Below are 230,686 nucleotides of genomic sequence, written 5' to 3' on the forward strand. Positions count from 1 at the left end.
ATTTGTCTATCTCTTCATCAATTTCACCTACACGCTCAGAAAGCATTTCATAATAAGAATCAGGAGTGCTTAAGAACTCCACGCCATTTTTGCGGAGGGTGCTGACAGTGCTGACAATATCTTCTGTGAGAATGGCCAGATGCTGTACACCAGGCCCGTTGTAGTATTCAAGGTATTCTTCAATCTGGGATTTGCGCTTCCCTTCTGCAGGCTCATTAATCGGGAACTTAATTCTGCCGCCATTATGCATTACCTTGGACATCAGTGCGGAATATTCTGTTGTAATGTCTTTATCTGTAAAGTGCTTCATTTCCTTGAAGCCCATTACATTTGCATAATAATTCACCCATTCCTCCATTCTCTCTACGTTTCCAACGACATGGTCGACGCCGATAAAACCTGCATCCTCAAATGGTACTTCGGTTTGATATGGCTCAAAGCCAGGCATGAATACCCCTTTATAGTTATTCCGTTCAACAAGTGTATGAATGGTATCTCCATATGTACCAATTACTGCCTTTTTAACTATGCCGTGTTCATCCTTAATCTCAGCTGGAGGCTGTATTTCGATTGCACCTCTTTCAACCGCCGCTTTGTATGCCTTTTCAACATCGTCAACAGCTAAAGCTATATCTTTTACACCGTCTCCATGCTTTTTAATGAAATTTGATACTCTGGAACTGTCATTTAACGTTCCTGTGATCACCAGGCGAATCTTTCTCTGCTGAAGAACATAAGACACTGTTTCTCTATTGCCGGTTTCCAGGCCGGAATAAGCAACTGGCTTAAAGCCGAAAGCTGTGCAGAAATAATGGCAGGACTGTTTTGCATTGCCTGAGTAGATTTCTAAATAATCTACCTCCTTCACAGGAAAGAAATCGGCTATCTTTTGTTCATTTAACAATTTTTCATCTTGCATGCTAACCCCTCCGTTTTTAATATTAATAATATTTTGAATTTATCATATAGGAAACTTGTAAAGCTTCTCAAGAGTTCAAGTTAAAGCTATAATGCACTTCTGCATTAAAGGAATTTACACTCTTACTTTTTGCGTTTTTTTGCTTTGTGGCGGTATGTGAACAGCCCTATTTCTTAAAGCTTCCACAGCTTCAAGCAAGCCTTCATTTACACTTGGATGCGGGTAGTTAGGGAAAATTAAATCCTCTTCCCTTGCTCCCATTTCCAATGCAGTAATTCCGGCTGAAATTAGTTCTATTGCTCCGGAGCCTACCATGTGGATCCCCAGAAGAACTTGTTTTTCCCTGCAGCTGATCACTTTAATAAATCCGTCTTTTTTTCCGCACAATGTGCTGAATCCGTTGGCAGATAATGGCGATACACCAATTTCAATATCATAGCCCATGTTAATGGCTTCCTGTTCCGTTAAGCCGGCACTCGCAATAGGAGGCTGTGTATGTGCAGCAATCGGAATGAAGTGGAAATCTGATTCCGATTTAATTCCCGCAATTGCTTCAGCGGCTGTTTTTCCTTGTTTAATTGCTTTTACAGCAAGTGCAGGACCTTCTGTTACATCACCGACTGCGAAAATATGTTTCTGTGTTGTCCGGCTTTCTGCGTCAACCCTTATAAATCCTGCTTCACATTGCTCCACCCCTATACGGGAAAGCCCCAGCTGGTCAGTGTTTGGTCTAATGGAAGATGAAACAAATAAATGTGTGCCAGAAATGGTTTCTCGTTTTCCTTTACACTCAAAAGTGACAGTTAACATTCCTTCATTATGCTGCAGTTCCAATACATCCGAATTTCTAAAAATATCTATTTTTTTCTTTTTTAATATCCTCTTCAGTTCCCGGCAAATGGATTGATCAAAATCAAAATCCTCTTTTCCATCTTCGAGGATGAGAGTCACATTAGATCCCAAAGTCTGATAGGCCATACCTATTTCGAGGGCAATGTAATCACTGCCATAGATTAATAGTTTATCGGGTACTTCACTCAAATTTGAAATGGAATGCTGATCGAATACTAATTCACTTATCTCTCTGAACCAAAGTGGTTTTTCCGGTCTGCCGCCGGTCGCAATGATGGCATTTTGAAATCGGAAAACGTCAAATTGGTCTCCTTTTTCGATCCCAATCTTATCCTCTGACAGAAAAAAGGCTGAACCTTTAAGAACTTCTATTTTATTAGCTTGACAGAGGGCTTCAATTCCTGCCCGGAGCTGCTTAATTTTCTTCTGCTTGTATTCCTGGAGCTTGTTTAAGTTTAATGAAATATTTCCTCCTTCAAGCCCCCAATTTTCCCCTTCCTGGAAGGAAGTGAATTTTTCAGAAGACTGTGTGAGAATCTTGGAAGGTATGCAGCCTTTATTTAAACAGATCCCGCCAAGCTGATCCTGTTCAACTAATGTAACATTTCGCCCCAGCTGTGCAGCGCGGATTGCGGCATGATAGCCCCCGGGGCCGCCGCCGATTACGATGACATCACGCTCATGTGCCAGTTCTCCAACTACCATTTATACCATCTCCAGAACAAGCATTTTCGGATTTTTAATCAATTCAGCAAAGCGGTTTGTAAAGCGTACAGCTGTCGCCCCGTCTGCAACTCTATGATCAAAAGACATTGATATATTCATCATTGACCGAATGACAATCTGGTCATCATCGGTCACAACAGGCATCTTTTTTGTTTTATGGAAAGATACCAAAGCTGTTTGCGGATGCTGGATAATCGGAGTTGCTCCAAAGCTTCCGCCAAGAGGCCCCACATTACTGATTGTGAATGTCCCGCCAGATATTTCTTTAACAGAAAGCTTATTTTCCAATGCTTTTTCCGTAAGCTTTTTCATTTCTGCATGAATGTCTCTGATTGTTTTATTTTCAACATGCTTGATGACCGGAACGATTAGGCCTTCGTCCGTATCAACCGCAATACCGATATGATGTTCACCTGCCAAATGTATTTCTTCCTTTTCTTCATGCAGTACAGCGTTGAACACAGGAAATTCTTTCAGGCAAATTGACAAAGCCTTCAGGAAAAAGGCTGTAGCAGACAAGTTTTGGTTTAGAAGCTTAAGTTCTTTTCTGAAAGTAATCAGCTCGGTTACATCAATCTCTTCAAAATGGGTACAATGGGGAATGGTAAAAAGTGATTGTGCCATTTTCCTGGCAATCTGCTTCCGTCTGCCCCTAAAAGGAATGATTTCTTTCTCAGCAGAGAGGCTTTTTATATTTTCCTTCAAAGCTGCTTGTTCCTGTTCATCATGGGCCGGCTTCGTCTGAAGGGAAGCTATGTATTGATAGATATCTTCATCTAAAATACGGCCAGCAGGACCTGTTCCCGTGATTTTCTCAATATCAATGTCATTATCGCGCGCTATTTTTCTTGTGAAAGGAGAAGCAAGAACCCGTTTTCCTTTGAATGCCACAAAAGATTGCTTTTGCTTCTGCGGCGGCTGTGAGTAATCAGGAATTGAAACGGCTTTCTCTTTATCAGCGCCTTCCTCACCAGCCGTCTCTAAAATTAAAATGGTCGAACCCACTTTAACCGTATCGCCAGGCTGCACTGTAAATTCCTTAATAATGCCTGCCTTCGGGGCAGGTATTTCAGCAGTCATCTTATCAGTCTGTACTTCAACAAGCGGATCGTCTGCTTTCACTGCATCCCCCGGCTTGACTAAAAAGCAATTAATATCAGCTTCCGTCATTCCCTCTCCAATATCGTGCAGTTTCACCTCCACGGCTTCCCCTCCTAAAACTTCATAACTTTTTCTATTGCCTGCTTAATCCTTGCCGGAGTTGGCAGGTAATGATCCTCAAAACCGAAATATGGAACTGGTGCATCAAATCCAGTAACCCGTTCTGCTGGTGCTTTCTGATATAAAAAGGATGTATCATTAATGATGGCAAGCACATCATTTCCGACTCCGCCGGTGGCATGGGCTTCATGGACAATAACCGTTCTCCCTGTTTTTTGGACAGATTCTGCAATCATGTCTTTATCCAGCGGGAATAGGGTTCTTAAATCAATTACATCACAATGTACATTATTTTCTTTCATCTGCTTTGCCGCTTTCATAGCTTCTGGCACCATGGCTCCCCACGTAATGACCGTTACATCGTCCCCATTCATGAGTTTTTTGCCTTTTCCTATTTCAACTGTATACTTCCCTTCAGGGACTTCCTCTCTGGCCGAACGATAGCAGCGCATCGGCTCAAGAAACAGAACCGGATCCGGGTCCTCAATAGCCGAAATCAGCAGTCCTTTGGCGTCATAAGGACTGGATGGACAGACGACCTTGATGCCGGGCATATGAGTAAAAATCGCTTCTGTTGAATCACAGTGAATTTCCGGAGCCCTTACTCCCGCACCATATGGAGCCCTTATTACCATCGGAACAGTAAAATGTCCCATTGTCCGCATCCGGAGCCTTGTAGCATGGGTCATGATTTGTTCATATGCGGGATAGATAAAGCCGAGGAACTGAATTTCGATCACCGGCAAAAATCCATTAACAGCCATTCCAATCCCCGCTCCGACAAAGCCGGCTTCACTTAAAGGCGTATCGATAACACGGCCTTCGCCATACTTAGCCTGAAGACCCTCAGTTGCACGGAAAACTCCGCCGTTCCTGCCGATATCCTCGCCCAGCAGCAAAATCTCTTCCTTTTCATTCAGCATGGTATCTAAAGCATCCGTAATGGCTTGCACTAATGTCATAGTTTTTGCTCCAACTGCTGTTTTCATTAACTGCCGCCTCCAATCAGCTTCAGATACTCTTCTTTTTGCTGCTTGATTTGCCATGTAGGCTCAGCAAAGACATAGTCAAAAATTACTGCAGGATCTGCAGGAGGAAAATTTTCCATTTCAGCTACAGCTTTATCTATTTCAGCTGCTGCTTCCTCTTCTATTGCCCTTTGCCATTTCTCATCAAATATTCCTTCATTTTTCAGCCAGCGCTCCAGCCTTAAAATAGGGTCAGTCTCCTGTCTTCTGCTATTGCTTTCCGATTGATCACGGTATTTGGATGGGTCATCTGCTGTAGTGTGTGCACCATATCTCCATGTCACAGCTTCAATTAATGTCGGCCCTTCACCTTTACGGGCCCGCTCTAAGGCTTTCAGTGTTTCAAAATAAACCATGAAAACATCATTCCCATCGATCCTGACTCCCGGAATATCATATGCCAGGGCTTTCTGGGCAATCGTTTTTGTATTCATCTGCTTCTCAAACGGAACAGAAATGGCGTATTGATTGTTCTGATTAAAAAAGACAACCGGAGCTTTAAATACGCTGGCGAAATTTAATCCTTCATGGAAATCTCCCTCTGAGGTGGCACCATCACCAAAATAAGCAATAGCAGCATTGGCAGTGCCTTTTTTCCTTTCTGCGAACGCAGCTCCTGCTGCATGAGGGATTTGTGTCGCAATCGGGATGCCTGGAGGGAAAATTTTCTTTCCGTCAGGCGGCACACACCCTTCATTTCTTCCGTTCCAAAACAACAGGATGTTTCGCAGTGAGTGGCCAAAGGTCATAGCCGCTCCGTGGTCGCGATAGGTAGGAAACATCCAATCGTTCTCCCCCAGCGCAACAGCAGTTCCGACCTGGGAAGCCTCCTGTCCTTCATAAGGAGCATAAGTGCCTATCCTGCCCTGCCGCTGAAGTGAAATAGCTTTGCGGTCAAAAGTACGGATTCTAACCATATGTCTATAAAACTCTTTTACAAGCTTATCAGTTACTTTTTCTTTATCTTCGAAATTGATGATCGTTCCATTTTCGTCCATTATTCGCCTGATCGGAAAGTGATTTTCCATCTTCTCACCCTTTGGCTGGTAAATTATTTTAAGAACTTTTATACTGTACAAATATTGTTATCCAAGCAAAAAAATTAGGTTCTTACTGCCCACTTCGGGCGTTTCATATGGGAGAAAAAGCTGTTTCTGCGTGTGCGTGCTTCAATGCGGCTCTCGCAGAATTGGTTGGATGCTTCAACTGTTGTAATTCCATTTGCTTCAGCATGTTCGTAGATGTTCAGAAGAGAGTTATAAATAGCTTTCGTTTTGCGGAGTACCCTTTCTTTATTAGGTGTATATAATTCATCTGCAACCTGGATTAATCCCCCTGCATTTACAATATAATCGGGAGCGTATAAAATACCCTTATCTTTTAGGATTTGGCCATGGCGCATATCCATTAGCTGGTTATTGGCAGAGCCGACAATTGCTTTTACTTTAAGCAGGTCGATTGTGTCATCATTAATGATGCCGCCCATTGCACAAGGAACAAAAAAGTCTGCCTCGGCCTCATATATCTCATTGCTGGATAAAACCTTCACACCGGCTCCAATTTCTTTCGCCTTGCTGAGGAGCTGGTCGATTGCCTGCTGGCTGATATCTGTCACAAATAAATCTGCCCCTTCCTCCAGCAGCCTTTCTGCGACTTTAAATCCCACTTTGCCAAGTCCCTGAATGGCATAACTCTTGCCTGAAAGGTCGTCTGTTCCGCTCAGTGCTTTATTTGTTGCCTGGAGGCCGTAAATAACACCCTGCGCTGTTGGTACAGAAGAATCGCCGCTTCCCCCATAAACCTCATCAACCCCCACAATGCAATTCGTTTCCTTTAGTGCATGAACGAAATCCTCTGTAGAAGTACCCATGTCTGTTCCTGTATAGAAGCGTCCATTCAATGATTCAACAAATTGGCCAAAAGCACGGAACAGCTCAGGTGTTTTATCTTTTAATGGATCCCCGATAATGACTGCCTTCCCGCCTCCGAAGTCACAATCACTAGCCGCACATTTATAGGTCATGCCTTTTGATAATCGGAGGACATCCTCAAGGGCATCATCAACGCTTTTATACGGAAACATGCGGCAGCCTCCCAATGCCGGCCCCAGCCTTGTGCTGTGGATAGCAATGATTGCCTTTAGTCCGGTGGATTCATCATTGCAGAAAACGACTTGTTCATGGTCTTTAATTTTTTGAAACATATCTGTCATTTCTTTCTCCCCTTTTTATATGATAGCGCTTACAATAGTATTAATATAAAATGCCTGTTTTGTTAAGGCACAGATACTTCTATTCTTTTAATCTTTCTTTAACATTTGTGCAATCCTGCTTTTCTTCAGAATCACCTGTTTGACTTCACCTTCGCCAGCCAGGATTTCTCCATTATGGACGGTTACATTTGAGTAAACTGAATTTCCTTCCAGCTTGGATAGGGTAGCTGTTATAACAATGGAGGATCCTTCAGGTGACGGAGATAAATGCCTGGCAGAAACAGCTCCACCCATCCCTTCTTCTTCCTCATCCAAATAGGGGGTGATCAGGAGTCGGGAGGCCCACTCCATGTGATAGATCATGGTTACAGTGGAATAGACAGGATGAATAACCTCTCCTTCAAATTGTGCGAACATTTCAGGTGAGACCACTGCACGGATAACTGCCTGGTTCCCAATTTGCAGCCCAGGTTTCATAACACCCCTCCCTTTTTGACTATAAATATGTATGACGTTTATTTAACGATATGATACCATTACGTTAAATGAATAGTCAATAAATTGTAAAAACTTTAAAAATTCTTTTGATTTGATCCATGTAAAAAGGATTAACCGGCAAATTGGCTAATCCTTTTTATTATTTTAAGAAAGCAGTGCACGATCACTTGCCATTTTTGTTCCGCGGATTCGCTGAAATTCATTCAACAGCTGTTCAATTGTCAGATGCTGTTTCTGTCCATCATCTACCTCAAGTATAATCTGGCCTTTATCCATCATAATCAGTCTGTTTCCTAAATCCAGCGCCTGCTGCATATTATGAGTGACCATTAAGGTTGTTAAATTGTACTTTTGAACAATTTCTTTTGTGAGTTTTGTAATAAGCTCTGCACGTGCCGGGTCGAGGGCAGCTGTATGTTCATCCAGCAAAAGAATGGAAGGCTCTGTGAAGGTTGCCATTAATAATGAAAGTGCCTGCCGTTCTCCTCCCGATAATAAACCGACCTTAGCATTTAAACGGTTTTCAAGGCCAAGATGAAGGCTTTCAAGAACTTCACGGAAATAGTCTCTGCGCTTTTTCGTCACACCTTTTCGTAATGTTCTTGTTTTATTCCTTGAAAACGCCATGGCAAGATTTTCTTCAATTGTCATGGACGGGGCAGTGCCAGCCATCGGATCCTGAAAAACCCTGCCTATAAGCTTTGCCCGGTTATATTCCGACATGCCTGTGACATTTTGACTGTCGATAAACACAGACCCAACATCAGGTATCATGACGCCCGAAATAATATTCATCAAAGTGGATTTCCCTGCCCCATTACTTCCGATGACTGTGACAAAGTCTCCCTCATTCAATGTTAGATTGATCGTATCAAGTGCAATCTTTTCATCTGGTGTCCCTTCATTGAAGACTTTATGAATCTGATTTAATTGCAGCACCAGTCTCACCCTTTCTGCCTGATGGCAATTCACTTATGTTCATGCTTCCTGCCAATCTTTTAGCTTTCCGTTTCTTCTCCTTCGTGCGGTCAATAATCTTCGGCATTATTAATGCAAGGATGACGATAGTTGCTGTAATCAGCTTCATATCACCTGGCTCAAGGAACTCTACCCTTAGCGCCATAGTAACCACGATACGATAGATAATTGCTCCGCCAATGACCGCTAAAGTCGTTCTGGCAATTGTTTTTGTTCCAAACAAGGCTTCACCGATAATAACTGAAGCCAGTCCGATAATAATCATTCCGATACCCATACCAACATCGGCGAATCCGCCCTGCTGGGCAATCAGTGCTCCTGAGAAAGCCACCATTGCATTGGAAAGGCCCAGCCCCAAAATCACCATCATGTTGGTATTGGCAGAAAGACTGCGGATCATCCTCTTGTTGTCACCAGTAGCCCTTAAAGCTAAACCAATCTCAGTCTGAAGAAAGCGATCTGTCAAAAATTTTATAGCCAATGTGACAACCAGCATAAAGAGAATAATGCCCCATGTTCTCGGGAGGCTGTCGCCCAGCCCTACCATGGACAAAATAGAATTGAAAAAAGAATCGATTCCTGTTTTATCCCAAAAATCTCTTACATGTGTAATGGCTGTTTCTGTGTTCAGGAGAGGAACATTTGATTTACCCATGATACGAAGATTTATCGAATACAGAGCAATCATCATCAAGATTCCTGATAACAGAGCATTAATTTTTCCAAAAGTATGAATAATACCCGTTAGGCAGCCGGCAATAAAACCAGCAAATAATGCAGTGACCGTAGCTAGAAAAGGATTAGCCCCGCTGACAATCATGGTTGCAGCTACAGCTGCTCCAGTCACAAAGCTTCCATCGACCGTTAAATCCGGAAAGTCCAGGACCCTGAACGAAAGATATACTCCAAGTGCCATAATTGCGTATATAATCCCTGACTCGAATGCACCGAATATCGCTGTAAACACTAAGAATCACACCCTTTATTTTGTTTTAGCTTAAAAAGCAGCCGGCCGGATATTTGCATTTCCAGCCGGCGGATTTTCCTACTCTTCATGGAACTCTGCGAAATCAGCCCATTCATCTTTTACTTCCAGTCCCTGTGCTTCAGCTGCTTTTTTATTGATGACCAGTTTCAGGCTTCCAGGAAGCTCAACCGGAATTTCAGAAGGCTTTTTGTTTCCTTTTAAGATCTCAGCTGCCATTTTGCCTGTCTGGTAACCAAGATCAAAGTAGTTGAATCCGCTGGCTGCTATAGCACCGCGTTTCATGGAATCAAGCTCACCAACGAATAAAGGAATCTTTTTGCTGTCAGCGACAGAGATAACCGATTCCAGAGCCGACACAACTGTATTATCCGTAGGGATATAGATGGCATCCACCCTTCCAACAAGGGAGTCGGCAGCCTGCTTTACTTCAGCAGAGGTTGAAACAGAGGCTTCTACAATCTTGGCTCCTTTTGGTTCTGCAAGATCTTTTACCTGTTTAACCTGAACCTCTGAATTTTGCTCTCCGGAATTGTAGATGATGCCAATATTTTTAACACCCGCTTCATCTATCATAAAATCAATCGTTTTAGAAGTTCCTTCCGGGTGGTTATCAGTAGTGCCTGTAATATTGTCTCCAGGCTGATCAAATGATTCAACAAGACCCGCTCCAACAGGGTCTGTAACAGATGTAAAAAGAATTGGAATATCTTTAGTCGCATTGAGAGCGCTAACGGCACTTGGAGTAGCATTTGCAAAAATCATATCCACTTTATCGCCGACAAAATTATTAGCGATTGTCTGTGTGTTGTTCATATCAGCCTGAGCATTTTGGAAATCAAATTTCACATTATCGCCTTCTTTAAATCCTTCATCCTCCAAAGCTTTTTTAAATCCCTCTGTTGCTGCATCCAAGGAAGGATGTTCGACAAATTGTGTGATGCCAATTGTGTACTGCTTCTTTTCATTACCTTGTGAAGAAGAACCACTGGATTTCTCCTGTCCGCAGCCGCTCAAAACAAGCATGCCTGCAGCCATTAGTAAAGAAAAAGCTTTCAACGATTTTTTCATTATATGACCCCCTATACAGCTTTATTAACTATCAGTTTGCTGATAGCTTACACCCTTATGTATACGCTTACATGTTGAAGTAAATAAATGGTTATTACCATTTATATGATATTTACTTTAGATATCGTAAATACAACGTTATATTATCACCCTGTGCCTAAGAGTGTCAATAATATTCTAAAAATTTGATATATTTTAATAAATCGTCTTAATAAAAAAGCAAGCAGGTGTTTGAAACCCTGCTTGCTAGTTTAATAGCTTCTTCGCCTTTTGAAGCTGAAGATCAGCATCCGCTATCATCTTATCCAAGAGCTCCTTTACGCTTGGAAGATCAGAAATCAGGCCAGCTATCTGACCGCCGTTCATAAAACCTTCGTCACCGTTTCCATTTATCGCTCCAATTTTATGATAGTCTTCAGAAGTGAGTTTATTAAACTCATCAATAGAAATCCCTTGTTTTTCGTAATCCAGTAATTTATTGGCATAACCGGTGGAAAGCACTCTTCGTATTCTTCCAACTGAACGCCCCACTATAAGTGTTTCATGATCGGATGCTTCAATAATTTTCTTTTTATACTGCGGATGAAATGGCGCCTCATTGGTTGCAATGAATCTGGTGCCCATTTGAACACCGCTCGCACCCAGGGCAAGCATGGCAGCAAGCCCCTTGCCATCGCCAATTCCTCCAGCTGCCACTACCGGGACTGAGACATTGCCTATTATTTGAGGGATTAATACGAGTGTAGTGGTTTCAAGAGCACTATTGATTCCAGCTGCCTCATACCCTTCTGCCGCAATGATATCAGCTCCTGCTGCCTCTGCTTTCAGCGCCTGTCTTACAGAAGCTGCCACTGTGATGACTTTCACCCCATTTTCATGAAGCTTAGGTATAAAAGGGGCAGGATTTCCTGCTGAAAGTGAAACTGCAGGAATCTTATGCTTAATGACAAGAGAAAGAATTTCTTTTACATATGGGGAGACACTTAGTGCAACGTTAACAGCAAATGGCTTATCTGTTAAAATTTTAGTTTCCTCAATTATTCTTTCAACATCCTCAGGAGGCATTGTTCCTGCTCCGATCGTGCCAAGCCCGCCGGCTTCCGAAACGGCCGCTGTTAAAATGGCATTGCTTATATTCCCCATGCCGCCCTGAATAATTGGATATTTAATATTTAATATGTCTGTTAATCTATTCAATAAAATTCCTCCTTCGTTAAAATAATGTTATACCAATTTCAATAGTTTGACAATTGGAGAAATACAAAAAAAGAGCCATCCTGCTTCCTATGCAGAAGGATGGCTCTTTTTTTACTCAACCATGTAAGGGTGATTTAATGCGTCATAATCAGCATCTCTATTTTTCAGTTCATTTCCTTCTTTAAAAACACTTTCAAAGAATCTGGATGCGGGTTCTGCCAGCTCTTTATAATATTCACTGAATAACGCAGCAGCATGACTGCCCAGCCATTTATCGGGAAGAAGCTCTTCAGGAAGTCCAGGATCCACAAACAGGAATTTCCGATATTCATGCACAAGCTTCGTTCTTTCTACGAAACATTCTGCATCAGTCATATTCCCTTTCAGAATCTTATTTTTATCAATGATATATTTCTGGCTGTATTGGGAAATAAATTCCTGGTATTTTTCATTGATTTCTGTCAGGTTCCAGCTTTTTTCAACAATTTCGATATTTTTATGCGGACCTGCATAACGGGCAATAAAGAAATCAACATAGTTGGCGATATCATATTTCTCAATCAAATCAAAAACTTGTTTCTCAAGATTATTAGCAGAGATCCAGCAGCTGCTGGACATGGATCCAAAACCGCTCCATACAAGTTCCTTCCGCAATTCATCCCTCACATTGCGTATTTCTTCCGGGATGGTATACATCAGGATGCGCCACTCGCCATCCCACTCCTCAGGCTTTAATTTAAAGATACGCTTAGCCGCTTCCTCAATCCTTTTCTGCCCTCTAGGAGTTAAGGAATAATAGCTTTTATTGCCGATCTTTTCTGCACTTACCCAGCCCTGCTTATTCATTCTTGAAATAGCGGCTCTGACAGACTGGTCATTGTGCCCAAATTCACTTAACAGCTTTATAAGACTGCCAATCCAAATTTTGCTGCCATAATGTGAAATATAATCACCGTAAAGTGTGAAAATCATAGATCTTGTATTCAACTTGCATTCATCCTCATTTCATCTTGTGGATTGAACGGAAAAATTTCGTTATATATTATTGTACTAAAATTAGGCAGTTTTGAAAATACTTTTTCGGCATACTAAATAATTACCTTCCTACTTAAACGCTAAAATCGTTAAGAGTTTTAAAAACCATAGAATATAGTGCCTCTATGGTCAGCGCTTAACAATTGTCGTTATTCCCTGCCCAACACCCACACACATCGTTGCCAGGCCGTATTTAGAATTCCTGCGCTTCATCTCATGTAATAGTGTTGTCAGGATTCGTGCGCCGCTCGCCCCAAGCGGATGGCCAAATGCAATCGCACCACCATTTACATTTACCCGTTCCGGATCCGCTCCCAGTTCTTTGATGCAGGCGAGGGATTGTGAAGCAAACGCTTCATTTAATTCAGTTAAGTCTATATCCCTCATGGCAAGTCCAGCCCTCTTCAAAGCTTTCTGTGTGGAATAAACAGGACCTGCTCCCATAATCGATGGCTCAAGTCCTGCTGCGGCGGAAACGATATATGTTCCCAGAGGCTCTACTCCCAGTTCACGGGCTTTTTCCTCAGACATCAGCAGCAATGCAGAGGCACCATCATTAACCCCTGAAGCATTGCCTGCCGTTACAGTTCCGCCCTGAAAAATGGGTTTTAAGCTTGAGAGCTTTTCATAAGTTGTTTCCGGACGTGGATGCTCATCATGTATAACCGTTATTTCTTTCCCTTTTTTATCCATATATGTAACAGGAATGATTTCATCTTCAAATAAGCCGGTTTCAATAGCTGATTTTGCTCTCTTCTGGCTTTCAAGAGCAAAACGGTCCTGCTCTTCCCGGGATATACCATATTTCTCTGCAACATTTTCTGCCGTCTTAGGCATGCTTTCGGCACCATACATATTCTCAAGCCTGCTGTTTGTAAATCGCCAGCCTATGGTTGTATCATACATTTCCATATTACCTCTTGGAAACTCGCTGCTTGGCTTTGCCATGACAAATGGTGCACGGGTCATACTTTCCGTGCCGCCGGCAATAAATATATCTCCTTCTCCTGCCAAAATAGCGCGTGCAGCATAATTAACCGCGTCTAAACCAGATCCGCAAAGCCGGTTAACCGTTGAAGCAGCCACTTCGACAGGCAAACCTGCGAGCAAAGCTGCCATCCTGGCGACATTGCGATTATCTTCTCCTGCCTGATTTGCATTTCCCATTATGACCTCTTCAATTTCTGCAGGATTCACCACGGGGTTTCTTTCCAGCAGGGCCTTAATAACGATGGCTCCCAAATCATCGGGACGAATATCCTTTAACCCGCCTTTATATCTTCCAATCGGTGTCCTGACAGCATCAACGATTACTGCTTTTCTCATTGCCTGACTTCCTCTCTGGCAGTGTAATCATAAACACCTCTGCCCGTTTTGCGTCCAAGCCTGCCAGCTTTAACATATTGTTCAAGAAGAGGGGCCGGCCGGTATTTTTCACCCAGCTTGCTGTGAAGGTATTTTAAATTATTCAGGCGCGTATCGAGGCCGACAAGGTCGCCCAGTTCGAACGGGCCCATTGGATAATTCAGCCCAAGCTTAATAGCTTTATCAATTTCTTCAGGGGTGCCGAGACCTTCCTGCAGCATATAAAATGCCTCATTTCCCACGAGCGCGCTGATCCTGCTCGTCACGAAGCCCGGAAACTCATTAATGACAACTGTTTCTTTTCCCATTTGCTCAGCAGCACGTTTTATTAACTGTGCTGTTTCTTCGCTCGTTTCAAGCCCTTTAATAATTTCTACAAGCGGCATTTTATGGACGGGATTAAAGAAATGCATGGCAATCACTTTGTCCGGTCGATTGGTAAAGGACCCAATCTCAGTTGGACTCATGGTAGAAGTGTTTGTTGCAAAACAGCAATGCTCTGAAGCGTGCTGATCGATCACTTCAAAGATATTTTTCTTTATATCCATCACTTCAGGGACAGCCTCAATAACAAGATCCGCTTTACTTACATGCTGAGCAAGACTTACAGAATAGTTAAGCCGGTTCTTGCTTTCTTCCATATCAGCGGCTGTAAGCTTATTCCTCGCTAGCCCTTTTTTAAAGATGCTATCAATCTCTTCTTCCGCCCGGATTAATTGCTCCTGGCTGATATCTACAAGGGTTGTATGAAAGCCCCCGACTGCACTGACATACGCAATCCCTCGCCCCATAACACCTGAACCGATCACGACTATATTCTTCAAGTTATAATCCTCCTTTCAGTTTAAAAAAAGACGAGCACCCGATACGAGATGCTCGCAAATATGAACATATAACGGGCAAATATTCTGGAGGTCACTCTAACTCGTAGTCTTACAAAGTCTATTTCCCTTGAAACACAGGCTTCCGCTTTTGCATAAATGACGCTACGCCCTCTTTATGGTCAAGAGTTAAGCCTGCAATCCGCTGTCCTTGTGCATCCCGCTCCAGACTTTCTTCCAGAGTGGATTCCCAGCTCGCTTTCAGATTTTTCTTGATTACGGCGATCGCCGCTGTCGGCATACTGGCAAGCCTTTCTGCAAAAGCAGTTATTTCAGCCTGCCAATGCTCCATCGGAATTACCTTAGTAGCAAGGCCCAGCTCTTTGGCTTCCTCTGCATTAATTTTTTCACCGAGCACAGCAAGCTCCATGGCTTTGGCATGACCGATCAGCTTTGGCAGAAAGTATAGATTTCCAGCATCAGGCACCAGCCCGACATGAATAAAGGCTTCTAAAAAACTGGCTTTATCAGATAGGAGCCTAAAATCGCAGGCTAACGCAAGACTCATGCCTGCACCGGCTGCCACCCCATTAACAGCTGCGATAATAGGTTTCTCGCATCTATGAATCTCCATTACCATTGGATTATAGAACCGCCGGAGAACCTCGCCATGATCCATGTCCTCATTTACACCCTGAAGATCCTGGCCGGAGCAGAATGCCCGGCCTTCCCCTGTAATGACAAGACATCTGACTTCTTTATCCCTTCTTGCCTGTTTTACGGACTGCTGAACCTCTTTATTCAGCTGTTCAGTGAACGCATTCAGCTTATCCGGCCGGTTTAAGGTAATCCATGCTACACCGTTTGCGACCTCGTATTTTACGGTTTCAAACATTCGCTATGTACACCTCCTCTACTTTCCTTTAAACTGAGGCTTGCGTTTTTCAATAAAGGCATTCATTCCTTCTTTTTGATCTTCCGTCGAGAATAACAGGTAAAAATTCTTTCTCTCGAATTCCATTCCTTCATTTAAAGGAGTATCAACTGCCTTTAGGACCGCTTCTTTTATGAGGCGTATGGCTATTGGCGCCTGGCTGGAAATTTGTTCAGCCGCTTTCATTGTTTCTTCGAACAGAAGCTCCTCTGCTATAAGCTGGTTGACGATTCCATGGTGAAGGGCTTCCCTCGCCGTGATTCTTTTGCCGGTAAAAAGCCATTCCATTGCTTTCGTTTTTCCAACAAGCTTAGTAAGCCTTTGTGTGCCGCCTGCACCAGGCATTACGCCCAGGTTCACCTCCGGAAACCCAAATTCCGCGTTATCTGCTGCATAAAGCAAATCACAGCATAACGCTAGTTCAAAGCCTCCGCCAAGGGCAAAGCCCTGGACCGCTCCGATAATCGGTTTCTTGATCATGGCAAGCCGATCCCAATCTTTAAATTGATTGCGAAGCTCAAAATCGATTGCGCGATCATTTGCCATTTCATCAATATCTGCCCCGGCTGCAAAGGCTCTTCCATTGCCGCTTAATACGATGGCCTTGACGCTTGAGTCTGCCTCAAAGCTCTCCATTGCAGCAAGGATCTCTGAAACCATCGTGCGGTTAATAGCATTTAGAACCCTGGGCCGATTCAAAGCGATTAAACCAAGTTTTCCTTGCTGTGAAACTTGAATGGTTTCATAGCTTTTACTCATCTGCTTCCTCACCGATCATAAGTGTGATAATATCACCTGCAAATTTCATGGCGTCTTTGCCTGATGCCTTGCCTTCGTCTGTTCTCATGGCTTCCTGTAATGCTTCATGGCTGTCATAGTACATTTCGCACATCAAATAGTACTTCCCTTCGCCTCCCATAGGGCTGCCCACAATTCTTGTAACTTCCATTTTGCGGAGACCCGGAATTTTGGCTGTAAGCGGCGCGTGCGTATTAAAATAATGATCATCAAATGCCTCCTTATTTTCAGGATGCTTATAAAGAGCGATTAATTTTACCATTTGTCAACTTCCTCTCAATTTTTAATAGTTTTCCGTTCTGTATTTTAATTTTTATAAATGCCTGCTACATCAGAGTCGATACAGGTTTCATAGCTTCAAAAGGGTTCCTGCAGGATTTGCAGTATAAGATGCTGCGGCAGGCTGTGGGGCCAAAAAGGTTATCAATCGTCGTGTATGCGGACCCGCAAAAAGGACAATCCACCTGCCATTCGCCCGTTTCACTAATGAACTTTGGAGGGGGCGCGATCCCAAATTCCTTTAGCTTTATCCTGCCAGACTCTGTTACCCGGTCAGACGTCCATGGCGGATGATAGATAAACCGGACTTCTATTTTTTCAAAAATCCCCGCTTTTCCTATCTCGACTTCAACGTTTTTTTGAATAATATCAAGGGCCGGGCATCCCATAAAAGTAGGCAGGAGTTTCACTAAAACTGAATTGCCCTCCACCTCAATCTGTTCCACCATTCCTAAATCAACGATTGAAATGGTATCTATTTCAGGGTCTTTAACATTATGAAGCGCTTCTAACGCAGTTTTTATCAATATTTGATCCTGCTCCATTTACATCACCCTTTAGGAAACTTACCAGCTTGCAGCTGGATTTATGTTATACACCTCGCTCAAAGTGGATAATGCGTCATCAAGGTCGGCAGTATGCTCTCCTATCCGTCCATTTCCAGTTTTCATAGCCAGGTCGTCTTCTGAGACTGCCAGATTGAGAGATTCAAAAACAGGCTTCATGGTATGCAGCCAGCGCTGCTTTAATACTTCTTCCTTTTCCATGAGGCCATATTCCGCCATCTCTTTTGCCAGCGGCCCCATTATCAGTACTCCTTCAAAATCCGCTAATACCTTCCCTATGGCCGCTTCCATCCTCGTTCTGGCTTCCCCGCCAGCCTGCATCAGCTGAATAAACCATGTTTTCCAGTGAAGAAGGTGATAATAAAGTTCCATATTGACCTTTAATGCCACCTCGGCTATTGGCCGATAAGAAGAGTTTTTCAGAGATTCCAATCTGATTTTTTTGGCTTGGGTATAAAAATAATTTCTTACAACCGCAAATGCCCAGTCATATTGTGCTGAAGATAAGTAATGACCTGGTCCATTTACCAATTCCAAAAGGACAGCATTTCTCCTTTCGGATGTTTTTCTTGCATGAGCAAGACTGTCTACATTGCCTTCTCCGAGATCGGCCAGCAGCTGATAAAACATGGCCGCATGGCCCATGGTATCCTGGCTGATGGATGAAAAGGCGACATCCTCCTCTATATGGGGCGCCAGGCCAAGCCATTCTGAACCCCGGTAGGCAAGTATGAAGTCATCGTCAGCCAGCTGATACAATAATGATGTCAGTGCCGGCTTAATATTAGCGTCGATTGGCATATTTCCTGCTGGCTCAGTCACCTTTCTTCATCCCTCCCCATGAAAGAATTTCCTTTTCATCAAGCATTTCCTGCTCATAGTGGCGCCACTTTTTCTTCAGATAACCATATCCTTTTGTCGTGCGGTATTCTTTGTTGTCCAGACGCTGAAGTGATTGCTTTTCTTCCGGCGTCAGCTTCCGGATATCAGAGCGTTTGACGACCCAGATATCAGAAACCGGTTCTCTCCTCATAAAATTTTCCTGCGCCATGACTAGAGCAAGCTCCCGATTTGGCGCCAGCAGGGAAAATTGGTATTGCAGAGGCGAGGTATCGGTTCTTTGACTAAAAACTTCAAATTCCTGATAAAATCCTTCGTTACCCAAAGGTACCCCTCCCATCTGAACGGCTTTAGTTTGCAGTATTGAGAGCTTCCCGCACCCATTTGTTAGTATCATAAGCTGTGCGTCGGAGGCCGAGCCGCTCCTGAGATTTTGGCCCATTATTTTTAATAATGTCTTTGAACATATTCCAATCAGGCTGCTTATAAACCCACAGCTCCCGCTCCTGATCGAAATGCATCGTCTCGTCCGGCAGAGTGAGTCCAAGCGAGAGAACCCGTGGAATATATTTTGTAAAAAAGTCCTGTCTTAAGTCTTCGTTCGTCTTTGTCCGGATTCTGTATTTTATGGTTGTGTCCTGTTTAGAAGTGCCTGTTGTAGAGGCATCACCCGGGCCAAAGAACATTAACAGTGCTTCCCACCATCGGTTAACCGCATCCTGAACCATCGCTCTTTGCTCGTCAGTTCCTTCCGCCAGCGCCATGATGATGGCTTCACCATGCTGAGCATGAAAAACCTCTTCTGCACAAATTCTCTTAAGTGCTCTTGCATAAGGTCCATAGGACGCGTTAAGCATATTGGTCTGGGTAATGATCGCAGCACCATCAACCAGCCAGCCAATCAGGCCGGCATCTCCCCATGTTGGTGCTTCCATATGAAAGACATTGTGGAATTTCAGTCTGCCGCTGAATAAATCCTGCATAATATCTTCACGGGATTTGCCGAGGGGCTTCATTAAATCCTCTGCTACACGAAGCAGCAGCTGGCCATGTCCCATCTCATCCTGCACCTTTGCCATGATGCCCAGCTTGCGTTTTAATGAAGGGGCTTTTGGCACCCATTCCTTTTCAGGCAGTGCTCCCATAATTTCACTGATTCCATGCATTGAAATTAATTTGATTAATGTCATTCGATAATCTTCCGGCATCCAATCATCCGCTTCAATTTTTTCTCCTTCATTAATGCGTTTCATAAACTGCCCATATTTTTGTTCTTCCGTCATATCTTGAAAGAAAAGAGCTTCTGACATGTGTTTCACCCCAGTGAGTTTAAAATAATTCATTCAGGTTACTGCATTTACCACTGCCGGACTAATAATCCTGACAGCTTTCCCTTCCGATCTTGGCAGCGTTTTAGGCGGATGGAGAACAAGTCTGATGGTAATATAGCAGTTTTGTTTCAATGCTTCCTGAATCTTCTTTTTTAAGAATTCCGCTTCCCCCATATCACTATAAAACTCTTCGCTCCATTCAGCATGAAGCTCTAAAACTTTTAAGCTGCCCTTTTTATGCACGTGGATCTGATAATGAGGAGCAAGTTCAGGCACCTGAAGAATACACCGTTCAATTTCGGACGGAAAGACGTTTACACCATTAACATTGAGCATATCGTCAATGCGTCCTTTCACACGGCTCATGCGGATCGTGGTTCTCCCGCACGCACATTTCTCTTTAGAAAGGGAGGCAATGTCACCAGTACGATAGCGGATCACAGGAAAAGCTTCCTTCGTTAAACTGGTAAAAACAAGCTCACCTTCTTCTCCGTTTGAAAGCGGTGTCATTTTTATCGGATCAATCACCTCCGCATAGAAATGATCTTCTGCAATATGCAGCCCATCCTGAGCTTCATGGCATTCCATGGCTATACCCGGTCCCATAACTTCACTCAGCCCATAAATATCGCATGCTTTAATTCCAAGCTTAGCTTCGAGCGCTCTCCGCATTTCTTCAGACCAGGGCTCAGCACCAAATATCCCAAAGTTTAATGATGTACTTGCCGGGTCGATTCCCTGCTCCTCCATCTTCTCCGCTAAATTGAGGACATATGAAGGAGTTCCGCAAATAACTTCCGGCTTAAAGTCCTGTATAAGCATTATTTGTCTCTCGGTATTTCCTCCAGAAACAGGTACGGTTGCCAGGCCAAGCTGTTCGCTGCCATAATGGAGTCCCAATCCGCCGGTGAACAGACCGTATCCGTATGCATTATGCAATGTCTGACCGGGTTCGCCTCCTCCTATGGAGATTGCCCTTGCTATCAGATTACTCCACATTTCAATGTCATTCCGGGTGTAGCCCACTACAGTAGGCTTTCCGCTCGTTCCCGAAGAAGCGTGCAGACGCACAATTTCTTTTTTATCCACAGCAAAAAGCCCGAATGGGTAATGTTCCCGCAAATCTGCTTTAACAGTAAAGGGCAGCTTTTGAATATCTTCCAGGCTGGTAACGTCTTGAGGTGCAATATTACATTCCAAAAACTTTTTCCGATAAAAAGGCACATGGTTATATACTCTCTCCATTGTCTGCCTGAGCCGGTACAGCTGCAATTCCTCCATAATATCGCGGCTTTCCGTTTCAATATCATGCAGAATCAAGACATGACCTCCTAGAATATTAGGATAATAATTTAATATAACGTTTAAATATCGTTAGATAAAATAAGTGTTATATATTTAACACAAAGATACCGTGTAAACAGGAAAAAGTCAACTTATTTTCTGAAAATTTACTTATTTATTCTAAAGTTAATAAAAAGACCTAGCCCATATAATGAAGGGCTAGGTAAAATTTCTTAGGACCACTCTTTTAACTTATTCACTATGTTATTTTTCCATTTAGAAATTAATGGATCTTCACCTCTTGCTGTTTTTTGTTTCTGCCATTCATTATAGCTTGCTGCAGAAATGAGAATAGATCCTGCGATTAAAAGGTACGCCCACCAAGGGAGGTTCCCCCAATAAGGTCTGGTCTGAAGCAGTACATTCAGGAGCAGAACCCCGGAACCTACAAAGAAATAACATTTTATCCTCCACCAAGTGCCTGCCAGCATTGAAATCAGAGAGAGCGTACCGACTATAAGTGCATCATAAATCGTATTACTTGCAATGCCATCCTGTACAAGCAGCAGGGATACTGCTATAAGAACGGCCCACTGTATTTTACCGGTCAGCTTTGCGTACTGCCCCTTCAGAACTTTTCTGACAAAAATAATCAGGATAATCCAAGGGAGAACATATGCCTCTCTTATAAAAAGATCCGGTATTTCAATATTCCTTAATACACTATAATATGGCTCCAGTAATGCTGCTCCTGCCAGCAATCCAGGCAGCCTAAAGTATTGAGATGCCACTCTGCCCCGCTGTAAAAATAAAAATGCACTCATCAGGAGTCCTGGCAGAACTTCCGCCCATAGGGAAACCGCCGGAAAAAGATAAGCGGTAAGCAAAAATAGCAGGGAAATAATTGTGTAGCCATCCGCTTTTTTGTCCATGAAAATTTTTGCATATACCATTTTGCCGACGAAAACCGCAGCCAGGCCGAAGCCTGCCGAAATCACAATTTTCATGTCTGGATCTATACCGTTAATGAATAGGAATTTAAGTACTGCTGCATACAGTAAAAATAATGGAATAGCACCTAACAAATCAAGCCTGGTTCTATGCATATATAAGATTAAACCTGCTGTATAGATAATAGAAAAAATAAACGGGAGAACTCCAAAGGGATATGACGCCAGAAAAGCCAATATCCCAATCACAGACCAGGGTATAAAAAAGTAAACACTCCTCTGTTTATCCTGAGTTTTACCAGTCATCCAGAATAAGAATACGGCACAGCTGACTGCTAATATGGCATACTCACTAAAGCTGTCCTCCCAAATATGCTCCATACCCGTCAAGATCACCATAAACAAAGTTATAAATGAGCTGTAGAGGAATATCTTTACTTTCCACTCTTTTTCAGAAACCCTGAAACTGATCCAATAGACTGCCAAGGTGATCATGAAGGGCCAGATACTGTTTTCTCTATAAATGAAAAAGGTCAGGATCATGGCAAAAGGCATGTAAATATGGCCAATCCAGCTGAACCCTCTTGCCAGGACAGTGTCTTTTTTAGAAATATAGAAAGCCGCACCAAGCAGAATCCATGCCCCTAATGGAAATTGGACCCAATTGAAAAATGTAAAATTAAATGGCAGACCAATCAAGATCATAAAATAAGCAAAAAGTGAAACCGACGCTGACACAAACGGAATCCAGCTTTGCTTATGGTGGCGATACAGGGCAAGATACATTATAACGCCGACTAAAAATACTGCGGGTCTCATCCAGACTTCATTGATCGTCAAAGCAGCGGCTGTAAACAGTGAGATTGTATAAAATCCCAGCGAAATTACAAACACATTTTTGGCTTGAGTTTCGCGCCCTTTCTTAGAAAGAACGCCATAAAGGATAAATAGGGCCATACTTGCCATTACGGTATTCATGGCCATACCCAGCTCATTCTGATAAAAGCTAGAATAACTTCGCAAATGTTCACCATAAAACATAAAGGCAAACCCGATTGACAATGGAATAGCCCAGGGAATCGCTTCCCTATAACAAAACCGATTTTCAGCCTTATTCATGAGGTACAGGACAAAGCTGAAGATTAATAGCATGGTGCCTGCAGCAAGCCAATCAAGAAGTCCAGCAGCAATCACAACCGAAAACAGCATAATACTGACAGCCACATCCTGTGAGCTTGATTCCACGACTTTTAAGATCGGATATTTAAGCAGATAACCAAAACTGATAAAAAGCACAAAGCCAATGAAGAAAACAGGTAAAGCCAGATTGTTGAAGGGGACGGCTTTATCCAGCATAAGAACTGCTTCGAATAGGGCAGCAGCTAAAAATACAGGTGCCAGGTAAGCAAATAGCCCGTTTGCCATAACATTTGCCAAATATATAAATTGCACCGCGAGTATTGTATAAGCCAGCAGAAGTGATGCAGAGGGTTCGCCGTCCATTAAAAGAATTCCTTCAACTGAGATATAGAGAAAAGCTAGCAGGGAAACGGCTGCACTGGTCAGTCTGAAAATCTTCTCCCAGTAGTATTGCTTATCCATAACCAAAGGAACAAACAAAAAACCAATTCCGACAAGCGCAAAGAAAACTGGGCCAGCTGAATTTAACATCGTATTCTCAATCAGCTGATAGGCACCATAGACAATCAGTAAGCTGAAGACGAAATGGAACTCCTTCCTGCCTGTTACATACACCATTGATAAATAAACGGCTGCTGTCAGCAGGATATTCACACTGTAAAAAACATGGCTATTGAAAAAGATAAGCATCAATAAAGCAGAGATCACTAAATTGATTTGAGTGAAGTAAACCATTTCTCTAGTAAATAATTTAAGGAACTCATGCTTTTTCATACGATGAAAGGCTGCAGATAGAAGAGCATTAAAAAGCATCAATCCAAAATAAAAACTGTCATTTTCAAGATTGAATACTGCCAGAGTATAACCAGCACATGCAGACAGGGCAATATAAGCAAACCAGACAAAAAGTCGTGAACCCAGTTTCTGTGCAAATATACTGTATACTGGAAAGATCAATAAACTGCCAGCCGCTCCGAGTAAATAGCGTCCTTCCCCATAATAGGAAAGATACGGACCAAGCAATTCAAACCAGCCGATAGACAAAATAAATATTGGCAAAAATAAACTCCCGAGAACAATGAAAGCAAACGATGTCCTTTCAATTTTCAACACCTTTCCGGAAATAAGCGCAAATCCATAGAAAAGAAGTGAAACTACTGCAATGGATGCACTTTTCATAAAATTTGACATTGTTGCCCAGTTGCTTGTTGCCACAAAAAGTCCGCCGATAAGGAGGAGGATGACTCCAATATTCAGCAGCCAGGAAATATTCCTTTCACGGATTTCTTCCTGAGATAACTTCTTTTTCACTGTATTATTTGCAGGCTGAATGGGCTTTTTGCTGATTTCTTCTGCAGCTTTTGCAGCCTTTATTTGCTCTCTTTTCATTTCTTCAAGGTCCTGATAGTACTGATGGTGGGCTTTCAGAGTCATTTCATAATGTTCTGATGAAATATAGTCCTTCTCTTTCAATTTAGTGAGTTCAACATGAAATATGTCGTGATGATATTTTTCTGTTTGTGGGTTCAAGGGATCCACCTCTTTTAGATAGGATAATATTCGTATGGTTCTATTAGTGTAATATTACACATTTTGAACAAGTTTATCAATCCCTGTTTTGTCATTTATTACTTCTCAGGGATGTGTTTATAAACTTTATTTAATTGCAGGAAGAAATGGTGTAATAAGGAATTATATGCCCAGTTTTGACATGGATTCTAAGCCTCCAATGATTAAACCCCTTGATAAATAAGTATTTCCTCCGTCCCTTTCTGCTGCAAAAAAACCAAATATTATAGCTAATAAAATTCCAAATAACAATTCTATCCGAAAAATATTTTTTCCATTATATTATTCTAGAATTAATTATCTTATTTGGAGGAACCACCATTGAAAAGACTAATTATTGTTATTGCATCGCTCCTTATGTTGAACCTGTTTCCGGCTGTCAGCCTGGCAGCTCCAAGCGATGATGAAGTGAATGAATTCCTGAAGGAAACAAATTGGTCTGAAATAGAATTAAACGACCATCTGGAATATTTTTGGGATATGAATATCGAAGATTTCGAGACCATCGAAGAAATGATTGAATATCTTGGTGAGCCTATTACTGAAGAAAACCTTCAGCAGCTGCTGGCTGACTATGGTTTTGAAAATGAGGAAGAATTAACGGCACTGCTGGTGGAGAATGGAGAAATGGAACCGACTGATGATGTTCGGGATGTTTTTAGATATTTTGATGCATTGGATTCAACTGTTTCATTTTTAACCTATACAGGCACTGAAATTAACGACGAAACCCTTCAGCAGCTATTAAATGATTACGGACTGACAAAAGAGGAGCTCCTTTCTCTGCTTGAGGAGAACGATGATTCACTTGAAAACTACGATTACATTGAAGATCTTGATATTATGGTTTCCATTTATTTGGGCGGAGATGAATTGCCCGGTGAAGACGAAATGACTCAAATACTTGGAGATATAGATCTTACGGATGAAGAACTCGAAGCATTATTTGGACATTTTATGACCTTGGATTTCGAGAATCCGGAATTGCTCGATAAAATGATGAACCTTGAAAGCCGGTTAATGGCATTTGGCGAATTTGACAGTGCCGACGACTTAACAGAAACAGAAATTGCTGAACTTATCAGCATTATGCAGGAAATGATGAATCTGTTCCAGCTTGATGCCGAGTTTTACCTTGTCAAAAATGGTGATAAAATCCATTTAACAACAGCTGAAATGGTTGCTTTAGAAGATACAAATGGCTATGACCTGCTTATAGAGCTTTATAATACACAAGGCCAGTTCCTGGCAGACATGATTATTACATCTGACATGTTCAGTTCGGAGCTAATAGAGGACACAGTGACCGATTTGAATCAGGCCGAAACGGTAATTAAAAAACAAGATCCTGATAAAGTGAAACAGGTTTCAAAGCATGTAAAAACTGTGAAAGGCGGAAAACTGCCAAACACAGCAGGAAACTATTTTGAAGGAGTATTAGCAGGCATTGGACTTCTCCTAATTGGGATTGCCATTTTACTCAGACGGAAAGTGAAAGAGGCGTGAAAAGAAAACTCACGTTAAAAGGAGTTATTGGTCTGGCTTTTATTTTGGGTGGGGTTTGGCTTGCCGCTTCAAATCTTATGCCATATTTGAATGATCAAAAGACTTCAGCCCATATAGCTCCCCCGAGCAGCAATGTAAAAACAGAAGTGAAGGCCGCACAAAAAACGGAGACTCATAACCTTTACAATGTCCGTCCTAAAATGGGCGAAGAAATGGGCGTCCTGTCAATACCGAAGATATCAGCGGATTTGCCAATCTTTCATGGCACAGATGAAGATGAACTGGAAAAAGGCGTTGGCCATTATGCAGGCAGCGTCCTTCCTGGAGAAGAAGACAATTCTGTCCTGTCCGGCCACCGGGATACCGTCTTTCGTAAACTTGGCGAAGTGAAGACAGGCGACCTGCTTGTCGTAAGGACTTCTGCCGGGGAATTTACCTATAAGGTGCGTAAAATCAGGATTGTCGATGCAGACGACAGAACAGTTATTGTACCTAAACCTAGAGCAACTCTGACTGTAACCACCTGTTACCCATTTAATTTTATTGGAGATGCACCACAGAGATATATTCTGATTGGAGATCTCGTAAGAAAGTAAAGAAGCCCGCTAATCATACGGGCTTAGAGGGAGGCCGATTCAGGCCTTCCTTTTATTCTGTGATAGTGACTAACTTTACATCGGCGAAATCAAATCGGTGATAGTGACCTTCAGTACATGTCAGTTCTACATACCCTTCCAGATCTTTAATGCTCCCGATTACCTCGGATTTATTTTCTGCCTCAATCTCTTCTGTTACGGTGACACCTTTTTCAAAAGTATAAATGACCTTAAACGTATTCATATGTGCAAAACTCTCCTTTCCCTCTTTTTCTTCCCGTCACTGCAGTGATTAAAACACAGAAATTTTTATTTCAGTTATTTTCCAATAACTTAAATTAAAAACTTCCGACGGGAAGTTAATGTCATACTTTGTATCAGGCAAGAAGATAGCATATGCTATCTTTGCGCTATTCGACATATATCAATTGATATCACTATAAAACTGCACTGACCAACACTATTTTTAATAGAAATCGACTTTTCCCGACAATGCTAACTTCAGTTATTTGATGTAATAATGGAATTTTACATTTTTGTTTACATAATATTATTATAATAAATTCGCTTTCAATAAAAACGGAGTCCAGCAATTATGCGGACTCCTCTTTCCATTATTCACCTAAATCTACATTATGATATACACGCTGGACATCTTCCAGGTCTTCAAGGGCGTCAATCAGCTTTTCAAATTGTGCCTGTGCATCAGCTTCAAGGTTAACTTCATTTTGCGGGAGCATTGTTAATTCAGCAACAGCAAACTCATTGATGCCTGCTGACTTGAATGCTTCCTGAACTGCATGAAACTGATCGGGTTCTGCATAAACAATTACTGTATCTTCTTCTTCCAGGATATCACGTGCATCTACGTCTGCTTCCATCAGAATTTCCAGTACTTCTTCCTCTGATTTGCCTTCAATGCCGATTACAGCGGTTGAGTCGAACATATAGGAAACAGATCCGCTCACACCCATATTCCCGCCATTTTTTCCGAATGCAGCACGTACATTAGAAGCTGTGCGATTTACGTTATTCGTTAATGCATCAACAATAATCATAGATCCGCTAGGCCCGAATCCTTCGTAGCGAAGCTCATCATAGTTTTCTTCCGCTCCGCCTTTTGCTTTCTCAATTGCACGATCAATAATATTTCTTGGCACGTTATATGTTTTTGCACGTTCAAGCACAAATTTTAAAGCCTGGTTTGCTTCCGGATCAGGCTCACCTTGCTTTGCAACCACATATATTTCAAGTGCAAACTTGGAATATACACGGCTCGTATTTGCGTCTTTTGATGCTTTCTTTTCTTTAATATTGTTCCATTTACGGCCCATATGTCCCACTCTCTTTCAACTTTGGATCTATGAAATTTTTATTGACTAATAGGTTCCTCTGTAATCCGAAGAACTCCTACCAGATTATTATACATTAAAACACGGGACTTTTTCGAGCATTGTTTCATAAGAAGCTGTATGAGATAACTGAGGAGTATAGATGAAAAAAGAGACACAAACGTGCCTCGTATCAGCTCAATAGGATTCTTTCTAATACCTTTTGCACCTGATGCCCTTCTTTAAAGGATACCAATAACGCTTTATCTCCGCTTATTGCTTTGAGGAGTTCTGCAGGAAGACTGGTTTCCGGCTCAGCAGGCCTTATAATTTCTCCGCTGTTTTCAGTCATAGTTTGAACTAAGATACTCCAGTTCTGCATATCTAAAGTTCCTTTATCACCAAACACTTTAAAAGACAGATGTTCTTGCTGCCCGATTCCTGCAATTCCGTTAAACAGAACCGGAATGCCGCCTGGCAGCGTTAATAATGCTGAAAAGCTTGTTTCACATTCACGTTCATCCTCAGGGTATTCTACAAAAGAATGGACATCTTCCAATTCTCCGAAGATATCGTGAATCATGTGAATAAAGTGGGGTGCTACCTCCCTGATAAATCCTCCCTGTTCCCTGCTGGAAATCCAATCGTTCTGCTGCCACTCACGCGGCCATTGCTTAAACTGCATGTGCAGTTCGACTTTCTTAATCTTACCCAGCTTACCATTATGTATCTTATCCCTGAATAATTTAAAAGCTGGACTATATGCCATGGGAAAATTCATTGCGTGGATGATCCCGGCATTCTCAGCCGATTCATACATTTCCTTTGCCTCTTCAATAGAATTAGCCAGAGGTTTCTCACAAAGAAGATGCTTGCCGCTCTTTATAATATCCATTGCTATTGTATGATGAAATTTTGGCGGAACACCTAAATAGATCAGCTTGATGGTTTCATCCTGAAGCAAATCCAGATAATTGGTATGCATTGCAGCATCCGGCAGCTCAGCCTTAAATTTATCTAGTCGCTTAGCATTTCGATCACAAAGTGCTGCAATCTCCAACTTCTCATGCTGCCGAAATTGACGGAGTATTTTTTCCCCAACGGCACCCATCCCTATCAATCCAACTTTAATCTTTTCTCTCACATACTTCACCTTCTTATGAAAAATCATGTACTAAGTTGAATTATAACGTTAATTGCAAATATTCAAAAGTTTAATTTATCTTATAAGTTCTTAGAATATTGACGAAAAATATACCGGCCAATAACTGGATAGAAAAACTTTGTATGGGGATATTAATTTTAATAAAACAATCAGGAGGTGCCACCATTGAACCTGGATAAAGATATGCAATTTGAAATCACAAGTACCTTCATGCCAAATCTTAACCGCTCCCAAACACTTAAAATTCTGGAGGTGACCCAGAACAGCGTTGTCATTCAGATGGACAGATCAAATGGACGCGGAGTTTTTCCTGCAGAAAACTTTCATTATTGGATTAAAAGAGGTTCTCTTATTAAATTGAATGGCCACCATAAAAGAACCTCATAGAGCACTGGGCAGGCGCCAGTGTTTTTAATTTTTAATTTTTGAACATTGCAGCCGATTGAAAAGGGCTGGCTCTATATCTGGAGCCAGCCCTTTTCTTATCGTTCGCAAGCATAATTATCCTTATCTCGATCATGCTTTGAATCATATGCAGGATGTGTGGATGGCACACCATTTGGATATACCTTTCTTAACTCCGTACAGTTTTTGTAGGACTCTGAACCTCTTTCTGGAGAAGTTGAATTGCCGGCTGTACCGCTGCTGTCATTCGACCCGCTTTTACCGGAATTACTTGACGAACCGCTCACAGCTGCAGAATCCAGGTCCCCCTTAGTCGTTCCTTCATCTCCCAGGGCCCATAACCCTTTGTTGGCTTCTCTTGCTTCCCTGCCGAATTTTCTGAGGTATTCACTATATTTTACATCCGGATTGTAGGTGGAGGGTTCAGCATAACCCTTCAGTACCAAATGGGCATTGAACATTTTTTCACGTATTTCATCTTCGTCCATATCATCCGCCGGAATGTCAAGCCAAACAATTCTCAGCAGGCGGCCATACCGATCTGTGTCTGAAACATCCTTTTGCATCCAAATTTTCTTGCCAGTCAGCTCAGATGTGGTAAATTGGCTTGCCTCTTTTCCATATTCCTCTACTTTTGTTGTTGATTCGGGAGTGTTTACTCCAATCAGGCGGACTTTTCTCCCGTCAGACGTTTCGATCGTGTCACCGTCTACTACTCTGCCAACGGTAACTAATTCAAGGCCCAAGCTCTCTGCAGCCTGACTTTGTTCCTGTTCCTGTTTTTGCTTTTCAGCCTCTTCCTGCTTCTGTTTTTCTTCCTGTTCTGCTTCTATCCGTGCTTGATCCTCAGCTTGCTTTTTTGCTTCCTCTTCTTCAGCCTTCTCTTGGGCAAGCTTTTCTTCTTCAGCTTTTTTATATGCTTCATTCTCTTCTGGTTGGATTTGTTCCTTCTCAGGCTCATTCACAGTTTCGGTTGCATCAGAATTTGCAGTTGCTAAAAATATGGATAAAATGAAGCCAGCTGCCATAATCCAGCCCGATTTCTTAAAATTAATTTTATATTTACGGTGCTGGTTATTTAAATATAAACCAATTAAAAAGACAGCTAACCCGATAAATGCCACAGGTGCGGCTATACTCATTAACAGCATAAACACAATAACAATAGTAATAATAGTCCCTCTTATAACTTTCAAACTCTTAATTCTCTCCCCTTTATAAAGTTTACCTAAATAAGCATACCTTTTTTTCTTCCAAATTTAAACACCAATTCACTAATGAATTGGTGTTTATAAGCCACTAAATAAAATTACTGCTTTTTACCAAAAATCTCTTCCTGCAGTCTTCTGCCGGTTGGGGTTGCCGCGAGTCCTCCCTCAGCTGTTTCCCTTAGTGCTGAAGGCATTGATTGCCCGATAAGGAACATAGCGTTAATGACTTCATCACATGGAATTCTGCTCGTAATGCCGGCAAGTGCCATATCCGCAGCTGTCATTGCATTAGATGCACCCATGGCATTCCGCTTTACACATGGAACTTCTACTAGTCCGGCAACTGGGTCACATACAAGGCCCAGCATATTCTTAAGTGTTATTGCCATCGCTTCGGCGGCCTGCTTTGGTGTCCCGCCTGCCATTTCTACAATGGAAGCTGCCGCCATGCCGCTTGCAGACCCCACCTCAGCCTGACATCCTCCAGCAGCACCTGAGATAGAAGCATTGTTTGCCACGACAAAGCCGAATGCTGCAGAAGTAAACAGGAATTCAATCATTTCCATTCGCGTAGGATTGAGGACTTCTTTTACAGCGAACAATGTACCCGGCACCACGCCAGCTGAACCTGCAGTTGGTGTGGCACAGATTATGCCCATAGCTGCATTCACTTCATTGGTTGCGACTGCTTTGCTGACAGCATCCAATAAAATATTTCCTGATAAAGCCTTTCCGCTCTGAATGTACTTTTGCAGAAGAACTGCATCGCCGCCTGTGAGTCCTGTAACAGATGTTACCCCTTTCAGTCCCCTCTCAACTGCCTGTTCCATGACAGTCAGGTTGCGGTCCATTTTAGCAATAATTTCCTCACGTGTTAATCCCGTTACTTCTATCTCCTGCTGAATCATGATTTCAGCTATTTTTACACCTTTATTTTCAGCGAGCTCTACAAGCTCAGCAACATTTCTAAATAACATTAAACTTTCCCTCCTGATGACCAGCTAACTATTAGTCAACCATTCTGATAATTTGCGTTATATTCGGAAGCCCTTCAAGCTCCGTCATCACATCCTGGCAGATCTTCTGATCCACTTCAATGACCATGATGGCCATTTTTCCTTTTTCCTTGCGTGAAACTTCCATATGGCCGATGTTGATCTGGTGCTTGGATAAAATATTCGTTACAGCAGATATAACTCCAAACTGGTCGTTATGAACAACTAAAATGGCAGGATGTTCACCGGATAATTTAAGTTCAAAGGAATTCAGTTCAGTTATTTCAATTGTTCCGCCGCCGATGGATATTCCTACAAGTTCAATGTCGCGATCACCTTCAGTAAGCTTGACTCTTACCGTATTAGGATGGTCTGTAACGGTATCTTCAACTGTAAAAATAACTTCAATCCCCGCTTCTTCAGCTAATTGAAGTGCTGAAGGGATTCGCTCGTCAAAGGTATCAAAGTCAAGGATCCCTCCAACAATCGCAACATCCGTGCCATGCCCTTTATAGGTTTTTGCAAAAGAACCATATAAGGAAATCTCTGCTTTGGACGGCTGTTTTCCAAAAAGAGTCCGGGCAACACGTCCAATGCGTGCAGCTCCTGCTGTATGAGAGCTAGAAGGTCCGATCATAACCGGGCCGATAATATCAAATGCTGATCTGTATTTCATTTTGTATGCCCCTTTACTTTTAAGGTCTTAAATTGATATAGCTGTAATGATAACAGCAGCTATTTTAAAGTCTCATCTATTTATGCTCCAGGGCTGCTTCCGGCTGGAGCTCATTAATCGTTCTGATTTTTTGAAGGTAATTATAGATGGTAAATTTCGAAACCCCCAGAACCGATGCAACATAATCAGTTGCCCCTTTAATGAGGAATGTCCCTTTATCTTCAAGCTGGCGTACACATTCAACTTTTTCTTCGAGCGTCATCAATGAAGGTGCCTTCTTAAATCCCTGAAGAACCTGATCTACCATCTCATGAATAACATCCTGCACGGAATTAAAAAAGGTTTCCGATTTAGAGGAATGTTCATCAAAGCTGATAAATTCTTCAATTTCTCCTGCGAATTGCATAAGCAGACTAATATCATAATTTAGGCATAATGCGCCAATTACTTTATTTTCATCATCCCTGAGAAAAATCGTAGATGATTTCATGACATTTCCTTTTTTGGACTGTGTTTTATAATTCGCTATATCATTTACTTCGTTTTTATTTTTTGCTAGTTCATTCAATACAAGGTCGGTAATGGGTGAGCCGATTTTTCTTTCTGTTATATCTCCTGCTATATGGATAAGCGATTTTTTTAAGTCGCTGAAATCGTGCACGGCCACTTCACAGCGGGAACCAAACATTCGCACAAGCATATCTGCAGTCCGGATCGCCAAATCAAAAACAGGTCTATGGCATTCCCTCAACTTTGTCACTTCCTTTAATGAAATCGCTTTCAATATTATACTACTCTATATTTCTCTACAATTTCATCATAACATAAAAACAATACAGTTAAAATAAAATTTTAATAGCTACAAAAATATTGTAAGTTAGCAAAGCCGAAGCACCTTGCTCACAAAGGAACGCAGACTAAGAACGCCACGTCCTCCTAAAAGCTACCGCTTTCGGTCGTGCGATGTATCGCTGCCGTAGCTTTCCTTGTCCTGTGGCAACGTCTGCATGACCCGCATCAAGCGGGCCTCAAGCACAAGACGAGCCTCTCGAAAAGGCGTTCTTTGCCTTTTTGGGAGGATTGTCAGAAATCTGGAGGCGACTGCCCAGGGACGACAGGCATAAGGTGGTTCCTGTAAGAAGGTGTTTTTCCTTCTGAAAGGAAACGGCTAATGACCCCGAGTCCCTAGGAGCCGCAACAAGACAAACCGAAATGTGGCGGCGACTGCTCAGAAACGAAAGGCATAAGACGAGCCCTGCAAGAAGGAGTTCTTTCCTTCTGGAAGGGATAGGCTTATGTCTCGAGTCCCTAGGAGCCGCAACAAGCCAAGCTTGTGACCTCAAGGGAGTAGGCGCTGGAGCTAGACAGTTATCGATTTTCTAATTACAAAACTCCTAATTTTATAACATAAAAAAATTGCCGCAAATATCAGAAGCGGCAATTCAATATTATACATTCTTTAGTACAAGGTAAAGCCTGCTGACACGCTCTGTTCGTTCTTCATCAGAAGCAAGATCAAATTTTTTCAGCAGATGGAAGACCTCATTTAAAAGATCCTGTGTATGGTCCTGCCTGAAAAATGACTCAAACAGCGGGTTCATATCTTCCGGGAGGAACTCTCTCTGCTGTTCATATTTTTTTTGAACATCTTCCGGAGTATGATCCAATTTACATTCGCTCATTTAAAAAACCTCCTGTATGACTGTAAATATTTTTCGTTAGTATTAATCATTATTTTATTTTACCTTCTACAGTCCTATTAAAACATATACCTCTTCTGCATCGTTTCTTCAAACATTTCGACTATAATAGAAGTAATTGATTTGAAATGAGTGAGTTCCTTGAAAAAACTTTCTATGAAGCTCGGCCTGCTTTTCCTTCTGATCCTTTTCGGGCTTGAAACAACTATGTTCTTCTTTTTACATAGCACCCTTGTCGAGTCCCGTGTGGAAGAAGAGCTCATAGCCCTGCAGACACGCGGCAATTCACACCGTGCTATACTCGAAAAGCATTTTGATGAAAATACGATTTCCCATGTAGCTCTGATGGAATCTGAAGCCACTACAGATGTAGTTATTACAAATTCAACCAAGGAGATCCTTGGTGCTTCTGTTGATAGCAGTTTGATTCAAAGGTACATAGAAAAGCCGATTACATCTTCTGAAAGGGAGGGCAAAACCATCGGGGATAATTGGAAAGAAGAAGATTATATTTCAACTGTCAGCCCGATCGAACAGGATGGAGTGCTGATTGGCTATGTATATATGTTTCAGGATACAGTCTGGATTGAATCGTTAATCTCTCGCTTAAATGAACAATTTTTAATCGCCGGTATCATTGCCATCATTTTTACCATTACGATCATCATCTTTTTATCAAATGCCCTGGCGAAACCGCTGATTAAAATGAAGGAAGCCACCTCACAAATAAGCAGCGGTGATTTTTCAGTTTCCCTTCCTAAAACCGGTGACGATGAACTTGGGGATTTAGCACGGTCCATCCAGTTATTGGCGGGCGACCTGAATTATCTCAGAGAAGAACGCAGTGAATTTTTATCCAGCATATCGCACGAGCTTCGCACCCCTCTTACTTATATAAAAGGATATGCGGATATAGTTCAGAAGCGGAACCTGAGCCCGGAAGAAAGAAATCAGTATTTATCGATTATCCTGGAGGAAACCAACCGGCTTTCAGATATGGTTAAAAATCTTTTCGATTTGGCTAAGATCGATAAAAATACTTTTGATATTATAAAAAAACCAATAGACCTGAAGGAATTCACGAAAAAAATTGAAACAAAATTTTCTCCGGCTTTCGCTGAAAAAGGCATGCAGCTATCTGTCAGCTGCCGTGAATCAATCATCCTTTCTGCGGATGGATCAAGGCTGGAGCAAATCATATTTAATCTTCTGGATAACGCGATTAAATATTCCTCAGCTGGAGATAAAACAACAGTAGAGGTAAGCAGGACCAAAAAACATGTCATCATCAGAATAAAGGATTCCGGAAGAGGAATCTCTGAAGAGGAACTGCCCTTTATCTTTAATCGTTTTTACCGAGTGGATAAATCACGTGCAAGAGCTCTTGGAGGTACAGGTCTTGGACTAGCCATTGTTAAAGAGCTTGTCCATGCCCATGGAGGGACTATATCTGTCTCAAGCAGAGAAGGTGACGGAACAGAATTTGAAATTGTTTTAAAGGGAGAAACGGAATGATGAAAACAATACTTTTGGTCGACGATGAAACTAGAATGCTTGATCTAATTTCTTTATACTTATCACCCCGCGGCTACAATTGCATTAAATTTGCTTCAGGTTCAGATGCCTTGCTTTACTTGGAAACCCATTCTGCAGATTTGGTCCTTTTAGATGTCATGATGCCTGAAATGGATGGATGGAGTGTATGCAAGGAAATTAAAAAATATTGGGATATTCCTATCATCATGCTTACTGCCAAAAGCGAAAAGCCGGACATTGTAAAAGGATTGAACATTGGAGCAGACGATTATATTCTGAAGCCGTTCGATGAAGAGGAATTATCTGCAAGGATTGAAGCGGTTTTGAGAAGAAGCAAAAAAGATGGAAAAACCAAAACCTTTAAAGGGCTGGAACTTAAAGAAGATTCTTTTGAGCTTTCCTATAAAAATAAGGAAATTCTTTTAACTCCAAAAGAGTTTTCAATGTTAAGCCTTTTCCTTTCAAACTTGAACAGAGTTTTCTCACGTGAGCATTTAATAGGCTCTGTTTGGGGTTATGGGGTGTCAATTGAAGATCGCACCATTGATTCGCATGTAAGAAATTTACGTGAAAAATTAAGGAAAGCCGGGTTTCCTGCAGATGAATATCTGACGACTGTCTGGGGTTTAGGCTATAAATGGGCCGGAAAGGATTAATAGATGTTTTCTGATATCATTGAATCACTTTCAGATGAACCGATATTGGCGGCTTTATTTAGCATATTCATGAACATTGCTGCAGCGGTAACGGGATTCCTCCCAAGTGCCTTTATTACTGCTGGAACAGTTGCCGTTTTTGATTTAAAAATGGGGCTGGTTCTTTTGATCATCGGAGAAGCAGCCGGAGCAATTATAAGTTTTATACTTTATCGCAAAGGGATCAGCAAGCATACCTCCTCTTTTCCTCAGCTAAAGAATAACAAATTTTTCTCAAAGCTCCAGAGTGCGGAAGGTCCAGCTGCGTTTTTCATGGTTGTTTTGCTGAGGGTCTTGCCTTTTGTCCCATCAGGTGCAGTCACACTGGCAGCAGCATACAGCAAAATGAAGCTTCTGCCCTTCGGCATTGCCAGCACGATGGGGAAAATACCTGCATTGTTCATGGAAGCCTTTGCGGTTTCACATGTACTAAAATTTGAAAGAGAGCTGCAAATAGCCATTTTTCTATTAGCTTCATTCTTCTTTTTAGTTTACTATTTATATAAAAATTATAAATTAAGTTAAGAGCTTATCTTCGGCAGATAAGCTCTTTAACTTTCTATATTATTCAGCAGGAGATAGCTCGTTTTCTGTTACCCACATGTGATTTTTTACTTCCTGCCCGTCAGCTGTAGTAAAGTCAACCATATAGACAGTTGTCTCCTGCACAGAATCGATTACGGCAGTTGCTCCTTCCATCCCCTTCATGTGGCTTGCGTTTAGTGTTACCTCGTCGCCTTCTTTAAATGGTTCCTCACCTGCATCAGCAATCTCCTCATGAACTACCCATTTATGATTTTCAACTTTTTTTCCGCCAGTGGTTGGTGTATAAGAGACGGTATATACGGATGTATTATACGCACCTGTAATGGTTGCTTCCGCTCCCTCCATTCCCTCCATATGTCCTTCTGTAATAAAGGCCTTGCTTCCAACTTCATATTTAGGGTTTTCAGCTTCCTTTATTCCTTCAGGAACTTCTCCGGAGCCGGAATGGTCCATGCCTGAATGGTCTCCTGAATGGCCGCTGCTTTCATTATTAGTTGTGCTTTCTTCCTTGCTGGCACCTTCCTGTCCAGTTTCCCCGGCATTTCCGCCGCATGCAGTTAAAGTTAACGCTGCAGCCAGAGAAACAAACCAAATGGCGAATTTTTTCCTCGATAACATATTCAATTCCTCCTTTTCTTCATGAAGTTAGTATGGCAATAAATTGTGCAGAAATTATGAAACAGGTATGCAAAAGTCTAAATTAATACTGCCCTTGCAGAGGGAAAATATGTAAAGTCTTAAAAACCAAATATTGCAAATAAACTGGATTGAAAACAGACACCCTGCTGGATGTCTGTTTTGTCTGCTAATTTAAGCAGCCATTTTACGGCATTCTTCTGCACACTTAAAGCATGCTTCTGCACAGTGCTGGCAATGATCGTGATCGTGTTTTTTGCACTCATTTCCGCACGCATCACATATATCTGCACATAGATTGCAAATTTGCTTGGCAAAGGGGCTGTCAGACTGCATTGCCTTAGCTGCAAAGGCACAAATATCAGCACACTCCCTGTCCAGGCGAATACATTCTGCCATCATTTTAACATCCTCTTCTCCCAAGCATGCCTCATAGCATACATTACAGGCCTTCATGCACTCTAAACAAGCCTGGATGCATTCTTCATAAGATTGGTTGTACATCCTTATCACCCTTTCTTTAAATCTTTTCAAAGCTATTTTACCCTTGCATTATCTCAGTAAACTCCATACTTTCTGCATATATTTAATGGTTAAAGAAAGAGCGGAGAGTTAACTCTCCGCTCTTGAATCTTACTTTTGTATACCCGGCCCATTTCTTTCCTCCTTAAATGGCAGCTCTTTCTTTACATATGAGTAATCATTTCGGTTGACTGGAACAAATCCTTCCGGCTTATAAAAGCGCAGCAGGTCCTTGTAAACAATGTTGTCCGACATTTCCAGCTCTTTTTTCGCCTGATCGGAAAGTGACTTACATGCATTAGCCTCAGCTATTTCGCCGGATTCCGTATAATAGCAGGTTTCTTCAATTTGGGTATATTCCGGTGAAATAAAGTTGCCGTTTCGGAAAGGGACAACTTCACGGTGTTTTGTCGATAACAGATCTGATCCCATTTCAAGGTGGTTTTTCGTATCAATGCCCAGCAGGTGAAGTAAAGTCGGACGCACATCTACCTGTCCGCCGACATTATGGACAATGCCGCCATCTACTCCAGGTACATGTATGAATACTGGCACTCTTTGGAGCTTGGCATATTCGAACGGAGTAATTTCTTTTCCGATCACCTCTGCCATTGCCTCATTATGGTTTTCAGAAATTCCGTAATGATCTCCATACAGGACAACTACTGTATGATCATACAGTCCAGAATCCTTTAAATCGTTAAAAAACTGCTTAAGTGCCTGGTCCATATAATTCGCCGACTGGAAGTAGTGATTTACCACATCATTATCTGTTTCGCCAGCAGAAAAATCAGTATCCCACTCGTCCATCTTAAAAGGGAAGTGGTTAGAAAGAGTAATGAATTTTGTATAAAATGGCTGCGGAAGACTGGTCAGCATTGGCATGGATTCCTTAAAAAACGGCTTATCTTTTAATCCATAGTTTTTCGTGTTTTCATCGTTCATATCGTAATACTCGGCATCAAAAAATTTATCATAGCCCATGGTTTTATACATTTCGTTACGGTTCCAGAATGTTTTGTAGTTTCCATGGAAAGTTGCTGAAGTATAACCATGCGGTTTTAAAATAGCAGGTGTGCCATGGAATGTATTTTGAGCTTTTGTTACATAAACGGCTCCCTGTGACATGGGATATAATGAAGTATCCATGATGAACTCAGCATCGGAAGTCTTTCCCTGTCCGGTTTGGTTGACTATATTATCAAAATAAAATGTCTTGCCGCTATGTGCCAGTGAGTTCAGGAAAGGGGTAACTTCTTTTCCATTCAGCTTGTAGTCTATAATAAAAGTCTGAAGTGATTCCATGGACACATAAATAACATTCATGCCCTTGGCTTTTCCGAAGTAATCAGGGTTTGGATGTGCATATTTTGCTTTAACATAGTTCTCCACTTCAATCACATCGTTAGTATCCGCAAGAGCTCTCTGGCTTGCAGACTTCGCATTTTGCACAATATCATAAATCGTGAAATTGTATGCTCCAAGGTATTTCACCAAATAATTTCGGTCGAAGGAACGTGTAAGCAGTTCAGGGCGGTCATTCTCGGCCATTTCAAGATTGATGAAGAATACAATGATCCCTGCAGCCATAACAGCCAAGGCTGGTTTACGACTAATTTTCTTTCCAGGATTGTACCACTTCCTTACTGCTAGGAAAAGAAGCAGCAGTGTGTCTGTAAAATAAAAAATATCCCAAGGAGACATTAACGACAGTGCGCTGTCTCCCAGCTGCCCCCCATTTACTTTTGCCTGCATGAGAACAGGAACTGTAATAAAATCGTTAAAGAATCGATAATAAACAACATTTGCATAAAGCAGGAAGGATAAGAATAAATTCAAGCCAATTAGCATGCCGGATTGCCATTTCCCTTTAAATAACAAAGCAAATCCCAGGAATACCAGTGTAGAACTTAACGGATTCAAAAACAGAAGAAATCGCTGTATGTCATTATTAATCCCTAAATTAAATTCAATGCGATAGGCTACATACGTTTTTAGCCAAAAAAGGATAACAGTCAGAAAAAATACAGCAAGGCTGCTTTTAGCCAATTTGTCAGGCGATTTGAATAACTTTCTCATTAGTGTGATTTCACCTCTTAAATTGTAAACATGCGAAAAACTTAGCAGCGGCTAAGTTTTTATTATGTAAAAATTGTAGATACAGCATTAATAAATGTTGAACGAATGTAAAATAATATAGCACAATTTCAAATCAATGAAAATGGATATCTCCTTTATATCTTTCGCCTTTTTCCTGCAAAAACCAACAATTTTTAATAAAATAACCTGTTACCCAATATATTTTAATGGTAAAATGAATTTCCCTTTCATAATTTCAATGCTGAAGGAGTATTGATGTTCAAAAGGGTCAAGCTAAAATTAAACAAGTTGGATTGGAGAGTCTTCATGAAAGAACGTCTATTATTTTTTGTTATTGGGATGCTGATCCTGACAATGGGTGTAGCCCTGATTATCAGGTCAAACCTCGGAGCTTCTGCATGGGATGCCCTGGCTGTTGGTGAATCGCAAATGTTTAACTTAACAGTTGGCACCTTTGTTTTTATAAATGGAATCGTGCTCATTTTTATAAATGCCTTTCTAATGAAAAGAAAGCCCGAAGTCCTTGCAGCCATTTCCATATTGATTATTGGCGCACTGATTGACTTTTGGCTTCTCATTATTTTTGGTGACCTTTCGCCGCAGACACTGGCAGGGCAATCAATCATATTGCTCCTTGGAATCCTTTCGATGGGAATGGGAGTTGCCATCTATCTTCAGGCTAAATTTCCGGCAAGTCCTATGGATACATTAATGGTAGCTATTCACACAAGATTCGGATTAAATTTAAGAAATTCAAGGATCATCAGCGAAAGCTTTGCTTTGCTGCTTGCCTTTTTATTCAGAGGGGCAATCGGAGTAGGCACAATCGTGGTAACATTGACACTTGGACTTGTTGTACAATTCTTTTACCCGGTTTTCGAAAGAGCGCTCGGAAAAATGCAGGCCCCGAAAGGTCCTGTCATCACTAAATAATAATCTTACATCCTGCTCTTTGAGCAGGATGTTTTTACCTTCTTAATACTTTAAAATCCTTCCATTCCTCTGGCAGCAGGGCCTGATACTTTGCCTGCACATACCTGTCATCCATTAAAACAATCGTTCCTGTATCGTCTTCAGAACGGATCAATCTGCCCCCTGCCTGCAGAACCTTGTTCATTCCAGGATAAGTATAGGCATAATCATAGCCGTTTTTTCCTTGCTGATGAAAATAAGCTTTCATAATGTTGCGTTCAAATCCTAGCTTGGGAAGCCCTACACCCACCACGAATACACCGTTCAGCCTATCTCCCTGCAAATCAATTCCCTCTGAAAAAATTCCGCCCATGACAGCGAACCCCAACAGGGTTCCAGAAGGATTTGACTTAAACTCATCGAGAAACGCCTCCCTTTCCCCTTCATCCATTCCAGTCTTTTGAATGATTGTATGTACCGGCAGCTCCTCATCGAGTAACCGTTGATAGACATTCTCCATATATTGATAGGATGGAAAGAAAATCAAGTAATTCCCCTTTTGTTCCTTTAACATGTCCTTAATAGTGCTGACGATCGGTCCGATCGATCCTTCCCGGTCGCGATATCTTGTGGAAAGCGGCTGTATGTACACCTTAGCCTGATCTTTTGAGAAAGGGGAAGGAACAGATAAAATAAAATCTTCTTCTTGAAAGCCAAGCATGTCCAAATAATAATTAAGAGGCATTAAGGTAGCTGAAAAAAAGATAGCTGACTTATATCCTTTTCTGGCCTTGTACAGAAGATTAGATGGATCCAGGCAAAACAGCTTGATGATCAGGTCATTTCTCTGTTTTTGAATATACGTTACAAACCTTTCGTCATATAGTTTTCCTATTCTGATGAAGTTCTGGGCAGCAAAGAATACTTCCAATAATTCTTCATCTGTATTGTTTCTGTTTTGCCCCAGATATTCTTCGGCATTTTGAACAAATTCCTCAAGAACTTCAAAAAGTTCTTCAGGGGGATCTTTTTCTGCGATTTCCTGATTTTCACCACATTTCTTTTTTAAGGCAATAAAAATTCCATTAACCTGTTTTGCACTTTTTTGAATCCCTTCATCCTTACCCTTAAAGCTTCTGCTCAATTGGAGAAAGGCTGATTTCTCAAGCGTGCTTGAATACATTTCCCTTCCGCGGTCCGCAAGGTTATGTGCTTCATCGATCAGAAGCGACGTTTTCTTTTTCTCCTCTTCCAGCAATCGTTTAAGCGAGACCTTTGGATCGAAAATATAATTATAATCACCAATAATGGTGTCAGCTGCATATGCAGCATCCAATGAAAACTCAAAGGGGCAGACTTTATGCTTCATCGCATATTTTTCAATTGTCGTTCTGGTTATCAAGTTCTCATTTGTCAGGAGGTCAAGTAATGCATTATTAATCCTGTCGTAATACCCATTGGCAAACTCACAGCTGTCTTTTTGACAATGGGTTTCTTCCTTAAAGCAAATTTTGTCCTTGGCCGTGATTGTGACTGATTTAAGATTCAATCCATTATCCCTCATCAGGCTAATGGCCCCTTCTGCAGCCTGACGGGTAATGGTTTTGGCCGTGGTATAGATGATCCTCTGAATATGTCCTTCCCCAATGGCTTTTAATGCCGGAAAAAGGGTAGAGATTGTTTTCCCTATTCCAGTAGGTGCGTTTGCAAATAGGCTTTTCCCTTCGGCAATAGTTTTGTATACCGCTCCTGCAAACTTCTTCTGGCCATTTCGGTAAGCTGGAAAAGGAAAAGTCAGCTCTTGAAGACTTCTTATTAACTCCTTTTGATGCCGAACCCTTAATTTTGCGTAAGGAGAATAAGATTCGAGAAGATGCAAAATAAATTCTTCCAGTTCACAAAAAGAATAGGTTTGCTGAAACTTTTTCACTTCATCTGTTTTAGCTTGTACATATGTTAATTGAACTGTCATTTCTGGAGTATTATGGTCTTTCGCATACATGAAAGCATAGCACTTAGCCTGAGCCCAATGAATTGGATATGCAAATTTATCAATTTCAGATAGAGGAAGAGATATAGACTTAATTTCATCAATAATCAGTTCGCCATTTTTGATGATAAGACCGTCACATCTTCCTTCGATCTGAAAATCGAGATTATTGACGGTTAATGCTGTTTGCAGATACACTTCTTTTTGATCTTCTTCGCCATACAGCTTTTGAATTCTCTGATGAATTCTTGTTCCTTCTGAAAGCGATACTGCAGAACGGAAGCCAGTTTCAATGCTGCCGCTTTTATAAACATATTCAACAAGTGATCTTACAGAAATTTTTATCTTATTATCCATTGAAACGGCCCCTTAGTTTACTATCCCTCCATTATAGCACATACGTTCTGCAGATAAGAAAGATTTGCAAAAGAAGGAAATAACCATTTACAATTTAAGAAGAAGAAAATGGGAGGAGTGTGAACGGAACTGTTCATTTCTTGAGCAGCCCAAAAAGTTGAAAAAAATTATTTTTTGGACAATCACTGGAGGGTCTCTTATTCTATTGGGTTTTCTCATTTATTTTGCTTCAATGAATATGATATCAAATAAAGTAATGACAGAAGTTGCCGGCAGCATCACTGAGGATGATCTGGAGAAGCTTGCAAGTGATCCAAATATAGAGGCTCTGCTTGGAAGCAGTATAGATGATTTAAAAGCAGCAGATCTCCAAAAGACATCATTGCCGATCAAGACAAAAGAAGAGGCTGTAAAGAAGATTTCAGAAAGCTTTTCGATTGATGAAATCCAGCAGAGTGTCTCAAAAGTAAAAGGCGGACTGACTGCTGAAGAGCAAAATGAACTATACAGTCTTTTAACTGAAAGGTTATCTGAGGAAGAATTAACTGCTCTGAAAATCATAGCTGTACAGGAAGCAAAGCAGAGTCAATAAATAATTCAAAAGAACTTTTTTGTTTTATTCGGAAGATTCGGGATATTAGACCAAGCAAGATTCCTTCCTTTTCATACGTTAGTATGGAAGGGAGGGATCTATAATGTATCAATTGGCATTATTATATCTTGCATGTATGCTTGCTGGCTACGGCATGACAATGGTACCTATTTCTGCAGTTATTACTTCAGGTATTGCCAGCTTCTTCACCATTGTCGGCAGCCTCGCTATGATCATCTTTGGTCTTGCCATTCTTTATCTTGGAGTGAAAGCTTTGTTAGGAAAATAGATTTTACTTTGGAAACCACCAGCCCATAGCAGCTGGTGGTTTCGCTCTTTCTCTATTTAACCTGTACCGTCATTCACCGGGCAGCTGCTGTGCTGAGGCAAGTTCAATTCCGTTCTGATAAAAATTCTCTGCAATGACATGCCTTAGCCGGCTTTCAAATTTCTGCTTGGCTTCAAAGTTTGCAACAGGGACCTCTATCAGAAAGTCCATGGCTTTGCTGCGAAAATCCACAAAACGGATATCAGGTGCAGGTGCGGTTAAAACCCCTTCTGTTTTGGGGATAACCATGTCCACTGCGTCTCTCAGAAGCTTTTCAACTTTTTCAGTATCAGTTCCGTACACTACGCTGATTTGAACTTGGGCAAGCATTTCTGAGCCTGTCCGGTTTTTAATGATCTGTTCGATAAAGTATTGGTTTGGCACAATCAGGGTTCCCTCTTTAGCTGTGCGGACGATTGTGGATCTGAGACGGATGCTTTCTATTTTACCGATTTTGCTGTTTATCTCAATCACTTCCCCAATTTCAATCGGCCGTTCAAAAAGGATGATAATGCCTGAAATAAAGTTACCGGCAATATTACGCATGCCGAACCCTATCCCAATACCGAGGACACCCAGTACGGCAGCAGCTGCTGTTAAATCAAGCCCAACCGTTGTCAGACTGATGGCGAGCGCTGCAATCATGACGGTATAATAGATCATTCTGTTGAATGAATAGCCGAGCCCGCGGTCAACTCCATAGAATTCATAAACAGATGTTAATACATATTTGGTGAATATTTTTACGATCCTATTTGCGAGCGAGACTGTCAAAAACGCTACAATTATTAAATATAGGGTTACATCTACCTCCCCTGCTGTGAACAAGGTATAAAAAAGCCATTTCTCCCTTGAAAAATAGAAAAGGAAAAGAATGATAATTCCATAAAAAGCAGCCCAGTTCACAAGTGAAGAAACTCCCTGCATGATTCGGTCATTCTGAACCGACTTGCCCCTTCTCTTTTTCACCAGTAAGTTAACTGCCCATTTGGCAGCCAGTATCACTCCTGCAAACAATAAAAACAGCAGTATTTCCTGCATGGTTACATTTTTAAAAAATTGCATCCTCAGTTCCCTCACCTGTTAAATAGTTCATTCTTAACTATTCCTCTTACATGGATTCTTAAACCGGTGTTTAATACTGTTTAAAAAAAGGAACAGTGAGTAGTAAATACATATATAAGGGTTGGGGTATATGCATGTGGATCAATAAACCATTTTTTAAATATGCAGCAGGGACCATATTCGTGTTAATCATCATTTTTCTCCTTGGGAAAATTGATTATTTCTTATGGCCGATCCGTGCCCTGATTGCAACTATTTTCTTCCCCGTCTTAATTGCCGGCATTCTTTACTATATTTTAAGACCTCTAGTCAGGCTGGTTTCAAAGGCTATGCCCAAAACAGCCAGCATTCTGCTTATTTTTGCAGTGGTACTGGGTTTAGGGTATTTAGGATTTAAGCTCCTCGGCTCTACAATTGGCAGCCAGATAGCTGAAATCAGCGAAAGCCTGCCTGCTAAAATGGAGGACTTATCGGATGAAACGGAGAAAGTTGTTGAAGAAAATAATATGGGCATGTTCTCCTATGATCGTGTCAAAAATAAAGTACTGAACTTCCTGGAAACACTTTTATCAGGGGCAGGAGAAAACGTAATGAAAGTTTTTTCTACCATTACAAGCATTGTCACTGTCATTGTTGTTGTACCTTTTATCCTTTTCTACTTCCTCAAGGATGACCATAAGCTCAGGCCTTTTCTCTTAAAATACCTTCCCGACAAACACGAGGAAGAAGGCCATCGGATTTTGGGGGATATAGACAAGACCTTATTTTCCTATGTAACCGGCCAGTTTATTGTGGCAGTCGTCGATGGCGTGTTAATGTATGCCGGGTATAAGATTATTGGATTGGATTATGCACTGATATTAGCTGTGTTTGCGATGTTCCTTACTGTGGTTCCTTTTCTAGGTCCTGTGCTCGGGATCATTCCTGCTGTATTCATCGGGTTATTGCAGGGACCGGGAATGGTATTAAAAATCATATTGGTACTGATTTCAGTTCAGCTTCTTGAAAGCAATCTCGTCTCTCCACATGTGATGGGTAAACGACTTAACCTCCACCCGCTTACAGTCATTATTATCTTAATGGCTGCAGGATCGATTTATGGTTTTATCGGAATCCTGATTGCTATACCTATTTATTCTGTCATAAAGGTTCTTGTAAAAGACTTCAGAAGGTTTTACCGATTAAGAACAAGGAAAAGCCTGCTATCCGAAGAGATTTAAATATATGGACTGCCGTTCTGGCAGTTTTTTTATTTATAGAGCATGCTTATCCCAAGAAATAACAGTATAATAAGAATTGCGCGAGAATAATTTGAGAGGAGCTTTTGAATGGCATACCCGAATACAAAAGAAACTATCAGCTTATTAAAAGAGATTGTTTCAATTCCAAGTCCTTCCGGAAATACAAATGAAGTAATTACATATGTAGAAAAGTTTTTGAGTGAGCTTAATGTGGAAACGAAGCGCAACCGGAAAGGAGGGGTTATTGCAACCCTTCCTGGAAAAGACGAAAACAATCACAGAATGCTGACTGCGCACGTTGATACCCTTGGCGCGATTGTTAAGGAAATCAAGCCAAGCGGACGGCTGAAAATTGATTTGATCGGCGGATTTAAATACAACTCGATTGAAGGCGAGTATTGTGAAATTGAAACATCATCAGGCAATAAATTCACCGGCACTATTTTGATGCATCAGACTTCTGTTCATGTCTATAAAGATGCCGGGAAAGCTGAAAGAAACCAGGAAAACATGGAAATCCGCCTTGATGAAAAAGTAAAAAGTGCTGACGATGTCCGTGAGCTGGGAATCGGGGTCGGAGACTTCGTATCCTTTGATCCGCGTGTGCAGACGACACCTGCAGGCTTCATTAAATCACGCCACCTTGACGATAAGGCAAGTGTCGCGATCCTTCTTCAGCTGATTAAACAGCTGAAAGCCGATAACACTGAGCTGCCGTACACAACCCATTTCCTCATCTCAAATAATGAAGAAATCGGCTATGGCGGCAATTCCAATATCACACCGGAAACGGCCGAATATCTGGCTGTGGATATGGGGGCGATGGGTGATGGCCAATCCACTGATGAATATACGGTATCCATTTGTGTGAAGGATGCGAGCGGCCCTTATCACTACGAATTAAGAAAGCGTCTCGTGCAGCTTGCCGAGGAAAATGGAATCGAGTACAAACTGGATATTTACCCATTTTACGGTTCTGATGCATCAGCAGCCATCCGTTCCGGCCATGATATCGTACACGGCTTAATTGGCCCTGGAATTGATTCATCACATGCCTTTGAGCGTACACATGAGGATTCAATTGAGAATACGGCCAAACTGCTGTATCACTATGTACAGTCCGAGATGATCATTTAGCAAAAAAAGAAACTGCACCCTTTCCTATGAGTGCAGTTTCTTTTATTATCATTCGGCTTCAGGCGGCCTCTTCCCTCTCTGCAGCTCCCAGATAGAAAGACCGAAATCCATTTGAAGATGAGGATAGTCCTTGAATTCTGTCCAATCCCCTCCCCATTCAAAACCTAGGTCCTTTGCAATCTCAACGACCTCCATCCAATCTGCCCTGCTGTTGCCATTGCCATCATATTTCATATCCCAGATCACCTGGCCATCTACGGACATAAGTGCGAAATCAATTGCCAGGCCAAAATTATGGTAGGACTCCCCCCCTTTTGCATGTGTAACAATGTTTCCCTCAGCAGTACGGCCTTTTTCATATAAAGCATCCTGTTCTTCAATGCTTCTGAAATCCTGGGTGATGACTACATTAATACCCTTTTCAGCAGCCTCGGCAATCAGCTCCTCTTTCTTATCTGCAACCACAGGGTGAAGGGCTGTTGGCGGAGGCACATCTGGTAAGTCAGTTTCTTCTACAAAATGAATATATTGATAGATTAAAAGTCCGGAAGCTGCAAGGACTAATAAAAAAACAAGAAATTTTCTTAGTTGTCTAAAAAGCAAGGTTTTTTATCCTTTCTTTGTGGGTTCCACAGATTGCTGTGTCTTATTGTAACAAGACTTCGTAAAAACTTCACCTTTCATAAATTGTCATCGATTATTAGTATAGTCCTTACTGCAAATAATAAATATGTGCAGCTGCTGCCAGGAACAATTACTTGGGAAGTTTTGAATAATAGAATTTGGGTAAACAATAATCAAACAGTAATAGAGGAGGAGATACTCATGAATAGAGATCAGACAAATGGCAATGCAGATCAATTAAAAGGCGAACTAAAAAAACAATACGGCAAATTGACCAATAATGAATCCAAAGAAGCTGAAGGAAATATGGATAAAGTAAAAGGACAGGCCCAGGAAAAGTGGGGAGATGCAAAAGAAGCACTGTCAAAGACTTTCAATGATCGAAGAGATTAACAAAAATACTCAACGCCGAATTAAAGGCGTTGAGTATTTTTAAGAGCAGGTTATTAGAAAGTTGTTTTAGCCCCTAAATAACGAGGCTTCCAATATGAATTATTCATGTCGCTAATTTCAACTCCGCGTGACGATCCAGCATGAATAAACTTGTAATTGCCAAGATAGATTCCCGCATGGGATGGTCCGGACTTGTAAGTTTCAAAGAAAACCAAATCTCCAACTTTTGGTGATGCAACATGTTTTGTGGCATCCCAAATGGATGCTACTGTACGAGGAATAGAGATTCCCACATTACTATATACATAGTTCAGGTAGCCGCTGCAGTCAAATCCAGCAGGTGTGCTGCCTGCCCATTCATAAGGTGAACCGATGTATTTCTTTGCCTCAGAAATGAGTTCATTCACCTTTGACGTCGATTGGGCTGCAACCTGTGATTCTGCCGGCTTGCTTGTTGCCGAACCGGATATCTTCAGAGTTTGGCCAGCATAAATTAAGTCAGAAGATAGACTGTTCATTGCCTTTAGTTGTGAAACCGATAAGTTATGGCGAGATGCAATCCCGGAAAGAGTATCCCCTCTTTGGATGGTATAAGTTCCAGTGCTTATAGGAGCAGAGGGTGCAGCACTTTGAACAGAACCTTTCACTTTTAGCTTTTGGCCTGGATAAATCATATCACCGCTGATTCCGTTAAGACTCTTTAAAGAACTGACGGAAACGCCGTTTGTTCTTGCAATTCCCCATAAAGTATCGCCAGATTTCACTGTGTAGCTGACTGCACTGCTATTAGCCCCCCCTGATGCAGTGTCATGTCTATGCGGTGCCAGCAAAGTCATAGCTTGTCCTTTATATATTGTCGATCCGGATATACTATTCCATTTCTTTAACTCTTCTACTGAAAGATTATTAGAGCGAGAGATTTCCCATAATGTGTCACCAGTCTGAACAATATATTTATTTTCATGAGCACTTGCTTCTCCATTGAACGGTGTAATCAAAAAACCAGCTGTCGCAGCCATTGTAAGTAGTTTCTTCAAGTTGTACACTCCTTAAATTTCTTTGACATCCTAATATTAGTAATTAATCTAGTAAAATCCTATCTAAAAATAATGGTTAAAATGGTAAAATTATCTGTGGTTTTATATAATTTCCTTTAGTGGTTTATTTCTAGTAAATTCAGTACATTTTAATTGGATAATTAAGGAATTATACTAGCTTCATCGGGTAGTTTTTCGCTATTTATCTGAATATTTTAATTATATTTTCTTTTTCCCCCAAAAAATAGATCAGCCATTCTGGCTGATCTATTGGAAAGCACACTTCTTCAAATCCATATTCTTTTATTTTCTGCTCTGCGTGTTTTTCCCAAAGAATCAAGCTTTTCCAGAAAAGGAATCATATACTTTCTGGATAGACCCAATACTTCTTTCGCATCGCCTACTTCAAAATCTGAAGCAGTACCCTTCTTCAGTTTTTCTGCTGCTTCTCTAAAATAATCTCCATGCCAATAGTATTGAGCATCAAGCGGCACGACCATTTCCTGATCTTCTAAATAACGTTTTAAATCACCTTTGAGATTCTCAGGGATTCCTGCAGAAGCATAATATTCATCAAATGGCTTTACTTTATAGCCATCTTTTTTTAATTCAGCAATAAGATTGTCAGTGCGTTTTTGCCAGCTTTTCGGTACATGAGGATGAAAGCCTTTATTCTGCAAAAACTGTCCTTTTCGTTGGAATGCATTTTTTTCAATTCCTGAATTTAATACAAATTCAATCAGGATTTTAGGATATTTTTTCTGCATTGCCTGCAGCAATTCTGCTTTATTGGCCCCTTGCCTCATTGGGTTTTCCAGATGGAACTCATTCAGGCGGTCAGCTATTTCTTCTTCTATTGCCTCTTGTATGACTACTATAGTGAACTCCTTGCTGCTGATGTCCAGGAAATCTTCTTCTTTAAGTATTTCTTGAACAGTCAATTCATCCAGTGAAGTCTTTGCTGTTATCTCTGAAAGCGAAAGGACCTTATCTTCGGACAACGCCGCTTTTATGCGATCTTTCGGTGTCCCTTCTTTTTTCCTGCTTAAATCCTCAATGGTTTTTTGGCCAAACCGGTACTTTTCTCCATTGGGGTCGATAACCCAGCCCCCGCCGATGGTCTCCTGGGGACTTGGCCGTCTTAAAATGAACCGGTCTCCCCTTTTTGCGACCACTTCCTCTTCTAATCGCAGCTGGCAGAGAATTTCTCCTTCTGCATTGGATAACTCATTACGGTCAAAAAAGACGATTTTGCCCATGACTTCTGCCGTACCAATATGGCATTTAATCGGCATTCTCTGTTTGACGATATGCTCTAAATCCCCTACCATTCTTACAGCTACATCAATGGTTTTCGTGACGCTGAAATGCTCAGACGATACGAGGACTTCCCCCCGCTCTATATCCTCCTTCGAAACACCCGAAAGGTTAATCGCTGCCCTTTGTCCTGCAAATGCCGCTTTTGCAGGCTGATGATGCACCTGCAGCTGGCGTGCCCTGGTCTCGATGCCATTTGGCATGATTTTCAGAAGCTGTCCTTCTTCTACCTTACCTTCATAAACAGTGCCTCTGACTACAGTACCCTGCCCTTTCACCGTAAATACCTGATCAATGGGCAGACGGAATGCACCTTTTGCATCACGTGTATCCTGTTCTTTCAGGATATGGATAATCAGCTGCTTTAACTCTTCAATCCCTTTTCCTGAAAGGCTATCTGTTAAAATAAATGGAACATCTTCAAAGACAGTTCCTTTAAGCTCCTCAAGAATTTCTTCTTTTACAAGATCAGTAAACTCTTCATCGACACGATCAATTTTTGTTATGGCGACAATGCCATTTCGGATTCCGAGGAAATCGAGAATTTCCAGGTGCTCTCTTGTTTGCGGCATTACTCCTTCATCAGCTGCGACAGCCAGGATGACTAAGTCTATCCCGGCAACTCCGGCAATCATCTGCCTGATAAAGCGTTCATGGCCAGGCACGTCCACAACTGATATTTGAATTTCCTCATCTTCATGTAAAGGGGCAAATCCGAGTTCTATGGATATCTGCCTTTCTTTTTCTTCTTTAAGCCTATCTGTATCTACATTTGTTAATGCCTTTGTCAATGTCGTTTTTCCATGATCGATATGGCCTGCCATACCGATTGTAAAATATCTTTTCATCAAATCTGCCACCTGCTTCTTTTGCATTCTTTTTCAACTGTATCCCGAAAAAAATCTTTCAATCATCTGGTTTTATCAGGACAGCAGCGCACCTAATGCTCCACAATAAGCCCCGTCTTGAATAAAGACAGGGTTTTGGCCAACCATGACGGTATACTTCTTTATAAGCTGCTTTAAAGGGGCATTATTCCGAAGCGTGCTTCCTATATAAATTATATCGTCAATTTGATGATGAACTGCTGCCTGAGAGCTTAAGAGTACAATCGTTTCAGCGATCATGTTAGTTAAGCTCGCAGCTTTGTCCTCCTGGCTTACTTGATCATCCTTAATCTTCCCAAAATTACTGGCAGTCAGGCTTCCATCTATCTGGGGATCGAACGGTGAATAAATATCCTTGACCATTATATCTGCATTCTCTGCTTTCCCGCTGCCAGCCAGCGAAACGAGCCTGGTGAAATCCTTTTCATCAGTCAGCAATCTTCCCAGTCCCATCAACGTGCCCCCGCCGATGCCACTTCCGGAAACCCTTGAGAATTTCCCGCCGCTGTTTAGGCAAATCGATGTCCCAGTGCCTATAATACTAAAGATGAAATTCTCATAGGATAATCCACCTTGCTTCAGCAAATAGGATGCACCTATACCGGAGGACTCAAATTCAGGAATAATCAGGGCATTTTGAAAAAACTCTTTTTTAAGGTATTCAGCCTTCCCGCCTGTCAATACAATTGGCGCTTCAGCAGCAGTCATCTTAAGCCAATTCATAGAACTATCCAGCTCATCAATCAGATAGCTTTTATAATGGATTTGTCCTTGTTCTTCAAATGCCATCTTCAGCAAAGAACCTCCGGCATCAATCCCTATTTTTGCAGGTTTCATGCAGATTCCGCCTTTCCAGCTTTTTTTTGCCAATCATTTTAAATGGAAGCAGCAGTAATGAAAACAGGAATAATGCCGCTATTTCCAGTGTTATTATGTAATAAGGATAAGGCCCGAAGTAATCTAACAATGAATTATTCTCCGGCTTACGGGACAGGAACATATAGTTCCCTCCTGTTAGCTTATTTGCAAGAACTGCCGCAGCTGCGCAGAGATTTAAGAAGATAAAAGATTCGATTAGACCCTTTCCTGTTGGCCTGAATTGATGAACAAACACGAAATAAAGACAAGTCCAGACGATTAGATTATGAGTGATAAAAAATTGAAAATATCGGAAATGAGGAAAGCCTAAAAACAGCTCAGGAGTCAGAATGGCCATTAATGCACCCGTGACGCCTATGTAATAGACAATTTGGAAGACGGCCTTAGATTTCGTTGCTAATAATACCAAGCAAAGAAGTAAGCTGATGGAACAAAGCTGAAGCGGCAAAGTGAAGGAAATTTCCCAATAGCCTCCAAGATAAAGCCAGAAATGATAGAGGAGCTCCAATACAAGAAGCAAGAGAAACATAATCATCCTGAGTTTCCGGTCATGCCCCTTTATAGTTTTTCTGAATATGTATAAAAACACCGCAACTCCAGCAGATAATGCAATCATGGCAATATGGGACAGGGTAAAGGTACTGAAAGGGAAAGCTTGATAATCGTGAGAAAAAAAATGAGCCAAACTATACCCTCCCTTCTGGCCTGGAGACTATAACTCCCCGGCCAGGAAAGAGCTGGACTCCAGTAAAATTATTTATTAAACCAAAGGGGATCATCATTATCAGCTTCCCCATTATAATTAATCAAAACCTCTTCACCTGCTTTAATATCTTTGTAGGCGAAAAAATCAAACGTATGGTTGTCAAAGTTAATATCATATACTGCATTTGGCTGATAGGAATGGTTGAAAAGCATCCCATAGCCTAATAAAAGGGCACTGTGATTTTTCCCGTATTCAAATGCATAGTCTGCCAGAGCCGTTTTTTCAATATGCTGATGCTCATTGTTTGGATAAGGCAGAACCGGAGCCTCATGAATCAGTTCACCCTTCTTGATATCACGAGTAGCAAAGACTCCTCTGTTATGTTCGCCATCACTTACTTCTGATGTCTTAATTTCAATCATTTCATTACCTGCACATTCCCGTCATTGACGTTTATTATTATTTTACAGCGAGCCTAAACTCGCCAAATTCCAATTTTTTTGTGGTCTCAAGCTGAATCACTTCAGGAGAGTCCAGCTGTATCCTATTAGAAAATAGCGGACCGTCATAAACAAATGTATGATATTCACCTGATTCACCCATCGGACATACGTGCTCATCTTGAATTTTGCTTACAAAGTCATAATCAAGTTCTTTGCCCAGCCAGGAATTGTCCAATACTTCTTCCCGAACCCGTATGACTTTGGCTTTATAGCCTGATTCCACAAAGGCTATTAAAGCCTTAAGACTATCTTTCTCCTCCATCCATAGAGGATATACCGCATCCAATCCTGCTTCAGCTGCTGTTTTCTCTCCCCATTCACGGTGTCCATCCAAGTATAGATCCCCATATGCAATTCCTGTAATCCCATACGTATCTTTTATTTTTCTTAAATCACTCACAAAATGCTCCGAGTAATCTTCAAAGGTACAATAAATAAACTCCGCAGGTATGGATAAGCTTTTAGCCTGAAGCTGGATTAATTCCTTTTTTTCACCATGCCCGAAGGTTCTGCCAATTTCCTGCGGAACCGTTGTCAGAAGGCATGCAACCTCGTACCCCTGTTTTACCAGCACATCCAGAGCCAGACAGCTGTCTTTGCCTCCGCTCCATGATAAAACGACTTTCTTCCTCAACAGTCATCACCAACTTTAATAGTATGGGAAGAAGGATAGAAGGTCTATCCTTTTTCCTCTGAATCCTAATTTAAAAATTGAAACTGTGTGCGGCTTCCTGCCTGGCTTGCAGTTACTTCCAGACGCGCATCAATTCTTTCCTTCAGCTCAGGAACATGAGAGATGATGCCTACAAGCCTTCCGCTGCTTTGAATTTCGATCAATGCTTCTATGGCCTGATCCAATGATTCGGGATCAAGTGTCCCAAATCCTTCATCAATGAACATCGTCTCAAGAGAGACGCCTCCTGCATATTGCTGCACCACGTCTGCCAGACCAAGAGCAAGTGCAAGCGCGGCTTTAAAGCTTTCCCCGCCGGATAAAGTTTTAACATGCCTTTCCTGTCCAGTGTATTGATCAAACACAAGCAATTCCAGGCCGCTTTGTACGTTGCCCTTTGAACGGTCTGTTTTTCGAAGCAGCATATATCTCCCGCTGGTCATTTTCGATAAACGTCCGTTGGCTTCCCTCAGTATATCATCTAAAAATGCCGCCAGGACAAAACGTTCAAAAGTAATTCGATAAGTGTTCTGCCCTTTGGAAATTTCATATAAGTGTCCGATTACTTTATACCTTTCCTCAAGGGTCTTCATATTTTTATTTATTTCTTTGATTTTTTGCATAGTCTCTTCATTTTGCTTTTTCTTCATAAACAGATTTGTATATTGATCCTGCAGCTGTTTCAATTGATCATCTGTTTCTTGCAATAGTAGCTGCAAGGTTTCCAGGTCAGGTTTTTCAATCCCTTCCAAGAGCTGCTGCAGTTCAGCGTATCGATCATGGACAGAACGGACTTCTTCCCGATATTCCCTTACTTCAACTTCAAGCTGCCTGATTTGATCTTCTGATTTTTTGGCATCCCGATATTCTCCGTATACTTCAAAGCCCTGGTCCTTCATCCGCTCCACAAAATTCTGCCTTTCGGCTGCAAGCTTTTGCTCAATTTTAACAGCCTGCTTTTGAAGTGTCTCAAGTTTTGCCTGTTCTGCCATATGAACCGACTTTGCATCTTGATAATCCTGCTGGGAAGTTTCCAGCTGTCTTTGCATAGTTTCAAGTTTTTCAGCCGCAGTTTCCAAGCTTGACTGGAAAGCCTCAATAGACCGCAGGTTTTCAGGAATTGTGTCCGTCATCCTCGCTAAGTTGCTTTTCTTTTCCGCATGCATAATGGCAGCGTCATTTATTTGGCCTTGCAGCAGGTCAATTTCTGCAGCCAGAGATTCTTTCAGCTCCTGTGAATTTTCTAACTCTACAGTACAGTTTACCAGTCTTGAAGATTTCTTTTTCAGTGCTGCATCAAGTGTCAGCAAATCCTTTTTTTGATCGGCAAGTGTATTCTTCAGCACAAGCAAACTTTCAGGTTTAAAATCAAAACGGTGCTTCTGTATTTGGGCTGTTAGTTCCGCTAATCCACTTTCGCTGGAATTCATATGAGATCGGGCTTCATAAAATGCAGACTCTGCTTTCGCTTTCTCTGTTTCCATTTCAGCTGCCTGTTTTTTTGCTTCCTTCAGATCTTTTTCATCAGGAATATCTTGAGGAGAGACAGCCGGATTTGGATGGTGATCTGAGCCGCAGACTGGACATGCTTCTCCGTTTTGGAGCCTGTCAGCCAAAATTGACGCCTGTCCATGAAGCCATTTGCCTTCCAGTTCCTCTACAAGCAGTTTGGCATCAGTCAGCCTTGATGAAGTCTGCTCAAAATAACTTTTTTTCTTGCTGAAAGCATTCAGTGATAATTGATGCTCATTATGAAGCTCTTCATATCTATGAAGCCGTTCTATTTCATCTGTCAGTTTCTCCAGGTTTCGTTCATTCTCAATTTGTGCAAGCCTGCTCTTTTCAATATCCTGCTTTTCTTCAGCAAGTGTTTTTATTTGCAGATCAGCTTTTTGAATGGCTTCATCTTTCTGTCTTTTTTGAAGCCTGAGGTTTTCAAGATTTTTTTCAAGAGAACGGACAAGCTTTTCCACTTTTGCATAAGAGAGAATATCCTCTTTCATACTTTGCAGGTGATTAACCTGTTCGGCAGCTTGTTTTCTTTCTTCCTCGCGGTTCTTTTCAGACTCCCATTTATCTTGCTTTTCTTTTAGGAGAGATTCAAGAGTGCCTATATTTTTCTGAACTCCCTCAAAATCGGCGTGTGCTGCATCCAGATCTTTCTTGAGTTCATGACAGAGCTGCTCCTGCTGACTAAGCAGGGCAGCTTTCTGGGCAAGGGCAATGGCAATCTCCTTGCCAGTATATTTGCCCTTCAGCTCTTCCAGTTCTTCTTTCCTTTTCTTAAGTTCTTCTTTCGTCTTCAGCTGTTTAAGCACCATTTCAGCTTCATACAGTTTTTGCTGAAAATGATCTCTCTGTTCCTTCTTTTTTCTGCCTGCTTCTGTCAGCTCAGCAAGACCTTCTGCCATCTCCTTAATTTCCTCTGCAAGAAGCGGCAGGAGCAGGGTGTCATTAACATTTCCTGCTTCGAGGTAAGATTTCAGCTCCCCGCTGTATACAGGCTGCACATGATTAAAATACTGATCTCGCAATTTAATCTGTTCTTCTACCGTTCTTTTTAATTCAGTTGCATCTTCTTTAAGTTTTTCTTCGATGCGCTTGTATATTTGAGTATGAAATAGCCGCTGAAGAATGACTTCCTTATCCCTGCTTTCAGAAGTCAGGAGCTTTCGGAACTCTCCCTGGGGAATCATCAGAATTTGCCTGAACTGATTGCTGTCAATGATCATAATTTCTTTTATCTTTTCATCAACATCCCTGACATTTGAAGCCAGGAGCTTCTGTGCTCCATTTTCATCATATATATACAGTTCTGCTTTTGCACTCACAGTTGTTGTGCCATCGCCCCGCTCTTTCTTCTTTTCCTGCTGAGGAGATCTTGAAATGTGATACCTTTTATTTCTTAAAATGAATTCGAGGGAAACCTCGGTTAGTGTATTATTTTTGGCAAACTGGCTCCGAAGTTCGGGGCCATTCCGATCCTCTCCGCTTGCCTTTCCATAAATGGCATAGCTGATGCCGTCAAAAATTGTGGTTTTGCCTGAACCAGTCTTTCCGGAGATGACAAACATGGTCCGATTTCCAAGTTCGGTAAAATCAATGCTTTCACTGTCTGCATAGGGGCCGAACGCCTGCATCGTTAATTTTAATGGCTTCATTTAAGGGCCTCCTCCCTAAGCACTTTTTCGATCACATCGGTCATTACCTGCTGTTTATCATCTGTAAATTCAGAAGTGGTCATTTGTTCATAGAATTGTTTAAACAGGTCAAGCTCCGACTTTTTCTCTTCCTTCATCGATAGGAAGGAGCTTTTTTTCTTCATATCTGTAACGGCTATTCTTCTTTCCAGGTGAAGAACATTGGGGTAGACCTGTCTCAGCTTATTAATTGGATCAAGCAATGCGCCTTCATCAAAAAGGGTGATTTTCAGATAGTCATCAAGATTCTGTTTTTCATAGAATGCTGGATCCATCAATTCATCTAAATGCCCTTCGATTTCTCTCAAGTCTTTTTGGGGCTTCAGTGAACGGGTACGCAAATCAAATTCGCCATTTTCCTTCATTTCTATAATAGAAATCGATTTTTCCTGTTTGGCTTCTGAAAAAGAATATTTTAATAGGGAGCCAGAATACCGGATCTTGTCATGCTTTATGGCATCAGGACTATGCAAATGCCCAAGTGCTGTATAAGAGAAAGGATCAAAGCAGCTTGAATGGACACAGCCTGATCCGCCGACTGAAAGGGTCCTCTCAGAATCACTGGTAGCACCGCCCAGGACAAAAGCATGTCCGACAAGAACGTTCGGTTCATTTGGGTTCAGGTACTTTTCAACTCTGCCTACAATTGCCTTCATTGCATCATCATGGGAGTGTACACGGTCATCATCAAGCAAATGCCTGACCATTCCAGGTTCAGCATATGGAACCAGATAAAAGTTCACACCATTAATATGTATGGGTTTAAAATCATTTGCCAGTTTTCCAGACAAGTAGAACTTGCTTTGTTTATACCAGGAGCTCCCAAATGACAGCCTCTCTGCACTGTCATGGTTTCCTCCAATGGCAACCACAGGTGTATTAAGCTCTACATTTATTTTAAAAAGAATTTCATTCAGCAATTCTACAGCATCAGTCGGAGGTACGGACCGGTCATATAAGTCTCCTGCAATGACGACTGCATCCGGCTTTTCTTCCTCTACCACATCAATAAATTGATTCAAAAAATGACGCTGATCTTCGGTCATATATACACCATGGACCAGCTTGCCCAAATGCCAATCAGCTGTATGGATAAATTTCATATCTTACACCCTCTTTTCCTTGCCTGAGATTCTTTCTGCAATATTACCATTATACCAAATCAAAAAACGGCAGAGGCTCAGCAATATTTTACAGAACATTCGTTCTAATTATACCAGGAATTTTTTCTAAAACACAGCTTTGTTCAAAGAAAAAAGAGCCCAGCATAGGCTCTTTCACTTATTGCTTTTTTAGCTTAGGAAAGTTGATCAAAATGGCAATAATACCGCAAATGCCAATTAATATTGGATAAATGGAATATGCCATGATGCTCACCGGCGAAATGGCAGCGAGCCCTGAAGCAGCAAGCATCTGTGCCCCATATGGAATAGTCCCTTGTACAAAGCAGGCAAATATATCAAGTATACTTGCTGATTTACGCGGGTCTATCTCATATTGATCTGCAATTTTTTTTGCAAGGGGCCCTGCAATAATGATGGCAATTGTATTATTGGCTGTAGAGAGATTTGTCAGAGAGACAAGTGTCGCTATACCAAATTCAGCTCCCCTCCGGGTTTTTATTTTGCTTGTAGCCATGTGAAGCAAGTAATCTATTCCTCCATTAACCCGGATGATCTCCACAAATCCGCCAATGAGGATGGCAATAATCGCAAGGGTCTGCATGCCGGCCATTCCCTCAGCAATCATTTGCAGGAATGAAACAAACGTATAGCTGCCGTCAGCAATTCCAATCAGGCCTGCAAGAAGGGTTCCCCCGCTAAGCACAAGAATAACATTAATGCCAAACAAAGCTGCAGCCAATACGCCAAGATAAGGGACTACTTTTAATAAGCTGTAATCTCCGCTGGTCACCATGCTTTCCTGACCTGCTGTTATAATCCCAAGAATCACAGCAGTTAGAACTGCAGCAGGCAGTACGATTAAAAAATTTACACGGAATTTATCGGTCATTCTCGTTCCCTGAGTCCTGACCGCTGCAATCGTCGTATCAGAAATGACGGAAAGATTATCGCCAAACATTGCACCGCCTATTATTGCTGCCATGGCTAATGCTACTGAAATATCTGTCTCCGATGAAAGGGCTACACCAATTGGAGCGAGAGCGACAACTGTCCCCATTGATGTTCCCATCGATAATGAAATAAAGCATGCAATGATAAAAATTCCGACCATAAGCAGATTCTGCGGAATAATAGAGAGTGCAAGGTTCACCGTCGAATCAACTGCACCCATTCCTTTAGCCGTACCAGAAAAAGCACCTGCCAGGATAAAAATGATGGACATTAATAGAATATCAGGATGTCCGGCCCCTTTCGTGAATATCTCTACTTTTTCCATGAATGGCTTTTTTCTATTCATTGCCAGCGCAATTCCGGCTACAGCGGATACAATGACAATGATTGGAATGCTATTGAAATCTCCTGTTGCTATGCCACTGCCTATAAAAATTAGAAGGAAAGCAAAAAGCGGCAATAAAGCCCATGGATTACCCCTGTTTTTCATAAAAGTTCTCCTCTCCTAATGATTTTTCCAGTAAAATAAAAAGACCTCTTCAAGCAAGAAGAGATCTTGATCTATCAATTGTTCTCTTCTTATCTGCCAAGCAATTATGCTTGCTGGATTTGGCACAGCGCTCTATAGAGCCCGCTGCCGAGACATCTTCGGGCCAGTCCCTCCGTCTCTCTTGATAAGTAATGGTATTAAATTATTCTAAAATAACTCACGTTTGAAAATTATACAGGAAACTCGCTAAACTTCAAGTACTTTTTCTTAATGGATTTGGAATTTGAATAATACTTAAAGGGGGAAAGACGGAGATTGAAATATAAAAAGCCGCAATGCGGCTAAAAACTAGTGAAGATCTTTAAAATTAGGCGGGGAATGCCCCTTTTTCAGCTCCTGAAAAATATCATCTGTTGCTTGATGAGCAGGCTGAACGGGTGACTGTAAAATTATTTCTCCCATCAGCCTTTTAAATTCTCCAACTGTCAAAGGCTTTGCATTATCCATTAATTCATACCCAAGCTGTCCATTTGGCTCAAGTGTAGCCATCTTAACATCTGAAATTTTAGTAATACCGTTGGTTCTGAGCCTCATTTCCAGCTGATCTGCTGTAAAGCGCAATTTCCTCATATTTGCTGTTTTTAGTTTCCCATTCTCAATCACAATTTTGGATTTGCCTGTAATAAATTTTTCAATGAAATTGTATCTCACCTGCAAGTATTCCATTAAAATTAGTGATCCAACAAAAATTCCAGCAGCCACGATTGTCTTCCATACACTTGTCTCAATGATAGGCTGAATGATGATGGAACCTATAGAAATCATGACTACCGTTTGCGCCAGCGTCATTTGCGAAATAGACTTCCTGCCTGCTACACGTAAAAGCAAAACTCCTGCTAAAACCAGAATCACTGATTGCCAGGCGAAATTCATCTGGATACACCTTCCTTTTTCTAATAGGGTATGGAACTGATGGAGGAATATTCAAGTTAGCGTAAAATAAAACAGCCTGACCAAATGGCCAGGCTGTTTTTGTATGGGTATGTCGATTATAGTTTAGTTACGTTAGCCGCTTGAGGTCCGCGTGCACCTTCAACAACTTCAAAAGAAACTTCTTGGCCTTCTTCTAAAGATTTGAAACCTTCAGATTGGATAGCAGAGTAATGTACAAATACGTCGTTTCCGTCTTCACCTTCGATGAATCCGAAACCTTTTTCAGCATTGAACCATTTTACTTTACCGTTTTTCATGAAAAAAATCCTCCTATTGGCTAGAAAAAGCCATGTGTAAATTCACCATATACACGCTTATTACTTTACGTTCATTACTCATCCAGACCATTGCCTAACGGTTGAAAAAGCAGCTAGCAAAATATAACACGATGCATAACGGCTGATTCAAATTTAGCACTTATAGGATTGAATGTCAACTATTCTGCGCGTCATAAATAGTGTTTTATCAAACTATTCCGTCTTTTTTTGAGCTTAATAATTCCCGAGCCTATTAATGAAATATCTTCTATTTAATAGACAAGCAGACAAACAACTTATAAGGGGATTTCATAAACTATATAAAAACATTAATCAGGAGGTGAGTGTTTTTGAACCTACTGGATTTTTTAAATCAAAATTATTACATGCTTGTCCCGGCTTTATGGGTAATTGGGTATGCATTGAAACAGACACCAAAAGTTCCTGATTGGTCCATCGTATGGATTCTTGTAATCATTTCGGTTTCCGCAGGCAGCCTTGCATTTGGCTTTTCTTTTGAAGGGCTCCTTAACGGAATCGTTGCAGCAGGCGTGTCGGTGCTTGGACATCAAATGATGAAACAGACTATAGAAGGTGCATATCTCAATAAAAAGAAATAGATTAAATAAAAAGTTCATCCTATTGGGATGAACTTTTTATTTAATCTATTATTTTAAGCCGGCCAGGACTTTTTCGATATCTTCGGAGGTCATTTCCTGTGCTTTCCCAAAACTGTATACATGATTCGATGCCCAGTAATCATAAAGCCTGGCAGGATCATTTCGGTCATATACTTTATTGGCAAACGTGCTGAAGAAATAAACGATCAGGACATTCACGACATTTGGCGGCAGCTGTTTTCTGTTTGCAAGCGCGCCTAGAGCGATTTTTTCCAATCCTCTAATATTGCCGCCTGTTAAGTACTTAACCATTTCCAACGGGGAAGCAGTTTCACACTTTTGCACAAATTCAGGGTCATTTAATAAATTCAACATATAGTTCTCTCCCCCTATAACTTCTTATTATACACATCTGAAGGAGATCAATAAACCCTTTTGGGTATTTGTATCGAAAATGATATAAATAGCTATGATTTGTTAAGTAAATGTCACCTGCTTTTGTGTTAACCGCGAAGGAACCCGCCCTCGGAATGAATCACCTGTCCTGTTATCCACCTTGAATCTTCACCTGCCAGGAATGCTGCCAGATTGGCTGCATCTTCAGGCTGGCCGATTCTGCCCGCTGGAAACTTAGGCAAAAGGTGATTTCTTATCTCTTCATTCATCCATGTAGAGTCAGTGGGTCCAGGGTTAATCGCATTTACTGTTATTCCTAAATGAGCAATTTCTGTTGAAAGCGACCTGGTAAATGCCGTTATGGCTGCTTTGGTAGAAGCATAAGCCAATTCACCGGGCATTTGGCCAAGCTCTTGGCCGGAAGTCAAATTAATAATTCGCCCGTAAGGCAAATTCCATTCTGAAAATCTTTTGGCGAATTCTGTGCAAAGAAGAAATACGGCCCTCATATTAACAGCATAGTGTGCATCCAATGTTTTTGCATCAAACTCCAGATATCCATCTCTGGTTGAATGAGCTGCATTATTAACAAGTATCATCGGCTTTCCGACTGTCAAAGCAGCAGATTTAAGCACCTTTTCTGCTGATTGAACTTCCGATAAGTCTGCTTCAAAACCTATACATTCAACCCCAATTTCCGATATCTCCTTGCTGAATACTTTTTCCCAATGGGGCTCTGCATCCCAATAAGTAAAAAATATATTAAAATTCTGGCTGGCTAATTTTCGGCAAATAGCTGCACCGATACCCTTATGGCTGCTGACACCTGTAACTATTGCGGTTTTATTTTGCTTTATGATCATTCAGCGTTCCCTCCATTTAGGGCCTGCCGGGACTGGCATGGAGATTAGATTCCAATAAAAATGCAGATACACAACAAGGTATCTGCGAATCTATGGTTTGAAATTCCACAGCAAGCATTCCTTGTTACAATCATTTTCTAAAATAGACAAACCTCTCCTCAAAATATCAGGTAGATGTTTTTTTATTTAAAATGATCACAAGTTAAGCCACATATTGAATTTCAATTCCCCTTCCGTAAATCTCCTGGTTTGAGCATATCTGCAAGATCAGGAAAAAGCAACAAAATTTTTCAGATTGCTCTGTTAGTTTATGTCGGAGCTCATTCAGATATTAGAGGGAATGATTATTATTTTGTTTCCCTATGCAGAGTGTGCTTTTTTAGCTTTGGAGAGTATTTCATTCATTCAATTCTTTCAGGATTATTTCTTTTATTTTTGGTTGTTATATAGTTGCGATCCCCTGATTCAGTGCATGCAAAAGTGATTTTCACTCTCATTTTATTTCTCCATCATATTAGTATGAAAAGCTGGCAGCCGGTCAGCAAGCCTGCCCCAATCTGAATTCATTTCTTTATCGGTTAGTAAACAGCCATCCAGACTTGATTCGATCTCATCTTGCTTCATACCCAGGCCAATAAATACGAGCTCTGTCATCCTGTCTCCATAATCTTTATCCCATCTATCAAGCAGTTCTGGTTCATCTTTTAAAATTTGGTTTCTCTCCATTTCTGGAAGTGCTGCGATCCATTTCCCTGCCCCTTGCAGTGTTATAGATGGACCGGCCTGAGACAGGAGACCTGCTATGTCATTTCGTGAAGCCAGCCAAAAAAACCCTTTGGCTCTCACAATATCTGCAGGAAAATCTTTAAGCCATCGCATAAATCTTTCTGGATGGAAAGGCTTTTTTCTTCTATAGACAAATGATGAAATTCCATATTCTTCAGTTTCCGGAGTATGCTCCTCATTCAGTTCCTTAATCCATCCTGCTCCCTGGCTTGCCTTTTCAAAATCAAAAAGACCTGTATTAAGTATTTCTTTTAATTGAACCTCTGAATTTACAGCTTTAATTATTTTTGCATCTGGATTTAACTTTTCTAATACAGCCTCAAGTTCATCAGCACTTTCTGAATCAATCAGATCCAGTTTGTTCAGCACCACGACATTTGCGAATTCAACCTGGTCAATTAATAAGTCAGCAACTTCGCGCGCATCGTTTTCATCGGTCCCCTGTTTGCGGTCCAGCAGAGTTTCTCCGGATGCAAAGTCATGCCAAAAACGATTCGCGTCTACAACTGTAACCATGGTGTCAAGCGTGCACCTTTTTGAAAGGTTAATTCCCAAACCTTCATCCATATAGCTAAAAGTCTGGGCAACTGGAATAGGTTCTGAGATACCCGAGGATTCGATCAAGATGTATTCTATATTCCCTTCGTTAACCATTCTTTCCACTTCTATCATTAAGTCTTCTCTCAGAGTACAGCAGATGCAGCCATTTTGAAGCTCTACCAGTTTTTCATCGGACCTGGAAAAACTTCTTTTTTTTACCATGGATGCATCAATATTGACTTCACTCATATCATTTACAATCACTGCCATTTTCTTATTGCCTCGATTATTTAAAATGTGGTTCAGCAATGTGGTCTTTCCTGAACCTAAATAGCCGCTCAGTACAGTGACGGGTATCTTCTTTGTCATGGACTTTCTCCTTTTTGAATATAAATAGTATTCATTACGATTTATAGTCGATTATTGTCCTCTCCCTCTGATAAAATCAAGTGTTACCTAGAGAATTTCAGGTAAATCGTAATTGTTTCGATTTAAATCATATTAAAATTTTCATGTGATTGCAAGGATAAACTTTTTATCCTTTTATCCTCCAATTCTCCTATCCTTTCAAAATGCTCATAATCCCATTTACAATATCATAAACTTAATATAGAGTATAAAACGAAATCATTACGATTTTAAATACAGGAGGATACTATGAACCGAGTTTTTCGCAGCCATATCATTGATATAACGGGCATTATGTTGATAGCCATTCTGGTATATTTAATATCTTTCAGCTCTGGATTAGGTTTATCTTTTGATATTCCGCCTTCCCTGTTAAATCTGAATGTAATCTTTATCAGCATTCTAATAGAAGCATTGCCTTTTGTGCTGATAGGTGTGCTGATTGCAGGGTTTATCCAAATTTTCATTACAGAAGACCATATAAAAAGATGGATTCCGAAAAATAGAACGGCTGCTGTAGTGATGAGCTGTGTGGCTGGCGCACTTTTTCCAGCGTGCGAATGCGGAATTGTTCCTATCATCCGCCGGCTTATATCTAAGGGGGTACCAGTTTATGCGGCGATTGGTTTTATGCTGACTGGGCCCTTGATTAATCCCATCGTCATTGCTTCTACATACATGGCTTTTGGAAATGATTTTGAAATGGCTGGCTTACGAATGGGACTGGGATTTCTAATTGCCATTATCGTTGCCTTTAGCGTGAGCATCTTCTTTAAGTCGGGGGAATTGAAGAAAAATCTTCATTTACCCCACAGCAGCGAAAACCACCGTTCTTTCCTGGATCGGATTTGGTCGATGCTGACCCACTCGATTGATGAGTTTTTTGACATGGCCAAATATTTGATTATCGGCGCTTTATTAGCTTCCATTGTACAAGTCTATATGCCGGCAAAAACACTTCTGCAAAATGCTGATAATCCGATAGTATCTTTGATGATCATGATGGGATTTGCTTATGTTTTGTCACTATGCTCAGAGGCCGACGCTTTTATTGGTGCCTCATTCAGCAGCATATTTCCTAAGTCTTCCATACTGGGATTCCTGATCTTCGGGCCAATGATCGATTTTAAAAATACAATTATGATGCTTAGTGTGTTTCGGATGAAGTTTGTTCTTGGGGTATTAGTGCTGACTGCTTCCGTTGTCTTTTTCACGCTGCTTCTTGTACAGAATTTCATTTAGGAGGATTGCTATGAAAATCCATTTTCAGCAGGCGTTAAGGGCGCTGATTCTTCTGGCTTTTTGCGGACTGATTTTTCAGCTTCATAATACAGGAGACATAACCAAGTATATTAATCCGAAATATGTCCGCTTAAGTCAATCCGCTTCCATACTGTTTTTATTTTTATTTTTTATTCAGATTACCAGAATATGGACTTCCAAAAAAGAAGAAGTTGTTCACGAACACCATCACGGTCAGAACTGCTGCCACCATGATGATCATTCTTGTTCTCATCACCATGATCATGGAGATACACCGTTTACAGTGAAAAAGCTGCTGTCTTATTCCATAATACTATTTCCGTTATTAACAGGGTTCTTCTTGCCTGCAAAGACGCTGGATGCTTCGATTGCTGAAAAAAAAGGCGGGCTGGCCATACTTGGAAATCAAAAACAAGAAATGAGTTCATCGGAAATCTCTGATGAATCAGACATTAACCTTGAAGATTATTCTTTTGAAGAAGATCCTGCAGAAGCAGAGGAGCTGGAGCATGATCTATCTGTAAATGAAGAAGCAGAGGAAATATCCAATGAGGAGTTTGAGCAATTAAAAAAGGAACTTTATTCAGCTCCTGCTATTAAGATGGATGATAAAGTTTTTAGCTTGTATTATGAGGAAATCAGTATGGATATTGAAAAATTCATTGGCAGGGAAATTGAATTTCAGGGATTTATATATAAAGAAGAGGGGCTGGATTCCAATCAGCTTGTCATTTCGAGATTTTTGATTACCCATTGTGTGGCAGATGCCAGTATGATTGGCTTTCTATCAGAGATGGAGGAAGCTCCGGAACTCTATGATAATATGTGGGTCAAAGTTAGCGGAGTCATAGATAAGGCATCCTATAATGGGACTGAACTGCCGGTGATTAAAATTAAGGAATGGAAAGAAATTGAGGAGCCGTTTATTCCATATCTGTATCCGTTAACCATTAAAATCTTATAGTACAAATCTATAAAGGGACTCAGCCGAGCCCCTTTATAATTTAAATCTCGAAACAACTTCCTGCAATTCTTCAGAAAGTTTTGCAAGAGACCTGGCTGATGAAGATACCTCTTCCATGGTAGCGAGCTGCTCTTCTGTTGCGGCTGAAGTTTCCTGTGAAGCTGCTGCATTTTTTTCGGAAATTCCCTGCACATTTGACATGACCTCAATAATCTGGGTGGTTAAGGCCGTCAGTTCTTCCACTGAGGATGAGACTTCTTCAACTTTGTATGTTACATCACCCATTGAATGGGCGATCTCAGCAAAAGCTGCACTTGCTTCCATTGTATCTTCTAGCCCCTCCCTTACCTGTACATTTCCTTTTTCCATTGCCAGAACGGCCTGCTTTGTTTCTTCCTGAACAAGCCCTATCATTTGCTGAATCTGAATGGCAGATTGCTTGGAACCCTCTGCCAGTTTACGGACCTCGTCAGCGACAACCGAAAAGCCTCTGCCATGCTCACCTGCCCTTGCAGCTTCTATGGCTGCATTGAGTGCAAGCAAATTTGTCTGTTCTGCTATATTCGTGATCAATTCCACGATATTGCTGATTTCTTTTGATCTTGCTTCGAGTGTATAAATATGCTGAGCAGCACTGCCTACTGAAGTATTTATTTCATTCATTTGCCTTACAACATTATCGACTGAATTAGTGCCTTGTTTAGTTAAAATATCAGCCTTTTCCGCTGCTTCAAGCATCAGCTCGCTGCTTAAAGAAATCTGCTGCATTCCTGAAGAAATCTCCTCCATTGAAGAAGATACCTCTCTGAAACGGTGAAGCTGCTGTTCAGTGCCAAGAGCATTTTTCTGCGAAATAGCTGATACCTGTTCGGAAGCCAAGGAACTTTCTTCTGCACTTGCCGCCATCTGCTCACTGCTTGATGCAACTTGTTCTGATGTGCTTCTTACCTGGCTGACTACAGACCTCAAGTCCTGGACCATCTTATTTAATGATAAAATAAACGCTCCTATTTCATCCCGGTTTTTTACTTTAATAGAGGTCTGACTTAAATCTCCTCCTGCCACCTTGTCTATCGCTGCTGCAGCCAGATTAATCGGCCCGGATATCATTCTGCTTATAAAATATGCGATCAGCATGGCAGCAATAACGGCTGTAATCGTAATAATTAAAGTAATCGTCTGAGAGAATTTAACACCTGAGACAGTTTCATTTATCCCGGCATCTAATTGGGATTCATAAAATTTTACAAGTTCATCCGCTTTTTTGTTAAAATCCTGGCTGACCTGTTTATCCGAGGTTTCAACTAATGACATATAAGCATTATTTTCCTCAAGCTTAAACTTAATTTCTTTGTCAATAATGCTCTGGTAGCGATTATGAAGCACTTCCAGCTCTTTCGCCAATTCCTTCTCCTTCTTATTGCCGGCTAATTCATTCAGTTTATTGATATGATGCTCCATCCTCTTGCGGGAACTTTCATAGTCACTTAGATATGTAGAGTCGCCTGTCAGGAGATAGCCGCGGATCCCCCCTGCTTCATTCATAAGCTCTGCCTTCAGAGTTTTTACAAGCATCACTTCAGAGACATTATCATCTATTAAACTTTGATAATTTCTGTTAACATTACCGAGTTCATAATTTGATAAACCGGCGACAAGACCAAATAATAAAAGGACAGACAAAAACCCGAGGAACAGTTTTTTTGCCACAGATAATTTCATGACATTCCCTCATTTCCAGATAGGATAGGATAGGATATAATACTTATAATTTAACATGATCCCAGCTGGTAAGTCAGGTACTTTTTACCTATAATTTCATTTATTTACAGATTATTCTCCCCTTTTCGCAATTATTTGTATAAAAAACAAAGAAAATGCCGCTAATCCGGCTGGCAGATTAGCGGCCACTATGCAGACCAAAGATCCTTAGGGAGGAGATCTTCTATATCATTGTATTAAAAGTGACTGAAAAGGTGTGGACAAACCCCTCCGCTATTTGCTTATTTTTCGGTAAATTATTCTGCGCTGTATAAAGTGTGTTAAAACCAGTTCAAGCACCTAAACCGAAAACATGGCATAGGAGCCTGATGCAGTTAAACTGCTTTCTTCAGCATTCCCTCATATTTTTTTGCGGTTCTGATTTCAATTGTTAAGACACCATTTCCGAAGTTTGCTTTTACAAGAAGCGGGACGCCGGTTGTGTTTTCAAATCTGAAGTCTTTGCCTCCATAGGAAACGGTTGCGTCTCTGCCCTTTGGGACATATCCCACCGTTACAGAATGGTGGTGTTTTTCTACATAACTGACTCCGACCTTATCAACAGCATTGTAAAGAGTGGAGGATGTTTGGCAAATACCGCCCCCAATGCCCATTACGAGCTTGCCATTAATGGCTTCTTCTGCAGGCTGATATCCATGCGCTTCATCACTGGGCCCCACTGTTGTATTAAAAGAAAAATGATCTCCCGCACCAAGAATGATATTATTGATGGCTTCTGCTGAGAGTTCAATGTTTTTTGTCCTGCCTGCCACGCCGCTGTTGAAATTGGTTGTATAAGACGCAACGATCACTTCGCCTAAATGGGGTACATCTGCAGGATCATAACCGCTTTCTGAAACATAAAGGGGCATCTCAACATCTCCGCCGCTTACAGAAGCAGCAAAAATCTTATCCACTAATTCTCTTTCTTCAAGAATAATTTCAGGCTGCCCTTTAATGATATTGCCATCGGGACCAATTTTGTCAAGGGTCATCCTTTGGTCATAGCCTTTTATTGTATCCGTTCCGCGCGCTATTTCCTTGGCCCATTGGGCGAGATCTGCTTTATATTTTTCATCATCCTTTCCAAATCCCATTTCAGCAGGGAGGAAGGTCTTTAGCACTGCTTTTGTATCAGGATCGATGACATTAACCGCAACCGGCTTTATTTCTTCCTTCTTTTTTTCCTCTTGAGCCTGCTCCTCTGCCTTTGCCTCCTCTTTTGCCTTTTCTTCTTCTTTAGCCTTCTCTTCCGCAGCCTTTTTCTCCTGCTCATTATCGCCGGCAGCTTTTCCTGAACACCCGGCTAATCCTATGAAACAGACAATCAACAATAGTGCTTTTCCCCATTTTCGCTTAGTCATTTTTCCCCCAGCTTTTATAAATATTAGCTTCCTTTCTCTATTTAGGAAGCTGTTTCCATTTTCTAATTGTATTCCCCGGCGAAGTAAGGTATTCCTGCCATTCTGCAAGTTAAGTTGTACCTTTTTACCTATTTAAAAAACGCCTGCGAATTGCAGACGTTTTCTTAAGCTATGAAAAATTAGCTGCAGCAGGATCGGTTTTAGCAGCCTGACTGGGCTTATCTTCAAATATCGGGCTGGATGCCGGTTTTGTGATGAGGGAGATTCCAACTAATGATAAGGTTGAGATAATCATAGCAATAGCACCTGTATCAAGTGCAGGAACATAAATCCCTTTTACTTTCAGAATGTAAAGACCAAGGCTGGAGATGAAACCTAATGCAGATGAACAAATAGCAGCAGTCTTTGTGGCGCGCTTCCACAAAAGTCCAATGCTTAATACAGGCAGCAATGAAGCCGAAAAAATTCCCCATGATGCATTGCCAAGCCAGCCAACGAGGTCAGGCGGATTTAGTGAGAGCAGGAATGTAACAGCAATGATAATAAGAGTAAACCATCTGGATAGGGCCAATTCCTTTTTCTCCGGTAATTTTTCACCTTTCTTAATAATCTGCTGGTAAATATCTCTTACAATCGATGAGCTTGCGACAAGAAGAAATGCTTCGCTGGTTGACATGATCGCTGCCATTACAGCGGCAAATATGATCCCAGCGACAACAGGCGGGAAAAAGTTTTCGATAAACATTGGTGCCACCATATCAGGAGTTGCCGGTGCTGCCATTTCCCCGCGGTTTACCATTACGCGCGTATATAATCCTACAAACCATAATAAAGCCGTTAACGCGTAAGTGGACGCAGCTATAATACAAGCCCACTTAAGCATGGAAATTTTTCTGATCATATAAAATTTGGTTACAACATGCGGCTGCCCCTGATGTCCAATTACATAAATGAAGAAATAAGAAATAAAAGCAAAAATTCCGATTGGGCCTGTAGTATGGAAGGCCTGAACCATGTCAGGATTAATAGCTGTCAGTTCAGCATTCATTTGGGACATGCCTCCAACCATTCTCATACCGCCTATGAAAACAATTAAAGCGCCAACAATCATGACAATCATTTGAATAAAGTCTGTCCAGACGGCACTGATCATCCCGCCGCCAACAACATAGACCGTTAATATGGCCACTCCTATAAATAAAGCAAGCTTATAATCAACCCCCAAGACAGTTTCAAGCATATTGCCCAATGCTTTATATTGAGCCATCTGATAGCCTATTGCCCCTCCCAGAATAGCAAGTGCAGTTATGGCCCGCACTGTTTTGCTGTTATAGCGGATTTCCAATAAATCCGGAATGGTCAGAGCGCCAAATTTTTGTGTAATTCTCCTCATCGGCTTAGCCAATACCAAAAAGCTTACAAAAATCCCGGCAGTGGCAAAAATACCGATCATAAAAATGGCATAGCCATGCTCATACACAAGCCCGGTCAATCCAATAAAACCGTATCCGGACATGGTTGTGGAAGAGACAGCCAGGGCGACAAGCCACGGGCCAAATCTCCGGCCCCCGGTATAGAAGGTGTCCATGTCTTTCTGATGCTTCATCGATAATAACCCTATAACAAGGATCACAAGCAGATAGATAATTCCGATTGCCAAAATCATAAAGCATCATCCTCTTCCTCTTTATTTTTAAATGCCAATAATCCCCATAATCCAGCGGCGGCCAATGACAGAGGCCAAAAAACAAATAACATAAAAGTCATTAATGGCGATAATCCAAACATTTTTATTCCTCCTAATCTTTAAATTATTGATCAGTAAATTTAGGGTCTCTTTTTTGTATAAAAGCCCCGACCCCTTCCTTAATATCCTCGGTCTGAAAAACTTGGCCAAAATATTCAGCCTCGGTGATGAGTCCGTTTTCAAGCCTTTGCTCATAACCTTTATCTATCGACCTCTTGGCAAAAGCCAGGGCGGGAAGTGAATGATTGCTGATAGATTCTGCCAGATCCAAGGCTGTTTCAAGCGACTTTCCTTTAGGGGCAATCCGGTTAATTAAGCCTATCCGCCAGGCCTCCTCTGCAGACAGTGGCTCACCGGTGAAAATCATTTCTTTTGCTTTTGATTTACCAATAAGACGTGATAGCCGCTGAGTTCCTCCCGCACCTGGAAATAAGCCAAGCTTGATTTCAGGCATCCCGATTTTTATGTGCTCCTCTGCTATCCTGATATCACAGCTTAAAGCCAATTCACAGCCGCCTCCCAGAGCAAACCCATTAATGGCAGCTATCGTGGGTTGCGGCAGCCTTTCCAGTTTATTTAAAGGTTTCTGAAGCCAGAGAGACTTTTCCTTTGCCAGTTCAATCCCTTTTCCCATCCAATCAGGAAAACCCTTTATATCGCCACCTGCGACAAAAGCCCTTTCTCCGGCCCCCGTTACGATAACAGCTTTGATATTGGAATCGCTTTCAATTTCATCCGCAGCAATTGATAAAAGCTCAATGACTTCCTCACTTAGAACATTCAGTGGTGGATTATCGATTATAATAATGGCAATTTTGCGTTGAATGGACCAGGAAACAGCTTTTGTTTTTTCCAATTTCATTCCTCCTCATATCAGCTATATTGTTCTCTTAGCATGAACTTCTGGACCTTACCGGAAGGTGTGCGGGGCAGCTCTTCTGTAAAGATAATTTTTCTTGGTTTTTTATAGCTTGCAAGATACTTTTGGCAATGTTCGATGACTTCTTCTTCTGTAAACGTGCTGCCTTCCTTTTTGACTATGACTGCACATACAGCTTCAATATATTTCGGATCAGGAACACCGATAATGGATACTTCCTTCACACCTTCAAGGCGATATAAGACATCTTCAATTTCAGCAGCATACACATTTTCTCCGCCGCTCCGAATCATATCTTTTTTTCGTCCGGCAATGGATAAATATCCTTCTTCATCCAGCACCCCTAAATCTCCTGTCCTGCACCATCCGCCTGTGAAGGTTTCTTTGGTGGCTCTCGGTTTTCGCCAATACCCGGCTGACACGGCGGGACTTTTAATCGCAATTTCCCCGATTTCCCCTGGTGGAAGGGGCACTCTGTTCTGGTCAATAATTTGAATTTCAGTCAATGGCAATGGCTTTCCAACCGTTTTCCCCTTTTTCAAAGCATCCTCGGAATCGAGACAGGCAGCAATGGGAGTTCCTTCTGTAAGTCCATAAACCTGAACAATGCCTATATGAGGGAAATTCTCTTTTAATTTTTCAAGTGCCCAAGGCATTAACGGGTCTCCGCCTGTATAAATTGTTTTTAGATTTATAAATTTGTAATCCCCAAGATTAGCAAGATTGAGCATTTCATAAATCATAAAAGGGAAAAGGAAACAATCCGTTACGTCTTCCTTTTCTATCACTGATAAGATTCTGGTTATTTCAAAACCTTTGCTCTCAGTTATAATCACCGTTCCCCCCATCATTAAAATGGGAAGCGCAATATCTTCCATTGCTCCTACATGATAGAGCGGGCCGGTAGTCATTCCGATTTCCTTTCCTTTAAAGTTCCACTTAAGAGCCTGCATAACTGAGAACCAAAAAGTGGTTTCGTGAGTCCAGATGGCCCCTTTCGGTCTGCCGGTCGTACCGGACGTATACATTAACATTACGGGATCGCTGAGGCGAATGGAGTCTGTACTGATTTCACCTTCGCCGCCATTCTCCAGCAGACTCCAGCTTTGAGCCCATACCGGTATTGGCTCAGTCCTGCCCGCAAGGCAAATATACCTTTCCACTCCTGTATTTTTGCGAATAGCTTCAATCCTGGGAGTAAGCTCCGAGTGAAAGCATAAAATTTTTGTACCGGAATCATTTAGGGCATACTCAAATTCGCTGCTGGTCAGACGGAAGTTCAGACGGACAGCGATAGCTCCAATTTTTGCAGCTGCAAAATACAACGCGAAATACTCAAGACAGTTATAGAGCAGAATCCCTATCCTATCGCCTTTTTGGACACCAAGATCTTTAAGCTTGTTTGCATAAGAGTTTGAAGTTCGGTGAAGGCATTCATAACTCCATTCTTTGCCGGATTCTTCTTTAATAGCCACTTTGGCAGGATTTTCACGATTAAAATCAAGTGCCATTTTCCTTGTAAAATATCCGAGATCCAAGAAATCCTCCTCCTTTAGTTATGTAAGCGTATACATATCTTTCAAAATAGTTTTCTGTTAAGTACATAATGCAAGTTTTGTGCCACATTGGAATTTCAATGGATAAGCCATTCCCGCCAGATTCATGACAATATTTTTCCGACTTTTCAGAAATATTACTGCATATACATGTCCTCAAATATTAAAACTTAAATGAAAAACGCAAAAATCCGGGATTTCGGATTGGATTCCGAGTTCCCGGATTTTTGGCATTAAAAAGAAAGATTATATTTTTTTATTTTATCGTAAATAGTAGAATTGCCAATTCCCAATGATTCAGCAGCTTTATTTTTGTCATACCTGTACCTTTTTAGAGCGGCTTCGATTGCATTCTTTTCGGTTTCTTCCAATAATACTTTTAGATTTTTTACTTCTGCTTTCTTTTTCCCTCCTTTTAGATAATCAGGAAGTTCCTCAACACCAATCAATTCACTGTCAGTTAAGTGGACACTGGCTTCCAGAACGTTCTCTAATTCCCGGATATTTCCCGGCCAGTCATATTGTCTAATCAGAGCGGCTGCCTCAGGACTTGTTCCAGTCACCCTTTTGCCTATACGCTTAGTCGCTTTCCTCAAAAAGTGTCCGGTCAGGAGAGGCAAATCAGATCTTCTGGACCTTAAAGGCGGTATAAATAATTGAACCGCATTAATTCTGTAGAACAAATCTTCGCGGAATAAATGGTCATTGATCATTTTTTCAAGCGGACGATTTGTAGCAGCAATCACTCTTACATTCACTTTTTTAGGCTGGAGAGCCCCTATAGGCTCGAATTCTCTTTCCTGAAGAACCCTCAATAGTTTCACCTGCATATGCATTGGCATGTCCCCTACTTCATCAAGAAAAATAGTTCCTCCATCAGCCAAATGAAATTTCCCTATTTTTCCGCCTTTTCTTGCACCCGTAAATGCGCCATCTTCATATCCGAACAGTTCAGATTCCAATAAATGTTCAGGTATGGAGCCGCAGTTTACTTTAACAAACGGTTTGTCACTTCTTTCACTCAGCTGATGAATGCTTTGGGCTATGATTTCTTTACCTGTACCGCTCTCACCTCTCAAAAGGACGGAAATATCCCCCCTTGCAATACGCATGACTCTATCTTTCAGATCTTTAATCTCAGGTGTTTCCCCGATTAGATCATGAAGGGAATATCTTAACCCATTCGATTCATTCCACTCGCTTCGATAATAGTTGAGCTCAGATAATACCCCTTTAATGTGACTGTTCAATTTCTTCCATTCATCCAAATCACGAAAAATAATCGTACCGACTGCTCCGACAATTTTATTATTTTCTATAATCGGAATGCGATTGGCGATGACAAAATCGCCTTGCAGAAATTGCAAATCAGCAAAATCCTGTTTGCCAGTTTGTGCAACAAGGTGCATTTTGGTATTTTCAATAACATCAGTTGCATGTTTTCCAATAACATCGCCTCTATTAACTTCCAGAAAATCACAATAGTTATTGCTCATATATTGTATGATCCCATCTGCGTCAACAATCACTATGCCATAATATGTACTTTCAAAAATCAAATCCAGCAATTGATTATTGATGAAAAGCGCCGTATTGTTCATAGTACCCCCCTTATTCAACTGGACTATTTAGGGATATTTTAGCATATTGGCAAAAAATCTTGCTGAAAATTCCAAAAAATTAGATAAATATTTCTGAACTCCCTGGTTAATACTAACCCGATTTTCGTTATCAACCCTCTGTTAATTAAAAATCTCTTCCTTGATAGGCCATTCCTACAATCAAAAAAGAAACAAGCAAATATTATAGTAGAAAAAGGAGGCTTGAGTTTTATGTGTTCCAGCTGTAATAGCATGTGCTGCTGTTGTCCGGATGAAAATGGGGGAAATGGAGGAAACGGGGCGGTCCGCCCAATTTTAACAGATCAATTTTGCTGTAATTTTGAGCTTGACTGTGATGCAACACCAGGTGATGAAAGATTTGTGTGGAGGTCACGCCAGGGAGACCAGAATATCCCCGTAGCAGGTACTGTCTCTGTCTCATATATAGGTGGATGTGCAGATCCTCTGCAGGTGAATATCCGTTTGGGGGGAGAGAATGGAACCATCGTTGGACAACTTTTTATTCCTGAACAGTCAGGTGGCCCTGGAAACTTGGCCAACTGCCAATCTATTACTCTTCAACAATTTGATACACTTGAAATTATATGCAGTCCTGAAACAGGGCAAGGCAATGATTGCGAAGGAGAGTTTTGCTTAACTATCCATTACCCATCCCCTTTCCCATTAGTGTAATCTCTTGCTTAAAGAAGTTTTCTTTAAATCCCCATCCACATTCTAATAAAAAGAAGTCCAGAAGATATCCCATCTTCTGGACTTCTTTTCTTTTAATTCCACCAGTTATGGCATTACCCGTTTATACAAGGTGATACAAAATTTCCCTGAAGTATTAGCAGGTGCGGTAATGGTAAAATCACTTGGTTCTAGTACCGAGTTTGCCACTGAATTCCCTTGCGGTACTGGCCCGACTACTGTATTTCCCATTTCAGCGGTAATATCACCTGTAACGGAAGCCGAACTCGAGGCAGAATTAAATATCTCGAAGGTACCTTCAAGATAATCTCCCGGCACTGCCTGCCAAACCATTAGCTCGATACCAGCAGTTCCTCCATTAAAATTCCCGCATATTTTCTCCTGGAATATTTCCGGCGTTGGGCAGCAAGCATTATTGCAGCCTTTTGAACACCCCATTACTTTTCCCTCCTTTTAGCTTAATATTTAATTAACAGTCCTTTTCATAATGAAGCGAAAGACAGTAGGTTCCTCTGCATGGAAGTCCTTCATCCCCTGCACAAGCAAATGCAATTCCTGCTATATTCCCAAGAGTTGCCGACTTCGTTTGACCTCTTGAAACGGTAAAAATATCTTCAAACTCTCCGTCAGCGGTGATTGCTGCAGAAACGGTAATATCACAGAACCCCTTGTTAACAACTGAGATGGTTCCTGAAGGAAGATCACTGATAGACAAAGCCTCCCAATAGGTTTCGGCTTCATCGCCACAAGTTTGTTCTATATTGCCGCATACCTCATCATGAACTATTTCCTTTTTTCTGATTGGAGGCGGTGGAGGAAATGTTGGATGAGGGTGGTGGTGGTCTTTTCCATGTTCAGGCTTATCATTATCTGGCGGAAAATCTGGGAAATCCGGCTTGTTATTTCCATTACCGCATCTGCATAAATCAGTGCGGTAGCCGCAATACTCACAAAATTCCATTAATGCTCACATCCTTATTAGATATTTATACTATTTTATTAACCCTGAGGACAGGATGCCTGTGCTATTTACTTTGTTTTAGGGATTCTTTTTATCAATTTGGTTTTGGGATTGAGAGCAGTCAAAGTGCTAATTGCTTTTAATTGACAGATAATTTTTAATTCCTACTTGACTAATCGGATAAATATGAATTAAAATAAAACTAACAAAAAGGGAGGGTTCATTACATGCCATTAAACAGAGAAACGTTAATCAGCAAATTATTATCACTTTCTAAATTCCAGCATAATCACAGCTTGTTTAATTTAAGTGACCGAAAGCTGGAAGCTCTGTATCTGGATCATATTTTGTTTTCTCCTCACCCTCACAGCGGACATCAATCAATTAAATTAGTAGGAAAAAATAGATAATGAGAAAGCCTGCAAATGCTCAAATAGCATTGCAGGCTTTTTTTAACCTAAAAAATCCATATGTCCTTTTTCAGTTCTGTAGTATTCCAATCTATCCCTTAATGTTCCTGTATGAAATTCAAATTTATGTCCGTCCGGATCAGTAAAATATATCGATTTCTTATCTCTCATGTCTCTCGCACGACCAGGCAGGATATGAACTTTCAGCTTTCCAAGTTTATTGCACATATTTTCAAAATCTGAGTCATCGACTGTAAAAGCAACATGCGTATACGAATGGGCAATTTCATTCCTTGGTATGTTCCGTTCTTCATTCAGGGCAATCCAAATACCCGCCAAATCAAAATATGCAGTCGTTTTGCCTTTTACCAGCAGCTTGCATTAAATACATTTTTATAAAATTGTATCGACTTCTCCAAATCTGAAACGGAAAATAAGAAATGATTTATACCCCTAATGGACAAATCAGCATTTTAGTAAAACAATCCCTGCATACCAATTTAGACGCACGACAGGCTAATTATGTTTCATATTCATTTCCTGCTCATAAAAAAAAGGGAAATCCATGATTTCCCTTTGCGATTAATTCTTAGCCAATTTAGGCATCATATTCTCCTGCCTAGGCTCTTCAACCGAGTCTTCCATTGGAGTAGCACGTTTAATGAAGAAGGCCAGAACAAGTGCAGCTGCAGCGATAAAGGTTGCTACGAAGAAAGCATCGTTGATTCCCCCCAGCATGGCTTTCATTAGAACCTGCTGCTGCATTTCCTCCACAGCAGCTTCAGTCATTTGGCCGCCGTTAGCCATAGCCCCGCCTTTCATCGCTTCTTTAGCAATTTCTGCAGCATGGGTTTCTGTCCTAGTTGACATTACTGTTACCAATAAGGCGGTACCAATGGCACCTGCCACCTGGTTCAGCGTGTTGTTCATTGCAGTTCCATGCGGATAAAGCCTTCTAGGCAGCTGGTTAAGGCCATTTGTGGAAACTGGCATCATGACCATGGACATCCCGAACATCCTGATAGAGTTGAGTATAATCAGCTGAGTATAGGTTGTTTCCAGAGTCAATCTGCTGAATACATACGTAGTTCCTACTGTAATGGCTAACCCAATGATCGCCAAAATCCGGCCGCCAATTTTATCGAACAGCTTTCCAGTTAATGGCGACATCACAGCCATAACAAGGGCACCTGGAAGCATCATCAAACCTGCATCCAAAGGTGAAATCCCCCTTAATGTCTGAACATAAATCGGAATCAGAATCATTCCTGAGAATAGTGCCATATTTACCGTCATGCTGATAGCTGACGATAATGCAAACATCGGGTACTTATATACGCCAAAATTAAGCATCGGGCGTTCTGATTTGGTTTGTTTTAAAATAAACCAAATCAAACTTATGACTCCGACTGCAATTGTTAAATACACATGAGGGCTATCCCAGCCCTTGTTCCCAGCAGAACTGAACCCGTAAAGTATTCCTCCGAACCCTACACTTGATAGAACAAGAGAAAACACATCCAGACGGATATTCACTTTTTCCTTTTTGTCTTTCAGCATGACGGCACCAAGAACTAAAATGACACCCGCAATCGGTGAAAGGAAGTGGAATAGCATTCTCCAATCATAATGTTCAATAATCCAACCTGAAAGAGTTGGCCCAATTGCAGGAGCAAACATTAAGATCAATCCAAATACACCCATGGCTGCTCCGCGTTTTTCAACCGGGAAGCTGATCAGCATTACATTCATCAATAGCGGCATCATAATTGCCGACCCTGAAGCCTGCAGCATTCTGCCTGTCAGCAATACAGGGAATACATGAGCAATACCCGCTACAAGCGTACCGAAAGTAAACAGTCCCATTGCCACAATAAATAGCCTTCGGACTGTATATTTTTCAATTAAAAAGGCAGTAGCCGGGATTAAGATACCATTAACCAGCATAAAGCCGGTAGTCAGCCACTGCACTGTTGCCGCTTCTATTTCTAAATCTGCCATGATAGATGGCAGGGCAATATTTAATAATGTATTATTCAAAAATGCAATAAATGCCCCGATCATTAAAACAGCAAGAATCCCATAAGGCGGCTGGTCTGTTTTATTGTTTATTGCTTGTTCCATTACATTTCCTCCTGTACAATCAGTTCATTCTTTTATACTGTCGTTACACACAAATCATATAATATACTATGAGTTCAACTTTTGCAACAAAAAAAATCCTTGTAAAATAGAGGGTTTGTGTAAATGAATACAATGAGGTACTATTAAGTTATACACATAGTTCAAATAAAATGACAGGTGATTATAGATGAATAACAGGAAAATGCATGTTATAAAAAAAGCACATCAATTATTCCTGGATAAAGGTTTTCAGGCTACATCCATTCAGGATATTTTAGATTACAGCGGTATTTCTAAGGGTACCTTCTATAATTATTTTTCTTCAAAAAACGAGCTTCTTATCTCCATTTTTAAAACATTGCATGAAAAAATGGAATCAGAACGCAATAAACTTCTTATTGGCCAGGACCCAAGCAGCTTAGAAGTATTCACACAGCAGATCGAATTACAAATGAATATGAATCGGACCAATAAGCTGGTTGCCCTTTTTGAAGAAGTACTTGTTTCTAATGACCCTGAGCTCAAGCAGTTTATTAAGGAAGGCCAGCTTAGAATGGTGGATTGGATTTTCAGCAGGTTTATTGAAATCTTTGGTGAAGACAAGAAACCCTATTTACTGGACTGTGCTGTGATGTTCCTTGGCATCCTCCATCATAACGTAAAATACTATACAAAATTCTTTGAATTCTCTTCAAGCATTAATCCTGTGGTCCGTTATAGTGTAGAAAGGATAAGGAAGGTTGTTGAAGAGGTCAGTTCAGCCGGTGATTACTTGCTGAAGCCTGAACTGATTGAAAACAGATTTAGGCAGACAGATCATAGAAATATGCATATTCTCTGCAAATCCATATTGACTTTGAAGAAGTCCATCAAGCAGGAAGATCAGAACGATTGCATGGATCTTCTGGACTTTATCCAGGAAGAAATGATTCATTCAAAAAAACCAAGAAAATTTCTCATTGAAAGTGCACTCCAATCTTTGAGCAGGTGCATAGCATTCTTGGATGCTAAAGAATTCGATAATCTTCAAAAGCTGGTTTCATCCTGCTTTAAACATCCGGAAGAAGAACCTGTATAATTCCCAGGCCTGCCCCATTCTGAGGGAGGCTTTTTTTAGCTCTTCCCGCCTATTCATTCATAATACTTCCAAAAACGGAAACACTACACTTAATGCCGAAACAAACTGGTGATTGCTGAATGAAAAAAGAGCTAAAAAAGAAGAGACCTGTGTCAGAGATTGAACTTGACGAGCTGGAAAAATCACTTTCACGGTCTCATGATTTTCAAAAACAAAAGTATATCAATAGAAAAACAGGCATCTGTTTTTCTTTTATTCAATTTAAAACTATGACTGATCAAAAAAAGATCACCAAGAATCTGCTGCCTCAGCTTCTTCATGGTGAGTTTAACAAAATGGATGATTTAAAAAAGATTTTGCCGTCTGCAAGCATACACATTTGTGAGGACCTTTCAACAGCGGAACATATGCTTTTAAATGGTTATGTGATGGTGACAGTTGAATCTGAAAAGCAGAAAGCGGCTTTTATGGCTGCAAAATGCTTATATGTAAGGGAGATAACACATCCGGAAGTTGAGCAAACGGTTATTGGACCGAAGGAAGCATTTGTCGAGTCTTTAGAATATAATTTAAATTTAATCCGAAAGCGGCTGCCCATTTCTGAATTGATTGTTGAGGAATATACGGTTGGAAGCCTCTCCAAAACACTGGTTGCCGTTCTCTATATCGAGGGAATCACGAATATAGATTATGTAAACATAGTTAAAGAGAGAATCGAAAATATCGATTTTGATGAAATTACAGACAGTTCTTTTATTGGACAGTTCATTTCAGATAATAAAAACTCACCTTTCCCCCAGCTGCTGGATACTGAAAGACCTGACAGAGCAGCTGCGGTTCTTGCTGAAGGAAAAGTTGTGATCGCCATAGATGGTTCACCGCATGTGCTTATTACCCCTACAACGTTTTCTGAATTCTTCAGTTCATTTGAAGATTATTTTTTAAATTGGATTATCGCTTCTTTTGCCAGAATATTGCGGGCCTTTTCTGTTATTTTCTCCATACAGATCACGTCCATTTATGTTGCAACTCTTACTTACCATATGGAGCTTGTTCCCACAGATTTATTAGGAACACTGGTGACTTCAAGACAGCATATTCCTTTGCCTCCTTTCTATGAAGCGCTAATGCTTGAACTGGTAATAGAGCTTTTAAGAGAGGCTGGAGCCAGATTGCCTACGAAAGTTGGCCAGACAATCGGTATCGTAGGGGGGATTGTCATTGGGACAGCGTCTGTGCAGGCAGGGCTGACAAGTAATGTCCTGTTAATTTTTATCGCACTTGCAGCTCTTGCCGCTTTTACTACACCTGTATATAAGATGAATAATACCATTCGATTTCTAAGATTTCCGTTTTTATTATTCGCGAATTTATGGGGTTTTGTAGGTGTGCTGTTCTGTTCCTGTATTTTATTAACTCATATGATCAGGCTTACATCTCTCGGCAGACCTTTTATGGAGCCGTTTTATCCGCCCAGATACCGGGACTTGAAAGATTCATTTCTTAGATTCCCGTTTCAGCCTTTAAGGCCTGTGTATTTAAGAACTCAAAATCCGCATCGTTTTCAGCCGCCGAAGAAATCAAAAGTTAAGAAAGATATTGATGAATAAATAAAGAGAGCCTGGCACACAAGTGCCAGGCTGATATTATGCCTTCTTTGAATTGTCATCCCATGGTTCAAAGGAAAAAGGAATACCGATCATTTTCGCCGTAAGTTCATCATAGGACACAAGATCTTTCTTGGATAATTCTTTTAATGACTTTTTCCCCATGGCCCGCAGTGCCATTTTGATTTCCTCGGTGCTCGCGGTCAAGAACTTTTCCGCTGCCGCAGCCCCATCTTCCGTTTTAAATACATCTTTGAATTTTCCCTGGTTCCAGACAGCCTGTGTTGGCGGTTCAAAAGGAAGAGCATTCAATGTTTGTTTATGGGAAACAGTAAACAGCATAACAGATCCCAAATAAACCGCATCCGCTCCAAGCGCAAGGACTTTTAAAAAGTGTCCTGGTGTAAAAAGGCCGCCAGATACAATTAAGCTGATGTCCCCCTTCTTTTTTCTTTTCTCAAGATGGTTGCATGCACGGGTGATAGCATGCAGGGTTGGTATTCCAAAATCGTCTGCCAATAAGGGAGGTGCACCGACAGATGCCCCCTGTCCCCCATCAACCGCAATAAAATCCACACCGATTTCGATTAAATGATCAATATCATCTTCTATCTTTCCGCCCGCCCCTATTTTTGCGCCGACCGGGACACCTCCTGACATTTTTCGAAGCTCATCCACCAGTTCCTTTAAATCCTTCAATGTCTGCTTTTCAAAAAAGTGTTCCATTATATGAGCAGTTTCATTTTCCTTTAACCCCATGACTTCCCTGGCACGACCTGTTAAATTTTCAGGAGAAATGTTGCCGCCCATACCCAGTGTTGCTCCCTGACCCAGCTTAAGTTCAATCATGTCCGCCCTTTTAATAATCTTTTCTTCCTTGCCCCACTCCGTCTTGGAGAACTGAAGAATATACTTCCCCGCACTTTCAAGCTCTTCAGGCAGAATTCCGCCTTCACCGGAATTAATGGCTGTTCCTGTATTTTTGGCAGCTGTGGCTAATGCAATTTTAACTTGCTCACTTAGAGCAATCCCATAGGCCATTCCACTAATCATCAGGGGAATTTTGATTTTCATCGGTTTTTTCGCTTTGGGACCAATTGTCACTTTCACATCAACGTCTTCGTCCCCGTCTATGGGAAAAGGTGATGTTTGTGCTGGAATAAACGTAATCTCTTCAAAATGCGGCCATTTTTTCGATGAGCCAAATGGACGGTGAAGCACATCCCCCGTTTCAGCACGAAGGTTATTTTCAAGCGCATTTTGAATGCCCATATGTTTAAATCCGGGGATCAGCTCAATGATATTTTCCTGATAGCTGTCTGTCATAATAATTTTTCCGGCCTGCTTTACGGCCCGCTTCATGATCCAGCGCCAGCCGATAACAAGCATAAATAATAAAATAATGTACAATAAGAAAATCATAGCCAGTGTTGCAATTAATAATATATTGGTCATAGGTTTTCTCCAAAAGATCTTTTAGACTCCATTATTTCCATTGAGAGGGAATTTAACCTATGACTATTCGGTTTTTGGAATAATATCAAATCGGGAAGCAAATTCTATGTGAAAATATTAAATGAGGTGAAATGATGGACAACCGCGAGAATGTTCAGCCAAATACTATTAATGAAGAAAACCGGGATAAAGGAAGTCTTCTTGAATCTATGATGGAGCCTATGGACCAGCTATCCAAGATTCCTCCCGAGAAAACAGACCGGAGAACAAGTGATGGAGAGATGAATTAACCAGTGCAGAAAGCCGGCATGATCGAATGCCGGCTTTCATTTTTGATAAGGTCTATCTTGATAGAAGTAATTAGGGGTTTTCACTTCATTATCATACTGTTTATGAAAAATATGTGTAGCTGCAGGAGATATGGGCGGGATCAGCCAGGTCCAGTCACCGGTCAGATCCCTTCCCTGGACCTTTTCATTTTCTTCAAACTTTTTGAATTGCTGTGCAGCAGTATGATGGTCTACTATGCTGACTCCTTCTTTTTTAAATGAATGCAATACAGCTGCATTCAATTCCACCAGTGCCCGATCCTTCCAAAGAGAAGAACGCGTCCTGGTATCCAGCCCCATTAATGAAGCAATCTGCGGGAGCGCATTATAGCGAAAATCGTCAGCCAGGTTCCGCGCACCGATTTCAGTACCCATATACCAGCCATTGAAAGGGGCTGCGTTGTAGAAAATGCCCCCAACTTCCAGACTCATATCCGATATCATCGGGACTGCGTACCATTTCAAACCGAGATCACTGAACCATTTATATTCCGGATGCTCAATCCCTACTTCAAGAATCAGCTCTTCAGGTATTTCCCTTAATTGGGGAAGCTGATTATTTAGTTGTATAACTAATGGCAGAACATCAAATTTGCCGTACTTCGGCTCCCATCCCAATTTTATGCATTGCTTTGTAAATGGGATAGAGTGGGGATCGCCAATAATGCCTTCCGCTGTCTCATACCCAGCATACCGGATTAGCTGATGATTCCAAATTCTTATTCTCTGTCCGGAAGTGTCCGGAGAGAAGATGGTGATGGCCGGACGCAGTCTGCCATTGTTAGTGGCATATTGTATATGTTCAAACAGAGCAGAAAATACTTCATCTGCTTGTTTCACATTCCGCTTGTCCAAAACCTTCAGCTGATCCCAGAACAGCCTGCCTATGCAGCGATTGCTATTTCTCCAGGCAGCTTTTGCACCAAATTCCAATTCTTCATAAGAATGTTCATAAAACCCTTGCTCTGCAATTGAATTTTCGATTTCCCTTAGTCGGTTGTTTAGCTCGGCAGGACTTTTATTCTGTTCACCATAAAACATTTTCATAAATTCTGCTGCTTTTTCAAGTAAGTCTTTTTTCAAAGATGAATCCTCCCAGAATAGACTATTTGTCTATGATAGCATAGGGAGTGCTGGCGAGAAAGATATGATGTTCTGTGGTATGCCTGATGTTACTGGTATTGAGGTGGATCTTTCTGAATTACTTCCATAGAAGTTTTCGCAAAGAAAAAAGAGAACCTCACGGGTCCTCTGCTTTAACCATTAATTTATCTTATAAATTCTCGCTTCATGGGGATGCAGTACTTCTTCATTTTTATCAAAGTCACTCTTATCATTAGAAAGAATCAGCTTCCGGCTTGTGAATCCTTCAAAGGAAAATCTCTGCTGCTCGTCGCCATGGTTTAAAACAATCAGCCAGGTTACATCATTATAGGAGCGTGTAAATACATATAAGTGTTCATCATCTGGCAATAGGTCCTTATAATCTCCGTAAACCATTACCTCGTTTTGTTTTCTTAGTTCTATCAGCTTTTGGTAAAAATAATATACGGAGTCTGTATCCTTCAGAGCTGATTCCACATTAATTTCCTTATAATTCGGATTCACTTTGATCCATGGTTTACCAGCTGTAAAGCCTGCCTGACTGCTGGCGTTCCACTGCATCGGTGTCCTGGAGTTATCGCGGCTCAGAAGCAAAAGGCTTTCAAAGACTTTCTTTGGATCACGCCCCTTTGAAACTTCTTCATGATATTTGTTTTTCATAGCAATGTCATTGTAGTCTTCAATGGAATCAAATCTCACACCCGTCATACCGATTTCTTCGCCCTGATAGATATAAGGAGTTCCAGGCAAGGTATGAATCATTGCTGCCAAAAGCTTTGCAGACTGAATACGGTACTTGCCATCATTTCCATAGCGGGTAACCTGTCTTGTGTGATCATGGTTGTTAAGGAATTGCGAATTCCATCCTTGTTGCTTAAGGCCTTCATACCAGCTTGTTTGGATTTCCTTGAATCTGAGCATATCCCATTCCGGCATTTCATCTGCCACCTGAAAATGAAAAAGGGTATTCAATTCATTCCGGCTTTCATCCACATAGAGCAATCCCTCTTGCGGTGAAACAAACGGGATCTCTCCGACAGTCATCACATCATAATGCTGAAGGACTTCCTGGTGCATTTCCTGAAGATAGTCATGGATACCGGGGTTATTGGCCAGGTAGCTTATATCATAAGGGTTCTCTGCATCTGATAAATCTTCTTTTTTGGCCAGTAAATTAATCACATCCATTCTAAACCCGTCAATGCCTTTATCCAGCCAGAAGCGCATCATTTTGTAGATTTCCTGGCGCACTTCAGGATTTTCCCAATTAAGATCCGGCTGCTCGACTGCAAAGGAATGATAATAATATTGTTCTGTTGTTTTGTCCCATTCCCAGCAGGAAGGAGCAAAATAGGAGCGCCAATTATTTGGCTCCCTTCCATCCTTTGGATCCTTCCAAATATACCAATCTCTTTTAGGATTATTTTTGGAGGTTCGTGATTCCAAAAACCAGGGATGCTGGTCAGAAGTATGGTTCACAACCAGATCCATAATGACCTTCATACCGTGCTGATGTATTTCATGGATGAGCTCATCGAAAGCTGCCATGTCACCGGCTTTTTCCATAATCCCATAATAATCTGAAATGTCATAACCGTTATCCCGGTCTGGCGATTGATAAAAGGGATTCAGCCAAATCACATCAATGCCAAGATTCTTAATATAATCAAGCTTTTTTATAACCCCTCTTAAATCACCATAGCCATCACCATCAGAATCAAAAAAGCTTCTCCAGTAAATTTGATATACAACAGCTTCTTTCCACCATTTTTTACTCACAGGGCCACCTCATTATCATCAATTCTTCGTAAAAAAGGGCCCTAAACAGGCCCTATCTTTATTTTTTCAAACGATATACTCTAGCTTCATATGGCTTGAGTGTCAGATTATCAATTTCTTCATTTTCATCTGCAGTCAAGTTGGATATCAGAAGTTCCTTAGACGAATAAAGGACATGCCCCGGCAGCTTAAAGTCAGGTGTTCCATCACTGAAGTTGCAGATCACAAGCAGCTGGTCATCACCCAGAGTTCGTATAAAAGCAAAGATCTGCTCATCCTCTTCCATTATTAGATCGAATGTTCCATATACAATCACTTCATTTTGCTTTCTAAGCTGAATCAGCTTCTTATAGAAATAGTAGATAGAGTCTTCGTCTTTTAAAACTGCTTCTGCATTAATCTTCTCGTAATTCGGGTTCACATTGATCCAAGGGTTTCCGTCTGTAAAGCCTGCATTCGGGCTGGCATCCCACTGAACAGGCGTTCTCGCATTATCCCGGCCTCTCTCATGAATGCCTTTAAAGATTTCATCATGTGTTAAAGAATCCGGTGTAAGATCACGGTATGCATTCAATGTTTCGATATCACGGTAATCATTGATATCATTGAACTTAACATTTGTCATGCCGATTTCCTCGCCCTGGTAAATATAAGGCGTCCCCTGCATCATATGAAGGCAAGCCGCAATCATCTTACCAGAAGTTATGCGGTATTCTTCTGAATCATTTCCCCATCTGGAGATGGCGCGGGGCTGGTCATGGTTGCTCCAGTACAAACTGTTCCATCCATCTTCTTCAAGGCCCTTTTGCCACTTGTTGAAGATCTCTTTCAAATCAGTCAATTTCCAGGGGCGGGGATCCCATTTGCCGTATTGTCCATCCCCAAGACCCACATGTTCAAAATGAAATACCATATTTAATTCATTTCTGTCCCGGCCGGTGTAGAGTTTGCCTTCATCAACTGTTACACCAGGCATCTCGCCTACCGTAATGGTATCATACGGGCTAAGAGCTTCTTTGTTCATTTCCTGCAGGAACTCATGAATTCTTGGACCGTTCATATAATACTTGCTTCCGTCCCCATATTTGTGTCCTTCCCGGATCTCCCCCTGAGGATAGCTGGTATCTTTTGAAATGAAATTGACGACATCCATACGGAATCCATCAATGCCTTTATCCAGCCAGAAGCGCATCATTTCATACACTTCATTTCGCAGAACAGGATTTTCCCAGTTCAAGTCAGGCTGCTTTTTGCTGAACAGATGCAGGTAATATTCGCCGGTTTGTTCATCATATTCCCATACACTTCCGCCAAACGCTGCTCCCCAGTTAGTAGGAGGCTCGCCATTGTCCGTCTTTTTCCAGATATAATAATCCCGAAGTGGATTATTTTTAGATTTTCGCGATTCCTGGAACCATTGATGTTCATCACTTGAATGGTTAACAACGAGGTCCATCATGATTTTGATGCCGTGTTCATGAGCTTTTGCCAGCATGCCGTCAAAGTCTTCCATAGTTCCGAACTCATCCATGATATTACGGTAATCTGAGATGTCATAGCCATTATCATCATTAGGCGACTTGTAAACGGGGGATAGCCAGATGACATCGATCCCCAATTCGGCTAAGTATGGAATTTTTTCAGTGATTCCACTGATATCGCCAATCCCGTCCCCATTTGAATCATTGAAGCTTCTTGGGTAGATTTGATAAATAACGCTTTCTTTCCACCATGTTTTGTTCAATTTATACAACTCCGATCAAAGAAAAATTTCATCTTTATTTTATTGAACCCTTCATTACACCGCTTATGATCCATTTTTGAGCAAAGATGTACACAATAATCATTGGCGCAAGTGCCATTAAATAGGAGGCAAATGCAAGATTATAATCTGTGCTGAATTGGCCCTGGAAAATGTACTGCACCAGCGGAAGTGTGGCCATTTCCCGGTCGCTGAGCAGGACAAGCGGAAGCATAAAGTCATTCCATGCACCAAGGCTCGTAATGATTGCGACGGTTGCATTCATTGGTGCCAGGAGCGGGAAGATGACTTTCCAGAAAACACCCCATGTGGTTGCTCCGTCCATGATAGCCGCTTCTTCCAGTTCAACCGGAATGGCGCGGATGTAGCCAATATAGATAAACACATTGAAAGAAAGGTTGAAAACGATATACAAAATGATTAATCCAACCAGGTTATCCATTCCCCATGCACTGGTCTGTTTGACAAGCGGCAGCATGATGATTGGAAAAGGAATAAACATCGCACTTAAAAAATAGAAGTATAGGAACTTATAAAACTTCTTATGAAGATTTCTGGCGATGGCATAAGATACAAGCGAGTTTGTTAACACAGTAAAAATAACAACAAATATTGTAACAAATGCACTATTTTTAAACGCATTAAAGAAATTAGTCATTTCGATGGCCTGTGCAAAGTTGTCAAACGACCATGATTTAGGAAGAGCCAGTAAGTTCCCTGCCATTTCAGGCGGTGTTTTAAACGCAATGGTAATGGTTAGATACAGTGGAAAAAGAATGAGCAATGAGCCTAAGATTAATAGAGTGGTCACAAGCCAGCTCGTTTTTTTGCGATTCATTAGTTTTCCACCTCTCTTTTATTTAAGAATTTCAGCTGTATAACAGAAAAGACGATGATGACAATGAAGTATATGACCGCATTGGCTGATTGATAGGCAAACTCGCCGCCTTCAAATCCTCCCCGGTAAATAAGCAGGGATATCGATTCGGTTGACTTTCCCGGGCCTCCGCCAGTCAGGGCAACGATCTGATCGAACACCATCAGAAAGTTCTTCAAAGATAGCACCATATTAATGGTGAAAAATGGCGCGATGAGCGGAAACGTAATTTTCAAGAACTTTGTCCAGACACCGGCACCATCAATGCTGGCTGCTTCATATAAATCCTCTGAAATTGTTACAAGCCCTGCAAGATACAAAATCGTATTAAAGGACACAGCCTGCCAAACGGCCACGATGACAATGCCGATCCAGGCAACGTCCGGGTTTCCAAGAATATTGCGGGTCAAAAATTCCCATCCGAATGCATCGCCGATCTGCGGCAGGAAATGAGCAAAAATAAAATTAAAGATAAAACCAACAATCAAAATACTCAAAATGTAAGGCAGGAAGTAGATTGCCCTAAGCGTTTTGTGAAACTTTATCTTCGAATTAAGGCCGATGGCCACAAGAAGACTTATGATATTGACCAAAATGGTCGCAACAATGGCAAATTTAAAAGTAAATAAGTAGGCATCCCCTGCCCGTTCATCTTTGAAAACGTTTAAGTAATTTTTTAACCCAACGAAATTCCAATCTCCATACCCTTTCCAATCTGTAAAGCTGTAAAAAATCCCCTGCAAAGCGGGAAAGCTGTGGAAAATAAAGAAAAGAAGGAAAGCGGGTAAGGTAATGATGAGAAACACACTGTTTTTCTTTTTCATTGTGACAACTCCTTTTTAGAAAGCCAGGAAATCATGAGATTTCCTGGCCCGATGCCTTTATCGGTTTTGAACTTTTTCCCACTCGCTGTCCATTTTCTTCAGGAATTTTTCTTTATCTTTCTTGATCAGGAATTCCTGAACAAGGTTTTCGGCTCCCATGCCTGCAGGGTAATAGTGATCAGGGAAGCTTGTGATGGTGCCATTTTCAAAGTTAGCTTTGATTCCTTCAAACACCGGATCTTCCTGATACACTCCTTCAATGGCTGAGAAAGCTTTCTGCTCTTCAATATACTTTTCAGCTGTATCTTTATTCATCATGAATTCAGCAAATTTCATCGCTTCTTCTTTATGCTCAGTATCATTGCTGACTGCTAAAAGAACATCTACACCAGAAACAAGTTTATTTTGTGCAGGATCGTTTGTTACAGGCATTGGAAATACTCCAAGTTCCATGTCAGGATTTGCTTTAAGAATTTCAGGGATTGCCCAGTTGCCCTGCAGGTAGAAAACAGATTTGCCAGCAGCAAATGCATTGTTTCCATCCCCGTAAGCGACACCCATATTGTCTTTGTGGCCATACTGAACTAATGTAGCCATCTTGTCTGCAACTTCATCGTATTTATCGGTGAATGAAGTTTCCCCTGCGTTTTTCTTTTCAGCAAAGTCTTCACCCGCTACATTAGCGCCAAGTGAGTTCCATGCAATCATGCCTGTCCAGGCATCTTTTAATGTGAAGTAGATTGGAATGTCACCGGCAGCTTTAACCTTTTCAAGGCTGGCAATGAATTCATCCCAGGTAGTTGGGACCTCAAGGCCATGTTCTTCAAACTTCGCTTTGTTGTAGATCACGGCATTTGCATTTGTAGCATACGGAAGACCGAAAGTGCCTTCTTCTTCAGGTCCAACCAGACGATTGATCATATCGATATAGGATGGCTGAACAGTTTTAGCTAAATCTGTCCCTGAAAAATCCTCTAGAACTCCTGCACGGCCAAGCTCGCCGTATGTAGCATTACCAGCGATAGACATGATGTCGGGAAGATCGTTTTTAGTCAGACGTGTTTTCAAAACTGTTTCTGCTTCCGGCGGTGCATCCAATTTGATCTTTATATCCGGATTTTTCGCTTCAAATTCCTTAATCAATTCTTTGTATGTTTCAATGCTTTCTGACTTATTTGAGAAGAGCTCAAGCGTTACTTTTCCGTCATCTGCTCCATCAGATGAACATCCAGCCAATAAAGAAGCTCCTAAAGTTAATGCCATTACACCTGCGGTCATTTTTTTGATCATGATATATCCCCCTATTTGATTTTATAGTTTAATTACGTAAACGTTTACGTAATTAACCTTAGAAAAAGAGAGTTATTATTTTCTCTCTTTCACACTCATTCTTTCAATGATTTTATGCGGCATTATCCGGCTTTCCGGAGTTTTGCCTGTTTCTAAAATGGAAAAAAGCATTTCTGCAGCAGCTTCGCCCATTTTTGAGAGAGGCTGCCCTACTGTTGTTAAGGGCGGGATGGACATTTCAGCAAGATTCAAGTTATCATACCCAATAACAGAAATTTCGTCTGGGACCCTTATTCCCATCTGATAAGCTGCTGATAAAGCACCTATAGCCATTTCATCACTTGCTGCGAATATTGCCGTTACATCCGGAAACTGCTTGATAAGACTTTTCAAGCCCTCAACCCCATCAGGAAATGTAAACCCCCTGCTGAACACAATATTTTCAGTTCCCAGCGGTATGTTATTGTCGGTCAAAGCTTTCTTAAATCCTTCAATCCTGGGAATCCCCGCGATGATATCATCCTTGTTACCGCTTATCATCCCAATTCTGGAATGACCCTTGTCGATTAAATGCTTAGCTGCTGCATATGCTGCATGAAAATCGTTAACTTTTACATAAGACACCGGGTACGCATAGGACTCTGTCGAAAGCAGAATCATCGGCATACTGGTTTTAGTTACAAATTGATAATATTCATCCTTTAAAATTTCACTTGCGAAAATGATTCCGTCTACTCTTTTTTCGATAAGCAGCTGGAGATATTTCATCGTTTTTTCGCCATTTGATTCTGTATGACAGACAATCACACTGGAACCGTTATCATTTGCGGCCTTTTCAATGCCATCCAGCAGATCGGTAACAAGTGAGCTCGATAGCTTTGGGAAAAGCACTCCAATAGTATGGGTTCTCTTATTAATTAATCCCCTTGCCACCGCATTAGGCTGATAGCCCAGTTCTTCAATCACCTTAAGAACCTTGAATTTTGTTTTTTCCGAATAACCTCCCTGGCCATTTAAAATCCTGGAGACTGTTGCAATAGAGACATTTGCCTTTTTGGCAACATCTTTGATGGTATAGGACATATCCCACCTGCTTTAAGTTACTGTATTATTTTTGTTACGAAAACGTTTACGCTGTAATATTAACATGACATGTAAGCCTTTTCAATATTTTTTAATTAATTTTTTAAAATTTCTATATACATCAAATCATTGAAAAAGAGCCTAAAAAGGCTCTGCACTGCTGCATATGATGAATATAAACATCAGTCCTAAATATCTTCTTCCGCATAGAAACGGGTTAATGCAATTACCGCACTGCCAATCCTTTCGACTTCCGGAAAAATGACTCTTGCAATTCCTTCTTCATGTAAAGCTTGAGCAGTTACTTTTCCAACCGATAACGCCACAGTCTGATCTGAAAAACAGGTTTTCAATTGTTCTTCTGCATTCTTTTTCCGGGCGAAGCTGAATAAATTTCGTACTTGGGGAGTGCTTGTGAAAAATACGGAATCGAGCTTCCCGTCGAGGATCTCAGACAGCAGCAGATTCATCACTTTTTCCTCCGGAGGAATATGGGTATATGGAAGAATTTCTTCATACTCCGCCTGGTTATCTTCCAGCCATTGTTTCAAGTGCGGTGCCGGGTCCCCGTGAAGCTGCAGAGCTACTTTCGTCCCTTTTAGAGAATGTGTTGAGAGCCCTCGAATTAAGCCTGCCATACTGCCGTCATCGTCCCGCACTGCAGGCATGATATCATGGTTTTTCAGCATGTTGGCGGTTTTGTACCCCCTTGCTGCAATATTTGCTTTTTGCAGGCTGCTGATCAGGGCATCACTCCTATTCATTTCAAGAGCAGTTTGGTAAATGGTCTCGACACCGATTCCAGTCGTAAAAATAATCCAATCGAATCTGCACTCAGTCAGCATTTCTACATGATGCTGGAGTTTTTCATCTTTCAGCAGTACTGTTCCCTGCGAGGGCCTGCTTACTGCCGCCCCACCCTGATTCTGCAGCAGCTTGCTTATTTCTTCTATTTTCCGTGAACCTAATAGTGCAATTTTTTTGCCGGCAAGCTTCTTCATTTTACTCCCCCTTGGTATATATTTCTTTATGTATCATTATAAAATATGCATTACATTAAAACAGTTTTTAAGCACTTTAATTAAGGTATATTTTAAATCTGTCCAGAGGTTTTTGTTCTAGAATTAAAAAAATGCGTAAAAAACTGCCTGCAGGATCTCCCGCAGGCAGTTTTAATTTATTTATCAGCTGGTTCAGTTTCAGATGTTTCTTTAGTTTCTTCGTTCTTCTTGATTACCCCATTGTTTTCTGCTTTGTAATCGTATTTTGAACGATCAACCGGTTCGAAGTTTTCCGGTTGGTAGAAGCGGAGAAGATCTCCGTTTACCACTTTATCAGATAGCGCCAATTTCTGCTCAGCACTTTCCTGGAGTTTTTTCGCTTCTTCAAAACGGCTTTCATCCAGCAGTTCACCCGTTGTGGAATCATAGTACTTTCCGTCAACAGATGAAATTGTTGGGCTCATGAAGTCTCCGTTACGGAACGGCACAAGGTCATCATGATTTTCTGATAATAAATCGGTGCCGAATTGCAGATACTGTTTAGTATCAATGCCAAGCAAGTGCATCAATGTTGGCATCAGATCAATCTGGCCGCCAAATTCATGATTTACTCCGCCTTCCATGCCAGGTACACGGATGAATAGAGGAACACGCTGCAGACCGGCACTTTCGAACGGTGTAATTTCTTTTCCAAGCACTGTTTCCATTGCTTTATTATGATTTTTGGAAATTCCATAATGGTCACCATACATGACAATTACTGAGTTCTCATACAGACCGGAAGCCTTCAGCTGTTCAAAGAACTGTTTAAGCGCTTCGTCAGCATAACGGGCTGTCTGGAAGTAATTATCAACTGATTTGTCCCCTGTAGTATGGGGTTCAATTGTAGCCATCTCCTGATCCATATGATATGGATAGTGATGGGACACAGTAATGAATTTTGAATAGAACGGCTGCTTCAGAGACTCCAGATACGGCATGGATTGTTCAAAGAACGGCTTATCCATTAGACCGTAGTCAGCCATGTTTTCAGGTTTTAGATCATAATAATCTGCATCGAAAAAGTTATCATATCCAAATGATTTATAAATTTCGTTACGGTTCCAGAAGCTTCCGGAGTTGCCGTGGAAGACTGCAGAAGTATATCCTTTATCCTTCAGAATTGCCGGAGCTGCATTGTACGTATTCATGCCTTTTGTTGTAAAGGCAGAACCCTGCGGCAGCCCATATAGGGAGTTCTCAAGGATAAACTCAGCATCTGCTGTTTTCCCTTGTGCAGTCTGATGGAAGAAGTTATCAAAATACGTTGTATTTTCTTCTTCTATCAGCGAGTTCAGAAATGGTGTTACTTCTTCACCATGCAATTCATAATTCATTAAGAATGTCTGAATCGATTCAAGATGAAGGTAGATCACATTCATCCCTTCAGCTTTTCCAAAATACTTCGGATTCGGCTCAGCATAATTCGATTTCGTAAAGTTGATGACTTCGGTTGTATCACTGCTATCCGCCATAACTCTTTGTGCGGATGCCTTGGTGCTTTGCACTGCATCATAGATCGTATAATTGTACATGCCTAAATATTTCACAATATAGTTACGGTCAAATCCTCTTGTCAGAAGCTCCGGGCGGTCTGTTTCAGCCAGGCCCAGATTTGCAAAGGAAATGGCAAGCGACGCATAAATTAAAGCTGCTGATCTGCGGCGAGTCAAATCCTTTGTTTCGATCTTAACGGCTTTAAAAATAAGCAAGCCGGCAAGCACGATAAAATCAAGGAAGAAAAAGATATCAGTTGGCTTTAATAGTGAGCTGATGCTTCCGCTGACGTCACCGAAATTCTGTGTCTGCGTCAATGTCGGCAGTGTAATAAAATCATTAAAGAAACGGTAGTACACTGCATTTGCAAACAGCAGGAACGATAGGAAGAAATACATAACCATCAAAGCGATATATTTTCTTCTGCCTTTAAAAAAGATTGCAATTCCTAAAAACAGCAATGAAGACCCAAGCGGGTTAATGAATAAAAGGAACTGCTGCAAGGCACTTTCAATGCCTAAGTTAAATTGTGTCATTTGAGTAATATACGTTTTCATCCAGAGCAGAAATACTGCTAAAAAGAAAAAGCCTATATATTTATTCAATATATCCTGACTTTTATGAAGTAAAGTATTCAAAATCATACACCTGCCTTCTAGCACATTATTGTAACATATTTCGCTAGTAATTTAAAAATTTAAAGTTGGCAATCAGCCTAATTATTAGTTTACCTGAAAAATATTAATAATCTATGAACAGGCAAAAAAGCACTGCACAAGAATATAACTATACTCGCATTTTAAAAAATGTCAAGCATGTCCAGATAAACTGCTCTTTAATCACTATAAAACAGAGTGAGTGCCCTGTTCACAGCCTGAGCTGACTTTTGAACATTTAAAAATGCTGCACGTCTATATAGACGAATGAAACGCAATTTGGTTTCACTTTTTATATAAAAAACTTATGAATCTATGATTTTCCAGGGAAGGAGAAAAAATCAGACAACAGCCAATATATATGAAGAATGGTAAACAATTATACATAAAGGCAGAATTTTTTCATGGGCAGGAAACAGCAAATTAATGAGTATATGGACATACTTGCCGAGGGCAATATTTTAATGGATCTGTACTTGCCGCAAATTAAGGGGAAGTCATTCTGAATAAAGGATATGTACTATCAAGTTATCAATATGCCATTGAAGACACGTCTATTACCAAATTCCGATTCGGCTCTTTAACAAAGTCATTTACCACCGCTGCTGTCCTTTTTCTTCACCAGCAAAGGAGCAGCATCTTTCAGATGAAATCAATGCCTAAATTAACATTTTCCCTTCTGAAAATGGTGTGACTATCCACCATTTATTAAGCCATTCTTCGGGTGTGGCTGATTTTACTGAATACTGGGAGAAATATATGCGCCTTCTTTCCAGCCTGAAACAATCCGTCAATTGGATTTAAGCAGGCCGCTGCAATTCTAACCCGGTAAAGACATGCAATACAGCAATACAGGATATCTGCTCCTGACTGCTTTAATTGAAAACGTTTTAGGGTTACCCTATGAACAATTCCTCCTGGAAAATATTTTTAAACCACTTCAACTAAAAAATACAGGAATAGATCATGGCCGCAAGATTGTGAAGGACTTGGCCACCGGTCATTCGTTTTGGGAAGAAGTAATTTACACAGAATTTGTCGATATGAGCATCCCGCAGTGAGCATATGGGATGTACAGCACTCCTGAGGAATTATACAAGTGGACAGAAGTTTTGCTGAATGGTGTACTGCTAAACAAGTATTCTTACAAAACAAATCGCACTATAAGGTTGTGCGATTTGTTTTGTTTACCATAATATTATTATGTTTCGTTTTACCAAACTGATTTATATTCCCCATTTTTTCCTGTGCCGCTTGCTGTGAGAATCTCGATATTCTTTGTTACCTTCGTGGTATATGTGAAATCACCATAACAGTATGGATAGCGGAAATTATTCTTATCGCCTCCGCAATCATAAACTTCAGGATTCTTTTCAGCCTGCTTGAGCGAGAATTGCTTTGCGATTTCTTCACTGTGTTTTCCGCCCTGTTCAGCGACAAAGTCAATATATCCGATTCCCATATTATAAGCCTGGATAACGGCAGGGAAGTCTACATTTTTTTGACTTCCATAATTTAAAGCTTTCTGAAAGTGTTTTACACCCTGCTTAATGCTCTGTTCCGGATCCTGGATGGCATTTGGGGGTAATCCTGCTGATTCAGAAGCCTGCATCGGATCCCCTCCCTTCCCTTTGCTTTCCTGCTGCATGATCGCGGCCAGAACGAGTGTGTATTCTTCGAGATTGACCTCTTTCAATTCCTTTTCAAGTAAAGGCGTGTAATTCCGGACATCTTTAGATACCATATTTGGCAGCAAAGAAACTGCAGTTTCCTTTATATTAAGCTGCTTGAATTGGTCAAATAAGACGAAAGTCAAAACCATAAAAAATAACAGTAAGGCTATATTTGAACTGCGTTTTGTACGCTTTTTGCTTTTTTTGCGCTTCATTGCCGCTCTCCCGGTTTCTCTATTATTATTTCAGATTATTATTATAGCAGAAAATACTGATATTTTAATAAAGAAACACCTCAGGTGAATTTGCCGAAGAATGAAGACCCTAAAGCTAAAAGATTAAACAAAAAACGGACGCATTTCTGCACCCGCACATTAACCTTTCATCTTCACAACAGTGCCCGTCTCTTCCTCTAGAATCTTTATCACTGCCGACATATCCTGCTCGCTTAGTTCTTTCTCTGCTGCTGTTTGGAATGCTTTTTCCGCCATCTGCCCGGTAAATTGAGTAAGGCCGGCTTCCTGCAATAGCTGGTTTGCAAGCCGGACGTCTTTATATACATATTTGACTGCCCCTCCTGGTGTGAAATGGCGTGGTAATACGTATTGTTCCATATGCCTGCGAAGGATTTTGCTGTCGCCATAGCTTGCTTTCAGGACTTTTAATAGCTGTTCATTTTCCAGTCCATATGCAGCTCCGGTTACCATAGCCTCCGAGGCAGCCAGCGAGTGGACAGCAACAAGGTACTGATTGATCAGCTTGGCAATGCTGCCTGACCCCGAAGGTCCCATATATTCTATAGTTTCACCGAGCACATCAAGTACCGGCTTAACTTTCTGAAAGGCCATTTCCCCGCCGCCAGCCATGATCGTTAAAGTGCCGTTTTCGGCCCCTTCTGGTCCGCCGCTGACAGGACAGTCAAGATAACTGATTTCTTTTGCACCTGCCATCCCATAGATGATTTTACTCGTATCGGCCCCTACTGAAGTAAAGTCAATGCATATCGTTCCGGGCTTCGCAGTGTTTATGATTCCTTCTTTACTCATATAAACGGTCATTACATCCTGAGGCATCGAAAGACAAGTGCATATAATTTCACATTGATTGGAAAGCTCACTTACTGTTTCTTCATAAATCGCTCCATTTTCAATGAGCGGCTGCACTTTTTTGAATGTCCGGTTATGTACTGCCACTTGAAAACCATGGCCCAATAGCCGCTGGGCCATTCTGGAGCCCATCACGCCTGTTCCTATAAACCCGATCTTCATGAGGTCACTTCTTTCAGCCTAGCAAAGCTATCAGCGCTTCTGCCTTGCGGATTATATTCTAGACCAATACTGCCTTTATAGTGTTTCTGCAAATATAGGAGGATCTCTTTATAGTTCATTTCCCCCGTCCCCGGCTCATGTCTGCCCGGAGAGTCTGCAATCTGTACATGTGAAACCAGCTCAGCATACTTTTGAAAAAAAGAAAGAGCCTGGCCATGTATTCTTTCAATATGGTAAAAGTCGAATTGAAGCTTTACATTCGGCAAACCGACACTATTGATTATCTCTTCAGCCTGCTGGATATCATTTAAGAAATAGCCAGGCATGTCGATTGGATTGATTGGTTCAATTAATAAGTTAATTCCGTGTTCAGACATAGCAGTGCCCGCAAAAGAGAGATTTTCAATAAAAATATTCTGATTATTACTTGGGTGTACCCCCGCCATGCAATGAATCTGCTTTACCTCAAGGCCTTTCGCATAACGGATCCCGATTTCAACTGATTCTCTGAATTCTTCTCTGCGATTGGGGTCTGCAGCAAGGCCCCTGTCCCCTTCTTCCCAATGACCGGGAGGCAGGTTTATTAAAACCAATGATAAATCATTGTGCTCAAGCTCATTTCTGATTTCTTCTATTGTATAAGAATATGGAAATTGGCATTCTACAAGATCAAAACCAGCTTCGCGGGCTTTTTTGAATCGGTCCAAAAAAGGGACTTCTGTAAAAACGGTTGATAGATTAACAGAAAAATTGTTCATGGCAGCCTCCTTGAAGGTCCTTTCAGTTCATAGCCATTTGCAAAGTACTGTATCGTTTCTAACTCATTCTCATTCAGTTCACGATTGACATAGGATTGATAGGCATTCTTCATTTCTTCCATCTGTCCTTCGTATTTTTCGCTTAGGTGTGCTGCTTTCCTGAGCGTGGCCGCTTCCTCCTGGTATTCTGCCTTTGAAATTGCAGTCCCGTGGGATAAAATATATGTATCTGCATCAAATTGATCTATTGCATCCAACAACTGAAGCATGAGGTCTTCCGTGTATTTCCATTTACTTGCGTAAAGATTCGCGTAAATCGCATCACCCAAAAATAATATTTTTTCTTCTTTTATATATACCACTACGGAATCTGGAGAATGGTCTCCGCCGACTTGCTGCAGTTGGCAAGTCACACCGCCAAGATCGATTTCAAGCTTATTCTCGAAAGTGATATCTGGAAGTTTAATTTTAATACTCCGGTCATTACCATATTCTTTCTTTATGGCGCTCGCGCAAAATTCTATTTCGACTCCGTTTTCCACACGTTCATCTAATGCTTCATCTGTCCATAAATATGGGATTAGTTTTTCCATTTCAGCTTTGGTCCGTCTGGAAGCAATAGATGGAATGTCCAGTCGAGACAAACCAAAAATATGATCCCAGTGCCAATGAGTCAACACCACCATCCTTGGTGAAGTTATTTGATGTTTCTCCAGCTCGCTTAAAAATAGTTGAGCATGAGCTTCAGAATTACCTGCATCAATCATCAAAGTCATTCGATCCCCGACCACAGCCCCTAAAATGGGACGGTCTGTCTCTGAAACAGGAGTAAGATACCAACATCTGCGCTTAAGTTTTTCTAATGTTTGCATAAAATCCTCCCTTTGGTTCTGTTATACTTTAATTCGGTAAAAGTGAAGAGAATCCTTTTTTTAGTCCTATATTCAGACAAAGCCTGCTCCATAATACTTTTTGAGCAGACTCTTTATCAATTTACTTATTAACATTTTCTAAAAATCGATCTGTTATCTCATCCCAATTATCAAGGAAAGAGTCGCGATTTAGGTAATCGAGCTCTAAGAATAAATCACGCGCTTCCTGATCCACTGTCAAAAAATAATCCCTGTAATGATCATCATATCTTAAGAAAATATCTGTATCAATTTTTTCTTGATCATTCAAATAATTTACCGCTAATTGAAGATTTTTGTGTTCTCTGTTCATCTTTTCCTGCTCTGTCTTGTGCCATTCATTCAGCTGTGATTGTACAGTATTAAACAGGTTGTTAATGGCTGCATTGGCGTCTTCATGCCATTCAGACCATACTTTAGCCATTTCAGCTGTCCTGTTAAATTCAGATTTTAAATCCTGCTGATTTTGAACGTTTACAAACTGGCCATTGGCGGCGTTTGCCATTTCCTTTAATTAACTAAGTCCATCATTGTCTACCTGGTAGCCAATGATATTGACAACGGGCTTGAGATTGGAGGCACCAAGGCTTTTCATTGCTTTAACTGGATCTCCTCCACATGTTTCAATCCCGTCGCTGACTAAATAGATAATGTTGGTGTTCTTCTCTCCATCCATTTCCTTTAAATCCTTCATCACCTGCTCGGCCGCTTTAGCCATAGGTGTCCAGCCTGCAGGCTTAAACTGATTTAATGAACTTGTGAATGCAGCAGGGGCATAAGCTGAAAGCGGATAAACTTCTTCAACCTTTCTGCAGGACTTTTCTTTATCCTTTTTCTGACCTGTGCCCACATGTCCATAAACACTGAGAGAGACATTAGCTTTTTAAGGCAAACTCTCAACAAATTGCTGAATTGCCTCTTTGGCTAAATCCATTCTTGTCCGCCCGTTCTCGAGCGCCCCCATGCTGCCGCTGGAATCCAGCAATATAGCCACATTATAATTTTCCTTAACCTGCGGACCTTCCGCCCCGGCACTTGGGTCAGCAAATTTCATTGCTTCCCATTGGTCAATTGGCACTTGAGGCAAATTTAGATTTTCTTTAAACAGCGCAAATATTTCCTGTTCCATTGCCTCTATTTCTTCCTCTGACGAATCCTTATTAATTTCAGGAAGCTCATTAATCTTCTTTTTTGCTTCTTCTGAAAACTCTTCTCCTGCAAATTCTCCTGTCATGTCATATTCAGCAGATTCTTTGAAAGACTTGGGAACAGAAGGAAAGTTTTTTACAGTTTGCTCAGAATCTTCTCCGTCAGCCCCTTCCACATTTTCAGCTGATTTCTTTTGATCAGACTCCTTTTTATCGTCCTTATTCTCTTCAGCTGAACTGCATGCAATAAGAAAAACTGCAGAAAGAATAATGGTTACGATTAGCAGTAATGCTCTTTTCATAGTACCCTCCTTCTTATCTTCAATATCCTCAATCATTTTACCATGACAGTGAATCTATGAAATTAGTTTTTTAAGTCACAAAAAAACTGCTCTAAATTGAGCAGCCCTTGTTCGGAATTTATTCTATTTCAACAATCATTTCAATTTCTACAGGAGCCCCACCTGGCAGTGAAGCCAATCCCACTGCTTTACGTGCGTGTCCATTTTCCTTGCCGAAAATATCATGCAGCAGTTCTGATGCTGCATTTATGACGATCGGATGATATTTAAAGTCACTTGTTGAGGCAACATATCCATCCATTTTGATGATTCTTTTCACTTTATTTAAATCTCCAATTATTCCTTTAAGGGCTGCCAGCAAATTCAGCGTACAAATTCGTGCCGCATCCTTTGCTTCTTCGATCGAAATGCCTGCCCCGACAATTCCGGTATACTTTTGAAGACCATTTACTCTGGGTGTTTGCCCGGACAAATAGACAATCTTTCCTGAGATAACGCCCGGTTCAAAAGGCATTCGGATATCAGTCAATACAGGGAGCTGGATATTCAGCTCTTCCAGTCTTTCTTCAATTCCCTTTTTTACCCCTTCCATCACTATGCCTCCTGGGAAACACTTTGTTTTAATGAAGAATAAAGTTGTTTAGTGAATTTAAATGAGCGGTGAGTATAATAGACTTTGGCGAAAGCATGATTTTCACAAAGTGAGCATTTGATTTCATATGGTGCTTTTCGAATATGAGGTGTTTTTAATATTTGCATGGCTTCTTTTAAATGAGTGCTGCAAACCCACATAATTTCACCTTCTTCTATATTATTGGGTGTTTATTTTGCATTCTGTAACGGGCTGAAATTGAGTTCCTCCATTACAGAATGCAGTCTAGGGAATTTCATTTTCCTGTAGAAACGGCTTGCTTCAATTTATCCGGCTTTCTCTTTTTTACCTGATCTGTCACTTTATCATCCCAGGAAATGGTAACATCCCCGTTTGTTACAAAAGTCTGGCATCCTAAACGGTAGCCTTTTTCCAGCCACTCTTCTCCCAGCTTTCTTTTTTCCTGGATTTTCACGTTGTCCAGATATTCGGAACCTTCTTCCGTTTTAAAAACACAAGTGCCGCAAATTCCGCCGCCGCAGCGATTTGGCAGATCACCATCATAACGGAGCGACATTCTTAATATATTAGAATCCTCAGGCACTTCCAGAGTTTTGCTGCTGTTGACAAAATGGATGTTTGGCATGAAACAATTCCTCCTCGTTATTTTGTTTATTGGTTGTTTGGCATGTTACCTAGCTCTTGGTATACAATATACCATATAAGTAATATTCAGACAATACTAAACTTTTAAATATTTAAATGGAGGACAAACACTCATTGGGACTCAATCTCCTAGGTTTCTTCTTTAACTTTCCAAAGAAGTTGCTAGTTCGGACTCTATTTTTCCAACTTTCCTTTCTTGTCCTAAGATACCCAAACTTCGGACTCACTCCCCTATTATTCTTCTCTCTCTGTCTGAATGGTTCTATCTTGAATAATGCGCTAGATCGGCTGCTTAATTTTTACTAGAGCCTCTTTTTTTAATTCGGTTCACATAGGCCATATAGGCCTTCTTTGAATTTTCAATATGAATCCTCATCAGGTATTCCGCTATTTCGGCATCTTTATCGCGAAGTGCTTTCATAATATCGATATGTTCTTTTAATGAGTCCTTTCTTCTTCCGGGTGTTTCATATCCCATATTGGCAGCCATATGAATGAAATCGATCAAGCCTGATAGGATTTCATATAGCTTTGGGCTTTTGGATGCCTTATTAATCAGCCTGTTCATCTGGATATGTTCGGAATTGAAGTGTTCCTCATCCCGTTCATTCAGTATCACCAGTTCTCGGATTTTGAAATCCAGCTCTTTTTGTGTGTCTGAATCCATTCTTTGAGCCGCCAATTTTACAGCCAGCACCTCAAGAGAAGAAAGGATGGTAAAGACCTCCAGTACTTCATCCTCTGAAATATTGGAGATAACCACACCTTTTCTGGGAACTGTTTTCACGAAGCCCTGGGATTCCAGCCTGAACAACGCCTCACGGATCGGCGTGCGGCTGATGTTTAGTTTGGCTGCAAGTTCTCTTTCTACCAGTCTGTCCCCAGCCTGATATTCTCCTTCTAAAATAAGTTTTTTCAGATACAAATACGCATGTTCGCGTATAGATATTAAGTTATTTTCCTCCCATGTTTTTTCCATTGTTTCACCGCCTGTTTAAGATAAAAAGATCCCTCCATAAAATAAAGCTCCGAATATAACAAGAGAAGGATGAACCTTGAATTTGATTAATGTTAAATAGCTGACGGCTGCAAGAAGCAAAAGGTGCAGCATTCCGCTTTTTTCGAAGGCTGACATAAAGAACTGATAGGCCATGACCGCCAGAAGGACAGCAATGATCGGCTGTACTGATTTAGTCATTAATTTTACTTTAGGGGAATCTTTGAATAAATTCACAAACTTAAACAGCACAATCACTGCCAAAGCAGATGGCAGAATGGTTGCGGCTAAAGCAACCGCCGCACCCAATACTCCGCCAAGTTCATAACCGATAAATCCGGCCATTTTCGTTGCTATAGGACCCGGCAGCGCATTGGCTATGGCTAGAACATCCCCAAATTCAGAGAGTGACATCCAGCCATTGTTATTGACTACTTCAATTTGTATGAGGGGAATTGTTGCCGGTCCCCCTCCATAACCCAATAAATTCGCTATAAAAAATGCCCAAAAGATATCCCAATAGATCATGAACTTTTCTCCCTTACTGGCATGTACTCTTCAGCTGCCTTTTTATTCGCCTGTTCTTTCCGGTGGGCAATATAAAATGCAGTACTTAAGACGATTGCAATTAAAATACCGGGATGCCATTCCAAAAATTGCACAAAAATTAATGACACTGCGGCCAATATGAGGTTTTTAGGCAATCCTAACCCCTGGCTGCCTTTCTGATAAAAACGATAGGCCATCTCTGCCAGCATAAAACCAATTACAGGTGTCACTCCCTGCACCATTCCACTGACAATCGGGGACTGGCGGAAGGAGTATAAAACGCCAAGCAAAGTAAGCATTGCGATAATAGAAGGAAGGATATGCGTTAGGATGGCTACAGTGGCACCTATGCTGCCTTTGACTTTATAGCCGATGTAGGCAGCCATCTTCGTTGCAATCGGTCCGGGCAATGTATTGGCTAACGCCAGAGTCTCTCCGAATTCCTCCTCTGTCATCCACTTATATTTCTTGACTGCTTCAAATTCGATCAGTGGAATCGTCGAAGGACCTCCTCCATACCCTGTCACACCGGTACGTGCAAATCCAACCGCCAATTCAAGATAAGGCTTCATGCGATCCTCCCCTTTTTTAGGTGCTTTTGACTGAAGAAGGACCTCATTTCGCTATCTATTTATAACGAATGAGGTCCCTTTCTATTATTTTTTAATATCTGCTTCGGTTACGACTTCATAGCCGCCTTTTTCCAGGTAAGCTTGAAGGGCTTTTAGTGCAGCAGTTCCTACAGCGGTATCCTGCTCGCCGTTTCCTCCGCTGATGCCGATTCCGCCAACAACTTCACCATTTACCACAATTGGGAACCCTCCGACAAACACAGCAAATTTGCCATCAAGCATATGCTGAATGCCAAATGCCTCATTGCCTGGGAGGGCAGGCCCGTTCGGTTCTTTATTGAATAGGTGGGTGGAGCGTTTGTGGCCGGCGGCAGTGTAAGCCTTAGCAATCGCAATTTCAGGGCCGGTGATTCTTGCTCCATTCATGCGCTCCAGGGCAATTACACTTCCGCCGTCATCGACAATCGCAATTGTCTCAAACACATTGATTTCAGCAGACTTTTCCTTTGCTGCTTCAATCATTAATTTGGCTTCTTCTAGTTCAAGCTTTAAAGCTGTTTTCATTTTTCATTCTCCTTTAGTTTTAATAGCCGATATAAACGGTTTTTACTTGAGTGAAAAATTCCAGGCCAACCCTTCCCGACTCCCGGAACGTTGCCGTGCTTGATTGCTTTAATCCGCCAAAGGGCGCATTGATTAAGTTGCCTGTTGTAGTCCGGTTCACTTTTACCGTGCCTGCCTGAATGTCTTTAGTAAACTGGCTGGCTATTTTTAAGTTATTTGTCACGATAGAAGCAGATAATCCGTAGTCAACGTCATTCGCAGCCGCAATGGCTTCTTCATATGTATCTGCCTCGATCACGGCAATAACCGGTCCGAAAATCTCTTCCTTGGCAATACGGTGATTCGGTTTAACATTCGTAAAAATGGCCGGCTGAACAAAATATCCTTTTTCATATTGGCCCTCAGTCAGCTGTTCACCGCCATATACAAGGTCTGCACCGTCTTCTTTTCCAAACTCAATATACTTCAGAACATTTTTCAGCTGCTTTTCATTTGCCAGCGGACCAATTTTAACTCCTTCTTCAAAGCCGCTGCCAATTTTAAGGGCACTCGTTTTTTCAATCAATTTGTTTACAAATGCTTCCTTTACTTCCTTCATCACAATTACCCTGCTTGTTCCAGTGCAGGCTTGCCCTGTTAAAGAAAACCCGCCATTTACTGTTAATGTGGCCGCCAGATCAAGGTCAGCATCCTCCATAACTAAAAGCGGGTTTTTGCCGCCAAGCTCCATTTGAGTACGGGTGGTGAAAGAGCTCTTGCTGTGGATGTCCTCACCTGCAGCTGTTGAACCAGTGAATGTAACAGCCTTGACAGCAGGGTGGGTGACTAATAAATCACCTACATCCGAAGCCTTCCCTGTAACAAAGTTTAAGACCCCTTTTGGAATACCTGCCTCGTGCAGTGCTTCTACAAGCCGGACAGCAATCAGAGGGGTATCTGATGAAGGTTTGAACACAACTGTGTTTCCTGTAATTAATGCTGGGGCAATTTTTCTCGCCGCAATGGAGATTGGAAAGTTCCATGGAGTTATTACACTTATAACGCCGAGCGGTTCTCTTTCCGTTGAAACTCTCATATTGGGATCATCATTAGGGAAGGTTTCGCCTGTGAAGCTTTGTCCCTCGACCGCATAATAACGAAGCGTCTGTGCGGAGCGGAGCACTTCATTTTTTGCATCACTGACATGCTTCCCTTCTTCTCTTGTCAGTTCTTCTGCAAATTGGCCGGCATTTTCTTCAAGGTATGCTGCTGCTTTGTTTAAAATGGCTGCACGCTTGGACGGCGCTGCCTTTGCCCAGCCAGGGAATGCTTCTCTCGCGGCTTCAATTGCCAGCTTGACATCTGTTTCATTGGATGCCTGAAAAACACCGACGACATCTTCAGTATTTGCAGGGTTAACACTATAAAACTTCTTTTGGCTCCCGGATTCCTGCCATTCACCATTAATATAGTTATTGAAGGATTCTACTTTTGTTGTAATCAAATGAAATCACCTTACTCTCTGTATATTTCTCCCTTTACTGCGCCAAATTCTCTGGTTATAGAAAGGGCCGCCACATAGACCTCGTATGACAAGATTTAGTGTGACGGCCTGGATAATAGATATTATTTTGCTTCTACTAAAGAGCCAAGATCCTGTTCAAGATATTCTCTCCATAGGCCATCCATGTACATGCGGCGCATCTTCGCACCTGTGCGAACTACCTCAAGGCAGCGCTGCTGTAATTCAGGAGTGTCAGCATGATCTAAAACAATCTTATAGCCGCGTTCTCCATGGATTTCATCGGATACGATATGAAGGTCGAAGAATTCGATTTCTTCATCTGTAAATCCGTATTGGGCACGAAGAGCAGGAGTCTGCTTTCGATAAATGTCCGGTACCTGAGACTCTAAGCCGACAACAAGGGCTGCTGTAGCTACAACGAAGTTTTCACGGGCAGCAACTGCATAGCACCAGCTTTGAAGACCTAGTGTAGTCGGTGCCATGTTTTCTGGATTAATTACTCGTTCGCGGGTTGTTCCGCATGCTTCTGCAAAACGAATCAGCAAGTCTGTATGGCGGTCGGCCGCAATTTCTTCTTCATACATATTTTGAAGTGTGAAATCTTTTGCTGCTTCAAATTTCGGATCGGTTGGAGTGTTGTGATAGATGTACGCTAAGTAGTCAGCAAAAGGCCCTACATAGTGGTAATGATTTTCAGCCCATCTCGCAAAATGCTTTCTTTCCAGTTTTCCTTCAGCCCAAGCTACAGTAAATGGAGCTTTCTGACTGTGGTTTCCTTTAATGGCTTCCTCTAGTTCTTTGCGAAATTCATCTTTAGATAATAATTCTGGCATGTGTAAACTCCTCCTCGAAATTTATGTAGCCTATCGGCATTTGATATTTTGTATACCAAAACTTCTTTTAAAAAATAATAGGGTGCTAATTTCCAGCCCTATTTAACTTGTTTTTTTGGTCTTTGGTATACCTTAATGAAATCATAACCTATTCTTTTTCAATTGTAAACACAATTTTTAGAATTTTTTAAAGATTAATTTTTCTCACTTCTAGATTGTAAGAATTAATAAAGAAGCTCTTCTTTCAAATCAAGCAGTTCGGAAAGCTCCTCAGTAAGATGATCCAGAGCTTCCTCTACAATTTGCTCACCGATTTCCCTGCTCCCTTGCCGACCATCACCTATACAGCCGTTTCCTGTCATTTCTTCGTAAAAATAAAAACCCTGAACAGCCTTGCCAGGCCGGAGTTTTTCCCATCTTCCGCCCTGCTTGATTTCTCCTTTTTCTAAAAGGTCCTCTCTTACCAGTTCCGGAGCCAGGTACAGAGCTTCAGATACTTCCCGTTCGCAGCTGTGGCCAAATAGAGGGGATTTAACATATTTCCCGATAGACTCTTTCGCAGAGGCAGTAGTCTTTGCATAATAGACTTCAACTTCCAATTCCTTTGTGATAGTCATTGCTGCGAGATTCAATGCAGATTGGTTTCCGCCATGGGAATTCAAAAACAGAAACTTCTTGATGCCATGCTGTTTCAGTGATGAGACCATATCTTTCAGAACAGCAATCAAAGTAGACGGCTGAAGGGTGATGGTTCCGGGAAAATGAATGTGATGCTCGGAAACACCCATGTTAACTGTTGGGGTTACAATAGCATAAGGAAACATCCTTTGCCCCAGTTTAATTGCCATTCTTTCCGCAAGCACTGCATCACAGCTTTCCGCCATATGAGGCCCATGCTGCTCATGTGCTCCGACAGGAATAATAGCAAACTCTGCATTTTCTAAGGATTTCTCGACTTCCTTCCACGTCATCTTGGTAAGCTCATAACAATTCATTTTCTTATTACCCCGCTTATTTTTCGGTATTTTGTATACCACTAAATAACAAAAATAAAAAACTATTTTATAATAGCTGCAGTTGTTTTCTTGGGAGGTTTTACAGAGATATTTTCCTGAGAGATTTCAATATCACTTTGGATAGTCATCTGACAAGTTAACCGGTATCCTTCTTTTACTTTATCGCCAAGCATTTTTTCTTCCTTCCAATTTGGCGGAGCGAGATCATCTCCCCCGTTTAATACGATACACGTACATTTTGTACACCTTCCCATGCCACAGCCATATTTTATTTCCGGAAATTGGCGGATCCCTGCCAGTACCACCAAATTGGCATTATCCTTTACTTGCTTCTCCACAATCTCTCCATCCACATGCAGTGTAACCTTCGGCATATCAATACCCCTTTCAGTTTATTCTAAACATTTAGATACTTTTTCAAAGTATACAACCTTTCTGAAAGATTAGCAAACTGGTTTTTTATTTTTTTGTTGCAAATAATTCTGGATAAGGAAAAAATGCTGTTATTTTATACAATCAAATAGAACTTTTAACCGAATTATTAAAAAATTTAGAATTTATAATTGAAAAAATCAAAACTATAGTATAAAATACAATTAATCCTATGGTATACAATATTCCAACTAGAAGGAGGTATGCTGCATAATTACATATTAATTAATTCTTCGAAAATATCTAAGAATAAAAGGAGTGTTTTAATTGGGTAAATATATTGTATTAACAAATAAAGATACTTTCCAGACCATTCTTGAAAACGAGGGTTTAAAGCCGGTTGAGACGTATCATTTCTATTTTTTTGATAAGCTGAAGGCTAAGTACACTATTGCAGAAGTTTTGGATGAGAAAATGAAAATCCAATTGTTTGAAGAATATGAAGGAAAAGAGTATGTAAATCATATCGGTGTTAAATTTTTTGAACGTTTTGAAACGCTGGAAGCTGCCAGAGAAGAATTAGATGAAATTGTAAAGGCATCCGGCAATAGTGAAGACTCTATTCATTCGAAGCTGGTTAAATCTGATGAAGTAGCAGTATAAAGTGAAACTTCAATCAGTGGGGAGTGCTTTTCTCCCTGCTGATTGTTAGTTGAGGCCCACAGGAAGTGGGTCACAAAGACGTTGCCACAGGACAAGGAAAGCTACGGCAGCGATACATCGCACGACCGAAAGCGGCAGCTTTTGGGAGGATGTGGCGTTTTTAGTCTTTGTTCTTCTTTTCGGGCCTTTACGGGCAGTTTGACCCCCACTTATCCTCCCTTGATTCATCTGAGTCTTGATGTGGGGGTCTTACTGCCCGTTAGACTGCGATAAAACTTCTTAAAACCCGGGGGAAGCCGCACTTCTTCCGGGTTTGCTGTTCACAAATAATAATTTTTATAAAAGAAAAAACCGCCAAAGCCTGGCGGCATAATTAGAATTTTAATGTTCTTCTTAAACGGGCTAATTTTCTTTCAGTTTTCTCAATTGCATATTTGGATCCAAAAAGAAAATGGAACATCGGGGCAGGCTCCTTTTTTTCTCTTACCTGTTATCATTATTATATGATGAATTTTTTAGATTTACAATAAGATCGTATACCAAATACCAAAATAAATGAATATTTGTGACTGATTTTTGAACAAAAATATATGAATTTAGATTTTGGTATACAATTTTTGTTGAATTCAATTAAATGAGGGTGTCTGATATGCTAAGAGTTTTATTTTTGACAGTGATTGCTTTATATTTGCTGTCCACCTTGCTTCCGCGGTGGAATATTGATTCCCTCCTTTCTATCTTGTGTTTTATCATCGTCGTTTTGACATTCCGGCTAACGAAAAAATTTGTTCAGATTCTCGGGGGCGTTTTCCTGACTTTTGGTGCAGTCCTGCTCTGGACAAGCAACTCAGAGTGGCAGCTGTATATTTTTGCTTTTGGACCAATGCTTGATTTGCTTACCATGTTTACTTTAATTCCCATTTTGGGGATTCCTGTTAAACTGGGACGATACGGGGAAGGCATCCAGGCCATCATTCAAAAACGAATAAAAACATCTGGTCATTTGTATATGATGACTTCTGGAATCTCTTACTTCTTCAGCATTTTCATGAACCTTGCCACCCTGCCCATGACTTATTATTCTATCAGGCCGGCACTGGGGAGCTTTCCGGTAAGAAATAAGGAGCGGTTCATGAGCAGGGCTATTTCCAGAGGGTTTGCAATGCCTTTAATTTGGGCGCCTGTAACTCCTATTGTGGGGATCGTGATAACGATGACGGGGGTCAGCTGGGGATCCATCCTCCCATATGTCATTCCGCTGAGCATATTAGGATTAGCAATGGATTGGTTTATTGGATCCCGTCAGTCCCAGCCAATGAAACTCCCGCACTCTGCAGAAGAATCTGTGCATGAAACAGCTGCAGCCCTGGAAGTGACAAATGAAGGGCGCCCGGGCAGGGTTTTTCAGATCCTGGTGGCAATCGCTATATTTAATGTCCTCGTATCCTTTGCAGAGACACAAGTTTCATTGCCATTCTTAATTCTTGTTTCACTGATCGTCATTCCATTTGCTTTCAGCTGGTCCCTTTTTTTACGTAAAGGAAAAGAATTTGGCCGTCAGCTGTCTGACCATTTCAATTCCTTCGCGATGAGCATGAAAGATCAATTTTTCATCTTTTTATCAACAGGCTTTTTTATCTCAGCGATTAATATTTCGAAGACAAATGAAATCCTTTTTGACTGGATTGCAGCTTTTATAAGTGTGGCAGGAGTCGAGATTTTCCTGATCATACTGCCTCTGATTCCTTTAGGGCTGGCCTTTCTGGGCCTCCATCCAGCCGTTTCCCTGGCATTGATGATTGAAGGAGTAAACCCGGAAGCTATCGGTATTTCTCCTCATATCCTGACAGTGGCAATGCTGTCCGGCGCCGTTTCCGCCTTCTTAGTAGGGCCATATAATGCCACTCTTGGTCTCATGTCTAACATTATCAAAGTCGATTCCTATAAAGTATCGAGCTGGAATCTTCCTTTTGCGGCAGTTTATGTTGCATGTGTAATGTTCTATTTGTTTTTGCTGGAAAGATTGCTCTAATAGGAAAAGCTGCTGAAAATTAATCAGCAGCTTTTCCTATTATACTCCTGTATTTCCTTCACAATTTCTTTTGCAAAATGCCCCAAAGTGCCTTCGCTGTAAGAGCGTATGACTTCCGGTGCAAGGGAAGTAAGTCCTCTTTTAATATAAGCTGGGTGATACCCTTTGCCTGTCAATTCATTCTCAATTTCAACAGCGGTTTTCACAGCATAATAGGTTGCCAGTTTATTTATTTCTGCTACTCTCTCTTCACTGTCTTTTATGATTTCCCCCACTGATCTGAATAGGTCCTGTATGGGAGCAGGGAGATGGTCCTCAGTAATAAATAATCCCTTTCCATTCTCCATTAAGTCTCTTGAATGCCCCATGTATTTCAACCCAAACACCTTACAGGAAGGGAACCTTTCTTTTATCCTTTTCGTTGGAAGAGCGGTCGCCATATTAATGAAAGCAATCGAAGAATTCTCCGGAATTATGCAATCCATAAAAGGAATTACTTTTCCAGCCGGCAAAGCGAGCAGAATAATATCCAATTGTCTCATCTCGTTATCAGTTAAAGGATGTGCGTTAGGAAACTTTTCAGCAAATTGTTCTGCCTTTGACCTGTCGGGATGAAAAATACCTATTGAAAGGTTTGATTTATGCCAGTGAGTCATCATCGCTGCACCTAATTTCCCTATACCTGCTAAGCCAATTTTCAAATCTTCACTCCTCTCTTTATAAAAAAGGCTATCCCCTTAGTTAGTTTATTCTAACTTTGCAGGATAGCCTAGTTTTTTTCAAGCTTAGGGTTTTACCAGATTAATATGGCAATTAATGTTGCGATAAATAAACTGGCGACGACTGGAATAAAGTTTTTCCTGGCCAGCTCCAGCGGTGAAAGCTGCAGGAATCCTGCTACTGCAACAAGCGAAGACCAGGCAACAATCGTTCCTCCACCCCAGATGGCACCCATTTGTCCGATGGCAGCTAATGTGGAAGGATCAATATGGCTACCACTTGCTAATGCACCCGATAAGGCACCCGTTAACGGCAGCCCGGAAAAACCGGACCCATCAAGGCCCGTGATCAGACCGACAATCAACAAGCCAAATCCTGCTATAAAGGCATTCTCAGGAATATAAGCCTGGCCTGCCTGTATCATATCAAATAAAAAAGCAGGTTTGGCAGCGCTTTCATCCAATGATAAAATGGTGCCGGTAAAGTCTGAGCTTCCCATAAAGAAGAATCCTGCTATTGGAATTACCGGGGCCATCGCCCTGAAGGCAAACACGAAGCCTTCCGTTAAATGCTCGCTTATCTTATCTAAAGCATGGATGCGATTAAATGCCACAGTGGCAAGCACTAATAAAAGAGTCGCAACACCGCCAATAAAAGCAGCTCCATCTGTTCCTTCAAAGCCTGACCCACCTGTTAATTTTGTTGAGAACATATAAATCATAACACCCAGCATGGATAAAGGCACTAATACAGCAAAAACCTTGCCCCATGTATTTTTTCTCTGAATGATTTCAGCACTTTCTTCAGCCGTAGCCGCAAGCTCATTCGCTACACCAAAGAAAGCAACATCTTCAGGGTTTAGAGAGGAGTCATGGTTCACATTTTTCACGATTGATTTTCTATGCGCCACATAAACATAGGACAATGCGAGTACACCTGTAATGACGGAAAGAACCAGTGTTTTATCTGCAACCATCGCTTTATCAATTCCAGCTGCTTTAGCACTGAGCATCGGTGCTACCTGCATGATATAGTCTGATGACAATGCCATTCCCTGACCAGCAATGACAATAACCATGGCTGCCGTCATTACAGGCAGCCCAGCTCTGACTGCTGCGGGTACAAGCAGGGCACAGATAAGCGGGACAGCAGGTGTTGGCCAGAAAAACAGAGAAATTACATAGGTTGTAACCATTAATACTAAATAGGAAATATGCCCATTCACCATAACCTTTTCAATCGGACCAATAAGCCTCTTGTCAGCTCCCAAATCCTTTAATGAATTGAGAAGCGCGATCATGAGAGAGATAATTAAGAATATGCTGAATAGCTCTTTTGCTGCGAGGAGATTAGCGTTAAATACAGCCTGAAAGCCAGCAATCAGACTGCCTTTATAAATGACTGCCACAAAGAAAGTTCCGATGATTACCGGCAAGACAACGCCTCTTCTGAAAAGCATCGTGGCGATGACAGACACAGTAACAATTGCATAGATCCAATGAGCAAATGTTAACTCCATATATTCCCCTCCGTTTTTCGTTATAAAAAATAACTTTCTATAAAAGATTGCAAAAGACAGTTTGCAGGAGGCATGAACTGTTTATCTATAGCTGACTATGTAATACCCCGAATTTTGGCTTCACCAGAAGGACTTGTAACTTTTGCCAAATAGAATACAGCATTTGGTAGATTGTATACCAAATTGACCAAAAAACAAAAAAGCGCTAATCATGGATGACTTGGTTCTCTGCTGATGCACTTCTTTTTTCATACTATATAAATCTCTAATGCTCTTTGGATGTGCAGATCCCTATCATATGCTTCCATCGTCCAGAACAAGAGGACTATAACCACCTCCTCTTTTCACTATTTTTAACTTGTATACTATAATAACACTAAAATTAACTATTGTGCAAATAATTTTGAAAATTTAGATGTTTTAATATTTTCTATAAAATTTATTGCTCTCTTAATCGTTTTAAGTTAAAATTTAGAATAAAATTGCACAATGTATATCGTATACCAATTTCAGATGCCTATAAAGCTAATCCCAAGAAGGAGTGAAGAACATGCTTAAAGCAGGAATCATCGGTTATGGAACGCTTGGGAAAACCATTGCGGAATTAATAATAGCCGGCCATGCCGGCAATGTGGTGTTGAAGTCTGTACTGGTTAGAAGTAATAAACATGCAGATCATTCCGACAAACAAACATTTACCCTTACATCAGATGAAGGCGACTTTTTTAATGGGGATTTAGATATTATCATAGAGTCAGCGGGTCATGAGGCTTTACATCTTTATGGGGAAAAAGTGCTGTCAAATGGAAGTCATCTTGTAGTGCTTTCCGTTGGAGCATTAGGAGACACTGGTTTTTATGAAAAACTGCAGGCTGTGGCCATGCAGCATAACCGGCAGATCTTTATCCCCTCTGCAGCTATAGCCGGTCTGGACAGGATTGCAGCAGGGGCATTGGGTGAGATTGAGGATATTACTTTAATTACAAGAAAGCATCCGCGCAGCTGGAAAGGCACGATTGCGGAAGAAAAAGTAGAGCTGAATATGCTGACTGAGCCTTTTTGTATTTATGAAGGGAATGCCCGGGAGTCATCCAAGCTGTTTCCGCAGAGCGTGAATGTTTCAGCAGCCCTTAGTCTTGCAGGAATTGGCTTTGAAAATACAAAGGTGAAGGTGTATGCGGATCCGACTATCCAATCGAACACACATACCATCAAGGCTAAGGGTTATTTTGGCGAAGTGGAGATATCCGTTTCGAATGTTCCTTATGAGGAAAATCCAAAATCCAGTCCAATTGTCGCCATGAGTGTGGCTAAGGTTTTAAAAAATTTGACTTCGCCATTCGTGATTGGAATTTAATAAAAAATAAAAAAGAGCTGAGGCTCTTTCTTATTTTTTGTCTTCATTCTGCTGAACCGCTTCAATATATGCTTTTTTTGAATTCTCAATATGTATTTTGGTCAGATATTCAGCCATTTCCATTTCTTTATTGACGATGGCTTCCATAATTTTTAAATGCTCCTCCATGGACTGCTTTGCCCTGCCCGGATTTTTATGCCCAATTTTGGCAAATGCACGAATGTAATCGGATAATCCGCTCAGCATCTCATAAAGCTTCACATTTTTAGCAGAACTATATAGGAGATGATTGAGTTCCCTATGTAATTCAGAAGCATCCTCTTCAGGATTGTTCAGGTATTCCTTGACCTTTTTTATGCTGCCTGTGAACTTGCTTACCATTTCATCATCCAGCTTCTGGACGGCCAATTTTGCTGCCAGTACCTCCAGTGATGATAATATGGTGAACACTTCGATAATTTCCTTTTCAGATATATCGGCAACGATTACGCCTTTTCTTGGGACTGTCTTAACAAAGCCTTGTGATTCCAGGCGGAACAGCGCTTCGCGAATTGGCGTCCTGCTGATATTTAACCGCTCAGCAAGCTCCCGTTCCACCAGCCGGTCCCCCGCTTTAAATTCCCCGTCTAGAATAAGATCCTTAATATGCAGATAAACCCTCTCACGTATCGAGATCAGATTATCTTCCGTCCAATTGTTAACCATCCCTTTCCCTCTTTCTCTCTTTAGTAACCTTACTGCCCATTATAACTTACCTGTCAGGGTAACAGCAATTTTTTGGGTAATTTACCAAGGAGTTCTTAATGTTTACGGCACATTCATTTTTTCTATCTCTCCTCTGGAAGTCCGGTCATTAGCTGCTACACGTGAAATAATTTCCGCTATGATTTCAGCCAGTTTTAGGACCATATATAATCTCGTGTTATTCAATGAGTGCACTGGTGTTAATGGATCCAGTGTATTTACAATGGCCTTCAAATGATAATCACCCACACTCGGAAGAGCCCGATTCACTGCATTCCCTGGAATAAAGGATCCTTCTCTTATTAAAATATAACCGATTTGCCGTTCGTCTCCGAGGCAGGCGTCGATGCCAAATATAAACGGATTATGGTGCGTTTCTTCTATTTCTTTAAGAACCTTTTTGATATTTAATGCGTGCACCGGATCCTTTAGAGTCCCATAAACTGGATAGTGAATATTCTTTTCTTTAAGGATCTTCCCTGCCAGGGGCCCAAGAGAGTCTCCTGTTGACCGGTCCGACCCGATGCACAAAATAACGATTTCCCTGGATGTGCTGTAAAAAATCTGTTCCAGCTTCGATACCATCTTTTCAATTTCCGCTTCTTCCGTTGTTTCTTTGATTGAAATGTAACTTGCTGCATTGATGACATTTTTCTTAGGTTTGCTGGATGAAAAAGGCCACATTTTGGTCCCCCCTTTCCCGGTAAAGGTTATATATTCGAATCAGCATTAAATAAAAACTAAAATGACAATTGTTCTTAGTTTATATAATGAAAGAAGCAATTGTAAATTTTTTAGCCGGTATATTATGTATTACCCGGACTTTCGGTGACATATCCACGGACTTTTTTTATATCTTTTTTTAATCATAACCGATGCCCAAGCTGAAGTTCATCACCTTTATAAATCCTTTTGAAGAATATTTTAGATACTTAAACAAACCATAATTTTTATGGAGGTGAAATTAAAATGAAAAAGGATAAAATTAATGAAGGAATTGATAATCAAAATGGTGCTTCCCAAGATATAATGATGAATCGGGTTAATCAGGTTTTTGACAAAATGGCCGAAGATGTAAGGGGGATGGTTGGTGAGAGCACTAGCAGAAAGAATAAACGATAAAAGAAGCTGGCACCATGACCAGCTTCCCCATTTTTTTAAAACCCTGAAGATTCCACAGGTACTATCCCATTATAATCTGTCCAATAGCCTGCTAAAGGATAAGCTGGGATCTCATTCCATTTCGCAGGATCCACTTTATTTACCTCTCCTGTTACATAGCCATATACTAAGGATTTTAAAGCTAAATAGTTTTGTTTTGTTAGATATCCGTTTGATTTCTGCCCTAGGCTTCCATCGCTTGAATTGCCTTTTGTTTCAAAAAATATGGCCGGATGGCTGTGATTGTCAGGATTCAAGTCGTTATAGTTCAATCCCATCATCATGGCCGATACAACTCCGCCTTTAATGTCAATGTCATAGCCAACCTGATTCTCACTATCAACAATTTGGTAACGGTCAATATGCGTGTAGCCGTATCCTTTCATTTCATCATACACATATGCCATCATCTGTTTAGTAATATCATTGTACGTTGTTTCATTTGGCAATGTTGGCCCGTCTGGTGCTAAAGATATTCCTAAGGAGAAAGATGTCGCTTCATTTGTTCCATAAATTTTCTTTAAACCTTGATGATGCAAATCAATCGCAAAATCCGGCTTCAATTCTGCCCAATAAGAATAGACAACTTTTGATTCCTTGGCTTTAAAGCCTCCATCTACCCAATCGCGATTTAGGTCCAGAGACTGGCCCGTTTCCATAATCTTAGTGCCGCGGGTATTCATCTCTGCACCATCAGGATTGTACATCGGAATGAAGTATAGTGTGGACTCTTCCAGAACGGTCTGTACATCTTTGGAATTGCTGCTCGCATAATTTTTTAACAGCTGAAGTGCTGCCTCTGTAACCAGTTTTTCATTTCCATGGATTTGAGCCTGAATCCAGATTTTCTTTTTTCCTGCTCCAACCTTGGCAGCATAAATGCTTCTGCCCTGCTCCGATTTTCCAAAGCGATCAAGTGTAAAGACTTCAACCTTCCCTTTGCTTGTCTGTTCAATACTGTTAAGCTCTTTCACCACATCTTCATAGGAAAGCATGCTGTTAATGTTCGTGTTTCCACTAGTTGATGGCCCTCCTGGTACTGTTGCCGCAAAGGAAAGCGATGAGAACAGCAAAATAAAAAATGCTGTCAGCAAGCTTATTTTCCCTGCTCCTTTTTTCATATGTATTCACCCCTTCTTTGCCCCTTTCTTCGGGACTCTAAAGAAAGAATAAGGGATGGGCTTGTCCTTGGACAGAGAAAAAAGAATGAATTTTCCATCAATTTTAAATACAGTTTTTCAATGTTTAGCAGAGTGATTGAGAAGAAAGAACTGTTTTATTCTTTAAATCGATAAAGCGAGACAAAAACCAACATATTCTACCCATCCTTTTATCCTATAACTGGATTTGAAGTTCCTGTAATAAAAAAATAACTATTTCGACTTTCGAAAAAGGTGTTATAATACTATTTATAAAATTTTACAGAAATGAAGGCGAGTTCGTTTGAAAAAGAGATTATGGCTTATTTATGGAATGCTGACTTTGGCTACTGCAACATGGGGCAGCGCATTTATTGCCGGCAAGTTTGCTGTTCAAAGCTTTGAACCTGCAACCGTTGCATTTTTGCGTTTTTTGGGAGCTGCCATCCTGCTTTTTCCACTCATGTGGATTATGGAGAAAGACCGGAAACGACCAAATTTAAAAGATCATGGACTGTTTGCTCTCTTGGGCCTGACTGGAATTGCGCTGTATAATATTTGTTTCTTTCTGGCTACAAAGCACGCACCCGTGATTAAAAGCTCATTATTTATTGCATCAAACCCGGTTCTTATCGTCCTTTTATCTGGACTATTCCTGAAAGAAAAAATTACGAAAAATCATATCATTGGAATGGCCGTTGCTTTAACAGGTGTAGTGTTTATTATTACTGATGGCCATTTGCTCTCACTCTTCCAATATGGCTTTGAACCAATTGACTTTGTATTGCTGGGGGCTGTGATCAGCTGGGCCATCTATAGTGTTGTGGGGAAAGTGGTCCTGAAGAAGTTCAGCTCAGTAGAATCCACCACATATGCAGTTGCCTATGGCACCTTATTTCTTTTGCCATTTGCTTCTGCAGAAACAACGTGGATGGATCTTCAGCAAGCCAGCTTTACGACTTGGGCTGCTATTGCTCATATGAGTATCTTTGTTACCGTGGTTTCATTTGTCATGTATTATAACGGGATAAAAGAGGTCGGAGCGGCCAAGGCTTCCATTTTTATTAATGTGATGCCTGTGTCTGCTGTTATCATGGCTACAGTCTTTTTGGGTGAAACGTTCACCATTGCGCATGGAATAGGCGCAGCCTTTGTTCTTACGGGAGTATATATAGGAACAAACGCGAAAATGTTCCAAAGAAAGATGAATAAACAAACCATGAAAAATAAGACTGCCTAGTAATTTATAAGATCTTAAATTTCATAATCCTGCAAGGAGAAACAATCTATGATTCATACACTTACTATAAAAGACGAGAATCTACACGGCTCTTTCAGCAATGAGTATAAACCTATTCCAATGGGGCTACTCAAGCTCAAAGGAAGAAGAAAGAACCATATTTAATTCCAAAGAGAACGAGGAAAAGCCAGGCCATCCCATGGTGGGCCCCATTAAGATTCATGGAGCAGAACCAGGAATGGTTTTAGAAGTGAAAATCAATGATCTTGTGCCTGGCTGGTAAGGCCGGAATTGGGCAGGAGGAAAAAAGAGCTGGCAAAATGACCAGCTGGGATTAACAGAAACAGAACGTATTCAGCTGGATTGGGAACTAAACCCTACAAATAGGACGGGCACCTGCCAGATTGGAGGGCGTCCATTTCATGTGGCGCTTAATCCATTCATTGGACTGATGGGAGTTGCACCTGCAGAACCAGGCGTGCATTCCACTTCCCCTCCCCGCTATTGCGGCGGAAATATAGATTGCAAGGAGCTTGGCAGAGGAAGCACTTTATTTTTGCCGATTTATGTGGAAGGTGCCCTTTTTTCAATAGGCGATGGTCATGCAGCCCAGGGAGGTGGAGAAGTATCCGGAACAGCAATTGAATGCCCTATGGATCTGATAGATATAACTTTAACGGTAAGAGATGATTTTAAGCTTTCGAGGCCTAAGGCTCTTACACCAGCCGGATGGATTGCATTCGGATTCAATGAAGATTTAAATTTGGCAGCGTCAGAAGCTTTGAATGGAATAGTAGAATGGATCCAGGAGATGCATAAAGTAGAAAAAGCAGAAGCATTAGCTTTATCAAGTGCCGTAGTCGATCTAAGAGTTACCCAGATTGTCAATGGGGTAAAGGGAGTCCATGCTGTACTGCCGCATGGGGCGATCAGATAGAAAATATTCAGAAGGCTTGTTACCGAATTGCGGTAAACAAGCCTTTTGTTATTTAATCATGATCATAATAGCTTTTTTGTTTATGTATAAACGAACGGGCGAGTTCAATTGCCTTTTGAGCATCGCCTTTTTTTGAGTAAAAATGAAAAAGCTTTTTCTCATAATGGTCGATTAAAATGCCGTAGCCAATATTTTTAAAGTATGGCAGTGCTGTTTCTTCAATAAATTGATAGTAATGCTGTTCTTCATTTTTCAATAAATGAAGATGTAGCTGAAAATAAATCCAGGTATATGAATCACCAGCTTTTGCCCTCTCCAAGCCTTCTTCAGCTAATTTTATTAACTTATTTCGGGACTTGAGTTTCCCTTTATAACAGGTATGGATATATCCGTCTAAAGCAGTCAGATAGTGAGGGGAGTTTTCAGCGGTAAGCTTTAGTGCTTCTTCATAGAGACCGGCTGATTCCCGATATTTCTTCCGGCGAAAATATTCAAATGCCAGATTATGATAAAGCTTGGATTTACGATCACCTGAATTACATGCATCACAAAGTTTTATTAGCTGTTCATATTTCTCCTTCGTTTCATGAAAATCATGAAGTTCCTTCGCATTTAGCTGAACAATAAGCAGCATTTCTGTATCAATAATGCGGAGAATGTTTAAGGTTCTTTGAAAATATTGAAGAGCCTTTTTGCCATAATAATAGGCTGTGATATTGGAATGGATTGAGTGGTAAGCAATCGCTAAATGGTAATAGTATTCTTCGTAGCTATACTGTTCTCTGTCAATGGAAGCTAAACAGCTGATACAGTCACGGTATTGCCCTGTAAGAAAGTAATAAATGCCCTGGATATGCTTCAGCAGATTAGCATCATGAGGTGACAAGGCAGAAGAAGCTTTATTAAGATCCGAAATTAATTCTGATGCTGAAACCAAATCACTCACAGATAAATAGTACCTGGCAGACAGCAGGCGATATAGTGTCTGAAAGTCAGGCATATGAATTTGTTTTTCATCCTGCAGTTCTTTTTTTATCTGTTCAGATTCCTGTATTCGCTGCATGATCATGCTCTCATGCCATTCATTCAGTCTCTTGGCAAGCTGATGATATCGAATTGTTTCCTCTTCAGGATCAATGCCGAGCCTCCTGGCCAGATGATGCGTAATCTCCACAGAGAATTCGGTAATTCCCCTTTCAATTTTGCTTAAATGGGTGACAGAACAAATTCCTTCCCCCAGCTGACCCTGAGTTAGACCTGCTTTTTCCCTATAGAACTTAATAATTTTCCCAATGATCATGCGGCACCTCGGTATAAAGTTTCTATTATTATAGTGAATTCATCATTGATTTTCTATAGGTTAATAGAAACAGGCAGGAGAACCTGTCTCCCGCCTTCTGCTAAATTCTTATTTTTCTTTTGGCTCTAATCCAATCAATTTTAAGAAATCCGCAAGGCCTTTTTTTCCAATTGTTTCTTTCGGCTGATTTCCATGTCCTGCTAACGAGCCTTTCTTCAAGAAATTCTTTTCAATCCATCTGACATCTGTTTCATTAATCACCCCATCCTGGTTAATATCGAGATGCGGGTTTTCAGTGCCTTTTTTGCCATAATGATCAACAGCTTCTTTCAGATCCCGAATATCAACAATCTGATCCTGGGTAACATCCCCTGCAACGTTATCTTCAGGATTAATTCTTACATACAGGCCTTGCTGCTCTCCTTCTTTTTCGATGCTTGCCATTACATTTTTATACTCAGCTATATGGCCAGGAACCTCTACATAGACCGCATAGGCTTTTTTATCTGCTGGCACAATGACCTCAAACAGCCCCCTGCTGTCCATTGATCCTTCATAGGTTTTTCCATCTGCATCTTTAGCGTAAACCTTTGTCTTAAGCTTAGTAAAATCATATTTGCTGTCAATCCAGCCTCCGGAATTCAAGAAAGCTTCTGGTGCTATATTGCCTGAAATACGTGAGTGTGATGAGACAAACTCAAAATGGTTTAAGCTGTAAGCCGGAATGGTTAGGGCTTCTGACTGACCTTGCTTCTGATAAGAAAGCTCCTTTAATCCAAAGGAGGTAAACCTTGTGAAATTAGTGTCGTCCACCATTTTAAAAGTAACATCAAGGAATGGCATATCTCCGCTGATTCCTTCAAAGCCTGCTTTTAAAAGAGATGCTCCGACTTTTACAGTAGATTTTGAGACAACTGGCTCATTTATTTTTATTTCAATTCCATTTTGATCTGCAAATGTTTGAAGCTCTGGATTTACTTTTACTTCCTGCAGCTCAAAGAAATCTAGATGAGGTTGAATCTCATATGAACCTGAGATAAAGTTCTTTACATTATTTAAATCAAGAGTCATGGTAATTTCATCATTCAGCTTCACACTGTTTTTATTAAAACGGCTGGCTGCATGTTCAGTGCCTTCCTTCATAAACACATACCGGGGAGATTTAAACATATTGGCTGCTGTTGCCATATCCCATGGGAATAGCCTTAACTGGTAAGGAGCCGTTTCATATTCTTCCGGAAGCACACCGAACTTCGTTGCGCCATCGTCATCCAGCGGCAGGAATCCGCTGATAAATGGTATTTCACTTTCATAATAAGCAGCTGTATTGGTTTTTTGGGTATAATCCATCCCTTTTGATTGCAATAGGTCCACTGTTTTATCGGTCACCTTTCCATGAACCCAGAATGCATGGTGGCCATCTTCAGTTGTTAACATGCTATCATTTATCTCAACCACTCCCGGTTCAATGTCAAGGTCTACTTCCGGAGGAGTATTGTCTACAATACCAATACTTTCATAGTGATAGGTTTTTCCTTCTGCATCGCGGCTGATCAGGTCAAGAACATATTCACCTTCCGGCAGTTTTTGAATGTAATCGGCAATCGGCTGATTCTTATTCCCTGTGAATGGATAAACAAGCCCTCTATGGCCAAAGAATATGAGATATTCTTTATCAGGCAGGGCTGCTCTGGCATCATAGCTTCCGACAATGCCGATAGCCTTTCCGGTTTTTGCATCCTTTACAACTAAATCGAATGTCTCCATTGAGCTTTTAAACTTAAAGACATAGTGCGTACCAGGCGCATAGTATTGGTGCATTGGTGTATCAGTCGTAATAGACGGCTGAAGCGGTTCTGCAAAATCAATGCCTTTATCAGTCACCTGGATCGCAAATGGAATTTGATAGCGATCTTTTGGATTATCCTGATTCACCACATGAATATATCCTTCATAACGCCCGATTTCAGCTGTTTGCGGAATTGTAATCGCTGCTTGTAATTGTTCCGTTTTTCCTGCTTGTATTGTAAACGATTCTGGATGGTCTACTTTAATATTATTTTTCACTCCATCCTGCACACCGTTCCGGGCTGAATGATATTCCACTGTAACATCATAGGATTGGTCCTGGCTGCCCTTGTTTGTCACTTGAAGTGTACGGCTATCCTTTATATCAGCACTGTCCAAATAGTGGTTTCCATAGCTGATGGAACCCGTGATTTCATCTGCCTCCACGTACTCTCCGTTTTCAACATGCTCTGTTTTATCCAGCACCTTAAATGAAACGTTAGAATGAACTGCCTGATAGGCATCCACACGGCCGGCACCAACTTCATACACGGAGTAATCCTTTTTTAAATCATCTGACGTATTCATTAATGCTGTTTTCACATCGAATGGATCAAGATTCGGATTATCCTGAAGCATAAGTGCCGCCACTCCTGCGATATGAGGAGTGGCCATGGACGTACCATTAAGGCGTGCATAGGCAGATGTGTAATCCTGGCCATCTTCTGGATGGTTCATAAACTCCGGATAGGTGGAGAAAATGGAAACTCCTGGTGCCACGAGATCCGGTTTAATATCATAATTGCTGTTGACAGGCCCTCTTGAGCTGAAGTCTGCAAGAGAATCTCCTTTTGTTTTAACCTCAGCGAGCTGTTCAAATGTGAGAGATGCTTCAGGATTCCCTTTTAAATAGTCTCCATCTGCTTTCGTAAGCTGGAATGTTGGAATATACTTGGTGTTTTCTCCTATGTAGGCAGGGATTTCACCTTCAGTGTTATTAAAAATGATGACAGCTGCTGCGCCTGCATTTTTGGCATTTTTCACTTTTTCCTCAAATGTCAGCTCTCCGCGTTCAATTAATGCAATTCTGCCAGCTAACTCTTTCCCGGTAAAATCCCCTGGTTTACCCAGTCCAGTAAACACAACAGGATACGATTTGCCTTCCAGACTTTTTAAGTCATCAGAAAAATTCCTGGCAAGTAATTTCATAGATTCAAAAACCTTGTCACCTGCACTGGCTTTAAATGCCGGAATGGAAATGGCTGCATCACTCGCACCTACTGTAATCCCAAACGCACTCGTACCTGGAGATCCAAGCGTCTTTTCACTCGGGCCCGCATTTCCGGCTGCCACAACGGAAACGACACCTGAAAGCATCGCGTTATTAATTGCCACTGATGTGGGATATAAAGCATCATTCACACTAGCACCAAGGGATAAATTAATTACGTCCATTCCATCCTCAACAGCTTTATCAATGCCTGCCAGCACTCCATCTGTCGTACCAGAACCATACGGACCGAGAACTCTGTAAGCAAATAAATCTACATCAGGCGCCACTCCTTTAACTGCATAATCAACTGCATTGTCTTTTTGCGCAGCAATTGTGCCGGAGACATGCGTACCATGGGAAGTATAATAAGCAGAACCATTTAGATACTCAGGCCTATTAGCCGCTTTCCATTCATCATAGGTCGCTTCCATTGGATCAGCATCATTATTGATAAAATCCCAGCCTTTCACAGAGTCAGGATCGACTGCTTTCGGATCTTGACCGTTTTCTGCACGGTACCCTTTATAAGAATCTGATAAGTCAGGGTGCGTATAATCAATTCCTGTGTCCAGCACTCCGACCTTGATTCCTTTTCCGGTAACCCCTTCATCGTGAAGCTTATCCACACCGATTTGGGGAATGCTGTCTGCCATCTTTGGCATTATGTTAGATTGCTCTGCTGATGGAAGGTCCAGCTGGATTTGTGCATTGCTCCATATTCTTTTTACAGTGCCTGATTGCAGGAGTTCATCAACAGCTATACCCGGCAGTGTCATGGAAACACCATTGAAAGCATTCTTGTATTTGCGTTTTACTTCAATTTTAGAAGTGTCATACAATGAACTGCTTTTCTTAGCCTTCAGCTTGCTTACATGGGCTTTGAATTCACTGTGGGATTTTTCTACTTTTTCTTTAGCTGAAAGGATAGAAAGTTTTTTGCCCTTTAAAGCTTCTTTCTTTACCTCCACCTTTGCAGGAGCTTGGTTAAATTCAACAATGACTTCGACCAGCTCAGGAGTGGTTGTATTTACTTCAGGGGAAATAACAAATCCAGGTCCTATCTCAAGCTGTTCTAAAGCATCCCTTTGTTCTTTCGAGAGGCTGCTTAAGATTTTCTCCGCTTCGTCCACCGTGATCTCCGGCTTCTGTGCAAGCACATTAAATGGAATGGAAGCAGTGAATAATAAACTTGCAGCCAGAGCCCCTTTTAATAGATTATTGCGTGACTTCATATTTCTCCTCCTGCTCTATAATTGATAGAAAAGTAAGAATACTTACTATATTCATCTTATAGGGGAGAGATGTGAACAGTAAATTGGGGTAATAAAAGAGGTACATTACTACTAAATTTAATATTTTCAGCTGGGATTTATTTTGAAAATAGGATGAAAAGCATCTTAATCGCCAATAGAAAAATTAAAATACGGAAGAATAGGAAATTGATTACCCCAAATTGGGAATGTTGGCCAGTTTGGGGGATAACTTTGATTTCTGTGCTATGACGAGTGTTTTCTTTTCTTTGCTACTTTTTTTCGTCATGAACACTCTATGCAACTTTTTTCCTTTCCTCCCTTCGTCTTCATGAAAACTTTATGGTGACCGTTTTCTTTTCCTCGCTTGAATTTTCGTCGTCATGAGCGCTCCATGACGACCGTTTTCCTTTCCTCGTCTTACTTTTCGTCGTCATAAATTCTCTATGGCGACCATTTTCTTTTTCCCGCTTCCCTTTTCGTCTTCATGAACGCTCCATGACGACCGTTTTCTTTGTCCCGCTTCCGTTTTCGTCTTCATGAATGCTTCATGAAGACCATTTTCTTCTCCTCCCTTCCGTTTTCGTCGTCATGAACGTTCTATGGCGACCGGTTTCCTCGCCTTACTTCCGTTTTCGTCCTCATGAACATTCTATGATGACTGTTTTCCATTCCCTCTTCCGTTTTAGTCTTCATGAACGCTCATGGCAACCACTTCCTTTCACCAATGAACCCTTCAATTAATCTGGCAATTAATTAATTTACAAAATGAACACAAAAAAAGACACTTCCAATCAGAAGTGTCCAATCTAAATATCTATTATTTCGAAGCGACACTGCCCTGGAACACACGCTTTAAAGCATCTGCCGCCTGCTCAATTGATTTTCTTCCCTGCTCCAGTACACCCGGCATCCAAAAGAATCCATGTATCATGCCGTCATATCTTTTTGATTCAACCGGGACGCCTGCTTCTTTTAAACGCTCAGCATAGGCCTCACCCTCATCACGCAGCGGGTCAAATTCTCCCGTTAACACCAATGCAGGCGGCAGTCCGCTTAAATCTTTTGCCTGCAGTGGAGATGCATATGGATTTTTTCCATCCTCTTCATTCCGCAAATAATGATTCCAGAACCACTCCATGCTGTCTTTCGTTAACAGGTAGCCGTCTGCATTTTCAGTATAGGATTCTGTTGCATAAGAATGGTTGGTTACAGGGTAAATCAGCATTTGATAGGCAAGTGAGATTTCTCCCCTGTCTCTTGCCATGAGAGCCACAACAGCCGCAAGGTTTCCGCCGGCACTGTCCCCGCCAACGGCAATGCGGCTTGGATCCACTCCAAGGGATGCTGCATTTTCAGCTACCCACTTTGCTGCAGCGTACGAATCATCTGCAGCTGCAGGAAATTTATGTTCCGGAGCCAGTCTGTAATCCACCGAAATGACCACACAATTGGCCATATTCGTTAATAGTCTGCAAGGAACCTCCACGGTTTCCAGGTCACCAATTACCCAGCCCCCTCCATGATAATATACTAGCGCAGGAAATGGACCTTCTCCTTGAGGAGTATATATTCGGACCGGTATCTCTCCACCAGGTCCCGCAATTTTTCTATTTTCAATCTTCCCTACTTCCTCCGGTTCTCCAGCCAGAGCGCTGAAATCTGTGGTAAGCCGGGCTTCCTCCGGTGATAGCTGGCTCATCGGCGGAGCTCCTGCGGCCTCCATCTGTTCCAGTAAAAATTTTGCCTGCGGATCTAATGCCATAATTATTTCCCCCTAAAAATATTTATTGACAGGGCAGGATTAATGCCTGCCCAATCCAAACACCTAATTCACAGCACTTTTTTCAGAAGCTGTAAGGATAAATCCTTCATAGCCTTTTTCGGCGACTTCATCACAAATCTTCCGGTAGGTTCCTACACCGCCAAGATAGATTTGAAAGCCCCTGGCTTTTCCTTCAATATTGGCACCCATGTACCACGAGTCTGTTTTGGTAAATAAAGTCTGTTCGGCAATTTCACGGCAGTGCTTGCTCCATGTATTTTCCGCCTCTTCTTTGACTTCGATGACAGCCTGGTTTTGTTCGCGCATATAGCTGATGCAATCAAATACCCATTCAACATGCTGCTCAATTGAAACCATCATATTGCTTAATACGGACGGACTCTCAGGTCCAGTCAGCATGAACATATTCGGGAACCCTGCTGTGCCGAGGCCAAGAAAGGTTCGAGTATGTGAGCCGCCTGCCCATTTCTCTTTCAGGGATACGCCGGCTTTTCCCCGGATATCCATCTTAAACAGCGGTCCAGTCATCGCATCAAAGCCTGTGGCAAACACGATCATGTCAAGCTCATATTCACCATCCGCAGTCTTAACGCCTGTTTCGGTGATCTCCTGAATCGGAGCTTTCTTTACATCCACCAGCGATACATTATCCCGGTTATAGGTTTCAAAATAATCTGTATCTATGATGGTGCGTTTAGTGCCATAATAGAACCTCGGAAGGAGTTTTTCCGCCACTTCAGGATTTGTGACTGTTACACGGATTTTAGAGCGAATGAACTCCGCTACGATTGCATTGGCTTCCGGAGATATGGACAAGTCATTATATGCGTAAGTTAGTTTAAGCAGTCCTCCTTGTTTCCAGGCTTCCTCGAAAACTTTTTGCCTTTCTTCAGGGGTTTCGTCAAACACCGAAACATTTCTTGGTTCCTCCGGTATGCCGGTAATGGAATGGCGCATTTTCGCTCTAATATCCGCGTAATTTTTCCTTATATTTTTCAGGTGTTCCGGATCATTCGGCGTATTCCTGGCAGGGCTGCTGTATTGCGGGGTCCGCTGGAATACGGTCAGGTGCCCGGCTTCTTTTGCAATGACAGGAATTGCCTGGATACCGCTGGAGCCTGTGCCGATAATGCCAACTCGCTTCCCTGTGAAATCCACTCCTTCATGCGGCCAGTGCCCGGTATGATGCCATTCGCCCTTAAAATTTTCCAGCCCTTTAAATTTAGGCACATTGGACGCTGACAAGCACCCTACGGCTGTAATAAAATATTGGGCAGAAACCTTTTCACCATTATTTAATTGGACGTCCCACCTTTTTTTCTTTTCATCAAATTGCGCGGATTGCACCCTTGTATTGAATTGCACATCACGCCGCAGATCAAACTTATCTGCTACATAATTTATGTAGCTTAATATTTCAGGCTGTTCGGCGTATTTTGCCGACCAGCTCCATTCCTTCAATAGTTCTTCAGAAAAAGTGTAATTATAATAGATGCTTTCAACATCGCATCTTGCGCCGGGATACCGATTCCAATACCATGTCCCACCTACATTATCGCCTGCTTCAAATACCCGGGTGGAAAAACCAGCCTCCCGCAAACGATGCAGCATATACAATCCTGAAAAACCAGCACCTACGACGACAGCATCAAAATCCTTGAGAGGGTTCGATTTTTGAAATGGTGACATACTTTCTTCCTCCTCATGAAATTAAATTAGTTGAAAGCGATTACATTTTTTCTTTTTAAAGAGTGCCTCCTCTCCAGGACTAATATTTTTACTCTATCTTAAGCTTACTATCATTCGTTTATATTGAATATTCATAATTTTCTATATATAATATCCCTATAAGGAAGGTGCTAATATGGCAATAGAGTCTACCATTTTGGATAATATCCAGAGCTTAGGAGATATCGAGAGTCATGAGGAAAAGCTGTATAAAATTCTAGAAGTCTATATGAACATTTTCCCTGTTAAAAACGCCTTTTTATTCCGGTATTCCCCTTTAGGTTTTATTGGTGAAGGAATCATCGCTATAACATGCCACGGCTTAATACATATCAGGGATATCAGGGATGATATTCGTTCATTGCCGCTTATTTACTCTGCCCTCTATGAAAGAAAAGCAAAATATTGTTCTGGGATTGAATATTTAAAGCAAATTAACATCAAATATATTACAACTTCCAATGTTAACTCTTTCCTCGCTATCCCCATCTGCTTTGGCGCTGTTCCTATCGGCTATATATGCACAAATGAATTTGACGAGCACGGAAATATGACTGATCAGCAGCTTTCTTTTTATACACAATTTGGTCAGCAAATAGGAAAAACTCTTGAAAAAACGGAAGGAAAAGAAGATGCCCGGCTATTAAGCAAAAGAGAAATGGAAGTCATGAAAAGAATTTCCTGGGGTGAAAGCATAAAGGAAATGGCTGATTCCATGTTTATCAGTGAAGTGACCATCAACCAGTATATTAAAACAGCTATCAGGAAACTGGGAGCTCAAAACCGGACACAGGCAATTGCAGAGATGTTTCGCAGAGGGATGATTTCATAATCCGTACATATTTATTCGCCGCACCAAAAAGGCCCCTTCCTAAAAAAAGGGGCCTCATTTGGCTGTTTATTTCTCCATCATCAATTTCAAAATTAGCTCATCGGTATGACGGGTGCCTTCATTTCCTAATTTGCAGAAACTCTCGATACTTTTTTCAACATCATCATGAATAAATCCATCGGTTGATTTGATTTCCTGATCGTTGAGTGCTAGAAGGGCAGATTGCACAGCTACATTGGAACAGGTAGATACTTTCATGGCACAGCCTGCTTTTGCTCCGTCACAGATCATTCCAGAAACATTCCCGATTGTGTTTTGTATGGCTGCTTTGATTTGCTGAAGCTGTCCATCCAGCAAATATACGATGGCAGCACTTGCCCCCATTCCTGCCGCAGTTACACCGCATAAAGCCGAAAGCCGGCCAAATTTTGATTTTATATGAATGGTTATCAAATGACTCAGTGCCACTGCCCGAATCATTTTTTCATTTGTAACCTTAAGTCTTTCTGCAGCAGCAACAACTGGAAGAGTGACTGCTATTCCCTGGTTGCCGCTTCCGGTGTTTGCCATAACAGGGAGTGTGGAGCCTGCCATCCTCGCATCTGACCCAGCTGCAGCCAAAGACATTGCAGCAGTGGCAATATCATCCGACAAAATCCCCATTTCCACATTCCTTTTTATCGTTTTCCCTACCCTTAGGCCGTATTCACCTGATAGGCCTTCCATTCCAATGTTCCGATTGAGCTCAATACTCTTTTTTACAAGTGATAAGGAATTGATTTCCGCACTAAGCACCCATTTATATATTTCATCAATGGTGAGTGCAATTAATTCATCTTCTTCAGATTGGATTCCTATATTTTCACATCCGCCCTGGTAGATAACTTCTCCATCAACCTCAATTAAAGTAATATTGCTGTGGTTATCAGAGATTACGACTCTGGAAGTCTGCACATCAGTTTTTACTTCAGCTTCGATATAAAGCCTTTTCGGTGTGTCCGCCTGGAAGGAAGTTACTTTTCCTTCTTCAATAAGTTTCAGAGCCGACAGCTCATCTTCTGGCCCCACTCCCTCTAATACTTCCAGCTTTCTTGCAGGGTCCCCTGCCACAGCGCCAATTGCCGCTGCGAAATCAAGACCATAGAAACTCATGCCGGGAATTCCGACTGATTTAGCATTTTTGATGATGTTTCCGCTCGCTTTTAAGCAAAGCTCTTTTATTTCCCCTTTAGCATGGCTCTTTGCAGTTGCTGCAGCGAGGGCAATCGCAACAGGTTCCGTACATCCAAGGGCAACCACTAATTCTTTTTCCAGAATTCTTAAGATTTTGTGCTTCTCCATTTTTCATACTCCTAAATGTTTAATGTAAAAGAATAAACTTTTACTATTATAATCCATATAGGAATAAATTAAGAGAGGCAATATTTCCTTCCACCCTAAAACCTCTTCCGATTCAGTAAGCTAGGAGCAACTCAGGCTGCTTAATCTTTGCTGAATAAGGAACTTAGATTCTTCAATGTATATAATCTGCCGGTGACCATAAACAGGCTGTTATAGTTTCTTTGAACATATTCATCAATAATGGTAAGCCCTGTTACAAACCGGTCCACCAAATAATTTGTGTACTTTGGATCCCAGACAAATCGATTAATTCTGATTAGCTCATCTGCGAGGATATGAAACTTAAAGTCTTCGGCAATCAGTTGGATTTGTCTTAATTTGCCGGTATCCATATAGAAAATATTTTTCTCGATGTTTTTATTCAGGAATGTCAGCAAGTCATTGATATTTTCAGCGAGTAAAGTTGCTTTTTGCATTTCATGTTTCACAATCATACTCTCCTTTGTTTTTTGTTCTGTTTAAGAAGAATTTATGAAAGAGAGTATGATCTTACTACATCAAAAAGGCCGGGAATCTGAAGTTCCCGGCCTTTTCGATTACATTATTTAAACCGGTAGAAAATTCAGCATTCCCAGTCAGGTTTACCCTTTCTCCAGCATGTCCTTAAGCGGATCCAGACATCTCTTTCTCTCCTTCACCCAGACCTCGCACCCCTGAAATGGATTGGCAGTTCCTAAGTACAGATTGCCATTTTCAGAGACAAACAGATTTCGGCATCCGTAATTTTTTGGATTGCCAAGCCCATTAATCGTCACAGGAAACCAGTGAATGCCATCAGGCGACTTCCATAGACTAAATCCAAAAGTCAAACGGGTTGCGGGAGAAATCAGGGCAAAGAAAAGATCAGATATACATTCAATCGGAAGTAAACGCAACAGCGGATTCTCGCTCCATAAGCTTTTCAGCACCTCGGGCAAAAGCGGTGGAATAAGGTCTGTCCAGTCCCAGGTTCCCAGGTACAGCCAGCCGTTATATTCTTTCAGCTGCCAGCAATAGCCATTGGCAATATTGCCAAATCCCGATGGAATTCCGCTTATGGCCGTACCTCTTGTCCCGGTTTCAGGATTCGATGGTTCAACAGGCTTGCTTCCAATGACCAGTTCCCATTGATCATTTTTATCAATTCGAATTAAGTCAAATCCCTTTGGTGTTACTAACCGATCATTCGGATCAAGACTGAAGATGCCAAAATAAACGGCTGTACCAAGGTATAAATATTCTTTATAGATTTCGAGGCTTAATGGCACCTCATTCCTCGCATCGCCTGCTCCTTTGTCAACAACCTTTACCCAGCTGTCTGCCCCAGGATTCTCATCTTTGGATCGCCATAATTGGAAGCCTTCCGGCAGGGCTGTCCCAATATACAATCTATTATTGAAGCTCGACATAATAATTCCATTACCCTGTGGGTTTTTTTCCGGATCCCCTGACAGATCAATTTGCTCCCAGCCATTTTGTTCGGGATCTTCGCTCACATACAGCAATGTATTCGAAACCTGAAGCTCGTTTCCTGGAAGCGCGGCCAAGTAAAGTTTATCGTTATGGACCACCATTGTTCTCGTTGATCCGCCCTGCAATAAGCTTGGCAGGACACGCCACCCTTCTTCATCTGTATATTTCAAAACAAGCAGGTTTGGACTAAAAGTAGCACAGCCGGCATATAAAGCCTCTTCTCCAGAAGGTGATTTATAGGAAATCATAAACCGGAAGCCAACAATTCCAAGAGAAGGTTCTTTAAAGACCCGCTCCCATTCCCCGCTGCCATCCTTTTTATAACGCCAGATTTCACCGCTAAAGTCAGGATTCTTTGGAGTCAATTCCTCAGGCACCTCAATATCGCCAAATATAGCTCCGCTCGAAAGGACCGAGTAGACAATATTACGGCCTGTCCCAACATAAAGATACTCTCCAAACTCGGCAACAGACCATGCGTAATTGTTCTGCATGGCATTGTCCTTACTGGTACTATCAAATCCGTTAACCGGGGTAATCTTCTTAAAGCCAGATACATTTAACCCCATTGCTTTTGCACCTCTTTTTCGCTTTTTAATAGAATATGCGAAAGCGTGAAAAACGCAGGGGCACTTGTCTTGGACAAGGGTGAATTTGCCGGGAAATGGAGGAATATCCTAAGAGTGTTACCCGCTCAATGGCTTCTTTCACAAGAAAAGGGTTAGATCGACTCCAAAAGAAATGCAGAACCCAAAAAAAACAGCCCCATTTAACAAAAATAGGGCTGTTTTATGAAAGTGCTATTGTTTTATACTCGATAACTTTCCTGTTTGATGCAGTCTATTTCAGCAATCCTTCCTCCTTAAGATACTCTCTTGCAGTTTCTTCAGGACTCGCACCTTCAACATTTACTTTGTAGTTCATTTCACGCATTTCATCATCACTTATCTTACCATCCAGCTTATTTAAAGCTTTGACAAGCTCAGGATGCTTTTCAGCGGTTTCTTCTCGCAGCAGCGGGGCTCCCTGATAAGGAGGAAAAAGGTGTTTGTCATCCTCCAGGACAGTGAGGTTGTATCTGGCAATTTCACTATCTGTAGAATAAGCGTCCACTAAGTTGATCTCACCTTTTTCAATTGCACCATAGCGCAGCTTGGGCTCCATGGTTAAAACAGTTGGAAAGTCCAGGCCATACAGCTCCTGAATACCCCGATAGCCATCTTCCCGATCTGAGAATTCAAGGGTGAAGCCGGCTTTTATGTTTTGTTCGACTGATTTCAGATCTGAAATTGACTGCAGTTCATACTCTTCAGCCAGTTTCTCAGGTACTGCCAAAGCATACGTGTTATTGTAAGCCATCGGTTCTAACAGCTCCATGCCGAATTGTTCCTTCATTCCTTTTCTCGCCTGCTCATATACCTCTCTGCGATCAGTGCTTACTGCTGTCTCTTTTATAAATTCAGCAATGGCTGTACCGGTAAACTCAGGATACACGTCAATACTGTCAGACTTCAGAGCATTAAAGACGAATGATGTTTTTCCTAATCCTGGTTTTAACTCGACAATAAGGTCGGTTTCATTTTCAATCAGCAATTTGTACATATTGATCAGGATTTCCGGTTCTGAACCAAGCTTCCCGCCAATGACAATATTCTCTTCTGATTTATTAGTCAGCATCGGTATCGCCATAACCAGTATCATTGCACCAATAAAGACTCCCAGCGCTGTGAGCGATCGTTTAAAAGACATATGCTCGAATCGTCGCAGCAGCATATCAAATAGGATTGCCAATATGGCTGCAGGTATGGCCCCAAGAACGATCAGTGCAGTATTATTTCGGTCGATTCCAAGGAGGATCAGTTCTCCCAAGCCTCCTGCTCCAATTAAAGCAGCAAGAGTAGCTGTTCCGACAATTAAGACCATAGCCGTCCGGATACCGGCCATAATAACAGGCATGGCAAGAGGAAGTTCTACCTTCATGAGCCTTTTTCTCCTGTTCATTCCCATTGCCCTTGCCGCTTCAATAATGGAATCATCTACTTCCTTTATGCCTGTATATGTATTTCTCAGAATGGGCAAGAGGGCATACACGACTAACGCGATAATAGCAGGCACTTTGCCTATTCCGAACAAAGGAATCAAAAGACCAAGCAAAGCTAATGAAGGAACTGTCTGCAATACGGCCGTCACGCCAATAATCCCTTCTGCGATTTTTTGTTTGTTAGTCAGATAAATTCCAAGCGGAATCGCAATCAGGACTGCAAAAAACAAAGCGATAAGCGAAATCTGTATATGCTCAATAAGTACACTTAATAATTGCCCTTTCCTTTCATTAAAAACAGAGCTCAAGGTGTTCATGACCTCACCTCTTTCTGTTTGCTGCGAGCCAGTTTACGAATGACGGCCTGCCTGTTAATCATTCCAATGATGGCTCCGCCTTCTTCCACAGCAAGTTCTTCATGAGTGGCCAATAAGCTAAGCGTTTCTTCCAATGAAGCCGTGGCGGAAATGACTGACCCGTTCTGTTTTGCTTCTGATATCGGCAGGAGGATTTCATGTAGGCTGAATCCCTTCATGTACGGTCCCTGCTCTTCCCCTACAAACTGACGGACAAATTCGTTCTCCGGATTAGAAAGCAGCTCTTCTGGTGTGCCAATTTGAACGATTTCCCCTTCCTTCATGACACAAATACGATCGCCAAGCTTTAAAGCTTCCTTCATATCATGTGTGACAAACACTATGGTTTTCTTTATTTTTTTCTGAAGGCGGATTAGGTCATCCTGAAGCTTTTCCCTGCTTAGGGGATCCAGCGCACTAAAAGGCTCGTCCATCAGGATGATAGGCGGATTGGCTGCCAGTGCCCTTGTTACCCCAACTCTTTGCTGCTGTCCACCTGAAAGTTCATGCGGCTTTCGGCTCCGGTATATGTCAGGCTCCAATCCGACCATTTCCAATAACTCATCAATCCGTTCTTTAATTTTCACCTGCTCCCAATTCTTGAGCTCCGGTACGATCGCGATATTTTCCCCAATTGTCATATGAGGAAAAAGGGCAATCTGCTGAAGGACATAGCCAATATCCCAGCGGAGCTCATGTATGTCATAGTCACTGATCCGTTTGCCATTTATGAAAATCGTTCCTGATGTCAAGGGAATCAGCCTATTAATCATCTTCATAACAGTGGTTTTTCCTGAACCGCTCGGACCAATAATCACGAAGAACTCGCCTTCTTTTATATGTAAATTGATTGAATCTACAGCTTGGGTACCATCCCGATACTTTTTCGACACGTTGTCAAACTGAATCATTGCTCCACCCCTCTAATATGTTTACATCTAAATTATTCCCTTAACAAATTACTGAAAAACGTTCCTTCCTGCGTTTTCTTTTTTGCTGTTATACTATCATACAAATAGACAGGAAACATTTCTATTATAAAAACCCAAAAAAACAGCCTCCTGCATTGGAGGCTGCCTGTTATTAATCGGGAGATCTTTTCAGTTTCTTAAAGAGGTCCGGAAAGTCTTTTCTGATTGCTTCGCGGATATCCCCAAATGCAAGATGGCGAATGGGATAGGTTTTTACTTTCTTTAAGGTGGAATGCGGGTTTCCTATAAAAATATTAACAGTTTCTTCTAAAAACCTTTCCTGCTGAAAAAGATGATTGTTTCGATTTCCAAAGACTTTGTTTTCTGTCTGTTCATAAATAACGTAATAGTTTTCAATGATTTCACCACGGAACATTTCCTGCGTCTCAATTACTTCGTATACTTTCATCGGTATCAGTCTCCCTTTTAAATAAATTCAAAGTGACGAAAGTGATCAATTCAATCCCATTGGCAAAACCAGCAGCTTTATATTTTGGATACTATGATGTATTTCACTTGAACATGCCTTCGCATGCTAATTTCATTCTATTGACTTATTATTTGGTTCAGTATAATTTCGATTCGGGCTGCACCTGTTTCCTGGGCTGCTTTTATTACGGCATCTCTTACTGCAGGGACAACCCGGCTGTCGAGCGGCCCTGGAATAACATAATCAGGTGTCAGGTCTGTAGCGTCGATTAATCCGGCAATAGCTTCGACAGCTGCCATTTTCATTTCTTCATTAATCTCAGTAGCCCTGACGTCCAGGGCTCCTCGGAAAATACCAGGGAATGCGAGGACATTGTTCACCTGATTCGGCAAGTCTGATCTTCCTGTTCCAACGACTTTAGCGCCTGCCTCTTTCGCCTCATCCGGCATGATCTCAGGAACTGGATTGGCCATGGCAAAAATGATGGAATCCGGACTCATCGTTTCGACCATCTCCTTTGTTAAGGCACCGGCAGAGGAAACCCCGATGAACACATCCGCGCCAATGATAACATCCTCAAGCAGACCTCTACGCTTTCCTGGATTGGTGATTTTCGCAACAGACTCTTTGACAGGGTTCATTCGATCTTGCCTTCCTTCATAAATCGCTCCCTTTGTGTCACACATGATGATATCTTTTGCTCCCATATTAAGGAGCAGCTTGATAATCGCAATTCCAGCCGCACCAGCCCCATTGATTACGATTTTTATTTCATCCATTTTTTTACCGGCAAGCTTCAGCGCATTGATTAAACCGGCTGCTGTTACGATTGCTGTTCCATGCTGGTCATCATGAAAAACGGGGATATTCATTTCCTGCTTCAGCCGTTCTTCGATGTAAAAGCAATTGGGTGCCGCGATATCCTCCAGGTTAATGCCCCCAAAGGAAGGCTGCAGCAGCCGGACTGTATTAATGATTTCTTCGGGATCCTTCGTATCAAGGCAAATCGGAACCGCATCAACCCCTGCAAAAGCTTTAAATAGTGCAGCCTTCCCCTCCATCACAGGCATGGAGGCTTCAGGGCCAATATCGCCAAGTCCCAGTACAGATGTTCCGTCAGAGACCACGGCAATTAAGTTTCCTTTTATTGTATAATCATAGACTTTCTCAGGCTGGTCATGGATTCTTCGGCACGGCTCTGCCACTCCAGGGGAATAGGCTAAGCTTAAATCCTTCATGCTGTTCAGAGGCATTTTTACATCGACCGTTAACTTCCCTTGAAACTTCTCATGAAGCAGTAAAGATTCTTTCTGCAAATCCATTCTATCCATCTCCCCTTATTGAATATTGTTAATTTTCAGTATTTGTTGTAGATTATTATATAATGAGTGGCATCCATAAATGAAATACATATAATCTATAATTCTTATGCCTTTTGGTTATAAGAAAGGAGTGAAGTGTTTGGATATCCGGCATTTAGAATATTTTGCTGAAGTGGCACAGCATTTAAGCTTCACAAAAGCATCACAGACCCTGCATGTCACCCAGCCTTCAATCAGCAAAGCCATCAAAAATCTCGAAGGCGAACTGGGAGTGCCTCTATTTTATCGGTCATCGAAGCAGCTTGAATTAACTGATGCTGGAAAAGCGGTGTTAATCAATGCGAAAAAAGTGCTGGACGCATTTCAGAACCTGACATTGGAGTTAACAGATTTAATGGAGCTGAAGGGCGGTGAGATCAAAATAGGCATACCTCCCATAGTCGGCGCAGCCTTCTTTTCGAAGCTTATCAGCCAATATAAAGAAAAGTTCCCATTGATCGAAATTAAATTAACAGAAGTCGGCACGAAGAAAATAAAAAAAGGGGTAGAAGATGGCACATTGGATATTGGCCTTATTTGCACGGTTCCGGCCCAGGGAAGCGGTTTTGAAATAATCAACGTCCTAAGGGATCCCTTAATGCTCATTATCCACCGGGAGCATAGGCTTGCTTCGAAAAAAGAAGTGCATTTTTCAGAATTAGCCAAAGAGCCTTTCATCCTCTACAGGAAAGATTTCACCCTCTATGATCTGATTATTGAGGAATGCTTAAACAGCGGCTTTCAGCCTAATATCGTCTGTGAAAGCTCGCAAAAGGACTTCCTGCTGGGAATGGTTGAAGGAAAACTGGGAATCACCATGCTGCCAAGCAAAATCTGTCAAAATATAAACTGCAATGACCTTGTGGTTCTGCCAATCTCTGAATCTGCTGTTAATTTAGAGCTCGGGATGATTTGGAAAAAGGATAAGTACTTATCGTTTGCGGTCCGGGAGTTTATCGCCAGTGCTGAGACTTATTTGGAGGAAGGGCTATGAAACGGCCGTCGCAAATTTTAAAAGTGCGACGGCTTTTCACCTTCTGTATTATTGTTTACAAGCCTTAACAAATGCATCAAATATGGCTTTTGAAGGGTTATCATTCTTTTGTGTCATGCATTCAGGGTGCCACTGTACCCCTAATGCAAAGCGATGCTCTTTACTCTCAAAAGCCTCAATAACCCCATCATTGGCCTCTGCACATACCTCAAAATTTTCAGGCATTTTGCGGACAGCCTGATGATGATAGCTATTTACTTTAAAGCTTTGCATTCCAGTAACTTTGTGGAGGAGAGAATCACTTTTCACATTCACAAAGTGAGTCGCATGCCATCGGGGTGCTTTTTGGCCATGCTGCAGCAAAGGTACGCCCATTTGGGAAAAGATGTCCTGATACATATCACCCCCAAGAGCAATACTGAGAATTTGGCAGCCCCTGCATATGGCTAAGATTGGTTTATCTCGAGCAAGCATTTTATGAATCATGCTGATTTCGAATGCATCTCTTTCCGGACAAATACTGCCCAGCTTTTGATGGGGTTCTTCACCAAATAGTGTTGGGTCGATGTCCCCCCCGCCAGTAAGCAGCAGCCCGTCAAGCGTTTCAGCTAATTTTTCATTTTGGTCATCATCCAGAAGATTGGGCACAACAATTGGTACGGCCCCTGCGTTTATCAATGAATGGATATTATCCATTGATACAGAAAGGTTATGATCATCTAAATTTGACGTAACTCCAATAATTGGTTTCATTTCGGCACCTCTGGTTATATAGTTTAGAAGATTATTCTATAGAACCGGGAAAAAATCCTATCTGCCCTAAAAAAAGAACTGCCCTGCAGTCAGTATTCCTGACTTTGGGACAGTCCATGTTTGCTATTAATAGGGATCCGTTTCATGGCTTTTCTCAACCGCTTCTTTTGATGCCTGGTTTTCAGCGATTGAACCCTGGCCATATTTAGATCTTCCAGCGTCACGGCCTGGAATTTGTTTTTCCCCGCTCATCGCCTGGATCTCTTTCATGACTTTCTCGGTTTCTTCCTTGACACGGCGGCCATAGTCTTCATCAGCCTGTGTAAAATGCTCAAACATAGCATCCTGAATCCGTTTGTCGCATAGCGCTAGAGCTACAGACAGGTTTTTGATCAGTTCATCTCGCTCCCAGTCATCAAAGCTCCTGTAAGTATGGCCGGCCTGGCCGTAATTATTTGGCCGATCGATCGGTGCGCTCATGGCTGCCGCATTATAAGTTGGCCGATGCGGGGTGCGCCCTTCTTCAGGTGCTTCCTTAAAGCCCCCCTTCATCGATGGCTCATAGTTTATATGCGGATTTTCCCCAGACTCCCTTGGGTCACGAGTGTCCATTTGCCCTCGCTGCTGATTTGTGCGCACAGGTGCTTTAGGTGCGTTCACAGGTAATTTCAGATAGTTCGCTCCAACGCGATAACGCTGTGTATCGGAATATGAGAAAGTCCGGCCCTGCAGCATCTTATCATCCGAAAAATCCATTCCGTCGACAAGCACCCCAGTACCGAAGGCAGCCTGCTCAATCTCAGCATGGTAATCTTCCGGATTGCGATCAAGAACCATACGGCCAACAGGAAGCCAAGGAAACTGATCCTCCGGCCAAAGCTTGGTATCATCAAGGGGATCAAAATCCAATTCTGGATGGTAATCATCCTCCATGATCTGTACAAAAAGCTCCCATTCCGGATAATCTCCCCGTTTAATCGCCTCAAATAAATCCTGTGTAGCATGCCCGACATTTTTAGCCTGAATCTCGCTTGCCTCTTCCTGTGTCAAATTGCGGATCCCCTGCTTCGGCTCCCAGTGATATTTCACAAGTACAGCTTCCCCTTTTTCATTCACCCATTTATAGGTATTGACACCTGATCCCTGCATATGACGGTATGTAGCGGGTATTCCCCAAGGTGAAAACAGGAATGTAATCATATGTGTTGCCTCTGGTGTCCTGGATACAAAGTCAAACATCCGCTCGGGATTTGGCACATTTGAAACAGGATCAGGCTTGAAGGCATGAATCATGTCAGGGAACTTCATCGCATCACGAATAAAGAAGATCTTCAGGTTATTGCCGACTAAATCCCAGTTTCCGTCCTCAGTATACATTTTTACGGCAAAGCCTCTAGGATCACGTGCTGTTTCCGGTGAATCCTTTGCACCAGCCACAGTTGAAAAACGGACCATCAATGGCGTCCTCTTTCCTGCACCTGAAAAGACCTTAGCTCGGGTATACTTCTCAACCGGCTCATCTCCCACTTTTCCGTATGTTTCAAAGTAACCGAATGCCCCTGCACCTCTGGCGTGAACCACACGCTCCGGAACCTCTTCCCTGTCAAAATGGGAGATCTTCTCAATGAAATGATAATTTTCCAAGGTCGCTGGTCCCCGATTGCCTATCGTGCGAATGTTTTGGTTATCCGTAACAGGATGCCCCTGCCGAGTTGTCAGTGTCTCACGATTAACATTCTGCTCATTTGCTGGATTCATATCTTTGTTATCTGCCACACTCGAACCTCCTAAAAATGAATGACCATATTTTTTACTCGGGTTCGAAAATTTATACCTGAATTCACTCTAAATGTTAGGTATTGGAAATGCCTCCATAAAAGGATGCCTTGTTAATCACACCCATCAAAATGGAAGTGAAACCTTATTCCTAAAAGTACTTAATTTATTTCGTCCGAATAATGTTCATGCCTTTGTAAAAAATATTCTTGTCCAGGGGGAGGTGTAGACATGCCGAATCTTAATGATAACAAGTTCAAAAAAATTCAATCTGAGAGCCAAAAGCAGGGTAAAACATACGAAGAGTATGCTGCTGAACTAGAAGCGAACAAAATGAAGGCACAAAAAAGAAAATAATTGATAGTTAGGCAGGGAATATCGCTCCTGCCTTTTTAGCTGCCCTGCTAAGCAGTGAAAGTCGCTGTAAGTATCTTTTCCGGATCCTTAACAATGTATAATCCAAGGGGTATATTTAATAATTTGTCCTTATCCCGGTCATAGTTTGTTAACATTTACGCATTACAATGTAAATGTACCGAAACATCATAAAGCCCTTTTTCTTTACCCCTTCAGGTCCGGCCCTTTTTAAGCGGCCGGATTTTTTATGTGTTTCTTTTTACCGCTGGGCAAAAGATTTCCGCTAACTGCCTGAAAAAATTGAAAAGCCCCTCTCACAATGAGAAGAGCTTTCCATTCATCCTTTGCCAGCCTGAAATCCAGGATATTGTGTCATGCCGCCATCAGCATACAAGGTCATTCCGGTGACATAGCTTGCTTCAGTGGATGCCAGCCATACTGCACAAGCTGCTATTTCTTCGGGCTTGCCGATGTAGCCCATGGGAATAAGCTCAACAACACCTTTTTTCAATTTCGGGTCTGCGAATTTTTCTGCATTAATGGGTGTATCAATAGCACCAGGGGCAATGCAGTTCACCCGGATCCCGTGCGGGGCAAATTCAAGCGCAAGGGTCTCGGTCATCAATTTGACTCCGCCTTTACTTGCTGCATAATGAACAAAATGAGGCCATGGAATTTCCTGATGAACTGATGACATATTTATGATCGAGCCTTTTATTTTGTTTTCCAGCATGTAGTCAATCGCTTCACGGCAGCCTAGAAACTGTCCCGTTAGATTTGTCGAAATAACTTTATTCCAATCCTCCAGGGTAAGTTCTTCAGTTGGTACTTCATTTTCAATTCCCGCGTTATTGATCATGACGTCGAGAGAACCGAACGTTTTAATGGCATGTGCGATCATTCTTTTAATATCCTCTTCCTTTGTAACATCCCCCTGTATGGCAGAGGCACTGCCGCCGGCTTTCTCTATCGTTTCTATGATCCCCTGCACTTCCTGTTCCTCATTAAAATAATTGATGACAACCTTCGCTTTTTCAGCACCGAACCGTTCTGCCATTGACTTTCCCAGCCCGGTCGCTGCGCCGGTAATAACGACAACTTTTCCTTCAAGACTTGGATACATAAGATCACTCCCTTATTTTTTTGTAAAGCCAAGCAATACTCCGCCAGCGATAATAAACAAACAGCCAAGGAGAACCATAAACACCTGTTTTTTGCTTTTCCGCTCATCTAAAAAGAATAGCCCGCCAATGGTCGAAATAACTATTCCGGTCTGAGAAAGTGAAAAGCTGGTGGCAACGCCGATCTTCGGCAGTGAAAGCAGCAATCCCAGATTCCCCGTGCTCCAAATAAGCCCCGTAATGATATTCCGGACAGCAAATTTGTTATATGGCTTGCGGCGCAGAGTAATGAGGAATGCTCCTATTACCATCCCAATCGCCTGCGGCAGGATGGCAGACCAGCCGTCAATTTCAAACCAGCGGATTAGTACGACATACCCGACAAATCCAGCTGTCGATAATAGTAGTACAAGCAGGCCTTTCTTGAGGCTTTTTCCCTGTTCCTTGTCATCTCCCTGTTTCAAAGAAGTCAGAACAGCACCGACAATAATACAGACCAGAGAAGTGACTCCAATGATAATGCTCATCCTTGTTTCCCATTCTTTAAAAATGAATACTCCAAAAAAAGTTGTTCCAATAAGCTGCAGGCCTGTGGACATCGGAGCTGTCTTGGCAACTCCCAAATAGCGGACTGCCCCAAACTGATTTTTCTGCCCGATCGACCAGAACAAACCAGAAATAAAGCCGACTGCCCAAACGATATTGGACAGATCCGGTCTCTTGAAAAGATAGACCGCGATGGCAAATAATAGGGCTCCTATTGTTGTACCTAGCGTCTGGCTGTCCTCGTCCCCGCCAAGCTTGTTGCTGACAAATACAATGCTGCCCCATGAAACCGCTGCAATGAGGGCTAATAGAATTCCTGTCATGGTGTGTACCTCATCTTTCGATCTTATGTACATTTTTAGATTGCAGTTATATAAGGACTCTTATTCCACAAGCAAAAAAGTATTGATTTATTTATTATCATTCCACATATTTAAAACCCTAAAACCATTATTAACAGCAACCTATCTATTTAATAGTCGTTTAACAGATATTTCAATATAATAATTTATCGCACAATTTATAATATTTGTGTTAAACTAACAAATATCACTGTCGGATAACAGTGATAAGCCATTATTCTCTTTTATATAATAATCACTTCGGAGGGAATCGAATGAAAAACGCAATCAGCAAGTGGAACCAAATAAGCCTGGTAAAAAGAATTCTGCTGGGCATCATCGCAGGCATAGCCCTCGCTTTGACTATTCCGAAAGCAGCGGGATGGGTCTCTATCTTCGGTACATTATTTGTAAGTGCATTAAAAGCAGTAGCACCCGTACTGGTTCTTTTCCTGGTCATGCATGCCATTTCCAAACACAGAAGCGGCCAGCAGACGAATATGAAGTCCATTATAGCTCTTTATGGTGTAAGCACCTTTTTAGCCGGACTTGTCGCCGTTGTAGCAAGTTTTATTTTCCCTGTTACCCTTTCACTTGCGCCGGGAGCAGAGGATGTAACACCTCCAGGAGGGATAGCAGAAGTTCTTACAACACTGCTGACTAATGTTGTGGACAACCCGGTCAATGCACTGATCAACGGCAATTATATCGGGATTCTGACTTGGGCCATCCTTCTTGGCATTGCCTTAAGAAAAGCAGCTGACACTACAAAAAACATGCTCGCAAATTTTTCGGATGCCATTTCGACTCTAGTAAAATGGGTGATCAGCTTAGCTCCAATCGGAATTATGGGTCTTGTGTTTGATGCGATTGTCAGCAACGGGCTTTCTGCACTGATGGATTACGGTAAGTTACTGCTCATCCTACTGGGCTGCATGTTCTTTATTGCTCTGGTTGTGAATCCTCTTATCGTATTTTTAAATATTCGCAGAAATCCATATCCGCTTGTGTTTAGATGCTTACGAGAAAGCGGAATTACAGCGTTCTTTACACGCAGCTCAGCAGCCAACATTCCTGTAAATATGAGCTTATGCGAAAAGCTTGGGCTGGATGAAGATACGTATTCCGTATCTATCCCATTAGGCGCAACGGTTAATATGGCAGGTGCAGCTGTTACAATTTCTGTTCTGACTCTTGCAGCGGTTCACACATTAGGTATTCAAGTAGACTTTGGAACAGCCCTAATCCTTAGTGTGTTAGCAGCAGTCTCTGCAGCAGGTGCTTCAGGTGTTGCAGGCGGATCCCTTCTTCTCATTCCTTTAGCAGCCAGCTTATTCGGAATTCCGGATGACGTAGCGATGCAGGTTGTCGGGGTAGGATTTATTATTGGTGTATTACAGGATTCATGTGAAACAGCCCTTAACTCTTCCTCAGATGTTCTATTTACTGCTACAGCAGAATATGCGAAGAAGCGCAAGGAAGGCAAGATTGTGAAAATCAGTGCCTGATAACAAATCAGAGGAGCCAGTCTTTTGGCTCGCTCCCTCATGAAAAAAGCCCTCTCGCGATGGAGAAGGCTTTTTTCATTTATGTATTTTCCCATATGATGCTATAAGTTTCAGATAAGTTTACTTGGCATTTGCATCCGGCTGGTGAATACCGAAAATATTCCCTTCAGTATCCTTATAGTACCCCTGCCAAGCCATTCCAGGAAGAGCATACTTCGGTAATGCGACAGTGCCGCCGTTTTCAAGAATCCTGCCTTCCACTGCATCGTAATCTTCCACGCCAATTGTGCAGGAATATCCGTTTATCGCTTGATTATCTCCTGGAGGCGGTCCCTGGCGCTGCATCAGAGCACCGTTAATGCCCGGCTCTTCATCATTTCCAGTCACTGCTCCATAATAAGGCATTCCGGCATATTCACTATAATCCTGAAATGACCAGCCGAATACCTCTCCATAAAACTTTTTAGCCCGCTCCATATCATCTGCATGGACTTCAAAATGAATTAATCTGGCCATAGAATCCTCCTCAAACTTGTAATCGCTTACATTATTATTATTATAATGCTTGTGTAAAAATGTACAACTTAATAAGGCACCCTTCACATGTAGAACTGGACCATTCTTCTTATTACAAAATGATAATTTCTTTGCATAATCATATAAATTCAACAAATTACCCAGATTGATTACAATTCATTTTGTGATTCTTTGTGAACTCAATTTCTTTTGCAATATCAGCGATATATTTATTGTTCATCTCATCTTTCTTCCTTTTCTCTGCTTCGATCATCACCTTTTCAATTGGGCAATCTTCATTTAAAAAATCCTCATGCTCCAAAGAAGAATTAAACAAAGGGGTGTGCCCTTCAATGGTATGGATTACATCCAAAAAAGAGGTTTTACGAGAACGAGATACAAAGCTGTAACTTCAGGAGAGCCTAATCAATATAGCTAAAATAAAAAAGTCTATCTGAGTTTAATTCAGATAGACTTCTTGAAATACAATCATTAAGTGAGTTCTGTGTAAAAACGGCAGCGATCCCCTCTAATAATAGAGCGGCAAAATTCTACAGGCTGACCATTTGCATCATAAGCGGTTCTCTCTAATAATAATGCAGGCTTTCCAGCTTCTGTTTGAAGATATTCACTTTCATCCTTTCGGATTAAAACAGGTTCAAAAGCTTCTTTCGCCTTTGTAACAAAAACATTAAATTCCTGCTCAAGCAAATCATATAATGAAATCTTACCTACCCTTTCAAAAACATGTAAATTTGATACGATTTCTTTTGAAAAGTAGGAGGATTCCAAGATTACAGGTTCGTCATCTACACAGCGCAGACGCCGCATTTCAATTACTTTCTCATCTTTTGTTAACTGCAATTCTTTCAAAATTTCTTGAGTTGGACTGATCTCTCGTACTTCCAATATTATATCTTTAGGCTCCATCCCTTTTTCCTTAAACACCTTGCTAAAACTATATAATCCCATAAGTGATTGCTCTAGCTTTGGTTTAGTCACAAAAGTACCTTTGCCTTGAATGCGATAAAGCAATCCCTCTTGAACAAGTTCTTCAATGGCTTTTTTTGCGGTATTCCGGCTAACCTTGTACTCCTTCATTAGTTGATTCTCAGAAGGTATTTGATCACCGGTCTTCCAGAGCCCATTATCTATAGATTGTTTCAACCGCTCTTTGAGCTGATGGTAAAGTGGTATAACACTATCATTTTGTAACGGCTTCATAAAGAAATTCCCTTCCAATTCAATCTTTATCTTTGTGTTATAATACCATAATTTATACCATCAATCCAACAAGTCCAGCCCTAATATAGTTTCCCAACAGCTTTGGAAACATTAAAAGTTAAAATACATTCGAAATCCTATTAAAATCAGCAATACCGACAGCATTTGAATAATTACTCTCCCCGGGATTCTTTGGGAAAGTAAAACCCCAAGCTGTGAACCGGCAATGACACCCAGCCCCCCATAAACTACCGTCTGCCAGTCAATATTACCGTAATAAATATGCGATATTACACCCACAGAGGTATAAAGACAGAGGGAAAAAATAGATGTTGCAGTTGCGTAGTGAGCAGGAGTCTTAAATACATAAACTAAAATAGGAACAAGGAGCCAGCCTCCTCCGATTCCGAGATAGCTGGATAAAATTCCAATTAAAAACCCCAGCGGAATGAGCCATTTTTCCTTATAGGTGCTATCTATTTTACTTACTGCTGCGGATTGATGAATGGAACCATCCTTGCCAATAGAGGAAGCTGCTGCTACATACTCATAGCCTTCAGAAGGAACATGCCTTCTCCATTTTTCCGGCAGGTTCTTCGTAAATAAAAAGGTTCCGAGCGCAACTAATAAAGTGGCAAAAATAACATAAAAATAACCTGATGAGTAGTGCTGGAGCAGCCAGACTCCCAATAAGGAACCGGGCAAAGCACCGATGCCTAATATAAGTCCATTTTGATACTGAATCTTCTCTTTTTTCGCATAACCAATTACACCAGATAGAGAATTTATTAAGACGATGATAAGTCCTGTGCCTGCAGCAATCGCTGGCTCCAATTGAAAAATGAGAAGCAGGGCGGGAACGAAAATAAATCCGCCACCCGCACCGACAATTGTTCCGTATCCTCCTGCAAGTACACCAATTACTATAAGCAAGAAACCGGCGCTTAGATCCACTTGCATCCCCCCAATAATAAGGTTAGATTGTTTGAATAAACCTTTCACAACATTTTTTAAACTTTTTCCCGCTGCCGCATAGGCATACATCATTTCTTTCTGGCTTTGTACGTCCAGCCTCAAGATGGCTTCGAAGCCATTGCATTTTGACATTTTCCGCTAAGCTTTCCATTCGCTTATGTGCATAGTTATAAACTTGCATATAGCTATCACAGAAATAGTCTGGAATGACTGTATCATTCCCTTGACTCCACCGGTTTCTCGGACAGCCTCCATGGCATAGCTTTAAGTTCATACAGCTTTTGCATTTATCCGGCAAAGCAGGCTTCAACCCAAGAAAATCTTCATATTTTGGACTATTTAAAATGTCTATTAAAGAATCCTGACGAACATTCCCTAGCTTATAATCGTCATTTATATAAAAATCACACGGGAAGGCGTCTCCATTTTGCTCAAGAATAAGTGTTTTTGGACAAGACTTTCGGTGGATACATAATTCCGCCTCCTGATGCAAATAGACATTCAGCATATTATCGAAAAACCTTACCGATCTAAATGGATTACCATCGTTGTACCAAGCATCAAATGCCTCACACAAAAACTGGCCGTATTCTTTTGGAGAAATCAAGTATTGACCCGGAAGATTCGGCTCTTGAGCGCGAAAATCCATACAAGGGATAAATTGCACATGGGTAAAGCCCTCCTCCTGGTAAAATTGCATCAACTCCCGAGCCATCCCGGCATTGCCTTGATGAATAACGGTAAGAATATTAAAATCAACACGGTTTTTACGCAAAAGTTCGATTCCGCTCATTACCCGGTCAAAGCTTCCCTTTCCATGGCCCGTTACCCTTCTCGCATCATTGATGTTCCTTGGCCCATCAAGGCTTACACCAATCAAAAAATTGTATTGTTTAAAAAAACTTGCCCATTCTTCAGTAATGAGGGTAGCATTCGTTTGCAGCGAATTGCTTATGATGGTATTTTTCGGGGCATACTTTGCCTGTAAAAGTACAACTTGTTTAAAAAAATCCAAGCCGGCTAAAAGCGGCTCTCCTCCTTGCCAGGCAAAAGAGGCAACCCCATTGGTAAGGGACATATATTCTTTAATGAACTTTTCAAGCAGGATTGGATCAATTTTAGCGATCTTCCCCGGCTGGCCGCCGCAGCTGCTGTAATAGCAGTAATCACATGCGAGATTACACGCCTCAGACACGGTTTTCCACATGACACCGATATGATTATGCTTCTGGGAAGTTAAACAGTTTTGAACCATTAGTTAAACTCCTTTACTGTTTGAATCTTATAGGCCTATGCGTGTGAAATTCTCGGCATTGGCATCTGCTCTTTATGGAGCTCTGCCCATGCATATTTTAATAGGAGATCTTTTTTTAATTCTTGATAGCTGGGCTGATCCCATAAATTATTTAATTCCTTTGGGTCTTCCTGCAGGTCAAAAATTTCCCCATAGGTTTGCCGATAATAGACCGTAATTTTGTATCGCTCATCGACGTATGTTTTTTGGTGAATGGTCGTTGGTTCATGGTGAAACTCACAAAGAATATGATCTCTCGATTTCTCTTCTATGCCGAGCCAGACAGCCTTTTGATTCTCCCCGGACATGATTGGAGGAATTGAAATACCGGCGAGGGACAAAAAGGTTGGAGCGAGATCCACCAGCGATTGCAGGGAACGGGATTCTTTTTGTGCAGGAACCTGTCCAGGATAGCGGACGATAAATGGAATCTTGATTAAATCCTCATAATGGAAACCGCCTTTATACTGCAATCCATGCTGGCCGAAGAAATGGCCATGATCAGTTGTAAAAACAATAACAGTATTATCTGCTATTCCTAATTCATCCAGCTTATCGAGTATCTTGCCAATATACTTATCCATAAAGCTAACCATGCCATAATAATTAGCCACTAATTTTTTTCTGTCCTCTTCAGGGAGAAGATGGGAGTGATAGCCGTGAATGCCCCAGCCTGTTTCCTCCAAACTGGAAAAGTCAGGCACCTCTTGCTGAGTCTGTTGAAAATGCGGAGGATTTTGTTCGTGCTCACCAGGGACAATCTCTGGAATGGTAAGATTTTTCGGGTCATACATCGATGCCCATGGCTCAGGCACCAAATAAGGCGGATGTGGATCAGGGAAGCTCGCCCAGAGGAAGAAACTTTCGCCCTCCTGTTGATAGGTTGCTAAAATGTCATTGGTTTTTTCAGCAATAAATGTATTATAATGATATTCTTCAGGAATACCCCATTGATATTGAATGGATGGGTCCATCGTGCCGGTGGGTTCCATATAATACTGCTTCCAGTCATGATACCCTTTATCCTCCAGCCAGGCAGCATAGTGCTGTCCAACTAAGTATTCATTCGTATGGTTGCGAAGCAGCTCGATTTTTTCAAAACCATAGAATGGCTGATTGTAAGATTTCCAGAAATCGATATCCTGAAGGAGCGGCATTGATTCCAGAGAAGGATAATGTTCCGTCGTACGTACAGGCTGAAAATGGGCTTTCCCGACTAATGCAGTCCGATAGCCATTTTCCACAAAAACATCACCGACTGTCAGGTGATCCTCATTTAGCTTAGTTCCCAATGTCCATGCGCCATGCTGGCTGGGATAAGTGCCTGTAATGATCGAGGATCTTGACGGTGTACAAGTTGGATTGGGACAATAAGCCCGCTGAAATACTGTCCCTTCACTTGCCAGGCGGTCGAGATTTGGGGTGGATATTTCCGGATTAAAGGTACCGATCGTATCAAAATGCTGCTGATCGCTGGTGATTAATAAAATGTTTGGTTTTTTCATGAATCATGCACCTCTATGCAGGTTGTTTTTAAAGTATTCACTGTTGCTAATTTTAAAAGTCATAAAGTTCAATCGCGAGAATCCTAATTATATATTGGGGTGAAAATGCGATTCATAATTGAGATGGACATTCCCGAAGGACCAGCTCCATCTTCCAGTCTTTTTCCCTTTCAATCACTACCTCGACAGCCATCCTCCATCAACCGACAGAATATGCCCGTTCATATAATCAGATGCCTTGCTGGCTAAAAAGACAACGGTTCCCATTAAATCGGATGGATCTGCCCAGTGGCCTGCAGGGATTCGGGACAGAATTTCTGCATTTCGCTTTTCGTCCGCCCGGATTGGAGCTGTGTTGTCGGTTGCGATATAACCCGGGGCAATCGCATTAATTTGAATATTATACTGTGCCAGTTCATTGGCAAATGCTTTTGTCAGACCTGCAACCGCATGCTTGCTCGCTGTGTATGGAGGGACGAATTTTCCTCCCTGGAACGAAAGCATTGAAGCTATATTAATGATTTTTCCGCTCTCCTGATCCACCATAACCTTGGCAGTCTCCTGACTCAGCAGGTACAGAGAATTTAAATTCACTTCCATTACAGCATCCCAATCTTCTTCCTTAAACTCCAGTAAAGGTGACCGAAGAATCGTACCCGCATTGTTTACTAAAATATCAATCTTATGGTACCTTCTTACACATTCTGCTGCTACTTGCTTTACCGCTGCCCTATTACTTAGGTCTGCCTGAAAGAATTCTGCCCTTCTGCCCGTTTCTTCAAGTAAGGTTCTTGTCTCGTCCCAATCATCATTTCTTGCGACAACAAAAAGATCTGCGCCAGCCTTGGCCAAGGCTACCGCATATGCCTGACCTAGCCCTTTATTAGCTCCAGTTACGATAGCCGTTTTTCCCGCAAGATTGAAATAATCAAGTGAAAATGAAAGCAGATTATTGTTCACTCCAGTTACCTCCCAAATTTAGTATACTAATAGAAAACCAGCCCCTCCATGCATGGCTAAACCATACAGGCAGGGGCCCTCTATATAATATTTAACGCAAATCTTCCATTTTTATATGATCCATATCACTATAGGTGATATTTTCCCCGCACATTCCCCATATGAAGGTATAATTGCTTGTGGCAGTGCCTGTATGAATGGACCAGCTTGGCGAGATGGCCGCCTGCTCATTTTTCATGACCAAATGCCTCGTTTCCTCCGGTTTCCCCATGAAATGAAAGACACGGGTTTCCGGTTCCATATCAAAGTATAAATACACTTCCATTCTGCGCTCATGCGTATGGCATGGCATTGTATTCCATACACTGCCCGGGGCAAGCATCGTCAAACCCATTTGCAGCTGGCAGCTTTCGCATACATTCGGATGCACATATTGATAGATTTTTCGCTCGTTTAATGTTTCGGAGGATCCCATCTGCAGAGGATCAATTTGGTTGATATCAATCTTAACTGTCGGATACGTATGATGTGCAGGCGCAGAGTTGATATAAAATTTCGCCGGATTGCCGGCATCCTTGGAACGGAACAATACCTCCCGTGTTCCTTTTCCAACATACAAACCGTCCCGCTGCTGCATTTCGTACTCCATTCCATCAAGAACAACGGTGCCTTCACCGCCAATATTAATAATTCCCAATTCACGGCGCTCTAAAAAATATTCAACTCCCAACTCATTATCGAGCTTGATCGTTAATTCATGATCCTCTGGGGTGACTCCTCCAAAAATCATTCTGTCAACATGTGTATAGTTTAAATGAACCTGACCTGACTCAAACAAAGTTTCCACAAGAAAATCTCTTCTTAATTCGTCGGTTCCGTATTTTTTTATATCGTCCGGATGATGGGCATATCGTGTTTCCATGTAATATCTCTCCTTTTAATTAGTATTCTACCGATTAATTTCTCCTGTTTCTGTGGCTGCAAACTGAAGAACCTCTTCCCTAGAAAATGGATTACAATCTCCATAAACGGTATGCTTTAGTGCAGAAGCAGCTGCTGCGAACGAAATGATCTGCCGAGCAGGTAGCCCTTCAAGAATGCCCCACAAAATTCCTGCTGCAAACGAATCACCCCCTCCAATGCGATCAATAATCGGATCCAGCATGTGGACTTTCGATTGATAAAGCTTACCGCCTGTGTATAAATTCCCTTGCAAGTGGTTGCTAGACGCTGAAATGACTGTCCTAAAGGTTGAGCTAAAATATTCAATATTCGGAAACTGCTCTTGGATCGTCTGATAATACATTTTTAACCGCTCCTCTGCCGGCAGCATTATATCAGCCTGCGGAAGATCAAGCATGTGGACAACATCCAGCTCCCCGCAAAAGCAAATATTGATAAACGGCATAATCTGTTTGAATACCAGGGCTGCTTCCTGCTGCGTCCATAGCTTAGCCCGATAATTAAAGTCAAAGCTTACTTTTATCCCCATTTCCTTTGCTTTTTGAAAAAGCTGTAAAACAAACTTCTGTAATGAAGGCGACAGGGCCATTGTAATTCCCGTAACATGTATAAGTGAAGCGCCACTGAGAATTTTTTCTATTTCTATTTCTTCGGCTTTAAGATCTGAAAAACTCGAGTTCTTACGGTCATAGGTTACCTGAGCACTTCTTTCGCCCACTCCTGTCTCTACATAATAGCTTCCAAGCCGCTGACCGCCCTTTTTTAGAAAATCGGTTTTGACGCCATGGGAATTTAGATGGCGTTCCACCGCCTCTCCTAGTGGGTTAGCCGGTATCTTGCTAACAAAATAAGCTTGATATCCAAAATGGGACAGCGAAACAGCGACATTTGCCTCCGCTCCGCCGTAATGGACGGCCAGCTGTCCTGCCTGATTAAGCCGCACTCCTTGCTGTGTAGATAAACGAAGCATGATCTCCCCTAATGTGAGTACCTTTTTCATGCTAATCCCACGCGAGCCCTTTCGACCTTTTGAATATATTGCCTGGCATTTTCAGTGATTTTCTCGTAATCCCCGTTTATTGCCGGAGCAATGAGGTTTCCCCCCACCCCAACAGCTGCACAGCCATTTCGAATCCATTCCTCTACATTATCGAGGCTTACCCCACCCGTCGGCATAAGCAGCACCTGCGGGAGCGGCCCCTTGACAGCTTTCACAAACTCCGGTCCTAATGCATCACCCGGGAATAATTTAATCAAGCCGGCCCCATGCTCTATTGCCTGTTTGATTTCCGTTATCGTCATGCAGCCCGGCATGTAAGGAATTTGGTATAAATGGCAAAGCTTTGCCGTCCTTTCATCAAAGCACGGACTGACGACAAATTGGGCACCGGCCAAAATAGCGATCCTGGCAGTCATTTCATCAAGTACAGTCCCCGCTCCAATGATTACCTCTGGTCGGTCAGAAAAATGGGAAGCCAGATCCTTAATTACCGCTTCAGCATCTTGAATGGTAAATGTAATTTCAATTGCTTGTATGCCACCTTTTACACAGGCCTCGGAAATGGCTTCCGCTTCTTCCCTGCTATCTGCCCTCACAACGGCTACAACACCAGATTCCATCACTTTGGTTAGCGTCTTATATATTTTCAAGATCACTCCTCCTTTAAAAAAATGTTACTTTCCGGCCATTATGTAAGATTGTCAGTTTATGATAAAGATGCACATTTTGGTGCTTGTAGACTTTTTCACCTACTATGGTATCGTTGGCAGAAATATAAATATCAAAGCTCGATGTTTCTGCTTTTAGCCGGAAGCCCAGAATAAGCTCATCTGCCGGCGGCTTTACGCTTCCGCATTGTTCGATTTTATGCTTCTCGACTGCCAGCGGCTGAGAGGAAAAGATTGATGCATCAATGCCGCGATTTTCGAAATCCCTCTCTGCAATTAATGTCGCCCGATTGCTCAATTGGTTATAAAGGCTTGAAAAAAGACCGGTGCGGCAGTATGTCTGTTTATTTTCCAAGAAGTAGGCAAAGTTCATATTCTTATTACCAGCTAATATCCAATTGCCATTTTGATTACTTACTTTGATCTCAGGGCTTATTTGAAAATATCGCTTCATTGTATGAGAACCTTGGCTTTCAGCATGGTCTACAACAATCGCGATCCTTTCCTTTTTTATAAAAAGAACCGTTCGCTGCACAATATAATCAGTATGGGAAAACGTACACTCTGCCACGAGAAAATCTGCCGTTTCTTGAACCCGATTTCCTAAGGCCTGCCCGACATAATGATAGGACCAGGAGTCTCTAATGGACATGAAGGGGACCTCGTCAACAAGGACAGTGCTATGGCTTTGGGCTGATTTTAATAAGTTTCTGACTGGCCCTTCCTGATAGGTAAATCTGCCGGAATCACATAAGACTCTTTCCCCGTTAAGGAAAAGATTCATTTGACCAAGACTTGCATGTCCATGTCCGCTCCCATGGCGGCCATTCCATATGCTCAAAAAATCCTTTTCTGTTTTGTAGAAAATATTTCCGCTATCATAGCCTGTAAACAACTCAGGCCTATCCGTTCTTAAAAATTCTGCTAACAGGGTAAATTCATCCCCGATAAAAACATAGTCGCTATCATGCAGAGGAACTAAACAGCCATTCGGATATATCATATAATAAGCGGCATTAACGGCCTGTCTAACCGTTCCTTCAAGATCAAACGGAGCCATAACCCCTAACATGTTTGCCGTCTTGCAAACTTCAGCTAAAGAAAACATCACCTCAAAGTGGTACAAGGGTGATTGCTCCCAATGGACGCCGTCCCGATGAAACTGGATTTCGCATTGACGCTCAAGCTCTTCCCATGCCCAATTTACCATTGCCTTTGGGACGAGATCTTGGCATATGATAACCGTCTGTAAGATTCCAGCTATTTGCAATACTCCCCAATTGCTTAACGTATAGCGGTCCTTATATTGTCCTTTAAGAAAAAGAACTTGCTGCTTAAGAGAAATAAAAATCCTATCCAGCTCATCATCCTGCAATTTTCCATAAAGAATCCGCAGGCACTTCATCCAGCTTCCGCATCTGATTCCTGTATCAATCGTCCGCCATGATGTTCGAAGTTTCCATTCCTCATATGGATTATTCTCGATCCAATCAAAGACGAGCCGTTTCCAGCATTCCAGATATTTAATATCATTTGTTTCCGAATATACGTTTGCCAGGTCAATGAGATATTCTTGCCGATTCAGCATAAAAATCCATTCTTCATCCCCATTCATCGCCCGATTCCAATCAATCTCCTTAAAGTAATAGGGTATATAACAAGCCTCCATGTCCAACGGTTTTTTAAACACAAATATATTTGAGCATAAAAGATTGGCATTTAAGCAAGCGGCTTTACGTTCTTCCTTGTTCAAAAAGGGCATTTGATGATGGGATGAGCATGTTGCTAAATTTTCTTTCAAACTGGTTAAATCCAATTCAAACATCTCCATTTCAGTCAGGATGAAAGATAATGCATCACGTCCTTACTATGGGACAAAGCCTGTTCAATGAGTGCTGGCGCTTCCTCTAAGGAAGCTTCCTGAAATTGAAATTTCATCACCAAATCTGTTATGGCGCTTAAGGACATTCCTGAAATAAGGAAATGTTCAGGGGAGTATTGATTTTCGAGAATAACACGTGCAATTATTTGATGCGGAACACTGCTTGTTAAATCAGCAAAAATAATTATCCGGTGATGTTTTTTCAAAAAATTAATTAATTCTGTTTCATACTGTTTATGGCTCATCTCTTCTGAAAACTCAAGGATGTCTAACTTTGGTTCGTTTCCCAATAAAAAACGGAGGGCAGATACAACTCCAGATGGAAAACCGCCATGACCTGTTATTAAAATTTGATGCATTCTCCGTCCCTTCTTCCCTGAATTTTTCTTTCATTGGACAAATGCTGTTTGGTCCTCAGCCTGAACGTTTCCCGTTTTAAGAAACCCTTTAGACACCAGTGTATAACTCAGATAAGCTGTGATGCTAAAGCAAAACAAAGTTGCTGCCGGAAAATAATAAACAGCCCCGGCTGCCCCGGCAAGAACTAATAATGTAAGAAGTGTAAAATGCAGGTTTCCAACCGAGAGCAGCAAGGTATTTTTAATGACATCTTTTAAAGATCCACGGTAATGTACTATGACAGGAAATATGGTTACTGAGGCAAACACATATACGATACTTAACAGGAAGAGAAACGAAAAAAGGACGTATTTAAAGTTCGAATTCAACTGATTTGTTATAAGGAAATCTGCAATCAGCAAACAGGAAAAGACCAGCCATATGGCACCAATAAGAAAGCTTTGCTTAAAGTTCTCCTTAAAGTGCCGGAAGAAAGCAGATGCTAGTCTAATATCCTTATGATTCTGCCACTCCCGGACTACTCCAAACATAGCAGTGGTTGCCGGGAAAATGGTCAATACCGGAAGGCAAAACACCAGCCAAAGCAGATTCAGCAAAAAAGCATTCATGATAAATTCCATTGTTCGATAAAGCTTGCCATCCATACCATTTTGTCCCCTTTCTTAATTAGAGAGGAAAGGGGTACGCCAATCAATTGATTGTACGCCCTCCTAGACCCTGTCACCTACCAGTACATTTTCCAATCCTTTACAAGTCGTATTAATGCTTCAAAATAGTAGTAATCTCCCCAAATGCAGCTCTCATCCACTCCGCGGCGGCCGCCTTTATAATAGACAGCATGTTTAAGAATTCCATTTGCTTCACTGCCAACCTCAGTCGTATAGTTTTCATACAGTGATTTAATCATCAAAAGGGCAGCATTTTCATAGACTTTTTTCTCCTGGTCCAATAATGGCAAATGCTTTGACATTTCCAATAGTCCGCACACTGCGATAGCTGCTGCAGAGCTGTCACGTTCCTCATCACCCTCTGTAAAAATTAAGTCCCAGTAGCAGATATGATCTTTCGGCAATCGATTTAAATAATAGTTTGTCAGATTTTTCGCTAATTCTACTAAGCTCCAATCAGATATGTAGTGATAGCTGAGAGGAAAGCCATAAATGCCCCAGGACTGCCCGCGCGCCCAGCAGGAGTCATCGGAATAACCCTGTCGTGTATTGCCATACAATGGTTCACCTGTCTCAGGGTCCATATAGTAAGTGTGGAAGGTGGAGGCATCCGGTCTGACAATATATTGGGCTGCCTGATTTATATGTTTCTCAGCAATATTCCGGTAAGTAGGTTTGCCAGTCACTTCAGAAGCCCAATAAAGCAGTGGCAGGTTCATGTTGCAGTCAATGATCATCCTGCCGCGTTCACTTGGATCGTTAAGATTTCCCCAGGCCTGTATTATTCCCGCTTCTTCGTAATATCTGGTAATTAATAAATCAGCGGCCTTAAGGGCAATTTCCTTTGCCTCCTCATTTCCTGTCAGCTTGTAAGCACTGACACAGCTAAGTGTGTATAGAAAGCCAAGGTCATGATGGTCAACCTCAATCCGTTTTTCAAGCCGCTCTCTAAAGCTTTCAATATGCTTTTCAGCTATTTTTCGGTATTTTTCAAGCCCTGTATATTCATAAGCAAGCCATAGCATGCCGGTCCAAAAGCTTGTCGTCCATTCCACATTTTCAATCGGCTTATAGACAAGATTTACACTGCTGGAATCAGGGAATTTATCTGTGAACACATCCAGGCTTTGATCTATTTTTGCTAACACATGTTTTATAGCTTTTTCGACAAAAACACGGTCTACAGCCGGAGTTTCTGTATAACGTTCAATATTCTTAATTGGTTCCTTTTGTACTTCTCCAACACTTATAGTCATCTCACTGCACCTCTAACTTTGTAATTAATCTTTCATTCACTAGGGTTTAGTCCTCATCCTAAATTCTTTTTTTTGGTGTGACATTAATGCATGTTTGCCTGTCCATTAATCTGCGATAAAAAGGATCATTCAAATCCACCAGCCAGCAGCAGAGCTTTCTTTCGAGCTCCTTTGCAATCGGGTGGGATTCGGGATAATCAATGTGTTCTGGATGGAGCTGGTATTTGTCCTTTTGCAAATCGTATAGCAAACGGATTTGTTCGTCGCCCGGGGCATAGCCATGATGGATCACATAGGTAAACTCATGGGTTCGAATGGCTCGCCATCCATATTCGCGATTATTTAGTCCCGCTTTCTGAAATGCTTCAATAGCTTCCTTCCTTCCCGGATAGGCACACATATACGCTTCCTCCGGTCCGCTGATCTGCTGATTTAAAATGCAGCCTGACAAATCATTCCCCTCGACCGTATCAGGAACATCTAATTTCATGAGGCTGAGAAGGGTTGGCATGATATCAACCGTATTGAGCAGCAAATCTGTTCTGATTTGCGGAACCTTCTTTGGCCAGCGAATGCAAAATGGAACTCCGATCGACTCTTCGTACCATACATGCTTCGCCATCAACCCATGAGAGCCCATCATTTCTCCATGGTCAGAAGTCAATACCACAATCGTGTTCTCTTCCAGCTTTTCTTCCTTTAAATACTTTAAAATCCTGCCGAAGTGGTCATCTATTCCAGATATGGCTGCAAAGTAATTCAATTGTTTATCCTTTAACTCTTCCATGCCTCCATCCATTGCTTCCCCGGTATGAACAGAGAAAGCGGATTGGTTCACGTTTTCCCTTAGTCTTATTCGTTCTCGATTGTAAAGCTTCCGGTATTTTTCCGGCACTTGATCAAACGGACTATGAGGCGGGTTCCAGGATAAAAATAATGCAAACGGCTGATCATCTCTTCGTGATTGAATATAATGTATCGCCTTGTCTGTCTCATGCTCCACTGACCATTGGTTCACGTTAATTTTCTCCGGGCAATCCTGCCAGTAATGCGGTGTGAGATGCTCATCCCATGCCCCATACGAATACCAATATTGGAACCCATGCCTTTTCGGTCCAGGTGGAGTATACGCATCCCAGCCGGCTGCACCGGATACCGGCTGGTCTGTTTCATTTAATTCCGGCAAATCGAGATGCCATTTTCCGATATATCCAGTCTGATAGCCATTTTCTGCAAGTACTTCGCTAATACAAATTTCATCCTGACTTAAGCTGACATCTGCTCCAACTTTGCAATTCGTATAGACCCCGGTACTGTTTGGATACTTGCCTGTAAGCATGGATGCCCGGTGGGGAGAACATAATGGAGAGCATGTGACGGCATTGGAAAAAATTGTGCCTTCCAGTGCAAACGCATCTATATTCGGTGTAAGCACATCATCCTCCCTCTCAAACCCTACAGCCTGCCTGCGCCATTGATCTGCAAAAATATAAATCAAATTGGGCTTTTGTCGTCTCCCCATAGTCTCTCTCCTTTTTGTCATTTCGTTTATCTGATTGATTTCGGATTATAGCCTTTTTTGCTTGGTATCATTTTTAATTTGGCGGTTAACGATTTACCGTACATCTGTTTAACATTCACCTTCAGCTTAATCGAAGGCTTGGTTCGCTCAACCTGTATTTGTTCATCTGCTTCTAAAACCTTAAAGGCTTTTCCGTCAATGTTGATTTCAATCCACCCGCTGTTTTGCATCGTTGGATCCGAAACGGCCAGCTCCAGCACTCCATCCTTCTCCTGCATTGTAATGGAAGCTTTTTGGTAAACAGTTAACGGACCTGCCGATTGCTTTTCATCCAGCCAGAAATTAGCACCGATGATGTTTTTCTTTAAATCCTGAACCGCTTGAACGGCAGAATCGTTTCGAAGTATTTTAATATCCGGTTTTGCAGCATAATTTCTTGTTTGCTCCGGTTTCAAACCTGGCAATAACACATAAGAATACGTTTCGTTTGCAGGGTTCAACCCATGGTCAAACCACATGGCTGTATAAGAACGCGTTATTTGTTCAGCCGGACCGCCATAATTAATGTCCTTCCAGGCGCCTGTACGCTGTTCTTTTTTCACCGTGAGCGTTTTAACTTCAGGGAAATAGTAACCAATATCAGCCCCGGAAACATTTCCTTCCAGGTGTGCCCACTTGGCTTCTGCAGCTTGCAGTTCACCTTCGTTCAGCTCCTGCTTTTCACCATTGATAAGAAGCTGATTCGAGCCGTTATTCCGGATTTTGCGATTTTCAACAATCGTTTCAATCTGCCTGTTATCATCACTGCTGATTCCTGCACCGAGAGCAACAATTTCATCATCAAACATAAACCATGATTTTTTGGCTGATAGCGAGCTGTTCCAGGCTTTGTAAGACATGCCTGCAGATCCATACCGGTTTAGCGTTGAGCCTCCTGTCCATGATTCTGATGAAGTGTGTTCACCGCTTCCATCGGCCCTCTTAATCGTATCAACCGTCGTGCCAGGCATCCGGTACGGGTCTACTGTTGGCCAGAAGTCATCGCTGTATTGTGCAAGATCGGCATTATACAAATACGTCATCCCTTCTCCGGTATACCATCCTTTCCGATTTTCATCATTCATATCTTCATAGTTTTGAATTCGGTTTGAATACATGCTGATACCAAAGGCATAGCCCGGTTTCCGATTAACCACCCGATCCATTGAAGCAAAAGTCTTATGATAATTAAGCTCCCCCCTTGGAGTGACGGACTGATTCTCAAGAAGCTGATTAGCTAAGACCATATCCCGGAAGCTGTTAGCATTGGCAAAATAATCGAAATACGAATCTTTCTGCAGCCAATACTTTGCCATTCTCTTGTATTTTTCCTTGTATGGTTCCGGTGCAAATTGAGCCATTCGAATGACCGTTTTTATAACCGTTTGGCCCGCCTGATGGTCCTGAAGGAAATCACGTGAAATCGCTCTCCCTCTCACCATATCCATTAAAGCTCCTTTATACATAAACGGTTCATACGCTTCTTCAATCCAGTCATAAACATTGTTCACTTTAGAGTCCTTTACATCCCATGCCGATCCGTTTAATAACTCAAGCATTTCTGTTAAGCCTTCAATTAACACAATTCCATAGGAACCTGTGTAGGAAATATTTTCATGCTGCACAAAAGAGCCATCATCATAGAATCCATCCCCAGCTGTTACGTTTTCAAAAGTTTGACTTAGGGCATCTCTGGCAGAAGCGATTTTTTCTGCATCTTTTACAATTACTCCCCGTACTCCAACCACCTTACTGACATCAATCCTGTTAGCTCCGACAGCTTCTCGATACTTTTCAGGAGTTGTTGCTCCAGATTTCGTTGGATCCGGCTGAAAATGGTCTACAGTCTCTAAATAACGATGAATGGTTTCCTGATCCAAATAATCATACAAAAGCACCAAAATGTTGTTTAATTCTTTTGGAACTCCAATTTCCCAGTGCCACCAGTTACTATATTGAACGATAGATTCGTTATAGCGATTCTCATAAAGCCATTCCAACGCATCCGATATATCTTTCAGTAATTTCGGATGGCGATAAAGGGGTGAATGTTCATTAGAAAAAGCCATAGCCATTGCGGTCAAATTCCGATAATTATCACGGATGTCAGCAGAATCCTCAGTGCTTGCATATTTATACCACAAAAAAGTCCGATCATTATTCCTATCCATTGTCTTCCATAATAGTTCAGCTTTTTTTGATTGATTGAAAACCATTTCTTTCATTCGTTCATTTGAGTCATCATAAAAGTCAAGACTGGTCAATTGGGTTTCCCATTTCTTTCGGAGAACGTCGTATTCATCCTGTATGGAAGGTGAAACAGTCACTTGAATTTCCTTTTTTAATCTCCCATCTGAAGTCTCAACTGTAATTACAGCATTTCCTGGTGATTTAGCTTCTACAAGTCCTTTCTGAACAGAGACAATATTATTATTGGAAGAACTCCATACCAATTGCCCTGCATCTCCATTCTCAGGATCAACTTCTGCTTGAAGTAAGCGCACCTGCTCTGCATTAAGCATAAGTTCTTTTGGACTAATTTCGAAGTCTTCAATTGCTGGCTGTTCTATCGCATCATTTCTTTTCACTTTGACCGTGCTGCTTGCTGTCAGACCATTATCCGTCACGGCCGTTATGACAGCTTCGCCTGCCTTCACCCCCTTCACCATGCCGTTTTCCACTTTTGCAATTGATTCATCAGTCGAAAACCATGATATTTTAGAGCTTGCACCTGCCGGCTCAAGCTTTACATGTAAATCAGCTGTCTCCTGCTCTCGAATGGCCACTTCCTTGTTTTCAATTTCAATTGAAGTTGCCGGTTCTATCGATCGTAATGAAACATCATCAAACATGACTGTTCCTGTGCCTGTTTCAAAGAATAGCTGGACACGAATCCTGTCTGCATTTTCAGGTATCTTTATCTCCATTTTGATTTGTGACCAATCATGGGTTCCAGTTAATCGTGAGGAATAAAGAAGGCCAAGCTGCTGATTTCCATCATAGGCAGCTACTCTCATTCTTGCTCCCTGTTCACTCACAATATTTTCTGTTTTTAACCATGTACTTAATTGATAGGTTATATTTCCATTTACAAGTACATCCTGTGACACGGCAGTTCTCGATGTTTGTTCAGCCGAAATCAGCAGCCCATACTTACCTGTACGGCTGGCTTCCTCGGAAATAGATACAAAGGGACTTCCAGTTGGTTTCCACACGCTCCAATTAAGTGCTCCCATTTGGTCCCAGCCAGCATTTGGTGTTTCTGTACTTTCAAATCCGGTATTTAACAATCCTGCAGATCCACTTGCCATAGTCGATGGCACATGGACAGCCACTGCCATCAATAATGAAAGAATAATTAAAAAGGATAATCCCCTTTGATATTTTTTGTTCATCATTTCGCTCCTTTATGCTTTATCGCAGTCTAACTAGGTACCCCACTTTTAGTCAGAGCAAAGACAGGAGATTAATGGGGTTAAATGGCCCGTTGGGCAAGATGGTTCTTCTCTGCAATCAGCAAGGGAGGAGTCAACGCGCTCCCAAAACTCCCACTGATCATGTGTTTACTTAATTCCGGTATTTGCAACACCCTTAATAAAGTGATCCTGGGCTAGGAAGTAAACAATGATGGTCGGCACAATCGCCGAAACAGCAGCAGCCATCAGAAGGGCATATTCCGTGTTATACTCTGTAATAAAGTGCTGAATTCCGAGTTGCAAAGTATATAAATGATCGGATGTGAGGTAGATTAATGGCCCCAAAAAGTCATTCCAGGAATGCATGAAGGAGAAAATGACTAGAGTAGCAATAGCAGGCTTTGACAAAGGTAATATAATCCTCCAATAAATCCCAAATTCACTCAACCCATCAATTCTTGCTGCCTCCAGTAACTCATCCGGTATCGATAAGAAAAATTGCCGGAACAAAAAAACACCAAACGGATTAAACGCTCCCAGTATAATCAGTGCCCAATGAGAATTAACGAGACCAAGCTGCTTCATCAGCATAAACTGCGGAATCATCATGACTTGATAAGGAATCATCATCGTTGCAACATAAATAAAAAATAATCGATTGCTTTCAGGGAATTTAATTTTCGCAAAAGCATATCCAGCAAGGGAACTATTGATAATGACTAAAATCGTTGTAATGACAGCGATTTTTAAGGTATTCAAATAATAAAGATGGAACGGGACAGCCGTCCAGACCTTTGTGTAATTTTCCCAGCGGAATGTTTCTGGAATCCATTTAATCGGAAATCCGAAGATCTCCGTTTCTGCTTTTAATGAAGAGGACAACATCCAAATAAAGGGTAATATCATTACGACCGACATTAGAATAATCAAAAGATATCTGATGATTTTGCCTCTAGATATTTTTTTACTATTTACCTCTTGGGCAGGAACAGAAGCCTCTGTTGCAATATTCATAGATTTTATCCACTCCTTTCTATTATTTTCTCTATTAATAGTTGACCCATTTTTTTTGTCCTCTGAATTGGATAATAGAAATCACTAAAATCAACAAGAACAATACATAAGCCATTGCTGAGGCGTACCCATACTCGAATTGCTTAAAAGCGGTATTATAAATGTCGTATACAAGAACATGGGTTGATCGGCCAGGCCCGCCACCGGTCAGAACGTATATTAAATCAAATACTTTGAATGAATTAATAACACCTATGATGGTTGTAAAGAATATTACCGGGGACAACATTGGAAGTGTGATATTAAAAAATTTGGAAATGGATCCAGCACCATCCAATTCGGCAGCTTCATAAAGATAATCCGGAATATTTTGAAGACCCGCTAAAAATAAGACCATGTAATAACCGACTGAATGCCAGATATAAACAATGGAGACGGAAATTAAGGCCCAGGTTGGGGAAGACAGCCATCCAGGCGGTTGTTCGATACCAAGCTTCATCAATGTTCCATTTATTGGTCCCAAGGTGGGATTAAAAATGAGCTGCCATACAGCTGCAACAGCAATCGTTGCCGTAACATATGGCAGGAAAACAGCAGTCCTGAAAACTTTTACAAACCGAATTCCACGATTTAATGCAACCGCGATTAAAACAGAAAGGAATAAGGTAACGGGAACAGAGATTAACATAAAGAGGACACTATTAATAAAGGAAATACGGAAATTAGCATCATATATTAATTGTTTATAATTTTCAAAACCAATAAACTCGATACTGCCAAAGCCATTCCAAGAGGTAAAACTCATACAAAATGAGGCAATGACAGGAATAAGAATAAATACCAGAAAGCCAATAATGTTTGGCAGAAGGAAAGTATAAGCTGTTATCCGATTTCTACTTATGGTCATTGATTTTGCTTTTTTACCAAGCCTCATTCTTTTTTCACTCCTTCTGTTAAAACTAGGCACTGCTTATATAAATAACAGAGCAGTGCCCGCTGTTTTTACTTTTCTCCGTATTTGCTGGCCCATTCGCCTTTTACACGTTTTCCAATTTCTTTGATCGCATCATCCACTGAACGCTGGCCAAGCAGGGCAAGCTCTCCCTCTTGCTTAAATATTTGTTCGACCACAATGTTTTTCACGCCAGGCAGCATTGGATATTCTGTATATTCTTTAGTTTCTAAGAAATAATGAAGGCTTTCTGGTTTTTGCTTGCCATCACCCAGATATGCTGATTCGACATCCTTATCCATATATCCGGTTAAATAGCCTTCTGAGGCAAGGAGCTCCGCCCCTTCTTTGCCAGTCATATACTTTAGAAATTCAAAAGCTTCTTTAGGATGCTTTGTATTTTTGTTCATCATAATGCTGACAGGCAATGCCAATGAGGTATTTTTTGCTACACCCTCTGGATGAGGAATTGGTGCAACATCCCAATCAAACTTCACTGTTCCTTCCTTTTCACCTTGACGAAGCTGGGCAACATGCCAATCTCCAATGATATTCATCGCAATATTTCCTTTTTGGAATGCTGCATTGTAATGTGCACCAGTTGTTACCTGTTCAGACCATTTCATGATTGAACCGTCTTTCTCAAGGTCAATCCTTAATTGTAATGCATCCTTAAAAGGGGTTAAGTCTTTATCTATGACAGATGCTCCCTTCTGAACAGCACTCATATACCAAGTTGACGGCCATTGCTGTAAATAGGCGCCATATACTTTATCTTCTCCGCTCCCATTAGTCATTTTTTTCGCCAATTCCCTGAAATCATCCCATGTCATATCATCACTTGGATACTCAATACCTTTTTCATCGAAAAGGGTCTTGTTGTAATAGAGCATCCAATTGGATTTACGATATGGAAGGCTCATAACTTTTTCTTCATACTTATATGTGTCATACATGGTCCCATATCCTGAAACATCCATACCGCTTTCCTTAATATATGGATCAAGCGGTGCCAGGATCCCAGTGTCAATCATATTATCCATTTGCCCGGTAAAGAGGTCATATCCATCTCCTCCCGAAAGCTGCATGCGGATTTTTTCATAATACTGTTGCTGAGGGAATGTTTCGAATGTGATATCAACATTGGGGTGTTCCTTTTTGAAATTTTCATACCCTTTCTTGAAAACAGCTTCATCTGCAGGAAATACAGCCATTTTCAAACTAATTTTTCCATTGGAACTTTTTCCATCATCAGTTTCCGCATTCCCTTTTTCAGCTGCACCATTCGAACAGCCCGCGATGATTCCAAGAAATAGAATTAAAACTGTCAATAAATAAAATCCTCTTTTCATTGATTTCTCCCCCTTTTTTTTTTAATAGATTGTTATATACTTAGTGTAAGGGTTTTCAGTATTCTGAATAAGTAGAAAATTTTTTTCCCCTCTTTTAACCAGGAGTGACAAATATGATTTATCTATGTTTAATTTTTATGGTATTTTTAATCTTTTTTATTTATAAAAACCTTAGCAGCCGATCAGTCTTCTTTCTATGCACCTTAACCATGGGATGGATTTTGGCGTATATTTCATTTACCCTCTATCTATCAAAATTTAATTATTATTACAATGTGGTGAACCAATTTATTGATTTAGGCCCTGGCACTTGGAGCAGGCTGGTACTTGGTAATTTTGATACCCATACCTTAATTCGGCTTTTCAACTTAGGAATTATATTGTTTTATTTTTCCTTTTTAAGCTTTTCCATTTCATTTACAAGCAGCCTAAGAATCAATCCGAATTTGCGATCCTTTTATTTTGCACTGGCTGTTCTCGGCATGATGCAATTTCTTTATTATGAACCGGGTATCAACCTGTACCTTCAGGACGTATCATTTGGAACAGAGAAGCTGACCAAGATCTATAAGCAATATATCAGCACCGGAGATATTGTGTTTCAATCGATAAATTATGCTCATCTCCTTCTCGGCCTAGCGTTATTTACATACTATTACATTCGCTATTACAAACTGAGATCGATTCGCAATCATACCTTTTATACGTTAATTAGCTTGCTGCCGATTACCTTTCTACACCTGTTTATTTTTTACTGGGCCCCTTCCAATTTTGTTAGAACTACATTTAGTGAAAGTTTTGTCAACTATCAGCAGCCGCCTATTAATCTATTTTTAATTGAATATCGTTTTTTTCCTCTGATAGCGATTTCAGCGATCGGCATCATGATCTACAACATCTACAAATACAAAGCAAATGAGGCACGCTATTCAAATATCAATGTTATTACAAAGAAAAAAATTGATACCGCCTCTCTGGGAATCCGGGCATTTACCCATGCCATCAAGAATCATCTGCTGGCAATTCGTTCGGAAACCGAATACTTACATGAAAAACTCGCGCATGATGAGGATGCTCTCTATAGCCTTAAATTGATTACTGATTCGTGTGAGCAGGCTTTTCACAGCATTAATCAAGCAAACGAAAAGCTTCGGCAGATCACCTTAAACATCAAGGCTGTTCCGTTATTGGATCCAATTGAAAAAGCCATCCAGCGATTTCCGTCTAATCTCTCGAATATAGAATTTCAGTATAAAAAGCCAGATTCAACAATTGTTGTCTACATGGATGAAACCCAAATAAACGAGGCAGTTTATAACATCCTGAAAAACTCAATAGAAGCGCTAGGAAGCACCGGCGGGAGAATTTCAGTGCATCTAAACCAGGTAGATCAATGGGGGACGATCACGATTAGAGATAACGGCCCCGGCATTGACGCGGAAGACGTGGAAGAAGTATTTACTCCATTTTTCTCAACAAAGCCCAGTATTACTAATTGGGGTATTGGTTTATCTTTTTGCCATAAAGTTATAACAGGCCATGGAGGTAAAATTGACGTAACAAGTGAATTGGGAAAATACACGCAATTTGACATATTATTGCCACTGGTCAAGAGGGTATAAAATATACCCCTTACACTTTCGGGGAGGTATTCTAGTGGAAAATATACATATTTTAATAGCAGACGATATGGAGGCGCATCGCAGAAGGCTTGAAAGGATCATCAGCAGTGTGGAGAACCTTTCTTTATCAGCTTCTGCAAAAAGCGGTTACGAAGCTATTGCTTATGCGGCGATTAAAAAACCTGAAATTGTTTTAATGGATATTGAAATGGAAAGTCAGATGGCAGGTATTAAAGCAGCTTCAGAGATTCATAAAATTCTACCCGATGCGAAAATTATAATGCTGACAGTGCACCAGGATAATAATATTGTGTTTGCAGCCTTTCAGACGGGTATTGTCGATTACTTAATGAAATCAGCACCAAAAGAAGAAATTATCGAAGCCATCTATTCTGCAGCCAACAACCAATCACCGATCCGCCCGATTATTGCTGAAAAAATCAGGCAGGAATTTGCCAGAATTAAAAAATCAGAAGATCAGCTTACCTATTTCTTTAAAATTATCGCCAATCTGACTCAGTCTGAACTAGAGGTGCTAAAGCTGTTGTGCAGCGGATTAAAACGAAAGGAAATTGCCGAGATCCGCACAGTTGAAGTAGAAACAATAAAAAAACAAATCACCAGCCTATTGAAAAAGTTTAATAAAAATAGCACAAGGGAAATCATCACCGAAGTTAACGAACTACGACTTTTTGAGTTTATTAAGGATATATCTTAAATCAAAAAGAGGTAAAAAAACCTGAAAGGGTTTTTTACCTCTTTTTTTGTTTTCCTATTTATTTAGGCTGCAGTACAGCTTCCAATGGTTCTGCATCCTTGCAATCAAATTGTATAGTTGTGCGATTATTCTCAGCTGAAACTACTCTGATTCGGCTATCTTTTGAAAGTAGATCCCACTCCCCCTTTAACGTTAGTTTTATTGGGCGCATTATGCTTTCAGCATGGCGCCATTTTCGTGAATAAATACTCACTTCTTTTTGTACACCATTTTCATCATATTGATCGTGTTCAATCCCTTCATATAACCTTAAGTCAGGGTCTACAGCACTCAGGACTAGCTTTTCTCCATCTGTACGGGTCATAACCATGGAAGGAGTATCAATTGCATGTATAGGACCTTGATTAATAGTTTCACTGGCTTCAAAGAAAGCGTATCCTGTAATACCAGTAGCACGGTCTTCTACAATATGAGCCATTTGATTTTGCTGCAGTACAATATATGGCGAATTATCCTTATTTTCCATTGATTCTGCAAACTTTCTCATTTGATTTTCAGTTGTATCTACTAAAACTGCATATTGATATTTGCCATCTTTTGGAGCTTTCCCGTGGTCAAGCCAAGCTGTCGAAAAATTGCCGGATGTATTAGAGCCATCCTTTTGATGCTTAGACCACTGCTCTGAGCGTGATATTGAAACGGTTTGTCCTGCCGGTACATAATAACCATTTGCCTTATTATCTATAATCCAGGCATCCTTGACAAGACTTTGCTGATTTTGATAAGGAAAATCTGTTATGCCTCCCGTTTTTGACATCCACACAGGATCCGTTTCAGCTTCCATGTAATTTTGGAACAAAGTTGTTTCAGTAGGATATTCACTGTTTGAATTTTCAATATTTGAACCAAGGGCTACAATTCGATTATCAAAAAAGAAATACGACTTACGGGCTCGGTGGGTACCATCATATTTTGGATGTTCATGAAGTTTCATAGCAAACATACCATTTTGCCCTTGAAGGCTCAAACTTCCCGAGTAGGTTTCATCAGAAATCAGCATTTCCTCAAAACCGCTGAAATGGTCAACATTTCGCACATCTGAACGCAATTTTTCGAATGGCAAATGAATAGTGGTTGTACCAGGCCAACGATTCCAATCCCAGCCCTCCTGTGCGTATCCGCTATCCCGATGATTATAAGAGCCCATAATTTGCATATGGCCATACGACATATAGCGGCCATATAGATTGGCATTTTGATAGGTTTCATTTCCCCATAAATAACGGCTATAGCCTCTTACACCAACAAGCCAGTTGTCACGCCTATGAATACCAAGGTTGGCGTAGTTCATAGACCAATGGCCATGTGGATCCGCTTCAGAACCAATACCAAGCTGTTTAAAATAACGGACGGTTTCATCTTCTTTATCTGCCAATCTTAAATAAGCAGCAGCCAATTCACGGTCAATTGCCTCATTTCCATCTGGGGATCCAGCCAAAGCCATGTACCGGTATGGAGGCAGCACCAAAGCTCCTTTACCATCTGGATGGCGGCCAGCCACACTAATCAGCCATTGAGTTTTGTTTGAGTACAGGCGCATGGCCAGTAATGCTTTTTTCAATGTTTCATGGGCTTCTTGATTAACACTAAAAGGGCTGTTTGATAAAACATACATGATAGGAGTAACCCCATTAAATGCATCTTTGGCATAAGCTGGATAATGGTTAGCATGATGATAGGCAGACCCGTCCTTCTTAAAGGCGGGATCCAGACCCTTAGCCGGCAAAAGTACCCGTGACAGCCAAGTTGAAAAGCTCTCCATATCTCTAATTTTTTCTTTTGTATCCTCTTGTACAAGAATACTGGCAAGCATCCCATTTAGAGTAGTATTTAAAATGTCGATATTGCCGACAACCATTTCTTTAGGAGTATAAATCTTGCCGGCTCCACTTAACCAGAATAACGTTTTTTGGGTACGATCTAGCAGCCCAGCCTCTTTCAAAACACCGTGCATAAGGAAGGACGAAGTATAAAATCCGCGAATATTGTAACCCAGATGATGCATTGTTCCTTGTCCGCTTCCATCCATCCAGCCCTGGTCTGCCAAATGATCTGCTAAGTCAATATATATAAATTTTAATTCATTTTTTATAGACTCATCTTCAGTGGAGTGGTACGTATTAGCAACTAAATTCATAAAATCGGTAAAAGTTCTTAAATCTTCTGTTTGACTTAAATCCTTATATGCTTCTTTTAAAATCGAAGGAAATTGATCGAAATGAGGCATATACAAAGGATTGCCATGAATTACTCCATCATCTCGAGTTATTCCAAAGGAGGCAAAACGGGAGCGGATCTCTGCCATTAATGCGTCTGTCACTTTCTGCTTCTTAAAGACTAAATCTTTAAACTTGGTTTCAACTTTTCTTATTCCTGCTAAGTGCTCTTCTGTTATTTCCGATTCAGCTACTGGCGGCGTGAGATTCGAATAGTGCAAGAGACCTAGCCAATGGGCGTTTGCAGCTTCCATAACTTTCGGGTTAACAAATGGAACTTGTTTGTCAGGTGTGTGGTGACGAGGATCAATAGGGGTCGACAACATCATGGAGTCAAAATGTAATGTACCTGATTGAGATTCTGGTGCAACAATTGTCATGCGGTTCATATGCGGGTGTGGTTTCCCCTCCATATCACGCTCAAACGAAACCCATGCCGTCCTCCATCCTTTAAAGTTTAAGTTCATTTCAAACCAGCTATCAACATGGTTTCCTCTGCCAAACTGAAAAGTGGCTGTATCATCAATTGGCTCTTCATTATAAACCCAGACAACAAATGATTGGATTGCTTGATCCTGACTATTTGGAATAAAAGGAGTAAATTCAATATTTTCTTTTATTGTCAGTTCTGAGCCTCCTGTAAAGTTCCATTTTAATGATTGCTGTCCGTCCTTTGAGTGAAGACTGTCAATCTCAAGGTCGCTGTCACTTTTTGTTTTAAACGAATTGGGTACACCATTTTCAAACAAAAAGAGCGGAATTCCTATATCTTTTGCCTCCTTCTCCAATTGTAAGGCACCGGATGATAAATCATACTCGCCTGCTGCCGTATCGGCTGCAGGATCTGTAAGATCTTTGGCAGCAGTTTCAAGTGGAGCGGCCGTAATGGTGGCCGTCAATGAGGCGATTATAGGTAAAACGGCAAATTGTTTTCTATAACCTTTGATCTTTTTTTTATGCCTGTCCTTTAATTCTTTCATTCTGCTCTCCTTCTCCTTTCTCATTTAGCAAGCAATAAGGGGAAACGCTTACAATATTAATTTTAGGGCAAATTGCTGCTTAGGTAAGGTGAAAACTTTTTACCCCCATTACTTTATCGCGATAATATTGCGGAGCAGGAGCCATTAAGAGAAATGAAATTAACTGCCGCTGCTGTGATAAATAAGGTTGCCATTGTTGCTGTTTCTCTTCCTTTTCATAAAAAATAAAAAAGAGATGATTCTTTCTCCAAAGATAAAGAATCATCTCTTTACAGCAAACAAGCACCTATCCAGAAACCTTCCCAAACCAAGAACTGGCCGTTTCTTTCAAGACCTTATTCAGCTCCTTAATATTCTTTCTCCCTGTATCCTGCAGCCATGCACGTGCAGCTTCCACACCTCTTTCAGCAAATGGGGCGACGCCATTTTTCCAGGTTGCACGTCCACATAAAACGCCGTTAAAGGTGGAGCCGGATTCCTTTGCGAATTTTAATGTTTCCTGAAACAACTCCGCGCTTACACCCGCACTTAAAAAGATAAATGGCAGCCCGGTTGCCTCGCTTTGCTCTTTGAAATAGGCGGACGCTTTTTCCTTGCTATAGGCGGTTTCACCTTCTGTGTATCCTTCTGTAAAATTCATATCAACCGGAACTTCAACCTTTAAGACATCCACTTGATAACGCGGATTGGAGAATTCCCTCATGGCATCAATCACCTTATGCGGTTTTACCTTTGCATATTCCAGGCTTTTTACATCATCTATGCGGGAATCATAGGTGACAATCTCAAGGAAAAATGGGATATCCTCGGCCGCACATTCAGATCCCACGCGCTCCATAAAAACATGCTTGTAGTCATTAATTTTTTCACCTTCATCCACATCATAATACAGTAGAAATTTGATGGCATCGGCTCCAGCATCCTTCAGGCGTTTAACAGACCATTCATCCAGCAAATCAGGCAATCTGCCCACAGCCGTTGCATCATAGCCTGTTTTTTCATAGGCCACTAATAACCCTGCGTCTGGATGCCGGACTTTGGCAGCAGGAAGGCCATATTCTGGATCTAATAGAATGGAAGTTGCGAAAGGTGTCAGCCCCTCAGAAACTAATTCCTTAAAGCGAATGATGCCCTCATCCCCGACATCACTTGTGTTTCCGGCGGCAATCATTTTCTTCAGTGAACCGCGCTGATCAATCGCGAGAGCTCCAATAATTCCATCTTTATCTGATAAACGGTTAAGGGCTTCTCGCTTTGTGTTTGTAAGTGTTAACATTGTAATCACCTCTATTAATCTATTTTTTTCACCTGAACTAGCTCAAAAATAGATTTGAACTTGTCTGGGTTAATATAGCCTGTCTTTTCTTCCATGGTATTAAGCATCCCTGCGGCCATGGCCGTTCTCAGTACATTAGGAACAGTCTGGTTGTGTTTCAGGGCAACAGCAAGGCCGGCTACTGTAGCATCACCTGAGCCAACCGGATTTACAGCATTAATCTCAGGGATAATCACACGGTAAAAGTCTGGTCCATGTTTAACAAAGGCTCCATCCTTCCCCATCGATACTATAATCCATTCAATTCCTTGAAACATTTCACCTGTTAGTGCCTCCTTATATCCTCTGATGCTGTGATTTAGTTCCATTCCAAGGAGCTGGGAAAGCTCTGTCGCATTCGGTTTAATGGCAAATGGCTTTACCTTATGAAGCAAAACCTGGCGCAGTGGCTCCCCAGATGTATCAACGATGACAGGGATTCCTTTCTCCCGGCCTATCTCGGCCATTCGTGTATAAAAATCGGAAGGCAGCCCATGCGGCAAGCTTCCGGATATTGTCACAAGGGAAACGCTTGACAATAACCTTTCGTATTCGGCAAGAAAGGCGGTACCGTCCCCTGCTGTCACCACCGGACCAGACTCCAAAATCTCTGTCTGCTTTCCATCATGAAGAATGGCAATACAATTTCTAGATTCCTGGTTAATGTTTATGAACTCATTTCCAATCTTGTCCTTTGTCAATTCCTGAACAATATAGCCGCCAATCGTTCCGCCAAGTAAACCTGTTGCCAGAACCTCTTCACCTAGCTGCCTGATGACGCGTGCAACATTTAATCCCTTGCCGCCAGCGGTTTTCACAGCATCTTTAACACGGTTCACACTATCAAGCTTGAAATCGGAAATTAGATAGGAGATATCGACCGATGGATTCATTGTGACAGTTAAAATCATCACACTTCCTCCTTTTGCATGAATTTTTCAGCTTGATAACGGCACACGCCATCAAGAAACGTTGCCACTAGCTCCAGTTTTGGCGTTAACACAATAAAGTCGGCATCAAGTCCGGCTGCTATATTGCCGCACTCCCCATCAAGATGAATACTTGCAGCGGGTGCCTTGCTGGCCATATAGATTGCTTCTTCAGGAGTTGCAATTCCCCATTCCACGATATTTCTGACCGCATCGATCAGCCGCAAAATACTTCCTGCTAAACTTTCTGACTCTAAACGGGCAGCCCCATCCTTCACTTCGACTGGAAATTCGCCTAGCTGATAGCGGCCATCAGGCATGCCGCCAGCCATCATGCAATCAGAGATAAGGACCGTTTCTTTTCTGCTCCTGGCATTCATTAACACCTTTGCAGCGGCCGGATGGACATGGTGCCCATCACAAATAATTTCGGCAAACACATGAGATAGAGACAGGGCAGCACCTGCCATGCCAGGCTCACGATGATGCAGCCCACTCATGCCATTGAAAGTGTGAATAAAAATCGTGGCCCCTTTTTCCACCGCATGCTTTGCTTCTTCATATGTAGCATTGCTATGGGCTAACCCAACAGCTATGCCATTGTTCACTGCATACTCGATAAATTCTGCTGCCCCCTGCCTCTCCGGTGCAAGAGCGATTTTTTTTATTAAATTACTCGACTGCTGTTGCCACGTATCCAGCATTTCTATGGAAGGATCACAAAAATAGCTTTTGTTCTGCGCCCCTTTATGTTTTTCAGTAAAAAAGGGACCCTCTAAAAAGATTCCTTTTATTTTCGCACCCTTAACCTCTGTATAATGTTCGCCAATCATTGCCGCCACTTCATTCAATAATTTAGTTGAAGAGGTTAATGTTGTTGGCAAAAAAGAAGTCACACCGCATGAGAGCAGCCCCTCAGAAATCGCTTTTAATCCGTCAAGATCATTGTCCATCACATCATGATTTTGAAATCCATGGATATGAGTATCAACTAACCCTGGAGCAATCCATTGCCCGGCATAATCGATAACCTTAGCTGTTTCGGTTGGCAATTCATCAATAAAAGAGGCAAACCTTCCCTCTTTTATTTTTAGGAAGCCAGGACCCGCTGCCCCGTCTTCGAGAAAAAATTTATCTGCATATATATATTGTTCCATACATTGCACCTCTTTTTTCGAAAGGCTGTTTTCTGAAACGTTGATGTACCAGCATTCTGAATTAAAGAACCAGAAACCCGTTTCACTTTATTTCATTTATTATTTATTCTTTCGCGAGTTACAAAAAGAGCTTGGTTCCCTTTTCTTTTTCTTCTTTATATTTGTGTATAGTGACTCCTTTTACCACACGGTTGACAGTTCCGTTTGGCGAGGGGGTATCAGGTTTATTCCCGACTTTAATGGCAGCAAGCAGCGCCATCGTTTGTCCGATCATAATAAACGGAAGAGACATATACGCATCTGGAACTTCTCCTGCTATTCCGTCAAATAAAAAGGCATCTCCCGAAAAAAGCGGGTCCGCTTCTGACGCGATCGCACAAACTAATGGAGAGATCTGATCCTGTTTTAGTTCATTTAAAATATCCAAATCGTATTGGCGGGTATACGGGTTGTTTGAAACGAAAACGAACACAGCCGTCTTTTCATTCACAAATGATTTCGGACCATGGCGGAAGCCAAGTGATGAGTCAAAGGCTGTCGCAACTTTTCCCGCTGTTAATTCCAGAATTTTCAATTGCGCTTCTCTCGCCAAGCCCTCAAATCCGCCAGATCCAAGATATATGATCCGTTCAAAGTCAACCGCCGCTATTTTTTTAATATCCTTTTCTCTCCAGATGACACTTTCACCCATAAGCCGGATTTTATTAACAATTTTCTCCTTTTCTCCATCTGAAGAGGAATCAAAAATAAGCAAGGCTGTTAACGCCATACATGTGTAGCTACCGGTCATAGCGAAGCCTTGGTCATTGGACTTTTCAGGCATTATCAATAGCAGATTGTCCTCATCCCCGATTGCACGCTTTGCCAGCTTGCCATCCTTTGAGCATGTAATCGTTAATTGATAGAGATCCGTTACAATTTGCTCTGCCAGCTCAACAGCTGCAACGCTTTCAGGACTGTTTCCGCTGCGGGCAAAGGATACAAGCACGGTTGGAATATCACTTTTGAGAAATTGATATGGATTTGAAACAATCGCTGTTGTCGGCACACTCTGCAGACCCCACTGTTGTTCATCAACTTTCCCCTTTAAATACGGGGTAACAGTGTCACCTACGTATGCAGAGGTACCGGCACCTGTAAAAATGACGCGAATCTTCTCGTGCTTTTTCTGTATATTGCGTAAAAAAGCTTTTATATCCCCGCTTTTTTGCAGAAATGAATGTAATGCTTCACCCCATAAATCAGGCTGCTGCTTAATTTCGGCAGTTGTATGCTCCGCACCTAACGAAATTAATTTTTCCTTGTTTAAATTAAACATCTTTGACACTCCTCTATTAAAAATTAAATGCATCCAAATACTTGCAATCCCGCACCGATCACACCATTATCCTGCTTGATTGTACTGATTGACATACGGCTTAATAGATGCTGTTGTTCAGGGATCTGGTAGATTTTTAGTTTTTCCTTAATCATTTCAAGCAGGTAAGAATTATTTGCGATTACGCTGCCGCCAAAAACGACTTGGTGCGGGTCTAATAAACATGAAATAGAGTAGATACCCTGAGCCCAACTATCAGTCACCTCGTCAATGACCGGCTGAAATTCCAGCGCACCGGCTCGATAGCGTTCAAAGACATCCTTTGCCGACAAATCCGCTACTTGCAATTCTCTTTCAGCTATTTTGGCAATCGAGGGTCCTGCAGCCGCTTTTTCCAGCCTTTCGAGCTTCCTATCAGCTGCTCTTGTAAAAATAGGAATCAAGCCTACTTCTCCTGCGAATCCCGCCCCTCTATAAAAGGATCCATTATGAATGATAGCGCAGGAGATGCCCGTGCTTATCGTAATATAGACAAACGTTTCATCTATTTTTCCACGTGTAGCCTTCCACTCAGCATATGCAGCGGTATAGACGTCATTGTCAGTAACAATCCTCTCGAGTTGGAAATGTTTACGCAGCCGTCCAGCAACAGGGAATTGTGCCCACGGCAGGTTATTTTGAAAAACTGCAATCCCCTGCCCCCGATCGACCTTTCCTGGTACACCAACACCAATACCTTCCATGTCACCTATAGAATAAGCGGTATTTTTTAAAACTTCTTCTACCGATTCTACGACTCTGATAAACATTTTTTCTCTGCTCGATGGATCACTTTTTACTTCTGCCCGATATAGCAATTCCCCGGTTTCAGAAACAATTCCCGCCGCAATCTTCGTCCCGCCAATATCAATACCAATGGCTTTTCTCATAACATTCACCTCGACAGTAAAATTTCTATATGAACTCAATCTTTGTAAGGATGGGTTGTTGGTACAAGATGATCATTAAAAAAACTCATAGATAGAAAACTATGAGTTCATTTAATTAATAATTTTATTATAACACTAAAACTTGTTGGGTCAACCCGACATTTAAAATGTTATTTTCCTTCAAACTTTAAGCTCCAGCTGTGAAGAATAGTGTTAAACCAAATTGTTATTTCCCTCCCGTAACAGCAATCCCTTCAATAAACTGTTTTTGCAGGAAGACAAACAAGATCAGCATTGGCAGGATGGCTAGAAAAGATCCAGCCATTAGAATTGGGTAATTGGTCAAAAATTGCCCCTGAAGTGAGGATAATCCCACTGATAGAGTCATAGACTCAGGAGAACTATTGACAATCATCGGCCACATCAATTCATTCCAGCTCCAGAGTGTTGTAAAGATCCCAAGAGCGATTAAACCCGGCTTTGCAAGCGGGAGCATCACCTTCCAATAAATTTGAAAATGGTTGCAGCCATCAAGTCTGGCCGCCTCCTCCAATTCTTTAGGCAGTCCCATGAAAAACTGCCGCAATAGAAACGTGCCAAACGCGCTGAACAACCCTGGTACAATGACTGCCTGCAGGGAATTGAGCCAGCCTAATTTCACCATAATCATATATTGCGGCAACAGGAAAACTTGCCCAGGCACCATTAACACAGTAAGCGCTAACAAAAATAGAATGTTTCTCCCCGGAAATTCAATTCTGGCAAAGGCATATGCAGCTAATGAACATAGGAACAATTGGCCGGCTGTCCGAAGAACTGTAATAATTACAGTATTGTACATAAATTTGAAAAAGGGCAGGAGTCCAAATACCTCTTTATAATTTCCCCACTGAAAATCTTCGGGAATCAAAACCGGGGGTACTTGAATCGATTCAGCATACGTCTTTAACGAGGTAAGGATCATCCATAAGAAAGGCAGAACCATTGCTGCAGCCCCAATAATCAGGATGAAATGGAAAAGGAATGTTCTACTTGTAATAAGCTTAAGTGCTCTGTCCATCGGCATCTCTCCCTTTAATCATAATGAACCCATTTTTTCTGAAGAACCATCTGGATGGCTGTAATTATTAAAATGACCGCTAATAAAAGAACTGCAATAGCCGCAGCATACCCTTTATCGTTTAGTACAAATGCATGCTGATAGAACAAATAAACAATGGACTGTGTACTTTCAAGCGCCGTGCTGCTTTTTCCAATCATCATGAAAATCAAGTCGAATACTTGAAAGGCACCAATCAGTGACATAATGGACACAAAGAAAATAACTGGTGAAAGCAGCGGCAGTGTAATTTTAAAAAATACAGTGACAGGACCTGCACCATCTATTTCTGCTGCCTCATAATACATCTTTGGAATACCTTGCAGCCCTGAAAGAAAAATGACCATATTATAGCCAATGCCGCTCCAAATCGCTACCGCAATAATCGAATATAAAGCAATTTTAGGATCACTTACCCACTGCGGCCCTTCAATTCCGACCAAGGATAATAAATAATTAAACATCCCATAGTCTGCGTTATACAGCCATTTCCAGACCATCGCAATGGCAGCTGGCATAGTGATGACTGGCAAAAAGTATAAAGTACGGTAAATAGATTTACCTTTAATATTCTGATTTAAGAGAACAGCCACAACAATAGACAGGAAAATTCCAATCGGCACGGTAAAAATGATATAGATGCTTGTGTTTTTAAATGCTTGCAGGAGAGCTGCATCCTCAAGCAATCTCTTATAATTGTCTAAGCCTGTCCATTCATACTGTCCAAATGCACCCCATTCGGTAAAGCTAAAGTAAAAATTCTGAGCAATGGGCCAGAGATAAAAAATAAACAGACCCAGCATTGTAGGTGCAATCATAAGATAAGCCCAAAAATAGTCTGAACGCTTCCTCGTTTTAGCAAGGTTAGAAACCTTTATCTTTTTGGCTGATTTTACATCTGTCTGAAGAGGTACTTCCCTCAAAGTCATCCCTCCTTATATGAATGGAAGAGAAGAATAGCAAAATCCTTCTCTTCAATTTAGTAATTACTTGGACAATGCCTCATTTGCTTTCTTTGTCAGCTCTTCTGCTGCTTCTTCAATACTTATTTCCTCACTCCAGGCCTTTTTAAGTACATCTGTTTCGTACTGCCAGATTTCCCCCGTTTTTTCCACACTTGGCAAAGGCACTGAATATTCTGCTCCATCAATAAATGCTTGAAGGTTTAAATTAGGGACCGATTCTTTCCATGCATCCTGTGTACCATTAAATGCTGGAATAACGGTTCCTGTTTTGGCATAAACTTCTGCTGCTTCTTTGGAGCCAAGGAATTGAACAAACTTCCAGGCTTCTTCTTTATGTTTTGTATTCGAAGATATTACATTGGAAAGCCCGTGGATAGAAACGGCACGCTTTTTGCCTTGTGGAACCACCGCTACATCTAAATCAGGATTTTTCTTATATTCAGGAACCATCCAAGGACCATCAAACATCATCGCTATTTTTCCAGATGAGAATAATTCAGAAGCCGCCGTTTCGGTCATCTGTGCTTGAGTAGGAGAGAGTCCTTCTTTAATAAAGCTGACATTGTATCCTAATGCCTCGATTGCCTCAGGCTGATCAAAACCTGCGGACTTGCCATCCTCAGAAATGATATAGCCGCCATTTTGCCAGATGAAATCGTAATATCCTCCCTGATTGCCCATTAATGCCGCATAGCCCCAAATTCCTTTTTCTTTGTCAGTCAGCTGTTTCGCAGCTTCCTTCAATTTTTCCCAATCCCATGTTTCATCCGGGTAGGATACTCCGGCTTCATCAAAGATTTTCTTGTTATACCATAGCCCGGTTGTATCGTAATCCTTTGGAATCCCATAAATATCTCCACCTACCGTGTAAAGATCAATCAGTGATTCCGGGTAATTTTCTAAGCTATAGTTGTCCTTTTCCGCCATTTCACTTAATGGAAGAATGACCTTCCCTTCTGCATACTGCACAACATGTGCACCATTCATCCATAAAACATCTGGCAAAGCACCGCCCGTTGCCGCTGTTTCAAGCTTTTGAAAGTATTGGCCATAAGGTGTGATTTCTGTTTTCACTTGAATGTCCGGATATTTTTCATTAAATAACTTTATAATTTCTTCAATCGCCGGAACCTGCTTTTTATCCCAGAATCCATACGTAATCTCAACCTTGCCATCTTTTCCTCCGCCGGATGCTGCATCATTATCACTGCAGCCTGATAGGCCAATCACACCTAATACAACGGTTAATAGCATGATGATCCATTTCTTCATCCCATTTCCCTTCTTTCCTAAAGTTTTTTGTTTGCCTAACTCAAAACATAAGGGTTTATCTCTAGATGAATAAAAATGTTATGAACGTAAATTATTTATAACGTTTACCACCTCCTTGGATAACGTTTTCCAAATTCTCAGTTTTCTGCATTAAGATATAATCTTAACGGGTCAAAATATATTGCAGCACTGCTTAAAAAGCTGTGTTTACAAACTTTTAAACTTGAATATTCCCCACTAAACCATGATAATATTCATCTATATTAATAGATTGACCCTGGTTTAACCGTGACTCTTCCGCTGCAAATGCCATTAGATGACTTCTTACAGATGCGGAAACAGAAGAAACACTGTCCTCCTTATTGCCATTCCGGACTTCTTCCAGGAATAGTCTCATTATTCCACGGTCTCCACCGCCATGCCCGCCGACTGGCTGATCAAAATGAATCACTGTTTCCTGCCTAGTTAGGAAATCAAAAATTGAGATTTTATTTTCTTCCATGTTTCCGCGGATTTCACCTTTGGTTCCCATTATTTGAACGATTCGAGTTTGTTCTCTTGTAAATCCGCACATGCTGAAGGAAGCGGTTGCTCCTCCCTCAAATTCCATATTGACAACTTGATGGTCGACGACATTATTATCTGAGCGATATACACACTTTCCATAAGGCGTTCTATTCAAGGCTTCAATTATGCCTTCATTTGTATAATCTTCTGTAAATTTTTTTGCCCAGCCTCTTCCTTCTCCGAGGTAATACCGTCCTGCATGGAATGGGCACTCCAGCTCGGCAGGACATCCATCCAAGCATCGCAATGGGGCTCCTTCCGGGGCATTTTCCGCTTTAAAATGCATCAGGGATCCATATGAACTTAATAGTTTACATGGTTTTCCCAGTACATATGAAATGATATCCATGTCGTGACAGGACTTCTGGAGGATCATCGGACTTGATTTTTCTTTGTTATTCCAATTGCCTCTTATAAAACTGTGTGACATATGCATAACTTCAACATTTTCATTTAATTGAAGAGATACAACTTCACCAATCTCCCCTCTGGAAATTACCTTTTTAATAGCTTTCCAAAAGTCGGTATACCTGAGCACATGACAGATCGTCAGCTGCCGGCCATATGTTTTAGCTTGCTGTTCCATTAATATACATTCCATCGGATCTGGTGACATTGGTTTTTCCAAGAGTACATGATACCCTTGCTCTAAAGCTCTCATGGTAACTTTGAAATGATTTCTATCCAGGGTGCAGATAATGGCAATATCGGCAATTTGTTTGTCCAGCTGAGAGATCTCTTCCCATGATTCATAGCAATTTTCATTTGAAATCTGATGTTCTTGCTGGATTCTCCCTCTCCTATCCTTATTGGGTTCTGCAACAGCAACAATCTTTAATTCATGCGGATAATCGAGAGCATATGGTGCATATGCTCTCGCCCCTCTGTCCCCAGCTCCTATTAAGATCGCTGTCATTGTCTTCATGTAAATTTCTCCTCTCTATTAGCCAAATAAATTCGGAAAATTTTCCTCATTTTATCCAAACGTTTTCCAGACGTTTTTAAAAAAAGAACCGATTAGGTCCGTTTTTTTGAAGATGATTCACGAGTAACTAACTCAAATGGTAAAATAATTTTGATTGGCAAAACTACTTTTTCTTCTACCATTTCCATAATCGTTTTAGCTGCCATTTTTCCCATTTCATATTTAGGGATTTCTACAGTTGAAAGAGGCGGTGATGAATATTTCCCCATTTCTATATTATCCACTCCAAAGAAGGCAATATCTTCGGGGATTCTTAACTTGTTTTCTATAACTGCTCTCATTGCAGCCAATGCCATTAAATCACTTGCACAAACCATAGCTGTCGGCAAGTCTCCCGGACTGCTTTTAAGGAGCTGATTCATTCCCTCATAGCTGTTTTCCATTTTCCATCTGGTATTAATAACCCATTCATCTCGAATTGAAAGGCCTGCTTCTTTCATAGCAGATTGATAACCCTTAAATCTTAATTCTTCATTCAAGTTATGGAAGGCTTCATTAATTCCCCCTCCGATAAAACCAATATCACGATGACCCAGACTCACTAAATGCTGGACAACTTTTTCCAATGCTGCCACACGGTTATAATCTATAATGGCAATATCTTTATCGGAATAGTAGAAGTCAAGTCCCACAACAGGAATTGTTTGCTGTATGTAGTCAATTAAGCTCTCATCGATACTGTCGATCAGCAGCAGTCCTTCAATCCCGAGTTCGTGAATGGTCTTAAGAAGAAGTGCTTCATTTTCAATTTCATCCTTTGTAATACTTATTAATGTATAATCATTTTCTGTTAAAGTATCACGAATACCAGTATAGATATTAGAAAAGTATGGATTTAATTCTGCCTGTGTAGGGTTGGCAACCCAGCCGATTTTCATTGTCCTGGCATCACTTTTATTTTGTCTGTTGCTGACCAGATTTCTTGCATGCTGATTGGGTGTATATCCCAGCTCTTTGACAGCCTGCCAGATTTTATTTCTCGTTTCCTGGTTAACATTCCGTGTCTGGTCATTCTGAATGACTCTGGAAACAGTAGAAATAGAAACGCCAACATACTCCGCAATATCCTTTAATCTAACCACAAAACACACCTCTAGGCTGTAACTTCCTGCAGTAATCGCCGGAATTTTTTGAATTTAAGTAGACTATATCACCTGAATTTATTTTAAGTCAAGAGTATTTGATATTTATTTCGTTTATATAAACTCCTTCCAGTCTGGATTTTCACCCTATAAAACAGTAGCATTTTATTTTTTCAGAGAGGTTGGCTGCACACCTGTGATCCAAATTTCCCCATTGTGCAGTTAACAATTATTTCTTCTTCCTTTAACAAAGAATCAATTTCCTCTTCAAAAGGGTGATTTATGATGTTTGTTTTTGATATATTAAAACTCTCGATATAATAATCTTATAAATGATACGCTTTGCACTGCCCTTACATCTACACAAAAATTACTTTTTCTTCAGAAATTTCGTATTTATCTTTTGTTTTTGCTGCTCCCATATATACACGTCCAATTCCTGGCTGAGTTGAATGGTCTTTTTACTCAAGAATCCATTTTTCCTTATACTATTAATCATTTTACTTCGAGCTATTTCAATTAGATCCTCCTTACACATGATTCAGCACACCCCTCTACCCATAAGAAATTAACATTTCTGTAATAATATTTACATTCATCTTTATGTAACTATTATGGTAGAATTAATCAATTTTGAATATTGAGTGTTTGTTCTATTTTTATAGACACAATATTTTAGGTCGAAATAGTACAAAGGATTTAGATTGAATATAATACTGGACTGGTCATTTTTAAAATTAATAACCAAAAAACCTGCCTTTAACGGCAGGGAGATTTTAATTTAAATAGGGCACCAATTTATTCTGCACAGCATAAATAATGGCTTGTGAACGACTATTCACGTTTAGTTTTTTATATATTTTATTGACATGAATTTTTACAGTTTTATCGCTTATTGATAGTTGTGCGGCGATTTCCTTGTTGGACTTTCCTCTGACCAACTGATTGAGCACTTCCTTTTCCCTGTTGGTCAATTCATTATTTTGAGTGGCAAAGTCGTTATGGATACGATGATAAGAAATTAATTTACTTGCCATTTTAGGATGTATAATAGAATTTCCTTGATATATTTTTCGTATTGCGTCGATAACTTCCATGGAAGAAGCATCCTTTAACAAATATCCGTCAGCCCCTTCTCTCAGGGCAGATTTAAAGTATTCATCATGATCAAACATAGTTAAGATTAGTATTTTACAGGCAGGATACCTGGCCTTGATAATGGAAATAAGTTCAATTCCATTCTTATTAGGCAGATTAATATCCAACACGATTACATCCGGCGCAATAGTATCCAATTGCTTTAGCAATCCATCTCCTGAATCTGCCTCACCTACCAGGAGCAAGTCCTCTTCTATTTCCAAGATACTTCGAATTCCGTCTCTTAATACAGTATGATCATCCACTAACATTATATTAATCATGATCTCACTCCCTTTAATTATTGTGCCGTATGGCAAGACGGATTTCCGTGCCCTTGCCTTCTGCGCTGTCTATCTCAAATTTGGCTCCAAATTTATGTGCGAGCTCGTTCATGGTGAGGATTCCAAAATGAGGTTCTGTTTGGCATTTTATCAATTTTTCAAATAAAGAAAATCCTATACCGTCATCTTTAATTTTTATCATAGTCTGCTCTCGTCCATATTTGAGAGTGACTTGAATCTTTTCAGCCTTTGCATGTTTTACTGAGTTTTGCAGACTCTCCTGGAATATATCATAGACTAGTTTTTCTACTTGACTTCCTAAAGGGTATGGCTCCCCTTTCTGAGTGAAAATAATACTCGCTTTTCCCTCGGCCATCTTCTGGATTTTTTCTTGTATCGCCCGTTCTAATCCATTTTGTTCCAAAGGGCACGTCCTTAAAGAATATATCGATTCACGAAGCTCTTTTATACTGTCTCTTAGTTTGTCAATCCACTGTTCAATTGAATAATTAAGATTAAGGTTGTCCCCTTTATATTCATTTTTCTTTCGCAGCGCAAGCGAGGATTCCATCTGAAAAACTATACCTGCCAAAGACTGACCAATACCATCGTGAATATCACGTGCAATGCGGCTGCGTTCTTCCAAAATCATCAGTCTCTCATTTTCTAGTATTAAGGACCGTGTTTTCAATGTGCTAGCCAGCACATTGGATAATACGGTTAGTGAGCGAATTTCACCAAAACTAAAACCAATCTCACTTACTCTGCCGACCATTAACATACCTATTTTTTCATTGTCGACAATAAGAGGGGAAAATGCCTGCGAGAGAATCATATTATTAAAAATTTGATTGCATGGCAACTCCTTGGAATCGTTTCCTGTCAAAATGGATATGTCTGAAACTCCTTCTAAGAATAATGAAAGTTCATCACTGAATGCTACTTCGCTTTTTACCTGTCCTTCCTTAAATAGAAGCTTCCATGTATCATTTTCTTTTGCTAATAAAACGAAAGCATTAGCATTAAAGGTCTCCGCTAGAAGGCTTTTCTTTTCATGAAGGTCATTTGTATTGATACGGTTTAATTCAGTAGTAAGGACGGACAATGCATTCAACTTCTTTTTTTCTATCACTGCTTTTAAAAGAATCGAAATGGTCATTGCTAACAATATCCAAATGGATAAGAATAGTATAGTTGTAAAATCTATTATGTCTCTTGGAAGGTAATTTGTATAAACCTCTATAAAAAATATTAGAATCATGGACATAATGCCGATAATCATTTCCTGTAAAGTTTTACTTCTCCACTCTTCCCAGGTATATGGCAATGGCCTGATGGAAAATAGAATATCATTAATTAAATTATTAATGAAAAAATATAGAAGAGTAAAAATCAAAATGAATATAAGACTTTCTAGCAGATAATCTATATGATAATTTTCCATCCCTATCTGTATTTTATTTAGAAACCATTCAGCCCCCATCAGAGAAATCGAATATTGGGCAATATTGTAAATGGTTGAGGGAAGGGATCTTTTATGATGAAAAGATTCAAAAATAAGAATAAATGCAAAGATTACAATTGTCGTATAAATATTGAAATATAAATTCATGACATAAAGGATTGGAAACGTCATTGTACTGAACATTCTTAAACAGAATAAGGGAATTTGAAAATACTCTGACAGCAGCATGAGTACTATCAGAAGGATTAGTATTATAGGCTTTTCTGTTAAAGATACAAAAGGGATAGAGTAAAATATAATTATCCATCCGAGTAGATCAATGAGCTTCATATAGTAGTCAGCAAACATTTTTCGATATTGAATTACTTTATCTGTCATATGCACCTCTCCTGACAACTTATAATAAAAAACCGGGACTGGACGAATAGAAATCTACTAGCCAATACCGGTTCCTAACTGCATATACATGCAAAGTTACCATTAATTATAGCTTACAAATTCTTACATGAAAATTCTACTATAGTTATAACTTATATTATAACTTAGGTTATAGACCTTCTAATACTCTTTTTTCCTCTATACCTATTTTTGATAGGCTTATTTATTCAAAGTTTTTAAAATTATTTAAAAACTCAGTTTTAGCTGATATTATTAGTCTCGCAACACACTTTATGGTAACCAAGGAGGAAAATTAAGTGAACAAGAAAATTTTAGCTCTAGGGTTGTCACTCGGTCTGACTGCCAGTGCCTTCTCTCCTGCCACATCACTCGCTGCACCAAACAACGTCTTATCCGTATCCAAGTACAATGAAGCAGTTGGTTCCCCGGAATTCATCTCAGGAAAGCTGACAAATCCATCGAAGAAAAATGTTGAAGACATTGTATTCGAGTATGTGAAAGCCAATAAGAAGAAGTTCAAGTTAGGTTCAAAAACGGCACAAGAATCGTTTAAGGTAACATCTAACAAGAAGGACAAGCTGGGTTCTGCTCTTCGATTACAGCAAATGTACAACGGAGTGCCTGTTTGGGGATCCACTCAGGCTGCTGTTGTTACGGATGAAGGGGTTTTAACTGTGTTCTCGGGCACTGTCACTCCTGATTTGGAAACAAAGAAAGGCCTTAAATCAGAAAAGAAAGTCAATGCTAATAAAGCCATCAATATTGCAGAAGGCGACCTTGGATTTACACCAGACTATGAGAAAAACCCATCAGCTGAGCTTGTGGTTTATACTAAAGGGGAGGAAGCGACTTACGCATATCAAGTAAACTTAAACTTCCTTTCTCCAAAACCAGGAAACTATAATTATTTTATCGAGGCCTCGACAGGCAAGATTCTAGACAAATACAATGATCTTCATGAAGCACACGCTAAGCCTTCTTTTAAAAAGACTGGAAAACCGGTGGCTCTTAGTGATGCTACAGGTTCCGGCAAAGGCGTTTTAGGGGATACCAGGTCGTTAAATATGACTTTCGACGGAACTTCATATTTCTTACAAGATAGAACAAGGGCTGCGGGAGTTTTTACATACGATGCTGTAAATCGTTCAAGATTACCTGGTACACTTTGGACAAGTCCTGACAATCTATTAAATAGCACATATGATGCTGCTGCCGTTGATGCCCATTATTATGCAGGCAAGACGTTTGATTATTATAAGAACGTATTTAATCGCAACTCATATGACAACAGAGGTTCAGCTTTAAAATCGACTGTCCACTATGGCAGCAGGTACAATAATGCATTCTGGAACGGAAGCCAAATGGTATATGGGGATGGAGACGGTACTACATTCCGTCCGTTATCCGCTGGTCTAGATGTAGTTGCGCATGAACTTACACATGCGGTAACAGACACCAGTTCAGACTTAATCTATCAAAACGAATCTGGTGCATTAAATGAAGCTATGTCCGATGTTTTTGGTACTCTTGTAGAATTTTTCGATAATAATAATCCGGATTATGAAATTGGAGAAGACATCTATACACCAAATATCGCTAACGATGCCCTTCGATCTATGAGCGATCCAACAAAGAGTGGAGATCCTGATCATTACTCAAAACGTTATACGGGTTCTGAGGACAATGGAGGAGTTCACATAAATAGCGGGATCATCAATAAAGCTGCGTATCTATTAGCGAAAGGCGGCACTCATTACGGTGTGACCGTTTCGGGTATCGGTAATGAAAAAGTCGGCCAAATCTACTATCGTGCCAATACGGTTTACTTAACGGCTTCTTCTACATTCAGCCAGGCTCGCGCTGCATTAGTACAGTCTGCAGCAGACCTGTATGGTGCTGGGGCTGCTGAAGTAGCTTCAGTCAATAAATCGTTTGATGCAGTAGGCGTTAAATAATTATAAAAATTGGATGATCCTGGAAAGTTAAAACAATGACTTTTTAGGACCATCCTTTCGTATTTTACATATATTAATGGATGGTATTATGATGAATAGAATAATTGACTATCTTGAAGTTTATAAATGGACATCAATAAAGTTTTAAGCAACGGTGAATCAAACTCAAAAAAAAACGATGCCTTATAAATCATCATCTGTTTGTTGAAGAACAATAATGTATTTGTTTGACTTGACTCCCCAATAAAATATTTTTTAATTCGACAACACTATTTACAATATAATTAGGGTTAACATTATTTAGTTCCTCAAATGAACCATATCCATAAGTTACTCCAATAGAGTCAATACCAGTATTATTCGCACCTATAATATCGTGCATTCTGTCGCCAATCATAATAAAGTCTTCTAGCTTATTTTTATTGTACTTTTCTAGTATAAATTGAATAATCTCTGTTTTTGATGTTCTTGTTCCATCAAGATTACTTCCAACAACAAGTTCAAAATAGTGGTCAATATTAAAGTGCTTTAGTATTTGTTCCGAAAATACCGTAGGTTTTGAAGTTGCAACTACTAAAATAAATTGTTGTTCTTTTAGCGATTTTAACAGGAATGGAATACTTGAATATAACTCATTCTCAAACATCCCCTTTGCCTTAAACCTTTCCCTATAATAACTAATTGCTTTTTGAGAAGCTTCCTCATCAAAGTCGTAATATTCAGCAAATGAAACTTGTATTGGCGGACCTATGAAACATTCAAGCTTGCCTATATCAGGTTCTACAATGTTCATTTTCTGTAATGCATATTGAACCGATTTGGTTATTCCTGCTTTTGGGTCTGAAAGTGTACCGTCTAAATCAAATAAGATAATTTTGTATTTATCCATATGATACTCCCTTGGTTTTAAATGCTCGCTAATTTTTTCCGATATTATCCATTCAACCCCGCGTTCTGCTACTAATAAAAAGTAAAATGTTACCAGCATTTTAAAGTTAGTATAATTGAACTAGGCTGTCAACTGAATATTACTTTTAAAAACCAAAGAACCGGATAATAAGTGAACCTAATTTTAAAAAACAGTGAATACTATTCAATATCCACTGTTTTCCTTCCCCATAATTTTAGGTAATATATATTTGTCATTAGAATCTTATAAATTGGATACTCTCTTAGACTGAGATATTTCCTGATAGGTTTGCATTTTAACGGGGTCTACATTTCCTCCGCTTATGATACAGCCCACTTTCTTTTGTTCAATCGGTGCCTTTTTGTATAAAATAGCAGCCAATGCAGCGGCACCCGCTCCTTCAACCAGCATTTTTTCTCTTTCAAGCATGAACAGGATTGCATGGGCAATTTCTTCTTCAGTTACTGTTACGATATCATCCACATACTTTTCTATGATTGGAAAGGTTTTAATCCCTGGCTCCTTAACCAATATCCCATCCGCTATTGTGCTAATAGGAAGAAGAGACTTCATTTTTTGCCCTTTAAATCTCTGATAGGCTGCAGATGCCCCTGATGCCTGCACACCGATCACTTTTATTGAAGGATTATTAGCTTTGACTCCAAGTGCAATTCCCGATATCAGCCCGCCCCCGCCAATGGGTACAAAAATAACGTTTAATTGACTATTTTGCTGCAGCATTTCTAATGCAATGGTTCCTTGCCCTGCTATAACCCTATCATCATCAAATGCATGAACAAAGGTACTGCCACTTTGGTGCATTTCTTCTGTCGCTAAATGATAGGATTCATGATACGTTTCTCCGGCCAATACGGCTTCAGCACCATATCCCCTAGTGGCAGCTACCTTAGCAAGCGGAGTATGCCTGGGCATATAAATTGTCGATTTGATTCCTCTTAACGATGCGGCCAGCGCTACTCCTTGAGCATGATTTCCGGCAGATGCGGCTAGAACCCCTCTTTTCACTTCCTGATCTGATAGAGATAAAATTTTATTCATGGCTCCTCTTAGTTTAAAGGATCCTGTTTTTTGCAAATTTTCCAGTTTTAAATAGACGTTGGCATTCGTTAAGTAATTTAATGTTGTACTTTGCTTTAAAGGAGTCTGATGCACTTTATCCATTAATGTTTCCATTGCTTCACCAATTTTCACACTTTTAACTAAATCCCCAATTTTCTCACCTCGAATTTAATTTTTATGATCTTATTATTCAGTCAAACGCTCAGATACTTCCCTTTTTGGCTCTTGCTTAACAAACGGCATCATTTTTCTCAAGTTTATACCAACAACTTCAATCGGATGCTTCTTTTCGCGGTTATTAATCGCATTAAACACTGCCCGGTTTGCCTGATTTTCTAAAATCCAGCTCTTTGAAAATTTTCCCGTTTGTATATCCTCTAATACTTCCTTCATTCGTGCCTTTGTTTCGGCGTTAATCACTCTTGGTCCGGATATAAAATCACCCCATTGGGCTGTGTCCGAAATGGAATATCTCATTCCTTCCAGACCTTGCTCATACATAAGATCAACAATCAACTTAAGCTCGTGCATACACTCAAAATAGGCAACTTCCTTTTGATATCCAGCCTCCACAAGGGTTTCAAACCCCGCTTTTACAAGAGATGTCAAGCCGCCGCAAAGAACCGCCTGTTCACCGAATAAATCGGTTTCGGTTTCTTCCTGAAAATTCGTTTCTAATACACCAGCTCTAGCCGCCCCGATCCCTTTTGCATAAGCTAATGCAAGCTCTTTTGCCAGGCCCGTTACATTTTGGTGAACACCGATTAATGCGGGAACACCCGCTCCCTCTTCATAGGTTCTCCGGACTAAGTGCCCTGGACCCTTTGGTGCCACTAAAAACACATCCACATTTTCAGGTGGAACGACCTGATGAAAGTGAATATTAAACCCGTGGGCAAAAGCAAGTGCCTTTCCTGCAGATAAAGAAGGCTTAATATCCTTCTCATAAACGGTCGGCTGCATCTCATCCGGCAATAATACCATGATGACCTCTGCAGCCTCACAGGCTCCCTTGACAGGCAGCACAAGGAAGCCGTCCTCCTCTGCCTGTACCCATGATTTTCCTGACCGTAATCCCACGACTACTTTATGTCCGCTATTACGCAAATTTAATGCATGTGCATGACCTTGTGAGCCATAACCAATGACGGCAACTGTCTTCCCTTTTAAAACTTCCTCATTTACATCCCCATTATAATAAACCTTTACCATATCAAATCTCTCCTTTTCCTCGGTAATTTACTGGAAAGTTTGTGCTTATATCAGTACCTTCTTAATCGATGACAGTTCTCTGGCAATGACATATTGGTCAGTTATATCTTCTACAGAAATGACATCAATCTGTTTATCTATTTGCTTCACCAGCTGCAGGAATTTATGATCATCCTCTGCCTCTGTTACTACTGAAATTTTTGAAAATTCTTTTGCCTCAGTGTAGACTGCTGCTGCAAGACTTTCGATTTGGTAATGATGCTTTGTAAACAAACCCATCAGACGGGTTAAAATTCCATTTTGATTATGGACTATTACCGAGACCATCCGCTTTTTCATGGTTTCACCCCAATCATCTCATGTAATCCTTTCCCTGGTGCTACCATAGGATAGACATTTTCAGCAGGATTCACGCGGCAATCCAGCAGTACCGGCTCCCGGTCTGCCAAAACTTCCGGAAATATCCTCTCTGCTTCCTCACTTGTGCTCACTCTATAAGCTTTTATCCCATAGGATTCAGCCAGCTTTAGGAAATCTGGCTGCTGGGATAAGATAGAATGTGAAAATCGCTTATCATAAAATGTTTCCTGCCACTGGCGGACCATTCCGAGAGATCCGTTATTGACGATTATGACTTTTACCGGCAGCCCCCATTCTTTTAATAAGATTAGTTCTTGGAGTGTCATTTGAAAGCCCCCATCCCCAACTAACGAAACTACCGTTGCACCAGGATCTGCCAGCTGTGCACCAATGGCTGCCGGGAATCCAAATCCCATTGTCCCTAATCCGCCGGAGGTAACCCAGCGGTTTGGAAGAGAAAAAGAGTAATATTGCGCTGCCCACATTTGATGCTGGCCGACATCCGTAGTCACAATCGCATTACCTTTCGTATGTTTGTGTACTAATTCTATTAAATGCTGGGGTGGAAGTAATTCATGGGTATCGTTATACCAATAGGGATGACTTTTTTCATATTGTTCTAAATGGTTTAACCATTGTATTGAATCTGGCCCTTTAACTTTTTGACTCATCATCATCTGTAAGACTGCTTTTGCATCTCCTGCAATCGGAAAATGAGTCTCGACATTTTTTCCGATTTCAGACGGATCAATGTCAATATGTGCAATCTTTGCTTTTGGTGCAAATGAATCTAAATTACCTGTTAACCGATCATCGAAGCGTGCACCTATATTGATTAATAAATCACATTCATAAATAGCCATGTTCGAGGTGTAACAACCATGCATACCGGCCATCCCTAAAAATAGAGGATGCTGTGCCGGAAATCCGCCAAGTCCTAAAAGTGTGTGGACTACAGGGATTTGATAACGCTCTGAAAATGTAAGCAGTTCATGTGAAGCTCTTGCATGCAGGACTCCTGCTCCTCCTAAAATGAGAGGCTTTTTGGATTCGCTGAGTGCGGCAAGCAATCTTTTTATCTGTAAGGGATTAGGACTTGCTGTTGGGCGATACCCTGGCAGATTGATCTCAGCCTGCAGGGATGCAGCAGTATGTTGAGCTGCCAAATCCTTGGGGATATCTACCAATACAGGGCCAGGTCTTCCGGTTGTGGCAATATGAAAGGCTTCTTTCACAATTCGAGGAAAATCCTCTACCCTTTTCACCTGATAATTATGCTTTGTGATAGGTGTCGTAATCCCGACCACATCTGCTTCCTGAAATGCATCCGTTCCAATAACCTGAGAAGCAACCTGACCTGTGAAAATAACTAGCGGCAATGAATCCATCATGGCATCCGCAATCCCTGTCACGATATTTGTTGCACCTGGCCCTGAAGTAGCCACCACAACACCCGGCTTTCCTGAAACACGGGCATAGCCTTCAGCCGCGTGGATGGCTCCCTGTTCATGACGGGCAAGAACATGCTTAATCGGTGACCTGTACAAAGCATCGTAAATACCCAAAACCGCCCCGCCAGGATAACCAAACAAAATTTCTGTACCTTCCTGTTTTAACGCCTGGATGAGAACGTCTGCCCCGTTCAGCTTCAACTCTTCTGATTCCAAATTTAACATCGCCTGTTTTGATTCCATGTACATCTCCCTCTTTTCAGGAAAATAAAAAAACCCGCCCCTAATATAGGGACGAGTTAGCTCGCGATACCACCCTAGTTCCGTTTGCGGATAGAAAAATCCACTTACGGCACCTCGATCAACGTACAATCATACGTGTTCCTTCGTAACGGGGGACCACCCGGCAATACTTACTGAAAGAGTTCAGCATTGCATCTCGGAGATGATTTTCGGATAGGTTCTGAACATCGGCTTGCACCATACACCGACTCTCTGTGGAACAGGGCACTTATCTTACTCTTCTCGTCATCGATTTTATTTTCCGAAATTTATTAATTTTAAAATTATCAGCTTAACAATCATTTGTCAAATACTTTTTTATTTTGAAATTTTTTAGAGTTGATTAGAAAATAATTGAGCCTGGAAATAAAGTGAACAGAAGGATCGATTAACCTTTGATACTTGATGTGCAGCTTATTACCGGATATTCTATTAGTGATTTCTATTTTTTGCATAGGGAGTATCTTAGATGACGAATATTCTAATTGTCGATGATGACATCCATATTTTAAAGCTGGTAGATGTTCATTTATCTGCAGCAGGGTATAAGGTATACGAGGCTCAGGATGGTATACAAGCTTTAAGCATCTTAGGTAATAAAAAATGTGATTTAGCAGTTGTGGATGTGATGATGCCTTATATGGACGGTTATGCCTTAACGAGAAAGATTCGGGATGTACATGACATTCCAATCATCCTGTTAACGGCTAAGAATCAAATTGAGGATAAGGAAAAAGGTTTTCAATCCGGGACTGATGATTATGTGGTCAAGCCATTTGAACCAAAGGAGTTACTCTTTCGAATCAAAGCATTGCTTCGACGATATGATAAACAGCCTGATGAATCAATTATTCGTGTTGGACATACGACTATAAACAAAAAAAGCTATGAAGTTCAAATTGGAGACCGAACGATATTTTTACCCTTAAAGGAGTTCGAACTATTGTATTTTTTCATTTCAAACCCTATGCAGGTGTTTTCCCGGGGTCATCTTATCGAACATATCTGGGGTTTGGATTATGAAGGGGATGAACGGACTGTAGATGTCCATGTAAAAAGATTGAGGGAACGTTTTTCTAAATTGACGGATGATTTTCAAATTAAGACAGTACGCGGGATTGGTTATTTATTGGAGGCAAAACGTGGATGAAGTCTCTTTATGTGAAATTTGTTGTGATTACCACCGGAATCATGATTTTAAGTGGAATCTTAGCTTTTTTAATCTCAAATGCTTATTATCAGCAAACATTAAAACCCTATAATGATCAAAAAATCACAAAAATTGCCCTGGATATAACTGCATTTGCTGAAGAACATCCGAATATCAGTCTGAAGGAGTACCTAGAGAACCTTTCTGCCATAGGATATCAAATTTATCTGGCAGACGATTCAGGAAAGGAATCCTATTTTGGCGCAAAGTTCAGGGATAATACCCTTTCTCCTTCCACTAAAGAGCAAGTATTAAACGGTGATATTTATCATGGTATTATCCATTTCCCACAAAAAACCTTTGTGACAGGCTTTTTTGCAAATGAACTAAAGAATACAATAGGTGTCCCTTTAAAGCATAATGGCATTAACTATGCTCTTTTTATTAGACCTGATATTAAGCTTCTTTTTAATGAGATGCATATTTTATTTGGCTGGCTTCTCGTTTTAATGATTGTGATTAGCATCTTGATGGTAGTTGTCAGTACAAAATATTTAGTGAAGCCGATATCTAAATTAACAGCGGCCACAAAGTCACTTGCGAAAGGAAACTTTCATGTTGAGCTTGATATTAATCGCAGTGATGAATTAGGGGAATTATCACAAAGTTTTTTGCAAATGTCGCGTAAATTAGAACAATTGGATGAGATGAGAAAAGAATTCATCTCAAACATTTCTCATGATATCCAATCCCCCTTATCTAATATAAAAGGGTATACCAATTTATTGGAGAAAGAATCACTTGAGTATAAAGAAAAAACAAAATACATTTCTGTCATAAATGGGGAAATTAACAGGCTATCTACTTTAACAAAACAATTATTGCTTCTTGCCTCATTAGATCGCAATGAAGAAATTATGAAGAAAAAAATATTCAATGTTGCCCAGCAAATTAAGGAATTGATTCGTAATTATCAATGGGCTGTAAATGAAAAAGACATTATGCTTGACTGCTCCTTGCCAGATACAGAAATTACGGGTGACCCCTCTTTACTGAATACGGTTTGGGATAATTTATTAACGAATGCTATTAAGTATAATAATCCCGCTGGCAGTATTGAAATATCGATTGAAGAAAGCAGAGAATCGGTTTTTATCACTTTTGCAGATACAGGAATAGGCTTGAACGTGCAAGAAATAGATAGAATATTTGACCGCTTTTACCGGGCAGATATCGCGCGCACGCGTTCAGTTGAGGGGACAGGACTTGGCCTATCAATCGCTGCCACCATTGTTAAACTGCATGGTGGACAAATACATGTGAATAGTAAAGAAAAAGAAGGCACTTCATTTGTTGTTGAATTGCCTGTTGGTTAATATTGGGCTTTCAATTGTGTCAGGCATTTTCCGCGGAAAATGCCTGACACTTTTTTGTAAACTTTTGCTCGAATATAGGTGTTCATTTCAGAAAAGACTCCCAGCAAATTTGTAACTTGTTGTTCATTTTCTGTTCATATAAGAATTATAGACTAAGGATGTCAAAGGAGATTGGAGGAGATTTAATGAACATTGCATGGAAAGAAATCAAAAGAAATAAAATCCGTTTTTTAATATTAGGTTCAATCATTTTTCTAGTCAGTTTATTAACTTTTATTATTTCAGGTTTGGCAAATGGATTATCACAAGATAATGCTGCATTAATTAAAGACTTGCCAAACGGTGTATTCTATATGGATGAAGAAGCTGAGGAAACCTATAATTTGTCAAGAATAGACAGAAGTATCCAGGATGAAATATTAAGCAAACATAAGGATGCTGCAGCGCTTTCCATACAAATGGGCTTTTTGAATGATGAAAACGATAAGCAGCGAAGCGTCGCCTTTGTTGCATCCACAGAGTCAACGTTATTTAAAAATGTTAAGAGCGGGGAAATAGTGCTTGATCGTTCATTGGAGGAAGAAGGCATCAAGGTTGGAGATACCTTAACGAATAATCAATATAGCAGCAAGTTTGTTGTAAAAGGGTTTGTGGATCAAAAGAAATATAGCCATGCGCCTGTTGCTTATATAAATTTGAAAGATTTCAAGGAAATTTACCGAGTAGAAGAAATGCAATTAATTTTCATACCCGGAGGAGATCTGACACTAAATTTTCCTGATTTACAATCATTCTCAAAGAAAGATTTTCTCAATACCATTCCGAGTTATAGTGCAGAACAGATGTCTTTAAATATGATTGTGTGGTTTTTAGTTGTAATTAGCGGAATGCTGTTTGCTATCTTTTTCTACATGATGAACGTTCAAAAAATTGGATTATACGGTATCTTAAAAGCTATTGGAGTAAAAACAAGTTCATTGTTTAAGATGATGTGGACACAGATGCTTTTTATTACAATCATTGCACTGTTACTCTCTATTACATTTAGTCAAGTTTTTAATATGATTGCCCCTAAAGGAATGCCTTTTAGTCTAACCCCTGCTACAACAGGGTTATTATCTTTGGTCTTCTTGATTATAGGTTTTATTGGAGCTACTTTATCAGGTATACAAATAAAAAAAGTAGAACCATTACAGGCGATTCAGCAAGGAGAGGTTTAATATGACTGTATTTACAATTGATGAAGTGAGGAAAACATTTTCTAATGGTGAAGTGAAGGAAGAGATACTAAAAGGAGTTAACCTTTCTCTGAGAGAAGGTGAGATAACGGCGCTAGTGGGTGCTTCAGGTTCTGGTAAAAGTACACTTCTTACAATCGCAGCTGGTCTTCAGCCCGCATCAGGTGGAAAAGTATTATTTGAAGAGAAAAATATGATTACCATGAGTCCAGAGCAAGTCCGAAAAATACGTGCATGTAAATTCGGTTTCGTGTTTCAATTTGCTCATCTTGTTCCGTTTCTCACAGTAGAAGAACAGCTCATGTTAATGCTGGATGTTTCTGAGTTGAAATTAAAGAAGGATGAACAAAAAGCAGAAATTGACAAAGTACTAAAACTAGTTGGAATGGACCATCGGAAAAAAGCTTACCCGTCTTCATTGTCTGGCGGGGAAAAGCAGCGGGTTGCAATTGCCCGTGCAATCATCCATAAACCTAAAGTGCTCTTCGCAGATGAACCCACTGCAAGTTTGGATTCAAAAAGATCTAAAGATGTTATGCTGCTAATCAGGGATTTAACGAAAACTCTAAACATTACTACCCTGATCGTTACCCATGATGAAGAAATGCTTTCATTTGCTGATCGTATAATAAAAATGAGCGACGGCCTAGTTACAGGTTGATTAAAATCGGTGAAGAGGCATTACCCGGATGAATAATGCCTTTCACCTTATATTAACCTAGTAAATCCCCACGGCATCAAATCCAGCTGCAGTTGCGGTATGTTCGGTGCTGCCTTCTCCGTATAGATCAATGGCAGACTGAACAATTGCCTGGCGTGCATCACTAAAATCAGAATTAGAGGTCAAATAAACAGTTAATGCACGGTAATAAATTTTCCCCAGCTTCTCCTTGCCAATTTCCTGCCCGATCAGGTAGGCTGCATGGTTTGTTATAGAAGAATTCACATGGACTCCGCCATTGTCGACATTTAAAGGCATGTCGTAATATTCATCCATATGTGCCGGATAGACTCCGCTGCCATATGCTGCTCTTTGCGGATTGCTTACGACAACACTGTTAGGATCACTTAAGCTGCGCAATCTCGTTACTCCGTCAGCTTTAGCAGCAGGCGCCATAATGTCCTCGCCCATTTCCCAGTCATCATCGTCAACCAGAACCCCAAAGACATCAGCGAAGGATTCATTCAGGGCTCCAGATTGATTCCGGTATGCTAGGTTTGCAGTATGAGAGATTACACCATGGGTCATCTCATGGGCAGCAACATCAAGTCCCGCAGATAATGAAATGAAAAACTCACCGTCTCCATCGCCATAACCCATATAACGGCCGTTCCAGAATGCATTATTGTAATCTGTGCCCATGTGTACATAAGAATTGATAGCCATCCCTTCCCCGTCGAGAGAATTGCGGTTGTGTTCATTCAGGAAATACTCATATACCCTCTCGGAATTATAATGGGCATCTACTGCAGCACGGTCATAATCCCCTATAAACGCAGCCGAATTCCCGACATACAGGGCATCATTATTTGAATCCCAATCATTTTTAGAATCAAAAGTAAAAATCCCGTCCAAATTCTCATGAGAGTAATCGGCTAACGCAAACTTAGTCCCGGAGGCACCTTCTTTCGTTTGGGTAATATGAAGCTCCCTATGATCTCCATTTACCCCTTTTCCGAATCCTTTCTGGGTTTTATTCTCTTCAGCATGCAGGATTCCATTGTATTGATCAATGATTTCACCTGATTTGGCATCTACAAACACAAACCAGTTTCCAGGTTCATCTCCCATAAAGTTTACATTTACTTTATAGGCTGTATGATTTTCCCCTTCAAACGGATAAATAACAAGTTCAGAAGTCGGCTCATATGTAAGTTCTTTTGGAGCACTGACAGCGGATAATGCTGTTTTTACTGCAGCATCATGTTTTAAGGACACCGATGTGTCCACTGCTTCATCGGCAATTGCCTGATTTACTCTTCCGTTCACGGATACTACTTCATTATTTTCATTAAAATGAACAATTACTTCGGATCCTTCTACTGTCACACCATTGACTGTCTGACTTAACCTGACGTGGGTCATGCCAAGCTCATCTTTTTGAACATTTTTCACTTTCAGGTTTTTTTCGGGACTTTTAATCCCTGTTTGATCCTGATGCTTTTTTAAATAATTTAATGCATTCGCAGAAGTGCTCGCAGAGAATTTCTCTGCAAATCGCTCTTTCACAAATAAAGGAACATTTGCTTTTTCATCCCATTCCTTGGAAGCTTGTACAGGCTGAACCTTCGCTGAATCTGCAGGCTGGGCAAAAACATTTACAGGAATGGAACCTGCCAATAACGCCGATGACAGCAATACAGGTGCAAGGAGCTTTTTTTTCATTATTTTGACCTCCTATTATTTAGATACTCTAAATTATAGAATAGTAGACTATTAATCGAATGAACAATAAGAATTATTTTTATATTGAATAAAATGTCGAATTAATAGTTAAAAATTACCAAATTTCTTCCCGAATACAAAATATAATTTAAACACAGGCCGAATCTATCATTTTTATATTTAACGAAGCTTTTTTGTCTATTCTGTGTACGCCATAATATTGTCACAAAACAATAAACAAGGATTTTATTGCGCAATGTCATATACCCCATATAGTATATTAATATAAACATTATCTTTTAGACACAGAAGCATTAAAGGGAATGACTGCACTTGTGAAGGAGTGAACAATTACGCGATTTAAATGGTAATAAATCATTTTAAGCATATTTAAAAAATAATCAGGAGGAATATGTCATGTCAAAAAAAATTGTCATTGTAGGCGGAGTTGCCGGCGGTGCTACTGCTGCTGCACGATTAAGAAGATTAGATGAAAAGTCAACAATCGTCCTGTTTGAACGGGGGGAACATATCTCGTTCGCCAATTGCGGCCTTCCCTATTATATCGGTGAAACCATTAAGGACCGGAATAAGCTTTTGGTACAAACCCCAGAAGGTATGAGCAAAAAATTCAATCTGGATATCCGCAATCTTTCAGAAGTTATCGGAATAAGCCGTGAACAAAAAACAGTGGAAGTCAAAAACCTCCGAACCGGTGAAATCTATGAGGAATCATACGACACTCTACTTTTATCACCGGGAGCAAAACCAATCGTGCCGCCTATTGAAGGACTTTCAGATGCGCAAAATGTTTTCACACTCAGGAATATTCCGGATACAGATAAAATAAAGGCGTTTGTTGACGAGCACCATCCGAAAAGGGCTGTTGTGATTGGAGGAGGATTTATCGGGCTAGAAATGGCAGAGAATTTGGCTAAGCGCGGGATTCAAGTTACAGTGGTGGAATTAGGCAAGCAGGTGATGGCCCCTATCGATTATGAAATGGCCTCTATTGTTCATTCCCATCTCATTGACAAAGGAGTCGATTTGATATTAGAGGATGGAGTCAAGGCGTTTAAGCAGAATGGGAAAACCATTGAACTGGCCAGCGGGACACAGCTTTGCACCGACATGGCTATTTTATCCATAGGGGTAAAACCTGAAAATAAGCTGGCCCTTATGGCAGGGCTGGATGTAGGTCAGCGCGGGGGAATTCTGGTAAACGATTATCTGCAAACGGAAGATCCAGATATCTTTGCCATTGGCGATGCTATTGAAGTGAAGGATTTTATCAATGGAAATGCAGCCATGATTCCCTTAGCAGGCCCGGCTAACCGCCAGGGCAGAATTGCAGCCAATAATATTTACGGGAAGCAGGAAAAGTATAAAGGGACACTCGGTACATCCATTGCCAAAGTATTTGATTTAACCGTCGCATCCACAGGCATCAATGAAAAACAGCTGTCACAGCTGGGCATGAAATATCAGGCTGTCCATATTCATCCAGGCTCCCATGCAGGATATTATCCTGGAGCCGCTCCAATCAGTTTAAAGCTGCTCTTTAGTCCCGATACAGGGAAAATCTATGGTGCACAGGCAGTTGGGGAAGATGGAGCAGACAAACGAATTGATGTAATTTCCACAGCCATTAAAGGCAATTTGACTGTGTTGGATTTGACTGAAATTGAGCTGTCCTACGCTCCGCCATTTTCATCTGCGAAGGATCCTGTCAATATGGCAGGATATGTGGCGGAAAACATCATAAATGGCAATACGGTTACCGTCCAGTGGAATGAAATCGATGAAATCGTTGAAAATGGCGGCCTCCTGATAGACGTCCGGGAGCCAATCGAAAGGGAAATGGGCTATATTGCAGGCTCTATTAACATACCGCTGAGTGAAATACGAGATCGCCTGAATGAAATCCCTAAGGACAAAACGGTTTATGTTTCATGCCAGGTTGGGTTAAGAGGCTATTTAGCTTCCCGCATTCTTAAAGAAAATGGTTTTGTTGTGAAAAATCTGGATGGGGGCTGGAAAACATATTCAGCTGTTAATCATCAGAAAAAGAGAGCCATCAATCCAGATTACAAGGAGCACATTCATCCATCTATCTCCATTGATGCAGCCGGGTTATCTTGTCCCGGGCCTATTATGGAGGTTCATAAAAATATAAAGTCCCTACAGCCAGGTGAATATCTTCAGATCACCACAACTGATTGCAATTTTGTTAAAGATATTGCTTCATGGTGTGAAAAAAATGGACATATGCTGGTTCAGACTGAGCGCAACAGCAAACAATATCAAACTACTATCCAAAAAAGGTAAGTGTTTTGAAGGGTATTATGCTTGAGAAAAAGGAGGAATATCAAACTCCTTTTTCTTATGCTTAAGTTTCTATAGTACAGAATAAACAATCTGTCTTATAATATGAGATGGCATTATAAATGAGGTGAATGATCCAATGAGATACATACATAATACGTTTGGGTTAAACAAATTCAAAACGATGAAGGAAACATTAAAGGGTGTTGAATTTAAACATGTTGGAAACGGCGAAGTCATTTATCTGCTTCCGAATAAAGAAATTACGATTGTCTTAAATCCAAAAACCGTTGAAAGCAATAAAAAGCTGGAGGAAAAATCCACAGGTCTGCGCCATAGTACAGTCCTGCGGGAATTCCCTAAACGGGAACATACAGGAAATGAACCAATTTCCTATGGATACGCATATAAATTTTTATCTGTGGATGAATTAGATGCATTCCTTAGTGAGTTAAATACTCTTTAGATTCTAAAAAAGGTTCCTGACCCACAAGACAAAAATAACCTGGGGCAGGAACTTTTTTACTTCTTCTTTTGTCTAAACAAATCAACAGATTTATAACCATGTGATAAAATATCGACCATTTGCAATTCTCGTTTCTCACGGGTTTTCTGCTGCTTAACTGAAAAGATGCAGCGAATTTCACTTCGCTATCTTCCACATGCCCATCTTCTCCCACTTTCATTACTGGAAATATCATCCCTATGAACGTATGTATCATACCGTTTATTACCTTTTTTAGGATAAACGAAAAATAAATATCCTTTTTAAATACAGCATAGTCACTTGGCTGGTTGAGAACAGCCAAATTATTATATTTGTTAAGCTTTAATTTATCAATGATTGACATAACATACTGCGCCTTTATACTTTTACTTTTCTAAATAGTTTATTAAAGCATCCAAATCTTCTACACATGCTCTCTTAAAGGCTCCAGCCATCATCTATCCAAACCATTTTGAAAAGCCTGTGAGTCCCTTAATCTCACCAAGTAATGTAACATCTGAAGTATCACCTGGTGAAACGATTATGTATGTAAATATAAATTCTCCTTTGCCTGTTGTTCCTTTGGTTTCATCACAGCGCATCACAATTTTATTTGGCTCATCGAGTTCGATAACTTCAAAATGTTCGGAAGCTTCTTTTCCAAACATTTTCCTTGTCTCTTTCCACTGACTCCCCACTTTTAATGGCCCGCTGTCCTCCCGCTCTATTCCAACTAGACCAATCGTCCAGTCCTTTGCCGAATCAAGATCTATTAAAGCTTTGTAGGCAATTTGTGCAGATACCTGAATGGATCTTTTCATTTCAAATTGAATACTAAGGCTAACTGCCTCCTTTACCCCTTTTTTCTAAAATATATCACAAACTAATGAGAATGGGATATCTTAATCACAATTCAAAAAATGCCAACTGCAGCAATGTATGAAGGATCCTCCATTTGTCTCGCTACCGCTATATCATGGCCCCTACGGTTGAAATACTGGGTGGAATAGCCAAAGCAAAATATGTCTTATAATTGTTAGTCCGAGGAAAAGTTTTTAAAACACTATCACTTTTATGCGTTTTTACTTTAATAAGTTGAAACAATAAACAGAATTGTATAAAATTAAAGTGGTCGAACCCTCACAATTCGACCCCCTATTATCCATTGAGCTTAGGAATTTTCTAAGCTCTTTTTTAATGATTGTTCCCTGTCAGTCTGTATAAGATCGATTGAAACTGAAAAACATATCCTTGCAATGTCCGTATGTATTCAGCTTCGTTCAATAGGAGGATTAAAATGGAAAATGTATTCGATTATGAAGATATTCAATTAATTCCCGCAAAAAGTATCGTCAATAGCCGATCTGAATGTGATACAACGGTCTTCCTGGGGGACCGTGCGTTTAAACTGCCTGTGGTGCCTGCTAACATGCAGACGATTGTAGATGAGAAAATTGCCGTATACTTAGCAGAGAACGGATATTTTTATATCATGCATCGATTCGAACCGGAGAAGCGAATTTCTTTTATGGAAGATATGAAGGCACGGGGATTATACTCTTCGATCAGTGTTGGCGTCAAAGAAGGCGAGTATGCGTTTATACAGCAAATAGCTGATGAAAAGCTGTCACCGGAATACATTACCATTGATATAGCCCATGGCCATTCCAATGCTGTCATCCAAATGATTCAGCATATTAAGAAATACCTTCCTCAAAGCTTTGTGATTGCTGGCAATGTCGGAACCCCGGAAGCAGTCAGAGAATTAGAGAATGCTGGAGCTGATGCAACAAAGGTTGGCATTGGACCTGGCAAGGTATGCATCACAAAAATTAAAACAGGATTCGGAACGGGCGGCTGGCAATTAGCTGCACTTCGCTGGTGTGCAAAGGCAGCAAGCAAACCGATCATAGCAGATGGAGGTCTTCGCACCAATGGTGACATTGCCAAATCGATTCGATTTGGTGCAACAATGGTGATGATTGGTTCCTTGTTTGCAGGACATGAGGAGTCACCTGGAAAAACCATTGAGAATGAGAAAGACGGAAAGCTCTATAAAGAATACTTTGGCTCAGCCTCTGAATTTCAAAAAGGCGAAAAGAAAAATGTTGAAGGCAAGAGAATTTTAGTAGAGCACAAAGGATCATTAGCAGATACGCTGAAAGAAATGGAGCAGGATCTCCAGTCCTCCATTTCTTACGCTGGCGGCAACAAGCTGGATGCCATCCGTCATGTTGATTATGTTATTGTAAAGAATTCGATCTTTAATGGCGACAGGGTATTTTAACACCCCATCTAATGAAAAATTCATTATCTATATAAAACCACAGAAGATGCCTGCACTTTTCCATCAGGCAGGCATCTTCTGTGGTTTCAGTATTTCCTTTTAGAATGGACAAACACATACGAAGACACTCCAATTTTTTATAAAAGGTATGTTATGTACTCTTTGAGGTTCTCCAACAATTTAGAAATCTCGGTAATTACTTCTTCAAACACTCATACTTGTTTCCACATCATTTCACTTTTATGAATTCACCTATATAAATTCATTTTACGAAAAATTATTCAGTATTTAGCTGGTATTCTATCTGGCTCATAAATCGTGCCAGCGGAATAAAGAGATCAAATTAAAAGATTAATTTCATCCCTTCATGACTCGCTAAAAATCCCAGCCTGTTATAAAAACGATGTGCATCTTCACGCCGCTTATCAGTCGTCAATTGAACAAGACCACACCCCTCAAACCTTGCTATTGCAATTGCTTCTTTAAACAAGGCTTCCCCTACCCCATTTCCGCGGAAGCGCTGAAGGACCCGGACCCCTTCAATTTGTGCGCGATTCATCCCTTGTCGTGCTAAACCAGGAATGATCGTTAACTGAAGGCAGCCAATCACCGTCTGACCTTCTATCGCCAAAATAATCTGATTTCCCTCCTGTGCTTCTATTGCCTTAAATGCTTTATAATAACAATCCGGCAGAGGTTCTTCATATCTCTCACGCTTTGCTCCTAATTCATCATCGGCAAGCAAGCGGACAATAGCTTGTAAATCTTCTTCATTTGCTTTTCGAAAATGCATTAAAAATCACTCCTTCAGCACGGGAATATTTAAGTGCATCACTGATTACTTTCTATTAATATTTTATTTTCCCTTTTATTAGGCTATTATCATGAAACCTCTGAAATTGCACCTTTATCAAAGGATCAGCTTCATTTTGTGAAAGTATTTTTAACATGCAGAGGGAATACCAAAGAAGTTGAAAAGGAACTTGGGATATCGTATCCAACGGTTCGAGGCAAGCTAACAGACATCATATCATCTCCTTGGATATGTACAGAAGAAAAAAAAATGAAGCAGATGAGAAAAAAATTGTCACTTTGTTGGAAAATGGCGAAATCACAGCAGAAGAAGCCATTAAGCTATTAAAAGAGGAATAGGGAGGATTTATCATGAAAGAAGAAATTACGAGAGTGATAACAATGGTTCAAGAAGGGAAAATTGATGCAGATAAGGGATCAGTACTGATCCAAGTACTAAAAGAACAAGAAGAAACAGGTAATAAGCCAGCAGTAAAAACGACTAAGTATTTAGATAAGACTTTAAAAATCCGTGTTGTATCCGCTGAAAATGATAACGTCACGGTCAATTTGCCAATAAAACTTGTTAAGGCAGTATTAATGGCTGGACACAGCATCGCAGCGAGTATCCCTCAATCAGAAAAATACGCTAAAGATATAGACATAAGCCTTATTATAGAAGCAATCGAAAACGAATTAGATGGCCAAATTGTTGATATTAAATCGGCAAACGGGGATACCGTTTCGGTCATCATTGATTAGTGAGTTGCTTATGATGCATGTAAAAGTGAAAGCAAAAGACGTTCGGTTAACCATCCCAATTCCAAATACAATTTTAAACATGGCTATTTCAATTTTTTGTTCAAAATTGTTTCATCCGGTTCTGAGGTTAAGGTAAAACTATAACTTATTTACATCTATTACTGACCGGCATTAAAAGAAAAAGCCTAATTTCTGGCTTACAATACCAAGATAATTAGGCTTGTTTCCTTTATTCCTCTCACTTTTAAAAATTCCATAGAAATATTTTCATTTAAAGATAGGCCTCTGCAACTTTTCCCAGCCTGCGAATCCCCTCTGCTATTTCCTTCTCATCCGCATAACTGAAGGAAAGGCGCAGAAATTCCGTTCCAGCTGTCTGATCTTTGAAAAAGTACTTGCCAGGAATAAAAGATATCCCTTCTGCCAGGGCATATGTCAGCAGTTCTAATGTATCGGCACCAGGAATTTTCATCCACACGAAGTACCCCCCTTCGGGCACATACCAGGAAGCTGTTTTAGGAAAGTGCTGTTCCAGTGCGGAGGTCAGAACATTGCATTTGGCCCGGTATGTATCTCTCATTGTTACTAGTTTATTATTAAAATCAGTGTTTGCTAAATAAACAGCCATGACAGATTGAGCAAACGGATGGTTCAGATCTTTTTTAACCCAGGCGCATGCATGGATCATTTCACTTGCTCCGGCTATCCATCCTATACGCATGCCCGGGGCCACTATCTTGGATAGCGAGCCGACATGCAGAACTCTGGAGTTTTGATCCATTGCTTTTAGAGTGGGGAGACTTTTATTAAATGATAATTCCCCATAAGCATCATCCTCTACTAATAGGAAATTATATTTGTTTGCAAGCTCCAATACATGCTGCCGGCGCTCTCCTGTCATCGTCGTCCCTGTAGGATTTTGAAATGTTGGGATCGTATAGAGAAAACGCGGCTGAGCGAGCCCTTTTTGCTTTCTTTCCTCTAGAACCTCTTCCAATACATCTGTTTGAAGTCCGTTCTTGTCTACAGGAATACTAATTATATGTTTTGTGTAATTTTGGAAAATCTCTAAAGCCTCCATATAGGTGGGGGACTCTATTGCAATAATTGTCTCCTCATCAAGGAGAATGCGGGCAATCAAATCGATTGCCTGACAGGCGCCCGAAGTTATCAAAAGCTCATTTTCCTTTACAGATATCCCCCGCTCTTTCAATCTTTTTAAAATCTGCTCCTTTAATTTTGCTATTTTTGGACTGCCTAAATAATGGAGCGGCAAATCATGTTCTTCTTCTAATAGACTGTTAACAGCTGCCTTTACCTCTTCATCCGGCACAAGGTCAGGTGCCGGGTAGCCGCAATGCAGGCGTATACAATCATCCGGAATCTCCGGAATCCACTCCCCTGGGGGAGTATTTTGAAGCGCCTTTTTGATTTTATCAGTTAAAAAAGAACCAGCATTCACTTCAATCTACACCCTTCCAGCAGTTTTATTATTCATTATAAACTTCTTGCCTGAGATGCTCCACAAAACCTAGAAAAGCAAGTTTTCTTCGAAATGTCTTTTTACTTTTCCCCAATCCTCCTTTATAACACTATAAAGGACAGTATGGCGAATGGTCCCTTCTTTTCGTATCATATGATTTCGAAGTACGCCTTCTTTTACCGCACCGGTCCGTTCGATCGCTTTTTGTGAGCGGAAGTTTTCATGTCCAGTTTTAATTTGTACGCGATTCACGGACAGTTCTTCAAAACAGTATGTTAATAATAAATATTTACAGTTTGAATTAATATTCGTGCGCCAGTAAAGAGGGTTTATCCATGTTGAGCCGATTTCGAGCCGTTTATGCGGGATTGAGATATCGAGAAACCAGGTAGCCCCGATGATACTCCCTGTTTTTTTATGGACAATGACAAAAGCAAAATCGGTGCCCTGCTCACGTTTTTGTATCGCATCTTTTACATATTGAATGACCCGGCTTTTATCCGTTAAATCAACAGACATATGCTCCCATATGCGTTTATCCTGAGCTGCTTCATAAATTCCTTCAATATGCTCAAGTTCCATGGGAATTAATTTCACAACATTGTTTACTAAAATTTGCATGCTATCACTCTCCTTGAATCAATTAAAACCGAATTCTGGTATGATAAAAATAACCAAAAACGAATTTTAATATAATACCAGGGAATGATTCGATGGAATTTCAAATTCTGCTTACGGAAAATGGAATAAAGTATAAAGAAATTTATGAACAAATCCGGCTTGCGATTTTAGATAGAAAATTGTCAGCACATTCAAGACTTCCTGCAAAGCGGCGGCTGGCTGAACAATTGAACGTGAGCATCCTAACTGTTCAGATGGCTTATGAACAGTTGCTGAGTGAAGGGTACTGTTATTCAGCAGAACGCAGAGGCTATTTTGTTTCTGAAATTCAGGATGAATGGCACTATAGTCAGATTAATACAATGGAATTGGAGAAAAGAGTTCAGAACGAGTTTCATATTAATTTTAAAAATGGGCAGGTCGATGCCTCAGCCTTCCCCTATAAACATTGGAGCCGATTATACAGAAAAGAGCTTAATGAATCCAATGCCGGCAATGCACCGTGGCAGGGCGAATATTCTTTGCGTGCCCAAATTGCACTATACTTACAGCAAGCTAGAGGGCTGGCCTGCCAGCCGGAGCAAGTGTATATCTTCAGCGGATTTCAACAGCAGCTGCTAAATGTATGTTTGTTTTTTAAACGGAGCGCCATCGGAATAGAAGATCCAGGTTTTATTCGGGCTAAATCTATTTTTGAGCAATTACAGCTGCCATGTTATCCGATTTCTGTGGATGAGGGAGGATGCGGTGTGCCTGATGCTGATGAGCCTGTAAAATTATTATACACCACACCTGCTCATCAATATCCTACCGGTACAATTATGTCTATTGCCAGAAGGGTTGAACTGTTAAATTGGGCAATTAAACAGTCTGCTTACATTATCGAAGATGACTATGATTCTGAATTTCGTTACAAAGGGGCACCAATCCCATCATTATCCCATCTGGATTCAACCGGGCGGATACTGTACTTCGGCACCTTTTCAAAAACATTGCTGCCATCACTTCGGATCAGCTATCTGGTTATGCCAGCAGCCCTGAAGCAAGACTTTGAAAAATTTAATGCTTATCAAAAGTCGACTGTTTCAAGAATCGATCAGAGAGCTGCTGCAAAGTTTATGGAAGAAGGATTTTATTTATCCCATATAGCAAAAATGAGAACTTTATATAGAGCTAAAAGGAGCTGTTTAATAGATAGCCTGTCAAAACATTTAGGAGAACACTTTGACATAATTGGAGATACAGCAGGTTTGCATATCATCGTGACATTACCAGAAGGATTGAATGAATCTAAAGCAATTGAACTGGCAAAGTCGGCGGGAGTTGAAATCGATGCTGTTTTACCTATGTATCATCTTCACAAGCCAGACAATCAAGTGATGATTGGATATGGCGCCCCCTCGATGGACGAGATTGAGAGAGGAGTCCAATTAATCGCTAATGCATGGAAAAGTTATCTTAGCCTTTAGACTAAGTCAAATATTCAACTAAAAGAGCTCTTATCTTACAGGATAACGCTCTTTTAGTGAAGTGGTAAACAGGCTCATCTTTTCCTTAACAGCCACCATAAAATCAAACAAATTCATCCCCTGGATTTGCTGGAATTTGTACAAGTCTTGCTTATAGTAAATATGAATATGCTTCCCGGTGATCCCCCTTTTTTCTTCAATGGAAGTTATATGGCTATACGCAAATTCTTCAACTAATTCCTTGTTTGTTTCTGATACCGGGATTCCATAGAATAGCAGTCTTTTGTTCGTTGCTGCAAATAAGCCTGCCTGCGGTGCTAAACAGTAATGTGCAACTAATGAACAGCTTAAACATTCAATAATGTTTTCACCTTCATGCAATACATTTTTAACCTGATTTTTAATGTTTTCCATGGAACTCCCCCTCATATTTCATCTGTCAAACCGCTGTCTTAACTGCCAGTATCAGCCCAGTAGACCAATCCAATTCTGTTATGTCCAGGTCAGGTCTGTCCTGCAGAGTTTTTAGAAGTTTAGTTGCTTTGATCTGAAATTCTTCAGGCAATTTCTGCTGCGGAAACACATCATGAATCACATAAAAACCGCCGATATTTAAATGATCCAGGGTTTTGTCCAGAAGCTCGAATTTCCCCGGCCATGTATCTGCAAAAATAAAATCGAACCCTTCCGACAGATTTTGAATAAAAGCTGCTCCGTCCTCACAGCAAAATGTGATTCTGCTGTCATTACCGAGATACTTTCTCGCGATCGATTGCACTGTCGGATCTATGTCAACGGTCGTAAGCTTACTGCCTTCATCCATCCCATCCATGATCCATGAAGCAGACGCTCCCGTACCTGTTCCCAGCTCTAAAAAGCTTCCTCCAGATTTAGAGGCTGCCAGCCCCTTCAGTAAAAATCCTGTTTTTATATCACATGACTGCCCGAAGCCGAGCACATCTGATTCCTGTAATATCCTCGAATATGCTTCCGGTACCTGTATAACGCCGTTTTCCATTTTGCCATTCCTCCTCTTTCTTCGTTCTAATCTAAACCAAGTTCATACTATAAAAGAGCATCAAAAAAAGGCCTCTTTATAAGAGGCCTTTACTTATCAAAACGACCTCTTATCTCCCAGAGCGTCAACTCTGTTGGAATTAGCACCTTCCTGACATAATCAGGGGTTGCTGAGGCTTCGCAGGGCCAGTCCCTCCACCTCTCTGGATAAGAATTTGTATAAAATTTATATTTTCAACCAAGTATTGCATACTTTCTGCCAAATGGCAATACTTTAATTCTTATTTTGCAAGCTGATCCAATATGAGTTTATTGAGGAAGGTGAATAGCCATGCAGAGAAAAAATACTAATTTCGTTATTTGACCTAATGGAGACTCATTCCTGTCCACTGCCAATAAGTACAATAAAAAACAACAGCAACCGTAATGTAAACCGGCAAAAGTATAGCACTTAACTTAGTCAAAAACCCTGCATCATAACTTAAATCCCCATCCTCATAAAAGAGAAGCAGTGCTTTTGAACTTACAGGAAAAGTAATACAATAATTCATTCCTATTAAACTTAAAAAGACGGCTGCAGAAGGACTAATTCCTGTTGACTGGCTAAACAGAATAATTCCTGGCATCAGAACGATTGCCCTAGTAGTATGGGAAGTAATATATAAATGGCTCGTTGAAGTAATCAGCAAAATTCCCAGTACCATAATCCAGCCAGGGGCCTGACTTAACAAAAAGAGAAAGCCGGTTAATTTTCCTTCCAGCCATTGAACCAAACCGGTTTCAACAAGTATCCTTCCAAGTGCTGTCGCTGCTGCCACGAACAGAATAAGATTCCACGATACTGATTTAATTCCTTGCTTCCAACTGATTACACCTATGTTGGGGAGCGTCATGACGATTGCTCCAAGGACTGTTACAAAAGCAAGATCGTACCCATGTACGTTTTCAGTCATCCATCCTGCTAATAGGAAGGCAACTATTAATAAAGTTTTTTTCTCCGCCTTAGTTAAAGGTTTTGTTACTTCTATGTTTGTTTTAGTCTCCCGGCGGGCTGAATCTGCTGATTCTTCTTCCCGTCCCATCAAGCATTTAATGACCAAAACAGACAAAATTGTAACCACTAGAGCAAACGGCATACCCCACACCAGCCACTGTAAATAGGAGATGTACTGACCCGTAGCACTTTCTAGGAGGCCAATGCCAATTATATGAGATCCAGCTCCTATTAAAACAGCAGATGTACTCATTAATATGACGATTGGCACTGTGACCGCCAGAACCCTTTTCTCTCCTGCAGATAACCTGCTTCCAACATGGGTGATTATGGGTTTTGCCATTGCGGCACGTCCGGAAGTGGAGGGGATAAAAAAAGCTGTAGAGAAAATAAATGATATAATCCCTAACTTCATTCTTCCTGCAGTCCGGCTTTTCCTTAATATAAATTCAACGAATCGGGCAGCTAAACCTGATTGTGTAACAGCCTCTCCGATTATAAATGCCCCAAACATCAGCCATACTACTTCTTCCGAGAGGGAATGGAATAACAACTCCTGGCTGCCGCCCTTCATTAAAACAATGAAGCAAACAATAGCAAGTGCGACATATCCTGCTGGAAACTTCGTTGTGACCCAAAGGGTCATGGCGGAGAAAAAAGCAAATAAAGATACCTTTGCCTTGTAGTCCAGCCCATCCAGAAAGAAAGTCACTAGTAGAAAAAGGACATGCACGAGGATAATGGCGAGCGTCCGCATTAAAATACGATCAGTTAGTACCATTTGATGTCCGCTATGTTTATGCTTTTCTATTCTTGTCTGCATATCAGACTGCCCTTTCTTTGACCCTGTTTCTTTTGGCAATCCTCAGCCCAATGGCTATCTGTCTCATCACAGATTCTGTACTGTCTTCAATCCATTCAGGTGCATAGAGAATAGCTTTCTCAAGTGAAGTTGGCTTTTGAATAATACTTAAGAAAGCATCAATGCCTGCTTCATAACTTAATTCGGCTCCCTTTCCAATGGTTCCGGTAATGGCAATAACGGGAATTCCATATTTTTTGGCAATTCGCGCTACTTCTGTTGGTATTTTTCCATGGGGAGTCTGGAAATCAATACTGCCTTCTGCGGTTAGCACAATGTCAGCGGTTGCAATTTTTTCTTCTATGTTAATATACTGTTTAATAAGGCTAAAGCGCGGATGGAGAGATGCACCTGCAAAAGCTATCAAACCTGCCCCGAGCCCGCCTGAGGCCCCGCTTCCCGGCATCATTCTTATATCCATTGCGCAGGTATCTCCTATTAAGCTAGCATAATGGTCCATAGCATCAGATAATATGCCTACCTGTTTCAGCGTTGCACCTTTTTGTGGTCCAAATACTCTTGCCACGCCCCTTTCCCCGCATAAAACATTCTCCCAGTTGCAGGCTACATCAATTTCCACTTCACTAATACGCTTATCGGTACCAGAGGCATTAATATGCTTAACCTTTAATAAATCAGCTCCGCCATTAATATCAATAATTTCCCCATTGGTATCCATAAACTTTACTCCAAGTGCCTGAGCCATTCCAGCTCCTCCATCTGATGTTCCAGAGTCGCCGCAACCGATTAAAATTCGATCTGCCCCATGGTTAAGTGCAGCAAGAATCAACTCGCCTACTCCATAAGTTGTCGTTAACAAAGGATTGCGTTCCAGCAACGGAACATGCTTCAGCCCAGCAACAGCTGCCATCTCAATTACAGCAGTCTGCTCCCCGTTCTCTTCAAACATGCCAAAGTAGGTATGTATTTTTTTGCCTACAGGCCCGGTAGCTTCCACGTAAATTAATTCACCCCCTTTTATTCGTGTAATGGTTTTGGCAAACCCTTCACCCCCATCAATCATGGGTAATACTTCGATTTCTGCTGACTCATTATACCGCATTGCTCCCCTTTCCATCGCCAAAGCAACATCCTCTGCATCCATGCATTCTTTAAACCCCGATGGTACAATTACAATCTTCATTTTGTTTTCCTCCTAAAATTTATATACTTGTAATGTACCTGCCGAAAACTAAAATTCTCTGAAAAGCAGATTAGAAATTGATTAGAAAGGGGAAAAGCTGTCATGTCGACCATTTTCTTCTACCTTACCTGCTTTCATCTATTTTTCGGCTGTTTCATTTTTTCAAATTCCAGCTATTTTAAAATTGCAAAAAAGACGCTAGCTTTTGCTAACGCCTCCCCAATTACTTTTTAACCTCGTAATAGAATGTCCCAAGGAGAAAGTAGGATATATACACAACACTTAACATTATCATTCTGCAATTTTTAATGAACAGCTCCCTCCCCCTGATAAATCCGAAAAGCCGGTACAATCGTATCCGACACAATCTCTTTACCCTTTTCACGGATGAAGTCCAATTTATAATACGCGTCGAATCTCTGGCTGATCTCTGTTTTCACCAATTCAGGCGGAGTGACGACGATGAATTGGAACTTCAGCTTATCGGCTACAGCGAAAATAGGATCAAGCACATGGGCAGAAGCTGCTTGGCCGAATGGATTATCACAGACTAACGGAACCCAGCTTTGATCGGTTTCACTCTTGACCGAAAGAAGCATCATCATCATGACCATGCGGGCAGATAGCTTTTGACCTCCGCTGCCATCGGATTTTGTCCTTGAACCCTGGTTGATCGTCTGCCAGGTCGAATAATGCTCACGCTGCGGTTTACCGTACATAAAGGCATTGTCTGTACGCATGTTATATACCAGGAGCTCCGGATAGCGATTTCTGAGGGAAACAAATAAAATTTGCTCATCACTGATAAGTTGTTTGATTTCCTGATCCAGCATCTGATTATTATCATCTATCATCTCAAATCGCTTCGTTATTTTATTAATGGCTGAAACGAAATGCTGTTTCAGTAAAGGTTCAACATCTTCCGCTTTTTTAGGCAGTATATCTTCTTTAAGCTGGACGAGCGGGAAAGAACCCCTTTCATTCTTAAGCTTCATTTTTGCAATCATCGAGCGAATTGCCTCTGAAATGCTCATTACCTTCATGCTTGCCCGGCTTGCCCAGAAGTTTTGTGCTTTTTCCGCCCTTTCTTTGTCGCGCTCCAGCTGTTCCAGGCCGCTCTGTGAAAAGCGCTTCATGTTCTGGACGACACTTTGAATATGTGCATAATGCCTTGTATCCATATGATCAAGCGTAGTTAAGACTTCATTCTTAAAGCGGATTTCCCAATCCTTTCCTTCAATGGCAAGCTTTAAATTTCTTAGTGATTGTTCAATCTTCGCATGCTTTTCTTGCCCTTCATCCTGAATAGCCTGATGTTTTTCACTCCAGGATAGGATGCTTTGCTTTCCTTGACTCTTTATTTTTTCTATATCCTCATCCGAAAAAGCTGCCGCTTCCTCTTTAAGAATGACGGATAAATGCAATTGATCTTTTTCAAACTCAGTTATGTTATGTTCTGCCTCTTTTTTGCGCTCTTCCGTTTTCTTTATTTCAGCATTTGTCTGTTTGGTCTGGTCAGTGATTTCAACCGTCTTCACTTCCAGATCAAGCTCTTCCCATTCTTCAGGCTGCTGATCATGCTTGGCCACTTTTTTAGAGGATTTTTTACGCTGATCCATTCCATGCTTTAAGGAGGTTTCCGCAATGGTTACGGCCTTTTCCTGCTCACGCTCTTCTTTTTCTGCTGCCTTTGTTTCCTTCGCAGCTGTCTGAACCATATTTTCCAAAATACTTATTGGTTCATCAGGTACAGAAGCATCCTTCCACTCTTCATTAAGAGCATGAAGTTTTTTCTCCAGCTTCCTTTGCTGTTTCTGTTCGGATTCTCTAGTCGCCTGAATCGCGAGCAGTTCACTGGCTTGTTCTTCTTTTGATTTTTGAAGCTGTTTAAGCTCCTCAATACTGCCATTGATTTCTTCTAAAATATAGGGTGATAATCGAGGAACCTCCTCAGATGCTTCTGCTTTCTCACTTGCTGGAAAAGCAGCACCGTCAATAAAGAAGCCGATCTTCTTAATATTTTGCTCGGCTGACAGCTTCCATTCCAGATAGGTCTGACTCCACTTTTCCTGAAGATCAGCAATGGTCTGAAGCTCGTTTCCCAGCACACTCTGCAGCTTCTCGAAAGCTTCCTTTTGTTTCTCTTTTTCCTGCTTTACCCGTTTATTTTCCTGTTGCATCGACTTTTCACGTTTAAATTCCGTTAAGGATTCGGCATCTTTAGATAATTTTTCAATCTTTTTCTTCGTTTTTTCCAGCTGTTCTCTAAGTCCCAGCTGCAGTTCTTTTTCTTTATCCTCCTGCACGATGATAGCCTGTAATTCCGTTCTCCTTGAAAGCAGGGCTTCCTTTTCCTGAAGAAGTACTTTTTCAATATCACAGGCAAGGTCATGGGAAAGGAACCGGTCGATTTCTTTTATAATACGGCGCAGTGCAGTTTCTGTTTTTTCTAACTCTGCAAGTGTATCTTTCTTTTCTTCTATTTGTTTCACAATCTGGATTTTCCAGTTTGTGAACTGATTTTTATCCGCCAGCAGCTCCTTCTCCGTCCCGGTGATCATCACAAAGGCATTCTGCTGATTTTCGCCCGCCATTTCTTCCCGCATAAAAATCGGGACCGGACTTTTAAACATCCTTCCGCCAAGGACCTGCTTATTGATTTTTTCCCATTGCGGCCTGCTGACTACTAAGCCGTACGGCAGAAGAGGATGAGAAAGCTTGTGGCTCGACATTTCATCCTTCTTTAAGGATTGGAGAAATTGGGATCCGTAAAATACGTCAATTCCCGTCTTTTCATCAATCCATTCCTTCAGTTCCTTAACATCATTATTGGCAATCCAGAAATGCTCATCATTCAAGGCATAATCCAGCTGCGTTTCCCAGAGCGCTTTCTTTATTTCTTCCCCATGCTCGCGATTTTGAACGAGGAGCTCTTCCACTTCCAGGGCATATTTTGATATAAGGGCATTCGTGAATGGTGCTGTTACACCTTGCAGAACACCTTGCAGCTGATCGAACAGCTTTTTTTCTTTTTGCTGCTGCCCTTCACTTTTCTTTTTTAGCTCTTCACACTTTTCTTCTGAGAACTGAATGGATTGTGCGAGTGTACCATGGGAAGAAGCAAGCTGATTCTGCTTTTCATTTGATCTATGCTCTTTTGCCTGTATATCTTTGAGTGCCGCTTCTTTGGTTTCTATCTGTTTATTCAGATTTTCAATAAAACCCGTTAAATCATAGGTGATGCGGTCACCGAATTCCTCGATAAGCTGTTCTTCTTTTGATTCAAATTCATGAATTTGGGTATAAAGAAAATCAATTTCTGTACGAAGCTGAGCAATCTCCTGGGTCTTTTGTTTATCCTGCTTTGACAGGTCGTTTGCTTTTTTCTTTAAAAACCTTTGATATCCGGAATATTGCTGAACGGCTTCCCTAATGGCAGCGGAGGATTTCTCCCATTGCTGTGCCGCCTCTTTTTTGATTTCATCCATTCTTTGATTCACTTGCTCCAGGCCGCTGTTCTGCTCAAGCTTCGCAATTTGCTGGGAAAGCGCGCGAATGCTTTGTTCCCCTTCATGCCATTCTTTTAGTAACAGCTGAAAAGCCAGCTCGTCTTTTCGCTCCTGCTTTTCCTTCACCGCTTCCTGCAGAACTATATGCTTCTTCTGCTCTTCCGCTAATTTCTTCTCCCAATCCAGCACTTCCCGGTGAGCTTTTGCATACTCAAGATTATCTTTCTGAAAACGCAGATCCACTTGCCTGCCTGTTAATTTTTCGATTTCTTTTTCCAGCTCAATGAGTGTTTCTTCTTCCGTTTTCTTCAAATGCTCCAAAGCGCCAAGCAGCTGTCTTCCAGCTTTAATACTGTCCTCCACAATTCCCTTATGCCCGACACCCTTTGCCAGACTCTCTTCAAAAGGAAGAATATCTTCCAGGAATTCTTTATGTGCCTGCTCTCTTTTCAGCAGAACAGGGAGGTCCTTCGCGATGCTTGCCTGACTCTTAAAAATTTCCACCAGATCGTTCTTATGATGCTCCGTCCGGTGCAGAACCTGACTGACTGTAGGAATGATCCGCTTTTGGAACAGGGAATGATCATCTTCAGCACCTTCAAAAAATTTTCCGACGCCGCCTTCATCCTTATTAATGTCCTTCATAATATCCCAATCTTTTCGGTTAATCCCATATGTATCCAGAATTCGGTAGTGTTTCTTTGTATCCCGGTAAACATCGTACCCATTCCATTTTAAATAATCCTTCAGGCCTTCTGTTTCAGCCAGTTCTCCATCTTCATAAAGCGGAATATGTTCAAGAGATGCTTCTTCTTTTCGTTCAAACTCCCTTGTATAAAAGGTAATATTCGGGACAATTTTCGCTTCCTGTTCAAGAGGTTTACTTTCTCCGCTCTCTTCATTCATTGAAATACGCTGGTCTGCTGAAAACATTCCGCCCGTCACCAAATGCCTGCGGTCAGCCCCGTCGAGCTCCCACTGTATGAGAACATGAAAGGTATAAGGAATAAACTGCTCTTTATTATTAAAAAAGAATTGCTGATAAAAGCGATTATTCTGCTTTCCCCATGCGGTACCCGGCTTAAGGATCTGAAATATGGTCTGCAGGAAAACACCTTTCCCTCCTCCATTCATCATCGAAATGAGGCCATTTGTGGAGGTTTCCTCATTATGAAAGTTAAATGTGGTGTCCCTATACTGCTTTTGCATGCCATCATATTTCAGGCCGGCAATTCTAATTCGATGTATTTTCGGCATGCTGATCCTCCTCTGTTTTCATCAATTCCTTGAACATCTCATAACGGTCATAGTCATGATACAGGTATTCAATCCGTTCAAATAACTCCTGCTTTGGAATCGCCTTCGGTATATCCTCCCGATCCAGAATGACGATGAGTCCTTCTGTTTCCAAAAGACGCATGGCACTTGCAATCAAACCAATCCGCGTTCTGCGATTGGCTTTCCTGGCTCCATAATCATCTGTGTCGACCTCCATGTATTTCCATGTCGTCACAACGTCTCTCATATCAATTTTTACTTCTTCTCCGAAATCCTGCTTTGCTTTAAGCAGGCTATCCCAATTCATGATGACATCATTCACTTGCCGTTCCAATGTATAAAAGCTGATCCCTTCGCGCTTCGTGCGGATCTTAGCCGCCTGATTGCGGTCGATGCCCGCCAGGAATGCCATAATGACAACGCTCATCAGGTGAAAGTGTTTTTTTGTTTCAACCTGTTTATGCCTGTCCTTCATATGTGTAAAATTCGTCGCAAAAACAGAGCCGGTCGGCTGTACAACGAGCTGAATCCGTTTCGGCGATTCAATTATAAAGGTCCCGGATTCATCTGCCATTAAAAGCACCGTCTGTCTTACATCAGGATCGAAATACGCCTGAAAGTGCTCGCTGTTTTCATCGATGACCTTATCTTTTAATAGCGTGAAATAAACTGCTGATGCAGTCTTAATACTATCTGCACTCATCATTTCTCCTCCTGAACACAAATTTTAAACGGAGTGATTTTCATTTGATACCAGATGAAAGGTTCCGCCCGATGATCAAACTCGGTATAAAGTTTCAATCCTTCAAACACCTGGAATTGCGGATACTCTTGCATCAGTTTATAGAGGAGAATCTCCCTCTCATCGCTCAGCGTCTCTTCCCTCCGATGCAGCACCTGAACCTTCAGCGGCTTTTTATCAAACATCATCCATAAATCAATCGTTTCCGATTCTTCAAACCATAAATCCTGCACCTCAAGCGGCAATGTCGTTAAATCAGCCAGGGAAAACTCTCCGTATGACTGCAAATATTGAAACACATAGCTCCAGGCCTTGATAACAGAATCCCAGTTCGTTACCCGCTGATGGGTAATACTTTCCTCTTCCGTTTCTTCCTCCATTGTCTCTGTCAGCTGCTTTTCATCAAATTCCTGTTCGCCCCAGATCCAATCCATGGGCAAAATAAATTCATTCTTTGGCGAGAATAAAGGACCCAGTACCTTCTCAACTTGATCGAAGGAAGATGCCCCCTCCTTCATGAACCAATTTTCATAAATGTGCTCCCGAAACGAAACCAGGCTTGTTTCCCAAAACAGTGAAGGGTTTTCCGCTTTTAATTTCATTTCATAGGAGATATTCTGAATCACAAGCTTGGCAAAACGGTCATGCAATTGCCTTGTATGGCCGATCTTTTCCTGCAGGAGGATCAATTCTCTTTGAATGTGATCATCTTCCTCGTTTCTGCGTTTTGTCTTCTCAATCATACTGCTGATGGTACGGAAGTGATTTTTCTCTTCTTCAAATTGCTTCTCAATTTCCGCACGGTTATCAGCCCTTTGCATTTCTTCTTCCATCAATAAGATTTTGGGATTATTGATCATTTCTTTTTGAAAGGAGAATTCTCTTGCCATTAAGCGGTTGACCCGTGAAATGAGGTGATCGAGGTTTCGGGTAGCTTTGCGGAAATTACCGTTTTTAATCAGCTGCATACTGTAGAGCTGTTCAATGGTGATCGAGAATTCCTCCGCCATTTCCCTGCTCATGAAAATCATTTCCTGTGAGACATCTGTGAGCTTATAGACGATTGATCCGCCCATCTCCAGGTTTGTATATAATTCATCCATTGTCACATAGCGGAATACCTGCGTCTCCCATGACTGTCTGATTTCATCGTAATAAAGGGCTTCAAACGGCCTGCTGTATTCTTCTTTTCCCTGATACAGAAGCCCGCTTGTGATTCGTTCAATCTGCTTTTCATCAGCCAAAAGCTTCATTTGTTTAATCGAATCTTCCACCATATATTTGATATCCGATTTTCTCCGATGATCATCATCATTCAATTCCCGATAGAAAATGGTGAGGAGCACGTGCATCAGAATCGTCTGGATATGAGGCTTCAGCTCTCCGACTTCCATTCCTCTTCCAAGCTCAAACAGCGGGTTTAAACGCTGCATCCGCTGGGCGAATCCTTCCCATGACTCGTTCACATCCATCTCCTCCATGTTTCAATTGTCAGCACTTCCTGAGGAATCCGTTTATTTTCCTGCCATAATTGCAATAAGAGTTTTTGCTCTTCTTCCGTAAACCACTTGAAGAAAGCATCACGGTATTTAAGATATTGAAGCTGGCCAGATTTCTGTTCATTTCTTTGTTCCATACAATCAAGCATTTTACGATAAATTTTCAATGCAGGCTGAATGCAGCATTCCGGATATTTTTCAATCAGCCGGGTCATGATTCCGCAGCCCGCAGCATCAAGATCTCCTGCATAATAGAAGAGATACGATTTAGCCGGGAAAATTTTAAAGAAAAACGAAAAGCTCCGTTCAATTTTCGTGCCTTCTCCATAAATGATCAGTTCCGGCTCGTAATCCAGCAGATCGCTTTCCAATAATTGAATGGAAGTATGGAAGAATGATAGATTCTCAACAATCAGCACTCGCTGAATATCTTTAATTTCTTTTCCCTGTTTCATCCAAAACACAAAAGGCTCCCCGTATCTAACCACTTTCAGCTGCTCTTCAGATACACCAATTCGTGCTAAAAAACCTTTTCCATCAGGAAAACTGATCACATCCTGCAGGAATTTTTCATGGCCGAACAGCTCCAGGCTTCTTTCCTCAAGTGAAACGGTTTCCCGTTCGCCGCTGGATTGGAGAAAAGCATATAAATTCTTGACGCGGCTCCATTCCTCTTTCGTCTGCCATTCAGGGTGCCGTTCATAAAACGAAAAATCGAACCGATCATTTAACTTCATCATCTCGAGACGATCCCATTTGCCGGTGTGAGCTTTCACGTTCACCCAGAAATATAAAGGCATAGACGGGGTTTTCCCGTTGTATTGATGATTATGTATAGGTGCCAGCTGCCCTTCGTCCTGCAATGATTGAATGGCTTCATAAAATAGCGAATAACCGTCCATTTCATAATAATCATCCAGCAATTTGCGCAGCTGAAATTCCAAATCATTTATGTTTAACTTCTTCTTTTGCTTAGGGTGCTGAATATCTTCAATGAAACTTCTCACCCTTGTTTCGATGATGTTGATTTTGTTCACCTTCTTAAACTTCGTGAGTAATCTGAATAGAGTTTTCCCATTAGATTGGTCAATTTTATTATAAACTAGTTGAGGAAGGGATGGTAATTGGATTTTTTAATAGCAGGTTTAAAAAGGTGCATGCCCTCTGTTAACTTTATATGTTAACAGAGGGCATGCACCTTGGTTAGTTCACGACATGAAAGACGATTTATGTTGAATTCTCAATAGGCATCTTTTGCCTAATAATCTCGAGGATTAAATTCTTAACCTCTTCCTCTCAAATAGTTGCTTTAATATAAGAACTGCATCCTCTGTAATATCCCTAATTGACAAGCTACATATAAAAAACCAGATTTGGAAACAGGAATTAATCATATGGTAACAGGACCTCCTTACTTATTAGATACATGCAGCCCTGGTTTAAACAAGTTCGTTAATCCAGTATCAATAAATAGCTCCTGCCCACTGATTCCTTGTGCCAGTGTACTGGCTAGAAAGAGACAGCTGAAGGCTATTTCTTCGGTTTGAATAAACCTTTTTTGCGGAACATGTCCCAAAATAAGCTCCTCCGCCTCTTCATAAGGAATATCATGAATCTCGGCAATCCCTTGAACAAGCTTCTCCTTCATTGCTGTGTCAGCCCATCCGGGACATAGAGCATTAACGGTTATACCATCCTTGGCCAATTCCAGCGCCCACACCTTTGTCAAATTAGAAACAGCTGCCTTCGTAGAGGAATAAAGGCTGTAAGTCTCCAATCCAACTTTTGCAGTCATGGAAGAAAGATTAATGATCCGCCCTCTCCCTGACACCTTCAATTTCCTCAAAAGATTTTTTGTCACCAGCATTGTGCCCCGGACATTAATATCATAGATCCGATTCCAGCCTTCCACACAAATATTCTCAAGCTTTGATTTACTAATAATGCCTGCATTGTTGATCAGAACATCGACCGTTCCCCACGTGTTCCCCACCGCATTTAAGATTGCACTTTCTTCAGTAACATCCAATTCGAGATACTGAAAACTAGAAGGGTATTCTGCCAACAATTGCTTCACTGCATCCGTTTGTTGAATATCCCAATTACTCACGTTCGCTCCTTTTTGTAAAAATGCCTGACAAATAGCTAACCCGATTCCACTGCTTCCGCCTGTAACAACAACGTTTCGCTCTTTAACATCCAATTCAAACATAGCCGTTCATCTCCCAACTGCCACGGTGACGCTCTTCCGGCCTAGGGCCAGGTAACCGTCCGCATTGTGTTCATTGTTATGCAAAAAAACCCTGTAGAGCCGTCTCCCTGGTTTAACCCTTCACTGCTCCCGCAGTCAGCCCTTTAATAAAGTATCTAGTAACGAAGGAAAATAGGATGACCATTGGAACAATAATCATCGCTGCACCAGCGAGCAATTCTCCGCGCTGAAGGGATGTCGATTCTTTAATTCCCGCTAACCCGATAGGAATCGTTTTATTCACTTCCGAAGAAACCATCATAAGCCCAAACGTATAGTCCGTAAAGGATACTATGAACGAAAAGACCCCTACACTGATAACCCCAGGAATAAGCAAAGGCAAAATCACTCGATACAATGCCTGAAACCGGCTTGCTCCATCCATCCAGGCACTTTCCTCCAGCTCAAAAGGGATCGTCTTGAAAAAGCTATTAAGCATCCACACTCCAAACGGCAACGTCATCGCAATATGGGAAATCGTTAACCCAAATAACGAATCCTCAATACCAAAGGAAATGAACATTCCTAAAAGTGGAATCGCTAATAACATCGGCGGCAGCATGTAGCCAATTAACATACCATTTAACAGTAAATTTTTTCCACGAAACTGAAAACGAGTCAGCACGTAGGCAATGAGACTTGAAAAAATAACAGTAACAACCGTCGTAGCTACCGCTACAATGAAACTATTCTTGTAATATAATGGGAAATTCGTCTCGTTCCATATATTAATGAAGAAGGTTAAATCAAATGATGTAGGCAATAAGGAGGTACTATCTTCAAAAAAGCCTTTGACCCCGCGTAATGGTGAGATCGTAATCCAATAGATCGGAAAAAAAGAATAGAGAAATACAAAAGCTGCCAGGATATAGATTGTGGCCTGAGACCTTATGCTCCTTTTCATAGGCTGCCGTCTCCTTTAATAGAGATTCCTTGACTTGACACTTGCTCCATCTTCGCCGCCGCTTTCCTTTTTTTCAAACGCTTTTTCTCTGGTGAATAGTTAGTAATTTTTAAGTAAACATACATAATAACCATCATGAAAAAAGCGGAAGTGACTGCCACTGTCGCTCCATAGCCCACTTCATTAAGCTTGAACGTATTTAAATAAATATAGATTGGCAATGTTTCTGTTTTTTCAAGCGGACCGCCGCCCGTTAACAACCACACCAAGTCAAATTTATTAAACATCCAAAGTCCGCGAAGAAGAACAATCGTAATTAACAAGTCTTTCATCATAGGAATCGTAATTCTCCAAAATTGCTGCCAGCTGTTGGCCCCGTCCAGTGTCGCACTCTCATACAAATCATGCGATATCGTCTGTAAGCCTGAAAGGAAAACAAGAGTGACAAAGGGAGTCCATGTCCATACAGATAAAAGGATGGAAGTGAACATGGCAAGATCCATAGATAAGAAATTAATATTACCTAACCCCAGGGATGCCAATGCTTTGTTGATAATTCCAAAGTTCGTATCAAGAATCCATTCCCAGCCCATAGTGACGACAATGACTGGAATGATATAAGGGACAACAGAAACCCCTCTGACAAAATCCCTTCCCTTAAATTGCTGATTAAGGATTAAGGCAATTACAATACCAAAAATAATTTGCAAAAATATCGAACCAAGTGCATAGACTAATGTTTGCCATAAATCCCGCCAAAACCTTGTATCCTGCAAGAGATTCAGATAATTCTCCAAACCGACAAACGTTGGGAGTCCCACAAAGCTGGAGGCTTCGTAAAGACTATAGCTGATGGCAAAGCCTGTAGGAATAATAATCACGAATGTGAATATTAGTAGACCGGGTATCAAAAAAAGGAGTACCAGGGTAATATCTCGTTTGGAAAGCTTCCTTTCGATCTTAATCGCCTCCTATTCGTAGAGGAGCCAGGCAGATCTCTAGAATCTGCCTGACTTAAACTCTATTTCTCTCCAACTATCTTTCTTATCTCATCTGCAATTTCTTCCACAGCCTTTTCAGGGCCCTCGTTATTTAACGTGACTTTTTGGAATAACTTTGGAATTAAGAATGCTTCAAATACTTTACCTGGACGTGCATCCGTTTCAGGTCCATCTGAGTCGATGGAGTGCAATTCTGCATTTTTCAAAATTTCATATTGCGGCTCCACACCCGTTTCCCAATATTTCGTAATAATTGGGTCGGAACGCCATTCTTCACTGTTATAAATAGACTCTTGAGCCGGGAAGTAATGAACCCCATCGGTATGCAAGAAATCATTCAGCTTTTCTTTATAGAACCATTCCACAAAATTCTTTGTTTCATCTGTATGATCGGTCTTCAACACTGCCATGGAATCATAGCCTAGAGAAGCCGCTACACTGTTACCATCCTTCATTGGGATCCCAAACACTTGAAATTTATCTGCTAGGCTTGGATTTTTAGTTTCCAAAATATCAACTAATCTTCCAGAGTAAAAGGTCATGCCTACCTGTTCAGAAATAAAGGCTTCTGTCATCTCGGCATAGGAAGCGCTTGTCGCCTCTGCCGGCATGTACGGGTGAAGTTCCTTCAAAAGGTTAAGAGATTCAACCACCTTTGGCTTCATATCATCTGAATCAAGAATGACCTTCCAATTGTCATCAAAAATTCGGACGTTATTGGCCCACAATAAGCTGCTAGTAATCCAGTTTGTCGCCCCATCAGAGGATAATGGCATAATCAAACCATATTTATTATTCTCTTTATCCGTTAATGCTTTCGCGACGTTAACAAATTCATCCCATGTTTTTGGAACGGATAATCCCTTTTCCTTTAACCAGTCTGTTCGAACGTATCCATACGCTAAGTTATAATCATATGGAATCCAGTACGTTTTCCCTTTAATTGGAAACAAGATATGCCCGTTGTAGAAGTCTTCCTTACCGCCAAGGTTTTCAATGATATCGTCCACTTCAGCTAACTTTCCTTGTTCCTCTAGAATAGATATATGTCCAATAAAACCGGTCAAAAACGCACTATATTGGGCTGAAGTTCCGTAGCTGGCATTTATTTTTGTAAAAATATCTGCTAGTGGAACTGCTTCTACTTCCACTTTGACTCCAAATTGCTTCCCGTACTCTTCTCCTGCTTTTTGCAGAACTTCCATTGTTTCTGGTCCTGTTTCTACAGAAGCAATCCGAATAATGGTGTCACCTTCCTTCTTTGTTTCCTCTTTTGTTTCCGTTGGCTTCGCCGAGCTGCCTAAACACCCTGAAAGGATCCCCGCTACTAAACTACTTACTAAGAATAATAGAAACCATTTTTTTCTCATCAATTTTCCACTCCCTTTATATAGAATGCCTTAGGAAAGGCTAACTCCTAATTTTACAACTTCTATCCCGATAAATAGCTAGGAACTAAATTGTGAGAGTCTGTGTGACAATTCATATGTCCGTAAATGTAATTCTTGGTAGATGGAAAATAACTCCTCATAACCCCCTATATTTTTCTCGTTAGGCGCCAGGCTATATATTACACTTTCAGTAGCCTGAGCTGCTTCTTTCAAACCAGCAAACCAGCCAATTCCTGTGGCTGCAACCAAGGCGGCTCCAAAGGAAGCATCACTGCTGGCCGGAACCTCTAATTCCACGTTTAAGATATCTGCGATAATCTGCACCCATTCCCTACCTTTACTTCCTCCCCCAATAATCCGTATTTTTTTCAAGTTTTTATTAGGAAATTGCAAACTGCAATCCTTCAGAGAAAAACCAACTCCCTCCAAGACAGCTCTTGCAAAATGGCTTCTGGAATGGCGGGCTGTACAGCCAAAAAAGCTTCCTCTTAAGTATGGATCCCAATGCGGAGAACGCTCGCCATTTAAGTAAGGGTGGAAAATTAACCCCTCTGACCCCGGCGTGATTAATTTAACCTGTTTCATAATCT

The 230,686-nt window shown here is 41.1% G+C and carries 208 protein-coding genes, 4 pseudogenes, 2 riboswitches and 1 other annotated feature (2 of these 215 cut by a window edge); of the genes and pseudogenes, 45 read left to right on the forward strand and 167 right to left on the reverse strand.

From position 1 onward, the window contains the following. From hppD to NYE23_RS10230, 23 genes are all read right to left on the reverse strand, one after another. On the reverse strand, positions 1–919 hold the 5' portion of the coding sequence (gene hppD, locus NYE23_RS10120) for a 4-hydroxyphenylpyruvate dioxygenase (RefSeq protein ID WP_341077562.1). 197 nt of this gene lie to the left of the window's left edge; only the first 919 of its 1,116 coding nucleotides appear in the window; its start codon is at positions 917–919; its stop codon lies beyond the left edge, outside the window. 114 nt (positions 920–1,033) lie between these two features. Next, positions 1,034–2,476 carry a dihydrolipoyl dehydrogenase gene (gene lpdA, locus NYE23_RS10125; protein ID WP_341077563.1) on the reverse strand — a complete coding sequence of 481 codons (1,443 nt, stop codon included), beginning with the start codon at positions 2,474–2,476 and terminating at the stop codon, positions 1,034–1,036. After that, the gene (locus NYE23_RS10130) at positions 2,477–3,700 is read right to left on the reverse strand and encodes a dihydrolipoamide acetyltransferase family protein (RefSeq protein WP_341077564.1); all 1,224 of its coding nucleotides are present in this window, start codon (positions 3,698–3,700) and stop codon (positions 2,477–2,479) included. It abuts the gene before it with no gap. 11 nt (positions 3,701–3,711) lie between these two features. After that, positions 3,712–4,707, reverse strand: coding sequence for an alpha-ketoacid dehydrogenase subunit beta (locus NYE23_RS10135; RefSeq protein WP_341077566.1), 996 nt, complete (start codon positions 4,705–4,707; stop codon positions 3,712–3,714). After that, the gene (gene pdhA / locus NYE23_RS10140; RefSeq protein ID WP_341077568.1) at positions 4,707–5,774 is read right to left on the reverse strand and encodes a pyruvate dehydrogenase (acetyl-transferring) E1 component subunit alpha; all 1,068 of its coding nucleotides are present in this window, start codon (positions 5,772–5,774) and stop codon (positions 4,707–4,709) included. Before pdhA ends, NYE23_RS10135 begins: the two co-directional genes overlap by 1 nt. 74 nt (positions 5,775–5,848) lie before the next feature. Then, positions 5,849–6,958, reverse strand: a complete 1,110-nt coding sequence (locus NYE23_RS10145) for a Leu/Phe/Val dehydrogenase (protein WP_341077569.1) — start codon at positions 6,956–6,958, stop codon at positions 5,849–5,851. Positions 6,959–7,045: 87 nt separating this feature from the next. Beyond that, entirely contained in the window at positions 7,046–7,435 is a 390-nt protein-coding gene (locus NYE23_RS10150) for a thioesterase family protein (protein ID WP_341077570.1), read from the reverse strand. Positions 7,436–7,600: 165 nt separating this feature from the next. Beyond that, complete coding sequence (locus NYE23_RS10155) at positions 7,601–8,395, reverse strand: ABC transporter ATP-binding protein (protein WP_341077572.1); 795 nt, start codon at positions 8,393–8,395, stop codon at positions 7,601–7,603. Then, positions 8,370–9,401: an ABC transporter permease gene (locus NYE23_RS10160; protein WP_197215094.1), complete on the reverse strand. Its 1,032-nt coding sequence runs from the start codon at positions 9,399–9,401 to the stop codon at positions 8,370–8,372. Before NYE23_RS10160 ends, NYE23_RS10155 begins: the two co-directional genes overlap by 26 nt. Before the next feature lie 78 nt (positions 9,402–9,479). Continuing rightward, positions 9,480–10,490, reverse strand: a complete 1,011-nt coding sequence (locus NYE23_RS10165; protein ID WP_341077575.1) for an ABC transporter substrate-binding protein — start codon at positions 10,488–10,490, stop codon at positions 9,480–9,482. A 246-nt stretch (positions 10,491–10,736) separates the two neighbouring features. Further along, positions 10,737–11,687, reverse strand: coding sequence for an NAD(P)H-dependent flavin oxidoreductase (locus tag NYE23_RS10170; RefSeq protein ID WP_341077577.1), 951 nt, complete (start codon positions 11,685–11,687; stop codon positions 10,737–10,739). Positions 11,688–11,798: 111 nt separating this feature from the next. After that, the gene (gene paaX, locus NYE23_RS10175) at positions 11,799–12,674 is read right to left on the reverse strand and encodes a phenylacetic acid degradation operon negative regulatory protein PaaX (RefSeq protein WP_335691541.1); all 876 of its coding nucleotides are present in this window, start codon (positions 12,672–12,674) and stop codon (positions 11,799–11,801) included. A gap of 177 nt (positions 12,675–12,851) precedes the next feature. Continuing rightward, positions 12,852–14,048 (reverse strand): thiolase family protein, encoded by a 1,197-nt coding sequence (locus NYE23_RS10180; RefSeq protein ID WP_341077580.1) that lies wholly within the window; start codon positions 14,046–14,048, stop codon positions 12,852–12,854. Continuing rightward, positions 14,045–14,911, reverse strand: coding sequence for a 3-hydroxyacyl-CoA dehydrogenase (locus tag NYE23_RS10185; RefSeq protein WP_341077582.1), 867 nt, complete (start codon positions 14,909–14,911; stop codon positions 14,045–14,047). Before NYE23_RS10185 ends, NYE23_RS10180 begins: the two co-directional genes overlap by 4 nt. Positions 14,912–15,029: 118 nt before the next feature. Beyond that, the gene (locus NYE23_RS10190) at positions 15,030–15,803 is read right to left on the reverse strand and encodes an enoyl-CoA hydratase-related protein (protein WP_341077583.1); all 774 of its coding nucleotides are present in this window, start codon (positions 15,801–15,803) and stop codon (positions 15,030–15,032) included. 18 nt (positions 15,804–15,821) lie between these two features. Beyond that, complete coding sequence (locus NYE23_RS10195; RefSeq protein WP_341077584.1) at positions 15,822–16,601, reverse strand: enoyl-CoA hydratase-related protein; 780 nt, start codon at positions 16,599–16,601, stop codon at positions 15,822–15,824. Beyond that, on the reverse strand, positions 16,594–16,902 hold the full coding sequence (locus NYE23_RS10200; RefSeq protein WP_159869363.1) for an EthD family reductase: 309 nt from the start codon (positions 16,900–16,902) through the stop codon (positions 16,594–16,596). Before NYE23_RS10200 ends, NYE23_RS10195 begins: the two co-directional genes overlap by 8 nt. 64 nt (positions 16,903–16,966) lie before the next feature. Further along, on the reverse strand, positions 16,967–17,464 hold the full coding sequence (gene paaD, locus NYE23_RS10205) for a 1,2-phenylacetyl-CoA epoxidase subunit PaaD (RefSeq protein ID WP_341077585.1): 498 nt from the start codon (positions 17,462–17,464) through the stop codon (positions 16,967–16,969). A 21-nt stretch (positions 17,465–17,485) separates the two neighbouring features. Further along, complete coding sequence (paaC, locus tag NYE23_RS10210; RefSeq protein ID WP_341080685.1) at positions 17,486–18,286, reverse strand: 1,2-phenylacetyl-CoA epoxidase subunit PaaC; 801 nt, start codon at positions 18,284–18,286, stop codon at positions 17,486–17,488. Between the two features lie 13 nt (positions 18,287–18,299). Next, positions 18,300–18,650, reverse strand: a complete 351-nt coding sequence (gene paaB / locus NYE23_RS10215) for a 1,2-phenylacetyl-CoA epoxidase subunit PaaB (protein ID WP_445662595.1) — start codon at positions 18,648–18,650, stop codon at positions 18,300–18,302. A gap of 25 nt (positions 18,651–18,675) precedes the next feature. Beyond that, positions 18,676–19,635: a 1,2-phenylacetyl-CoA epoxidase subunit PaaA gene (paaA, locus tag NYE23_RS10220; RefSeq protein WP_341077588.1), complete on the reverse strand. Its 960-nt coding sequence runs from the start codon at positions 19,633–19,635 to the stop codon at positions 18,676–18,678. Between the two features lie 33 nt (positions 19,636–19,668). Beyond that, complete coding sequence (locus tag NYE23_RS10225; protein ID WP_341077589.1) at positions 19,669–20,976, reverse strand: phenylacetate--CoA ligase family protein; 1,308 nt, start codon at positions 20,974–20,976, stop codon at positions 19,669–19,671. A 197-nt stretch (positions 20,977–21,173) separates the two neighbouring features. Next, positions 21,174–24,560, reverse strand: coding sequence for a hypothetical protein (locus tag NYE23_RS10230; protein WP_341077590.1), 3,387 nt, complete (start codon positions 24,558–24,560; stop codon positions 21,174–21,176). Positions 24,561–24,920: 360 nt separating this feature from the next. Between NYE23_RS10230 and NYE23_RS10235 the strand changes: the two genes are divergently transcribed. Beyond that, positions 24,921–26,105, forward strand: a complete 1,185-nt coding sequence (locus NYE23_RS10235; RefSeq protein WP_341077591.1) for a processed acidic surface protein — start codon at positions 24,921–24,923, stop codon at positions 26,103–26,105. After that, positions 26,102–26,701, forward strand: a complete 600-nt coding sequence (locus tag NYE23_RS10240) for a class D sortase (RefSeq protein WP_341077592.1) — start codon at positions 26,102–26,104, stop codon at positions 26,699–26,701. Before NYE23_RS10235 ends, NYE23_RS10240 begins: the two co-directional genes overlap by 4 nt. A 52-nt stretch (positions 26,702–26,753) precedes the next feature. Here NYE23_RS10240 and NYE23_RS10245 read toward each other — a convergent pair whose 3' ends face one another. From NYE23_RS10245 to NYE23_RS10255, 3 genes are all read right to left on the reverse strand, one after another. After that, on the reverse strand, positions 26,754–26,945 hold the full coding sequence (locus tag NYE23_RS10245) for a hypothetical protein (RefSeq protein ID WP_035332513.1): 192 nt from the start codon (positions 26,943–26,945) through the stop codon (positions 26,754–26,756). A gap of 370 nt (positions 26,946–27,315) precedes the next feature. Beyond that, the gene (locus NYE23_RS10250) at positions 27,316–28,035 is read right to left on the reverse strand and encodes a YebC/PmpR family DNA-binding transcriptional regulator (RefSeq protein ID WP_341077593.1); all 720 of its coding nucleotides are present in this window, start codon (positions 28,033–28,035) and stop codon (positions 27,316–27,318) included. Between the two features lie 190 nt (positions 28,036–28,225). Beyond that, positions 28,226–29,176, reverse strand: a complete 951-nt coding sequence (locus NYE23_RS10255) for a Gfo/Idh/MocA family protein (RefSeq protein ID WP_341077595.1) — start codon at positions 29,174–29,176, stop codon at positions 28,226–28,228. Positions 29,177–29,353: 177 nt separating this feature from the next. Here NYE23_RS10255 and NYE23_RS10260 point away from each other — a divergent pair, with 177 nt between their 5' ends. Then, on the forward strand, positions 29,354–29,584 hold the full coding sequence (locus NYE23_RS10260; protein WP_286147686.1) for a hypothetical protein: 231 nt from the start codon (positions 29,354–29,356) through the stop codon (positions 29,582–29,584). A 95-nt stretch (positions 29,585–29,679) separates the two neighbouring features. On the opposite strand, the gene NYE23_RS10265 is transcribed toward NYE23_RS10260, so the two are convergent. The 5 genes from NYE23_RS10265 to NYE23_RS10285 form a co-directional block, all read right to left on the reverse strand. Beyond that, positions 29,680–30,798, reverse strand: coding sequence for a thermonuclease family protein (locus NYE23_RS10265; RefSeq protein ID WP_341077598.1), 1,119 nt, complete (start codon positions 30,796–30,798; stop codon positions 29,680–29,682). Between the two features lie 113 nt (positions 30,799–30,911). Further along, positions 30,912–31,790, reverse strand: coding sequence for an L-serine ammonia-lyase, iron-sulfur-dependent, subunit alpha (gene sdaAA, locus NYE23_RS10270; RefSeq protein WP_341077600.1), 879 nt, complete (start codon positions 31,788–31,790; stop codon positions 30,912–30,914). Between the two features lie 31 nt (positions 31,791–31,821). Further along, positions 31,822–32,484: an L-serine ammonia-lyase, iron-sulfur-dependent subunit beta gene (gene sdaAB / locus NYE23_RS10275; protein WP_341077601.1), complete on the reverse strand. Its 663-nt coding sequence runs from the start codon at positions 32,482–32,484 to the stop codon at positions 31,822–31,824. Positions 32,485–32,560: 76 nt separating this feature from the next. Next, positions 32,561–33,244, reverse strand: coding sequence for a helix-turn-helix transcriptional regulator (locus tag NYE23_RS10280; RefSeq protein ID WP_341080687.1), 684 nt, complete (start codon positions 33,242–33,244; stop codon positions 32,561–32,563). A 688-nt stretch (positions 33,245–33,932) separates the two neighbouring features. Then, positions 33,933–34,166 carry a hypothetical protein gene (locus NYE23_RS10285; RefSeq protein WP_341077602.1) on the reverse strand — a complete coding sequence of 78 codons (234 nt, stop codon included), beginning with the start codon at positions 34,164–34,166 and terminating at the stop codon, positions 33,933–33,935. Positions 34,167–34,316: 150 nt separating this feature from the next. Here NYE23_RS10285 and NYE23_RS10290 point away from each other — a divergent pair, with 150 nt between their 5' ends. From NYE23_RS10290 to NYE23_RS10300, 3 genes are read left to right on the forward strand one after another with little or no spacing between them, the layout of a single operon-like run. Next, the gene (locus NYE23_RS10290) at positions 34,317–35,699 is read left to right on the forward strand and encodes a HAMP domain-containing sensor histidine kinase (protein WP_341077603.1); all 1,383 of its coding nucleotides are present in this window, start codon (positions 34,317–34,319) and stop codon (positions 35,697–35,699) included. Then, complete coding sequence (locus NYE23_RS10295; RefSeq protein ID WP_341080690.1) at positions 35,699–36,376, forward strand: response regulator transcription factor; 678 nt, start codon at positions 35,699–35,701, stop codon at positions 36,374–36,376. The genes NYE23_RS10290 and NYE23_RS10295 overlap by 1 nt, the downstream gene beginning before the upstream one ends. A gap of 3 nt (positions 36,377–36,379) precedes the next feature. Next, positions 36,380–36,940 carry a TVP38/TMEM64 family protein gene (locus NYE23_RS10300; RefSeq protein ID WP_341077606.1) on the forward strand — a complete coding sequence of 187 codons (561 nt, stop codon included), beginning with the start codon at positions 36,380–36,382 and terminating at the stop codon, positions 36,938–36,940. Positions 36,941–36,979: 39 nt separating this feature from the next. On the opposite strand, the gene NYE23_RS10305 is transcribed toward NYE23_RS10300, so the two are convergent. The 3 genes from NYE23_RS10305 to NYE23_RS10315 form a co-directional block, all read right to left on the reverse strand. Continuing rightward, positions 36,980–37,579, reverse strand: coding sequence for a YdhK family protein (locus NYE23_RS10305; protein WP_341077608.1), 600 nt, complete (start codon positions 37,577–37,579; stop codon positions 36,980–36,982). Positions 37,580–37,771: 192 nt separating this feature from the next. Further along, positions 37,772–38,101, reverse strand: a complete 330-nt coding sequence (locus tag NYE23_RS10310) for a four-helix bundle copper-binding protein (protein ID WP_341077611.1) — start codon at positions 38,099–38,101, stop codon at positions 37,772–37,774. Between the two features lie 129 nt (positions 38,102–38,230). After that, on the reverse strand, positions 38,231–40,198 hold the full coding sequence (locus tag NYE23_RS10315; protein WP_341077614.1) for an LTA synthase family protein: 1,968 nt from the start codon (positions 40,196–40,198) through the stop codon (positions 38,231–38,233). Positions 40,199–40,474: 276 nt separating this feature from the next. Between NYE23_RS10315 and NYE23_RS10320 the strand changes: the two genes are divergently transcribed. Continuing rightward, complete coding sequence (locus NYE23_RS10320) at positions 40,475–41,152, forward strand: YczE/YyaS/YitT family protein (RefSeq protein WP_341077617.1); 678 nt, start codon at positions 40,475–40,477, stop codon at positions 41,150–41,152. Between the two features lie 34 nt (positions 41,153–41,186). Here the strand turns inward: NYE23_RS10320 and NYE23_RS10325 are convergent, their stop codons facing one another. Beyond that, complete coding sequence (locus tag NYE23_RS10325) at positions 41,187–43,478, reverse strand: ATP-dependent DNA helicase (RefSeq protein ID WP_341077619.1); 2,292 nt, start codon at positions 43,476–43,478, stop codon at positions 41,187–41,189. A gap of 157 nt (positions 43,479–43,635) precedes the next feature. Between NYE23_RS10325 and NYE23_RS10330 the strand changes: the two genes are divergently transcribed. Together NYE23_RS10330 and NYE23_RS10335 are read left to right on the forward strand one after the other, a co-directional pair. Further along, positions 43,636–44,070, forward strand: coding sequence for a hypothetical protein (locus NYE23_RS10330; RefSeq protein ID WP_341077620.1), 435 nt, complete (start codon positions 43,636–43,638; stop codon positions 44,068–44,070). 103 nt (positions 44,071–44,173) lie between these two features. After that, positions 44,174–44,359 carry a hypothetical protein gene (locus NYE23_RS10335; protein WP_341077623.1) on the forward strand — a complete coding sequence of 62 codons (186 nt, stop codon included), beginning with the start codon at positions 44,174–44,176 and terminating at the stop codon, positions 44,357–44,359. A 69-nt stretch (positions 44,360–44,428) separates the two neighbouring features. Here NYE23_RS10335 and NYE23_RS10340 read toward each other — a convergent pair whose 3' ends face one another. After that, entirely contained in the window at positions 44,429–45,463 is a 1,035-nt protein-coding gene (locus tag NYE23_RS10340; RefSeq protein ID WP_341077625.1) for a mechanosensitive ion channel family protein, read from the reverse strand. 134 nt (positions 45,464–45,597) lie between these two features. Here NYE23_RS10340 and NYE23_RS10345 point away from each other — a divergent pair, with 134 nt between their 5' ends. Together NYE23_RS10345 and NYE23_RS10350 are read left to right on the forward strand one after the other, a co-directional pair. Then, positions 45,598–46,683, forward strand: coding sequence for an AI-2E family transporter (locus NYE23_RS10345; protein ID WP_341077626.1), 1,086 nt, complete (start codon positions 45,598–45,600; stop codon positions 46,681–46,683). A 108-nt stretch (positions 46,684–46,791) separates the two neighbouring features. Continuing rightward, positions 46,792–47,841 carry a M42 family metallopeptidase gene (locus NYE23_RS10350; protein ID WP_341077627.1) on the forward strand — a complete coding sequence of 350 codons (1,050 nt, stop codon included), beginning with the start codon at positions 46,792–46,794 and terminating at the stop codon, positions 47,839–47,841. A 48-nt stretch (positions 47,842–47,889) separates the two neighbouring features. Here the strand turns inward: NYE23_RS10350 and NYE23_RS10355 are convergent, their stop codons facing one another. After that, positions 47,890–48,444: a M15 family metallopeptidase gene (locus tag NYE23_RS10355; protein WP_341077629.1), complete on the reverse strand. Its 555-nt coding sequence runs from the start codon at positions 48,442–48,444 to the stop codon at positions 47,890–47,892. Positions 48,445–48,666: 222 nt separating this feature from the next. On the opposite strand from NYE23_RS10355, the gene NYE23_RS10360 reads away from it, so the two are divergent. After that, positions 48,667–48,858 (forward strand): CsbD family protein, encoded by a 192-nt coding sequence (locus NYE23_RS10360; RefSeq protein ID WP_035330463.1) that lies wholly within the window; start codon positions 48,667–48,669, stop codon positions 48,856–48,858. A gap of 53 nt (positions 48,859–48,911) precedes the next feature. Here the strand turns inward: NYE23_RS10360 and NYE23_RS10365 are convergent, their stop codons facing one another. The 11 genes from NYE23_RS10365 to NYE23_RS10415 form a co-directional block, all read right to left on the reverse strand. Beyond that, positions 48,912–49,877, reverse strand: coding sequence for a LysM peptidoglycan-binding domain-containing protein (locus NYE23_RS10365; RefSeq protein ID WP_445662616.1), 966 nt, complete (start codon positions 49,875–49,877; stop codon positions 48,912–48,914). A 305-nt stretch (positions 49,878–50,182) separates the two neighbouring features. Further along, the gene (gene selB / locus NYE23_RS10370) at positions 50,183–52,060 is read right to left on the reverse strand and encodes a selenocysteine-specific translation elongation factor (RefSeq protein WP_341077631.1); all 1,878 of its coding nucleotides are present in this window, start codon (positions 52,058–52,060) and stop codon (positions 50,183–50,185) included. Positions 52,061–52,135: 75 nt separating this feature from the next. Beyond that, positions 52,136–52,936 carry a type II pantothenate kinase gene (coaW, locus tag NYE23_RS10375; RefSeq protein WP_341077632.1) on the reverse strand — a complete coding sequence of 267 codons (801 nt, stop codon included), beginning with the start codon at positions 52,934–52,936 and terminating at the stop codon, positions 52,136–52,138. Further along, complete coding sequence (locus NYE23_RS10380) at positions 52,911–53,663, reverse strand: YwaF family protein (RefSeq protein WP_341077633.1); 753 nt, start codon at positions 53,661–53,663, stop codon at positions 52,911–52,913. Before NYE23_RS10380 ends, coaW begins: the two co-directional genes overlap by 26 nt. A gap of 68 nt (positions 53,664–53,731) precedes the next feature. Next, the gene (locus NYE23_RS10385) at positions 53,732–54,106 is read right to left on the reverse strand and encodes an SET domain-containing protein (protein ID WP_341077634.1); all 375 of its coding nucleotides are present in this window, start codon (positions 54,104–54,106) and stop codon (positions 53,732–53,734) included. Between the two features lie 37 nt (positions 54,107–54,143). Continuing rightward, a complete protein-coding gene (locus NYE23_RS10390) occupies positions 54,144–54,821 on the reverse strand; it encodes a Dph6-related ATP pyrophosphatase (protein WP_341077636.1) in 678 nt (225 codons plus the stop codon). A 65-nt stretch (positions 54,822–54,886) separates the two neighbouring features. Further along, positions 54,887–58,021: an SMC family ATPase gene (locus tag NYE23_RS10395; RefSeq protein WP_341077638.1), complete on the reverse strand. Its 3,135-nt coding sequence runs from the start codon at positions 58,019–58,021 to the stop codon at positions 54,887–54,889. Next, positions 58,018–59,163, reverse strand: a complete 1,146-nt coding sequence (locus NYE23_RS10400) for an exonuclease SbcCD subunit D (RefSeq protein ID WP_341077641.1) — start codon at positions 59,161–59,163, stop codon at positions 58,018–58,020. Before NYE23_RS10400 ends, NYE23_RS10395 begins: the two co-directional genes overlap by 4 nt. A gap of 178 nt (positions 59,164–59,341) precedes the next feature. Continuing rightward, positions 59,342–60,625, reverse strand: coding sequence for a Na+/H+ antiporter NhaC family protein (locus tag NYE23_RS10405; RefSeq protein WP_341077643.1), 1,284 nt, complete (start codon positions 60,623–60,625; stop codon positions 59,342–59,344). Positions 60,626–60,711: 86 nt separating this feature from the next. Then, positions 60,712–60,816: riboswitch (SAM riboswitch) on the reverse strand. 157 nt (positions 60,817–60,973) lie between these two features. After that, positions 60,974–61,558, reverse strand: a complete 585-nt coding sequence (locus tag NYE23_RS10410; protein ID WP_341077645.1) for a DUF421 domain-containing protein — start codon at positions 61,556–61,558, stop codon at positions 60,974–60,976. Between the two features lie 116 nt (positions 61,559–61,674). Further along, positions 61,675–61,875 (reverse strand): cold-shock protein, encoded by a 201-nt coding sequence (locus tag NYE23_RS10415; protein WP_009334826.1) that lies wholly within the window; start codon positions 61,873–61,875, stop codon positions 61,675–61,677. A 350-nt stretch (positions 61,876–62,225) separates the two neighbouring features. On the opposite strand from NYE23_RS10415, the gene NYE23_RS10420 reads away from it, so the two are divergent. Beyond that, a complete protein-coding gene (locus NYE23_RS10420; RefSeq protein WP_445662596.1) occupies positions 62,226–62,495 on the forward strand; it encodes a phage holin family protein in 270 nt (89 codons plus the stop codon). Positions 62,496–62,543: 48 nt separating this feature from the next. Here NYE23_RS10420 and NYE23_RS10425 read toward each other — a convergent pair whose 3' ends face one another. The 4 genes and pseudogenes from NYE23_RS10425 to NYE23_RS10440 form a co-directional block, all read right to left on the reverse strand. Continuing rightward, complete coding sequence (locus tag NYE23_RS10425) at positions 62,544–62,870, reverse strand: hypothetical protein (RefSeq protein ID WP_341077650.1); 327 nt, start codon at positions 62,868–62,870, stop codon at positions 62,544–62,546. Positions 62,871–62,998: 128 nt separating this feature from the next. Further along, the gene (locus tag NYE23_RS10430) at positions 62,999–63,754 is read right to left on the reverse strand and encodes an SDR family oxidoreductase (protein ID WP_341077652.1); all 756 of its coding nucleotides are present in this window, start codon (positions 63,752–63,754) and stop codon (positions 62,999–63,001) included. A gap of 347 nt (positions 63,755–64,101) precedes the next feature. Next, positions 64,102–64,251, reverse strand: a pseudogene (rpmG, locus tag NYE23_RS10435) (50S ribosomal protein L33). Position 64,252: 1 nt separating this feature from the next. After that, positions 64,253–65,449 (reverse strand): GTP-binding protein, encoded by a 1,197-nt coding sequence (locus NYE23_RS10440; RefSeq protein ID WP_341077654.1) that lies wholly within the window; start codon positions 65,447–65,449, stop codon positions 64,253–64,255. Positions 65,450–65,737: 288 nt separating this feature from the next. Between NYE23_RS10440 and NYE23_RS10445 the strand changes: the two genes are divergently transcribed. After that, positions 65,738–66,730: a permease gene (locus NYE23_RS10445; protein ID WP_341077655.1), complete on the forward strand. Its 993-nt coding sequence runs from the start codon at positions 65,738–65,740 to the stop codon at positions 66,728–66,730. Between the two features lie 10 nt (positions 66,731–66,740). Further along, positions 66,741–67,715 carry a TIGR03943 family putative permease subunit gene (locus NYE23_RS10450; RefSeq protein WP_341077657.1) on the forward strand — a complete coding sequence of 325 codons (975 nt, stop codon included), beginning with the start codon at positions 66,741–66,743 and terminating at the stop codon, positions 67,713–67,715. Positions 67,716–67,748: 33 nt separating this feature from the next. On the opposite strand, the gene NYE23_RS10455 is transcribed toward NYE23_RS10450, so the two are convergent. The 7 genes from NYE23_RS10455 to NYE23_RS10485 form a co-directional block, all read right to left on the reverse strand. Further along, complete coding sequence (locus NYE23_RS10455; protein ID WP_341077659.1) at positions 67,749–69,437, reverse strand: methyl-accepting chemotaxis protein; 1,689 nt, start codon at positions 69,435–69,437, stop codon at positions 67,749–67,751. 374 nt (positions 69,438–69,811) lie between these two features. Further along, entirely contained in the window at positions 69,812–70,840 is a 1,029-nt protein-coding gene (locus NYE23_RS10460) for a VanW family protein (protein WP_341077660.1), read from the reverse strand. Positions 70,841–71,009: 169 nt separating this feature from the next. After that, positions 71,010–72,506 carry a sodium/proline symporter gene (locus NYE23_RS10465; protein ID WP_341077662.1) on the reverse strand — a complete coding sequence of 499 codons (1,497 nt, stop codon included), beginning with the start codon at positions 72,504–72,506 and terminating at the stop codon, positions 71,010–71,012. Then, positions 72,503–72,628, reverse strand: coding sequence for a hypothetical protein (locus NYE23_RS10470; RefSeq protein WP_261391473.1), 126 nt, complete (start codon positions 72,626–72,628; stop codon positions 72,503–72,505). The genes NYE23_RS10465 and NYE23_RS10470 overlap by 4 nt, the downstream gene beginning before the upstream one ends. A 23-nt stretch (positions 72,629–72,651) precedes the next feature. Beyond that, positions 72,652–73,443 carry an enoyl-CoA hydratase gene (locus NYE23_RS10475; RefSeq protein ID WP_341077664.1) on the reverse strand — a complete coding sequence of 264 codons (792 nt, stop codon included), beginning with the start codon at positions 73,441–73,443 and terminating at the stop codon, positions 72,652–72,654. Positions 73,444–73,460: 17 nt separating this feature from the next. Further along, a complete protein-coding gene (locus NYE23_RS10480; RefSeq protein WP_341077666.1) occupies positions 73,461–75,005 on the reverse strand; it encodes an AMP-binding protein in 1,545 nt (514 codons plus the stop codon). 251 nt (positions 75,006–75,256) lie between these two features. Beyond that, a complete protein-coding gene (locus tag NYE23_RS10485) occupies positions 75,257–76,624 on the reverse strand; it encodes a sigma-54 interaction domain-containing protein (protein ID WP_341077668.1) in 1,368 nt (455 codons plus the stop codon). A gap of 231 nt (positions 76,625–76,855) precedes the next feature. On the opposite strand from NYE23_RS10485, the gene NYE23_RS10490 reads away from it, so the two are divergent. Beyond that, positions 76,856–77,317: a DUF3992 domain-containing protein gene (locus NYE23_RS10490; protein ID WP_341077671.1), complete on the forward strand. Its 462-nt coding sequence runs from the start codon at positions 76,856–76,858 to the stop codon at positions 77,315–77,317. 105 nt (positions 77,318–77,422) lie between these two features. Here NYE23_RS10490 and NYE23_RS10495 read toward each other — a convergent pair whose 3' ends face one another. Both NYE23_RS10495 and NYE23_RS10500 read right to left on the reverse strand, forming a co-directional pair. Next, positions 77,423–77,773, reverse strand: coding sequence for an S-Ena type endospore appendage (locus tag NYE23_RS10495; RefSeq protein ID WP_341077673.1), 351 nt, complete (start codon positions 77,771–77,773; stop codon positions 77,423–77,425). A 31-nt stretch (positions 77,774–77,804) separates the two neighbouring features. Beyond that, positions 77,805–78,296: a DUF3992 domain-containing protein gene (locus tag NYE23_RS10500; RefSeq protein WP_341077676.1), complete on the reverse strand. Its 492-nt coding sequence runs from the start codon at positions 78,294–78,296 to the stop codon at positions 77,805–77,807. Positions 78,297–78,523: 227 nt separating this feature from the next. Here NYE23_RS10500 and NYE23_RS10505 point away from each other — a divergent pair, with 227 nt between their 5' ends. Continuing rightward, complete coding sequence (locus NYE23_RS10505) at positions 78,524–78,706, forward strand: hypothetical protein (protein ID WP_009334884.1); 183 nt, start codon at positions 78,524–78,526, stop codon at positions 78,704–78,706. Positions 78,707–78,748: 42 nt separating this feature from the next. Here NYE23_RS10505 and fosB read toward each other — a convergent pair. Then, a pseudogene (gene fosB / locus NYE23_RS10510) lies at positions 78,749–79,170 on the reverse strand (metallothiol transferase FosB). Positions 79,171–79,288: 118 nt separating this feature from the next. After that, positions 79,289–80,830 (reverse strand): DHA2 family efflux MFS transporter permease subunit, encoded by a 1,542-nt coding sequence (locus NYE23_RS10515; protein ID WP_341077677.1) that lies wholly within the window; start codon positions 80,828–80,830, stop codon positions 79,289–79,291. A 187-nt stretch (positions 80,831–81,017) separates the two neighbouring features. On the opposite strand from NYE23_RS10515, the gene NYE23_RS10520 reads away from it, so the two are divergent. Next, a complete protein-coding gene (locus NYE23_RS10520; protein WP_341077680.1) occupies positions 81,018–81,908 on the forward strand; it encodes a TetR/AcrR family transcriptional regulator in 891 nt (296 codons plus the stop codon). Positions 81,909–82,027: 119 nt separating this feature from the next. Further along, positions 82,028–83,518 (forward strand): spore germination protein, encoded by a 1,491-nt coding sequence (locus tag NYE23_RS10525; protein WP_341077682.1) that lies wholly within the window; start codon positions 82,028–82,030, stop codon positions 83,516–83,518. 36 nt (positions 83,519–83,554) lie between these two features. Here the strand turns inward: NYE23_RS10525 and NYE23_RS10530 are convergent, their stop codons facing one another. Further along, positions 83,555–84,970: an FMN-binding glutamate synthase family protein gene (locus NYE23_RS10530; protein WP_341077683.1), complete on the reverse strand. Its 1,416-nt coding sequence runs from the start codon at positions 84,968–84,970 to the stop codon at positions 83,555–83,557. Between the two features lie 131 nt (positions 84,971–85,101). On the opposite strand from NYE23_RS10530, the gene NYE23_RS10535 reads away from it, so the two are divergent. Beyond that, a complete protein-coding gene (locus tag NYE23_RS10535; protein WP_341077684.1) occupies positions 85,102–85,260 on the forward strand; it encodes a hypothetical protein in 159 nt (52 codons plus the stop codon). A gap of 36 nt (positions 85,261–85,296) precedes the next feature. Here the strand turns inward: NYE23_RS10535 and NYE23_RS10540 are convergent, their stop codons facing one another. From NYE23_RS10540 to NYE23_RS10580, 9 genes are all read right to left on the reverse strand, one after another. Further along, complete coding sequence (locus tag NYE23_RS10540) at positions 85,297–86,382, reverse strand: nitric oxide synthase oxygenase (RefSeq protein ID WP_341077686.1); 1,086 nt, start codon at positions 86,380–86,382, stop codon at positions 85,297–85,299. A gap of 180 nt (positions 86,383–86,562) precedes the next feature. Then, complete coding sequence (locus NYE23_RS10545; protein ID WP_341077688.1) at positions 86,563–88,182, reverse strand: glycoside hydrolase family 13 protein; 1,620 nt, start codon at positions 88,180–88,182, stop codon at positions 86,563–86,565. Between the two features lie 58 nt (positions 88,183–88,240). After that, positions 88,241–89,926 (reverse strand): glycoside hydrolase family 13 protein, encoded by a 1,686-nt coding sequence (locus NYE23_RS10550; protein ID WP_341077690.1) that lies wholly within the window; start codon positions 89,924–89,926, stop codon positions 88,241–88,243. A gap of 34 nt (positions 89,927–89,960) precedes the next feature. Then, complete coding sequence (locus tag NYE23_RS10555) at positions 89,961–90,782, reverse strand: carbohydrate ABC transporter permease (RefSeq protein ID WP_035330520.1); 822 nt, start codon at positions 90,780–90,782, stop codon at positions 89,961–89,963. Then, the gene (locus NYE23_RS10560; protein ID WP_341077692.1) at positions 90,782–91,645 is read right to left on the reverse strand and encodes a carbohydrate ABC transporter permease; all 864 of its coding nucleotides are present in this window, start codon (positions 91,643–91,645) and stop codon (positions 90,782–90,784) included. Before NYE23_RS10560 ends, NYE23_RS10555 begins: the two co-directional genes overlap by 1 nt. A gap of 57 nt (positions 91,646–91,702) precedes the next feature. After that, entirely contained in the window at positions 91,703–92,935 is a 1,233-nt protein-coding gene (locus tag NYE23_RS10565) for an ABC transporter substrate-binding protein (RefSeq protein WP_341077694.1), read from the reverse strand. Between the two features lie 75 nt (positions 92,936–93,010). Further along, positions 93,011–94,018: a LacI family DNA-binding transcriptional regulator gene (locus tag NYE23_RS10570; RefSeq protein ID WP_341077696.1), complete on the reverse strand. Its 1,008-nt coding sequence runs from the start codon at positions 94,016–94,018 to the stop codon at positions 93,011–93,013. 188 nt (positions 94,019–94,206) lie between these two features. Continuing rightward, positions 94,207–95,019, reverse strand: a complete 813-nt coding sequence (locus NYE23_RS10575; protein WP_341077698.1) for a uroporphyrinogen-III synthase — start codon at positions 95,017–95,019, stop codon at positions 94,207–94,209. A 176-nt stretch (positions 95,020–95,195) separates the two neighbouring features. After that, the gene (locus tag NYE23_RS10580) at positions 95,196–97,199 is read right to left on the reverse strand and encodes an LTA synthase family protein (RefSeq protein ID WP_341077699.1); all 2,004 of its coding nucleotides are present in this window, start codon (positions 97,197–97,199) and stop codon (positions 95,196–95,198) included. 848 nt (positions 97,200–98,047) lie between these two features. On the opposite strand from NYE23_RS10580, the gene NYE23_RS25280 reads away from it, so the two are divergent. Next, on the forward strand, positions 98,048–98,272 hold the full coding sequence (locus tag NYE23_RS25280; protein WP_445662597.1) for a serine hydrolase: 225 nt from the start codon (positions 98,048–98,050) through the stop codon (positions 98,270–98,272). A 152-nt stretch (positions 98,273–98,424) separates the two neighbouring features. Here the strand turns inward: NYE23_RS25280 and NYE23_RS10585 are convergent, their stop codons facing one another. The 17 genes from NYE23_RS10585 to NYE23_RS10665 all read right to left on the reverse strand — a co-directional run bounded on the left by NYE23_RS10585 (position 98,425) and on the right by NYE23_RS10665 (position 110,938). Continuing rightward, entirely contained in the window at positions 98,425–99,099 is a 675-nt protein-coding gene (locus NYE23_RS10585; protein WP_341077701.1) for a lysozyme family protein, read from the reverse strand. A 159-nt stretch (positions 99,100–99,258) separates the two neighbouring features. Continuing rightward, positions 99,259–100,152 carry an NAD(P)-dependent oxidoreductase gene (locus NYE23_RS10590; protein ID WP_341077703.1) on the reverse strand — a complete coding sequence of 298 codons (894 nt, stop codon included), beginning with the start codon at positions 100,150–100,152 and terminating at the stop codon, positions 99,259–99,261. Continuing rightward, the gene (locus NYE23_RS10595) at positions 100,149–100,910 is read right to left on the reverse strand and encodes a hydroxypyruvate isomerase family protein (RefSeq protein ID WP_341077704.1); all 762 of its coding nucleotides are present in this window, start codon (positions 100,908–100,910) and stop codon (positions 100,149–100,151) included. The genes NYE23_RS10590 and NYE23_RS10595 overlap by 4 nt, the downstream gene beginning before the upstream one ends. Further along, a complete protein-coding gene (locus tag NYE23_RS10600; protein WP_341077707.1) occupies positions 100,907–101,782 on the reverse strand; it encodes an MBL fold metallo-hydrolase in 876 nt (291 codons plus the stop codon). Before NYE23_RS10600 ends, NYE23_RS10595 begins: the two co-directional genes overlap by 4 nt. Positions 101,783–101,903: 121 nt before the next feature. Further along, positions 101,904–102,245 (reverse strand): hypothetical protein, encoded by a 342-nt coding sequence (locus tag NYE23_RS10605; protein WP_341077712.1) that lies wholly within the window; start codon positions 102,243–102,245, stop codon positions 101,904–101,906. Between the two features lie 90 nt (positions 102,246–102,335). Next, positions 102,336–102,671, reverse strand: a complete 336-nt coding sequence (locus tag NYE23_RS10610) for a hypothetical protein (RefSeq protein WP_341077715.1) — start codon at positions 102,669–102,671, stop codon at positions 102,336–102,338. Between the two features lie 33 nt (positions 102,672–102,704). After that, entirely contained in the window at positions 102,705–103,271 is a 567-nt protein-coding gene (locus NYE23_RS10615) for a hypothetical protein (RefSeq protein WP_341077717.1), read from the reverse strand. Between the two features lie 118 nt (positions 103,272–103,389). Beyond that, entirely contained in the window at positions 103,390–103,863 is a 474-nt protein-coding gene (locus NYE23_RS10620) for a RidA family protein (protein WP_035330531.1), read from the reverse strand. Positions 103,864–104,158: 295 nt separating this feature from the next. Continuing rightward, positions 104,159–104,509, reverse strand: a complete 351-nt coding sequence (locus NYE23_RS10625) for a 2Fe-2S iron-sulfur cluster-binding protein (protein WP_341077718.1) — start codon at positions 104,507–104,509, stop codon at positions 104,159–104,161. A 312-nt stretch (positions 104,510–104,821) separates the two neighbouring features. Next, on the reverse strand, positions 104,822–105,508 hold the full coding sequence (locus NYE23_RS10630; protein ID WP_341077719.1) for a GntR family transcriptional regulator: 687 nt from the start codon (positions 105,506–105,508) through the stop codon (positions 104,822–104,824). 15 nt (positions 105,509–105,523) lie between these two features. Continuing rightward, positions 105,524–106,054, reverse strand: coding sequence for a chromate transporter (locus NYE23_RS10635; protein WP_341077721.1), 531 nt, complete (start codon positions 106,052–106,054; stop codon positions 105,524–105,526). Next, positions 106,051–106,647 carry a chromate transporter gene (locus NYE23_RS10640; RefSeq protein WP_341077722.1) on the reverse strand — a complete coding sequence of 199 codons (597 nt, stop codon included), beginning with the start codon at positions 106,645–106,647 and terminating at the stop codon, positions 106,051–106,053. The genes NYE23_RS10635 and NYE23_RS10640 overlap by 4 nt, the downstream gene beginning before the upstream one ends. Before the next feature lie 84 nt (positions 106,648–106,731). Then, positions 106,732–107,211 carry a GlcG/HbpS family heme-binding protein gene (locus NYE23_RS10645; protein ID WP_341077723.1) on the reverse strand — a complete coding sequence of 160 codons (480 nt, stop codon included), beginning with the start codon at positions 107,209–107,211 and terminating at the stop codon, positions 106,732–106,734. 19 nt (positions 107,212–107,230) lie between these two features. Continuing rightward, entirely contained in the window at positions 107,231–108,694 is a 1,464-nt protein-coding gene (locus NYE23_RS10650; RefSeq protein ID WP_341077726.1) for an aldehyde dehydrogenase family protein, read from the reverse strand. A gap of 122 nt (positions 108,695–108,816) precedes the next feature. Beyond that, a complete protein-coding gene (locus NYE23_RS10655; protein WP_019382771.1) occupies positions 108,817–109,548 on the reverse strand; it encodes a TenA family transcriptional regulator in 732 nt (243 codons plus the stop codon). 224 nt (positions 109,549–109,772) lie between these two features. After that, positions 109,773–110,543 (reverse strand): creatininase family protein, encoded by a 771-nt coding sequence (locus NYE23_RS10660; protein WP_341077727.1) that lies wholly within the window; start codon positions 110,541–110,543, stop codon positions 109,773–109,775. 62 nt (positions 110,544–110,605) lie between these two features. Beyond that, complete coding sequence (locus NYE23_RS10665) at positions 110,606–110,938, reverse strand: 2Fe-2S iron-sulfur cluster-binding protein (protein WP_341077730.1); 333 nt, start codon at positions 110,936–110,938, stop codon at positions 110,606–110,608. 325 nt (positions 110,939–111,263) lie between these two features. Here NYE23_RS10665 and NYE23_RS10670 point away from each other — a divergent pair, with 325 nt between their 5' ends. Together NYE23_RS10670 and NYE23_RS10675 are read left to right on the forward strand one after the other, a co-directional pair. Next, positions 111,264–111,599: a hypothetical protein gene (locus NYE23_RS10670; protein ID WP_076256097.1), complete on the forward strand. Its 336-nt coding sequence runs from the start codon at positions 111,264–111,266 to the stop codon at positions 111,597–111,599. Positions 111,600–112,248: 649 nt separating this feature from the next. Next, positions 112,249–113,631, forward strand: a complete 1,383-nt coding sequence (locus NYE23_RS10675; protein WP_341077731.1) for a hypothetical protein — start codon at positions 112,249–112,251, stop codon at positions 113,629–113,631. A gap of 23 nt (positions 113,632–113,654) precedes the next feature. Here NYE23_RS10675 and NYE23_RS10680 read toward each other — a convergent pair whose 3' ends face one another. Both NYE23_RS10680 and NYE23_RS10685 read right to left on the reverse strand, forming a co-directional pair. Beyond that, positions 113,655–114,332: an NAD(P)-binding domain-containing protein gene (locus NYE23_RS10680; RefSeq protein WP_341077734.1), complete on the reverse strand. Its 678-nt coding sequence runs from the start codon at positions 114,330–114,332 to the stop codon at positions 113,655–113,657. Between the two features lie 92 nt (positions 114,333–114,424). After that, complete coding sequence (locus NYE23_RS10685) at positions 114,425–115,870, reverse strand: hypothetical protein (protein ID WP_341077736.1); 1,446 nt, start codon at positions 115,868–115,870, stop codon at positions 114,425–114,427. Positions 115,871–116,420: 550 nt separating this feature from the next. On the opposite strand from NYE23_RS10685, the gene NYE23_RS10690 reads away from it, so the two are divergent. Further along, entirely contained in the window at positions 116,421–117,227 is an 807-nt protein-coding gene (locus NYE23_RS10690; RefSeq protein ID WP_341077738.1) for an aspartate dehydrogenase, read from the forward strand. Positions 117,228–117,257: 30 nt separating this feature from the next. On the opposite strand, the gene NYE23_RS10695 is transcribed toward NYE23_RS10690, so the two are convergent. Both NYE23_RS10695 and yyaC read right to left on the reverse strand, forming a co-directional pair. Beyond that, positions 117,258–117,932, reverse strand: coding sequence for a GntR family transcriptional regulator (locus tag NYE23_RS10695; RefSeq protein ID WP_341077740.1), 675 nt, complete (start codon positions 117,930–117,932; stop codon positions 117,258–117,260). A 102-nt stretch (positions 117,933–118,034) separates the two neighbouring features. Further along, complete coding sequence (gene yyaC / locus NYE23_RS10700; RefSeq protein ID WP_341077741.1) at positions 118,035–118,655, reverse strand: spore protease YyaC; 621 nt, start codon at positions 118,653–118,655, stop codon at positions 118,035–118,037. A 285-nt stretch (positions 118,656–118,940) separates the two neighbouring features. Here yyaC and NYE23_RS10705 point away from each other — a divergent pair, with 285 nt between their 5' ends. Next, the gene (locus NYE23_RS10705) at positions 118,941–119,093 is read left to right on the forward strand and encodes a hypothetical protein (protein WP_341077742.1); all 153 of its coding nucleotides are present in this window, start codon (positions 118,941–118,943) and stop codon (positions 119,091–119,093) included. A 35-nt stretch (positions 119,094–119,128) separates the two neighbouring features. Here the strand turns inward: NYE23_RS10705 and NYE23_RS10710 are convergent, their stop codons facing one another. Next, positions 119,129–120,253, reverse strand: coding sequence for a M14 family zinc carboxypeptidase (locus NYE23_RS10710; RefSeq protein WP_341077743.1), 1,125 nt, complete (start codon positions 120,251–120,253; stop codon positions 119,129–119,131). Between the two features lie 352 nt (positions 120,254–120,605). Between NYE23_RS10710 and NYE23_RS10715 the strand changes: the two genes are divergently transcribed. From NYE23_RS10715 to NYE23_RS10725, 3 genes are all read left to right on the forward strand, one after another. Beyond that, the gene (locus NYE23_RS10715; protein ID WP_222497515.1) at positions 120,606–121,511 is read left to right on the forward strand and encodes a DMT family transporter; all 906 of its coding nucleotides are present in this window, start codon (positions 120,606–120,608) and stop codon (positions 121,509–121,511) included. A 100-nt stretch (positions 121,512–121,611) separates the two neighbouring features. Further along, positions 121,612–121,794 carry a hypothetical protein gene (locus NYE23_RS10720; protein ID WP_341077744.1) on the forward strand — a complete coding sequence of 61 codons (183 nt, stop codon included), beginning with the start codon at positions 121,612–121,614 and terminating at the stop codon, positions 121,792–121,794. 141 nt (positions 121,795–121,935) lie between these two features. Further along, entirely contained in the window at positions 121,936–122,448 is a 513-nt protein-coding gene (locus NYE23_RS10725; protein ID WP_341077745.1) for an acetamidase/formamidase family protein, read from the forward strand. Positions 122,449–122,500: 52 nt separating this feature from the next. Here the strand turns inward: NYE23_RS10725 and NYE23_RS10730 are convergent, their stop codons facing one another. From NYE23_RS10730 to NYE23_RS10745, 4 genes are all read right to left on the reverse strand, one after another. Next, entirely contained in the window at positions 122,501–123,748 is a 1,248-nt protein-coding gene (locus NYE23_RS10730; protein WP_341077746.1) for a helix-turn-helix domain-containing protein, read from the reverse strand. Between the two features lie 108 nt (positions 123,749–123,856). Beyond that, complete coding sequence (locus NYE23_RS10735) at positions 123,857–128,041, reverse strand: S8 family serine peptidase (protein ID WP_341077748.1); 4,185 nt, start codon at positions 128,039–128,041, stop codon at positions 123,857–123,859. Between the two features lie 838 nt (positions 128,042–128,879). Further along, entirely contained in the window at positions 128,880–129,824 is a 945-nt protein-coding gene (locus NYE23_RS10740) for an alpha/beta hydrolase (RefSeq protein ID WP_341077749.1), read from the reverse strand. A gap of 63 nt (positions 129,825–129,887) precedes the next feature. After that, positions 129,888–131,534, reverse strand: coding sequence for a flavin-containing monooxygenase (locus tag NYE23_RS10745; RefSeq protein WP_341077753.1), 1,647 nt, complete (start codon positions 131,532–131,534; stop codon positions 129,888–129,890). Positions 131,535–131,709: 175 nt separating this feature from the next. Between NYE23_RS10745 and NYE23_RS10750 the strand changes: the two genes are divergently transcribed. Beyond that, positions 131,710–132,405 (forward strand): LuxR C-terminal-related transcriptional regulator, encoded by a 696-nt coding sequence (locus tag NYE23_RS10750; RefSeq protein ID WP_341077755.1) that lies wholly within the window; start codon positions 131,710–131,712, stop codon positions 132,403–132,405. Between the two features lie 66 nt (positions 132,406–132,471). Here the strand turns inward: NYE23_RS10750 and NYE23_RS10755 are convergent, their stop codons facing one another. The 7 genes from NYE23_RS10755 to NYE23_RS10785 form a co-directional block, all read right to left on the reverse strand. Beyond that, positions 132,472–133,746, reverse strand: a complete 1,275-nt coding sequence (locus NYE23_RS10755; RefSeq protein ID WP_341077757.1) for an L-cysteine desulfidase family protein — start codon at positions 133,744–133,746, stop codon at positions 132,472–132,474. A gap of 140 nt (positions 133,747–133,886) precedes the next feature. Then, positions 133,887–134,234, reverse strand: coding sequence for a hypothetical protein (locus tag NYE23_RS10760; protein WP_341077758.1), 348 nt, complete (start codon positions 134,232–134,234; stop codon positions 133,887–133,889). 153 nt (positions 134,235–134,387) lie between these two features. Beyond that, positions 134,388–135,827, reverse strand: coding sequence for a hypothetical protein (locus NYE23_RS10765; protein ID WP_341077760.1), 1,440 nt, complete (start codon positions 135,825–135,827; stop codon positions 134,388–134,390). Positions 135,828–136,098: 271 nt separating this feature from the next. After that, a complete protein-coding gene (opuFB, locus tag NYE23_RS10770; protein WP_341077762.1) occupies positions 136,099–137,616 on the reverse strand; it encodes an osmoprotectant update ABC transporter permease/substrate-binding subunit OpuFB in 1,518 nt (505 codons plus the stop codon). After that, positions 137,613–138,566: an ABC transporter ATP-binding protein gene (locus tag NYE23_RS10775; protein WP_341077763.1), complete on the reverse strand. Its 954-nt coding sequence runs from the start codon at positions 138,564–138,566 to the stop codon at positions 137,613–137,615. Before NYE23_RS10775 ends, opuFB begins: the two co-directional genes overlap by 4 nt. Before the next feature lie 172 nt (positions 138,567–138,738). Beyond that, entirely contained in the window at positions 138,739–139,035 is a 297-nt protein-coding gene (locus tag NYE23_RS10780) for a hypothetical protein (protein WP_341077764.1), read from the reverse strand. A 137-nt stretch (positions 139,036–139,172) separates the two neighbouring features. Next, a complete protein-coding gene (locus tag NYE23_RS10785) occupies positions 139,173–140,378 on the reverse strand; it encodes an NAD(P)-dependent malic enzyme (protein ID WP_341077767.1) in 1,206 nt (401 codons plus the stop codon). 139 nt (positions 140,379–140,517) lie between these two features. Between NYE23_RS10785 and NYE23_RS10790 the strand changes: the two genes are divergently transcribed. After that, a complete protein-coding gene (locus NYE23_RS10790; RefSeq protein ID WP_341077768.1) occupies positions 140,518–141,411 on the forward strand; it encodes a LysR family transcriptional regulator in 894 nt (297 codons plus the stop codon). Positions 141,412–141,459: 48 nt separating this feature from the next. On the opposite strand, the gene NYE23_RS10795 is transcribed toward NYE23_RS10790, so the two are convergent. Both NYE23_RS10795 and NYE23_RS10800 read right to left on the reverse strand, forming a co-directional pair. Further along, positions 141,460–142,164 (reverse strand): gamma-glutamyl-gamma-aminobutyrate hydrolase family protein, encoded by a 705-nt coding sequence (locus NYE23_RS10795; RefSeq protein WP_341077770.1) that lies wholly within the window; start codon positions 142,162–142,164, stop codon positions 141,460–141,462. Positions 142,165–142,290: 126 nt separating this feature from the next. Then, positions 142,291–143,940: a catalase gene (locus NYE23_RS10800; RefSeq protein WP_341077772.1), complete on the reverse strand. Its 1,650-nt coding sequence runs from the start codon at positions 143,938–143,940 to the stop codon at positions 142,291–142,293. A gap of 231 nt (positions 143,941–144,171) precedes the next feature. Between NYE23_RS10800 and NYE23_RS10805 the strand changes: the two genes are divergently transcribed. Next, positions 144,172–144,297, forward strand: coding sequence for a hypothetical protein (locus NYE23_RS10805; protein ID WP_258549827.1), 126 nt, complete (start codon positions 144,172–144,174; stop codon positions 144,295–144,297). A 337-nt stretch (positions 144,298–144,634) separates the two neighbouring features. Here NYE23_RS10805 and NYE23_RS10810 read toward each other — a convergent pair whose 3' ends face one another. Continuing rightward, positions 144,635–145,420, reverse strand: a complete 786-nt coding sequence (locus NYE23_RS10810; protein ID WP_341077773.1) for a glucose-1-dehydrogenase — start codon at positions 145,418–145,420, stop codon at positions 144,635–144,637. Positions 145,421–145,432: 12 nt separating this feature from the next. After that, complete coding sequence (locus NYE23_RS10815; protein ID WP_341077774.1) at positions 145,433–146,287, reverse strand: GRP family sugar transporter; 855 nt, start codon at positions 146,285–146,287, stop codon at positions 145,433–145,435. 293 nt (positions 146,288–146,580) lie between these two features. On the opposite strand from NYE23_RS10815, the gene sstT reads away from it, so the two are divergent. Continuing rightward, a complete protein-coding gene (gene sstT, locus NYE23_RS10820) occupies positions 146,581–147,813 on the forward strand; it encodes a serine/threonine transporter SstT (protein ID WP_341077775.1) in 1,233 nt (410 codons plus the stop codon). A gap of 120 nt (positions 147,814–147,933) precedes the next feature. On the opposite strand, the gene NYE23_RS10825 is transcribed toward sstT, so the two are convergent. The 19 genes from NYE23_RS10825 to NYE23_RS10915 form a co-directional block, all read right to left on the reverse strand. Further along, a complete protein-coding gene (locus NYE23_RS10825; RefSeq protein ID WP_341077776.1) occupies positions 147,934–148,329 on the reverse strand; it encodes a VOC family protein in 396 nt (131 codons plus the stop codon). A 157-nt stretch (positions 148,330–148,486) separates the two neighbouring features. After that, the gene (locus NYE23_RS10830) at positions 148,487–148,666 is read right to left on the reverse strand and encodes a hypothetical protein (protein ID WP_341077778.1); all 180 of its coding nucleotides are present in this window, start codon (positions 148,664–148,666) and stop codon (positions 148,487–148,489) included. A 155-nt stretch (positions 148,667–148,821) separates the two neighbouring features. After that, entirely contained in the window at positions 148,822–149,553 is a 732-nt protein-coding gene (locus NYE23_RS10835; protein ID WP_341077780.1) for a GntR family transcriptional regulator, read from the reverse strand. Positions 149,554–149,664: 111 nt separating this feature from the next. After that, positions 149,665–150,507: a sulfite exporter TauE/SafE family protein gene (locus tag NYE23_RS10840; RefSeq protein WP_341077781.1), complete on the reverse strand. Its 843-nt coding sequence runs from the start codon at positions 150,505–150,507 to the stop codon at positions 149,665–149,667. A gap of 22 nt (positions 150,508–150,529) precedes the next feature. After that, positions 150,530–151,783 (reverse strand): anaerobic sulfatase maturase, encoded by a 1,254-nt coding sequence (locus NYE23_RS10845; protein ID WP_341077782.1) that lies wholly within the window; start codon positions 151,781–151,783, stop codon positions 150,530–150,532. Positions 151,784–151,818: 35 nt separating this feature from the next. Next, positions 151,819–153,327 carry a sulfatase family protein gene (locus NYE23_RS10850; protein WP_341077783.1) on the reverse strand — a complete coding sequence of 503 codons (1,509 nt, stop codon included), beginning with the start codon at positions 153,325–153,327 and terminating at the stop codon, positions 151,819–151,821. A 177-nt stretch (positions 153,328–153,504) separates the two neighbouring features. Further along, positions 153,505–154,287: a 2-dehydro-3-deoxy-D-gluconate 5-dehydrogenase KduD gene (gene kduD / locus NYE23_RS10855; protein WP_341077784.1), complete on the reverse strand. Its 783-nt coding sequence runs from the start codon at positions 154,285–154,287 to the stop codon at positions 153,505–153,507. Positions 154,288–154,378: 91 nt separating this feature from the next. Beyond that, positions 154,379–155,209 (reverse strand): 5-dehydro-4-deoxy-D-glucuronate isomerase, encoded by an 831-nt coding sequence (gene kduI / locus NYE23_RS10860; protein ID WP_341077785.1) that lies wholly within the window; start codon positions 155,207–155,209, stop codon positions 154,379–154,381. Positions 155,210–155,236: 27 nt separating this feature from the next. Next, positions 155,237–156,220, reverse strand: a complete 984-nt coding sequence (locus tag NYE23_RS10865) for a sugar kinase (RefSeq protein ID WP_341077786.1) — start codon at positions 156,218–156,220, stop codon at positions 155,237–155,239. 26 nt (positions 156,221–156,246) lie between these two features. Further along, complete coding sequence (locus NYE23_RS10870) at positions 156,247–156,900, reverse strand: bifunctional 4-hydroxy-2-oxoglutarate aldolase/2-dehydro-3-deoxy-phosphogluconate aldolase (RefSeq protein WP_341077787.1); 654 nt, start codon at positions 156,898–156,900, stop codon at positions 156,247–156,249. Positions 156,901–156,913: 13 nt separating this feature from the next. Beyond that, entirely contained in the window at positions 156,914–158,734 is a 1,821-nt protein-coding gene (locus NYE23_RS10875; protein ID WP_341077788.1) for a heparinase II/III family protein, read from the reverse strand. 20 nt (positions 158,735–158,754) lie between these two features. Then, positions 158,755–159,159, reverse strand: a complete 405-nt coding sequence (locus NYE23_RS10880; RefSeq protein WP_341077789.1) for a PTS sugar transporter subunit IIA — start codon at positions 159,157–159,159, stop codon at positions 158,755–158,757. A gap of 30 nt (positions 159,160–159,189) precedes the next feature. Further along, a complete protein-coding gene (locus tag NYE23_RS10885; protein WP_341077790.1) occupies positions 159,190–159,804 on the reverse strand; it encodes a YesL family protein in 615 nt (204 codons plus the stop codon). Between the two features lie 80 nt (positions 159,805–159,884). Beyond that, positions 159,885–161,084, reverse strand: a complete 1,200-nt coding sequence (locus tag NYE23_RS10890; RefSeq protein WP_341077792.1) for a glycoside hydrolase family 88 protein — start codon at positions 161,082–161,084, stop codon at positions 159,885–159,887. Positions 161,085–161,142: 58 nt separating this feature from the next. Then, on the reverse strand, positions 161,143–162,606 hold the full coding sequence (locus NYE23_RS10895) for a sulfatase family protein (protein ID WP_341077793.1): 1,464 nt from the start codon (positions 162,604–162,606) through the stop codon (positions 161,143–161,145). Positions 162,607–162,632: 26 nt separating this feature from the next. After that, on the reverse strand, positions 162,633–166,040 hold the full coding sequence (locus tag NYE23_RS10900) for a polysaccharide lyase family 8 super-sandwich domain-containing protein (protein ID WP_341077794.1): 3,408 nt from the start codon (positions 166,038–166,040) through the stop codon (positions 162,633–162,635). A 168-nt stretch (positions 166,041–166,208) separates the two neighbouring features. After that, complete coding sequence (locus NYE23_RS10905; protein ID WP_341077795.1) at positions 166,209–167,075, reverse strand: carbohydrate ABC transporter permease; 867 nt, start codon at positions 167,073–167,075, stop codon at positions 166,209–166,211. A 34-nt stretch (positions 167,076–167,109) separates the two neighbouring features. Then, positions 167,110–168,009 carry a carbohydrate ABC transporter permease gene (locus tag NYE23_RS10910; RefSeq protein WP_341077796.1) on the reverse strand — a complete coding sequence of 300 codons (900 nt, stop codon included), beginning with the start codon at positions 168,007–168,009 and terminating at the stop codon, positions 167,110–167,112. A gap of 68 nt (positions 168,010–168,077) precedes the next feature. Then, a complete protein-coding gene (locus tag NYE23_RS10915; RefSeq protein ID WP_341077797.1) occupies positions 168,078–169,379 on the reverse strand; it encodes an extracellular solute-binding protein in 1,302 nt (433 codons plus the stop codon). A 113-nt stretch (positions 169,380–169,492) separates the two neighbouring features. On the opposite strand from NYE23_RS10915, the gene NYE23_RS10920 reads away from it, so the two are divergent. Further along, on the forward strand, positions 169,493–171,001 hold the full coding sequence (locus tag NYE23_RS10920; protein ID WP_341077798.1) for a sensor histidine kinase: 1,509 nt from the start codon (positions 169,493–169,495) through the stop codon (positions 170,999–171,001). Positions 171,002–171,035: 34 nt separating this feature from the next. Further along, entirely contained in the window at positions 171,036–171,719 is a 684-nt protein-coding gene (locus tag NYE23_RS10925; protein ID WP_341077799.1) for a response regulator transcription factor, read from the forward strand. Positions 171,720–171,777: 58 nt separating this feature from the next. On the opposite strand, the gene NYE23_RS10930 is transcribed toward NYE23_RS10925, so the two are convergent. The 14 genes from NYE23_RS10930 to NYE23_RS10990 form a co-directional block, all read right to left on the reverse strand. After that, positions 171,778–174,975 (reverse strand): chondroitinase family polysaccharide lyase, encoded by a 3,198-nt coding sequence (locus NYE23_RS10930; protein ID WP_341077800.1) that lies wholly within the window; start codon positions 174,973–174,975, stop codon positions 171,778–171,780. A 286-nt stretch (positions 174,976–175,261) separates the two neighbouring features. Next, entirely contained in the window at positions 175,262–176,251 is a 990-nt protein-coding gene (lacD, locus tag NYE23_RS10935) for a tagatose-bisphosphate aldolase (RefSeq protein WP_341077801.1), read from the reverse strand. A gap of 14 nt (positions 176,252–176,265) precedes the next feature. After that, entirely contained in the window at positions 176,266–177,201 is a 936-nt protein-coding gene (locus NYE23_RS10940; protein ID WP_341077803.1) for a hexose kinase, read from the reverse strand. Then, on the reverse strand, positions 177,201–178,376 hold the full coding sequence (gene nagA, locus NYE23_RS10945; RefSeq protein ID WP_341077805.1) for an N-acetylglucosamine-6-phosphate deacetylase: 1,176 nt from the start codon (positions 178,374–178,376) through the stop codon (positions 177,201–177,203). Before nagA ends, NYE23_RS10940 begins: the two co-directional genes overlap by 1 nt. Positions 178,377–178,494: 118 nt before the next feature. Further along, positions 178,495–179,694 carry an SIS domain-containing protein gene (locus NYE23_RS10950; RefSeq protein WP_341077807.1) on the reverse strand — a complete coding sequence of 400 codons (1,200 nt, stop codon included), beginning with the start codon at positions 179,692–179,694 and terminating at the stop codon, positions 178,495–178,497. A 23-nt stretch (positions 179,695–179,717) separates the two neighbouring features. Beyond that, positions 179,718–180,623, reverse strand: a complete 906-nt coding sequence (locus NYE23_RS10955) for an ROK family protein (RefSeq protein ID WP_341077809.1) — start codon at positions 180,621–180,623, stop codon at positions 179,718–179,720. Between the two features lie 226 nt (positions 180,624–180,849). Then, positions 180,850–181,683 carry a carbohydrate ABC transporter permease gene (locus NYE23_RS10960; protein WP_341077810.1) on the reverse strand — a complete coding sequence of 278 codons (834 nt, stop codon included), beginning with the start codon at positions 181,681–181,683 and terminating at the stop codon, positions 180,850–180,852. A gap of 14 nt (positions 181,684–181,697) precedes the next feature. Next, positions 181,698–182,600 (reverse strand): carbohydrate ABC transporter permease, encoded by a 903-nt coding sequence (locus NYE23_RS10965; RefSeq protein ID WP_341080695.1) that lies wholly within the window; start codon positions 182,598–182,600, stop codon positions 181,698–181,700. Between the two features lie 108 nt (positions 182,601–182,708). Further along, complete coding sequence (locus NYE23_RS10970) at positions 182,709–183,959, reverse strand: ABC transporter substrate-binding protein (protein WP_341077812.1); 1,251 nt, start codon at positions 183,957–183,959, stop codon at positions 182,709–182,711. A gap of 217 nt (positions 183,960–184,176) precedes the next feature. After that, on the reverse strand, positions 184,177–185,451 hold the full coding sequence (locus NYE23_RS10975) for a Gfo/Idh/MocA family protein (protein WP_341077813.1): 1,275 nt from the start codon (positions 185,449–185,451) through the stop codon (positions 184,177–184,179). Positions 185,452–185,543: 92 nt separating this feature from the next. Further along, a complete protein-coding gene (locus tag NYE23_RS10980; RefSeq protein ID WP_341077814.1) occupies positions 185,544–186,593 on the reverse strand; it encodes a LacI family DNA-binding transcriptional regulator in 1,050 nt (349 codons plus the stop codon). Positions 186,594–186,963: 370 nt separating this feature from the next. Next, a complete protein-coding gene (locus NYE23_RS25285; RefSeq protein ID WP_445662598.1) occupies positions 186,964–187,131 on the reverse strand; it encodes an aspartyl-phosphate phosphatase Spo0E family protein in 168 nt (55 codons plus the stop codon). A 238-nt stretch (positions 187,132–187,369) separates the two neighbouring features. Further along, entirely contained in the window at positions 187,370–188,014 is a 645-nt protein-coding gene (locus tag NYE23_RS10985; RefSeq protein ID WP_341077815.1) for a response regulator transcription factor, read from the reverse strand. Positions 188,015–188,027: 13 nt separating this feature from the next. Continuing rightward, a complete protein-coding gene (locus tag NYE23_RS10990) occupies positions 188,028–189,173 on the reverse strand; it encodes a sensor histidine kinase (RefSeq protein WP_341077816.1) in 1,146 nt (381 codons plus the stop codon). A 1,001-nt stretch (positions 189,174–190,174) separates the two neighbouring features. Between NYE23_RS10990 and NYE23_RS10995 the strand changes: the two genes are divergently transcribed. After that, positions 190,175–191,833 (forward strand): M4 family metallopeptidase, encoded by a 1,659-nt coding sequence (locus tag NYE23_RS10995; RefSeq protein ID WP_341077817.1) that lies wholly within the window; start codon positions 190,175–190,177, stop codon positions 191,831–191,833. A 193-nt stretch (positions 191,834–192,026) separates the two neighbouring features. On the opposite strand, the gene NYE23_RS11000 is transcribed toward NYE23_RS10995, so the two are convergent. From NYE23_RS11000 to ilvB, 5 genes are all read right to left on the reverse strand, one after another. Continuing rightward, the gene (locus NYE23_RS11000) at positions 192,027–192,722 is read right to left on the reverse strand and encodes an HAD family hydrolase (RefSeq protein WP_341077819.1); all 696 of its coding nucleotides are present in this window, start codon (positions 192,720–192,722) and stop codon (positions 192,027–192,029) included. 264 nt (positions 192,723–192,986) lie between these two features. Next, a complete protein-coding gene (ilvA, locus tag NYE23_RS11005) occupies positions 192,987–193,937 on the reverse strand; it encodes a threonine ammonia-lyase (protein WP_341077820.1) in 951 nt (316 codons plus the stop codon). A 72-nt stretch (positions 193,938–194,009) separates the two neighbouring features. Continuing rightward, positions 194,010–195,035: a ketol-acid reductoisomerase gene (gene ilvC / locus NYE23_RS11010; RefSeq protein WP_341077822.1), complete on the reverse strand. Its 1,026-nt coding sequence runs from the start codon at positions 195,033–195,035 to the stop codon at positions 194,010–194,012. 45 nt (positions 195,036–195,080) lie between these two features. Continuing rightward, the gene (gene ilvN, locus NYE23_RS11015; RefSeq protein ID WP_341077823.1) at positions 195,081–195,374 is read right to left on the reverse strand and encodes an acetolactate synthase small subunit; all 294 of its coding nucleotides are present in this window, start codon (positions 195,372–195,374) and stop codon (positions 195,081–195,083) included. Beyond that, positions 195,371–197,089 (reverse strand): acetolactate synthase large subunit, encoded by a 1,719-nt coding sequence (gene ilvB / locus NYE23_RS11020; RefSeq protein ID WP_341077824.1) that lies wholly within the window; start codon positions 197,087–197,089, stop codon positions 195,371–195,373. The genes ilvN and ilvB overlap by 4 nt, the downstream gene beginning before the upstream one ends. A 44-nt stretch (positions 197,090–197,133) precedes the next feature. Beyond that, positions 197,134–197,387 (reverse strand) — a binding site (T-box leader). Between the two features lie 210 nt (positions 197,388–197,597). On the opposite strand from ilvB, the gene NYE23_RS11025 reads away from it, so the two are divergent. The 4 genes from NYE23_RS11025 (at position 197,598) to NYE23_RS11040 (ending at position 201,553) form a co-directional block, all read left to right on the forward strand. Then, positions 197,598–198,278: a response regulator transcription factor gene (locus NYE23_RS11025; RefSeq protein WP_341077826.1), complete on the forward strand. Its 681-nt coding sequence runs from the start codon at positions 197,598–197,600 to the stop codon at positions 198,276–198,278. Continuing rightward, on the forward strand, positions 198,275–199,654 hold the full coding sequence (locus NYE23_RS11030; protein WP_341077827.1) for a sensor histidine kinase: 1,380 nt from the start codon (positions 198,275–198,277) through the stop codon (positions 199,652–199,654). The genes NYE23_RS11025 and NYE23_RS11030 overlap by 4 nt, the downstream gene beginning before the upstream one ends. A gap of 185 nt (positions 199,655–199,839) precedes the next feature. Beyond that, entirely contained in the window at positions 199,840–200,874 is a 1,035-nt protein-coding gene (locus tag NYE23_RS11035; RefSeq protein WP_341077829.1) for an ABC transporter permease, read from the forward strand. 1 nt (position 200,875) lies between these two features. Beyond that, positions 200,876–201,553, forward strand: coding sequence for an ABC transporter ATP-binding protein (locus tag NYE23_RS11040; protein WP_341077831.1), 678 nt, complete (start codon positions 200,876–200,878; stop codon positions 201,551–201,553). A gap of 57 nt (positions 201,554–201,610) precedes the next feature. On the opposite strand, the gene NYE23_RS11045 is transcribed toward NYE23_RS11040, so the two are convergent. After that, complete coding sequence (locus NYE23_RS11045; protein ID WP_341077832.1) at positions 201,611–203,278, reverse strand: M4 family metallopeptidase; 1,668 nt, start codon at positions 203,276–203,278, stop codon at positions 201,611–201,613. A 417-nt stretch (positions 203,279–203,695) separates the two neighbouring features. Between NYE23_RS11045 and NYE23_RS11050 the strand changes: the two genes are divergently transcribed. Together NYE23_RS11050 and NYE23_RS11055 are read left to right on the forward strand one after the other, a co-directional pair. After that, a complete protein-coding gene (locus NYE23_RS11050) occupies positions 203,696–205,606 on the forward strand; it encodes a CoA-disulfide reductase (protein WP_341077833.1) in 1,911 nt (636 codons plus the stop codon). A 136-nt stretch (positions 205,607–205,742) separates the two neighbouring features. After that, positions 205,743–206,069, forward strand: a complete 327-nt coding sequence (locus NYE23_RS11055; RefSeq protein WP_341077834.1) for a hypothetical protein — start codon at positions 205,743–205,745, stop codon at positions 206,067–206,069. Between the two features lie 56 nt (positions 206,070–206,125). On the opposite strand, the pseudogene NYE23_RS11060 reads toward NYE23_RS11055, so the two are convergent. After that, positions 206,126–206,454: pseudogene (locus tag NYE23_RS11060) on the reverse strand (hypothetical protein). Between the two features lie 94 nt (positions 206,455–206,548). Then, a complete protein-coding gene (locus NYE23_RS11065; protein WP_341077835.1) occupies positions 206,549–206,911 on the reverse strand; it encodes an SRPBCC family protein in 363 nt (120 codons plus the stop codon). 476 nt (positions 206,912–207,387) lie between these two features. Between NYE23_RS11065 and guaC the strand changes: the two genes are divergently transcribed. Next, the gene (gene guaC / locus NYE23_RS11070; RefSeq protein ID WP_341077836.1) at positions 207,388–208,377 is read left to right on the forward strand and encodes a GMP reductase; all 990 of its coding nucleotides are present in this window, start codon (positions 207,388–207,390) and stop codon (positions 208,375–208,377) included. Between the two features lie 343 nt (positions 208,378–208,720). Here guaC and NYE23_RS11075 read toward each other — a convergent pair whose 3' ends face one another. After that, the gene (locus NYE23_RS11075) at positions 208,721–209,170 is read right to left on the reverse strand and encodes a GNAT family N-acetyltransferase (protein WP_341077837.1); all 450 of its coding nucleotides are present in this window, start codon (positions 209,168–209,170) and stop codon (positions 208,721–208,723) included. A 54-nt stretch (positions 209,171–209,224) separates the two neighbouring features. Between NYE23_RS11075 and NYE23_RS11080 the strand changes: the two are divergent. Both NYE23_RS11080 and NYE23_RS11085 read left to right on the forward strand, forming a co-directional pair. Then, positions 209,225–209,529, forward strand: a pseudogene (locus NYE23_RS11080) (DUF2089 family protein). 12 nt (positions 209,530–209,541) lie between these two features. Next, a complete protein-coding gene (locus NYE23_RS11085; protein ID WP_341077838.1) occupies positions 209,542–209,931 on the forward strand; it encodes an SHOCT-like domain-containing protein in 390 nt (129 codons plus the stop codon). Between the two features lie 271 nt (positions 209,932–210,202). Here NYE23_RS11085 and NYE23_RS11090 read toward each other — a convergent pair whose 3' ends face one another. Together NYE23_RS11090 and NYE23_RS11095 are read right to left on the reverse strand one after the other, a co-directional pair. Next, a complete protein-coding gene (locus NYE23_RS11090; protein ID WP_341077839.1) occupies positions 210,203–211,393 on the reverse strand; it encodes an aminotransferase-like domain-containing protein in 1,191 nt (396 codons plus the stop codon). A 69-nt stretch (positions 211,394–211,462) separates the two neighbouring features. After that, entirely contained in the window at positions 211,463–212,035 is a 573-nt protein-coding gene (locus tag NYE23_RS11095) for a GNAT family N-acetyltransferase (protein ID WP_341077840.1), read from the reverse strand. 92 nt (positions 212,036–212,127) lie between these two features. On the opposite strand from NYE23_RS11095, the gene pdxR reads away from it, so the two are divergent. Further along, complete coding sequence (gene pdxR / locus NYE23_RS11100) at positions 212,128–213,504, forward strand: MocR-like pyridoxine biosynthesis transcription factor PdxR (protein WP_341077842.1); 1,377 nt, start codon at positions 212,128–212,130, stop codon at positions 213,502–213,504. 30 nt (positions 213,505–213,534) lie between these two features. Here pdxR and NYE23_RS11105 read toward each other — a convergent pair whose 3' ends face one another. From NYE23_RS11105 to xylB, 13 genes are all read right to left on the reverse strand, one after another. After that, a complete protein-coding gene (locus NYE23_RS11105; protein WP_341077843.1) occupies positions 213,535–213,918 on the reverse strand; it encodes a PH domain-containing protein in 384 nt (127 codons plus the stop codon). Between the two features lie 25 nt (positions 213,919–213,943). Then, entirely contained in the window at positions 213,944–214,522 is a 579-nt protein-coding gene (locus NYE23_RS11110; RefSeq protein ID WP_341077845.1) for an O-methyltransferase, read from the reverse strand. A gap of 106 nt (positions 214,523–214,628) precedes the next feature. Then, positions 214,629–214,735, reverse strand: a riboswitch (SAM riboswitch). Between the two features lie 151 nt (positions 214,736–214,886). Further along, positions 214,887–216,338, reverse strand: a complete 1,452-nt coding sequence (locus NYE23_RS11115) for an SLC13 family permease (protein ID WP_341077846.1) — start codon at positions 216,336–216,338, stop codon at positions 214,887–214,889. Position 216,339: 1 nt separating this feature from the next. After that, positions 216,340–217,521 carry a glycerate kinase family protein gene (locus tag NYE23_RS11120; protein ID WP_341077848.1) on the reverse strand — a complete coding sequence of 394 codons (1,182 nt, stop codon included), beginning with the start codon at positions 217,519–217,521 and terminating at the stop codon, positions 216,340–216,342. A gap of 305 nt (positions 217,522–217,826) precedes the next feature. Further along, positions 217,827–222,287 (reverse strand): hypothetical protein, encoded by a 4,461-nt coding sequence (locus tag NYE23_RS11125; protein WP_341077849.1) that lies wholly within the window; start codon positions 222,285–222,287, stop codon positions 217,827–217,829. After that, on the reverse strand, positions 222,265–223,011 hold the full coding sequence (locus NYE23_RS11130) for a DUF6063 family protein (protein ID WP_341077851.1): 747 nt from the start codon (positions 223,009–223,011) through the stop codon (positions 222,265–222,267). Before NYE23_RS11130 ends, NYE23_RS11125 begins: the two co-directional genes overlap by 23 nt. Beyond that, positions 223,011–224,522, reverse strand: a complete 1,512-nt coding sequence (locus tag NYE23_RS11135) for a hypothetical protein (RefSeq protein WP_341077854.1) — start codon at positions 224,520–224,522, stop codon at positions 223,011–223,013. Before NYE23_RS11135 ends, NYE23_RS11130 begins: the two co-directional genes overlap by 1 nt. Then, on the reverse strand, positions 224,513–225,586 hold the full coding sequence (locus NYE23_RS11140; protein ID WP_341077856.1) for a Wadjet anti-phage system protein JetD domain-containing protein: 1,074 nt from the start codon (positions 225,584–225,586) through the stop codon (positions 224,513–224,515). The genes NYE23_RS11135 and NYE23_RS11140 overlap by 10 nt, the downstream gene beginning before the upstream one ends. A 374-nt stretch (positions 225,587–225,960) precedes the next feature. Further along, the gene (locus NYE23_RS11145; protein WP_341077857.1) at positions 225,961–226,761 is read right to left on the reverse strand and encodes an SDR family NAD(P)-dependent oxidoreductase; all 801 of its coding nucleotides are present in this window, start codon (positions 226,759–226,761) and stop codon (positions 225,961–225,963) included. A gap of 112 nt (positions 226,762–226,873) precedes the next feature. After that, the gene (locus tag NYE23_RS11150) at positions 226,874–227,704 is read right to left on the reverse strand and encodes a carbohydrate ABC transporter permease (RefSeq protein WP_341077859.1); all 831 of its coding nucleotides are present in this window, start codon (positions 227,702–227,704) and stop codon (positions 226,874–226,876) included. Continuing rightward, positions 227,701–228,615 carry a carbohydrate ABC transporter permease gene (locus tag NYE23_RS11155; protein WP_341077860.1) on the reverse strand — a complete coding sequence of 305 codons (915 nt, stop codon included), beginning with the start codon at positions 228,613–228,615 and terminating at the stop codon, positions 227,701–227,703. Before NYE23_RS11155 ends, NYE23_RS11150 begins: the two co-directional genes overlap by 4 nt. A gap of 110 nt (positions 228,616–228,725) precedes the next feature. Continuing rightward, positions 228,726–230,075, reverse strand: a complete 1,350-nt coding sequence (locus NYE23_RS11160; protein WP_341077861.1) for an ABC transporter substrate-binding protein — start codon at positions 230,073–230,075, stop codon at positions 228,726–228,728. A gap of 78 nt (positions 230,076–230,153) precedes the next feature. Further along, on the reverse strand, positions 230,154–230,686 hold the 3' end of the coding sequence (gene xylB / locus NYE23_RS11165) for a xylulokinase (RefSeq protein ID WP_341077864.1). 982 nt of this gene lie beyond the right edge of the window; 533 of the gene's 1,515 nt are visible here — the last part of the coding sequence; its start codon lies off the right edge, out of view; it ends in the stop codon at positions 230,154–230,156.

The sequence above is a fragment of the Cytobacillus sp. FSL H8-0458 genome (genome assembly GCF_038002165.1).
In the GTDB taxonomy this organism is placed as follows: domain Bacteria; phylum Bacillota; class Bacilli; order Bacillales; family Cytobacillaceae; genus Cytobacillus.

Coding starts and splice junctions, on each gene's coding strand:
- NYE23_RS11075 (WP_341077837.1), bottom strand. CDS start 209,170: ATGCATTTTCGAAAAGCAAATGAAGAAGATTTACAAGCTATTGTCCGC.
- NYE23_RS10690 (WP_341077738.1), top strand. CDS start 116,421: ATGCTTAAAGCAGGAATCATCGGTTATGGAACGCTTGGGAAAACCATT.
- pdhA (WP_341077568.1), bottom strand. CDS start 5,774: ATGGAAAATCACTTTCCGATCAGGCGAATAATGGACGAAAATGGAACG.
- NYE23_RS10190 (WP_341077583.1), bottom strand. CDS start 15,803: ATGTTTGAAACCGTAAAATACGAGGTCGCAAACGGTGTAGCATGGATT.
- NYE23_RS11110 (WP_341077845.1), bottom strand. CDS start 214,522: ATGGAAAACGGCGTTATACAGGTACCGGAAGCATATTCGAGGATATTA.
- NYE23_RS10135 (WP_341077566.1), bottom strand. CDS start 4,707: ATGAAAACAGCAGTTGGAGCAAAAACTATGACATTAGTGCAAGCCATT.
- NYE23_RS11025 (WP_341077826.1), top strand. CDS start 197,598: ATGACGAATATTCTAATTGTCGATGATGACATCCATATTTTAAAGCTG.
- NYE23_RS10985 (WP_341077815.1), bottom strand. CDS start 188,014: ATGATTAATATAATGTTAGTGGATGATCATACTGTATTAAGAGACGGA.
- paaD (WP_341077585.1), bottom strand. CDS start 17,464: ATGGAGCAGGATCAAATATTGATAAAAACTGCGTTAGAAGCGCTTCAT.
- NYE23_RS10905 (WP_341077795.1), bottom strand. CDS start 167,075: ATGAATATTGCAACAGAGGCTTCTGTTCCTGCCCAAGAGGTAAATAGT.
- NYE23_RS10600 (WP_341077707.1), bottom strand. CDS start 101,782: ATGCAAACATTAGAAAAACTTAAGCGCAGATGTTGGTATCTTACTCCT.
- NYE23_RS10405 (WP_341077643.1), bottom strand. CDS start 60,625: ATGAAAAACAGGGGTAATCCATGGGCTTTATTGCCGCTTTTTGCTTTC.
- NYE23_RS10295 (WP_341080690.1), top strand. CDS start 35,699: ATGAAAACAATACTTTTGGTCGACGATGAAACTAGAATGCTTGATCTA.
- NYE23_RS10385 (WP_341077634.1), bottom strand. CDS start 54,106: ATGATTGAAATTAAGACATCAGAAGTAAGTGATGGCGAACATAACAGA.
- NYE23_RS10920 (WP_341077798.1), top strand. CDS start 169,493: ATGATTTATCTATGTTTAATTTTTATGGTATTTTTAATCTTTTTTATT.
- NYE23_RS11085 (WP_341077838.1), top strand. CDS start 209,542: ATGAAAGAAGAAATTACGAGAGTGATAACAATGGTTCAAGAAGGGAAA.
- NYE23_RS10850 (WP_341077783.1), bottom strand. CDS start 153,327: ATGAAAAAACCAAACATTTTATTAATCACCAGCGATCAGCAGCATTTT.
- lpdA (WP_341077563.1), bottom strand. CDS start 2,476: ATGGTAGTTGGAGAACTGGCACATGAGCGTGATGTCATCGTAATCGGC.
- NYE23_RS11135 (WP_341077854.1), bottom strand. CDS start 224,522: ATGGATGTGAACGAGTCATGGGAAGGATTCGCCCAGCGGATGCAGCGT.
- NYE23_RS11040 (WP_341077831.1), top strand. CDS start 200,876: ATGACTGTATTTACAATTGATGAAGTGAGGAAAACATTTTCTAATGGT.
- NYE23_RS10775 (WP_341077763.1), bottom strand. CDS start 138,566: ATGATTCAGTTTGACAACGTGTCGAAAAAGTATCGGGATGGTACCCAA.
- NYE23_RS10575 (WP_341077698.1), bottom strand. CDS start 95,019: ATGAAGAAGCTTGCCGGCAAAAAAATTGCACTATTAGGTTCACGGAAA.
- NYE23_RS10810 (WP_341077773.1), bottom strand. CDS start 145,420: ATGTATCCAAGTCTTGAAGGAAAAGTTGTCGTTATTACCGGCGCAGCG.
- coaW (WP_341077632.1), bottom strand. CDS start 52,936: ATGAAACCTGCAAAAATAGGGATTGATGCCGGAGGTTCTTTGCTGAAG.
- NYE23_RS10685 (WP_341077736.1), bottom strand. CDS start 115,870: ATGGAGTTAACATTTGCTCATTGGATCTATGCAATTGTTACTGTGTCT.
- NYE23_RS10335 (WP_341077623.1), top strand. CDS start 44,174: ATGTATCAATTGGCATTATTATATCTTGCATGTATGCTTGCTGGCTAC.
- NYE23_RS10570 (WP_341077696.1), bottom strand. CDS start 94,018: ATGTCCTATACCATCAAAGATGTTGCCAAAAAGGCAAATGTCTCTATT.
- NYE23_RS10310 (WP_341077611.1), bottom strand. CDS start 38,101: ATGTACAACCAATCTTATGAAGAATGCATCCAGGCTTGTTTAGAGTGC.
- NYE23_RS10845 (WP_341077782.1), bottom strand. CDS start 151,783: ATGGTTCAAAACTGTTTAACTTCCCAGAAGCATAATCATATCGGTGTC.
- kduI (WP_341077785.1), bottom strand. CDS start 155,209: ATGGAAACACGATATGCCCATCATCCGGACGATATAAAAAAATACGGA.
- lacD (WP_341077801.1), bottom strand. CDS start 176,251: ATGTTAACACTTACAAACACAAAGCGAGAAGCCCTTAACCGTTTATCA.
- NYE23_RS10880 (WP_341077789.1), bottom strand. CDS start 159,159: ATGCATCAAATTTTAATAACAGGTCATGGCGGTTTTCCATCTGGAGTT.
- NYE23_RS10350 (WP_341077627.1), top strand. CDS start 46,792: ATGGCATACCCGAATACAAAAGAAACTATCAGCTTATTAAAAGAGATT.
- NYE23_RS10960 (WP_341077810.1), bottom strand. CDS start 181,683: ATGGACAGAGCACTTAAGCTTATTACAAGTAGAACATTCCTTTTCCAT.
- sdaAB (WP_341077601.1), bottom strand. CDS start 32,484: ATGAAATACAGATCAGCATTTGATATTATCGGCCCGGTTATGATCGGA.
- NYE23_RS10910 (WP_341077796.1), bottom strand. CDS start 168,009: ATGAGGCTTGGTAAAAAAGCAAAATCAATGACCATAAGTAGAAATCGG.
- NYE23_RS11160 (WP_341077861.1), bottom strand. CDS start 230,075: ATGAGAAAAAAATGGTTTCTATTATTCTTAGTAAGTAGTTTAGTAGCG.
- NYE23_RS10470 (WP_261391473.1), bottom strand. CDS start 72,628: ATGTTTGGATTATCGCCATTAATGACTTTTATGTTATTTGTTTTTTGG.
- NYE23_RS10395 (WP_341077638.1), bottom strand. CDS start 58,021: ATGAAGCCATTAAAATTAACGATGCAGGCGTTCGGCCCCTATGCAGAC.
- NYE23_RS10955 (WP_341077809.1), bottom strand. CDS start 180,623: ATGAGAAAAGCCATTGGTATTGATATTGGCGGGACGAAGATTGCGGCG.
- NYE23_RS10710 (WP_341077743.1), bottom strand. CDS start 120,253: ATGAAAAAAGGAGCAGGGAAAATAAGCTTGCTGACAGCATTTTTTATT.
- NYE23_RS10885 (WP_341077790.1), bottom strand. CDS start 159,804: ATGGATGGCAAGCTTTATCGAACAATGGAATTTATCATGAATGCTTTT.
- NYE23_RS10430 (WP_341077652.1), bottom strand. CDS start 63,754: ATGATCATAAAGCAAAATAAAACCGCAATAGTTACAGGTGTCAGCAGC.
- NYE23_RS10150 (WP_341077570.1), bottom strand. CDS start 7,435: ATGAAACCTGGGCTGCAAATTGGGAACCAGGCAGTTATCCGTGCAGTG.
- NYE23_RS10705 (WP_341077742.1), top strand. CDS start 118,941: ATGAAAAAGGATAAAATTAATGAAGGAATTGATAATCAAAATGGTGCT.
- NYE23_RS10715 (WP_222497515.1), top strand. CDS start 120,606: ATGCTGACTTTGGCTACTGCAACATGGGGCAGCGCATTTATTGCCGGC.
- NYE23_RS10450 (WP_341077657.1), top strand. CDS start 66,741: ATGAAAATCCATTTTCAGCAGGCGTTAAGGGCGCTGATTCTTCTGGCT.
- NYE23_RS25285 (WP_445662598.1), bottom strand. CDS start 187,131: ATGTGTAAGGAGGATCTAATTGAAATAGCTCGAAGTAAAATGATTAAT.
- NYE23_RS10940 (WP_341077803.1), bottom strand. CDS start 177,201: ATGATTTTAACTGTCACAATGAATCCATCGGTCGATATCTCCTATCTA.
- selB (WP_341077631.1), bottom strand. CDS start 52,060: ATGAAAAGATATTTTACAATCGGTATGGCAGGCCATATCGATCATGGA.
- NYE23_RS10560 (WP_341077692.1), bottom strand. CDS start 91,645: ATGAAAAAGAAAAACAGTGTGTTTCTCATCATTACCTTACCCGCTTTC.
- NYE23_RS10740 (WP_341077749.1), bottom strand. CDS start 129,824: ATGGCATTAGATCCGCAGGCAAAATTTTTACTGGAACAGATGGAGGCC.
- NYE23_RS10615 (WP_341077717.1), bottom strand. CDS start 103,271: ATGAAAAGAGCATTACTGCTAATCGTAACCATTATTCTTTCTGCAGTT.
- NYE23_RS10505 (WP_009334884.1), top strand. CDS start 78,524: ATGCCATTAAACAGAGAAACGTTAATCAGCAAATTATTATCACTTTCT.
- NYE23_RS11145 (WP_341077857.1), bottom strand. CDS start 226,761: ATGTTTGAATTGGATGTTAAAGAGCGAAACGTTGTTGTTACAGGCGGA.
- paaC (WP_341080685.1), bottom strand. CDS start 18,286: ATGCCAATCGACGCTAATATTAAGCCGGCACTGACATCATTATTGTAT.
- NYE23_RS10835 (WP_341077780.1), bottom strand. CDS start 149,553: ATGAAGCCGTTACAAAATGATAGTGTTATACCACTTTACCATCAGCTC.
- NYE23_RS10605 (WP_341077712.1), bottom strand. CDS start 102,245: ATGGCTAAAGTATGGTCTGAATGGCATGAAGACGCCAATGCAGCCATT.
- NYE23_RS10305 (WP_341077608.1), bottom strand. CDS start 37,579: ATGTTATCGAGGAAAAAATTCGCCATTTGGTTTGTTTCTCTGGCTGCA.
- NYE23_RS10930 (WP_341077800.1), bottom strand. CDS start 174,975: ATGAAAGAATTAAAGGACAGGCATAAAAAAAAGATCAAAGGTTATAGA.
- ilvC (WP_341077822.1), bottom strand. CDS start 195,035: ATGGTAAAGGTTTATTATAATGGGGATGTAAATGAGGAAGTTTTAAAA.
- ilvB (WP_341077824.1), bottom strand. CDS start 197,089: ATGGAATCAAAACAGGCGATGTTAAATTTGGAATCAGAAGAGTTGAAG.
- NYE23_RS10970 (WP_341077812.1), bottom strand. CDS start 183,959: ATGAAGAAATGGATCATCATGCTATTAACCGTTGTATTAGGTGTGATT.
- NYE23_RS10900 (WP_341077794.1), bottom strand. CDS start 166,040: ATGAACAAAAAATATCAAAGGGGATTATCCTTTTTAATTATTCTTTCA.
- sstT (WP_341077775.1), top strand. CDS start 146,581: ATGAAAAACGCAATCAGCAAGTGGAACCAAATAAGCCTGGTAAAAAGA.
- NYE23_RS10675 (WP_341077731.1), top strand. CDS start 112,249: ATGCTAAGAGTTTTATTTTTGACAGTGATTGCTTTATATTTGCTGTCC.
- NYE23_RS11045 (WP_341077832.1), bottom strand. CDS start 203,278: ATGAAAAAAAAGCTCCTTGCACCTGTATTGCTGTCATCGGCGTTATTG.
- NYE23_RS10915 (WP_341077797.1), bottom strand. CDS start 169,379: ATGAAAAGAGGATTTTATTTATTGACAGTTTTAATTCTATTTCTTGGA.
- NYE23_RS10635 (WP_341077721.1), bottom strand. CDS start 106,054: ATGATCTATTGGGATATCTTTTGGGCATTTTTTATAGCGAATTTATTG.
- NYE23_RS10745 (WP_341077753.1), bottom strand. CDS start 131,534: ATGTCACCATTTCAAAAATCGAACCCTCTCAAGGATTTTGATGCTGTC.
- NYE23_RS10665 (WP_341077730.1), bottom strand. CDS start 110,938: ATGCCGAAGGTTACACTGCATGTGGATGGAGAGATTGTGGAGAAGCAA.
- NYE23_RS10345 (WP_341077626.1), top strand. CDS start 45,598: ATGTGGATCAATAAACCATTTTTTAAATATGCAGCAGGGACCATATTC.
- yyaC (WP_341077741.1), bottom strand. CDS start 118,655: ATGTGGCCTTTTTCATCCAGCAAACCTAAGAAAAATGTCATCAATGCA.
- NYE23_RS10180 (WP_341077580.1), bottom strand. CDS start 14,048: ATGAGAAAAGCAGTAATCGTTGATGCTGTCAGGACACCGATTGGAAGA.
- NYE23_RS10535 (WP_341077684.1), top strand. CDS start 85,102: ATGATGGACAACCGCGAGAATGTTCAGCCAAATACTATTAATGAAGAA.
- NYE23_RS10695 (WP_341077740.1), bottom strand. CDS start 117,932: ATGGTTAACAATTGGACGGAAGATAATCTGATCTCGATACGTGAGAGG.
- NYE23_RS10485 (WP_341077668.1), bottom strand. CDS start 76,624: ATGAACAATACGGCGCTTTTCATCAATAATCAATTGCTGGATTTGATT.
- NYE23_RS10340 (WP_341077625.1), bottom strand. CDS start 45,463: ATGCAATTTTTTAAAAATGTAACCATGCAGGAAATACTGCTGTTTTTA.
- NYE23_RS10730 (WP_341077746.1), bottom strand. CDS start 123,748: ATGATCATTGGGAAAATTATTAAGTTCTATAGGGAAAAAGCAGGTCTA.
- NYE23_RS10520 (WP_341077680.1), top strand. CDS start 81,018: ATGAATAACAGGAAAATGCATGTTATAAAAAAAGCACATCAATTATTC.
- ilvA (WP_341077820.1), bottom strand. CDS start 193,937: ATGGAAACATTAATGGATAAAGTGCATCAGACTCCTTTAAAGCAAAGT.
- NYE23_RS11050 (WP_341077833.1), top strand. CDS start 203,696: ATGTCAAAAAAAATTGTCATTGTAGGCGGAGTTGCCGGCGGTGCTACT.
- NYE23_RS11095 (WP_341077840.1), bottom strand. CDS start 212,035: ATGCAAATTTTAGTAAACAATGTTGTGAAATTAATTCCCATGGAACTT.
- NYE23_RS10415 (WP_009334826.1), bottom strand. CDS start 61,875: ATGAAAAACGGTAAAGTAAAATGGTTCAATGCTGAAAAAGGTTTCGGA.
- NYE23_RS10780 (WP_341077764.1), bottom strand. CDS start 139,035: ATGAAAGTATACGAAGTAATTGAGACGCAGGAAATGTTCCGTGGTGAA.
- guaC (WP_341077836.1), top strand. CDS start 207,388: ATGGAAAATGTATTCGATTATGAAGATATTCAATTAATTCCCGCAAAA.
- NYE23_RS10990 (WP_341077816.1), bottom strand. CDS start 189,173: ATGACCATTTCGATTCTTTTAAAAGCAGTGATAGAAAAAAAGAAGTTG.
- NYE23_RS10580 (WP_341077699.1), bottom strand. CDS start 97,199: ATGATTTTGAATACTTTACTTCATAAAAGTCAGGATATATTGAATAAA.
- NYE23_RS10815 (WP_341077774.1), bottom strand. CDS start 146,287: ATGACAGGAATTCTATTAGCCCTCATTGCAGCGGTTTCATGGGGCAGC.
- NYE23_RS10200 (WP_159869363.1), bottom strand. CDS start 16,902: ATGGTAAAATTAATCGCTCTTTATAAGCATCCTGAAAATAAGGAGGCA.
- NYE23_RS10425 (WP_341077650.1), bottom strand. CDS start 62,870: ATGTTGAATTTATTAAATGACCCTGAATTTGTGCAAAAGTGTGAAACT.
- NYE23_RS10585 (WP_341077701.1), bottom strand. CDS start 99,099: ATGAAGCGCAAAAAAAGCAAAAAGCGTACAAAACGCAGTTCAAATATA.
- pdxR (WP_341077842.1), top strand. CDS start 212,128: ATGGAATTTCAAATTCTGCTTACGGAAAATGGAATAAAGTATAAAGAA.
- NYE23_RS11000 (WP_341077819.1), bottom strand. CDS start 192,722: ATGGATAAATACAAAATTATCTTATTTGATTTAGACGGTACACTTTCA.
- NYE23_RS10795 (WP_341077770.1), bottom strand. CDS start 142,164: ATGAAACCAATTATTGGAGTTACGTCAAATTTAGATGATCATAACCTT.
- NYE23_RS10465 (WP_341077662.1), bottom strand. CDS start 72,506: ATGATTTTGGCAATCGGAATTATCTATCTGCTTGTGATCCTTGTTATA.
- NYE23_RS10750 (WP_341077755.1), top strand. CDS start 131,710: ATGGCAATAGAGTCTACCATTTTGGATAATATCCAGAGCTTAGGAGAT.
- NYE23_RS11125 (WP_341077849.1), bottom strand. CDS start 222,287: ATGCCGAAAATACATCGAATTAGAATTGCCGGCCTGAAATATGATGGC.
- NYE23_RS10500 (WP_341077676.1), bottom strand. CDS start 78,296: ATGGAATTTTGTGAGTATTGCGGCTACCGCACTGATTTATGCAGATGC.
- NYE23_RS10365 (WP_445662616.1), bottom strand. CDS start 49,877: ATGGCTGCGACAGCTGGTTTTTTGATTACACCGTTCAATGGAGAAGCA.
- opuFB (WP_341077762.1), bottom strand. CDS start 137,616: ATGAACACCTTGAGCTCTGTTTTTAATGAAAGGAAAGGGCAATTATTA.
- NYE23_RS11035 (WP_341077829.1), top strand. CDS start 199,840: ATGAACATTGCATGGAAAGAAATCAAAAGAAATAAAATCCGTTTTTTA.
- NYE23_RS10630 (WP_341077719.1), bottom strand. CDS start 105,508: ATGGAAAAAACATGGGAGGAAAATAACTTAATATCTATACGCGAACAT.
- NYE23_RS10495 (WP_341077673.1), bottom strand. CDS start 77,773: ATGGGGTGTTCAAAAGGCTGCAATAATGCTTGCTGCCCAACGCCGGAA.
- NYE23_RS11055 (WP_341077834.1), top strand. CDS start 205,743: ATGAGATACATACATAATACGTTTGGGTTAAACAAATTCAAAACGATG.
- NYE23_RS10515 (WP_341077677.1), bottom strand. CDS start 80,830: ATGGAACAAGCAATAAACAATAAAACAGACCAGCCGCCTTATGGGATT.
- sdaAA (WP_341077600.1), bottom strand. CDS start 31,790: ATGTTATTTAGAAATGTTGCTGAGCTTGTAGAGCTCGCTGAAAATAAA.
- NYE23_RS11030 (WP_341077827.1), top strand. CDS start 198,275: ATGAAGTCTCTTTATGTGAAATTTGTTGTGATTACCACCGGAATCATG.
- NYE23_RS10285 (WP_341077602.1), bottom strand. CDS start 34,166: ATGAGCGAATGTAAATTGGATCATACTCCGGAAGATGTTCAAAAAAAA.
- NYE23_RS10165 (WP_341077575.1), bottom strand. CDS start 10,490: ATGAAAAAATCGTTGAAAGCTTTTTCTTTACTAATGGCTGCAGGCATG.
- NYE23_RS10440 (WP_341077654.1), bottom strand. CDS start 65,449: ATGACAAAGAAGATACCCGTCACTGTACTGAGCGGCTATTTAGGTTCA.
- NYE23_RS10565 (WP_341077694.1), bottom strand. CDS start 92,935: ATGATCAAAAAAATGACCGCAGGTGTAATGGCATTAACTTTAGGAGCT.
- NYE23_RS10250 (WP_341077593.1), bottom strand. CDS start 28,035: ATGGGCCGTAAATGGAACAATATTAAAGAAAAGAAAGCATCAAAAGAC.
- NYE23_RS10590 (WP_341077703.1), bottom strand. CDS start 100,152: ATGAAGATCGGGTTTATAGGAACAGGCGTGATGGGCTCCAGAATGGCC.
- NYE23_RS10460 (WP_341077660.1), bottom strand. CDS start 70,840: ATGACTAAGCGAAAATGGGGAAAAGCACTATTGTTGATTGTCTGTTTC.
- NYE23_RS11150 (WP_341077859.1), bottom strand. CDS start 227,704: ATGAAAAGGAGCATAAGGTCTCAGGCCACAATCTATATCCTGGCAGCT.
- NYE23_RS10555 (WP_035330520.1), bottom strand. CDS start 90,782: ATGAATCGCAAAAAAACGAGCTGGCTTGTGACCACTCTATTAATCTTA.
- NYE23_RS10195 (WP_341077584.1), bottom strand. CDS start 16,601: ATGAGTAAAAGCTATGAAACCATTCAAGTTTCACAGCAAGGAAAACTT.
- NYE23_RS10805 (WP_258549827.1), top strand. CDS start 144,172: ATGCCGAATCTTAATGATAACAAGTTCAAAAAAATTCAATCTGAGAGC.
- NYE23_RS10765 (WP_341077760.1), bottom strand. CDS start 135,827: ATGGGGTTAAATGTATCTGGCTTTAAGAAGATTACCCCGGTTAACGGA.
- NYE23_RS10490 (WP_341077671.1), top strand. CDS start 76,856: ATGTGTTCCAGCTGTAATAGCATGTGCTGCTGTTGTCCGGATGAAAAT.
- paaA (WP_341077588.1), bottom strand. CDS start 19,635: ATGTCAGAAGCTCTTTTCTTTCAAGATATGACGGAAGAACAAAAATAT.
- NYE23_RS10735 (WP_341077748.1), bottom strand. CDS start 128,041: ATGAAGTCACGCAATAATCTATTAAAAGGGGCTCTGGCTGCAAGTTTA.
- NYE23_RS10720 (WP_341077744.1), top strand. CDS start 121,612: ATGAGTATAAACCTATTCCAATGGGGCTACTCAAGCTCAAAGGAAGAA.
- NYE23_RS10245 (WP_035332513.1), bottom strand. CDS start 26,945: ATGAATACGTTTAAGGTCATTTATACTTTTGAAAAAGGTGTCACCGTA.
- NYE23_RS10755 (WP_341077757.1), bottom strand. CDS start 133,746: ATGGAGAAGCACAAAATCTTAAGAATTCTGGAAAAAGAATTAGTGGTT.
- NYE23_RS10865 (WP_341077786.1), bottom strand. CDS start 156,220: ATGCTTCGTTTATCTACACAGCAAGGAGTGCGGCTTAATCAGGCAGGA.
- NYE23_RS10525 (WP_341077682.1), top strand. CDS start 82,028: ATGAAAAAAGAGCTAAAAAAGAAGAGACCTGTGTCAGAGATTGAACTT.
- NYE23_RS10595 (WP_341077704.1), bottom strand. CDS start 100,910: ATGAACAATTTTTCTGTTAATCTATCAACCGTTTTTACAGAAGTCCCT.
- NYE23_RS10530 (WP_341077683.1), bottom strand. CDS start 84,970: ATGACCAATATATTATTAATTGCAACACTGGCTATGATTTTCTTATTG.
- NYE23_RS10890 (WP_341077792.1), bottom strand. CDS start 161,084: ATGACTATAAGTGTTGGAGAAGTACAAAAGGAACCAATTAAGAATATT.
- NYE23_RS25280 (WP_445662597.1), top strand. CDS start 98,048: ATGCAATACAGCAATACAGGATATCTGCTCCTGACTGCTTTAATTGAA.
- NYE23_RS10625 (WP_341077718.1), bottom strand. CDS start 104,509: ATGCCAAACATCCATTTTGTCAACAGCAGCAAAACTCTGGAAGTGCCT.
- NYE23_RS11115 (WP_341077846.1), bottom strand. CDS start 216,338: ATGCAGACAAGAATAGAAAAGCATAAACATAGCGGACATCAAATGGTA.
- NYE23_RS10785 (WP_341077767.1), bottom strand. CDS start 140,378: ATGGATTTGCAGAAAGAATCTTTACTGCTTCATGAGAAGTTTCAAGGG.
- NYE23_RS10640 (WP_341077722.1), bottom strand. CDS start 106,647: ATGAAGCCTTATCTTGAATTGGCGGTTGGATTTGCACGTACCGGTGTG.
- NYE23_RS10320 (WP_341077617.1), top strand. CDS start 40,475: ATGTTCAAAAGGGTCAAGCTAAAATTAAACAAGTTGGATTGGAGAGTC.
- NYE23_RS10455 (WP_341077659.1), bottom strand. CDS start 69,437: ATGAAATTATCTGTGGCAAAAAAACTGTTCCTCGGGTTTTTGTCTGTC.
- nagA (WP_341077805.1), bottom strand. CDS start 178,376: ATGGAACAATATATATATGCAGATAAATTTTTTCTCGAAGACGGGGCA.
- NYE23_RS10410 (WP_341077645.1), bottom strand. CDS start 61,558: ATGAATTTCGCCTGGCAATCAGTGATTCTGGTTTTAGCAGGAGTTTTG.
- NYE23_RS10645 (WP_341077723.1), bottom strand. CDS start 107,211: ATGAAAACAGCTTTAAAGCTTGAACTAGAAGAAGCCAAATTAATGATT.
- NYE23_RS10895 (WP_341077793.1), bottom strand. CDS start 162,606: ATGGGGAGACGACAAAAGCCCAATTTGATTTATATTTTTGCAGATCAA.
- NYE23_RS11120 (WP_341077848.1), bottom strand. CDS start 217,521: ATGAAGATTGTAATTGTACCATCGGGGTTTAAAGAATGCATGGATGCA.
- NYE23_RS10315 (WP_341077614.1), bottom strand. CDS start 40,198: ATGAGAAAGTTATTCAAATCGCCTGACAAATTGGCTAAAAGCAGCCTT.
- NYE23_RS10445 (WP_341077655.1), top strand. CDS start 65,738: ATGAACCGAGTTTTTCGCAGCCATATCATTGATATAACGGGCATTATG.
- NYE23_RS11065 (WP_341077835.1), bottom strand. CDS start 206,911: ATGAAAAGATCCATTCAGGTATCTGCACAAATTGCCTACAAAGCTTTA.
- NYE23_RS10400 (WP_341077641.1), bottom strand. CDS start 59,163: ATGAAATTTATCCATACAGCTGATTGGCATTTGGGCAAGCTGGTCCAT.
- NYE23_RS10620 (WP_035330531.1), bottom strand. CDS start 103,863: ATGGAAGGGGTAAAAAAGGGAATTGAAGAAAGACTGGAAGAGCTGAAT.
- NYE23_RS10300 (WP_341077606.1), top strand. CDS start 36,380: ATGTTTTCTGATATCATTGAATCACTTTCAGATGAACCGATATTGGCG.
- NYE23_RS10145 (WP_341077569.1), bottom strand. CDS start 6,958: ATGACAGATATGTTTCAAAAAATTAAAGACCATGAACAAGTCGTTTTC.
- ilvN (WP_341077823.1), bottom strand. CDS start 195,374: ATGAAAAAGCGGATGGTCTCGGTAATAGTCCATAATCAAAATGGAATT.
- NYE23_RS10325 (WP_341077619.1), bottom strand. CDS start 43,478: ATGGATAATAAGATAAAAATTTCTGTAAGATCACTTGTTGAATATGTT.
- NYE23_RS11105 (WP_341077843.1), bottom strand. CDS start 213,918: ATGGAAAACATTAAAAATCAGGTTAAAAATGTATTGCATGAAGGTGAA.
- NYE23_RS10360 (WP_035330463.1), top strand. CDS start 48,667: ATGAATAGAGATCAGACAAATGGCAATGCAGATCAATTAAAAGGCGAA.
- NYE23_RS10950 (WP_341077807.1), bottom strand. CDS start 179,694: ATGTTTAATTTAAACAAGGAAAAATTAATTTCGTTAGGTGCGGAGCAT.
- NYE23_RS10655 (WP_019382771.1), bottom strand. CDS start 109,548: ATGCCAGAATTATTATCTAAAGATGAATTTCGCAAAGAACTAGAGGAA.
- NYE23_RS10660 (WP_341077727.1), bottom strand. CDS start 110,543: ATGAATTGTTATGAGCTTACCAAGATGACGTGGAAGGAAGTCGAGAAA.
- NYE23_RS10825 (WP_341077776.1), bottom strand. CDS start 148,329: ATGGCCAGATTAATTCATTTTGAAGTCCATGCAGATGATATGGAGCGG.
- NYE23_RS10975 (WP_341077813.1), bottom strand. CDS start 185,451: ATGAAGACAATGACAGCGATCTTAATAGGAGCTGGGGACAGAGGGGCG.
- NYE23_RS11130 (WP_341077851.1), bottom strand. CDS start 223,011: ATGAGTGCAGATAGTATTAAGACTGCATCAGCAGTTTATTTCACGCTA.